The organism is Streptomyces sp. NPDC017056, assembly GCF_044332485.1.
Taxonomy (GTDB): Bacteria; Actinomycetota; Actinomycetes; order Streptomycetales; family Streptomycetaceae; genus Streptomyces.
Window position 1 is genome coordinate 57495 of sequence record NZ_JBIRPD010000008.1, and the last position, 230686, is coordinate 288180.

A 230686-nucleotide genomic window follows, 5' to 3' on the forward strand; every position below is an offset into this window, starting at 1 on the left:
AGACGGGGCCGCCGATGGCGCGCTCGATCTCGGGGCGTGCCGTCGGGTCGATGGCCAGGAACGGCGGTGCCGCCAGCGGTATCGGGCCGTAGCTGAGGGGGCCGCTGACGGCGACGCCCGGCTGGAGTCCGTCCGTGCACCGGGTGAACCAGTCGGCGTCCATGACGAAGCAGTCGCTGTCGACGATGCCGAACGGCCGGTCGAGGTTGCGCAGCAGGAACTCGAAGATCTCGTGGCTGCCGACGCTCTCGTCCAGGTCGAAGGCGGGCATGCCGCGGCTCATGGTGTCCCGTACGGCGGTCTCGGCGGGGGTCAGCCCGCTGGAGACGAAGGCGCAGTTGAGGTCGGGCGGTACGAAGCGCAGGAAGTGCTGGATGACGTGCAGCAGCCCGGAGGAGAAGAAGCAGAACCACACCGGGCGGTCGGCCGGGAGGCCGGACAGGAACCGCTGGAACCGTTCGTCCAGGGACACCAGGGCCTCGTCGGCTCTCGCGTCCTCGGGGGAGGTCGTCGTCGTCACATGCGAGGTTGTCACGCTGGCCACCATGAGGAGTCGGGTTGCGAAGGGGGGCGGGGACCGCGGCGCCGCGGCGGGACGTGCTCCGGCCCGTCGGCGCCGCGGCGCGGGCGGGTCAGAGCACGTCCCAGTAGTCTCCGAGCAGGAACGGCATGCCGAAGGAGACCGACTTCTTGTCGTTGGGGCGGTAACTGGCGCGGGGCAGGGTGCGGAAGTCCATGCTCACCCGGCTGATCTCGGTGTCGTTGACGACGTTGCCGTGCCAGGAGTTCGCGCCGTCGAAGACGATGACGTCGCCGTACTCGGCGGTCACCGGTTCGTGGTCGATCCACACCGTGTTGTTCCCGTACGCCTTGGTCAGCGGCACCCAGTAGTTGACCTCGGCGGGGTCGTGTCCGAAATCGCGGTCACGGTGCCACTCGCCGACGGCCAGGGAGTTGCGCAGGTGCACCCGGCAGGTCGGCAGCCGCTGGATGTAGAGCTGGTCGGCCTCCTGGCCCAGCAGTTGCTGGGCCAGCTTGCGGTAGGCGGGCGAGATGGCGTCGAACCCGTCGTAGTACCGCCGGTGGTACGGCGTGCTCTGGTCGGTCTCCCGGGTGGCCGGCCGGTCGCTGGCCGCCAGGCCCTCCAGGTCGTCCACCCCCATCACCTCGCGGACGAGGTCCGCCAGCGGGATCTCGGTCACGTCGTAGTGCAGCCGCGTGTATGTCGCCATGGTCTCTCCTCACACCGTCATCCGGCCGCGCAGCCGCTTGCACCGCCGGTACCAGCCGTCCACGACGGCGTCGATCGCCGGGTCGCCGGACTCCCCGTCGCTCACCTCGTGGCCGCGGCCCGCCAGGCGCAGCGCCAGCCGCCGCGCGGCGATCCGGGCCGGGATGGCCGGCACGGCGAGGTCTTCGAGGTGGTTGCCCAGCCGCTCCAGCGGGCTGAGGTCGAAGAACTGCCGCTGCCAGCGCAGTTCGTTGTGCCGCCAGTCCTTGAGGCCGTTGAAGCCGCGGCCGGCGTTGTGGTGCATGACGTCCTGGAGGTCCTCGACCACGACGCGCTTGCCGGCGGCGCGCACCAGGGTGGCGAGGATGACGCCGAGCCCCTCGAAGCCGAGGTAGCGGCCCGGCGGGAAGCGCACGTTCTCGATGACCCAGCGGTTCACGCACAGGATCACGTCGTCCACGGCGTGCACCTCGTGCCGGCCGCCGCCGTGGTCGTGCACCTTGTCGTAGTCGGCCACCCGCCCTCGCCTGGTCTCCTTCTCGTTCCACCAGGCCAGTGAGACGGTGTCGGAGCCGCCGAGCGAGCCGAGCATGCCGACGGACTCGTCCTCGAAGACCCGCTCCGCCACGTCGGCGGGGTTCTTGCGCAGCTCCACGTCGTCGTGGAGCATCACCAGGCTGGTGACCTCGGAGTTGGCCGCGGCCTGGTCGAAGATGGCGTTGTAGGCCGCGAACAGGGAGCTCTGGTGGCGCATGGTGAACAGCGGGCTGCCCGGTGTCCGGACGCGCTCGATGCCCGGGCGGCTGATGCGGTCGAAAAGATCGGTCGGGCCGACGCAGACCCCGTAACCCATCACGTTGGACGTTCTCCTGTCACAGTCGGGGGTGGGAGCGGCCCGCGGCGGGCGGGATCCGGGTGCGGGCCGCGTGGGCGCTTCAGAAGCGGTAGGTCTCCAGGGAGCCCGAGCGCCGGACGTCGAGGGTGGCGCAGTGGAAGCCGCCGCCGAGCGTGCGGGAGTGGCTGAGCTGGAGCGGCAGGACGTTCATGCCGTGCTTCTCCAGCAGCTTGATCAGCGCGGTCTGGCGGCGGTCGACGACGGCCAGGTCGGGCCGTACGACCAGCAGGTTCATGCCGATCCACACCGAGCAGTGCGGCTTGTCCCCGCTGAAGCCGATGTCCACCAGCTCCGGGCAGGTGATGGTCTGCCAGGAGCGCAGGAAGTCCGGCATGTTCCCGTCGTTGACGCGCTCCGGGTTGACGAGGACGAGGCCGGGGCGCAGCGGCACGATCGTGGAGTCGACGTGGGTGGAGGCGTACAGCTTGCGGCAGGGGTGCACGGTGTACGTGTCGCCGACGGCCGACTGGAGCCACTTGGCGCCGAGTGCGTTGCCGCTGTCGGAGACCAGGTACAGCAGGTCGGTGCCGAAGCGCAGCACGTTGGCGGCGTCGAACACCGGCTCCAGTTCGGTCAGCCGCTCCCCCGCGGGCGCCGACGGGTCGTACATGCCGTCGGCGAGCCGCGGCTTGGGGGCGGAGATCCACCGGCTGCCGCTGTCGAAGTACTCCAGCAGGATGTCCTTGTAGGCCAGCGACTCCAGGAACCGGGCGCGCAGCGCCATCGGCGTCTCGATGATCGTCTGGCCGACGGAGAGCAGGCCGTCGCGCGGGCAGTAGTCGTGGAACCCGTCGGTCTGCCAGTCAGGGGTGCTGATCCGGGCGGCGTTGTCGCGCGCCTGGGGACGCCGGACGGTGACGCCGAGCTTGGTGAGCTCCTCGCACAGGACGTGCAGTTCTTCCTCGGTCTCCTTGAGCACCCGGTCCGGGTACGGGCCGGAGGGGATCTGCTCCTGGCGGTCGTACTCCCCCGCGTACTCGACGGCGAACACGCTGCGGTCGGCCACGGGCACCCGGGCGCCGACGGCCGTACCGACGATGATCTCTTCCAGCGGGTCCCATTCGTTGTGCACGCTGACCAGACTCATGGCACTCCTCGGTGGCTGTGGTCGTGGATGCGGTGGGCCGGCGCCGCGGCCGGGCGCCCGGCCGGGCTGCGGGCGGAACGTCCGGGCCCGCGGCGGGGCCGGCCCGCGAGGGCGGGTGCCGGCGTCGGCCGGAAAGACGGGCCGGTCCGCGGATTCGGTCCACCGACGCGGCAGGGAACCATACGAAAACGCACCGAGCCCGGTGCCGTCACCGATTTCTGCTGTGCTCCCGTGATGCGTTCCGGAATATTCTCGCCAACCACCGGGGGTTTTTCAACGCGCACGGCAAAGGCCCGCTTCGCAGTCGCCACGCATATCGGCGGGAAAATACGGAAGGGCCGGGTCCCCGGCACCCGTCGCTTTCCGCGAACGCGCGCCGAAAACACCGGCGGGCGCCCCCCCCCCCCCCCCCCCCGGCCCCCCCCCCCCCCCCCCCCCCCCCCCCCCCCCCCCCGACTGTCATCCGAATTCCGGAAACCGGATCTCGCGGTCAGTGCGTCACCGCTTCCGCAGCGCCTCCGCGATGGCGGTCTGGGAGGGGTCGAGTGCGGTCTTCCCGTCCTCGATGTCCCACAGCGAGTTCTGGAGCAGCCGCCCCAGGGTCCAGCCGGCCGCACGGTCGCGGTCCAGGCCGAGGGCGTCGGTCAGCAGGTCGAACCGGCGCCGGACGACCCGGTGGGGGTGGCCGGTCGCGACCACGTCGTCCCACCCGCTGTCCAGGGCGGGCCACAGGTCGAAGCCGGGGTCCCCGGCCAGCGGCTCCGGGTCGATGGCGAGCCACGGCTCGCGCTCCCCGGCCAGCACGTTGCCGTAGTGCAGGTCCCAGTGCAGCAGCCGGTCACCGGGCTCGCCGGCCAGCTCGGCGACCGCGGACGCCCAGGACCGCAGGTGCCGTTGGTCTTCGGGGTCGGCCAGCGCCGCCGCGGCCTGCGGCACCTGCTCCAGCATCTCGGCGGCGATGTCACCGAGGCCGCGCAGCCCTTCCGGCGCGGGGACGGACACCAGCCGCCGCAGCAGCCCGGCCAGGACGGTCATCGCGGTGTCGTCGTCCTCCAGCGACGCGAGCGTGCGCGAGCCGTCCAGCCGCTCCAGGAGCATGGTGCCGCTGGTCCGGTCGCTGTCGAGCAGCCGTACGACGCCGTCGCCGTTCCAGGTGCGCAGTCCGATCAGCGCCGCGGTGGTCTCCTCCTTGGGCATCTGGAACCGGAGCGCGGCGCGCGTGCCGTCCCTGCGCAGCACCGGCAGCACCAGGGACGCTTCCCCGAAGCCGGCCTCGCCGTCCCGCTTCAGCTCCCAGCGCTCCAGGAACTGCGCGGCCAGCGCGGGCAGGGAGGCGATCCATGCCTTTCCGGCCGGGTCGCCGCCTCTCTCGTACGACGCGGCGAGTGCGTCCGGGACGGCGATGTTTTCCGACGTGCTCATGGGGGTTTTCCTTCACCGGAGTCGGGATGCGCGCCGCCAACGTACCGGAATCTTCCGCGCCTTGATCACGCGTGGTGGTTTTTCGGCCGCCGCCGGTGGCCGGTCCGGCCTCTCACGGGGCCGGGAGGTAGCGCATCAGCCGCCCCCACATGGCCTCGTCGTCGGCGTCGCCCGTGTGCCGCCCGGCGAACCGCGCGGCGTACTCGGCGATCTCGGCGAGGGTCCAGCGCACCTCGTAGAAGCGCAGCAGTTCGGCGCGCCCGCGCGGCGCCGTGCCGAAGACCCTGCTGATGGCGGACCAGTCACGCTCGGGCGGTGCCCACATCAGGCCGCCCCAGTCCAGGATCAGCACGTCCTCGCCGAAGAGGACGTTGGCCGGGCTGGGGTCGCCGTGGGTCAGCGCGGGCCGCTCCCCCCGCCACAGGTCGGCGCACCGCTCGGCCGTGCGCGCGGCATCGCGGCGCAGTGCGGTGAGGTGGTCCCACCGCCGGGTGACCAGCGCGGTGAGCCGTGCGCTGTACGGGCCGCCAAAGGTGTCTCCGTCCAGAGCGGCCTGGAGCGCCTTGTCCAGGTCGGCTTCGAAGGGGAACTGGAAGTCCTCGACGGGCACGTCGGCCTGGAGTTCCGCGGGAGCGGAGAAGCGGTGGATCTCCTTCAACTGGCGCACCAGCGTCGCGAGGTGGCTGTCGTCCGGGGTGTTCGCCGACGGCGCGGCGGCCCGTTCGACGTACGGGAAGACCACCACCGGCAGCCCGCCGACCTCGTACACCACCCTGCCGCTCCGCCCGGCGAGCGGGGCGAGGACGAAGTCCTTGCCGTCGGCGCGCAGCAGCAGGGCGGCCTCGTAGGCGCCGGGGAAATGGCCGTCGAGGTCGCGGCGCACGCTGATCCACAGCGATCCGCACCGGTAGGACCAACTGTCCTCGCCGAGCGGGACAAACTCCAGAGTGTCCGTTTTTCCGTGCCCGGGCGCAGCACCGTGGAATTCCTCTGCGACGAGCCGGAGCAGTTTCCGGTGGTCTACAAGCTCGTTCTCCAAGAGCATGCCAAAGGCTAACACCGCTCGCGATAAGGGGGAGTTCTCCGCCTCGGTGTTCAACTGCCTTGCGGTGCCCGGATGTATGCCGAGGCCCGGCCTCGCGCGAAAGATATGGTGTGCCGATGGAAACGGACAGCGATGTGGTTCTCGCACACCATCTCGTGGACGTGGCGGACCGAATCTCCCTGGAATTCTTCGGCCGGCGCCCACCGACCCGCACGAAGGCGGACGGCAGCCCGGTCAGCGAGGCGGACCTCGCGGTGGAGCGGGCCCTGCTCGCCGTGCTGGCCGCCGAACGGCCGGCGGACGCGGTGCTGACGGAGGAGAGCGGAGCCATCGCGGACGCCAGGCGGCGCTGGATCCTCGATCCCATCGACGGCACGATCCCGTTCCTGCGCGGCGAGCGGGCCTGGGGCACGCACGTGGCCCTCGAAATCGACGGGGAGCTGCGGCTCGCCGTCCTCAGCCGCCCCACGGAGGGCGCCCGTTGGTGGGCCCGGCACGGCCACGGGGCCTTCGCCGCCACCACCGGGCAGCCCCTGTCGACGGAGCGCCGGCTGCGCCTGTCCCGTGCCGCCGCGCTCCGGCAGGCCCGGGTGGGCGGCTTCCTCTTCCCCGGCTCCCCCGCCGACGCCCTCCAGGAGCACGTGCGCTGGGTCGAGTCGGACGTGTGCCTGATCGGCGACCTCCTGGAAGGCCGGGTGGACGCGGTGATCGACGAGGGCGGGCACGTGTGGGACCGGGCGCCGGCCGCGCTGCTCGTACGGGAGGCGGGCGGCCACGTCGACGACCTGCACGGCAGTCACCGGCTCGACCGGCCGTGGCTGGTGTACGCGTCCCACGGGATCGCACGCGAACTGACGGAGCTGGTACGGGGCGTGGCCCGCTGAGCTGCGCGCCGGGCGGCCCTTCGCGCGGACCGCCCGGCGCGCGTCGTCAGACGGCGGGCACGCCCGCCACCGCCTCGCGGAATCCCTCCGCGGCCCGTTCGATCTCCTCCGCGCCCGACCCGGCGTGCACCCCGAAGCCCGCTCCCAGGTAGCTGTCGGACACGCCGGTGGCCAGCGCCACGGTCCGGCCGAGGATGTCGTCGGTGCGCGGCAGTGCGCCCGGTTCGCAGTGGTGCAGCGCCCGGCGGGTCCCGGGCGCGCGGAACGGTACGGCCGACCACTGTCCCCGCCCGAACGCGGCGAGTGTGGGCAGGCTGCCGTAGTAGTGCGTCGGCGAGTCGATGAGCGTCTTGACCCCGAGGCGGTTGGCGACGTCCTGCGCGTGCGCGGCGTCGTCGAAGACGTACACGGCGACCGTCCCGCACTCCCCCTCCCGGTCGTGCAGCGTCCGCTGCCGTACGCCGGGGAGTTCGCCGATGTGCGCCACCAGCTGCCGCTTGACCTGCCTGACCCGGCCTAGGATCCGGTCCAGCTTGCCGAGCTGGGCCAGCGCCACGGCGGCGTGCAGCTCGCCGAGCCCGAGGTTCATGCCGAGCAGCGGGTCGCCCTCGCCGTGGTCCTGGCGGTAGGGGAACCAGCCCTGGTCGTGGAAGGAGTAGGCGCGCTGGAAGACGCGGGGGTCGTCGGTCAGCACGAATCCGCCCGCGAGGGCCGTGATGACCTTGTAGTGGTTGAGGGAGAACGTCCCGGCGCTGCCGATCGTGCCCAGCGGGCGTCCCCGGTAGCTGCCGCCCGCGCTCTGCGCGCAGTCCTCGATCAACAGCAGTCCGTGCTCGTCGGCGAGCGCGCGCAGGGCGGTCAGGTCGGCGGGCGCGCCCAGCATGTGCACCGGCATGATCGCCTTGGTACGGGGGGTGATCTTGGCCCGTACGTCCGCCGGATCGAGGGTCAGCGACGCGTCGACCTCGGCGAGGACGGCGTCGGCACCGCAGTGGAGCACCGACGCGATCGAGGCGACGAACATGTACCCGGGCACGATCACCTCGTCGCCCGGCCCGATCCCGAGGCCGACCAGCGCGGCGATCAGCGCGGACGTACCGCTGTTGACGGCGAGGCAGTGTGCCGCCCCGAAGCGGTCAGCGGCGGCCCGCTCGAAGCGGCGGACCATGACCCCCTCGCCGGGGTCGTCGAACGCCTCCCGTGTGGCCTGCCAGCGGTCGAGCACCGCGAGCACGTTCGCGCGCTCCTCGTCGCCGATGCTTCCGTATCCCGGTCCCGGCACGGTTCCTCCCTGGTCCCTGCGTACGCTGATGTCGTCTGGTGCGGGTGTGCGCGGCCGGCGCCGGGCCGGTTCAGCCATGGGCCCCGGCGAGGATCGCGGCGAGCCGGCGGGACAGGGCCAGGGTGGTGAGCGACGGGTTCGCGGCGCCCAGCCGGGGGAAGACCACCGGCCCCGCCGCGTAGAGCCCGGCGAGCCCCACGCACTCATGACGGCTCGTCAGGACCGTGCCCAGCGGCAGGCTGCCGCCCTCGTGGTCCTCCGTGCCGAGCAGGCTCGTCCAGGTGTCCGGCATGCCGTGGGACAGGGTCCGGGTGCGTCCGGGCAGGACGAGGGTGTTGTCCCTGGCCGGGTCTCCGAAGTCCTCGAATTCCAGCGGGACCGGCGGCAGGCCCAGTTCCCGCGAGAGGTCCCGCCAGAACGCGCTCAGCCCGGCGCGCTGCACGCCGATCATCTCGCGGTCCTGCGCGTGCAGGGCGGTGCGTACCCGCGCCTGCCAGGGTGCCGGTCCCGTGGGCCGGCACTCCACCACGCTGTCGGGGTTGGGCAGTTGCTCGCCGGTCACCCGGACGTCGAGGAGCACGCCCTCGGACGCGGTGCGGTGAAGGTCCATCCGCAGGTACGAGCGGGTGGCGGCGCTCGTCGGCACGTAGTACGAGCCGGGTTCGAGACCGCGCGCGGCGAGGGGGCCGAGCGCGCCGTCCAGGCGGGCCGTGAAGCCCTGCACGATGTGGTCGGCGAGGTTGCCCAGCCGGGGTTCGCGCAGGGCGCCCGCCTCGGTCAGGGCCTGGATGGCGAGCCGGGTGCTCTCCACCGTACCGGCGCACAGGACGACGGTGTCGGCGGCGATCGCCGACACCCCGCCGGTGTCCTCGTCGCGTACCAGGACGCCTCGTGCCGTGGCGCCGCGCACCTGCACGGCCAGCACCTCGGTACGGCAGCGGATGCGGACCCCGGCCGGCGGCGCCGGGCGGCCCGCGCCGGTGCGCCAGTGGTCCAACGCGGTGTACGCCTCCCAGCGGACGCCGCCGGAAGCCTCGTCGGGCACGTACCGGCAGGCGCGTGGCAGTGGGCGGAACGCCAGGCCGCCGCACTCCACGGTCCGCTCGTCCGGTGCGGGCGGAGTGCCGTCCGTACCGGCGCTCCAGCTCATCAGGTCGGCGGTGACCCGCTTGTAGAGGGACGGGCCGCCGCACCAGCCGGCGGTCAGCGCGCCGGCCACGTCGGACGGCCAGTCGCGCAAGGCCCAGTCCTCCAGCGGCAGGATCACCCCGTGCCAGTACAGGGACCGCCCGCCCAGCCGGCGGCGCAGCCCGGAGATGCCGGTGTAGTGCGGCGCCGCGTCCGACACCCACGTCCGGCGGAAACACGGGTCGCGATCCGGCGCGAACACCAGTTCCGTCGCCGCGTCCTGGTCCTGCTCCAGGTGGATGTGGGCGAGGTCGTCACCGGGGCCGGCCTCCAGCACCAGGACGTCCCCGACGCCGTGCCCGGCCAGTTCCCCGGCGAGTTCCAGCCCCGCCAGCCCGCCGCCCACCACCACGATCCCGGCCCGCTCGGGAACCCGCCCGGCGAATGGCCCGGCGCCCCGTGTGTCGGCACCGGTGATTCCCGTTTCGGCATTGCCGGACATCATCGACTCCCCTGTCCGCTCCTCGTTTCCGGCCGTGCCCCGGGGCACGGCCGGCCGTACCGACCGAATGGTGCGCAGCAGCGTACCGACCCGTTCGACTGTGGAGGTTCCTCACTCGAACGGAAACCGGTGCCGCCCGGCCCGCCGACAGTGGCGTACGCCGCACCGGCGTGCGTAGATTTCCACGAATTCACGTGTGGGCCGCCGCGGCCGCCGGCCGTTCCCCGGCCCGGTCGCGTATGCCGATCCGTCACCTCCTCGGAAGGCTGGGGCAACTATGGGAAATTCTTTGGCGCTCGTCGGCGGTCCCCGACTGGCCGACCGGGAATGGCCACGCTGGCCGCAGCCGGGAGACCGCGCGCTGAAAAGCCTCGAAGACGTACTGGAAAGCGGCCGTTGGACGATCAGCTGCGCCTATCAGGGCCGTACCTCGTACGAGCAGCAATTCGCCACGGCATTCGCCGAGTACTGCGGCTCCGCCCTGTGCATACCGACGTCGACCGGGACGGCGAGCCTGGCCATCGCCCTGGAGGCGTGCGGGGTCGGCGCCTTCGACGAGGTCGTGGTCCCCGGACTGAGCTGGGTGGCGTCGGCGTCGGCGGTGCTCGGCATCAACGCGGTGCCGGTCCTGGTCGACGTCGACCCCCGGACGTACTGCCTCGATCCGGCGGCCGTCGAGGCGGCCATCACCGACCGGACCCGGGCCATCACCCTGGTGCACGCCTACTCGGCCATCGCCGACCTGGACGCCCTCCTGGAGATCGCGCGGCGGCACAACCTGCCGCTGATCGAGGACTGCGCGCACGCGCACGGCGCCCGCTACAACAACTGGCCGGTCGGCGCCTTCGGCACCGCCGGGGTCTTCAGCATGCAGGGCAGCAAGCTGCTGACCTCCGGCGAGGGCGGCGCGGTGGTCACCGACGACCCCGAGGTCGCGGTCCGCGCGGAACACCTGCGCGCGGACGGCCGGGTGCTGCGGCGCGAGCCGGTCGGCGTCGGCGAGATGGAGCTGCTGGAGACCGGGCAGCTGATGGGCAGCAACGCGTGCCTGTCCGAGTTCCACGCGGCGGTGCTGCTGGACCAGCTCGACCTGCTCGACGAGCAGACCTTACGGCGCAGCAGGTCCGCCGACCACCTCAGCGCGCGCCTCGGCGCGATAGGGCTGACGGTGCAGGGGACGGCCACGGGGACGACCGACCGCGCCTACTACCGCTACGCGGTGCAGCTGCCGGACGAGATCCTGGCCGTCGCCCCCGTGCACCGCATCGCCCAGGCGCTCACCGCGGAGCTGGGCTTCCCGGTGACGCAGACGCACCGGCCGCTGAACGACAACCCGCTGAACCGGCCGAGTTCGCGGCGGAGGTTCGCCACCGACGCGGAGTACATGGCCCGGGTGGAGCCGTCGCAGTTCGACCTGCCGGTGGCCCGGCGCATCCACGCGAGCGTGGTGAGCTTCGGCCACGAGGTCCTGCTGGCGCCGCTGGACGCCATCGAGGACATCGCCCTCGCCTTCGAGAAGGTCCTCGCCCATATCCGCGAACTCGCCGAGTGAGCGGTGACCGCCGGGCCGTCGCGGCCCGGCGGTCCGGCGTCCGGCCGTCACAGCGCGCTCGGGACCGCTTCCCCGCGGACGGCGGCGTGGATCCGGCCGGCGAACACCTCCGGCGCGTCGACGTGCAGCGTACGCATCCCGAGGGCGGCGCCCACCCGCAGCACGGCCGCCCGGTCGTCGATCAGCAGGGTCTCGGCGGCGGGCACCCCGATCCTGCGCATGGCCTCGGCGAAGTACGCTCGCGACGGCTTCACCTGGCGGATGTGCCAGGACGAGCACAGCGTGTCGAACATCCGGAAGTGCCGGAACGCCTCGTCCTTCAGGCGGTCCCAGTGTTCGGCCTCGTTGTTGGTCAGTACCACCGTCAACCGGGGATCGTCGCGGCGCACCTCCTGGAGCGCCCGGAAATTCTCGCGGTACGCGCGGACGCTGGCGAGGTAGGCCCCGTCCAGCCACCGGGTGTCCAGACGCTTCCCCTTTCGTGTCCAGCGCCCGGGATTGACCAGGCGCTGGAACACCTGATGCACGTGTTTGACGCCGCCTTCATAGAGAGGGGCGACGTCGTACACGCTGCGTTCCAGTTCTTCCCGGTCCAGGCCGTAGCGATCGGCTACCTGAACGAGGAATTCCGTCTCCTCGTTGATGTTGTTGTAGAGCACACCGCCCGCGTCCACGAAAAGCGCCCGAATCGTCATGCTGCTCCCTCGTGCCGAAACAATGGGGTCTTTCATACCGCAGACCCCGGTTGGCGGGAAACAGTGGAATTCCCGGGCACCACGACGCGCCGGTGACACGGAATCACTCAAACGCTGGCCGGCTCCCGCTGTTCGAGCTGTACGGCGAATTCCTGCCACATACGGGCACAGGTGCGGGCCAGCTCCGCGACGGTTTCGCGGCAGTGCGACGGCACCCCGGCCAGCACCCGCTCCCATTCCTGGTTCTCCGTCGCCTGGACGTCCAGCCAGCGCAGCAGCGCACGTCCCGCGTCGGTGAAGCGCAGGGACGGGTCCTTGCGCAGCTTGTGCAGCATGGCGATCCGCTCCCGGCCCGCCGCGTGCGAGGCTTCCGCGTCAGCGCGGTGGCCGGCCGGGTCCGCGGCTTCGCGGTGCCGCTGCTGCCCGTCGGCCGAACGCTGCCTGGGCGGAAGCGGGTCCTCGCCGTTGAGCAACCGTTTGCGGACGTCGGAGACCGTGCCCAGGGAGATGCCCGCCGCCTTGGCGATCTCGCGCAGCGGGGTCTGCGGATTCTCGGCGATCAGCTCGCTCGCGCGCCTGCGGCCTTCCGCCCCGTCGACGGGCCGCGCCCTGCCGTCCCGGCCGACCCGGACCCGCAGCGGCGGCAGGTCTCCGGCGGGCTGCCGCAGTACGCCGACGGTCTTGGCGTTCAGGCCGGTCACCGTACCGATGGCCCGGTCGGACCACTGGGGGTGCGACCGGATGATCCGGGCCGCTGCCCGCTTGCGTTCCGCGAGGGAGAGCGGCAGGCCGTGCGCGACGTTCGCCTGGACCGCCAGGACGAAGGCGTCCTTCTCGTCCCCGTCGAAGAAGCACACCTCGATCTCGGTCTCGCCGCGCAGCGTGGCCGCGCGAAGCCGGTGCATGCCGTCGACGACCCGCATCGTGGAGCGCTGGACGACGATGGGCGGCAGGGGCGCGCCGCACTCGGCGAGCAGGGTCGCGTGGGCGTCGCGCTCGCCGTCCGTACGGGGCGAGTCGGCCGGCAGCAGGGAAGCGACCGGCACCTTCTCCGTACGGCCGGGTAACGAGAGGCCGTCACCGACGAGTTGGGCGAGCAGTCCGGCCGGGGTTCCGGACCAGGCGTCATCGGCTGTGGGTTCATCGATCACTGAACAGTCTCCCGTGGATGTTTCGCCAACTGCCCATCCGTACCGGCACGCCAGGAAGGGTGCTCCCCGGCGGCCGACGCCTCACCGGTCACTGTGGTGACCAGTAAGCGCACGGAAATTTCGAGCAACATCTGCCTCTCTGCCAACTGGAGCAAACAGAAAGTCAACTTTCCGGCCGGATTCCGCCCCTTTCGGGAAGGATTCAGCCAGCCGCGCCTGGAGCCGTCTCGCGTTGCTCGGCAGGTCCGCTTCCCGTACGGCGACGGGGCCCGCCCGCACACCGCGCGTCCCGGGGCGCTCGAAGGTCCAGCACGGCGGCGACCAGCGCCACCACGAAGATCAGCACGTAGATGTTGCCGAGGACGAACGCGAGCGGCCCGCCCGCCAAGACCGGTTTCGCGTCGTCGTCCATCGGATCCGCCAGGGCCAGCAGCCCCGGTACGGTGAGCGCGACCAGCACCATGGCCGGCAGCCACCGGCCGCGCCGGCGCGGCCGGCCCGCCACCCACACCAGGAACACCCCGAACGGCACCAGCCACACCCAGTGGTGCCCCCAGGACCACGGGGACACCATCGCCCCGCACAGGCCGCACAGCGACACCGCCAGCAGGTGTTCCCCGCGCCGCGCCGCCCGTACCGCGAGTGCCAGCGCGCCCAGTCCGGCCGCGGCACCGAGCAGGAGCCACAGCACCAGGGCGGGGGCCTCCGGCACGCCGGTCTTCATGAGGAGCCCGCGCAGCGACTGGTTGTGCCGCGACGCCGGGTCGGTGTGGATGCGGCTGAGGTCGGCGAACCGGCCACCCAGCCAGAAGTCGCCCGCGGCGGCGGGCACCAGGAGGAAGCTCACCAGCACGGTCCCCGCCGCGCACGCCGACGCCACGGCGGCCTGGCGGTACCTGCGGGCCGCGACCAGGTAGGCCACGAAGATCAGCGGCGTGAGTTTCAGCCCCGCCGCGATCCCGACGCCCACGCCCCGGGCCCGGTGGTCCGCGCGCCCCGTCAGGTCGGCCAGGACCAGCGTGACCAGCAGCAGGTTGATCTGCCCGTCGATGAAGTTGCTGTGCACCGATTCCAGGGCGAAGGACGCGCCGGTCACGGCGATCACCGCGGGCACCAGCCGCCGCCCCCGCACGCCGAGCGAACGCCACGACCGCGCCACGACGAACGCCAGCAGGACGCCGTTCAGCACCGCCACGAGGGCCTTCGCTGCCGCCGTGCCCAGCAGGGCCAAGGGTGTGAACACCAGGGCCGCGAACGGCGGATAGGTGAAGCGGAAGTCGTACCAGACCGGCGCGCCGTAGAGGTCCCCGCCGGCCAGCACCGTCTCGCCGCCCGCCCGGTACACCTCCAGGTCGACGGCGTCGGCGTTGCCCGCGAGCACCACGCTCACGATGCCGAACAGGCCCGCTCCGCCGATCAGGATCGCGTAGCCGGCCTTTCGCGCGGCCGACCGGTTGCATTGCAGCTTCGTGTTCATGCGTGTACGTCCAAGCGCTGGAAGGCGGGCCAGATACGCGGCCACGGTTGCTCGGGCCGGCTGACGAGGGAAATCGGACGGCCTTGGTAGTCGGTGTCGATGCGCAGTCCGTTGTCGACGACGGCGACCTGCCGGATCTCGCCGAAGTGCGCGCGCACCGCGGGTTCGGGACGGCCGACGTAGATCAGGGAGTTCCGGTCGGCGCCGGGCGCGCCGAAGAACCAGAAACCACGCGAGCCGCTGTACACCGGTGGCAGTCCGCGGGCCGGGCCGAAGTACGCCAGGGCCGAGGCCACCCAGTAGTCGTCGGACATGATCACCGTGCGGTCCCGCCGGCCGGGGGGAAGCCGGTGGTAGATCTCCCCCACCTGGTCGGCCAGTTGCGGCCAGCCGATCTCGGAGCGCTTGTCGAAGCGGTGGTGCGGCTTGCCGACGTACGACTCCTGCGGCAGCAGCGGCAGGTCGAGGAGCGGCCAGGCCACCGACACGACGAGTGCGGGGTACAGCGGCCAGCGCCTGCGCCGGCGGCCCGCGGTGGGCGCGGCCGACCACCGCCGCTGGAAGCCGACCGCGCCCACCGCCCACAGCACCGGGAACACACCGTGGAGGTAGTAGGCACGCCCATTGCTCAGTACGACGAACCCGGCCACCAGCAGAGCTGCCACGGCCAGGAACCGGTACGGCGCCAACTCCCGCTCGGTGAGCAGGCGCGCGATCCCGTACAGCCCCAGCACCAGCCCGAGCACCGGCCCCAGCCCCAGGACCATCAGCGCCAGATTCGCCACCGTACCGTCGCGTTGGGTCACTTCGGCGGCGATGGCCTGCCCCATCCGCAACTGCGGCCACCCGTGCTGGTGTTGCCACACCAGTGTCGGTACGGCCGACAGCAGCGCCAGGCCCGCGCCCGCCCACAACAGCGGCCGGGCGAGCATCCCACGGGGCCCGCACATCAGCGCCGCCACCAGGAGGGCGAGGCAGAACAGCGCGATCTGGAACTTCACCTGCACCGCCACCATGACGACGGCCCCCGCTGCGAGCAGCAGCCGATCCCGCTTGGCGCCCTCCCGGTGCAAACGTACCCAGCGCACCAGGAGCCAGCTCAGCAGCGTCCACAGCGGAACGTCGAAGGCCATGGTCGACAGCAACCGCCCCAGCGCGCCGAAGGCCAGCGCGCCGGCTCCCGCCGTCAGCCACTGCGCCCGCCGGCCCCCGCCGAACTCCCGGGCCAGCAGCGCCGCCAGCACGATCCCCGCGGCGGTGGCCAGGATGGCCGGGAGCCGCAGCACCCGCAGTGTGCCCGGGGCGAGGGTGTCCGCCAGCAGGGCCAGCAGCGGCACTCCCGGCGGCTGGTCGGCGTAGCCCCAGTCCAGGTGGCGCCCGGCGACGATGAAGTACAGCTCGTCGCCGTCGTATCCGTAGCGCCCGGCCAGCGCGAACAGCAGCGCGGCGGTGCCGGCCGCGATGCCGAACACCGGTGAGCGCGCCAGCGGGGGCAGCCGTGTTCCGCCGAGTCCGCCCACCGCACGCACGGATCGCCGGGCACTGTCGAACGAAGTCGTCACCTTGCTGCTCTCTTCAGGGAGGGGGCCCGCGGACAAGAGCGCCGGTAATACGGCAGGCATCGCGACCGACCAGTGTTCCCGGCGGTGGTCCGGCGTTCAACCGTGTAGGCCGCCCCGTTGAACATCAGACTGATATTCAAATGTCTGATGTTTGGCTGTACGGTGTCTCCATGGAACGCATCAGCACACCGCGGCGGACGGCAAGCCTGTCCGCGCAGCTCGTGAACAGTCTCCGCGCGCACATCGAGGCAGGCGGATGGCCGGTGGGCACACGCATCCCGCCGGAGCAGGCCCTCATCGAAGAACTCGGGGTCGGACGCAGCACCCTGCGGGAGGCACTCGGCGCGCTCGTGCACCTGGGCCTGCTGGAAGCGCGGATCGGGGACGGCACCTACGTCCGCGCGTCGAGTGAACTCCAGTCGGTCATGGTGCGGCGGGCGAGTGCCGCACAACGGGACAACGTGCTCGAACTGCGTACCGTCCTGGAGGAGTACGCCTCGGGAGCCGCCGCCCTGCGCCGCAGCGAGGACCAACTGCACCGATTGAAAGAGCTGCTGGCCGACGCCGACGCGGCCTGCGCCGGCGAGGACGTGTCCGCTGCCGAGAGCGTCGACGCGCTGTTCCACCGCGCCGTCGTCCGGGCGAGCGGAAACGACCTCCTGATCGAGGTGTACGACTACCTCGGTACGGCCCTCACCTCCTCCCTGGGCGGCCTGCCCTGGGACGCCGCAGGCGCCGAGGAGCATGCCGGCCTGCACCGGCGGCTCGTCGACGCGATCGAGGCCCGGGACGAGAGCGCCGCCCGCGACGCCGCGGCCGCGATCGTCCGGCTCACCCGCGACCACGAGGCCGGGACCGCGCGCGGGAGGGAGGACCGATGACGAGTCCGCGGTCGTCTTCGACACCCCCGACCGGCTCACAGCCCCCAACCGACGAGACCGGCGCGCGTACCGCCCAGCGCAGCGCCCACCTGTACGCGACGGATCCGCAGTTCCGGGACGCCGCTCCCCTGGACTCCGTCTCCGAGGCGATCCGGCGGCCGGGCTTACCGCTCCCCGACCTGGTGGCCACGGTGATGGAGGGGTATGCGGACCGCCCCGCCCTGGGCGAGCGCGCCACGGAGCCGGTCACCGACCCGGACACGGGCCGCACCACGCTGCGCCTGCTGGAGCGGTTCGACACGATTACCTACGGCGAACTGTGGGAACGCGTCGGCGCGGTGGCCGCCGAATGGCGGCACCACCCCGGCCACGCCGTGGGCCGAGGCGACTTCGTAGCGGTTCTCGGTTCCACGAGCGCCGAGTACACCGTGGTGGACCTGGCGTGCGTCCGCTCCGGCGCGGTGAGCGTTCCCCTCCAGGCCGGCGCCTCGGCGGGGCAGCTGGCTCCCGTCCTCGCGCAGACCGGGCCGCGCCTGCTCGCGGTGGACGTGGCACACCTCGACGTCGCACTCCAGGTCGCGGCGGACGCCCCGTCGGTGGGCAGGATCGTCGTGCTCGGCCACCACCCCGCCAGCACCGCTCACCAGGAAACGCTGGACGCCGCGCGCGGCCGGCTCGCGGCGCAGGGCCGAGGCGTCACCCTGGACACCCTGGCGTCGGTCGTCGAACGAGGCCGGGCTCTGCCACCGGCCCCCCGGAGCCCCGAGGGAACGGCCGCCGACGCGCTCAGCGCACTGATCTACACCTCGGGAAGTACCGGCACCCCGAAGGGCGCCATGTACACCGAACGCCTCGTCACGCAATTCTGGATCGACTTCGTGCCCGGCCAGGGCATGCGGCCGTCCATCGTGCTCAACTACCTTCCGCTGAGCCACATGATGGGCCGGGGCGTGCTGTACGGCACGCTCGCCAAGGGAGGCACCGCCCACTTCGTGGCGTCGAGCGACCTGTCGACCCTCTTCGAGGACCTCTCCCTGGTCCGCCCCACCGAGTTCATCATGGTGCCCCGCATCTCCGACATGCTCTTCCAGCGTTACCAGAGCGAGCTGACCCGCCGAAGCGGCGCGGGGGCGGGAGGCGATGCGGCCGGGCAGGCGGCCCGCGTGCAGGAGGAGCTGCGGGAGCGGACCCTCGGCGGCCGCCTCCTGCGGGTCGTCAACGCCTCGGCCCCGCTCAGCGCGGAGATGACGGCCTTCGTCGAGAGCTGCCTGCACGTCAAGCTGCTCGACGGCTACGGATCGACGGAAGCCGGAATCGTCTCGCTCGACGGCCGGGTGGTGCGCCCGCCGGTGACCGATCACCAACTGGTGGACGTGCCCGAGCTGGGGTACTTCCGCACCGACGCGCCGCATCCCAGGGGCGAACTGCTGATCAAGTCGGACCGGCTCGTTCCCGGCTACTTCCGGCGACCGGATGCCACCGCCCAGGTCTTCGACGAGGACGGCTACTACCACACGGGCGACATCATGGCCCGCACCGGCCCCGACGAGCTGGTGTACGTCGACCGCCGCTCCAACGTCCTCAAGCTGTCCCAGGGCGAATTCGTGGCCGCTTCCCGCCTGGAAGCCCTCTTCACCGGCAGCCCGGCGATCCGGCAAGTCTTCGTGTACGGCAACAGCGCTCGCGCCTACCTGCTCGCGGTCATCGTGCCCACACAGGACGCACTCGACCGCGCCGGCGAGAACACCCGGAACCTCAGGTCGATCCTGCGCGAATCCCTGCACCACCTCGCCACCGAAGCGGGCCTCAACTCGTACGAGATCCCGCGGGACTTCCTCATCGAGACCGAGCCGTTCAGCCAACAGAACGGCTTACTCTCCGGCGTACGCAAGCTGCTGCGTCCCGCGTTGGCGAAGCGCTACGGCGAGCGCCTCGAAGCGCTGTACGACGAGCTGGCCGAGCGCGGGACCGACGAACTCCAGGCGCTGCGCCAGGCAGGCCCGTCCCAGCCCGTACTGGAAACCGTGTTGCAGGCCGCCCGGGCGCTGCTCGGGCACCAACAGGATGACGTGAAGCCCGGCACACGCTTCCTCGAACTCGGCGGCGACAGCCTGTCCGCGCTGTCGTTCTGCCAGCTCCTGAAGGAAATCTTCCAGGTGGACGTCCCTGTCGACGTCGTCATCAACCCGGTCAACACACTCCGGCAGGTAGCCGGTCACATCGAGAAGGCCCTCGCGTCGGGACACCGGCGCCCGACCGCCGACAGCGTCCACGGACCGGGCGCGACGCGGCTCCTGGCGGGCGATCTGACGCTCAACGCGTTCTTCGGCACGGAGCCCATGGCAAAGGCCGGCAGGCCGTCCGGCCCACTGCCCCAGGCACGGACCGTTCTGCTGACCGGCGCCAACGGCTACCTGGGCCGCTTCCTGTGTCTGGAATGGCTGGAGCGCGTCGCGCAACGCGGTGGCACGCTGGTGTGTGTGGTCCGCGGCAGCACCGACGAGTCGGCGAGGGCACGGCTCGACGCCGCCTTCGACAGCGGCGACCCGGAACTCCTCCAGCACTATCACCGCCTGGCCGCCGGGCACTTGGAAGTGGTCGCCGGCGACATCGGCGAGACCGGCCTCGGACTCGACGAGAAGACCTGGCAGCGGCTGGCCGACACCGTGGACCTGATCGTCCACCCGGCGGCACTCGTCAACCACGTCCTGCCGTACGACCAGCTGTTCGGCCCCAACGTACTGGGCACGGCCGAACTGATCAGGCTCGCGGTCACCTCCCGCGTCAAACAGTTCACCTACCTGTCGACGGTCGCCGTCGTCTCCGGGTCCGAGGCCGCGGCCGACGAGGCGGCAGACATCCGCACGGCCTGCGGGGAGCGCGACCTCGACAACGGCTACGCGCATGGGTACGCGGCCGGCAAGTGGGCGGGCGAGGTGCTGCTGCGCGAGGCGCACGACACGTTCGGCCTGCCGGTCGCCGTGTTCCGCTCGAACCTGATCCTCGCGCACCCGCGCTACCGGGGCCAGCTGAACATCCCGGACGTCTTCACCCGCCTCCTGCTCAGCCTGCTGGCGACAGGCATCGCCCCGGGCAGCTTCTACACCCGGGGCACGGACACCGGAGCCGGCCACTTCGACGGACTCCCCGTGGACTTCACGGCACAGGCCATCGCCTCACTGGGCGACAGCACACGCGAGGGATACCGGACCTTCAACGTCGTGAACCCACATGACGACGGCATCTCACTCGACACGTTCGTCGACTGGCTGACGGCGGCCGGACACCCCCTGACGCGCATCCACGACTACGACGCATGGCTCGACCGCTTCGAGACCGCCTTGCGCCGCCTTCCCGACCGCCGGCGGCAGCATTCGCTGCTCCCCTTGCTGCACGCCTTCGCAAAGCCGGCGGAACCCCTGCCCGGCTCCGCCCTGCCGGCAAACCGATTCCGCACGGCAGTACGAGCCGCCGCCCTCAACGAGGAGAACGACATCCCCCACCTGACACAGGACCTGATAACCAAGTACGTGACAGACCTCCGGTCACAAGACCTGCTGTGACCGGACCTCCGCCGGCGATCAGCAGGTAGGGCGCAGGCCGGCGGCGTGGGCGAGCCGCGCGCTCGGCGCCACGGCTCTCGCCGCCGGGGCCGGCAGGTCTACCGGCTCAGCCCGCCGCGTCGGAAAATTCCCGCGCGAGGGCGCGATGCCAGTCCGCGGCCTGCTTCCCCTGGGCGGAGCTGACGGTCGATCCAGGCATGCGGCTCAGGCGTTCGGCCGTCTCCGCCAGGCGCAGGTGCTCGTTCCGCGCGTACTCACGGCAGGCAAGGCAGGTGACACGGTCCGGACGCGGAGAGGTCATCGCGTACGGCACCCGCAGCCCGCATCCGGTGGTGACGTGGCTCGGCAGGTCGCCGGCCAGGCCGAACGTGGCTGCCAGTATGTTGCGCGCAGCGGCTTCGCCGTGGGTCACGTTCGTACCGACATGGATGTGCGGATCGTTCCCGCCCATGAGTCCTCCCTTCAACACGTGTCTCAGGCACCCGGCTCTACCGGGCGCCAACCCCTGAAAATCAACAACAACGGAAACGCTATTTCGAACAGGCCGCCAGGCTCCCGCTGCTCGACGCCCGGTCACAGCAGGCCCAGGTCTCGGGCGCGCAGGGCGGCCTGGGTGCGGTCGCGCAGGGCGAGGCGGCCGAGGATGCGGGAGACGTGGTTCTTCACGGTGCCCTCGCTGAGGTACAGCTGCGCGGCGATCTCCCGGTTGGTCCTGCCCTGCGCCACCAGCCGCAGGATGTCGATCTCGCGCGGGCTGAGGGCGGCGGCCTGTTCCGCCCCTGGGGCCGGGGAGGGCAGGGAGGCGGTGAGGTGGCGGGTCACGGCGGCGTCGAGCTGGGTGACGCCCGCGTGCGCGAGCCGGACCGCGTGGGCGAGTTCGTCGGCCGGCAGGTCCTTGAGCAGGTAGCCGCAGGCGCCCGCGCGCAGCGCCTGGACGACGTACTCCTCGTCGTCGAACGTCGTCAGCATCACCGCCCGGCACTCCGGCGCCTCGCCGCGCAGGACGGCGACCGCCTCGACGCCGTCCATCCCCGGCATCCGGACGTCCATCAGCACGACGTCCGGGCGCAGTTCGAGCACCTTCGCGACGGCTTCGCGGCCGTCCACCGCCGTACCGACGACCGTGATGCCCGGCCGGATGGAGAGCAGCGCGGCGATGCCGTCCCGGATGAGCCGCTGGTCGTCCACGACGAGTACGCGTACCGGCGTGTCCTCCTCACTCATGGCACGCCTGCCCCGCCGTGGCCGCGCGGCACCGTCACCGTCAGCCGGGTCCCGGTGCCGGGGCTGCTGTCGATGTGCACGCTCCCGCCCACCAGGTGCACCCGTTCGCGCATCCCGAGCAGTCCGAACCCGGTGGCGGCGGCCCCGTCCGGGGTGAAGCCGCGGCCGTCGTCGGACACCACGAGGCGTGCCGCGTGTTCCGTCAGCCGCACCGCGACCGTCACCCGCGTGGCCCGCGCGTGGCGGCGCGCGTTGGTCAGCCCTTCCTGTGCGGCCCGGTAGAGCGCGGTCAGCGCCGCCGGGGCGTAGCCGTCCTCGGAGCCCTCCACCTGCGTGGCGACGTGGGGCCCGGCCCCGCCGGCGCGCGCCAGGCCCGCGAGCATCGCCCTCAGCGACTTGTGCGTCTCCTCGCCCCGCAGTGCCCGCACGGACTGCCGTACGTCGCCCAGCGCGCGCTTCACCGCGAGCCGCGCCTCGTCGACCGCTCGCTGGGCGGAGTGGGGGTCCAGGGCCCGGAACTCGGAGGCGATCTCCAACTGCACGGCGGCCGCGGTGAGATGATGTCCGAGGCTGTCGTGGATGTCCCGCGCGAGACGGTTGCGTTCGGCCGCGGCGGACAGTTCCGCGACCTGCGCGGCGTACTGCTCCAGAGCGCGCCGTCCCCGCTGTTCGCCGATGGCCACGGCCGCCATGGACAGCGCGAGGACGAGGCCGACGCAGAGCATCAGCAGGTCGGAAACGCGCTCCGGTTCGCGGTACCAGCCGGGCGCGGTCAACGCGTATCCGGTGAGCAGTCCGGCCACACACAGCGCCGCCAGTGCGAGCGCGGCGCCGCGTCCGATGGCGAAGTAGGCGGTGAACGGCAGGAGTACGAAGAGGACTTGGGCCAGCTCCGACACGTCGAGGGCGACCACCACCACGATCAGGCCGCCCCGCGCGAGCAGCGGCAGCCATGCCTGGGCGGGTGCCTTACGCCGCTCCACGGCCTCCAAGACAGCCAGCGCCGCGAGCCCCGCGACGAACCCCGCGATGCGCCAGAGCGGCGGGCCGGGGCCGGGGGCGAGGTCCGCCACTTCGTAGTAGAGGCCGCCGACCAGCACCGCCGCGTACAGCAGGGGCGACACCCACGGCACGGGTACGTACGCTGCCATGCGCCCACCCCCTCCTGCGTGCCGCCCAGGCTAGGCGGGCGGCGGCCGGGGGGCGAGGGAGCGGGGTGGCCGCGCGCGGATGTGGCCGAGCGGCAGGTGCCGGACGGCCATCGGGCAGCGGCGCGGCGGGTGACTTCCGGCGGCGGGTCTCACCGGTCTTCATCTGCCGCAGACGGCCGCCGGCTCCTTAACGTTTCGGCCCCGGCCCGAGAGGTTCCGGCCCGAGAGGTTCCGGCCCGGGGCCGCCCTTCGACGTATTGGAGTGCCCCATGCCCACGCCCTTGTCCGACCGGTCCGCCTGCCTCGGCGCGCTGTCCGGCGCGCTGTCCGGGCTCCTCGTCACCCTGCCGGCAGCCGTCGAGATCTTCACCGGGGAGACCGCGGCGACCAGCTTCTTCCTCGCCCTGGCTCCCGCGTTCTCGCTGCCGTTGCTGGCCGCGCTGCACCGGCGCCAGGGCCCGGCCGCCGGCCGCTTCGGGGAGACGGCCTACGCCGTCAACCTCATCGGCCTCGGCCTGTTCGGCGGTGCCGCGTTCACCTCGAACCTCGTGCTGTTCTCCTTCGACGACGCGGTCGTCAAGAAGACCCTGACGGGCCCCACCGTCCCCACGCTCATCGGCTCCGCGGCCGTCTTCGCCGTGGGCTGCGCCCTCTTCGGGGCGGCGATGATCCGTGCCCGGGTGCTGCCGCGGGTCCCGTCCTGGGCCTACGCGACAGCGGTGCCGCTCTTCGCGTTCCTGATCGCCCTGCCGGACTCCGCGCTGACGAGTGCCCTGCACATCGCGGTCGGCGCCACCCTGATCCGGCTCGCCTCCGCCCTGCGGCGTCCCGCCGGGAAGGCGGCCCGGCGGGCGGGCGCCCTTGCGGGTCACGCCGGCCCCGGCTGAGCGCTGGGTCCCGGCTGGTCGCTGGGTCCCGGCCGATCGCTCCGACCCCGTCAGGTCCGAGCCGTACCCCCTCCGCTTGACAGGCAACCTCATGGTTGCCAATCTGAAGTGGAGGGGGTTTGGACGGCATGGACGAGGTGTTCAAGGCGCTCGCGGACGCGAGCCGCAGACGGCTGCTGGACCGGCTGAACGAACGGGCCGGCCAGAGCCTGCGCGAGATGTGCGCGGGGCTGGAGATGACCAGGCAGGCGGTGTCCAAGCACCTGGCGGTGCTGGAGGGCGCCGGCCTGGTCACGACGGTCCGGCACGGCCGGGAGAGGTTGCACTACCTCAATCCCGTGCCCATCCACGATCTTGCCGACCGCTGGATCGGCCAGTACGAGCGGGGCCGGATGGCCGCGCTCGGCAACCTGAAGCACACCCTGGAAGGAACCGCGATGAGCAAGCCAGAGTTCGTCTACACGATCTACATCCACACCACTCCCGAGAAGCTCTGGGAGGGGCTGACCAGCCCGGAGTTCCTGAAGCAGTACCACGGCGGCTGGGCGCCCTCCTCGGACTGGAAGGCCGGCTCGAAGGTGCTGTGGCCGGTCGAGGACGGCGGCGAGCCGCAGGACCTCGGCCAGGTCGTCACCGAGTCGGAGCCCGGCAAGCGGCTCGCCTACACCTGGCACACGCTGCAGCCGATGCACCAGGAGATGTTCGGCATGAGCGACGCGGAGTTCGCCGAGGCGGTCAAGGAGCGCTCGAAGGTCGCCTTCGACATCGAGCCGGCCGAGGAGCCTGAGCTGGGCGTGAAACTCACCATCACCCACGACGGCTTCGACTCGGCCGACTCCAAGATGCTGGAGGGCGTCAGCGGCGGCTGGATCATGATGCTGTCGGAGCTGAAGACGATCCTCGAAAAGTCCTGACCCGCCGCTCGGCAGGCCACTGCCGACACTCCGCCAGAACCCCGCCGTTTTCCCTGGTCAGAGCCGTTGTCACGGTCCACCCGCCGGTCTCAGCGGCGCGCACACCTGGGACCCGGGGGCCCGGACGGCGCGGGACGGGCGCAGGTCCGCGACCGCGAAACAGCGCCGCAGCCACCGGTCCCGCCCGTCGTAGCGGGGCCGGAAGGCGGTGCGGCCGTGCACGGCGGCCCGGTTGTCCACGACGATCAGGTCGCCGGCTTCCAGGACCGTACCGACGAGTACGGCGAGCATGGCCTCGCGCAGCTCGTCGAACGCGCGGGCCGCGGTCTCGTCCAGCGGTTCCATGGCGTGGAAGTCGGCGACGATCTCGGGGTCGGTGGCCGGCCCGGACAGCACCGGCAGCGGCGGCGAGACGGCGCCGGCACCGGCGGCCGTGCCGGTGCCGGTGCCGGTGCCGCCGAACGAGCTGCTGAGGTGGATGCGGAACAGCGGGCGGCGCAGTACGCGAACGCACTCGGCGGACAGGCGGGGCAGCGCCTGGGCGACGGCACCGTAGGTGGTGCGGGCCCGGCGCTCGTGGTCGGCGCGCAGGCACAGCAGCGTCACGAAGTCCGGCTTGTAGGGGTGGAAGCCGTCCTCGGTGTGCAGTTCGAGCAGCACGCTGCCGCTGTTCTCCTGGCGCTGTTCGGCGCCCCTGACCGGGACGACGTCCTGGACCAGGTGGCCCGCCTTCTCGTCGGCGTAGGCGATGACGTCGCCGAGCCAGGACACCACGGCCAGCTGGGCGACGGTCGCGGTGCAGAGGCCCGACCAGGCGGGTGCGGCGCCGTCGGCGGGGGTCGGTGGCAGGTCGTCGTCGAGCGGTACGTTGCGTACGAGCAGGACGCCGTGCGGGTTGCCCTGCCTCCGGAAGCGGCTGAGCGCGCGGGCCAGGCGCGGCGGGACCCAGCGCGCCGCCACCTCGATCTCGGCGAGCAGCCCGGGGTCGTCGAACTGCTCGGGGCCGGCCGGCTCCCCGTGCGGCAGCATGCCGGTGATCTCGGCGGCGACCTTGCGGAACTGTTCGGTCTCCGGCGGCGTCAGCTCCACCGTCACGCCCTCGGCGCCGCCGTCGGCGGAAGGTTCCCGGTACGTCAGCACAGCGGTGTCTCCTCGCGGTCCGCGGCGGTCAACGGGCGGACGGGGATCCGGCTTCGTCCATGGCCCGGACGAGGCTCTTCGGGCGCATGTCGGTCCAGTGTTCCTCGACGTGGGCGAGGCAGGCCTCCCGGGTGTCCGCGCCGCGGGCGACCGTCCAGCCGGCCGGGACCTCCGCGAACGACGGCCACAGCGAGTGCTGGCCCTCGTCGTTGACCAGTACCAGGTAGGTGGCGTCGGGGTTCTCGAAAGGGTTGGTCATGGTGTGGTCCTTCTCCGGGTGAGCTTGGTTTCGGGGACGGAAGTTCAGGGGGGCGATGGCCACCGGGGGCTACCGGGCGGGCTCGCCCGGGTCCTCCAGCCGCTCGGCGAGCACCCGGCCGATGTCGGCCAGCGGCTCGGACCGGCACATGTCGTGGTGGGTGCAGTCGACGGCGTACCGGTGTACGCGCCCGGTGGCGAAGGGCTCCCATGCGGCCGCCGTGGGTGCTTCGTCGGGGCGTCCTGCGGTCGCGGTGAAGTGCAGGATGTCGCCGTCGAAGCGGCCAGGCGCATGCGCCGCCGCCAGCTCCCTGCTGTTGGCGAAGACCTCGGCCAAAGCCGCGACATGGCGTTCCCCGATGTCCGCCAGGGGGCCGCCGCCACGCCGCAGGATCTCCATGACGTCCTCGATGCGCAGTTCTTCGGCGCCGGTGGCGTCCTCGCCGTGGCCCGCGAAGTCGAGCAGCGTCGTCAGGATCTCCCGCTCCTCCACGGGCGCGGCCGGGACCTCGGGGTCGCGGGGGTAGGAGTCGAGCAGGGTGAGGGAGGCGACCTTCTCGCCCTCGGCCTGGAGGCGGACCGCGACCGCGTGGGCCGCGAGGCCGCCGAAGGACCAGCCCAGCAGGTGGTACGGGCCGGCGGGCCGGACCGAGCGGATCTGCCGGACGTAGTCGGTGACCAGTTCGTCCATGGCCGTCGGGTATGCCTCGGTCCGGGCAAGACCGCGGGCCTGGAGTCCGTACACGGGCCGGCCCGGTCCCAGGTGGCGCAGCAGTCCGGTGTAGCACCAGCTCAGGCCGCCGGCGGGGTGGACGCAGAACAGCGGTTCCAGCGCGCCGGAGCCGCGCAGCGGAAGCAGGACGTCGAAGGCGTCGCCCCGGACGCCCAGGCGCAGCCGGTCTATCAGGCGGCTGACCGTGGGCGCCGCGAACAGGTCGCTGACCGACAGCTCGACGTCCGCCGCCTCCCGGATGCGGCGGACCAGCCGGATGGCCGCCAGCGAGTCTCCGCCGAGGTCGAAGAAGTCGTCGTCGATCCCGGTTCCCGCGAGGCCGAGGACCTCGGCGAACAGGCCGCAGAGCACCTCCTCCTCGGGGGTGCGGGCGGGCCGCTTGGCCACCGCGGACAGCGGGCCCGGCTCCGGCAGGGCGCGCCGGTCCAGCTTGCCGCTGCCGGTCAGGGGCAGGGCGGCCAGTACCACCACCACGGCGGGCACCATGTACTCCGGCAGTAGCTGCGCGGCATGGCGTCGCAGGTCGGCGGGGTGCGGTGCGGTTCCGGGCGCGGGTGCTGCGTACGCCACCAGCCGCTGGTCGCCGGGCCGGTCCTCGCGGAGGACGACGGCGGCCTGGGCGACGGCGTCGTGCCGGGACAGTACGGCTTCGACCTCGCCGAGTTCGATACGGAAGCCGCGCAGTTTGACCTGGTCGTCCGTACGGCCGGCGAACTCCAGCACACCGTCCCTGGTCCACCGGGCGAGGTCGCCGGTGCGGTACATCCGCTCCCCCGGCGCACCGAAGGGGCAGGCGACGAATCGTTCCGCCGTCAGACCGGGCCGCGCCAGATAGCCGCGCGCGAGCTGGACACCGGCCACGTACAGCTCCCCGGTCGCCCCCGGAGGCACCGGCCCGAGACCCGCGTCCAGTACGTAGGCGCGGGTGTTGCGGACGGGCCGGCCGATGGGCACCGGGCGGGCGGTGGTGTCCTGGGCGGTGGCCGGGTGCCGCCCGCAGGACCAGGTCGTGGCGTGGATGGTGGTTTCCGTCGGTCCGTACAGGTGGTTCAGGTGCGCGCCGAGGAGGCTTGTGGCGCGGTCGCGCAGCTCCGCCGGCAGCGCCTCGCCGCCGGTCTGGACGCGCCGCAGGCTCGTGCACCCGGCGGCGCCGGGCTCGTCCAGGAAGGCCCGCAGCATCGAGGGCACGAAGTGCACGGTGGTCACCGCGTGTTCGCGGATCAGCGCGGCCAGGTACGCCGGGTCCCGGTGGCCCTCGGGGGCGGCGACGACGACGCGTGCGCCGGTGCTCAGGGGCCAGAACAGCTCCCACACCGACGCGTCGAAGGCGGCGGGCGCCTTGTAGAGGCAGCTGTCGGAGGGTTCGAGACCGAACTCTTCCTGTAGGCCGAGGAGCCGGTTGACGACCGCGGCGTGCGGGACGACGACGCCCTTGGGGGTACCGGTGGAGCCGGAGGTGTAGAGCACGTAGGCCGGGTGCGACGGGGTGAACGGTACGGTACGCGCGACGCCCGCCGTCTCCGGCTGGGGGTTCCGTACGCCCTCCGGATCGTCCAGGACGCACACCGGCCGGGCCTCGTCCAGCATCGCCCGGGTGCGCTCGGCAGGGTGGCCGGGGTCGACGGGCAGGTAGGCCGCGCCGCTCTTGAGCACCGCCAGCAGCGCCACCACCAGCTCCACCGAACGCGGCAGCACGACGGCCACGACCCGCTCCGGACCCGCACCCCGCTCGGTCAGTGCGTGCGCCAGCCGGTTCGCCCACGCGTCCAGCTCCCCGTACGACAGAGCCTCGCCCTCGGCGACCACGGCCACCGCATCCGGCGTCCGGGCCGCCTGAGCCTCGAACAACTCCGGCAGCGTGACCGGGGGCAGCGACCGCGCGGTGGCGTTCCACCCCGACAGGACCGACTCCCGCTCGGCCGGGGACAGGATGCCGAACCGCCAGATCCGCCGGCCGGGGTCGGCGGCGACGGCGTCGAGCAGCCGCTCGAAGCGGGTGGCCAGGCCCTCCACCGTGCCGCGGTCGAACAGGTCGGTGCTGTACTCGACACCGCCTTCGAGGCCGCCGGGACCGCCGTCGGTGGTGTTCCGCTCGGCCAGCCGGAACAGCAGGTCGAACTTGGCCGACTGCGACCGCGTCTCCTCGGCCCTGACGTGCAGGCCGGGCAGCTCCACGGGCAGGTCCCCGGCATGATGGAAGGACAGCAACACCTGGAACAGCGGGTGCCTGGCCGCCGAGCGGGCCGGCTTGAGCACCTCCACCAGGTGCTCGAAGGGCACGTCCTGGTGGCTGTACGCGGCCAGGCCGGTGCGGCGGACCCGGTCGAGCAGGTCCGTGAAAGGCGGGTTGCCCCCGGTGTCGGTGCGTAACACCAGTGTGTTGACGAAGCAGCCGACGAGGTCGTCCAGGCCGTCGTCGGTGCGCCCCGCGACCGGCGTGCCGATCGGGATGTCGGTGCCCGCGCCCTCGCGGGTCAGGAGCACCGCGAGGGCCGCTTGGACGACCATGAACAGGCTCGCGCCGTTCGCCCGTGCCAGCCCGGTGAGCCGGGCGTGGGTGCCGGGGCCGACGCGCAGCGGCACCGTCGCGCCGCGGTGTCCCGACACCTCGGGCCGGGGCCGGTCCCGCCGCAGCTCCAGCTCGTCCGGCAGGCCGTCGAGTGCTTCCCGCCAGTACGCCACCTGGCGGGAGAGCGCGCTGTCCGGGTCGCTCTCCTCGCCGAGGAAGTCCCGTTGCCACAGGGTGTAGTCGGCGTACTGGACCGGCAGTGGCACCCAGGCCGGGGCCTCGCCCGTACGGCGGGCCGCGTAGGCGGCGGACAGGTCGCGGGCGAGCGGGTGGTTGGACCGGCCGTCGCCCGCTATGTGGTGGAGCACGAGCAGCAGGACGTGCTCGTCGGGGCCGAGTTGGAACAGTTCGGCGCGCAGCGGCGGTTCGCCGGTGAGGTCGAAGGGGCGCGCGTAGGCGTCCGCGAGGGCCGCCGCGAGCCCGTCCTCGGCGACCGTCCGCACGGGCAGCGGCGCGGGCGCTTCGGCGGGTTCCAGGACGTGCTGGCGCGGGGTGCCCCCGGTGTCCGGGTACACGGTGCGCAGGACCTCGTGCCGGGCCACCACGTCGTTCAGTGCGGCGCGCAGGGCCGCGACGTCGAGCCCGCCGGTCAGGCGCAGCGCGAACGGCATGTGGTACGTCGGCGCGTGCCCCTCCAGCTGGTGCAGGAACCACAGGCGCCGCTGGGCGAAAGACAGCGGCAGCGCCGCCGGGCGCTCGCCCGCTCGCCGCAGCGGCGGCCGCCGCCGGGCGTCCTCGCGCGGCGCGGCGAGCCGGGCCGCGAGCCCGGCGGCGGTCGGCGCCTCGAAGACGTCTCGTACCGCGAGTTCGGCGCCGAGGGCCGCGCGGACGCGCGAGACCAGCCGGGTCGCGAGCAGGGAGTGGCCGCCGAGGGCGAAGAAGCCGTCGTCGACGCCGACCCGGTCCACGCCGAGGACCTCGGCGAACAGGCCGCACAGGATGTCCTCGACCGGGTCGCGCGGCTCCCGGCCGACGGTGGTGCGCGCGCCGGGGGCCGGCAGGGCGCGGCGGTCCAGCTTGCCGCTCGGGGTCATCGGCAGGGCGTCGAGCACGACGACCAGGGCGGGCACCATGAACTCCGGCAGCGTCCCGGCGCAGAACTCGCGGAGTTCCTCCGGGTGCACCCGGGTGCCGGGCGCGGGCACCACGTAGGCGGTCAGGCGCTGGTCGCCCGGCCGGTCCTCGCGAACGGCGGCGGCCGCGTGCGCGACGGTGGCGTGCCGGGCGAGCACCGTCTCGATCTCCCCGGGTTCGACCCGGTAGCCGCGCAGCTTGACCTGGTCGTCCGCCCGTCCGGCGAAGGCCAGCTGTCCGCCGGCCGTCCAGCGGGCGAGGTCCCCGGTGCGGTACATCCGCGTCCCCGGCCCGCCGAACGGGTCGGCGACGAAGCGTGCGGCGGTCAGGCCGGGCCGGGCCAGGTAGCCGCGGGCGAGCTGGATGCCGGACACGTAGAGCTCGCCCACCACGCCGGGCGGCACCGGGCGCAGCCGCGCGTCGAGCACGTAGGCCCGCGTGTTGGCGACCGGCCGCCCGATGACGGGCTGTGCGCTGTCGCGCACCCGGGCGCCGACGACGTCCACCGTGCACTCGCTCGGCCCGTAGTAGTTGTGCACCTCGGTGTCCGGGTGGTCCCGCAGCGTCTTCCACAGCGCCGCGTCGACGGCCTCCGCGCCGAGAAGGATCACCGCCGGCCGGTGACCGGGGCCGTCCATCAGCCCGAGCGCGGTCAGCTCCCGCATCAGCGAGGGGGCGATGCCCAGGTAGTCGATGTGCCGCTCCCGTACGTACGTCAGGAGCGCGGTGGCGTCGCGGCGGGTGTCCTCGTCCACGACGTGCAGTTCGTGACCGGCGACGAGGCCGGCCAACTGCCCCATGGAGGCGTCGAACGACGCCGACGCCGTGTGGGCCACGCGCAGCCGCCGTCCGGCCGACGCGGCCACCGCGTCGGCCGCCGGGTCGAACACCCGGTCCCGGTGGTCGGCGTACAGGTTCGCCAGGCCCAGGTGCGTGACGACCACGCCTTTGGGCACGCCCGTCGATCCGGAGGTGTAGACGACGTACGCCGCTTGGTCGCCGTGCAGGGGCGGGGTACGGAAGGCACCGGTTTCGGACGGGTCGTCGTCGTCCAGCAGCACCACGGACGCCGCCCGGTCCTCCCCGAGGCGCCCGGCCAGGTCCCGTTCGGTGAGCACCAGGGGCACGGCCGCGTCGGCCAGCATGAACGCCAGCCGCTCCGCCGGATATCCGGGGTCCAGCGGTACGCACACCCCGCCGGCCTTCCAGATGGCCAGCACGGCGGCGATCAGCTCCGCCGACCGGCGCACGCACAGCCCCACCGGGACGCCGGGCCCGGCACCCCGGGCGGCCAGGCGCCGCGCGAGGCGCTCCGCGCGCGCGTCCAGTCCGGCGTACGTCCAGGACACCCGGCCGCAGACGACGGCCACCGCGTCCGGGGTCCGCGCCGCCCGGGCCGCGAACGCCTGCGGCACCAGCTCGGACGGCGGTTCGCCGGCCGTGCCGTTCCACTCCTCCAGCACCCTGGCCCGCTCGGCGGGGGCCAGGATCTCCAGCGCGCCGATCCGCCGGCCGGGGTCCGCTGCCAGGGTCTCCAGGACCCGGACCACCCGCGCCATGATCGCTTCGGCGGCCTCCCGGTCGAACAGGTCGGTCTGGTGGTCCAGGCGCAGGCGCAGCGGTCCGCCGGGCATCACCATGAAGTTGAGCGGGTAGTGGGTGACGCCGTGGCTCCGGTTCGCCGTCACCCGCAGTCCGCTGCCGTGCGCGGTGGCGGCGAGTTCGCTCTCGCCGGCGGGGAGGTTCTCGAACACGGTCACCGTGTCGAACAGTTCGCCGGAGCCCAGCGTGCGCTGGATGCCGGAGAGGCCCACGTGCTGGCAGGCCAGCAGGCGCGTCTGCGCTTCCTGGAGCCCGGCCAGCATCCCGGTCAGCGGCTGCTCGGGGTCGAGGCGTACCCGTACCGGAAGGGTGTTGGCGAACAGGCCGATCATCCGCTCGACGCCGGGCACCTGGGGCGGGCGCCCGGAGACGGTGGTGCCGAAGACCACGTCGTCCTTGCCGGTCAGCCGGCCGAGGACGACCGCCCAGGCGCCCAGGAAGACCGTGCTCAGGGTCAGCCCCTCGCGGCGGGCCAGGGCGTCCAGCGCCGCGGTGAGGCCGTCCGGCAGGTCGCGCAGGACCTGGCCGGGCAGTGCCGGCTCCCGGGACGGGTCAGCGGGTGCGACGCGGGTGGGCTCCTCGACGCCCTTGAGGACCCGGCGCCACACGTCTTCGGCTTCGGCCCGGTCCTGTCCGGCCAGCCAGGCCAGGTAGTCGCGGTACCGGGCCACGGGAGGCATCCCGTCCTCCCGGCCGCCGCGTACGTACAGCTGGAACAGCTCGCCCAGCAGCAGTTGTACGGACCATCCGTCCAGCACCAAGTGGTGGGCGGTGATGACGAACCGGTGCCGTGCCGGGCCGAGCCGCAGGAGCGTGAAGCGCAGCAGGGGCGGGCGGGCCGGGTCGAAGCGGCGGAGCCGGTCCTCGGCCGCGATCCGCTCCGCCTCCGCCTCCCGGTCTGCGGCGGGGGTCCCGGTGAGGTCGGCCTGGTGCCAGGCCGGGGCGGCCTCGCTCGGCACGACCTGCACCGGCTCGTCCAGGCCCTCGTGCCAGAAGCCGGCGCGCAGGGCGGCGTGCCGCCGCAGCAGGGTGCGCGCGGCGTCGCGGAGTGCCGCCGCGTCGAGGTCGCCGTCCAGGTCGTAGGCGCTCTGCAAGGTGTAGACGTCGAGGGCCGCCGTGTCGTACAGCGCGTGGAACAGCAGCCCTTCCTGGAGTGGTGCGAGGGGGAGGATGTCCTCCAGTTCTCCCTGCGGCCCCGCCTGCGTCATTGTGATCGCCTCCATGCGGCTTCGAGCTGTTCCAACTTGTCCTGGCTGAGCCGGACCAGTGGTACGTCGGACGGGGTGCGGCCGCCGGCGTCGGGCCGGGCGGCGTGGGCGGCCAGGGCCTCCAGCGCGCGGGCCCAGGCGGCGGCCAGGTCGTTCAGGTCGCGGCCGGTCAGGGGCGAGCGCGCGCGGCGCCAGGTCGCGGCCAGCCGCGGTCCGCCGGGGCCGTCCACGGCGGTGACGTCCACCTCTGCCCAGTACCGCGGCGGCTCGCCGGCCGTGTCCTGGCCGGACGGGACCTGCGGCAGCCGTCCGAGGTAGTGGAAGGCGAACCGGGGGGTGGGCAGGGCCGCCAGTTCGGGGGCGGTGGCGGGGTTGAGGTGGCGCAGCAGGCCGTGGCCCAGGCCGCCGTCCGGCAGGGACCGCAGCTCCTCCTTGACCCGTTTGAGGGCCGTCGCGGCGGCGTGCCCGCCGTCCTCCCGCAGCGCTTCCCCGTCCGGGTCGCCCAGGTCCAGCCGGACCGGGTGGGTGGCTGTGCAGCGGCCCACGGTGCGGGACAGGTCGATGCCCTCGCCGATGGGTGTGCGGCCCGGGCGCCGTACGTCGGCGAGCACGGTGCCGTCGGCGGCGCCGCCGCGGCGCTGCCAGTCGGCGACCGCCAGCGCAAACGCGGTCAGCAGTACGTCCTCGGCGTCGGCGTGGAAGGCCGCCGGCACGTCGGTGAGCACCTGCCCTGAGCGCTCGGCGGACAGGACGGTCGTCAGCGCGCCGTCCCCTTCCTCCCGCGCCGCGGGGTCGCCCGGGCCCTCGTCCGGGCGGCCGGGCCCGGCGAGGATGCCGGTCCACCGGGGCAGTTCCGCGGCCCGCCGGGGATCTTGTGCCTGGGTGCGCAGGTGCTGGGCCCAGCGCCGGAACGACGTGCCGACCGGCGCGAGTTGCGGGCGCCGTCCCTCGGCGGCGGCCTCGCAGGCGTCCGTGACGTCCCGCAGCAGGACGCGCCAGGACTGCGGGTCGGCGACGAGGCGGTGCAGCACGAGGAGCAGCAGGCCGGGCCGGGCGTCGAAGCGGACCGCTTGGAACAGCACCCCGGACTCCGGCGCCAGGCGGGCCGCGGCGGCCCGTTCCTCCTCGGCGACGGCGGCTTCGTGCGGTGCGGCCTCGGTGCTGCGCAGGTGGTCCGCGGCCCGTACGGTGCCGGGCGGCGTCACTTCGAGCAGCCACCGCGGTCCGTCCGCCTCCGCGGGCCCGCCGGGGGCCAGCCGCATCCGCAGCGCGTCGTGGTGGTCGAGGACCGCTTGGAGGGCGGCTTCCAGCGCTTCGGCGCCGAGCCCGGCCGGGATCGGTACGGTCATCGCCTCGTACCCGGTGCCGGGGCCGGCGTGGTGCTCACGCAGCTCGTGCAGGGCCGGGGTCAGCGGCACCACGCCGATGCCCGCCTGCGGCGCCTCCGTGGCGGTGGCCGCCGCGTCGTGCGTCCCGGCGGCCGCGGCCAGCGCCGCGACGGTCTTGTGCCGGAACACGTCCTGCGGGCCGATCGCCAGCCCGGCGGCGCGGGCCCGGCTGACCACCTGGATGGAGACGATGCTGTCGCCGCCGAGTTCGAAGAAGTCGTCGTCGGCGCCGACGGACGGGCGGCCGAGCACGTCCGCGAAGATGTCGCACAGCAGCCGTTCCCGAGCGGTCGCCGGAGGGCGGCCCGCAGTGGCCCCGGCCGTCTCCGGCGCGGGCAGCGCCTTACGGTCGGCCTTGCCGTTCGGAGTCAGCGGCAGTGCGTCGAGCGTGACGACCGCCGCGGGCACCAGGTACTCCGGCAGCCGCCGGCGCAGCCAGGCGCGTACCGAGGAGCCCAGGGCCGCCGACGGCGCGGCGGCCGCCGGGTCGTTGGTGAAGGACGGCGGCGCGGAGCGGTCGGCCGCCGGCACGTACACCCCGGTGACCGGGGCACCGTCGTCCTGGGCGGCGAACAGGGCGTCGAAGCAGTCGTCGCCCGCGGTGCCCGACCAGGTGACGGCCGTCCAGAATCCCAGCCCCTCCCCCAGCGCGCACAGCGTCTCGGGGTCCACGGTCACGGTGTGCCCGGCGGCGGCCTCGCCCGCCAGCCGCGCGTTGGGGATGCCGGTGAGGCGCAGCCGGTCCGGCCGGCGCTCCGCCAGCAGCGCGGCGATTCCCTCCGCCCCGCCCAGGTCCGGGCGCCAGGGCAGCGCGGGTGCGTCGGCGAACGACCGGGCCTGTGCGGCAAGCGGCGTGCGGTGCAGGACGACGTCGTAGCGGTACCGGGACAGCTCGTTGTGGTACGCCCCGCGCTTGAGGCGTACGTCGACGGCGGCGATCTCGGGGACGGTGGCGCCCAGTGCCGGGAAGAAGTCCGGGTCGACCAGCAGTTCCCGCTCGGGTGCGGTGGCACCGGTGGCCGCCCGCAGGGCCGGCAGCAGCCGCAGGTTGCGGATGTCGCCGAGGAACAGGGCGCCGCCCGGTGCCAGCAGCCGCAGCGCGGCGCCTACCACGTCGGTCAGGTAGGCGGCGCCGGGGAAGTACTGGGCCACCGAGTTGAGCACGACGGTGTCGAAGAAACCTTCCGGCAGCCCGGTGGGGTCGTCCGCCGGCTGGGCCCTGAGCACCACCCGGGAAGCGATCCCGGGTTCTCCGGCGACCTGGGCCGTCAGCGCCTCGATCACGGCCGCCGACAGGTCGGTGCCCCAGTACGCCTCGCACTCCCCGGCGAGCCGCGACAGGAGCAGGCCGCGGCCGACGCCTATCTCCAGCACCCGCCGGGGCCGCAGTTCCCGGATGCGCGCGACGGTGGCGTCCCGCCACTGCCGCATCTCGCCGGCGGGCAGGGGCTCCCCGTCGTAGGTGCTGTTCCACCCGGTGAAGTCCTCGCCGAACGGGGCGGTCTGCGTCGTGCCGTACAGGGTGTCGTAGAGCTGCCGCCACTCGCCGAGGACCCGTTCCGGGGCGCCGCCGGCGGCCTGCGCGGCCTCCGGGCCGTCCGCCGCCGGGACCACGTACCCGAGCAGGCGGGTCCCGCCGGGGCCGTCGTCGCGGACCGCCGCGACGGCCTGCGCCACCTCGGGGTGGGCGGCCATCGCGGCCTCGACCTCGCCGAGTTCGACCCGGTGGCCCCTGACCTTGACCTGGTCGTCGGTCCGCCCGGCGAATTCCAGCCCGCCTTCGGCGTTCCACCGCGCGAGGTCGCCGGTGCGGTACATCCGGGTGCCCGGCGCGCCGAACGGGTCGGCGGTGAACCGCTCGGCGGTCGGGCCGGGGCGCCCCAGGTAGCCGCGGGCCAGTCCCGCGCCCGCCAGGTACAGCTCGCCCGCCACGCCGGTCGGCACCGGGCGCAGCGCCGCGTCCAGGACGTAGGCGCGGGTGCCGGTGACGGGCGTGCCGATGGGTGCGACGGCTTCGTCCCCGGTCAGCGGCCGGCTCATGGTGCCGCAGACCGTCGACTCGGTCGGCCCGTAGGCGTTGACCATGCGCCGGCCGGGGGCGAAGGCCGCCACCGTCTGCGGCGGGCAGTGCTCTCCCGCGACCACCAGGCAGCCGACCGGTGCGAGCTGACCGGGTGTCATGACGCCCAGCGCCACGGGCGGCACGGTCAGGTGCGTCACGTCGTGCTCGGCCAGCACGGCGGCGAGGTCGGGTCCCGGCAGGAGCCGTTCGGCCGGCGCCACCACCAGGGCGGCGCCGGTCAGCAGCGCCATGCACAGCTCCCAGAACGCCGCGTCGAAGCTGGGCGAGGCGAACTGCAGGACCCGGCTGCCCGGCCCGGCTCCGAAGGCGTCGATCTGCGACGCCGCCAGGGCGGCCGCTCCCGAGTGGGTGACGAGTACGCCCTTGGGCACGCCGGTCGAGCCGGAGGTGTAGATCACGTAGGCGGGGTCGGCAGGCACCGGCGGCCGGGCGCGCACGCCCCGGGCCCCATGCCCGTCGAGGTCGTCCAGGTCCAGCCTGGGCAGGCCGTCGGAGCCAGGCACCTCCAGGCCGGCGTCGCCCGTCAGCAGCAGCGACGGGCGGGCGTCGTCGAGCATGAAGGCCAGGCGTTCGGCCGGGTAGCCGGTGTCGAGGGGAAGGTAGGCCGCCCCCGCCTTGAGCGTCGCGAGGACCGCCACGACCAGGTCGGCGCCGCGGGGGAACGCCAGGGCCACGATGTGCCCGGGGCCGATGCCGCGGGACGACAGCAGGTGGGCCAGGCGGTCGGCCCGGATGTTCAGCTCCTGGTACGTCAGCGTGCCGGACGCGGACTGCACCGCGGGGGCGCCCGGGTGCCGGGCCACCTGGCGTTCGAACAGCTCGGGCACGGTGGCGGGCGGCACCCGCTGGCCGTCGGCGCCCTGTGTGCGGGCGTGTTCGGCGGGGGTGAGGACATCGGCCTCGCCGATGGGGCGCGCCGGGTCGGCGGTGACCGCCTCCAGCAACCGTGTCCACCGCTCCACCAGCGTCCGGACCGTCCGCCGGTCGAACAGGTCGGTGCTGTACTCCAGCGTCCCGCGTACGCCCCCCGAAGGGCCGCGTTCGGTGACGCTGAAGAACAGGTCGAACCGCGAGGTCCCCGAGGCCGCCGGCTCGGGTGTCACCTCGACGCCGGGCATCGCCAGCCCGGCTTCCGGGGTGTTCTGCAACACCAGCGCCACCTGGAAGAGCGGGTGCCGGTTCGGGGAGCGGACCGGGTTGAGCACCTCCACCAGGTGCTCGAAGGGCACGTCCTGGTGGGAGTAGGCGTTCAGGGCCGTCTCCCGTACGCGCCGGAGCAGTTCGCCGAACGACGGGTCGCCGGAGGTGTCGGTGCGCATCACGAGCGTGTTGACGAAGAGGCCGACCGCGTCGTCGAGCGCCTCGTCGTGGCGCCCGGCCACGCCGCTGCCGATCGGCAGGTCGGTGCCCGCGCCGAGCCGGGTGAGCAGGGCGGCGAGGCCGGCGTGCAGCACCATGTGCAGGCTGGCTCCGGTGTTCCGGGCCAGGTCCGCCAGCCGGCGGTGCAGTTCGGGGCTCAGGTCGAAGCCGAGCATCTCGCCGCGGTAGGTGGCCACGGCGGGCCGGGGGCGGTCCACGGGGAGCGCGAGTTCCTGGGGCAGGTCCGCCAGGTTCTCGGTCCAGTACGCCACCTGCCGGGCGAACAGGCTCTCCGGGTCGGTCTCGTCGCCCAGCAGCGCGCGCTGCCACAGCGTGTAGTCCGTGTACTGGACGGTCAGCGGCGTCCACGACGGCGCCCGGCCCCGTGACCGCGCGGCGTAGGCGGTGGCCAGGTCCCTCGCCAGCGGGGCCATCGACCAGCCGTCGCCGGCGATGTGGTGCACCACCAGCACCAGCAGGTGTTCCCGCTCGCCCAGGACGAACAGTTCGGCCCGCAGCGGCAGGTCGGCCGCGAGGTCGAAGGGGTAGCGGGCCGCCGCCCGGACGGCCTCGTGCAGCCCGGCCCCGTCGGTGTGCCGTACGAGCAGTTCGGGGCGGGCGCCGTCCGCGTCGAGGACGAGTTGGCGGGGCACTCCGTCCGTCACCGGCAAGACGGTGCGCAGGCTCTCGTGCCGGGCCGCCACGTCCGCGAGCGCTGCGCGCAGCGCCGCACGGTCCACCGCGCCGCGCAGGCGCAGGGCGATCGGCATGTTGTAGGTGGCGTTCGGGCCCTCCAGCCGGTGCAGGAACCACAGCCGCTGCTGGGCGAACGACAGCGGCACCGTCTCGGGCCGGGGCACCGGCCGCAGCGCGGGCCGCGCCGCGCCCCGGGTGTCCTCGTCGTCCAGCCGTGCGGCCAGCCCGGCGACCGTGGGCGTCTCGAAGAGGGCGCGGACGGGCAGTTCGGCCCCCAGGACTGTACGGATCCGGCTGATGAGCCGGGTCGCCAGCAGCGAGTGTCCGCCGAGGTGGAAGAAGCTGTCGTCGACGCCGACCGCCGCCACGCCCAGCACCTGCGCGTACAGGTCGCACAGCATCCGCTCGCGCGGGGTCGACGGCCGGCGCGAGCCCTCGACGGAGCCGAGGTAGGGGGCGGGCAGCGCCGCCCGGTCCAGCTTCCCGTTGCCGGTCAGCGGGAGCTCCGCGAGGACCAGCACGGCGGCCGGCACCATGTACGCGGGCAGTTCCTCGCGCAGCGACGCGGTGAGCGAGGCGACCAGTTCACCGCGCCGCCGGGAGGCCGCCGGGTCGTTGGCGAGCGCTCGTGACGGCTCGGCCAGGGCGGCTGCCGCCGGGCGGTGTACGCCGTCGAGGGCGGTCGCCGCCGGGTCGGTGAAGAGCACGTCGAGGAGTTCTGCGTCGTCGCCGGAGCGGGTGACCGCGACCTGGTAGCCAGCGCGTTCGCCCAGCTCGTGGAGGGCGTCCGGGCCGAGGTCCGGCGCCGTCGGCTGTCCGGCGGGGCCGAGGAGGGCGAGTGCGTCGGCCAACGGCCGTCCCTCGTCCAGGGCCCGCCCGGCAGCGGCTTCGCCCGCCAGCCGTTCGTCGGGTACGCCGGTCACCCGCAGCGCGGGCACGCGCTCCGCGGTGAGGCGCCGGGCGAGGTCGTCGGGCCCGGACACGTCGTGGCCCCAGCGCAGTTCCGGCGCGTCCGTCAGGTCCCGGAGCCCGGCGGTGGGGCGCTTGTGCAGGACGACGTCGTACCGGTAGCGGTTCAGCTCGTTGACGTACGCGCCGCGCTTGACCCGCAGGTCGACGCCGGCGATGTCCGGGTGCCGCGCCGCGAGCGCGGTGAAGAACGCGGGGTCGAGCAGGAGTTCCTTCTCCAGCAGGACGGCCTGTTCCACGGCGCGGCGGACGGCGGCGGGGTCGGCGGACGGCGTGGCGCGGCGCAGTTGCGCCGCCGTGTGCAGGCAGCGCAGCAGCCGCAGGTCGCGCACGTCGCCAAGGAAGACGGCGCCGCCGGGGACGAGCAGGTCCAGCGCCGTGCCGAGCACGTCGGTGAGGTAGCCGGCGTCCGGGAAGTACTGGGCGACCGAGTTGATCACGACGGTGTCGAAGGAGCCGGCCGGCAGGCCGTCCGCTTCGGCGGCGGCCTGTACGCGCAGCTCCACCCGCCCGGCCAGGTCGGGACGTGCGGCCACCTGGGACCGCAGCCGGCCGATGGCGTCGGCGGCGATGTCGGTGCCCCAGTAGGTCTCGCAGCCGGTGGCGAGCCGGGAGAGCAGCAGTCCGCTGCCCACGCCGATCTCCAGCACCCGGCGCGGGCGCAGCTCGCGGATGCGGTCGACCGTGGCGTCCCGCCACCGGCGCATCTGCTCGACCGGCAGGAGCTGCCCGTCGTAACTGCTGGTCCAGCCCCTGAAGTCGGCGCCGAACGGGGCGGGTTCCGGGGTTTCGTGGTCCGCGCCCCCGTACAGGGAGTCGTAGACCTGCTGCCACTCGTCGAGCTGGTCCCGTGCCGCCGCGTCGCCGTGCCGCTCGCCGTCCTCCGGGACGACGTAGGCCACCAGTTGCGTACCGGACGTCCGGTCCTCGCGTGCGACGACGGCGGCCAGGGTGACGGCCGGGTGGCGCAGCAGGGCGGCCTCGATCTCGCCCGGCTCGATGCGGTGGCCCCGCACCTTGACCTGCTCGTCGGCGCGGCCGGCGAAGTGCAGTTCGCCCGCGGCGGACCACCGGGCCAGGTCGCCGGTGCGGTACATGCGCCCGCCGGGCCCGCCGAACGGGTCGGCCGTGAACCGCTCGGCGGTCAGCGCGGGACGGTTCAGGTAGCCGCGCGCGAGCTGCGCGCCGGCCAGGTACAGCTCGCCCGTCACGCCGGGCGGTACCGGCCGCAGCCGCTCGTCGAGCACGTACGCCCGGGTGCCGGGCACCGGCCGCCCGATCGGCAGCGGGCCGTCGCCGGGCGCGGCGCCCGGCGGCAGCCGCAGGGCGACACAGCCCACGGTGGTCTCGGTCGGCCCGTACTCGTTGACCACGGCGGCCTGCGGCTGGGCCCGCCGCCAGGGCGCGAGCTGTTCGCCGGTGAGCGCTTCGCCGCCCGCGACGAGGTCCGCGACCGCCGTCCCGGGGCCGGGCGGGGCGGCGCCGAGCAGCGCGAGGTGGCTGGGCGTCACCTTGAGGAAGGTGTACGGGCCCGGGGCGGGCGCGTCGGCGGAGAGGTCGCCGACCAGCACCCGGCCGCCCGCGGTGAGCGGCGCGTACAGCGCGGTGACGGTGAGGTCGAAGGAGACGGGCGAGTGCAGCAGGGCGGTGCCCGCGGTGCCGGGGTACGCCTCGCGGGCGAACGCCAGGTAGGCCGCGAGCGCGCGGTGTTCGACGAGCACGCCCTTGGGTGTGCCGGTGGAGCCGGAGGTGTGGATGACGTACGCGGGGTGCTCCGGCAGCAGCGGCGCGGTGCGCTCGGCGTCCGTCACGTCGTGCTCCGGCTGTTCCCCGGTTTCGCGCCGCGCCTCGTCGCCGTCGAGCGTGAGCCAGTGGGTGTCCGTCTCCGGCAGGTCCCCGACCAGGGCGGAGGTGGTGAGCCCGTACGCGGCACGGGCGTCGCCGAGCAGGAACCGCAGCCGTTCGGCCGGGTGCGCCGGGTCGAGGGGCAGGTAGGCGGCGCCGGTCTTGAGGACGGCCAACAGCGCCACCACCAGCTCGGCCGAGCGCGGCAGTGCGACCGCCACGAGTCGCTCCGGGCCGATGCCGCGCCGGACGAGCAGCCGCGCCAGTCGGTTGGCCCGCGCGTTCAGCGCGGCGTAGGTGAGGTGCGTGGTGCCGTCGGTGACGGCGGCAGCCTCCGGCGTGCGCCGCGTCTGCGCCTCGAACGCCTCGGGCAGCGTCACCGGCGGCGTGGTGAGGGTGGCGCCGTTCCACGTCTCCAACAGGCGCTCGCGCTCGGCGGCGTCGGTGAGGCCGACGGTGCCGATCGGCCGGTCCGGTGCCGCCGCCACGGCCCGCAGCAGCCGGACGAAGCGTGCCGTGAGGGCTTCGGCGGTGCCGTGGTCGAACAGGTCGGCGCTGTACTCCAGCACCCCGTCGACCCGGTCGGGGGCACCGTCCTCGGTGTACCGGTCGGTGAGGCTGAACAGCAGGTCGAACTTGGCCGCGAACAGCTCGGCGACGTCGGGCGTCACCCGCAGACCGGCCATGGCGAACTCGGGGGCGGCGTTGTTCTGGAGCGTCAGCATCACCTGGAAGAGAGGGTGCCGGGCCGCCGAGCGCGCCGGGTTGAGCAGCTCCACGAGGTGTTCGAAGGGCACGTCCTGGTGGGCGTAGGCGGTCAGGTCGGTCTCGCGTGCCCGGTCCAGCAGGGTGGTGAAGGCGGGGTCGCCCGAGGTGTCCAGGCGTAGCACGAGGGTGTTGACGAAGAAGCCGACGAGGTCGTCCAGTGCCGCGTCCGTACGGCCGGCGACGGCGGAGCCGAGGGGAATGTCGGTGCCGGCGCCGAGCCGGGTCAGCAGGGCGGCGAGACCGGCCTGCACCACCATGAACAGCGTCGCGCCGTGCTCGCGGGCCAGCCCGGCGAGCCGGGTGTGCAGCTCCGTGTCCAGCGTGAAGACCACCCGCCCGCCCCGGTGGGCGGAGACCGCGGGCCGGGGGCGGTCCGTGGGGAGCGCCAGTTCCTCGGGCAGGCCCGCCAGCGTCTCGGTCCAGTGCGCGACCTGGGCGGAGATCAGGCTGCCGGGGTCGTCCTCGCTGCCGAGCAGGTCGTGCTGCCACAGCGCGTAATCGGCGTACTGGACGGGCAGTGGCGCCCACTCCGGGGCGCGGCCGGCGCTGCGGGCCGTGTAGGCGGTCGACAGGTCACGGGCGAACGGGACGTTCGACCAGCCGTCTCCGGCGATGTGGTGGATGACCAGGAGCAGCACATGGTCGTCGGGGGCGAGCGCGAACAGGTCGGCGCGCAGCGGAGGTTCGGCGGTCAGGTCGAAGCGGTACCCGGCCGCCTCGGTCAGTGCCGCGGTGAGTCCGGCCTCGTCGGTGCGGTGGGTGCGCAGCTCCACGGCGGCCTCGTCCGGGCCGAGTACGACCTGCCCGGGGCGGCCCTGGATCTCGGGGAAGACGGTGCGCAGCGTCTCGTGCCGGGCGACCACGTCGCGCAGGGCCGCGTGCAGGGCGGCCGTGTCCAGCGTGCCGGACAGCCGTAGCGCGAAGGGCATGTTGTAGGTGGGGCTGGGGCCCTCCAGGCGGTGCAGGAACCACAGCCGGCGCTGGGCGAAGGACAGCGGGACGGTGTCCTGGCGGTGCGCGGCGGGCCTGAGGGCGGGCCGCCGGCCGCCGCCGGTGCCGATGCGGGCGGCCAGGCCGGCCACCGTGGGCGCCTCGAACACGTCGCGTACGGACAGTTCGGCGCCGAGGGCGTCCCGGACGCGGGAGACGAGCCGGGTGGCGAGCAGCGAGTGCCCGCCCAGGTCGAAGAACCCGTCGTCGATGCCGGGCACGGAGCGGCCGAGCACGTCGGCGAAGATGCCGCACAGGATCTCTTCGTGGAGGGTACGCGGAGCGCGTCCGGGGGCCTGTGCGGTGCCGTCCGGGGCGGGCAGGGCACGGCGGTCCAGTTTCCCGTTCGGCGTCAGCGGCAGCGCGTCGAGGACGACGACCACGGCCGGCACCATGTAGTCGGGCAGCGCGCGTGCGGCGGACTCGCGCAGCTCCTCCGGCTCCGGTGCGGCTCCGGGCGCGGGTGCTGCGTACGCCACCAGCCGCTGATCACCGGGCCGGTCCTCACGAAGGACCACGACAGCTTGGGCGACGGCGTCGTGCCGGGACAGTACGGCTTCGACCTCGCCGAGCTCGATACGGAAGCCGCGCAGTTTGACCTGGTCGTCCGTACGGCCGGCGAACTCCAGCACTCCGTCCGCGGTCCACCGGGCGAGGTCGCCGGTGCGGTACATCCGCTCCCCCGGCGCACCGAAGGGGCAGGCGACGAATCGTTCCGCCGTCAGACCGGGCCGCCCCAGATAGCCGCGCGCGAGCTGCACACCGGCCACGTACAACTCCCCCGTCACACCCGGCATGACGGGCCGCAGGGCGGCGTCGAGCACGTAGAGCCGGGTGTTGTGGACCGGGCGGCCGATCGGCACCGTACCCGGCCCGTCCTCGCAGGCCCATGAGGTGACGTCGACGGACGCTTCGGTCGGCCCGTAGAGGTTGTGCAGCTTCGGGCCCAGGACGGTCCGGCCGTGTGCGGCCAGCCGGGCGGGCAGGGCCTCGCCGCTGCACAGCACCCGCCGCAGACTCGTGCACCCGGCGGCGCCGGGCTCGTCCAGGAAGGCCCGCAGCATCGACGGCACGAAGTGCACGGTGGTCACCGCGTGTTCGCGGATCAGCGCGGCCAGGTACGCCGGGTCCCGGTGGCCGTCCGGCCGGGCGACGACCAGCCGGGCGCCGGAGACCAGCGGCCAGAAGAACTCCCAGACGGATACGTCGAACCCGTACGGGGTCTTCTGTAGCACGGCGTCGGAGGCGTCCAGCCCGTATTCGGCCTGGGCCCACAGCAGCCGGTTGACGATGCCCGCGTGCGGGACGACGACGCCCTTGGGGGTGCCGGTGGAGCCGGAGGTGTAGAGCACGTAGGCCGGATGCGACGGGGAGAGCGGTACGGTACGCGCGACGCCCGCCGTCTCCGGCCGGGGATTCCGTACGCCCTCCGGATCGTCCAGGACGCACACCGGCCGGGCCTCGTCCAGCATCGCCCGGGTGCGCTCGGCAGGGTGGCCGGGGTCGACGGGCAGGTAGGCCGCGCCGCTCTTGAGCACCGCCAGCAGCGCCACCACCAGCTCCACCGAACGCGGCAGCACGACGGCCACCACCCGCTCCGGCACCGCACCCCGCTCGGTCAGTGCGTACGCCAACCGGTTCGCCCACGCGTCCAGCTCCGCATACGACAGAGCCTCGCCCTCGGCGACCACGGCCACCGCATCCGGCGTCCGGGCCGCCTGAGCCTCGAACAACTCCGGCAGCGTGACCGGGGGCAGCGACCGCGCGGTGGCATTCCACCCCGACAGGACCGACTCCCGCTCGGCCGGGGACAGGACGGGGAGGTCCCCGAGCGTCCGCGAGGGGTCGGCCGCCACGGCCTCCAGCACCGAGACGAAGCAGGCGGCGATCCGCCGGGCCGTCTCCTGGTCGAACAGGTCGCTCGCGTAGTCGAGTTCGCCGCTGAGCCCGGCGGCCTCGCCGTGCGGCCCGGTCCGCTCCGTCACCGTGAACGCCAGGTCGAACTTGACGGCCGTGGTGTCCACCGGCACCGCGCTCACCGCCAATCCCGGCAGGCCGAGCGGCGCCTCGCCGGTGTTCCGCAGCGCCAGCATCACCTGGAACAGCGGGTGGCGGGCCAGCGACCTGACCGGCTCCAGCCGCTCCACCAGGTGCTCGAAGGGCACGTCCTGGTGGGCGTACGCGGACAGGGCGGTCTCGCGGGCCCGCGCCACCAGCTCGGTGAAGGCGGGGTCGCCGCCGGTCGCGGTGCGCAGCACGAGGGTGTTGACGAAGCAGCCGACCGCGTCGTCCAGCGCGTCGTCGGTGCGTCCCGCCACCGGTGTGCCGATGGGAATGTCCTCGCCCGCCCCGAGCCTGCCGAGCAGGGCGGCGAGCGCGGCCTGCACGACCATGAACAGGCTCGCGTCGCCGTCGCGGGCGAGGTCGGCGAGCCCGGCGTGCGCGGCGGCGCCCAGGGTGAACGGCACCCGGCCGCCCCGGTGGCGGGCCGTGCCCGTGCGGGGCCGGTCGGCGGGGAGCGCGAGTTCCTCGGGGAGGTCCGCCAGTGTCTCGGTCCAGTACGCCGTCTGTCGTGCGATCAGGCTGTCCGGGTCGGTGGGGTCGCCGAGGAGCCGGTGCTGCCAGAGGGTGTAGTCGGCGTACTGGACCGGCAGGGGCGTCCAGGTCGGGGCCTCGCCCGCGTGGCGGGCGGCGTAGGCGGCGGTGATGTCCCGGGCGAGCGGCAGGTTGGACCAGCCGTCGCCCGCGATGTGGTGCAGGACGACCACCAGGACGTGGTCGTCGGGGCCGAGCGCGAGCAGTTCCGCATGCAGCGGGGTTTCGGTGGTCAGGTCGAACGGGTGCCCGGCCGCGGCGGCGACCGCCGCCGCGAGACCGGCCTCGTCCACGGCGCGGCACGGCAGCGCGGGCGCGGTCCGGTCCGGGGCGAGCACGACCTGCTCGGGGGTGCCGGCGCTCTCGGGGTAGACCGTGCGCAGGACTTCGTGCCGGGTGACGACGTCGGCGAGGGCGGCGGCCAGCGCGGCGCGGTCGAGGCCGCCGCGCAGGCGCAGCGCGAGCGGCATGGCGTACGCGGCGCCGGCGCCGTCCAGCCGGTTGAGGAACCACAGCCGTCGTTGCGCGAACGACAGCGGGAGCGTGTCCGGTCGCGCGGCGGGGCGCAGGGCGGGCCGCGGCGTTCCTCCGGCGTCGAGCCGCGCGGCCAGGGCGGCCACTGTGGGCGCCTCGAACACGTCGCGTACTGCCAGCTCCACGCCGAGCACGGCGCGGACGCGGGACAGCAGCCGGGTCGCCAGCAGGGAGTGCCCGCCCAGGTCGAAGAATCCGTCGTCGATGCCGGGCCGTGCGCAGCCGAGTACCTCGGCGAACAGCCCGCACAGGATCTCCTCGCGGGCCGTGCGCGGCGCCCGGCCGCCGTGCGGCGCGGTGGGGCCGGGGGCGGGCAGGGCGCGGCGGGCCACCTTGCCGCTCGGGGTGAGCGGCAGCGCGTCCAGCGGCACCACGGCGGAGGGGACCATGAACTCCGGCAGCGTCCGGGCGGCGTGGACACGGAGTCCGGCCGGGTCCGGCACGGCCCCGTGTGCCGCGACCGTGTAGGCGACCAGCCTGCGGTCGCCTGGCCGGTCCTCGCGGACGACGGCCACGGCGTGGGCCACGTCAGGGTGCCGTGTCAGCACCGCCTCGACCTCGCCGAGTTCGATGCGGAATCCGCGCAGTTTGACCTGGTCGTCGGCTCGGCCGGCGTACTCCAGTGTGCCGTCGGCGGTCCACCGCGCGAGGTCGCCGGTCCGGTACAGGCGGGTGCCGGGCACGCTGCTGAAAGGATTCGCCACGAAGCGTTCGGCGGTCAGTCCCGGCCGGCCGAGGTAGCCCCGGGCGAGCTGCGCGCCCGCGAGATACAGCTCGCCCCGTACGCCTGGCGGCACCGGGCGCAGCCCGGCGTCGAGCACGTACACCGCCATGCCCGCGACCGGCCGGCCGATCCGGGGGCGCTCGCTGCCGGAGACCACGGCGCCGATCGCGTCGACCGTGCACTCGCTGGGCGCGTAGTAGTTGTGCACCTCGGTGGCGGGCAGTTCCCGCAGCCGCTGCCACAGGGCCGGGCCGGTGGCCTCGGCGCCGTGCAGGATCGCGGCGGGCTGGTGCCCCTCCGCGCCGAGCAGGCCCAGGCCGATCAGCTCCTGGGTGAGGGTCGGGGTGATGGACAGGTAGCCGATCCCGTGGGCCCGGACGTACGTGCCCAGGGCGGTGGCGTCGCGGCGGGTGTCCTCGTCGACGACGTGCAGTTCGTGGCCCGCGAGGAGGGCGAGGAGCTGCCCGACGCACAGGTCGAACGACAGCGACGCGGTGTGCGCCGCCCGCAGCCGGCCGCCGGCCGCCCGCGCCGCCGGGGCGAAGACGCGCTCGCGGTGGTTGGCGAACAGGTTCGCGATGCCGCCGTGCCGCACGACCACGCCCTTGGGCACGCCGGTCGATCCGGAGGTGTAGACGATGAAGGCGGCGTGGTCGGCGCGCACGTCCGGCATCGGGAACGGCGCACCGGCCGCGTCCGCCGGTTCCTCACTCCCGAGGAGGACGGTCTCCGCCTCGTGGTCCGCCAGCAGGCCGGGCTCGGTGACGAGCACCCGTATCCCGGTGTCGTCGAGCATGAACGCCAGGCGCTCTTGCGGATAGCCCGGGTCCAGGGGGACGCACGCCCCGCCGGCCTTCCAGATGCCCAGCATCGCCGGAACCATCTCCGCCGACCGGGTCACACACAGCCCGACCAGCGTGTCGGGGCCCACGCCGCGCTCCGCCAGCCGCCGGGCCAACCGGTCGGCCTTCGCGCGCAGTTCGGCGAACGTCAGCGTCGATGCGCCCGCGACGACGACGGCGGTCGCGTCGGGGGTCAGCGCCGCCTGCCGCTCGAACAGCTCGGGGACGGTGTGGCCAGGCGCGTCCTGCGGAGTGCCGGCCCAGGCGCCCAGAATCCGTTCCCGCTCCGGCGGGGAGAGGATGTCCAGTTCCCCGATACGCAGGCCGGGCGCGTCGGCCGCGGCGCCGAGCAGCCGTACGAAGCGGGCCACCAGTTCCTCGGCGGTGGCGTGGTCGAAGAGGTCGGTGCTGTACTCCAGGATGCCGCCGAGGCCCGCGGGCTCGCCGGCCGGGCCGCGCTCCTCGACGAGCCCGAAGGACAGGTCGAACTTGGCGGTGCCGACCTCGGCCATGTCCGGGCTCACCCGCAGCCCGGGCAGGTCGAGGCGGGGCCGGGCGTTGTTGTGCAGGGTCAGCATGGTCTGGAACAACGGGTGCCGGGCGGCCGAGCGGGCCGGGTTCAGCACCTCCACCAGGTGCTCGAAGGGCACGTCCTGGTGGGCGTAGGCAGCCAGCGCGGTCTCCCGCACCCGGCCCAGCAGTTCGTCGAAGGCCGGGTCGCCGGAGGTGTCCAGGCGCAGCACGAGGGTGTTGAGGAAGAACCCGACGAGGTCGTCGAGGGCGTCGTCGGTGCGCCCGGCGATGGCGCTGCCGAGCGGGATGTCGGTGCCCGCGCCGAGGCGGGTGAACAGGGCGGCGAGACCGGCCTGCAACACCATGAACAGGCTCGCGCCCGAGGTGCGGGCCAGTTCCTCCAGGCGGGCGTGCAGCCCGGCGCCGACGGAGACGGGCACGACCCCGCCGGTGTAGCCGGGCACCGCCGGGCGGACCCGGTCGGCGGGCAGTTCCAGCTCCTCGGGCAGCCCGTCCAGGGCCTGCGACCAGTAGGCGATCTGCCGGGCGGCCAGGCTGTCCGGGTCGTCCTCGCGGCCCAGCAGTTCCTGCTGCCACAGGGTGTAGTCGGCGTACTGGACCGGCAGCGGCTCCCAGCGGGGTGCCTGCCCGGCCCGACGGGCCGCGTACGCCTCGGACAGGTCCCGGGCGAGCGGGCCGTTCGACCAGCCGTCGCCTGCGATGTGGTGGACCACCACGATCAGCACGTGTACGTCGGCGCCGAGCGCGCACAGCTCCGCCCGCAGCGGCAGCTCGCGGGTCAGCTCGAAGCGGTGGGCGGCCGCCGCGACGACGGCCGCGGCGATCTCGGCCTCGTCCGCGGCGTGCCGTACCGGCAGCTCGACGGACGCGGCGGCAGGACCGGCGTCCAGGACGGCCTGCCGCGGCGTGCCGCCGCTGTCCGGGAAGACCGTGCGCAGGCTCTCGTGCCGGGCCACGACGTCGCCGAGCGCGGCGGTGAGCGCGGCGCGGTCGAGCGGACCCTCCAGCCGTACGACGAAGGGCAGGTTGTAGTTGGGGGCCCCTTCGAGCTGGTGCAGGAACCACAAGCGGCGCTGCGCGAACGACAGCGGCACCGTCTCCGGACGCCGGGGGAAGGGGCGGACCGGGGGGCGCCTGCGGCCCGCGCCGTCCTTCAGCCGGGCCGCGAGACCGGCCACCGTGGGCGTCTCGAACACGGCCCGTACGGGCAGTTCGGCGCCGAGCACGGTACGGACGCGGCTGACGAGGCGGGTGGCGAGCAGGGAGTGGCCGCCGAGGTCGAAGAACCCGTCGTCGACGCCGGCCCGGGGGACGCCGAGCACCTCGGCGAACAAGCTGCAGAGGATCTCCTCCTCCGGGCTGCGCGGCGGCCGGCCGGTGCTCGCCGGTGCCAGTGCGGGTGCGGGCAGGGCCCGCCGGTCCACCTTGCCGTTGCGGGTCAGCGGCAGCGCGCCGAGGGTGGTGAACAGCGCCGGGACCATGGGCTCCGGCAGCCGCCGCGCCAGGTACGCGCGCAGCTCCGCCGGGTCCGGGACGTCCGCTTCGCCGGCCGGTACGACGTACGCCGCGAGCCGTCGGTCGCCCGGCCGGTCCTCCCGTACCGTCACCGCCGCCCGCGCCACCGAGGGGTGGCCGGCCAGCGCCGCTTCGACCTCGCCGGGTTCGACCCGGTGGCCGCGGATCTTGACCTGTTCGTCGGCGCGGCCCGCGAAGACCAGCACACCGTCCGCGGTCCACCGGGCGAGGTCCCCGGTCCGGTACATGCGCTCCCCCGGCGTGCCGAAGGGGCAGGGCACGAAGCGCTCCGCCGTCAGGTCGGGGCGGCCGAGGTAGCCGCGCGCGAGCTGCGGCCCGGCGACGTACAGCTCCCCTGCCACGCCCGGCGGCACCGGACGCAGCCCGGCGTCGAGGACGTACGCCCGCATGCCGGTCATCGGCCGGCCGACGGGAACCGTGGCGCCGCCCGCCGTCTCACCGGGAGCCAGATGCAGGTCCAGGCACCCGACGGTCGCCTCCGTCGGCCCGTAGTGGTTGACGACGGCCACCTCCGGGTGGCGGGCGCGCCACTCCTCCAGGAGGCCGGCGGGCAGTGCCTCGCCGCCGAGCACGAGCTGCCGCACCGGGGCGAACCCGGCGGGCAGCGCGGCCAGCAGGCCCAGGTGGCTCGGGGTCGCCTTCATGAACGTCGCCGGGGTACGGGCCAGCAGCGCCGTCAGCCAGGGGTCGTCGTCCAGCCCGGCCACGACCGCGCACCCGCCGGAGGCCAGCGCCCCGTACAGGCCGGTGACGGCCAGGTCGTACGCCAGGGACGTGGGGACGAGGACCGTCCCGTCCAGGCCCGTGTACGCGTGCCGGGCGCGGGCCACGTAGTGCGCGAGGCCGCGGTGGGTGACCACGACGCCCTTGGGGCGGCCCGTGGAGCCGGAGGTGTAGATCACGTACGCGGGGTGGTCCGGCAGCGGCGGAGCGCTCCGGTCGGCGCCGGTGGGACGGGAAGCGGACTGCCGCTCCAGCTCCCGTACGGTGTCCGAATCGTCGAGCAGCAGACGGGCAGTGCCGGTGTCATCGGGGAGCCCGGTCGCAGCGTGACCGCTCGTCAGCAGCAGGGCGGGGGCGGCGTCGTCGAGCAGGCCGGCGAGGCGCGCGCCGGGCTGCGCGAGGTCGAGCGGCAGGTAGGCGGCGCCGGTCTTGAGCACCGCGAGCAGCGCGACGACCAGTTCGGCGGAGCCTGGCAGCGCGACGGCGACCACCCGTTCCGGGCCGATGCCGCGGGAGATCAGCAGGTGGGCCAGGCGGTTGGCCCGTGCGTCGGCCTGCGCGTAGGACAGTTCGGCGTCGGGCGCGGCGACCGCGCGGGCCTCCGGGGTGGCGGCGGCCTGCCGCTCGAACAGCTCCGGCAGCAACGCGGCGGGCCGGACATCCTCGGCAGCGGCTCCGCTGCCGCTCCACTCGGTCAGCAGGCGGTGCCGCTCGACCTCGCCGAGGATCTCCAAGGCGCCCAGCGGCAGGTCCGGGTCGGCCGCCACTGCCTCCAGCAGCCGTACGAAACGGGCCGCCAGCGCCTCGACGGTGCCCCGCTCGAACAGGTCGGCGCTGTAGCCCGCATACCCCTCGACGCCTGCGGGACCGCCCTCGGCGCCCACGGCCTCGGTCAGGTTGAACGTCAGGTCGAACTTGGCGGTGCCCGACTCCACCCGCTCGGCCTCGGCGCGCAGCCCGGGCAGCGCGTCCGGCGCCGCCGTCCGGCCGGTGAGCGTCAGCAGCACCTGGAACAGCGGGTGCCGGCTGAGCGACCTGGCGGGGTTGAGCACCTCCACGAGGTGTTCGAAGGGCACGTCCTGGTGGGCGTAGGCCGCGAGGTCCGTCTCCCGTACGCGGGCGAGCAGTTCGCCGAAGCCCGGGTCGCCGGAGGTGTCGGTGCGCAGGACCAGGGTGTTGACGAAGCAGCCGACCAGGCCGTCCAGGGCGTCGTCGGTGCGCCCCGCGACGGGGGAGCCGACCGGGATGTCGGTGCCCGCGCCGTGCCGGGTCAGCAGCGCGGCCAGCCCGGCCTGGAGGACCATGAACAGCGTCACCCCGTGGGCCTCGGCCAGCGCCGCGAGCCGCGCGTGCAGGGCGGCGTCCAGGCGCAGCGGCACGGTCCCGCCGCGGTGGCTCGCCACGCCGGGGCGGGGGCGGTCCGCGGGGAGGGCCAGTTCGTCGGGGAGCCCGGCCAGCGCGCGGGCCCAGTACGCCACCTGCCGCGCGATGAGGCTGTCCTCGTCGCGCTCTTCCCCCAGCAGGTCCCGCTGCCACAGCGTGTAGTCCGCGTAGGTCACCGGCAGCGGGTCCCAGGACGGCTCCTCGCCGCGCAGGCGGGCCGCGTAGGCGGTGGACAGGTCGCGGCCGAGGGGCACCATGGACCAGGCGTCGCCCGCGATGTGGTGCACCACCAGCGACAGCACGTGCCGGTCCGGGGCGAGCGCGAACAGCGCGGCGCGCAAGGGCGGTTCGGCGGTCAGGTCGAAGCCGGTGGCGGCGCTCCGCGCCAGGACTTCCGCCAACCCGGCCGCGTCGACGTCGCGTACCGGCAGGGCGACGGCGGCGGCACCGGGGCCGAGCACGACCTGCCGTGGCGCGCCGTCGATCTCGGGGAAGACCGTGCGCAGGCTCTCGTGACGCGTGACGACGTCGGTGAGCGCCGTCTCCAGGGCCGCCCGGTCGAGCGCGCCCTCCAGCCGCAGTACGAACGGCATGTTGTACTCGGCCCCGGCCTCCCGGCCCTCCAGCCGGTTGAGGAACCACAGCCGCCGCTGGGCGAACGACAGCGGCAGCACCTCGGGCCGCTCAGCGCGCCGCACCACCGGCCGGGCCGCCCCGCCCGCCTCCCGCACCGCGGGGGCCAGCCCCGCCACGGTCGGCGCGTCGAACAGGGCGCGGATCGGCAGTTCGGCGCCGAGGGCGGTCCGTATGCGGCTCAGCAGCCGGGTCGCCAGCAGGGAGTCCCCGCCGAGGTCGAAGAAGCCGTCGTCGACGCCCACCCGGTCCACGCCGAGGACCTCGGCGAACAGGTCGCACAGCACCCGCTCGGCCGCGTCGCGCGCGGGGCGCCGAGCCTGGCCCCGGGTGTACTCCGGGGCGGGGAGGGCGGCCCGGTCCAGCTTGCCGTTGGCCGTCAGGGGCAGCCGGTCCAGGACGACGACGGCCGCCGGAACCATGTGTCCCGGCAGGTGCCGCCCGGCGAACTCGCGCAGTGCGGCGGACTCGGGACGGGGGCCGTCGGCGGGCACCGCGTAGGCCACCAGCCGCCGGTCGCCGGGCCGGTCCTCGCGCAGCAGCACCACGGCCCGCGCCACGGCCTCGTGCCGGGCCAGCACGGCTTCGACCTCTCCCGGCTCGATACGGAACCCGCGCAGCTTGACCTGGTCGTCCGCCCGCCCGGCGTGGTCGAGCCTGCCGTCCGGGTGCCTGCGTACCCGGTCCCCGGTGCGGTACATCCGCTCCCCGGGGCGGCCGAAGGGGTCGGCCACGAAGCGTTGCGCGCTCAGGCCCGGCCGCCCGAGGTAGCCGCGGGCGAGGCCGGGTCCCGCCACGTACAGCTCGCCGGTGACGCCCGGCGGCACCGGCTGGAGGGCGTTGTCGAGCACGTACGCACGCAGGTCCGGGATGGGTTCGCCGATCACACTGCGGGGCGGTTCGGCGGCGGCGTCCCGCTCGTCCAGCGGGGCGTGGGTGACGTGCACGGTGGTCTCGGTGATGCCGTACATGTTCACCAGGCGCGGCGCGTCGGCCGGGTGACGCTCGTACCACTCGCGCAGCCTGCCGGGGTCCAGCGCCTCGCCGCCGAAGACGACCGTGCGCAGCGCCAGCCGCGCGGACCGCTCCGGGTGGTCGTGGTCTGCCCGCATCAGCGGGTAGAAGGCCGACGGCGTCTGGTTGAGCACCGTCACCCGGTGGCGTACGAGCAGGTCGAGGAAGCGCTCGGGGGAACGGCTCACGTCCTGCGGGACGACGACCAGCCGGCCGCCGTACAGGAGCGCGCCCCACAGTTCCCACACGGAGAAGTCGAAGGCGTAGGAGTGGAACAGCGTCCATACGTCGTCGGGGCCGAAGCCGAACCAGTCCTCGGTCTGCCGGAACAGCCGCACCACGTTGTGGTGCGGGACCGCCACGCCCTTCGGGGTGCCGGTCGACCCGGAGGTGTAGATGACGTATGCCGGGTGCGCGGGATCGAGCCGTCCGGCCCGCTCGGCGTCGGTCAGGTCGTCTCCGGGCCCGTCGGCGAGGGCGCGAACGGTGGCGTCGTCGTCCAGCCGCACGACGTCCGCTCCGTACGGGGTCCCGCCGGCCGGTTCGCCCGTGGTGACCAGGCATACGGGGGCGGCGTCACGGAGCATCAGCGCAATGCGCTCAGCCGGGTGCCCGGGGTCGACGGGCAGGTACGCGGCACCCGTCTTCACCACCGCGAGCAGGGCCACCACGAGGTCGGCGGAGCGCGGCAGCGCCACGGCCACCAGTCGTTCCGGCGCGGCTCCCCGCGTCAGCAGCAGCCGCGCCAGCCGGTTGGCGCGTTCGTTCAGTTCGGCGTAGGTCAGCTCGCCGTGTTCGGTGACGACGGCGAGGGCGCCGGGGGTGCGCGCGGCCCGCTCCTCGAACAGCGCCGGCAGCGTCGGGCCGGGGGCGTCGGCCTTGGGCGCGGCGTTCGCGGGCTGCCGCGCCGGCAGCACCTCGGCGCGCTCCTCGGGGAGCAGGAAGTCGAGGCGGCCGATGGGGAGTTCCGGGTCGGCCGTGGCGAGGCTTTCCAGTACGCGCAGGAAACGCCGCTGGTGCGCGGCGACCTCCGCCGCGTCGTACAGGGCCGGGTTGGCGTCGAAGTCGAGGTGCAGAGCGCCGCCGCCCAAGCGGTCGTCCACGCGGACGGAGAGGTCGGCGACGGGCCCGATGGACAGGTTGTGGGCGGTCCCCCTGGCCTCGCCGAAGGTCAGCTCGGAGGCGAAAGCCATGATGTTGACGGTCGGGCCGAAGAGGCGGCGTTCGCCGCCGCCCGTCCGCAGATCGCGGAGGACGTCCTCGTAACGGTACCGCTGATGCCCGAGCAACTGCCGCGTATCGGCGGACACTTGGCGGATCAGTTCCCGGCCGCTCAGGCCGGGCCCGACCTCCGCCCACAGGGGAAGTTCGTTGGCCATCGGCCCGCGGATGTGCCGGCCGCCGCCGGTCCGCGCGGTCACCGGGATACCGAGGGCCACCTCGTCGGCGCCGGTCATCCGGCCGAGGTAGAGCGCCGTGGCGGCGATCAGGGGGACGGGCAGGCCGACACGTAATCGCCGTGCCAGCACCCGCAGGCCGTCGGCGGTCGCGTCCGGTATGCGCACGCCGTGACGCAGGAAGCTCCGCGAGACCCGGGCCGTCCGGCCCGCGAGGGTCACCGGCTCGGGCCGGTCCGCCAGCCGGTCCAGCCAAAAGGCCCGGTCGCGCGCGAAGCGCTCCGACTCCCGGTACGCGGCGTCGTCGGCCAGCAGCAGGTCCAGCGAGCCGCTGCCGTCCTCGCGCTGCGGCGCCCCGGTGACCAGGGCCGTGTAGATCTCGGACACCCGGTGCGTGAAGAGCGCACACATGTGGCCGTCGGTGACGAGATGATGGGCCCGCAGGTAGAAGAAGCAGCGGTCGGTCCCGACCCGCAGCAGCGCCAGCGTCAGCGTCCGGCCCGCCTCCAGACCTCCCGGCCGGGCCGTCTCCGCCCGCATCCAGGACTCGGCCGCCGCACGCGGATCCGGCTCCGCGCCGACGTCGAGAACGCGGAACGCCCAGTCGCCGGCGGGCTCGTATGCCTGGTACGGCCCCTGGCCGTCGTCGGCGAAGCGGACGTTGAGTGTGCCGGTCTCCGCCACCGCCCGCCGCACCGCCGTTTCGAACGCCGGCAGGTCGAGGGGGCCCTCGATCTCCACGTACTCGGCGGTGTTGTAGCTGGGGCTGTCCGGATCGAGCTGCTGCGCGAACCAGATGCCACGCTGCGCAGACGACAGAGGCCGGTTGCGGTGCGGAGTACCGGGCACTACCCATCCCATCTTTCGGATGCCCGCCGGACGGCGGAACAGGTGGAAGCCGTAGTCGTGTGGTGTCTTGGGAGGGCGTGACGGACGGCGCCTGCCCGCGATCGGCTCAACGGGCCCGGAAGCGCACGCCTGGTGGGTTGATTTCGGGTCGGAGGGGCACAAGGTGCCCGACGCGGAGGACGATACAGAGGTTCAACATTCGAATACCACGTGCCTCACGTCACGTTTAGTGCCCCTACCACTGTGTTGCGGGTTGCCTTGGCTGGTCAGCGTGACAGACGTGAAGCCGGGTTCGCGGTTACCCGCAGTACAGGCCCGACGACCATGACGGGAACCGGCCGCTCGTCTCATACGGTTTGAGACATCACCGAGCGGCGGAGCCGCGCGGAGACGCCGCCCGCCCGCCGGCTCCCTCACTCACCGCGGCAAAGACCCGGCGACTGTCAACGCACCCAGATCTCGTAAAAAGAACCGCCCTTGTCCACGCAGTCGACCTCGCTGTACTGGCCGGTTTCGACGTAATCCTGACGCGCTTCGCTTTCACAGGCCCGCTCCGAGGAATACCTCCCGCCGCCGGCAACCTTCCTTGCTTGTTCTTGCTTGTTCTTCGAGTCGTGAGCTGGACGAGTCGTGAGCCGGATGCGCCCAGAAAGGGAATTTCCTGCCGACGCCGACGTTACGACCGGGCGCGGTCGTCCCGCACCGTTCCGACGTGATCTACGTAGCGCACTACGCAATTTCCACGTACAGAGACCTCCCCGGCCCGGGAGGGGTGATCAGCGGACGCCGGAAGCGGGCCGGCCCTTCGTCCGGTCCTCCGGCACCAACTCGGCCGGTCGAATGGCTGCTTGACGACGAAAGTAGACCGAGAATGCGTCACGAAAGCCGCGCCCGGCGCGATATTTTCGCGACCGGCAAACGGTTTGCCGTCGTCGTGTTTTACGAGAGAGCAGCGCCGCGCGCCGCCCGCGACAACGGCCGCGCACACCGAATACGAAGGAGCACCTTTCTTGACCACTCACCTTCGACGTGGCACCCGCCCGCGGATGCTGCTGGCGCTGATAACGGCGCTCTGCGGCATCGTCGGTGCCACCGCGCTCAGTACGGCCCCGGCGGCAGCCGCCGACCAACGTCACGCGATCTACGCCATCGCGCACCGGGTCGACACCCTGGACGGCGTGGACGCCGCGCTCAACCATGGTGCCAACGCCATCGAGATCGACGTCTGCGCCTGGTGGAACCCGAACGAATGGCGTGCCTGGCACGACTGTTCCTCGGCCGGTGAGAACCGGCTGGGCCCCAGCTTCGACAGCATGATCGACCGCATTCTCGCCAACGCCAACGCGGGACGCCGGCTGTCGCTGGTCTGGCTGGACATCAAGGACCCGAACTACTGCGGGGAGGCGCAGAACCGTACGTGCAGCGTCGCCGGACTGCGCGACAAGGCGCAGCGGCTGACGGCGGCCGGAATCCAGGTGCTCTACGGGTTCTTCGAGTACCACGGCGGTAACACGCCGGACGTCGGCGGCCGGGGCTGGAAGAGCCTGGAAGGCAAGCTCGGCAAGCTGGAGGGCATCACCACGACCGGGAGCCGCGACAAGGTCAGGAACGCCTTCAACCAGTCCGGTGCCGGGTTCCCGAACGGCCGCCGGGTGATGGACTACGGCGACAACAACATCACCAACGGGTTCGGCAACTGCACGGAAGCCACCTGGAACACGTGCGCGGAACTGAAGAAGGGCGCCGCGGACCGCGACGCCGGCCAGCTCGCGGCCACCCTGTCCTGGACGACCACCTACAACGACCCGTGGTACGTCGACAAGCTGCTGGGCGATGCGCGTGTGGACGGCATCATCGCGGGCTACGCCAACTTCACCGGGGAGCACGAGTACGACAACGGCTGGCAGTGCGCCAACGCCATCAACCTCATCCGTGACTGGGTGAACCGCCACGGCTCCACCCACCGCATGGCCAACAGCGGTGACCGCCTGTTCAAGTAGTCGGCGGCCGTAGACGGCGGCCGTAGTCGGCAGCCTCGGTGTCCTGCGGACGCTCTTGCCGGCCCCCGATGCGGTTGTCGGGGGCCCGACGATCAGATCCGGTCGGCGGCGATCAGCAGATACTGGAAGCTGCCGTTCTTGTACGCGGTCAGGAACGTCTCTTCGATGCCCGTGGCCAGCGAGGATTTGGCGCGCAGTTCCCAGTACGGGATGGTCGCCGCGGTGAGGTCCACCACGCCGGCCGGCACGAGCCGGTTGTTCGCCATCTCCCGGAAGTAGGCGGAGCGGGGGTGGATGTCGCAGATGTAGTGGGCGTTGATGGTCGAGACCTCGCGGGAGGGCAGCCCGTAGGTGTCGTTGTAGCAGCCGGTGATGGTGACGTACCGGCCGCCGCGGGTCAGGAGGCGGGCGTACTCGGCGAACAGGGTCGACAGGTCGACGTACATCGTGGACTCGTTGTTCCAGATGGCGCGGAACGAGCCCGCCTCGAAGCCGGTGTCGAGCATGTTCTTGAGGTGGAAGCGCACCTTGCCGCCCACGCCGTGCTTCTCGGCCTGCGCGGCGGCGAACGCCACCTGGGCCTCGGAGATGGAGATGCCGTCGACGTGGCAGCCGAACCGCTTGTTGGCGACCAGGCTGCCGCCGCCCCGGCCGCAGCCGGAGTCCAGGAGCCGGTCTTCGGGGGTGACGGCGCCGAGGCGGTCGGCGAGGAAGTCTGCCTGGGCGCACTCCAGGCGGTGCAGTTCCGCGATGGTGCGCTCGTCGCGGGTGCCCTCGGGCCCCTGGAGGACGGACCAGTCGACGTTGCCGATGCCGTAGTGGTGATGGTAAAAGCCGTCGACTTCTCCCAGGCGGAGGTTGACGGCGTTCCTCTCCTGGTTCCAGTAGTCGGCCACCGACTTCTGGTAGGGGCTGACGGCCGGGGCCGGTGCCGCGCTGCCGCGGTGCGCTGTGGTGGTCATGCGGTTGCCTTCTCTCACCAGTAGTTCGGCAGGGAGTAGCGGTAGGTGTTGGTGTGGTGCCATTCGTGGTTGCCGGCGACCCAGGCGGCGAGTCCGGTGGTGTAGCGGGCCAGGGCCGGGTTGGCGGCAGCCAGGACCGCGGCCTCGTCCTCGAAGGCGTGCATGATCTCGTTGTGGATGTCCACGGCCTTCAGGTACGCCTCCTTGAGCCCGCGGCGGTCCTCGGCGGCGAGCACCACCGGAAGGTTCAGGTGGTGCTCGTCGACGGCCATTTCCTTGGTGAAGGAGTACAGGTCGTTGACGAGCGTGGTGGCGTTGCAGGCCAGCGCGGTCACGCGTTGGACTTCGGGGCGGGAGTAGAGCGGCTCGGGCAGTTCGTAGCCGTCCACCGCGTCCACGATGGACAGGCACGGGCGGAAGTTGTTGAACTGCCGCATCACCAGGTACTGCCACACCGGCGGGGTGGTGTGGGTCTGCGCCCAGGCGCCCTCGGCGAGGTACCCCATGTGCAGGCGCGCCATGTCGTGGACGAACCGGGTGACCTGGCTGGGAGTGGCGACTCCCCGGTACGCCTGGATCGCGTCGGCGTAGGAGCGCAGCGGGGCGTCCGCGCCCAGGCCCTCGTTCCACTGTTGCTGGTAGGCGTCCGCGGTGTGCAGGGGGTCCAGGGCGCTCTGTGCGATGACGAGCCGGCCGCCCAGGCCGATGGGGGACCCGCCGTAGTCCTCGCAGTAGCAGTCGTCGACGACGTTCTCCGCAACCAGCAGTTTGCCCGCGACGACGAGGCGCTCCAGGTCGGCTGCCGCCGGGTGTTGCAGGACGACCGCACGGCCGACCTGGAATCCGGCGAAGTCCCCCGCCCATTCGGGAGGAAACAGGGCGAGGTCGCGGGCCCAGGCTTCGAGTCTCCGGTCCACCTCGGCGACCTTGGCCGGGTCGGCCGGCACGGCGGGCGGGCAGTACAGGCCCGGAATCGGGTCACCGGCGCGGGGCCCGGCCGCGGGACCGGGGTCGGGGTCGGGCCGGCCGTGGTCCGCGGGCGGCGGCAGGAGGGCCCTGGCCGCCGAAGTGCCCAGGCCGGTGGGGCCGCAGGGCAGCCACGCAAGCGAGGCACCGGCCTGGTCCGCCGCCTCGGGGCAGGCGGGAGCGGCGGACACCCGGGGTAGCAGCGACACCGTCTCAGCCCTCCTTCACTCGCCGGACCGGCTGCTCAGTCACGCGGTCGTACCTCGATGTTTTCGAGAATGCCGATCGCGTCGGGGACGAGGACCGCGGCGGAGTAGTAGGTGCTGACGAGGTAGGAGATGATCGCCTTTTCGTCGATTCCCATGAACCGGACGTTGAGTCCGGGCTCGACCTCGTCGGGCAGACCTGTCTGGTAGAGGCCGATGACGCCTTGGTCGTCCTCGCCGGTGCGCATGGCGATGACCGACGAGGTCTGGTGTTCCGTGATCGGGATCTTGCCGCAGGGCAGGATCGGCACGCCGCGCCAGGCGGGGATGTGGTGGCCGTCCACGTCGGCGCTGCTGATGGCGAGGCCGCGCTTGTTGCACTCCTTGCCGAAGGCGGCGATGGCGCGCGGGTGGGCGAAGAGGTACTTGGTCCCACGGCGCATGCTCAGCAGGTCGTCGAGGTCGTCCGGGGTGGGCGGGCCGGAGTGGGCGGGGATGCGCTGGTCGAAGTCGGTGTTGTGGAGCAGCCCGAATTCGCGGTTGTTGACCAGTTCCTTCTCCTGGCGCTCGCGCAGCGCCTCGATGGTCAGCCGCAGCTGCTGCTGTGTCTGGTTCATCGGCTGGTTGTAGAGGTCGGCGATCCTGCTGTGCACCTTCAACACCGTCTGCGCGACGCTCAACTCGTATTCGCGCGGGGAGAGTTCGTAGTCCACGAACGTGGTCGGCAGCGTCGGCTCACCCTGGTGGCCGGACAGGAACTCGATCGCGGCCTCGCCGGACTTGTTCGTCGGCTTCTGCGCGTCGCCACTGCGCTTGTCGACGTGCGACCGCAGCGCCTCGTGCTGGCCGGCGATCGTCTTGTACGCACTGTGCGGCAGCGTCAGGACCGTCACCGCGGTCGCCGCGCGAGCCGTGAACTGCCACTCGCCGTCCGCCTCCGCCAGCGCGTTGCCGCCGAAACTGTCGCCGTCCGACAGCCGGCCCACGACGGCCTCGCCCTCGTACTTGGCGGGCCTGACCTTGTCCACCCTGCCGTGCACGATCAGGAAGACGTGATCGGCCTTCCGGCCCTGCTGCACGATGAGCTGACCGGGGTCGAACTCCTTTTGGACGAACTTGTCGGCCAGCGCGCCCAACGCCGCGTGGTCATCGAATCCCCGCAGCAGCGGCAGCTCGGCCAGCTCTTCCGGGATGACGCGGACCTTGGACCCGCTCTTCTCGAACGTCACCTTCCCGTCCCCGACGGTGAACGACAGGCGCCGGTTCACCCGGTAGGAGCCGCCGGGGACGTTGACCCACGGCAGCTTCCGCAGCAGCCACCGCGAGCTGATCCCCTGCATCTGGGGTTCGGACTTGGTGGTCGTCGCGAGATTCCGCGCCGCCGCCGTGTTGAGGCTGAGCTGCTCCTGCGCTTCTTCCTGTGCCCTCGCGTCTGCTGATGGGCTCGTCTCGACAGTCATCGACTACCTCTCCCGGTCCGTGAGATGACCCGCCTGGCGCCGGCAGGGCAGACGTCACCGAGGGCCAGGCGCGGTCGCTTTCTGCATGCATTGGTAACGCATCGTGACGAATGGATGCGGCAGGCGCGCCAGCCCGGTCGGCCAGGCGGCCACTTCCCGAACGGCCGGTTGGTACACCCGATTACGTAGCGGCCCGGCTACGTAGTTGTTGCCGACGCCGCGTTCCCCGTCCCGGCGGCATGCTGGGGCCGGCAGTCAACGTAGAAGAGGGGAAGCGCGTGCTCAGCTCGCAACCGGCCGCCTCGGCTTCCGTACTCACCGCGCGCCGGGTGCGGGTGGTCGTCACGGCGCCCGATCCGATCAGCCGGGAAGGGGTCGTCAGTCAGCTGCGCCGGCATCCGGAGGTCGACCTCTGCGAGGACGGTTCCGCCGCCGTGGCCGTGCTCGTCGAGGACGTACTCGACGAGGCCGCGCTCGCCCGGCTGCGGCGGGTCGTGCGCAGCGAGGGGTCGCGGGTGGTGCTCGTCGTGGGGACCATCCGGGAGAACGAACTGCTGGACGTCATCGAGTGCGGTGCGGGAGCCATCGTCTGGCGCCGCGAGGCCACCGCGCACCGGCTGGTGCAGGCGGTGCTGACCGCGGCCGACGGCGGCGGTGATCTGCCCGCCGACCTGCTGGGCCGGCTCATCAGCCAGGTGGGGCGGCTGCACCGGGGCGGTGCCGACCATCCGGGGGCCTTCCTGGGCCTCACGTCACGCGAGGTGGACGTGGTGCGGCTGGTGGCCGAGGGGCTCGACACCTCGGAGATCGCCGCCAAGCTGTCGTACTCCGAACGCACCGTCAAGAACGTCATGCACGGCCTCACCACGCGCCTGCATCTGCGCAACCGCTCGCACGCGGTGGCGTACGCGCTCCGTGAGGGCTACATCTGACCGGACGGGCGGCGGGGCGCGGCCCTTGGGGCACGAGCGCTGCCCCGCCACCGTCCCCGACGTGCCTGCGCCCCGGGCGTCGCGGGGGACACGATCGGCGGCAGGGCCGTGTGGAGCCGACGCCGGGTGCCGGCGGGGCGGCCGTCAGGTGGGAGCGCGCAAGTGATTCATGAGGTGGACGAGGTTCTCAAAAACCTCATCGGCGGCGGGACACTGGCCGGCTCCGGTATCGACGTGTCCTTCGAGGTGCCCACCCGTGACTGGGCGGCCCGGCGCAACGGGCCCGTGGTCAACGCCTACTTGTACGACGTCCGTGAGGACGTGTCCCGGCGGCAGCGCGGACGCACCGCGCTGCGTGACGCCCGGGACGCCGTCGTGCGCCGCCGCCCGCCGCGCTGGTTCCGGCTCTCCTACCTGGTGACGGCCTGGACGAAGACGCCGCAGGATGAACACCGCTTGCTGTCAGCGGTGCTGGCCACCCTGCTGCCGCACGAACTGCTCGACGCCCGGGACCTTCCGGAATCGCTCGGTCGCCTCGGGCTGGCGGTGCCGGTGACGGTGGGCGGCAGCCAGCCGGAGGCCCGCTCCCTCGCCGACATCTGGTCCGCGCTGGGCGGTGAGCTCAAACCGTCCCTGGACGTCTCGATGACCGTGCCGTTCCCGTCGTTCCCCGACTACGACGCGGGGCCCCTGGTCACGGAGGGCGCGGCGGTCCGTATACGCGGCGTGGACGGCGGCCCGCCCCGGTCGGAGGAACGCGCTCACCGGCCCCACCACGTCGCGGCGGCCCGCGCCGCATACGAGCAGGCGGCGGCCCGCCGCACGGAGCAGTCATGAACACCTCGCCTCTGGACGACCTGCTTCCCGCGGCCGACAGCTCCGGTGCCGCCGGTCCGGCGCACTCACTTCTCGGCAGGCTGGCCGGGCTGCGGCACGCGGTGACCGCGCTGGTCGAGCACCGCTCGGCCGGCGACCCCACCGCGGACGACCCGCTGCGCGGCCTCTACGTGTCCGGGGAATCCGTGGGCCACCTGCTGCGTACCTGGCCGCGTGGAGTGCCGGACGCGCCGGCGGACACCGCGCCGGAGCCGGACGTACGGCCGGGAGGGCCGACGGGGCGGCCGGACGGCGACGACCGCCTGGCCCGGGCGGCCGCCCGGCTGCGGCTGACCGAGCTGGACACGGCCGTGCTCCTCATCGCCCTCGCCCCCGACCTCGACCGCGCCTTCGAGCCGCTCTACGGCTACCTCAACGACGACGTGAGCCGCCGCCGCGCCACCGTGGGCCTCGCCCTCGACCTGTGCGGGATGCCCGCGCACCTGCCGGAGGCCCGCGCCAGGTTCCACTTCTCGGCGCCGCTGCGCTCCCTCGGTCTGCTGGCCGTCGAGGACGCCGACCGCCCGCTCCTGTCCCGCTCGCTGTCGGTGCCCGACCGGCTCACCGCCCACTTGCTGGGTGACGACACCCCCGACGCCGTACTCCTCGGCCAGTTGCACCCGATGCCGGGACCGCTGTACGGGACGGAGCTGGACGAGGGCTTCGTCCGGCGGCTGGCCGCCCGTATCGGTAGCCAACCGTTCACCGCCTACCTTCGGGAACACCGAGAGGGCGACGCGCTGGCCACCCTTGCGTCCGCCCTGCACGAGGCGGGCGCCGACGCGCTGCATTACACGGGGCACCCGGAGCACGTCCCGGAGCTGCTGCGGGAGGCGCGCCTGACCGGCCGGGCGATAGTGGTGTGCGGCCTGCCCGAGCACCCGGGCCCGGTGGTGGCCGAGTTGACGGCGGCCACCGACGTGACGGTGCTGCTGGCCGACTCCCGTCCGTACGATCCGCAGTGGTCAGCGCACGACCCGCTGGTGCTCCAGGCACCCCGGCGGCCGGCCGGGGGCACGGCCTCCTGGCGCACCGCGCTGGGGCCGGCCGCCGACGGCTTCGATCTGGCCGGCACCGTGGCCCCGTACCACCTCGGCGGTGAACGCATCGCCCGCGCCGCCCGCGCCGCGACGGCGCTCGCCGCCTTCGACGGGACCTCGCTCACCGCCGCCCACGTACGGCTCGCCGCCCGGCAGCAGTCGGCCTCCGGCCTCGAACGGCACGCCCGCCGGATCCGCCCCGCGGTGGACTGGAGCGACCTGGTCCTGCCCGACGCCCCCCTCACCCAGCTGCGGGAACTCGCCCTGCGCGCCCGCCACCGCGACCGGGTGCTCGGCGACTGGCGGCTCAGCGCGGGCGGCGGCCGCGGCCGCGGCGTCCTCGGTCTCCTCGCGGGCGAGTCCGGCACCGGCAAGACGCTGTCCGCCGAGGTCATCGCCGCCGACCTGGGCGTCGACCTGTACGTGGTCCAGCTGTCGTCGATCGTGGACAAGTACGTCGGCGAGACCCAGAAGAACCTCGAACGGATCTTCACGGAGGCCGACCGTACGGACGCCGTGCTCCTCTTCGACGAGGCCGACGCCGTCTTCGGCAAACGCTCGGAGGTCAAGGACTCCCACGACAGGTACGCCAACATGGAGAGCGCCTACCTGCTGCAACGCCTGGAGTCCTTCGACGGCATCGCCCTGCTGACCACCAACCTGCGGGCCAACATCGACGACGCGTTCACCCGCCGCCTCGACCTGGTCGTCGACTTCCCCTTCCCGGACGCCGGGCAGCGGCTCGCCCTGTGGCGGCACGGCCTGTCGCACGTACCGCGGGCCGAGGACACCGACGCCGGCGCCCTCGCCCGGGACTTCGAGCTGGCGGGCGGCTCGATCCGCAGCGCGGTGGTCACCGCCGCCTACCTCGCGGCCGGCCGGGACGAGCCGGTCACGGCGGGCGACCTGTGGGAGGGCGCCCGCCGCGAGTACCGCAAGGCGGGCCGGCTGGTACCGGGCGAAGCGAGCTGGTGACGCGGCGGGCCCCGCCCGGCCGGCCCGCGGTCACACGGTGAAGCGGACCGCTTCCAACTGGAGGTTCCGTTCCATGGGGCTGCCGCCGTACCTCCACTTGCCGGGCTCGGTACACAGCTTGCCCGTCCAGTCCTGGTCCTTCACGCGGGCTTCGTGGCACACGGTGCCGTCGAAGACCTGGAGGGTGAACCCTTCCATCGGGGGGTCGGCGCTCTCGGTACTGCCGAGGACCATGTCCTTCACGTCGTCCTCCTTCCGCCACGCGTCGCCCTTGCGCCAGCCCTCGCCCACGTAGGCGGAAGCACCGGTGACGCCCTTGGTGCCGGACACCGCGATGTTGAGGGCCTTGACCGGCTTGCCCTGGCCCACCGTCCCCGCCTCGGCCCCGTCGCACACCGGCTCCTGCCAGCCGTCGTCCCGGACGAAGGCGCGGTAGCAGATGTGGCGGCCCGCGCTGCGGGCGACGAGCTCGCGCACCGCGGTGGCCGCGGTGCGCTCCGGGGGCTTCTTCTTGGGCTCGTCCCCTCCCCCGCCGCCCCCGTCCTTCGGCTTCTCCTGCCCGTCGCCGGACTTCTCGGACGGTCCGGCCGGCTTCTCCGGCGCCGGTGGCGGGGTGCTGATCGGCGGCGACGGGCGGGCCGGCGCGAGCTGGCCGGCCTTCTCGGGCTTCTCCCTCGCCACACTCTGCAACTGCGGCCGGTACGCCAGCCAGATCGTCACGAACGCGATCGTCAGCGCGAGCAGCAGGCCGAAGGTGGTGGCCAGCCAGCCTGGCAGGACGCCGCGCTGCACGAAGGTGCCGGCCACCTCCTCCGGCTCGGTGCCGGAGCGCCGCACGGCCAGCGCGTACGGCTGCTCCTGCTTGGAGCCGAACCAGGTGATCTGCCGGGGCCGCAGCGTCACCTTCACGAAGGCGGCCCGGCCGGGCTCGATCTGGACGTTGGACGGCCGGAGTTCGTACGAGAGCCGTTCGCCGGCGTCCTTGCCGCTGAGCGAAGCGGTGACCTTCGTGTTGCCGAGGTTGTCCACGGCCAGTCGCGGCCGCCCCCGGAACCGCCCCTTGACGGTCGGCGGCACCAGCTCGGCGCGCACCTCCGTGAAGGGGGTGATGGTGAGGTTGCCCTCGGGGACGGTGACGGCGTCCGGATGTTCCGTCGGCGTGACCCGTACCGCGTACGGATTGGGTCCCGCGGTCGCGTCCGGCGTACGCGGCGGCGCGAACGTCAGCTCCACCGTGCCGGTCGTTCCCGGATACAGCCGCAGCGACTGCGGCTCCACCGTGGTCCAGGGGGCGAGATCACCGACCGGCTCGAAGCGGTACTCGTCGACGATGTCTCCGGTGTTGCGCACCCGCAGCCGCACCGTGGTGCTGCTGCCGGGGGCGACGGTCGCGGAGGCGGGTTCCAAAGAAGTCCAAGGGCTCACGCCACGACGCTAGGAGAGGCGGCGGACACCGTCAGGAGCCCTCCGGGCAGACCCGGCTGCCCGGACGGGCGGCGCCGTGTGCCCTCGGCCCGCGGCGCGGGCACCCCGGTCACCGGCCGGCCCGCGGAGGCACGTCACCGCGCCCTTGGGGGCAGCGGCTCTGCCCGGAGCCCGGCACCCGGGGACGTTTCGGCGGCGAGGTGCGCGACGCGAGGCTGAGGACGTCCCGTCTCGTACCCCGAGGAGAGCAGAGCATGCCGTCCTACCTGTCGCCAGGCGTCTACGTCGAGGAGGTGGCCAGCGGTTCGCGCCCGATCGAGGGGGTGGGCACATCCGTGGCGGCCTTCGTCGGGCTCGCACCGGCCGGGCCCCTGAACGAGGCCACGCTGGTGACCAACTGGACCCAGTACGTCGCCTCCTTCGGTGACTTCACGGACGGGTACTACCTCGCCCACTCCGTCTACGGATTCTTCAACAACGGCGGCTCCGCCGCGTACGTGGTGCGGATCGGCGGCTCCGCCGAAGGCGCCGCCGGGGGCGGCACGGCCCCCGCCGGGGTGACCGGCCCGGCCCGCGCGGCGCAGCTGCCCGCCGCCGAGCCGAAGCAGCTCGGCGCGTTCTCCGTGGCGGCCATCGCGCAGGGCGCGAACGGCCCCCTGACCGTGGAGGTCGCCGACCCGGAGGGGGAAGGGCCCGCCGAGCGCTTCAAGCTGATCGTCAAGGACGGTGACAAGCCGGTCGAGACGTTCGACGTGAGCGCCAAGAAGAGCAACCGCTCCTACGTCGTCACCCAGGTCAAGGAGCGCTCCAAGCTCATCACCGTGACGGAGACCGCGGCGGCCGCACAGCTCGTCCGTCCGGAGAACCAGACGGTCACCCTGGCCGCGCCGCCCGCCCCGGCCCCCGCTCCCGTGCCCGCCGAGCGGGACACCACCGCGAACCCCGGCCCGGCCCAGTACCTCGGCGACTCCGCCGACCGCACCGGCTTCGGCGGCCTGGAGGCCATCGACGCGGTGTCCATGGTGGCCGTGCCCGACCTCATGGCCGCCTACCAGCGGGGCGCGATCGACCTGGAGGCCGTCAAGGCCGTACAGCTCGGGCTCATCGCCCACTGCGAGCTGATGGGCGACCGGGTGGCGGTCATCGACCCGCCCCCCGGCCTGAACGCCCAGCAGGTGCGGACGTGGCGCCAGGAGACGGCGGGTTACGACTCTAAGTACGCGGCCCTCTACTACCCCTGGATCAAGTCCTTCGACCCGGCGTCCGGCCAGGCCCGCATGGTCCCGCCCAGCGGCCACGTCGCCGGCATCTGGGCCCGCAACGACTCCGAGCGCGGGGTGCACAAGGCCCCCGCCAACGAGGTCGTACGCGGCGCCGTGGACCTGGAGATCCAGATCACCCGCGGTGAACAGGACCTGCTCAACCCCGTCGGCGTCAACTGCATCCGGGCCTTCCCCGGCCGGGGTGTCCGTGTCTGGGGAGCCCGCACCCTCTCGTCCGACCCCGAGTGGCGTTACCTGAACATCCGCCGGTACTTCAACTACCTGGAGGAGTCGATCCTGATCGGCACCCAGTGGGTGGTGTTCGAGCCGAACGACCACGCGCTGTGGGCCCGCATCCGGCGCAACATCTCGGCGTTCCTGGTCAACGAGTGGCGCAGCGGCGCGCTCTTCGGCCAGCGGCCCCAGGAGGCGTACTACGTCAAGTGTGACGAGGAGACCAACCCGCCGGAGTCGGTCGACCTGGGCCGGGTGGTGTGCGAGATCGGAGTCGCCCCGGTCAAGCCCGCGGAATTCGTGATCTTCCGGTTGTCGCAGTTCTCCAGCGGCAGCGGCGAGTTGGAGGAGTAGCCCGCCCGCCCCCGGACCCGCCCCTCGTACACCACCGCCACAAAGCCCGGAAGGACAGCGAACCCATGGCTCTCATGCAGGGTGACTCCCTCACCTCACACAATTTCGGCCTCCAGATCGACGGTGTGATGGTCGAGTACCTCTCGGAGGTCAGCGGCCTCACCATCGAACAGGACGTCATCGTCAGCCCGCAGAACACCGCGCAGGGCCACGTCGACATCAACATCCTGCCCGGCGTGCAGAAGAACGGGCAGTGCACCGTGGTGCGCGGCATGACCCAGTCGTCCTCGTTCACCCAGTGGATCAACGACTCGATCGCAGGCCGGATGAGCACGGCCCGCAAGAACGCCTCCATCATCATGATGGATTACGAGGACAACCCGGTGAAGCGCTACAACCTGCGCAACGCCTGGTGCAGCAAGATCGACGCCAGCACCCTGAAAGCCGGCGAAGCCGCCGTGCTCACCGAGACCGTCACCATCGTCTTCGAAGAACTGGTCGTCGAATAATGCGGCGCACGGCTGCCGGTGCGCCGGGCGCGGGCACGACCGCGGCGGCGCCACCGGCCCCGCAGACCGCGGCGGCGGCAGCGGAGACCCCCACTCCGCCGCCCGCCGCCGCCCCGGCCGACACCACGCCCCGCAGCCTGCGCACGGAATTCCCGTTCCAGCTGCCGCGCGGATACGTCGACGAGGCGGGCACCGCGCACCGGGACGGCGTGATGCGCCTGTCGACGGCACGGGACGAACTGGTCCCGCTGCGCGACGTACGGGTCCAGGAGAACCCCGCGTACCTGTCGGTGGTGCTGCTCGGCCGGGTCATCGTCCGCCTGGGCACGCTCCCGATGGTGCACGACGGGATCGTGGAGAACATGTTCGCCTCCGATCTCGCGTTCCTCCAGGACTTCTACCGGCAGATCAACGCCGAGGGCCACACCCGCGCCGCGGTGGACTGCCCGCACTGCTCCGAGCCGTTCGAGGTGGAACTCGGCGGGAGCCGCCTGGGGGAATCGTGACGTACGCGACCGACCGGCTGCACGAGGAGATCGCGTACGTCGCCTACCACTTCCACTGGGACCTGGACACGGTCCTGGACCTCGAACACCACGACCGCCGCGGGTACACGGACCGGATCGCGTCCTTCGTGACGCGCGCCGGGGCGGAGGACTGAGCCATGCGATTCCTGAACCGGCTACGGGGCCGGGGCGGTCGTGACCACGGTGGAGACAGTGGCGGCAGGGAGGCGGCGCGGCGTGTGCCTGACGGCACGGCAGACACGGACGGCGCGGTAGGCACGGACGGCGCGGACGGTCCGGTCGGCTTGATCGGCCTGGTCGGGAGCGGCAGCGGCGGTACGGGCTCCGCGGCCGCCTGGCGGGCGCTGCCGTCCATCCAGCGGTCCGTGGCCGACGGCCGGGCCGAGGTCGCGGACGCCGGGTTCGGCGACCGGCTGCCGACGTGGCAGAACCCTTCGTTCATGAATGTGTCCTCCCGCATCGGAGTCCTCGGCACCGCTCCCGGCAGCCTGCTTTCCGGGGCGATGACCGAGACGGCCCGGCCGGTGACCGGACTGGAACACCCGTCGAACACGCTGCCGTGGACGCCGACACCGGCGGAGCCGGTGGCACGGCGGACACCGGTGATGCGGCTGCGCGCGGTGGAGGTGGGGAGGGCGGGTGCGGGTGGGGGTGCGGGTGCGGTGGGCGTGGGTACGGGTTCTGGTGCGGCGTCGGCTTCCGCTGCCGGGCCCGCCGGGCCTGTCGGACCTGTCGTTCCGGTTCAGCGGATTGGGAGGGCGCGGCCTTCCGTCGGCGCGGGTCGGAACGGGGCTGCTGCCGGGCCCCGGCCGGCCTCGGCGGTCTCGGCCGCCCCGCCCTCCCCGGCCACCGCTGGTGCTCGGAGGAACCCGAACCCGGGCAGGGCCGCGAACACACCGGCCGTACGAGAAGCGTCGACGACGCGGGAGCACCCGCCGCCGGCTGCGGCCCGGCGGACGAGCCCCGCCGAACCATCGGCACCGGCGACCGCACCCGTCACGTCCGTATCTCCGGTGGCGCCCCGGGACGCGCAGGTACCTGCTCCGCCCCCGGCCCGCGGCGTCAGCGTGACGCCCACCTTGCCCACCCCCTCCGCTCCGTCCCGGCTACCCCTGACCAAGGCGCCGGCCGGGCCGAGAGCCGTGCAGCGGCGGGTCCTGCCGGCGGCGCGACGAAAATTCACCTCCATGGCAGGGACGCCCGCCACGAGGGCTGCCCGGGAAACGAGCGGCGTTCCCGGCGAGTCCGGAGCCGCCGCAGTGTCACCGTCCGAGGACGGCCGACGCGGAGCCGACACCGATGCGCCTGCACCCGGCGGAGCGTCCGCATCGCGCGGTCGGGAGGGCACCTCGGCTGCCGGCCCGACAGTACCCAACACCGTACGGCCCACCAGTTCAGAGGACACGACTCCGACGCCGCCTGCCGGCCCCGACTCCCCTGAACCTGACGCTGGGCACGGAGCGGTCCGCCCGCGCACGGCGGCCACCCCGCGCGACAGCGGCACCTCGGCCGTTCCTCCGCGCGCACTACCCCGCGTGCGGGACGCCGCCTCCGGCCCGGTCTCAGCCCCGGACCCGCGGGGAGCAACTACTCCTGTTACACGGCCAGTTCAAGAGGCCAGCTCGCCCCCGCCCCCGGCCCCTCCAACCACGGCTCCGTCCCCTGCCAGGAATACGGCCTCCGCGCACGCCCCCTCCGGGGGCTCCAAGGGCACGCCCACCACGTACCCGGCGGCCTCCGCCACGTCGCACCGTACGGTTCAGCGCAGCGTCACCCGTACGGTCGCGAGAACCGGCCTCGGTGCCCCGGTTTCGTCGACACCGGCACCCTCGTCGCCGACCGCCGAACCCCAGCCCCCTTCGCCCCACCCCACCACGCCCACGCATTCGCACCCGCACCCGCACACCTCTCCGAGCAGCCCACCCCATACGCCCATAAGCCCCGCGCAGCGTCGTTCCCCGCTGGGCGCCCCGGTCACCAGCGTGCCCGTGGACGCCACGCCCCTGGCCAAGCCTTCCGGCCGTACGGACGCCCCAGTACCTGCCGGGCCTCCGGCCCCACTCCCCGTGCCTCAGACGGCCGAGCCCCCGGCCACCCAGCGGCCCCCGATAGCCCCCGCCCCCACCATCCAGCGCCGCGCCACGCCCCCCAAGGCCGTACCACTACACCGCCCCACCGCCCCTCGCCCCCTCCCCGTGACCGCTTCCACACCGCCCCCGGCCGCACCATCGTCCCCTCTCCCGCTCCCCCACACCCACGGGGCCGGCGGCATCCCGGCAGCCGCGCCTCCCTTGATCGTCCAGCGCACCCAGAACTCAGTCACCGGCGCGTTCGCCGCCAAGGCCACCCCCGCGGGGGCGGACGCGCCCCAGGTCCGGGCTCCGCACCGGTCGGCTGCTCCCGGCGGCGCGGAGCCCTCCGGGGGCGGTTTCGATCCGCGTGCTCTTACCGACTTCCAGCTCGACGAGTTGGTGCACCGGATCATCGGCCGCGTGACGCGGCTGATCCGCACCGAGTTGCGGATGGACCGCGAGCGGATCGGCAGGCTCCGCGACCCCCGCCAGTGACCGCCCGCCGTACCTGCGGCAGACCGACAGCACCGACAGTCCCGAAAGAAAGGCCCTCCGCGATGTCCCGCCAGGACCCGGGCTCCTCCCTCTGGTTCACCCTTTCCATCGACGGCGAGAGCCTCGGTTACTTCAACGGGTGCGACGGGCTGTCATCGCAGGTGGAGACGGAGCAGCGGCAGGAGGGCGGCAACAACGGCTTCGTCTGGCAGTTGCCGACCCGCGTCACCTTCTCCACCATCCGGCTGACTCGTCCCCTCACTCCGGACACCACGAAGGTCGCCAAGTGGATCTCGTCCGTTCAGACAGGCATCAAGCGGCCCACCGCCCAGATCACGGCGCTGCGCGCGGACGGCTCGGAGGTCGCGCGCTGGGGGCTGATCGACGTGCTGCCCGTCAGCTGGCAGGGTCCCGCCCTCGACCCGGCCACTCCGGCGGTCGCCACCGAGGTCCTGGAGATCGCCCACCACGGGTTCACCGACTGAAGCCCCTGACCAGAGAAACGAAGAGACGGCCTCCATGTCCAAGAGCAGCAAAGGCGCCGGCAAGAGCCTGGTCCGTGCCACCCTCGCCATTCACGAGCCGCCGCTCGGTACCGGTACCAGTCCGGGCGCGCTCATCAAGACGTTCGACTTCGACTTCAACCCGGCGCAGCTGTCCCTCAGCCGTGCCGCGCAGTGGAAGGTGACGCCGACCATCGCGGCACGCTACGGCGCCCGGCCGGAGTTCATGGGGTCGGAGCCGCGTGCGATGTCCTTGGAGGTCTTTCTCGACTCCTCCGACCGGCCGACCAGCAACACGGTGTTGAAGAAGGTGGCGGCGTTGCTGAGCTGCTGCGTGGTGACTCCCAAGAGCCTGGCGTCCAAGAAGCCTTCTCCTCCGTGGGTGGTCTTCCAGTGGGGTTCGTTCTCCACGGCGCGGTTCACCGCGTACGTCAGCTCGGTCGACGCGTCCTACACGCTGTTCGGGACCACCGGCGTGCCCATCCGCGCCACCTGTCAGCTGCGGCTGAACGAGATTCCCCGCAAGACGAAGCGGCAGAACCCGACGTCGGGCGCGCTCACCGCGCAGCGGGTGCACCAGGTCGTCGCCGGGGACTCGCTCCAGTCCCTGGCCTGGCGGGAGTACGGGGACGCGGCCGCGTGGCGGGCGATCGCCGAGGCCAACGGCATCGACGATCCGTCCCGGCTGCCGACGGGCACCGAACTCGTGCTGCCTGCCGCCGAGGAGGTGCGTCACTGATGATGGGCCCCGCCACGTCCGCCGTCATCCAGGTGTCCATCGGCGGCGACAAACTGCCCGACGACGCCGTGGAGGCCCTGGTCGACGGCTGGGTCGACCAGGGTGCCGGGGTGCCCGCCGCCTTCGAGCTCACCTTCCGGGACCCGTACCGGGTCATGCTCGGCCGGCTGGGCGCCACGTTCGGCACCCCGGTCACCATCGCGACCGTGACCGACGGCCAGGGTGCCGGCGACACGCTGCTGACCGGCGAGGTCACCGGTTTCGAGGCCGATTACGACGGCACCGGCACGTTCACCGTCATCCGGGGCTACGACTTCGGGCACCGGCTCATGCGCCGGCGCCGGGTGGCGGCGTACCGGAACCAGTCCGCTTCCGACATCGCCAGGAAGCTGGCCGCGCAGGACGGCGTGCCGATCGGCACGATCCAGTCGACGAAGACGGTGTACGAGTTCATCAGCCAGTCGAACGTCAGTGACTGGGACTTCCTGGCGCGGCTGGCCGACGAGAACGAGTCCGTCATGTCGATCGACGCGAAGGGCAGGTTCTGTTTCGTCAGGCCGGAGCCCGCTTCTGGGGCGCCCGCGCCGAGCCTGGAGGGCGAGGACCCGCTCGACCTCAAGGCCGGGATCGACATCCTGCGGCTGCGGGCCGCCGTCACCGCCGCCGACCAGGTGGGCAAGGTGGAGGCGCGGGGCTGGGACGTCGCCCAGAAGAAGGCGCTCAGCTCGGTCTCGCCCGCCACGGACAACCCTGGCTTCGCCATCGGCGAGACGCCCGGCAAGGCCGCGGGGAAGTTCAAGGCGGGCAAGCTGGTCGAGACCTCGGTTCCGTACGACAAGTCGGCCGAGGTGCGGTTCGCCTCCGATGCCCTCGCCGACGACGTGACCGCGGCCTTCGCCGAGGTGGAGATCGTGGTGCTGGGCAACACGCGGCTGCGGCCGGGGGTGCCGGTGACGCTCTCGGACACCGGCGCGCCCTTCGAGGGCAAGTACACGGCGACGTCCGTGCGGCACGTCTTCGGCGACGGGAAGCACTACGAGGCGTGGGTGACCGTCAGCGGCCGGCAGTGGCGTTCGCTGTTCGGGCTGGCCTCCGGAGGGGGCGGCACGGGCACCGGCCCCAAGCTGCCGAGTGTGGCCAACGCGCTGGTCACCGACGTGAACGACCCGCTCAAGCAGGGCCGGGTGAAGCTGCGGTTCCCGTGGTTGGACGACACGTACGTCAGCGACTGGACGCGGACGGTGCAGCTGGGCGGCCTCGGCGGCGGCGGGGTGTTCCCGATGGACGTCAACGACGAGGTGCTGGTCGGGTTCGACCGGGGTGCTCTGGACCATCCGTTCGTGATCGGCGGTCTCTACAACGGCAAGGACAAGCCGACCGTGGTGGGGGACGTGCCGCTGCACGACACCGTACGGAAGAAGGCGTGCCGGCACACCGTCTCCGACCGGGACGGCAACCGTATGGATCTGCTCAGCCAGAAGACCGGCGGCCGCAAGCAGGGTGTCCGGCTGACGTCCGGCGACAAACGGCTGACGATCAACCTGGACCGGACGAAGACCGAGATCGTCGTGGACAGCAAGGGGGCGGTCACCATCAAGGGCAGCCGGTCGGTGTCCGTGGAGGCCGGCACCGACCTCACGCTCAGTGCCCGGCGGCGGCTGAGCCTGCAGAGCGGCGGCCTGCTGAGCATCAGGAGCGGCGGCCCGCTCACCATCGACTCCACCGGCCTGATCAACCTCAAGTCCGCGGGGCAGATCGGGCTCACCACGGGAGGGGCCCTGAACATGACCGCGGGCGGCATCGCGACCCTCACCGCGGGCGGTTCCCTCCAGCTCACCTCCGTCGCGAACATGATCAACGGTGCCAAGACCACCATCTCGTCACCGCTCTTCTTCGCCGCCGTGACACCGCCCCTGCCGATGGCGGGGTGAGCGGCGTCTTCCGTCCCGGGGCCGGAGAGCCCATCCGTTTCCCTGTCCCTGTCCCTGTCCGTGTCCGTGTCCGTGTCCGTGGCCGTGTCCCTGTCCGTGTCCGTGGAAGGCGGGTGTGGTTCTGATGGCCGAACAGTTCGTCGGCTCCGGGTGGTCGTTCCCGCTGCGTATCGGGCCGACCGGCGGGATCGCGCTGGTCAGCGGCGAGCGGGAGATCGAGGAGGCGATCCGGCTGGTCCTGGCGACCGCGCCGGGCGAGCGGCCCATGCGGCCCGAGTTCGGCTGCGCCATCCACGACCTGGTGTTCGCGCCGGTCGACGAGCAGACCGCGGGCCGCATCCAGCACGAGGTGTACACCTCCCTGGACCGCTGGGAGCCGCGTATCGAGGTCACCGACGTCCAGGTGACCACCGGTACCGACCGCAGCGTCCTGTACATCGACATCCGCTACCAGATCCGCGGCACCAACAACCCGCGCAGCCTCGTCTTCCCCTTCTACGTCATCCCCTCCCACGAGGACGGCCCCGGCGGCGGCCGCTTGGACGACGGTTCCGGCAACTCCCCCGAAAGCGACCGCTGATGTCCCTGCCCTCCCCCAACCTCGACGACCGCCGCTTCCAGCAGTTCGTCGACGACGCCAAGCGCTACATCCAGCAGCGCGCGCCGGAATGGACCGACCACAACGTCTCCGACCCGGGCATCACCCTCGTCGAGACCGTCGCCCACATGGCCGACCAGATCGTCTACCGCCTCAACCGGGTCCCCGAGAAGAACCACCTGGCCTTCCTGGACCTCATCGGGGTCACCCTCTTTCCGCCGTCGGCGGCCCGTACGGACGTCACCTTCTGGCTGTCCGCGCCCCAGGAGGAGACCATTCCGGTGCCGGTCGGCACCGAAGTGGCGACGCTGCGCACGGAGCAGGAAGAGGCGGTGGTCTTCGCCACCGAGCGCGGACTGGCCATCGTGCCCTGCGCGATGGGCCGCCTGGTGGTGCAGCACCGGGGCGAGCCCGTGACGGACCGCACCGCCGCGCTGGCCGAAGGCACCGACGTACGGTGCTTCGCCGAAGCCCCCGCTCCCGGGGACTGCATGCTGATCGGACTGACGGCGGCCGTCCCGCACTGTGCCGTCGCCCTGGAACTCGACAGCCGGGTGGACGGCGTCGGCGTCGACCCGAGGCAGCCGCCGCTGGTGTGGGAGGCGTGGACCGAGGACGGCTGGCAGCCCTGCGACGTCGACCGCGACGGCACCGGCGGGCTCAACCGCGCCGGCGACGTCGTCCTGCACGTCCCCGGCGGCCACGTGCTGTCCCGCAACAGCGGGCACGAAGCGGGCTGGCTGCGCTGCCGGGTCACCGACCCCCTGCCGGGGCAGCCGTTCTACACCACGTCGCCGACCATCCGGTCCGCCGACGCCTGCACCATCGGCGGCACCACCGGCGTCGTCCACGCCACCACCGTGTACGACGAGGCGCTCGGCGAATCCAGCGGCCTGCCCGGACAGCGGCGGCGGCTCGCCCAGGCGCCCGTCGTCGGCGACGACCCGCCGCTGCTGCTCCAGACCGCCGAGCACGACGGGTGGCAGGACTGGCAGGTCGTCCCGCACTTCGCCGCGTCGCGGCCGGACGACCGCCACATCACCCTCGACGCCACGACCGGCGACATCGCCTTCGGCCCCGCCGTACGGGAAGCCGACGGCACCCTGCGCCAGTACGGCATGGTCGCCCCCAAGGGCGCGGTGATCCGCGCCCGCCGTTACCGCACCGGCGGCGGCCGTACCGGCAACGTCACCCGGGGCGCCATCCGGGTCCTGCGCACCTCCATCCCGTACGTCTCCGAAGTGGTCAACGGCGAAGCCGCGCGCGGCGGAGTCGACGGGGAGACCGTCGAGGAGGCCAAGGTGCGGGCGCCCGTCACGCTGCGCGCCCAGGAACGCGCCGTCACCCTGCGCGACTACGAGGAACTCGCCCGCCGGGCCGCGCCCGAGACCGCCCGCATCACCTGCCTGGAAGGCGAACGGGACGCGTACGGGTCCTACGCGGTGCGGGTGCTGGTCGTACCGCAGGCCGTTCCCGACCCCGGGGGCCGGCTCCGCTTCGAGCAGCTCGTCCCCGGCGACCGCCTGCTGGACCGCATCACCCGCCATCTCGACGAACGCCGCCTCATCGGCACCCGGCTCGCGGTCGGCCCGCCCTATTACCAGGGGGTCACGGTCGTCGCCACCGTCCACGCCTTCCGCGGCACCGACACCGACCGGGTACGCCGCCAGGCCCACGACGCCCTCTACCGTCACCTGGACCCGCTCACGGGCGGTGCGGAGGGCCGTGGCTGGCCCTTCGGCCGCCCGGTCCAGGCCGGTGAGGTCTTCGCCATCCTGCAACGCGTCCCCGGCGTGGAGTTGGTCGACGAGGTCGTCCTGCATCCCGCCGACCCGCTGACCGGTCAGCGCGGTGACCCGACCGACCGCATCGACCTCGAACCCCCGGCCCTGGTCTTCTCCTTCGACCACCGCGTACGGGTGATCGGGGACGCGACGTGAGGCGCACGACGTGCCCGGGAGGCCGCTCATGAGAGGCTCCGTCGACGGCCTGGGCTCCTCCGCCCCCATCGGCATGATGCTCCCGGCCGTCTTCGCCGACGACGAGCTGGCCCAGCGCTTCGTCGCGGGGCTCGACGACGTCCTCGCGCCGATCCTGAACGTGCTCGACTGCCTGGACTCCTACTTCGACCCCTCGCTCACCCCGGCCGACTTCGCCCGGTGGCTCGGCACCTGGGTGGGCGCCGAGACCGACGGCACCGAACCCGAGCCGCGGCTGCGCGCCGCCGTGGCCGCCGCGGTCGCCCTGCACCACGTCCGGGGCACCCGACGTGGCCTGTCGGAGGCCGTACGCCTCGCGTTCGGCGCCGAACCGGAGATCACGGAGAGCGGCGGCGCCGCCTGGAGCGCGCGCCCCCGCGGCGCCTTCCCCGGCAGCCCCCGCCCCCATCTGCACGTCGTCCTCCGGCTGCCCGACCCCACGCCGGCCGACACCCACCGCCTCGACACGCTCGTGGCCGCGGCCCGTCCGGCGCACATGCCCTACACCGTCACCGTGACCACCACCACGGTGCCCTCCATCGAAAGGACCTCGGAGACATGACCACGCCGGACTGCGGTGAGTGCGGCACCCGCGCGGAGCCGGGGCAGTCGTTCTGCGACGCCTGCGGAGCCGTCCTTCGCTGGGACTCTGCCGGTGGCCACGCCGGCTCCCCGGCGGTCGCCCAGGCCGGAGCCGCCCGTGGCGCCTCCGCACGCGCCGACGGCGCCGGCCCGGCCCCCGGCCCCGCCCCGGGCCCCGCAGTCGGCGTGCCGGCGGCCCCCGGCGCGTCCCGGTCCGCGTCCGGCTCCCCGGACCTGGAGGACACCGCCCCCGGCATCCCGCCGACCACGCCGCGCAACGACTCCCCTCCACACGCCCCCGGGGACGACCGCGCCCGTTCCCTCGTCGTACCCGTCCCGGAGCACGAGGCCGCCCCGGCCGCACCGGCGCCCGCCGTGGCCCCGGTCCTGCCCGGCCGCCCCGACACCGAACGGCCGCAGGTACGCGCCCCCGGACCGCAGGGGACGGCGCACGGCCCGCCCTGCTCCTGGTGCTCCACGCCGAACCACCCGGACCGCCACTTCTGCAACCGCTGCGCGATGCCCCTCGCCGAGAGCGGCGACGCTCCCGCACCCGGACGCCGCCCCTGGTGGCGCCGCCTTTTCGGGCCCGGAGGACAGGAGACCCCGTGGGCCGGCGACCGCCCCCGCCTGCGCCGTGCCTTCGACCGTGTCGGCACCTGGGTCACCCTCGCCGTCGCCGTGACGCTGGTCATTTTCGGGGTGCTGTACCTCCCCGACGGCATCGACGCCACGCGCGACCACTTCGCCAAGCGCGCTCCGGTCGAGCCGGACGAAATCCGGGCCTCCCGCTCCTATCCGGGCCACGAGCCGAAGCTGCTCTTCGACAAGCTCAACAACACCTGGTGGGGGCCGGGGGTGTCGCAGTCGGGCCAGGGCGAGTGGATCGAGGTGCGGTTCGCGCGTCCGGCGCGGCTGCTCGACGTCATCATCACGCCGGGCACGTCCACCCGCGCCGATCAGCTCGACAAGTCCGCCCTGCCGCACCGGGTCAAGGCGACGATCACGGAGAAGGACGGCCGTACCGAGACCCGCGACCTCACCTTGGACCCGGGCGCGGGCGGGCAGCGCCGCGCGTTCCGGGTCGGCGAGGTCACCAGGGTCCGCTTCACCGTGGAGTCGGCCCACGCCGCGTCCGCCGACAAGCAGGTGGCGATCGCCGAGATCGAGCTGTTCGGCCGGTCCGGCGGGGACCGGTCCTGAACGGTGACGAGCCGCGCGCCGCTCCCCGGGGAGCGGCGCGCGGCGAACACGGCGACGCGGCAAGAGGGTTCACCTACCGCGGCACCGGGCGGTCACAGCGGTCGCAACGGTCACAGGGGCATCTCGCGGAGCTGGCGGCGCGAGGAGATGCCCAGTTTGCGGTACACGTTGCGCAGATGTGTGTCGACGGTGCGGGGGCTGAGGAACAGCATCACCCCCACTTCCTTGGACGTCGCGCCGCCGGCCACCTTCCCGGCGATGAGCCGCTCCTGCGCGGTGAGCCGGCCCAACGGGTCCTCCCCGTGCCGGCGCGGCTGTTCGCCGGTGGCGCGCAGTTCGCGCGCCGCGCGCTCGGCGAAGGCGCGGGCACCGATACGCGACAGCATGTCGTGCGCCGCCCGCAGCTCGGCACGGGCCTCGGCCCGCCGGTTCGCACGGCGCAGCCACTCCCCGTACGTCAGCCGGGCGCGCGCGTGGAGCACCCGTACCCGTGTACGGGAGAAGTGGTCGATGGCCTGCCGGTACAGCGCGTCGCAGTCCTCGCCCCATTCGAGGAGTGCCTGTGCCTGCAGCCATTCGGCAACGGCCCACGGGACGGGATACGTGCGGGCCAGCGCCTCCAGGTGTTTCATGGCCACGGCCGCGTCCTCGCCGCGCCCGGCCCGCGCGGCGGCTTCGACCAGTTCGGTGTAGACGGCCCAGATCGAGTAGGACCCGGCCTGGTGCCGGCGCTGGGCCGTCAGCGCGGCGTCCAGAGCCGCTTCGTAGTTGCCGAGCCCGTTGTGCAGTACCGCCCTGGCGTAGTGTTCGCCGGCGGCTTCGAACGGCCGCCCGTCACGGCCCACCAGCTCCCGCAGCTCGGCGAACCGGTCCTCGTCACCGCGGAAACCGGTGAGGACGAGCTCGGGCCCCAGGAGGGGCACCGTGCCCGCCGCCTCGTCCACGGACCGAGCCTCGCTGAGGCTGACGGCCGCCTCGTCGAACCGGCCGGCGGACACCCTGGCGACCGCCTGGTACCGCAGCGCCTGCGGCAGCGAGGCCAGGGAGCCCTGGCCGCGCGCCAAGTCCACCTGGCCGTCCGCGATCTCCTCCATCGCCTCGTCGTCCCGCAGGTCGATGACGACCTGGCAGAGCAGGTTCATCCGCCACGGGCCCGACGAGCGGGCAGCCGTACGGTACGCCGTCACCGCGGCGCGCATCGCGGGCACCGCCTGCTCGGCGGGCAGCATGGACTGGTCCAGCAGGGCGTCGAGCAGCAGGTCGACCGGCCGGGCGTGCTCCCGCTGGGGCGCCCGCCTGCGGATCTGGGCGCCGAGCTCCTTGAGGAGGCCCGGGTGGTTGTCGTTGTACATGAACGACGCGAACGCTTCCAGGAAGGTCTCCCGCGCCCGTTCCGGAGCCAGCTCCGCGACGACGTCGACGAGCCTGGCGGTGGCCTCCGGGCCGTGGGAGAGCTGGTAGTCGATCCGTGCCCGCAGCAGGCGCGCCGTGGCGCGGCCCTCGTCGTCCGTCGGGCGCCGCTCCGCCCGGGTGACGAGGGCACGGGCCGCCTCGGGCGCCCCGGCCTGCAGCCGCAACTGGGCCGCGACGAGCAGCCGCCCGGCCTGGCGGGCACGAGCGGGAGTCAGCTGCGCCGCGCGCTCCATGAACGCGGCGGCCGCGGCGAACCCGCCGCGCAGACGCGCCCGGTCGGCGGACCGTTCCAGCTCGGCGGCGATCTCCTCGTCGGCGTCGATGACCGCGTGGGCCCGGTGCCACGCCCGGCGGTCGGGGCCGGTGCCCGGATCGGTCGCCTCCGCGAGGACACCGTGCACGCTCCGGCGCTTCTCGGGGGTGGCCGACGCGTAGACCGCGGAGCGCACCAGCGGGTGCCGGAAGCGCAACAGCGGTCCCAGGGTCAGGAGTCCGGCGTTCTCCGCGAGCGTGAGCTCCGCGGCGTCCAGGCCGAGGAGCCGCGCCGCGCGGCGCAGCAGGTCCAGATCGCCGACCGGCTCGGCCGCGGCGAGCACCACCAGCGTCCGCGTCGGGTCCGGCAACCGCTCGAAGCGGTGGACGAACTGCTCCTCCAGCGCGTCCACCACGCTGGCACGGAAACGCGGTGGGCCGGGGACCCCGAACGGTTGCGCGTGATGGGCGAACTCCAGCAGCGCCAGCGGGTTTCCGTGCGCCTCGGCCAGGATCCGGTCGATGACCTCGGCATCCAGCCCGACGTGCGTCGCCGCTCCCAGCAGGGTCCTGGCGTCCTCGTCCCCCAGGCCCGCGAGAGCCACGCGCGGCAGCTCGGCGAGTCCGGAGGGCGGGCCGACGTCGCGCGCGGCGAACACGACCGCGATCCGCTCGGAGGCCACCCTGCGGGCCACGAACACCAGCGCACGCCGCGAAGCGTCGTCGACCCACTGGGCGTCGTCCACCACGCAGCAGACAGGCCCGTCCTGCGCCGCCTCGTGCAGCAGCCCCAGGACGGCGAGGCCGACCGTCAACGGGTCGGGCGAGGTCTGCGCCGTCCCGAGGCCGAACACCGCCTCAAGCGCCCTTTGCTGCACCGCGGGAAGTTTCCGCCGGTGTTCGAGGACCGGGGCGCACAGCTGGTGCAGCGTCGCGTAGAGAAGGTCGCGTTCGAACTCCGTACCGGCGGCCCGCAGCACCGCGAATCCGTCCAGCGCCCCCACCACGGCGTCCACCAGCGCCGACTTGCCGATTCCCGCCTCCCCTGCCACCACAAGGGCCCCGCCACGCCCGGCGGCGGCCGAATTCACTAAGCGATCGAACTCACACCGTTCTGCATGTCTGGCCACGAGCTGCACCGGAACCGTCCTCCGACTCACCATTGCTAGAGGCTTTCTCACGATCTCGTTCGTAGGGGATCAGGTCTGCGCCCCGACCGGTGCCTTCCTGACTGCTCTCACGTCTGGGAGACGACGGGCACGGCCGACAGGTTCTCGGCCGGAAGCGACATTTGCGTTGCTTCGGCGTGTGGTGCGGGCTCCCGGCACCAGCCATAATTGAAGGCTCAATCACGTGACTCCGTCGAACCGGCCACCTTCCGGGGCCGCGTCGGGAGGAGAACCTCACATGAGCATCGCCCTCGTACGGAACCCAGGCGACGGACCGGAGTTCCGCTACTACAAGAGCGCGATCGAACAGGTCGTGTCGGACGCCGAGACGAACGGAACGGTCACCGTCATGCGGCTCACCGTGGGCCGCGCGGACGCGCCGCCCCTGCACAGCCACAGCCGGGAGGACGAGAGCTGGGTGGTCCTGGCCGGCCGCGTCCGGTTCTGGGTCGGGGCGGCCTCGCTCGGCGCGTGCGACGTACGCGACGCCGAGCCGGGCGCCTACGTCTACGGTCCCCGGTCAGTGCCCCACACCTTCCAAGCCATCACGCCGACCGCGGAAGTTCTCGTCATCAACAATCCCGGAGCCATCGAAGGCTACTTCCACTCGATCGGCCCCGCCGACGCGCGGAGCGACGCCGAACACACCGACATCCTCACGCAGTACGGAGTGACGCTCCTCGACAACCCGCCTCCCGCTTCGCCTCTTTAGCCGGAAGCACAAAGGGAGCACGGCATCTCTGGACGACCGTCGCATGCGCCGGGCCAGGACAGGAGCAACGCTGTCCGCATGCACATTCCAGCGAGTACGCGATACAGGACGAGTGGTGCCGTGGCCTTGGCATTCACCGCCTCTCTGCTGACAGCGACCACCGCGGCGGCCGCGTCGCCGCGGTGTGACACCGCACCCATCCAGAGGGCGTTGAAGGCACTGGAAGGAGTCGGCGCCTCAGGGATCAGTGTCACGGTGAAGAGTCCGCGCTGCGGTGTCCGCAACGCCGGCGTCGGACTCGCCGACCTCAGGACGGGCCGCAAGGCCGTCGGCAATGAGCACAGCCGTATCGCCAGCAACACCAAGACCTGGACGGCCACGGTCGTGCTCCAGCTCGTCGGCGAAGGCAGGATCGAGCTGGACGACACCGTGGACGACTACCTGCCCGGCCTCATACGCACCGGGCCTTACGACGGGCGCAACATCACCGTCCGGCAGCTCTTGCAGCACACCAGCGGACTGCCCGATTACCTGAGCGCGCCCTACTGGGAGGACCTGGACGCGCACCGGTGGGAGCACATGGAGCCCCTGGAGACGGTCAAGCAGGCGCTGGCCCTGCCGCCGCCCGACGACCGGACTCCCGACGGCTTCTCCTACTCCAACACCAACTACAACCTCGCCGGCCTGATCGTCACGAAGGTCACCGGCCGCGGCATCGGCACCGAGATCGAGCAGCGGATCATCAAGCGCCTCGGGCTGCGCGAGACGTACTGGCCCGGCGACCGGACCACACTCCCCAAGCCGGACATGCGAGGCTACGTGGACCGGAACGGGACCCTGGCGGACCGGACGGAATGGAACACTTCCGGGGCCGACGCGTCGGGTGCGCTGGTTTCCACCGGTGCCGACGCGACCGCTTTCTGGACCGCGCTGCTGGCCGGGAAGCTGCTGGGCCCGGCCCAGCTCGCCGAGATGAAACGGACCGTCGCGGACAGCTTCCCCGGCGAGCGCTACGGCCTGGGAGTCGAGCGCTACGAGCGCGCCCCGGGCTTCGTCACCTGGGGGCACAGCGGCCACATGGAGAGCGGCCACAAGTTCAGGAACGCCGTCACCGATGACGGCCGACGGGCCGTGACCCTGCTGATCGGCTCGGAGACCTTCGACTCGGACAAGGTGGACTCCATCGTCGGCGACCTCATCCGCGATCTCCGGTGACCTCGCCGAAGCCCGCCAGGGCCTTCAACTGGAGCCAGAGCACGAGCCGTTCGTCGGGGTCGCCGAGGTCGATGCCGAGTTGCAGGCCGACCTGCTTCAGGCGGTAGCGGCAGGTGTTGGGGTGGACGGAGAGCAGCTTCGCCGCGCCTGCCACGTCGCAGCCCGCGTCGAACCAGGACGCCAGGGTACGGGCGTAGTCGGTGCCGTGCTCGGCGTCCGCAGCCACCACCCGGCGCCAGGCGCCCGCCCTCAACTCCCGCCGGTCCCGCATCACTTCGGCGAGCCGCAGCAGCGTCACCCGGGGACGCAGCTCGTCGACCGTGGCCACCGGCAGCGCGTCGTGCAGCAGTCGCAGGACCGCGTCCGCGTCCGCCCGCGAGCCCGCCACACCGCCGAGGTCGGGTGTCACTCCGCCGAGTGCCGCCCGTACCGGCACGCGGAGCGACCGCTCGGCCCGGCGCACGATGTCCTCCGCCAACTGCCGGTGCCGCTGGTGGGCCGTCCTTCGTACGTCCTGCCCGCGCCCGCCGTGTTCGCCGGGCGCGGGCAGCAACGCGTACACCACCCCGTCCAGGAGCACGCACGCATGCCGCCCGTAGCGCACCTCGCACTGTAGGCGCACGACGTCCAGCAGCCTGAGGGAGGTCCGCTCGGCGTCCGGCACGCTCGCCGCGGAGTCCAGCACGAACGCGGCCACGCGGACCGCGTCCCAGCCCAGGCGGTGTGCCGCCGCCGAGGCGTCCGCCGAACCGTCCAGCAGGCGGCGTACCAGGTCGGTGTTCTGGTGGCGGGCCAGTTCCCTGGCCGCACGGGCGCGCAGCAGGAGCAGCGCCGCCGTGGAAGCGCCCTGGGCCAGGGTCTCCTCGGCGTCCGGCGCGAGCGTGCCGCCGTCGATCACCCAGACCGAGCCGAGAGTCTCCCCACCGGCCCGCACCGCGACGGCGAGCCGCGGCAGGTCGCCCGCGGTGAGCGGGGGCAGCCGCACCGGCCCGTCCGCGGCGCACACCAACCTGACCTGTTCCGAGTTGTCCACGCTGCCCGGGACCTGCAAACCGAGGATGCCTTGGCGGCGGTCCTCGTCGACCGGCTGTCCCGGCACGGTGGAGTAGGCCAGGATCCGCTGGCGCGGGTCCTCCACGGACGTCGCCCCGCCGGTCGCCGCCGCGATCGCGTCGGCCAGCGCGAACAGGTCCCCCAGCCCGGCGTCGTTGGCGGCACCGGCGCCGATCGCCGAGGCCAGCATCAGGTGCACGTGGTGCCAGGCGGCGTCCTCGTCGATGGCCAGCAGCGCCATGCCGTGCGCCTCGGCCTCGCCGACCGGCCCGTCCCCGCCCCGCACCACGACCCCGGCCATCCCGGCCTCCGCCGCGGCCCGCACCAGCGGACCGGCCGCGGCCGCCCGCACGCCGACCGCGAGCAGCAGGGCTCCGGGCGCGTCGGGCAGCGGGGCGTGCGCGTCGTACAGCAGCGCCTCGGTGACGGGGACGGCGGGGCCGGCGGGTGCGGTGTGCAGCCGCAGGGTCGGGCTGCCGACGGCGTCGATCAGGGCGCCGAGTGTGCAGGCGTCCATAGGTGCTCCTCACCGCGCCGGTGGAACGTACGGCCCGGCCGGCCCTCTCCACCATCCGCAGGGCCGGCCGTCGGCGCGCTTACAGTGTGATCCATTCCCTGGAGGTGGTGACCTCGTCGAGGACGTCGGACAGCGGCTCGACGCCGAGGCCGGGACCGGTGGGAACGTCGAGATGGCCGTCGCCGAGCACGAACGGCTCCGTGATGTCCGTGGCGAAGTAGCGGTGGGAGCCCGAGGTGTCGCCGGGGAGGTTGAAGCCGGGCAGGGCCGCCAGGGCGACGTTGGCGGCCCGGCCGATGCCTGTTTCCAGCATGCCGCCGCACCAGACGGCCACGCCGTGGGCGCGGGCGAGGTCGTGGATGCGACGGGCTTCGAGGTAGCCGCCGACCCGGGCCGGCTTGATGTTGATGACGGAACAGGCGCCGAGTGAGATGGCTGCCGCGGCGTCGGCGGCGGACTCGATGGACTCGTCCAGGCAGACCGGGGTCCGCAGCAGCCTGGCCAGTTCGGCGTGCTGGACCATGTCGTCGTTGGCGAGTGGCTGTTCGATCAGCAGGAGGCCGAAGTCGTCGAGTGCGGCGAGCTGCCGGGCGTCCGCCAGGGTGTAGGCGGCGTTGGCGTCGACCTGGAGGAGCAGATCGTCGCCGAAGCGCTCGCGTACGGCTCGTACGGGAGCCACGTCCCAGCCGGGCTCGATCTTCAGCTTGATCCGGACGTAGCCCTCGGCGAGGTACCCCGCCACGGCGTCGAGGAGTTCGGGCACCGAGTCCATGATCCCGACCGAGACGCCGCAGGGCACCCGGTCGCGGGCGGCCCCCAGGTAGGAGCCGAAGGACTCGCCGTCGCTGCGGAGCCGGGCGTCCAGCACCGCTGTCTCCAGTGCGGACTTCGCCATGCGGTGGCCGGTGAAGGGTTGCAGGGCCCGCCCCGCCGCGTGCACGTCCAGGCCGTCCTTCGGCAGGGCGGGGACGAGGAACCTGCGCAGGACGTCCTGGGCGCCGTCGACGTACTCCGAGCAGTAGCGGGGTTCGGACATGGCCGCGCACTCCCCCCACCCCTCGCCACCGTCGGAGGTGACGACGCGGACCAGCAGCACATCCCGGCTGGTCTCCACCCCGAAGGAGGTACGGAACGGGGCGACGAGCGGCATCGCGATCCGGCGCAGCTCGACACCGGAGATCTTCGGCTTCACGGCTGGGGGCTCCTTCGCAGACAGGCGGTCAGGCACGGGTGGTGGCGGGACGTTGGATCACGTAGCGGCGGCGTGCGTGGAAGCCGACGACCCGGGCGCCTTCGTCGAGCAGGCCGCCCAGGGTGTGCCGTACGGCCAGCCGCCAGGCACGGGCGGCGCCCGGATCGGTGCGGCGCAGGGCTTCGATGTCGTCGGGCAGGTCGACGAGCACGGTCTCCGCGTCGGTCGGCACCGTCTCGGGGCGGCCTTCGTGGTTGCGGAGGCCGTGGGCGGCGCCGGCGGGCAGCTCGGTCACCTCGGGCGGCGCGGGTGCGGCGAGGTCCCAGGCGGCCAGCACCCGGTCGGACTCGTCACCGCCGTTGATGACGTCGTTGATCGCGCCGTAGAAGCAGGTCAGGTACTCCTCCGGCCGAGCACCGAGTTTGACCAGGTTGAAGTAGGCGTTGCGGCGGACGAGCGGGTCGTAGGTCCAGGTGATACGCCTCAGCCGGCGGTCCTTCGCCCACCGCCGCTGGTGTGTTTTGAGGGCGAGTCCCACGCCACGCCCCATGACGGCACCGGTGATGTGTGAATGCAGACTGGTGCCCACGGGTTCGCCGAAGAAGGCGACGGACGCCCCCACCAGCCGGTCGCCCTCGTACGCTCCGGCCACGTAGTTGCCCGCGTGGGAGAGGGCCTGCATGAGCTCGGCCGTGATGGGCGGGTTGCCGGGTTCGGTGCCCCAGATGTCTGCGTAAAGAAGACTGACGGCGTCGAAGTCCTCCATGCGGTGCAGTTCCCTGATGGTGGGTTGCTTCATCGCACCGCTCCGACGAGGTGGGCCAGGAGCCGGGCGCGGGCCGGCATGGCGGCGGCGATGACGTGTTCGTGGTCGGCGTGCGCGCCGTCGCCCACCGCGCCGAGCCCGTCGAGTGTGGGGCACCCGGCCCCGGCGGTGTAGTTGCCGTCGGAGGCCCCGCCGACCGCCGCCTGCCGCAGCGGGCCGAGGCCGAGCCGTACGGCCTGTTCGTCGGCCAGGGCGAACAGTTCCCGGGAGGCGTCGGGGTCCAGGGGCGGCCGGTTGGGGCCGCCGTCGATCTGTACGCGGGCGCCGGGTGTCTGCGGTTCCAGGGCCTTGACGAGCCGGTCGACCGCTGCCTGCGCCGCGGCGTTCGGCACGCGGACGTCCACGCTCAGTGCGGCCTCCGCCGGAACGGTGTTGTTCGACGTGCCGGCCCGCATCATGGTGGGCGTGACGCTCGTCCCGGGCCCGGCGGAGGCCGTGACGGTGGCGGCGATGCCCGGCAGGGCGAGAAGTTGGTGGGCGAGTTCGGTGGCCGCGTTGACGCCCTTCTCCGGTTCCAGCCCGGAGTGGGCGGCGCGACCGTGCACGGTGATGTCGTAGAGGGACACGCCCTTGCGGCTGGTCTTCAAAGCTCCCCCGGGGGCGGAGGGCTCCAGAACGAAGGTGGCCGCGCACCGGCGGGCGGTGTCTTCGATCAGCGAGCGGGACGTGGCCGAGCCGGTCTCCTCGTCGCCGGTGACCAGGACGCAGAGGCCGTCGAGGGAGGGCAGCGAGGCCAGGGCGTGGAACATCTGGACCAGGCCGGCCTTCATGTCGAAGACCCCGGGGCCGCGGACGACGCCCTGCTCCACCGACCAGGGGTGGGTCTTGAGGGAGCCGGCCGGCCAGACGGTGTCGTGATGGCCCAACAACAGGATGCGCGGCGTTCCGAAGGTCCACTGCACGTGGGTGACGCCTTCGGTCGTCAGCGTTCGGGGCGAGGCGCCGAGCAGGCGGCCGCCCTGCGCGGCGACCACCTGGGCGCTGCGGGCCACGGCCTCATAGTCGGCCGAGTAGGACTCGCAGGTCACCAGTTCTTCGAGGTCGGCGAGCATGGCGTCCAAGGCCGGCGCTTGCTCCGCTCGCGCTTGCGCGGACAGGCGTGCGGGGTCGTGCGGCACGGGTGAGTCCTCCGTGGGATGTCGGGCGTGAGGTGCCGGGCGTGAGATGCGGGGGGGGGAGGTGTGGGCGTGTGGTGTCGGGCGGCCCCGGCAGGGACCGGTGTGACGACAGAGGCGTTGGCGGGCCCCGTCAGCCCATGTGCTCGCCCATGAGCCGCCGCAGATTCCCGCCGAGCACCTTCAGGACGTCCTCCTCGGACAGTCCCCGGCGGACCAGCGACTCGGTGACCAGCGGCATACCGGCCGGGCCTTCCAGGCCGGGGAAGGCGAACCGGGGATCCTCGTCGTCGGCGTCTTCGCAGCAGGGCGGAGTCACGTCCGCGACGACCTCGCGGAGGAAGTCCGACCCGAGGCCGACGTGGTCGATCCCGGCCACGGAGACGACATGCTCGATGTGGTCGACGACCCGGTCGGCGCTCACCTTCGACTCGTCGTCGGTGAGGAAGTCCGGGACGAAGTTGACGCAGACCACGCCGCCCGTACCGGCCACACCGCGGATCTGGTCGTCGGTGAGATTGCGGTGGTGATCCCGCAGGGCGCGGGCGCAGGAGTGAGTGGCGATCAGCGGGCGCGTGGCGAGCTCCAGGACATGGGTGACGCCGCTCGCCCCCAGGTGGGAGATGTCGAAGAGCATGCCCAGGCGTTCCATCTCGTACAGCGCGTGAACGCCGGCGGTGGTCAGCCGGCTGCCGGTGGCGTCCTCCCGGCTGCCGTCCGCGAGCGGCGTGCGCCCCCAGTGGGCGATCGAGGCGATCCGCACACCGAGCCGGAACAGGGTGGAGAACAGTTCGACGGAGGCGTCGATGCCCGGCGCGCTCTCCAGAGCGAGCACGAGGGCGATCTTGCCCTCGGCGAGGGCGGCCTCGATGCCGGCGCCGTTGGCGCACAGGGCGACCTCTCCGGCGTTGGCCTCGGCGAGAACGTGGGCGCACTCGATCATGCGGAGGGTCTGCCGGAGTGCCCCCTCGGGGCGGTACTGCTCGTCGATGAACACCGGCAGGACCTGGATGTCGATACCGCCCTCGCGCAGCTGCGGCAGCCACCGGTTGCGGAAGAAGCCGCCCCAGCGTTCCGGGGAGCGGGCGGCAACGGCCATGAGGAGGTCGTTGTGGGCATCGGCGACGACGGCGCGGCGGTGCAGGTCCAAAGACACGGCGGAGCCTTTCGCAGGGAAGGGGACGGACGAGGCCCGGCGGCCGCAGCGTACGTACGGCGAGCTGCCGGGATCTTGGTCCCGGAGCACAAACCAACGGGCCGCTCCTTGGCCTGACGGCCAATCCACCTAAACTTGCGCGCCACGCATATTTGCGTAACGCGCACAATTTGCTACCGTCGCCCCATGGGACTGCGAGAACGCAAGAAGGCCGAGACCCGTGCCGCGCTCAGCTGGGCGGCGATACGGCTGACCGTCGAGCGCGGGCTCGACAGCGTCCGGGTCGAGGACATCGCCGAGGCGGCAGGCGTCTCGCCGCGCACGTTCAACAACTACTTCTCCAGCAAGGGCGAGGCGATCGCCACCCACCACCTCGACCGCTGCCTGCGCATCGCGGAAACGCTGCGCGAACCCACGGCGGAGCCGCTGTGGGACGCGATCACCCGCGCGGTGCTGGCGCAGTTCCCACCGAACGCCGCGGCGGCCCCCCACCCGGCACCCGACGCGGCGAAGTGGACAGCGGGCGTGCGCGTGATGGTCACCGAACCGGCCCTGCAAGGCGAGTTGCTGCGGGCCGGAGCCATCGCCGAGGCCGAGATCGCCGCGGCCGTCGCCGGCCGCACCGGCACCGACCTCGAACAGGACCTGTACCCGCACCTCGTCGCCTCCGCGGTCATGGCCGCGATCAACACCGCCATGGCCCACCACCTCCGCACCGAACCGCCGGTACCGGCAGGGCGCCTGCTCGCAGAGGCCCTCGTCCGGATCACGGCGGGGCTGCCCACCCCCTGACCGCCGAGGAACCCACCGTGATCGATGTCGTCATCGCAGGCGCCGGCCCCAACGGCTTGATGCTGGCCTGCGAACTCGCCCTGGCCGGCGCCCGCCCGCTCGTCCTGGAACGCCTCACCGAACCCACCACCGAGCAGCGCGCGAACGGCCTCGTCGGCCAGGTCGTCCGCATGCTCGACCGGCGCGGCCTGTACGAGCGGCTGACCGCGCCCGGTGCGATACCCGAACCGGCACCCGCCTTCGTGTTCGGCGCGTTCCCTCTGGACCTGAACGACCTGCCGGACAACCCCCTCTACACGTTGATGGTGCCGCAGCTCCGGATCCAGCACATGCTTGCCGAGCGCGCCGCCGAACTGGGCGTCGAAGTCCGCCGCGGGCACGAGGTCACCGGCCTCGCGCAGGGCGAGAAGTCGGTGACGGTCGAGCTGCGCGGGCGGGCGCCGGTCGAAGCGGCGTTCCTGGTCGGCGCCGACGGCGGGCACAGTACGGTACGCAAGCTCACCGGCATCGAGTTCCCGGGCGTGACCGCGGACGACTCGGTATCGCTCACCGGACATGTGAGCGTGCCGCCGGACCTGGTTGGCGCCGACGGCGGCCTGACCGTACCCGGTTTCGGCGTCGTACCGCCGTTCCGGCACCTGCGCACGGAACGCGGCCTGATCACCTGGGGGCCGTTCCCGGACGGCGCCCCCCTGATCACCACGGTGGAGTGGGGCCGGCCGGCCGAGGGCGCGGCCTCGCTCGACGAGCTGCGGGCCGGCGCCTCCCGGGTGCTCGGCGTGGACGTACCGCTCGCCCCGCCCACCGGGCCTGGACCCCACCTGATGAGGCGGTTGTTCGGCGGCAACACCAGGATCGCGGCGCGGTACCGCGCGGGCCGCGTGTTCCTGCTCGGGGACGCCGCGCACGTGCACTCGGCGATCGGCGGCCCTGGGCTCAACATGGGCTTGCAGGACGCGGTGAACCTGGGCTGGAAGTTGGCATCCGAGCTGCGCGGCCACGCGCCGGAAGGGCTGCTGGACACCTACGAATCGGAGCGGGCCCCGGTGGCGCGCCGGGTCGCCATGCACACCCAGGCACAGTCGCTGCTCACGCGCCCGGGCGGCGATGTGACGGCGTTGCGCGAACTGTTCGGCGAACTGCTCGCCCAGCCCACGGCCCGGCGGCACATCGCGCATCTGCTGGCCGGCGCGGACATCACCTACGACATGGGCCCGGCGACCGGGCCGCTCGTCGGCCGATGGGCACCGGACCTGCCGGGCCTGCGCGAACTGACCCGCACCGGCCGCCCACTCCTCCTGGACCCCACCGGCACCCTCGACGCGGGAGCCTGGGCACCCCACATCGACACCGTGACCGCCCCGGCCCTCGACACCGCACTGCTCCTCCGCCCCGACTGCTACGTCGCCTGGCAAGGCACCACGGACGACGGCCTGCACGAAGCACTGGGCACCTGGTTCAGGGCGGCGCAGTCCTAGGCTGTGTATTCCTGTTGTGATCTGGAGTTCGCCGGTCAGTTGTCCACGCGTCACGCCAGAGTCCTGCCGGTCCTGCGCCCCGCCCGGGGGCCGGACCCGGTTTTGGTCACGGTCGGGGGCAGTTCCCAGGCCGTCTCCGCAGCCGCAGCCACAGCGCCGCCCCGGCGAACTGGAACGCGGCGATACTCAGCATCAGTCCGTCCGCGCCGAGCTGGCCGGCGAACACTCCGGTCAGTGCGGCGCCGCCGGCCGAGGCGCCGATTTTCAGGCTGCCGCCGGTGGTGTTGACCTGGCCGAGCCGGTCCGGTGGCGACTCGCGCTGGCGGAGCATGAGCGTCGCGGCGAAGAGCGGTCCCTCGGCCAGGCCCGCCAGTACGCAGACCGTCCACGCCCACGGCAGCGACGGCGCCATCGCCAATGCGGCCAGCGCCGTACCGAAGCCCACCAGCCCTGCGGCCACCGCCCGTTCGGCCCGGCCGGGCGCCAGCCACCGCGACGAGGCCAGCGACCCCGCGAGGGAGCCCAGGGCGAAACAGGCAAGCAGTTGCCCGCCGGCCCCGGGGCCCTCCCCGATGTCCTGGCTGAGCAGCACCGCCGCCACCGCGAACCCGCCGTACCCGAACCAGGCACACGTCGTCGACACCGTCAGGGCCCGCAGCACCCGGTTGGCGCCCAGTACGGACAGCCCGCCCACCACGACCTGTCCGACGCCCGGCCGCGTCCGCTCCGGCCGGGCCTCCGGCGCCGGAAACGGCAGCATGGGGAGGAAGAGAAGGCCGAGCACGGCGGCGGCCACGGTCACGATTCCGGTGTGTCCTCCGCCCACGAGCGCGGCGACCATCGCGGCCATCGCCGGTCCGGCGATGGCCGCGACGTTGTAGCTCGACGCCTCCAACCCGTACGCGCGCGGCAACCGTTCGACGGGAACGAACCTCGGCAGCAGGCCGGTGAGCGCCGTCACGACCGGTTCGACGCAACCGACCACGACGGCCGCCATCAGCACGAGCGCCAGTGGCGAGCGCCCCACCGACACCATGAGCAGGGCCGTCGCGAGGGCGTAAGCACCGGCCAACGCGACCGCCAGACGCCGCGGGCGGCTGGTCCGGTCCAGCGTGTGGCCGATGACCGGCCCGCTCAGCACGTACGGGAGCGTCATCGCGGTCTGCACGAATCCGGCGCTCGCCGCGTCCCCCGTACGTGCCTCGACGGTGAGCACCAGCGCGGTCGCGGCGCCCTCGGCAGAGACCCTCAGCAGCGTGGCGGCCGTCAGATGCAGGCGGAGCTGTCTGATCACCCTGGACAATCTTCCATCGGGTGGGGGCCCGTGGAAGAGAGCGACAGGTTCCAGAAGTGGGCGTAGCGGCCTCCGCTTCGCAGGAGTTCGTCGTGGCTGCCTTCCTCCGCGATCCGGCCGCCCTCCAGGAAGACGACGCGGTCGGCGCGCTGGACGGTACGCATCCGGTGCGCGACCATCACCACCGTCCGGCCCGCCATCAGGCGCTCGATGCCCTCGTGGACGGCCGCCTCGTTCACCGGGTCCAGTGCGGAGGTCACCTCGTCCAACAGCACGACGGGCGCGTTCTTGAGCAGTGCCCGCGCGATCGAGACACGCTGGCGTTCACCACCCGACAGCAGCGCGCCGCCCTCGCCGACATGGGCCGCCCATCCGCCGGGCAGCCGCTCGACCACCTCGTCCAGCCGGGCCGCTGCGGCTGCCGCCCGCACCTCGGCGTCGTCGGCGTCGGGGCGGCCGAGCCGTACGTTCTCCTCGATCGTGCCGTCGAAGAGGTAGACGTTCTGGAAGACAATGGCGAGCTGCTCCATCAGCGTCTTCGTGGTGATCGCGCGCACGTCCACGCCCCCTACGCGTACCGCGCCCGCGTCCACGTCGTGGAACCGGGCGAGCAGTTGGAGCAAGGTGCTCTTGCCCGCGCCCGAGGGCCCGACGACGGCCAGCCGCTGCCCCTCCGGCACGGACAACGACAGGCCGTCGATCACCCCGCGGTCGCCGTGCCGGAAGGCGACGGACTCGAACTCCAGGCCATGGCCGACGGGCTGGGTCGGTTCGGCGGGCTCCGGTAGTGGTGCGGTGCGCAGAATCGTGTCGAGGCTCGTCAGTACGGACCGGGCGCCGCGGAGCTTGCCTCCGATGTCCGTCAGCGACAGCAGCGGGTCCGCGCTGCGGGCGGCCAGCACCAGGATCGTCAGCACCTCCGCCACGCCGATGTCCCCGCCGAGCGCCAGGTGGGCGCCCAGGGTCAGCAGTACGGTGAACACGGCCTGCACCGTGAGCGTCAAGCCCAACGCGCTGGGCAGCGCCGACAGTGCGGAGCGGCGGGAGGCCCGCCGGACTTCGCGCAGCGAGTCGTCGAGCAGCCGGAAGCGCTCGGTGGTCCGGCCGCCGGCCCGCAGCACCGGCTGGGCCCTGAGGTATTCGACGACCCGCCCGGTGGCCTCGTGGTCGCGTTCGGCGCGCTCGGCATCGCCTGCGGCCATCGAGCGTCCCGCCCATGCCTGGATCGCCGCCACGACCGGTACGGCGGCCAACGCGGCCAGCCCCATGCGCCAGTCGAAGGCGAGCATCACGACAACGATCGTCAGCGGGGTCACGCAGGCGGAGACGAGCGGCGCCAGAAGGTGCGCTATGACGCTCATCGCCTGTAGGACTCCGCGGCTGGCCAGGACGGACACCTCGCCGACGCGGTCGGCGCGGTACCAGCCGAGAGGCAGCCGGGCCAGGTGGTTGCCGAGCCGGTGGTACGTGCCGCGCAGGAGCGCGGTACCGACGCGGAAGCCGGACAGGTCGCTGACGTAGCGCAACACGGCGTAGACCGCGACCGCGGCCCCGAACGCGAGCAGCCAGGGCCGGGCATCCGCGGGCGTGCCGCCGAACAGGGCCCGCAGTACGGGGACCAGCAGGGCGTAGGACAGCCCCTCGGCGATCGCGGTCGCCGTCATGAGGGCCACGGTGCGGCGTGTCGGCCGGGCGTACTCGTGGCCGAGGACGCGCAGCAGCATACGAATCATCGGGGTCCGCCTCCTTGCGGTACGCCGTCCGGGCCGGCCTCGCGGGCGCCCGCCGACTGGTGTGATCGCCAGAAGTCGGCGAACTTCCCACCCTGAGCCAGCAGTTCGGCAGGGCTGCCGCGCTCGACGATCGACCCGTTGTCCAGCATCACGACGGTGTCGGCGTCCGTGATCGTCTCCAGGCGGTGGGCGATGACCAGAGTGGTCCGGTCCCCCTCCAGCGTCGCCAGGGCCCGGCGCACCGCCTGTTCGGTCTGCGGGTCGGCGAAGGCGGTCGCCTCGTCCAGCACCAGGACGGGGGTGTCGGCGAGGAGTGCGCGGGCGAGCGCGATCCGCTGTTCCTCGCCACCCGACAGCCCGGCGTCCTTACCGATCACCGTCTCGTACCCGCGCGGCAGTTCGAGGATGCGCTCGTGGATGTTCGCCAGCCGGGCGGCACGCACGATGTCGTCGCGGTCGGCGTGCGGTACCGCCAGCGCGATGTTCTCCGCGACCGACGCACGCAGCAGCCGGACGTCCTGGAAGACGAAGGAGACCTTCTGGTACAGCTCCCGGCTGCCGAGTTCGCGCAGGTCGACGCCGCCCAGGCGGACCGAACCGTGGGTCGGGTCGAAGAACCGCGGCAGCAACTGGACCAGCGTGGACTTCCCGCTTCCCGACGGCCCGACGACCGCGGTGACCGTGCCGGGCTCCAGCACCAGGTCGATCCCCCGCAGCACCTCGTGACCGGCTTCGTAACCGAACCGGACGCCCCGCAGTTCCACCCGGTGCCCCTGTGGCGCGAGCGGGTGCGAGGGCTCGGGCAGCGGCGGCTCTTGCAGTACGTCCCGGATCCGGCCGACCGCGCGCCGGGCGGCCTGCAGGTCGTCGAAGCCGTGCCCGAGGGCCGCCACCGGAGCGGTCAGTCCCAGCCCGAGCAGCAGGAAGGGCAGCAGGTCGGCCGGGGGCAGGTCACCGTTCGTGATCAGTGCGGCGCCGCCGATCAGCACGACCAGCAGCACGAACGGCGGCGACAAGGCAAGCTGCATCCCCGCTGCGATCCCGGAGATGCCGTGCACCCACCGGCGGAAGGTGCCGACGAAAGCGTCCGCGGCCGTCAGGAAGTCACGGTGGGCGCGCCCGGCCCCGCCGAACGCCTTGACCACCGAGATGCCCTGCACGAACTCGATGACGGAGTTCGATATCCGGCCCATGGCCGCGTCGAACTCCTCCTGCTCGCGCAGCCTGGCCGGCGTCATCATCAACGGGACCAGCGCCACTGCCAGCACGACCGGTATCAACGTGATCAGTGTGAGCCGCCAGTCGACGGTGAACAGGTAGCCCAGCGACACCAGCGGCACCACGAACGCGGAGACCAGCTCGCCGGGAGCGTGGGCGATGAACGGGTGCACGGCGCCGACGTCCTCCCCCACCACCTTGGCCAGCTCGCCGGTCCTGCGCCGGGAGAACCAGCCGATCGGTACCCGTCCCAGCCGCTCGGCCAGTTGCCTGCGGAATGCCAACTGCACCCGCCCGTCGAGGACATGCCCGATCCCGGACGCCGCGGCCGTGAAGAGCAGCCGGACGAACAGGCCGGCCGCGCCGGCGATCACGACGGTCCAGACATGGCCGCGGTCGACCGGGTCGGGCGACAGCAGAGCACGCCCCAGTTCGACGACCGCCAGCAGCGGCGCCAGGCCGGCGACAGCGCCGATGACCTGCAAGAGGATGATGGTGGCGAAGCTCCGTCCGTAGGGGCGCAGCAGCACCGCCAGACCCGGTGTTCCGGCAGGGTCCGTAGCAGCCATCACGGCGTCACGCGGCCAGGGCCCGGCGCAGGACCTCGCCGAGGGTGGCGAGTTGCCGCTGCGAGACATCGGCGGACTGGATCGCCATCGACCCGTGGAAGGTGCCGGGCCACTGGCGCAGCTCGACCGACACGCCCGCCTCCAGCAGGCGCCGCGCGTAGTCGATGCCCTCGTCGCGGTTCGGGTCGAACTCCGCGGTGGCGACGTAGGCCGGCGGGAGTCCGGACAGGTCCTCGGCGCGCGCCGGTGCGGCGTACGGGGTGGCGGACTGGGTGCCCAGGTAGTGCCGCAGCGCCGCGGCGCGTACGGCGCGCGTGTTCCAGGGCGTTTCGGTGAAGTTCCGTGCCGACCAGGTCTGCTGCCGGTCGTCGAGAATGGCCTCGTTGATCAGTTGGAAGCGGATCGGCGGCCCCTGCTCGTCGCGGGCCCGCAGGGCCACCGCGGCGGCGAGGTTGCCACCGGCGCTGTGCCCACCGACCGCGATCCGGTCCGGGTCGACGCCGAGTTCCGCGGCGTGTTCGTGCGTCCAGGCCAGTACGGCGTAGGCATCGTTCAGGGCGGCCGGGTACGGGTTCTCGGGGGACAGCCGGTAGGCCACCGAGATCACCACCGCGCCGGAGAGGGCCGCGATACGGGCGGCCCAGTGCTGCTCGGTGTCCAGGGTGCCGACGGTCCAGCCGCCGCCGTGCATCCAGATGACGGCGCCCCGGGCCTGGCGCGGTCGGTAGACCCGCACCGCCACGTCCGGGTCGGCGGGCACCGTGCGGTCCTGGACCTCCATGTCCGAGGTGTCCGGTGCCGGCCTGGCGGCGGCCACCTCGTCGTAGATCTTGCGGCAGGCAACCGGGTCGGTCAGGTCGGCGCTGGGGAGCAACGGGATGAATGCTTCGAGTTCGGGATCCATGCCGGCCATCCTCACCGTTCCGGCCCCCGGGATCGTCCGCCACCCGTCGGGTATCCGGCTCCGATCACGCGCCGGACGTCGCACACCCCCCTGCAACACAGGCTCTATCCTCCTGGCATGGAGGCACTGGCCGTACGGTTGTCGGGGTTCGATTCGCAGGTCGAAGGCGCGATCCGCGTCATCATGTTCTACGACACGCTGATGCGCCGACGGGTGGACCTCCCGGCGCTCGCCCGGGCCTCGGCGGGCCTGGCCGAGTGTGTGGCCGGAATCCGGCTGCACGGCACCGGCCAGGCGATCCGCATGACGCCCGACGGCAGGCAGGCGCCCGCTCCGCCGCCCCCGGCGTCCGGCACGGCGCCGATCGTCCTCGACGCGGAGGAGATCGGCACGGTGTGGCTGGAGCGCCCCGGCCCGCCCGGTCCGCTCGACGAGGCGGTCCTCGACCGGCTCGCCATCGCCGCCGCGGCGGTCGCCGAGCGGTACGGCCCGGCCGGCACCACCATGGCCGACCCCGCCCTCGTCGAACTGGTCATCTGCTCCGACAGCGACGAGGCCGCCAGAGCACGGGCACTGCGGCTCCTGGGGTTCTCCGCCGGCCTGCCGGTCCGCGTCGCCGCCGTACGGTCGCGGCTTCCGCTCGACCAGGTCGGCAGCCTGGTCTGCCCGGCCCGGCCCGTGAAGGCGGCCCTGCTCGCCGACGTGGGCGTCCTCCTGACCACCGCCATCGACCCGGCCCTGTTTCCGGCAGGCGTACGCGCGGGCATCGGCGCCGCCGGGAGCCCCGACCGGTCCTGGCGGCAGGCCCGCACCGCTCTCCGCTTCACCACCCGCTGCCGGCCCGTCGTCCACCACGACGACCTGGGGGCGTTGGCGCTGCTCGCGCACGTGCCGCAGGACACCGCGCGGGACAACCCCGACGTGGCCGCGATCGCCCGGCTCGCCGGCACCCCGGAGGACTTGGAGACCCTGGACGCCTACTGCGCGACCGGCGCCTTGCGCCGGGCCGCCGACGTACTCCACCTGCACCACAGCAGCGTCGCCCGCCGGCTCGACCAGATCGGCCGGACCCTCGGCTTCGAACTCACCGAGCCCACCGGCCTCATGCGGGCCAGGCTCGCCCTCACCGCATGGCGGCTGCTCGACGACTGAGTCGGCCGGCGGCCCGCCCTCATCCCTTGTGCACCGGCAGCAGACCAAGGAAGGATCTTGCTCCATGCCCACCAAGACCCTGCAGATTCCCACCCCGGACGGCCGGGCCGACGCGTTCGCCGCCTTCCCCGACCGCGGCGAGCGGCACCCGGGGGTGCTGCTGTACCCGGACGCCCTCAACCTGCGGCCCGAGCTGGAGAAGAAGGCCCGCGAACTGGCCGACCACGGGTACTACGTGCTCGTCCCCAACCTCTTCTACCGGAACGGCCCGGCCCCGGTGTTCGACCTTCCCGAGCACATCGGAGAAGAGGACAGGCCCACGATCTTCGCCCAGCTGTTGCCCTTGGTCGAGGCGCACACCACCGACCGTGTCCTGCGTGACGCCGACGCCTACCTCGGCTTCCTGACCGCACAGCCCGAGGTCGGTACCGGACCGGTCGCCACGATCGGCTACTGCATGGGCGCCGCCCTGGCGATGCGCACCGCGACGGCGCACCCAGGCCAGGTGGCCGCCGTCGCCGGATTCCACCCCGGCTTCCTGGTCACCGACGCGCCCGACAGCCCGCACCACCGCATCCCTGAACTCACCGCCAGGGTCCACATCGGGCTCGCCGTGGGCGACATGACGCCCGAGGCCCTCGGCGAGCTGAACCAGGCCCTGGGCGCCGCGGGTGTCGAGTACACCACCGAGGTCTACCCCGACACCATTCACGGTTTCACCATGACCGACACCGACGCCTTCAGCCCCTCCGGGCTACAGCGCCACTGGGACCGCCTGCTTCCCCTCCTCGACCGCGCCCTCGGCAACAGCTGAGGTTCCGGTTTCCTGCGGGGGCGCCGCCGCCTCCGTCAACCCGGTCTTCCGAGCGCCGGCGTGCGCATCCGTCCGTCGGGGGCGCACGCCGAAGCACGGCGAACGCCGCGCACGCCCCGAGTACGCCGGTGGCGTCCGGAGGAAGCATCGTTGATTGTGAAAGTACCCCGGGTTCAGAAACGGCCGCGGCCGACGGAGGCAACGGGCGGAATCCGAGCGACCGGCCCGGGGCGCAGACGGACGCGGGAAAGCGGGGACGGCCGATCAAGCCGTCGATCTCCTATCGGACGGTAGTCAGGAGCTTCTCACCCTATTGGTACTGGCCGATCGGCCGGCGGAGAAAGCGTGCGGTACGGCGAGACCGGGCAAGAGGTAGGGGAGGAATTCCATGTCGTCTCTGCGGTCGGTTCCACAGGTTTCTGCGAACGCGACGTTCTCGGACTATGCGGTCGCCACCGCCACACGCCTTCTCGGCAGTGCGGGCGTGGACGTCGAACAGGGAACGAGGGTGCTGCGCAGGATGCTGTCGCCGTGGGGGGCGAGGCAGATCGGTACGCGCCCCGGTTGGCACTCCGACGTGTGCGCCGACGGTTCGCCGATCGAGTTCTCCGCCGCCTTCTCGCAGGAGGGGCTACAGCTACGGGTGCTCGTGGAGGCCCTTCCGGAACGGCTGAGCACATCGTCGGCACAGGAGGCGGCGCGTGCTCTCACCCGTGGACTGACCAGGGATTTCGGCGCCGACGGCAACCGGCTGGCGAAGGTGTCGGACCTGTTCCTGCCGGACGAGGACCCGGCCGGCTTCGCCATGATGCACGCCGCCACCCTCGCGTCGGCCGGTGGACCCGCATTCAAGGTCTACCTCAACCCGAACGCCCATCAGGGCATGACCGCCGTCGAGCGGACGCGCGAGGCATTGGACCGCCTGGGATTCGGAAAGGCGTGGGCCGCGGTCGGCGAATACGCCGGCCGGGGATTCGACCTCGACAGGATCGTCTACTTCGGTCTCGACCTGGCCGACGGTCCCGAATCGCGCGTGAAGGTGTACTTCCGCCACTACGACGTCTCTCCGACGGAACTCGACGACCGAATGGAGATATCGCAGCAACACGAAAAAGGATTCCTCGGGGAATTCTGCCGTCAGCTGACCGGCAGCGACAGCGACGTACGGCCCCAACCACTCGTCAGCAATCTGACGTTCACGACTGCCGGCGGGCACCTGCCGGTGTCCGCGACGCTGTACGTCCCGCTGTGGCTCCACACGGCGAGCGACCGGACCGTGCGGGACCGCATCAGCGCGGTCATGACTGGCATGGGCTTGCCCGTAAGCGGCTATCGGTCGCTGCTCAACCAGGTGGCCCGGCGCCCGCTCTCGGCCGGCCGCGGCATCCACACCTACGCGTCGGCACGCGTGCAACGCGGCCGGCCCCGCCTGACCACCTATTGGTCCCCGGAACTCTACGACCGGTATCCGCCCGCCCGTTACCAGCGAGGGTGAACGCCATGCCGCTGCACGACGCGCTCCGCCCGCTGTTCGACGACGCGCAGGTACGACCCGGCCGGCTGCGGCAGCGATCGCCCCTCCGATGGGGTGCGTACCCGCCCGGTGTCATCCCGCTGACGGCAGCCGAGCCGGACTTCCCCGGGCCCACGGTGGTCACGGACGCCGTCCTCGCGACGGTCGCCGACGGCTATTTCCCCTACGCGTCACCCACGGGATGCGGTGAGCTCCGGGAGGCGTTGTCCGACGTGGCCGAGACCCGTTACGGGATCGGCAACCACCCCGACCGCGTGGTGCCGGCTCCGGGCACCGCGGCCGCCCTCTGGGGCGTGGTGCGCCTCCTGTGCGGGAAAGGCGACGAATGCATACTGCTGGACCCGGTCGACCTGCTGTTCGGCCAGGCCGTCGATGCCGCGGGGGCCCGGCGGGTCTACTGCCCGATGGACAAGGGCACCGGGCGGCTGGACCCGGGCCGGCTCGCCTCCCTGATCACCCCGCGCACCGCCCTGATCTGCATGTGCAATCCGCACAACCCGCTGGGCACGGTCTTCACCGAGAAAATTCTTCGGGCGGTGGCGGAGACAGCGGGTGAACACCGCATCCCGATCCTTTCCGACGAAGTCTGGAGCGAGATCGTGTACCCGCCAGGAAAGCACGTCAGCATGGCGAGCCTGGACACCGGAAGCAGCCCGCGCATTTACACGGTGACCGGCCTCTCCAAGACGTTCGCGCTACCGGGACTGCGCATGGGATTCGTGATCGCCCCGACCCTGCGGGAGGCGGGTGCTCTGCGGCTCGCCTTCCAACGTCTCGGCGCCGCATACAGCATGACCCCGTTCACCCAGGCCGGCGCCTTGGCCGCCCTGCGGCACGGCTGGCCCTGGAGGGACGCCTTCCTGGAACACCTGCGGGAGATACGGGACTACTGCGTGGACCGGTTGAACGCGATACCGGGGATCTCCTGCAACCGCCCGGACGGCACATACGTCCTGTTTCCCGATGTGTCCGCCACCGGGCTGAGCAGCCGAGCGATGGGCGAATTCCTGCTGGCACGGGCCCGGGTGGCAGTGGTCCCCGGTACGCCGGAGTGGTTCGGCCCGGCCGCCGAAGGCAATATCCGTATCAGCTACGCCACTTCCCGGGCGGTCATGGAAGAGGCACTGCACCGCATCGCAGAAGCCGTCGAAGAACGCGTTGCCGGCGGCCCGGCCCCACTCCAGGCCACCGGAATGCAACAGTAGGGCGCCACCTCCCCTACCTGGGCATCACCCTCACCCGGACATCACCCTCGCAGCCATGCCTTGAACGAGACCCACCAGGATGTGCGCCTCCTTCGGACGGGAACCAGCGGGGACACCACCGAAGGGAACGGCACGACGGGCTCGGCGGCGTGCCCCGAGCCGCTGTCCGGGGCGCTCCGCAACGGCCGCCCGCTCTTCGCGGACGTACGGGCCGGGCCGTCCGACGCGGTGCGACCCGGCGACCGGGGCGCGGTGAACGTCACCGGAAGGCTGGTCAGGTGCCGGGTCATCCAGCCCGACTGCCAGCGCAGCTGCTCCTCGGGGACGCTCAGCCGCACGTCGGGCAGCCGCGCCAGCAGAGCGTCGATGCCGGTGTCGGCGATGGCCCGGCCGATGTTCTGGCCGGGGCACTCCTGGGGGCCGCTGCTGAAGGCGAGGTGCGAGCGGTTCCCGTGCAGGGGAACCGAGGGGTCGGGCCGGACGGCCGGGTCGTGGTTGCCTGCGGCCAGACCGAGCAGGAGCATGTCCCCCGCCTCGACCTTCTGGCCGCCGACCTCCGTGTCCACGGCGGCCCAGCGGCCGGGGATGGTCATGAGGGGCGGTTCGCTCCACAGCACCTGCTCCACCACGTCGGGCAGGGTCATCTGCCCGCCGGCCAGCGACGCGTGGCACCGGGGGTCGGTCAGCACCATCCGCAGGGTGCTCTTGAGGAGGTTCACGGTGGTCTCGTTCGCGGCGATGAGAATGACCCGCAGGTGGTTCCACACCTCCTCGTCGGTCAGCCCCGAGGTGTGTTCGATCAGCCAGGACGTGACGTCGTGGCCGCGGCCCCCGCGCTTGCGCCGCACCAGCTCCTTGAGGGTCTCGACGATGAACGCGTTGCTGGCCACCGAGGTCTCGGTGCCGGCCACCATGTCCCTGCTGGCCGCGACCAGCCGCGGCCCGTACTCGTCGGGCATGCCCAGGAGCTGCGTCAGGACGAGCATGGGCAGGTGTTCGCAGAACTCCTCGGCCAGGTCCGCTTCCCCCCGCTCGGCGAAGCCGTCGATCAGCTGGTGCGTGAAGCGGGTGATGTGCCGCCGGATTCCCCGGCGGTTGAAGCGCTCCAGGCTGTCGGTGACCGCCAGGCGCAGCCGGGTGCGCTCGTCACCGTCCAGGAACAGGCAGACCGGCTGCCAGGCGATCATCGGGAGCAGCGGTGAGTCCGGCGGCACCCGCCCTTCCCTGAACCAGCGCCAGTTGCGGGAGTCGCGGCTGAACCGGGCGGGCGTACCGGCCACCTCCAGGATCTCGCGGTACCCGAGGACGAGCCAGGCCGGGAGGTCGCCGTCCAGCAGGACAGGCGCGACGGCCCCGTGCCGGGCGCGCAGGCGCTCGTACAGGCCCATGGGGTCCTCGGCCGCCTCGGGGCCGAAGAGCCGTGCCAGTCCGTCCGCGGCGCCGAACCGGGCGTAGGCCGGGCATCCCGGAGGCGGAGTGGGTGCCCACGCGGTGCGGGGCTGTTCGGGGGTAGAGGAGGTCACCGTCGCTCCGGGTTCGTCGTGGTGAGGGCGTGCAGGTAGCGCATGAGGGTCAGCAGGCCGTCGCGGCTGGAGACGCGTTCGCGGGCGTCGCAGTCGATCACCGGCACCCCGTCGGGGATGTCCAGGGCCTCCCGTAGCTCGGACGCCGGGTAGGAGGGGGCGCCGGGGAAGGCGTTGATCGCGACGATGAAGGGCACTCCGCGTTCCTCCAGCCGGCCCATCACGTCGAAGCTGTCCTCCAGCCGCCGGGTGTCGATGAGGACCACGGCGCCCAGCGCTCCTTCGAAGAGGCCGTTCCACAGGAACCAGAAGCGCTGCTGGCCCGGGGTGCCGAAGACGTAGAGCACCAGCTCGTCGCTGAGGGTGATCCGGCCGAAGTCCATCGCCACGGTGGTCTCGTTCTTGCGCTCGACACCGGCGATGTCGTCCACGCCGGCACCGGCCTGCGTCATGATCTCCTCGGTGGTGAGCGGCTTGATCTCACTGACCGATCCGACCAGGGTGGTCTTGCCGACCCCGAAGCCACCGACGATCACCACCTTGACCGCTGTGGTGACCGAGGCCGGCAGCGTGTCCTCACACCGGGGGCCGACGACGGGTTCAGAGATTCTGTAGTCCATGCATCACCGCCTCCAAGAGTTCCACGTCGGGCAGCGACTGGGTGAGGACCGACGCCCGGGCTTCGACATGACCGCTCGCCAGAAGGTCCGTGAGCAGTACGGTGATCACGCTGACCGGCAGGTGGAGGTACGCGGAGACCTCGGCCACGGACAGCGGGTAGTCGCAGATACGGACGATGGCGGCGGGTTCGGGCTGCATGCCGGGACCGGCCTCGCCGCGGCTCACGATCAGCGTGACCATGTCCAGGGAGGGGTGCCGGTCGGGCAGGTTCCGGCCGGACGTGATGACGTAGAGCCGTTCGGGACCGCCCTCTTCCCAGGCCCGTTGCTGTTCCTGCTCCGGATCGCTCATGGGGCCTGCCGGTCGGACCGCGGCGGGGTGGTGAGGTGCTGGCCGATCCTGGCCACCAGGTCCCGCATCCGCTGCCCCATGAGGCCGGCGTCCACGTCGTCGTCGGCCAGCACCGCCAGGTAGGCTCCGGCGCCGGCCGCCATCAGGTAGAAGAAGCCGCCGTCGACCTCGACGACGACGAGTTTCATGTGCCCGTCGCCCCGCGGGAATTCCGAAGCGATGGCCGCCGACAGGCTCTGCAGTCCGGCACAGGCGGCGGCGAGGCGGTCGGCGGTGTCGTTGTCCGCGCCGAACTGCGCCATGCACAGGCCGTCCGAGGACAGCACCACGATGTTACGGGTCTGCGGAACACTGGACGCCAACTCCTCCAGCATCCAGTCCATGTTGAGCCGCTGCTTTGTCGCCACTTGCTCACTCATCCTTGTCTACTGGCTCGGTCACTGTTCGGGCTCTTCATCACTCGGTGCCAGGGGACGTTGCGCCGGGGGCCCGTCCGAAGACGCGCCGGAGGCGCCGTCGAGGAAGGCGGACATCCACAACCCGGCGGTCGGTGGCCGGTCGGCCGACGCCGGGGGACGGCGGTCGGCGGCGTTGGGGGCGGCCTGCTGCGGCCGCGCGGCCGGGATCACGGTGCGGCGCCGCTTGCGCTGCGGAAGCCCGTTGGGGGTGCGCGGAACGGCGGCGGGCGCCGGCTCCTCGGCAGCCGCTTCGGCCCGGTGCTTCGGGCCGCTGGGGCGGCGCGGCGGCGGCAGGACGGGGGCCTTGGCCAGAGCGCCGCCGGGCACCGGGGTCACGGTGATCAGGTCCGGCGGTACGACCAGGACCACGCGCACGCCACCGTAAGCGGACACGCGCAGCGAGACCTTGAAGTGGTTGGTGTGGGACAGCCGGCCGACCACCGCCAGGCCCAGGCGTGGCGACTCCCCCAGGTCGTCGAGGTCCAGGCCGCTGGATGAGTGCTGCGCCAGGGCGCGTTCGGCGCGGATGCGGGCCTCGTCGGTCAGGCCGAGCCCGGCGTCCTCGATCTCGACGGCGACACCGGACTGGACCTCGGTGGCGGTCAGGTGGACGCGGGTCTGCGGCGGTGAGTAGCGGGTGGCGTTGTCCAGGAGTTCGGCCACGGCGTGGATCAGGGGTTCGGCCGCCCGGCCGAGGACACCGACGTCGGCCACCGAGTGGAGGTCGACGCGCTGGTAGTCGGTGATCCGGGACATGGCCCCGCGCAACACGTTGAACAGCGGGATGTCCTTCTGCCACTGGCGCCCCGGCCGGGCGCCGCCGAGGACGGCGATGCTGTCCGCCAGCCGGCCGATCAGCGCGGTCCGGTGGTCGAGGTGCAGCAGGTCGCCGAACACCTGCGGGTCCTGTCCGTGCCGGTCCTCCATCTCGCGCAGTTCCAGGGCCTGTTGGTGCACGATGGCCTGGACGCGGCGGGCGATGTTGACGAAGGCCCGCTGGGCGGAGTCGCGCAGGTCCTCCTCGGCCTCCACGGCCTGGAGGACGTAGCGCAGCACCGCGAGGTGTGCGGTCTCGAACCGGGGGCTGACCCGGGACGTCTGGCCGGTGCTGCGCAGTACGTCCTCGATCTGGATGCCTTGCTGGAGCCGGGCCATGGCCGCGGGCAGGGTCTCCTTGGCCATCCGTACCGTTTCGGTCTCCTGCTCGGCCAGTTGCCGTTGCAGGGCGGCCTCCCGCTCGGCGTACTGCCTGCGCAGCTCGTCGATCGCACGGCCACGGCGCGCTGCCTTGCCGGCCGCGACTGCCACTGCCGCGGTCGCGAGGACGCCGATCCAGACGGCGTGGGTGCGGGCCGCCGGAGGCAGCAACGGAACAGTCACGGCCGCGCATATGGCGAGGAGCGCGGGTGGCAGCAACCACATTGCGGTAGAGGCCGGCCCCGGCCTTCCGGGTGACACATCAGCACGAACCATCGGCATCCTCAGAGCACTAAGGGAAGGGACAGGGCGTCATACTCGGAATTCACGGACGTCAAAATGGCAGCGAAAACGCATGGGGCGATCGTTGGTTCGCACACACCAATCAATTGCCGCAGTGCACGCCAAGCCGACGTGCCGCGCGCGGAGCCGGGTTCCGGGACGCCCGGAGTCCTCGTGCGGCGGCGACATCACGACGGCCACCGGCGACGTGCCGTAACCGTCACAACTCGCTGCGCGGCAGTGAGCATAGCGGGGCCGGTATGGCTCTGCGGGCCATGTGCATATAACACATGAATGTACTCACGTACGAAATTCAGAAGAATCGTTTGGCGCTAGTGGGAAGGGCCGTCGGCGGGCTCGGTGGCGTACCGGCGCATCGTTTGGATGTGGGCCTGGGGGGACATTGTCCGGCCGGTGGCGATCGTGTTCCGCAGGTCCCGGAAGTACTGGACGTACAGGTCCGGCGTGAAAATGCTGAGCATGGTGGCCGGCTGGTCGGTGATGTTGGCGAAGGTGTGCGGCGCACCCGGCGGAACCAATACGAACGTGCCCGCGACCGCGTCGAAATCCTTGTCGCCCACCGTGAATCGCACGGTGCCGGAGAGGACATAAAAACCCTCGTCGTGCTGGGCGTGGCGGTGCTGCGGGGGCCCGGGCGTGTGCGGCGCGAGGACGGATTCGGTGACTCCCAGACGGTGCCCTGTGTTGCTGCCGTCTTCGAGGACACGCATGTGCGTGGTGCCCAGGACAATCGTTTCGCCGTCGTCCTGGCCGACCACCGCTACGGCGGGCGAGGCGGTCGGTGTGCCGGTCTTCGTTTCTTCAGTCACGTTTTCAGTCATGTTCCGATTCCACCGCCGGGGCACTGCCGCCGTCCAAGACCCGTTCCGTCGCGTCGATACCGTGCGGGTATCGTTACAGCATGGAGCTACGGACGCTGGGCTATTTCGTAGCGGTTGCCGAAGAGCTCCACTTCGGCCGGGCCGCTGCCCGGCTGCACATGAGCCAGCCGCCGCTGAGCCGGGCGATCAAGCGGCTGGAGAGCGAGGTCGGCGGCGCGCTGTTCGTCCGGTCGTCCGCCGGTGTCACGCTCACCGCGGTGGGGGCGGTGCTGCTCGACGAGGCCCGCGCCCTGCTCGACCAGGCCGAAGCGCTGCGCGTACGCGTGGCCGCCGCGGCCGGTTCCGCGACCGTCACCGTGGGCGTACTCGGCGACAGTACCGACCCGGTCGCGACCCGGCTCGCCGCCGCCTATCGCAGGCGGCACCCGCACGTCGAGGTCCGTATCCGCGAGACCGACCTGGCCGACCCCGCCTGCGGGCTGCACGCCGACCGGGTCGACGTCGCCCTGACCCGGCGGCCCTTCGACGAAACCGGCCTGGCCGTGCGCGAGTTGCGCACCGACCCGGTGGGGGCGTTGCTGCGCGCCGACGATCCGCTGGCGTCCCGCGGCAGCCTGACACTGGCCGATCTGGCCGACCGCCGTTGGTTCGTCTTCCCCGAAGGCACCGATCCCCTCTGGCAGTCGTACTGGAGCGGCGGGCTGCCTCGCGAGGGCCCCGTGGTGCGCGCCGTCGTGGAGTGCCGGCAGGCCGTGCTCTGGAACGGCACGGTCGGCATGACTCTCCTGGATCACGAACCGGGAGCGGGGCTCACCGTGGTGCCGCTGGCCGACATGCCGCCGAGCCCCATGGTCGCGGCGTGGAGAGAGGGCGACACGAATCCGTTGGTCCGCTCGCTGGTGCGGATCGCGACCGCCGCCTACCGCGATCCCGTATGAGGGCAGAGCCGTCAACGCGTCGGCGGAGATGCCCGACTCTCGGCACGGCTACGCCACTTGCACGCCGATGAGGCAGGTGTCGTCGTCGGTGTCGGACTTGCTGTGGGTCAGCAAGCGGTCGAGCCGGTGCTCAAGGGAGGGTGCGGGGGTCTGCGCGGTGGCGAGGAGCTGGGCCAGTGAGTCGTGGATGGCGGTGTCCCGCCGCTCGACCAGGCCGTCGGTGTACATCAGGAGGGTGTCGTCCGGCTCCAGTTGGAGTTCGGCCTCCTGATAGGTCGCTTCCGGGAGGGCGCCCAGGAGGAGCCCGCCTATCAGCGGCAGCCTGGTCGCTTCGCGGCCTCGGACCAGTACCGGCGGCAGGTGGCCGGCCCTGGCCCAGCGCAGGGTGCGGGTCCCGGGGTCGTACAGGCCGCAGACGGCCGTGGCGGTGACCTGGTCGGTGAGGTGGTGGGCCACGATGTTCAGCCAGGACAGCAGCTGGCCCGGGCCTGCCCCGGTGATGGCCAGGCCGCGCAGCGCGTTGCGCAGGACCACCATGCCGGTGGCGGCCTCGATGCCGTGGCCCGCTATGTCACCGACGCACAGGAGAACGCGCTGCGAGGGCAGGACGACCGCGTCGTACCAGTCGCCCCCGACCAGGGATTCGGTCTCCGCGGGCCGGTAGCGTACGGCGATCTGCAGGCCGGAGGCGTCGATGGGGCCGCGCGTCGGCGGCATGATGGCCTGCTGGAGCTGCAGCGCGAGGCGGTTGCGCTCGGCTGACTCCTGTTCGGTGTGCGCGAGCTGGTCGCGGGTGGCGGCGAGCGCCACCTCGGTCCAGTGCTGGGCGGAGATGTCCTGGTAGGCGCCTCGTACGGCGAGGAGCCTGCCGTCGGCGTCCCGTACGGGTTCCGCGATCACCCGGATGTGCCGGGTGACGCCGTCCGGGCGCCGGAGGCGGAAGGCGGCCGAGGCGGAGCGCTGGTGGTGGAGGACGGCGCGCACGAAGCGGCCGATGGCGATGCCGTCGTCCGGGTGCGCGTGGGCTGCCAGGTCGTGCAGGGGCACGGGGGTGCCGGTGGGCGGCCGTCCGTACAGGGCGAAGAGCTGCCCGTTCCAGGTGATCTCGCCGGTCAGGAGGTTCTCTTCGAAGCCGCCGATACGGCCGAGGCGCTGGGCGTGCTGGAGGAGGCTGGCGAGCCGGGCGGTCTCGTCCTCGATGCGCCAGATGAGCAGCACGCTGTCGCCGTGGCGGCTGACGCTGATGTCGGCGACGGCGGCGAGAGGTACCTGGTCCACCAGGGCGGTCAGGGTCATCCGCCGGGCGCGGAAGGGCTCTCCGGTGGCGTAGACGCGCTGGACCTTGTCGAACAGTTCGCTCTCGTCGGCGGCCATCGGGTACGCCTCGAGCAGGAGTGCGCCGTTGACGGAGCTGCGGGGGCGGCCCGCCGGGTCCATGAAGCGCTCGTTGACGTGGTGGATACGGAAATCGGTCAGGTGCCCGTCGGCTCCGAGGTGGGGCGTGAGGACGAGCGCCGGGTCGTAGAGCCCGTCGGCCAGGTCCACCAGCTCGGCCACGGCGGGTACGTGCCGGGCGGCGGACGGCCCGTGGCCGCGCGATGCGGAGGTGGTCTCCAGGGTGGTGGCGCACAGTTCGGCCAGGGCCTCGATCTGGCGCATGATCACGGGCGGCTGCGGGGGGAGCGGCTGCTGCCAGCAGATCTCCAGGACGCCGTGGATGCGGCCGCCGGTGCCGGCGAGCAGGGCCACGCGGCCGCCGTGCGGGTGGTGGGTGCGGCCGATCGAGGGGATGCCCGTCTCGGACAGGGAGGCGAACCTGACCGTGTCCCGTTCGGTCAGTGCCTGGCGGGCGACGGTGACCACGCCCGGGGGCACGTACCGCCAGCGCACCGCCTCGTCCGCGGGGAATCCGGCGTGGCCGGACAGGGTGAGGGAGGTGTCGCTGCCCGCCGACCAGATGGCGACGGCCGTGGCCCCCAGCGGCGCCAGCGCGTGCTGCAGGAGGGAGTCGGCGACGGCTTGGGCGTCACCGGCGGCCAGGGCGGCGCTCTCGGCCGTGCGCAGGCGCACTCCGACGGCCGGGTCCTCTTCGGCGTGTCCGGTCCGGGTGCGCTCCAGGAAGGCGCCGGCTACTTCCGTCACCCGGTCGCGGGCCGCCTGGTTGATGATGTCCACGGCCAGCTCCAGCTGGGAGACGGCGGCCTTCTCCGCGAGTTCGGCGAGCTGCCGGGTCGCCTCGGCCGGTCCGCAGTGGAGCCGTTCGACCATGATGCCCTTGGCGAGTTCCATCAGGGCGCGGCCGTCGGCTGCCGCGTGCGCCGCCTGGACCTCGCCGCGCAGGCGTTCGACGGTGGCGGCCAGGCGGCCGACGGCGGAGGTGTGGTCGGGGCGGGCGCCCGCCGGCCCCGGCAGGGCCTGTACGGGGGTCGGCGGCACCCCGTCCCCGGCCGGGGTGCCGACGTGCTCGGAAGTGCTCATGATGCTGCCGGTTCCTCGATGCGGTGGGTGCGTCTCGTCAGAGGGGACTGGAAGGGCACGCCCGGCCGGGCGGGCGGGCGCTCCTAGGAGGTCAGCCACCGGCGGACGCAGTTGATCAGGTCGTCGGCGTCCACCGGCTTGGTGACGTAGTCGCTGGCTCCCGCGGCGAGGCTCTTCTCGCGGTCACCCGGCATGGCCTTGGCCGTGACGGCGATGATGGGCAGGTGGGCATGGGCCGGCGTGCGCCGGATCTCCGCGGTCGCGGCGTAGCCGTCCAGCTCGGGCATCATCACGTCCATCAGGATCAGGTCGATGTCCGGATGCTCGGTGAGTGCCTCGATTCCCTTGCGTCCGTTGTCCGCGTGCCGGACGTTGAGGCCGTGTACTTCGAGGATGCCGCTGAGCGCGTACAGGTTGCGGGCGTCGTCGTCCACGACCAGGACGGTGCGGCCGCTGAGGCTGCGGTCGACGGGCCGGGGTGCCTGCTGGACGGTCTCCTCGGGGCGCACCAGGGGCAGTACGTCGCCCGGCTGCTCGGCGGACAGGTGCAGGGCGATGCGTTCGCGCAGTTCGTCGAGGCTGGAGAGGAGTTCCAGCGGCTGGGTGCGGGCGCGCGCCTGTAGGACGCGTTCCTGCTGCGCGTCCAGGCGCCTGCCGTTGTGGGCGAGGACGGCCACGGTTCGTACGGCCGCGTCGCCGTCCATCGCTTCCAGGAAGCGCAGGGCTTCGTAGTCGGCCATGTCCAGGTCGAGGACCACGCAGTGGAACGGCTCGGCGGCCAGCGCGCCGGCCGCTTCCTGAGCGCCGACCGCGGAGACGACCTCGATGGTGTCCGGGCGGTCGCCCAGGTCCTGGCCGCCGGTCAGCTCGGCGACCGCGCTCTCGGCCACGTGGGAGAGCAGCCCGCGGGGACGCTCCTCGATCACCAGCAGCCGGCGGGGCGGCGCGGGTACGGCGACGGGCCGGCTCTCGTGCTCCTCCCCCGCCTCGCCTGCCGGATCCTCGACGGCCGCTGCGCCGCCGGACGGCTTCTGCTCCTGGAAGTCGGCGCGCGCGACGGGCAGGTAGAGGGTGAAGACGCTGCCCTGCCCCGGCGTGCTCTCGGCGGTCACCGCGCCGCCCAGGAGGTGAGCGATCTCGCGGCTGATGGACAGCCCCAGGCCGGTGCCCCCGTACTTGCGGCTGGTGGTGCCGTCCGCCTGCTGGAACGCCCCGAAAATCACCGCGAGCTGCTGCTCGGCGATGCCGATGCCGGTGTCCTTGACGCGGAAGGCGACGACGGGGCCGCCGCGGCGCACGGTGTCGGGCAGTTCGCTGTCGGCGGCGGGCTCGATCCGCAGCTCGACGCTGCCCTGTTCGGTGAACTTGACCGCGTTGGACAGGAGGTTGCGCAGGACCTGCCGCAGCCGCGCGTCGTCGGTCAGCAGGTCCACCGGCACCCCTGGCGCGGCCACGATGGCGAATTCGAGGCTCTTCTGCGTGGTCAGCGGCCGGAACGTCGCCTCGACGTAGTCCAGGAGCTGGCGCAGCGCCACCCGTTCCGGGTTGATGTCCATCTTGCCCGCCTCGACCTTCGACAGGTCGAGGATGTCGTTGATGAGCTGGAGCAGGTCCGAGCCGGCCGAGTGGATGATGCCCGCGTACTCGACCTGCTTGGGCGTGAGGTTGCGCGTCGGGTTCTGCGCCAGCAACTGCGCCAGGATGAGGAGGCTGTTGAGCGGGGTGCGCAGCTCGTGGCTCATGTTGGCCAGGAACTCCGACTTGTACTTCGAGGCCAGCGCCAGCTGCTGCGCCCGGTCCTCCAGCTCCTGCCGCGCCTGTTCGATCTCCAGGTTCTTGGTCTCGATGTCGCGGTTCTGGGAGGCGAGCAGCTCGGCCTTCTCCTCCAGTTCCGCGTTGGACCGCTGGAGTTCCTCCTGCTGCCGGGTCAGCTCTCCGGAGCGGGCCTGCAGCTCCCCGGCCAGGCGCTGCGACTCGTCCAGCAGCTCGTCGGTACGCGCGTTGGCGACGATGGTGTTGACGTTGACGCCCACCATCTCCATGAGCTGTTCCAGGAAGTCCTGGTGCACGGGGGTGAAGGAGGTGAAGGACGCCAGCTCGATGACGCCGAGGACCTGGTCCTCGACGATCATCGGCAGCACGATCAGGCTGCCCGGCGCCGTCCGGCCCAGGCCGCAGGAGATGCTGATGTAGTCGCCCGGCACTCCCTCGGCGACGATGGTACGGCGGCTGCGCGCGGCCTGGCCGACCAGGGATTCGCCCAGCCGGAAGCGGTCGTTCCCGGTGGCTTCGGCGGAGCGGCCGTACGCGCCGACGAGCGTCAGCACGGTGCCCTGCTCGGTCTCCTCGGCCAGGTAGAAGGCGCCGTACTGGGCCGAGACGAGGGGCGTCAGCTCGTCCATGACCAGCTCGGCGACGACCGCGAGGTCGCGGTGGCCCTGCATCAGCCCGGAGACGCGCGCCAGGTTGCTCTTGAGCCAGTCCTGCTCCTGGTTGGCCCGTGTGGTCTCCCGCAGGGACCGCACCATGGAGTTGATGTTGTCCTTCAACTCCGCGACCTCGCCCGAGGCGTCCACCGTGATGGACCGGGTCAGGTCCCCCTCGGCGACCGCGCTGGTCACCTCGGCGATGGCCCGCACCTGCCGGGTGAGGTTGCCGGCCAGCTCGTTGACGTTCTCGGTCAGCCGCTTCCAGGTGCCGGACACGCCCTCGACCTCGGCCTGCCCGCCGAGCCTGCCCTCGCTGCCGACCTCGCGGGCCACGCGGGTGACCTCGGAGGCGAAGGAGGACAGCTGGTCGACCATCGTGTTGATGGTCGTCTTGAGCTCCAGGATCTCGCCCCGCGCGTCGACGTCGATCTTCTTCGACAGGTCACCGTTGGCGACCGCGGTGGTCACCTGGGCGATGTTGCGTACCTGGCCGGTGAGGTTGTTGGCCATCGAGTTGACGTTGTCGGTCAGGTCCTTCCACGTACCGGCCACATTCGGTACGCGCGCCTGGCCGCCGAGCATCCCTTCGGTGCCGACCTCGCGCGCCACCCGCGTGACCTCGTCCGCGAAGGCGGACAGCGTGTCGACCATCGTGTTGATCACCCCGGCGAGCGCGGCCACCTCGCCCTTCGCCTCGACCGTGATCTTCTGCGACAGGTCGCCCTTGGCGACCGCGGCGGCCACCTGGGCGATGGAGCGGACCTGGCCGGTCAGGTTGGAGGCCATCACGTTGACGTTGTCGGTCAGGTTCTTCCACGTGCCCGACACGCCCCGTACGGTGGCCTGGCCGCCGAGATTGCCCTCGGTGCCGACCTCGCGCGCCACCCGCGTGACCTCGTCGGCGAAGGCGGAGAGCTGGTCGACCATCGTGTTGATGGTGTTCTTCAGCTCCAGGATCTCGCCCCGGGCGTCCACGCGGATCTTCTGCGACAGGTCGCCCTGCGCGACGGCGGTCGTGACCTCGGCGATGGACCGCACCTGCGCCGTGAGGTTGTCCCCCATGACGTTGACGGATTCGGTCAGGTCCTTCCACGTACCGGAGACGCCCTTGACGTCGGCCTGGCCGCCGAGCCGCCCTTCCGTACCGACCTCACGGGCGACGCGGGTCACCTCGTCCGCGAAGGCGGAGAGCTGGTCGACCATCGTGTTGATGGTCGTCTTGAGCTCCAGGATCTCGCCCCGTGCATCGACAGTGATTTTCTTCGACAGGTCGCCCTGGGCCACCGAGGTGGCGACCGCCGCGATCGAGCGCACCTGCGACGTGAGGTTTCCGGCCATGAAGTTGACCGAGTCGGTCAGGTCCCGCCAGGTGCCGCCCACCCCGGGCACCTGCGCCTGACCGCCGAGCCGCCCTTCCGTACCGACCTCACGGGCGACGCGGGTCACCTCGTCGGCGAAGGCGGACAGCTGGCCGACCATCGTGTTGATGGTCGTCTTGAGCTCCAGGATCTCGCCCCGGGCGTCCACGGTGATCTTCTGCGACAGATCGCCCTTGGCGACCGCGGTGGCCACCTGTGCGATGTCGCGCACCTGGCTGGTGAGGTTGCCGGCCATGGCGTTCACCGAGTCGGTCAGGTCCGCCCAGGTGCCGGAGACGCCCGGGACCCGGGCCTGCCCGCCGAGCCGGCCCTCGCTGCCCACCTCGCGCGCCACCCGGGTCACTTCCGAGGTGAACACGGACAGCTGGTCGACCATTCCGTTGAAGACGGTGGCGATCTCACCGAGCAGCCCGTCGGCGTCGTCCGGCAGACGCGTTCCGAAGTTCCCGTCGCGTACGGCCGTGAGCCCCGCGAGCAGCTGCCGCAGCTCCGGCTCCCCGACCTTGCCCCCGGTACGCGCCGACCTCGTCCGCGACGCCGGACGTGTGTCCTCGCCCGCCGTCTCAGCAGCCATGACCCAACCTCGTTCCACTTACCGGTCCCCCTGCGCCAGGCACGACGGTGCTGTGATCCCTGCCTGCCCGCAAAGGCGCGCACGCCCGTGCCCCACGCCGGCACCTCGTGACCTTGCCGCACGGCAAGTAGGTAAAAGACTACCCCGAGGCATCACAACGGAAGACATGACTACCCGACTTGTGTGCGTCTGGGACGGCGCCCCGGCACCCCCAGCAGCAGCAGCCACACCTTGTCCACGATCTCGTGACCCCGCCGCCCGGGGGCGCACCGAAAGCCCTGATCGCCACTGTCGCAAACCCCTGTTGAGGCCGCGCGGCCGGCGTACATAGCGTGGCCGCGTGAGCAGACGAGGAATGGGCGCGGCATGGCTGGGCGTCGGTGTTCTGGTGCTGGCGGCGTGTAGTGGCGGTGAGGCGGGAACGCCGCGCCCTCCGTCGGAGTCGGCGCAGCCCTCGTACCCTTGCGGGGCTTCGGGTCCGGCCGGGTCGCCGTCCGCGCGGTCGGGGACGGTGCGCGGGGACGGGGCCGCGCTGGTCCACCGGGAGCGCGGGAAGGGCAGCGCGCAGAACCCGGCGTTCGCGCCCGACGGGAAGTCCGTGCTGTTCACGGCCTTCCACGGCGGGTACAACGAGGGCGCCGCGGCGCTGCGTGTGCTTCCGCTGGAGAGCCGGCACAGGCGGGGCGGGTGCGGGGCGCGTGACCTGCTGGACGAGGACGACCGGGCGGCGGTGAACCTGCCCGGTTCGAGCTGGCGGCCGTCGGCGGGGGTGACGTTCGCCTCCGACCGCTCGGGAAAGGACGAGATCTGGGTGCTGCGGCCGGGCGGGCGGCCCCGGAGGGTGACTGATCACTACGGGGATTCGGGATACCTGGAACCGAGTTTCTCGCCGGACGGGGAGTGGATCGTCTTCCAGGAGAGCGTGCAGCGGGAGGACCCGGACGGAAGCGCGGCGCTCGCGGACCGGGCGGCTGCCGGGTCCCTGTGGAAGGTCAGGCGGGACGGTACGGGGCAGACGCGGCTGGTGGACGGCCCCGCGAGCCGTACGGACAACCGGGAGCCCAACTGGTCGCCGCGCGGCGACCGGCTCGTCTTCCAACGGCGGGAACTGGGCAGCGACGCCTGGGCGTTGTACGTGATGAACGCCGATGGGAGCGGTGTGCGCAGGCTGGCCGCCCCGGAGGGGGAGCACACGGACGCGAGCTGGTCGCCGGACGGCCGGTCGGTGGTCTTCTCCTCGACCGCGGGCGGGCTCGACCTGCCGAAGATCTTCGTCATGCCGGTGGCGGGCGGGGGCGGGCCGGTGCAGGTGACGCGGGAGCGCGGTACGTACGACGGGGCGCCCAGCTGGTCGCCCGACGGCCGCTGGATCGCCTTCGAGTCCCACCCCGGGAGCGAGGACCGGCCCACGTCGCTGTGGCGGGTCCCCGCTCCGGGGAAACCGTGACGGCCGCCGGCCGGCCCGGTCAGTTGACGGTGACGTTGAGCAGCGCGTACTGCGCCACCGTCAGTTCCACGCTCACCTTGTCGCCGTCCGTCTTCCAGGCCACCGGCCTGGGCCCGGGGTCGGAGGCGTCCGGCGAGCTGACCGTGGCCGCCCGTACGCGCCGGCCGGCCGGGACGGTGAGGCCGACGGTGCAGGTGGTGGGCTTGGTCGTGAAGGCCGTGGGGGTGTCGCCGAAGACCGTGAAGTTGACCAGTTGCACGATGGCGGCGTCGCCGAGGTAGCTCAGCTCCAGGTGGACGCGCGGATCGCCGGTCAGTGTGACGGCGGGCGGGGCGGCCGCGCGGACCGGCCCGAGGAGCGTGTCGGCGGTGGGCTGCTGGGTGCGCGCGAGGTATTTCAGGCCGAGCAGGTCCTTGAAGAACCAGCAGGTGCCCTGGCCGAACGCGGTGCGCTTGGTCGCGGGCACCGGGTCCGCCTTGCGGAAGCCGAGGACGTCGGCGAGGGCGTACTCGGCGCGGGTGTCGCCCCGCTCGTCGAGGCCGGTGGGCGCGGGCCCCGTGATCACGACGGTGCCGCCGCCCGCCACGTACGAGCGCAGCACGTCCGCCTCGGCGGTGGCGACCGCCTGCAGGTTGGGCAGGTACAGGACGCGGTATCCGGCCAGGTCGCCGGCGCTGAGGCCGGGGCTGGGCACGGTGTTGAAGGGGATCTGCGCGAGCACCAGGGATTTGACGGTGCCGCGGAACTCGCCCAGCCACTTCTGGTTGGTGCAGCTCTCCTCCGGCGTGTCGAAGCTCCACCAGTCCTTGACGCCGGCGGGCGGCTTGGTGTTGACGTACATGCCGCTGCCCTCGACCGGGCTGACGAAGTCGCGCGACGCGGAGGAATGGTAGACGCCGACCGTGGCGCCGGGGGCGGCGGCGAACAGCTCCTCCTGGTGGGCCGCGACGAAGCCGTACATCCGGGTCCGCATCGCGGTGTCCGTGCTGTCGGTCTTGAAGGGGCTCTTGACCTCGTACGGGTTGCAGCCCGCCGCCAGCGTCTCCGCCATGACCAGCGACGCGTCGTCGGCCTTCCAGCCGTAGGAGAAGGCCCAGGCGGGCTTGGTGCCGCTGGCCGCGCGGGCGTACTTGTACATCGAGATCAGGCAGGTCCAGTCGGACACCGTGGCGTGGCGCATCCCGTCGTAGTTGCCGAGGACGTCCACCTCCCAGACGTGGCTGACGCCGTCGGCGCGGCGCAGGTGCGCGCCGTCCAGGCCCACGGTGGTGGCGTACTTGTAGTCCATGGTCACGGTTTCGACGAAGGTGACCAGGTCAGGGTTGACCGAGCGGCCGGCGGCGGCGATGTCGAGCTGGAACTGGTTGAGGTTGCGGTGGCGCCACTCGACGTAGCGGCGGAAGCCCGGGTTGGTCCAGTCGACCTTGGTGGGCAGCGCCAGGCCGGTGTCCGCCTTGAAGGCGGCCGCCGCCCAGGTGGAGGCGTCGCACCAGCTCAGCGCGCCGTCGAAGTAGATCGGTACGTCCGGCCAGATCGCGTCCACACCCGTACGGGCCAGGGCCTTGATACGAGTGAGGTAGTAGTCGCGCCAGGGGGAGTTGGGGCTGACCCAGCAGCTCTCGTCGCCCGGGTCGACCCAGACCACCAGGCTTCCGTAGAAGACGTTGGGTTTGCCGTCGAGACCGCGCTGCACCCAGTTCTTGCCGTCGCTGTCCTTGTAGAAGGACTTGCCCTTCTCCCCGCCGGCGCTGATGACTTCCAGCGACGGGTAGTACACGACCACCCGTATCCCGGCGGCGTGTGCCAGGTCGGAGAACCGCTTCAGCTGCGCCATGTGCGCGGTGAACTCGGCGTCCGGCAGCCAGTTGGACAGGATGGTGTCGACCTCGATGACGCTCACGTGCTGCGCCTTGAGCTTGTCGATCACCGGCTTCATGTCGCGGGCCGGGTCGGCGTCGTCGTCGAACGTACCGTCGGCGACGCGGGCGAACCTGGCCCAGTCGGGGAACGCCGCACCGGGGGCTGCCGCCGGTGGGCCGGCCGCCGTGGTGGCCGGGGAGGCCGGGGAGGCCGCCCACGCCGAGCCCGGCGCGCGCCCCCACAACCCCGGCAGCAGGCTCGTGGTCACGGCCAGCCCGCCCGCCCCCAGCCCGCTCTGTAACAGAGATCTGCGGCTCAGTCTGCGTCTTTCGTCCATCCGCCTCACACCCTCACATCGGGTACCGGCTCCGGTACGCCGTCCCGGGAACGTTCCCGATTCAACTCCCGTCTCGTGCGGTCATGCCCCCGGCACGAGCAGAACGGCCGGAAGTAGCCGTGGACCGGGTCACGGGCGCCGCTCTTTCCTGACCCGCAACTGCTCGTCCTCGGGGCTCTCCCGGGCGACCGGCCACCCGACCGTGACCGGCGCCGGCCAGTACCCAAGTCCCCTTGACTCCCCTTTGTTCAAGCTGCCACCATATTGGTCACTTTGCATATGTTTTCTCCCCGTTTGAGAAGGCCGGTTGCGCGGACGCGAGCCGGGACCGCAACTGCGTAAGGAGAGCCGGCCGCACTGACTGAAGAGGTGTTATGTCAACAGGGGATGGGTGCATCGGCGTATAAGGAAGCGATGGGCCACAGAGAGAGGCATACATGTCTGACGCGTTAGTTGACGCCGTGACCAGTGCGAGGGGACGAAGGCAGCGCGAGCAGCGCCGGGTAGAGCTCGTGCCCATCAAATCCTTGCGGCTCTCCGCTCCCGTGCAGATCGCCGGCGAGCAGGCGCGAAACGGCCGGTCGCCGACCGAAGAGAACACCCCGTCCTCCCCCGTCGTCGTGCACCGCCCCACGATGAGAGTCGTCGACGGACTGCACCGCCTGTGCACGGCCCTGCTGCGGAACAAGGAAAAGGTCGAGGTCGTCTTCGTCGACGGCACCGTGGAGGGCGCCTTCGTCCGCGCCGCCCAGCTGAACGCCGGGGACCGCACGCCACTTCCGCACACCGACCGCATGGCCGAGGCCACGCGCATCATCGAGAGACACCCGCAGTGGTCGGACCGCCGGATCGCGGAGGCCGCGGGCACCTCGCCCGCCACGGTGGCCTCGCTGCGCAGCCGGTGCACGGGCCCCGACGTCCGGTTGGACTCCAGGATGGGACGCGACGGCCGGGTGCGTCCCCTCAACGCGGCCGAACGGCGCAGGCACGCGGCCGAGATCATCCTGGACCGGCCCGAGGCGTCGCTGCGCGAGATCGCCGCGGCGACGGGCATCGCCGTCGCCACGGCCCGGGACGTACGGGAGCGGCTGCGCCTCGGCGCCGACCCGGTGCCGGCGAAGCTGCGCGGCGCCGAACGGCGGGACGCGTCCGGTGCCGAGGCGCAGGAGGGCGACGACACCGAGGCGCGGGCGCACGACGAGGTTCCGCGTGCGCTCGGCCGGTTGCCGGCGTCGGGTGCCGCGGCGCCTTCCGTCGTGCCGAATCTGCGCAGGGACCCCTCGCTCCGGTTCACCGAGGCGGGGCGGACGATACTGCAGTTGCTGAGCGCCCAGTCGCTGGACGCCGCGAAGCGGCGCCGGCTGGCCGACGCCGTGCCCTCGCACCGGGTGTCCGACGTGGCCAGGGCCGCTCGCCGGTGCGCCGAGCAGTGGCTGGAGTTCGCCAGGGAGATCGAGCTGCGCGCCGCCGAACACCGGCCGCAGGCCGGATGACGCCGAGCGCGCCCCCGCCGGCCGGTACGGCGGCGGGGGCGCGTGGGCGGGCGGGTGTGCCGCCCGGTCACGGCAGGCTTTCCTCGACGCGCGGCGGCCGCTTCGCCGCGGCCCTTCGTGCCGGGATGCTCTCGTGGCCTTCGGGGATGTGGCGCATCCGGGTGACGGCCCAGGCGGCGGCCGCGCCGAGCACGACCAGGAACAGCCAGGGCAGCCAGCGCATGCCGTACCGGTTCCCGAGGTCGGACAGGTACCCGATGAGGAAGTTGCCGCCGGCGGCCGACAGCCCTGCGGCCATGGAGAACATGCCGATGTACGTGCCGATCAGGCCGGGCGGCGCGTAGGAGACCGCGACCTCCTGGGAGAGGGAGATGGCGATCGTGTGGCCGACGGCCAGGACGACCGTGGCGGCGAGTACCGGCAGCGCCGACAGGAGCATGCCGGGCACGGACGCCGACGAGACGCCCTCTCCGGGCGGCCGGCCCCCTTGCAGGGCTCCGGAGAACGCCGTGGGTACGAAGGCCAGCCCGCAGAGCGCCACTCCGAGGGCGACGGCACGGCCCCGCCCCAGCCTCCTGGGGACCCGGGTCGCCAGGGGGACGCTGCCGGCCATGCCGATCACCGCCATGACGACGAAGATGAGGCTGACCGAGCCCGCGCTGCCGGTCACCCGGGTGATTTCCATCGGCAGCAGCAGGTACAGCTGGTTGTAGGCGACGAAGAGCACGGACACGGCCGCGACGAACACCAGGAACGGCCGGTCGCTCATCAGGTACCGCCAGTCGCCGAACACCGACCGGCCGCTCTTCGCCTGCGGCTGCGGTGGCAGCAGGAACGCCTGGGCGGCGGTCAGGACGGCGAAGACCCCGGCGGACACCGCGGCGACCACGCGGAAGTCCCACAACAGGAGCACGCTGCCCAGCAGCGGGCCGAACAGCGCTCCCGTATTGCCCGCCATGTTGAACAGGGCGTAGGCCGCCAGCTTGTTCTCGCCGGCCGCCCGCGTGAGGTACGTACGCGTCGCGGGGGTGAAAACGGCACCCGAGATGCCGGTCACGACAGCCGCGGCCATGATGCCGGGGAGCGAGTCGAACATCGCGAACATCACGAAGGCGACCGACCGCAGGGCGCAGCCGCTGAGGATCAGCCACCGGCAGCCCAGCCGGTCCGCCGCGGTACCGCCGAAGAGCGTCATGCCCTGCTGGCTGAGCGTACGCACGCCGAGCACCAGCCCGACCAGGGCGGCGGACAGGCCGAGGTCACCGCTGAGGTGGGCGGACAGGTTCGGCAGGATCAGGTAGAACCCGAGCATCACGCCGAACTGGTTCACCATCAGCAGGCGCACCACGGGGGACGACTCCCGCCAGGTGGCTACCGTGCCCATGCGTCCCACCGCTCTTTCCTGACGGCGCGCGCCGCGTCGACGAAGGCGTCGTTCTCCGCCGGGGTGCCCATGCAGGCCCGGAGCCGGCCGGGCACTCCGCTGTCCCGGACGAGCACTCCGTGGCCGAGGAAGGCGTGCCAGGCCCGGCGGCTGTCCTCGAAGCGGCCGAACTGGACGAAGTTGGCGTCGGAGTCGGTGACGTCGTAGCCGATGGCGCGTAACTCGCGTACCACACGGTCGCGTTCGCCGGTGATCCGGTCGACGTAGGCCAGCAGCACGTCGGAGTGTTCCAGGAGGGTGAGGGCGACTGTCTGGGTGAGGGAGGAGAGGTGGTACGGGAGGCGGACCAGCCGCAGGGCGTCCACCACGGCCGGGGCGGCGGCGAGGTAGCCGAGCCGCAGCCCGGCGGCGCCGAACGCCTTGGACATCGTGCGGGTGACCACCAGGCGCGGGCGCCCTTCGGTCAGCCGCACCAGGGAGGGCCGGCGGGAGAACTCCGCGTACGCCTCGTCGACGACGACCATACAGGGCTTCGCGGCCTGGGCGGCCTCGTACAGGGCCGCGACGGTCTCCGCGGGCACGGCGGTACCGGTGGGGTTGTTCGGCGAGGTGACGAAGAGGACGTCGGGCCGGTGCGCGGCGATGGCCGCCCGCGCGGCCGGTACGCCGATGGCGAAGCCGGCGCCGCGGGAGCCGGCGATCCAGCGGGTGCCGGTGCCGCGGGCGGCCAACGCGTGTACCGGGTAGGAGGGTTCGAAGCCGAGCGCCGTGCGGCCGGGGCCGCCGAACGCCTGTAGCAGTTGCTGGACGATCTCGTTGGATCCGTTGGCGGCCCAGACCTGGGTCCCGTCCACGGCCCGGCCGGTGGTGCGGACGAGGTGGCGCGCGAGTGCCTCGCGCAGCTCGACCGCGTCCCGGTCCGGGTACCGGTTGAGGCCGCGGGCCGTCTCCCCCACCCGTTCGGCGATCCGCCCGGCCAGCCAGTCCGGCAGGGGGTGGGGGCTTTCGTTGACGTCGAGTCGTACGGTGGCGTGGGTGCGCGGGGCGCCGTACGGGGTCTTGCCGCGCAGTTCGTCGCGGGCGGGTAGCTCGTCGCGGGCGGGGGTCTCCCCGCGGACGGAGGTCTCGTCGGTGGAGGTCATTCCGGCGGCGCCGCCTTTTCCAGGAAGTCGAGGACGAGGGGGCTCGCCGTGCCGCGGAACTCCTCGAAGTAGGCGTGCCGGGCGCCGGGCAGCAGGTGCAGGCGGGCGTCCGGGATGCGGTCAGCGAGCAGGGACGCGTTGGCGGTGGGGTTGAGGAGGTCCTCGGTGCCGTGCAGCACCAGGGTGCGGGCGCGGATGCCGGGCAGCTCCTCCCACGCGTCGTGGTCCCGGCTGGCGGTCAGGTGGCCGCGCCGGGCGTGGGCGGGCATGGCGGGGTCCCCCATCGTCTGGTGGGGGCCGGGGTGGGCGGCGAGCCAGGCGGGCGTGTACATCAGCTCGGCCAGGGCGCGCCGCGCGGCGGCCGGGTCGGCGACGGCCAGCGACCGGCGTACGGCGGCACTGCGCTCGACGCCGAACCGGCCGCCGGGGGACGTACAGCCCAGGACCAGCGAACGGACCCGCCGCGGGTGGTGGGCGGCCAGTTTCTGCGCCACCCGGCCGCCCATGGACGTGCCGTAGACGTCCGCGCGGTCGATGTCCAGCGCGTCGAGCACCGCGACCACGTCCTGGGCGAACTGCCGTGTGCTGTACGGCGCATCGGGCGCCTCGCTGCCGCCGGTGCCGCGGTAGTCGAGGGTCAGGGTGGCGCGGGCGGCGTGGAAGTCCTCCCGTACCCCGTCCCACCAGTGGTGGCTGTTGGCCTGGCCGGCGAGCAGGACCAGCACGGGTCCGTCACCACGGAGTTGGCAGGCGATACGGACCCCGTCCGGGGTCGTGACGAGCGGCACAGCTGGCTTCCTTACGGGATGGTCACGCGGAGGCCGTCTCGGCCTCCGGCTCGGCGGGTGTCTCGTGGGCAAAGTACCCGGTCGACGCCTTGCGGCCGCTGAGGTGGGAGCCCTCCTGGATCTCGTAGAGCGAGTTGAACTCGGCTGCCGCGACCGGCAGCGGCCAGACACCGCCCTCGGTACGCGCGGCCTTCGCCGGCTTGCCCCGCAGCAGCTTCGCGTTGGGCTCGTTGTGCGCGGCGTGCGGTCCGTAGTAGATCGGGAAGGCGTCAGCGGCACGGTAGGCGGGGATGAACACCCGCCGGTACATGTCGGAGAGGTTCTTCTCCGAGGAGTGCGCCACGAGCGGGTGCAGGAAGACCACCGAACCGGCGGGCCCCTCGCAGTCCACGACCGTGGACTCGTCCACGCCCACATCCGTGAGCGAGGAGATCTTGCCGGCGAAGTACCCGTCCTTCTCGTGGCTGAGCAGCCCCTGCCGGTGGGAGCCGGCGGCGACGCGCAGGCAGGCGTTCTCACGGGTCGCGTCGTCGAGGTAGATGAGCGAGGCCAGCAGGTCCTGGTTGGTGTGCGGGTAGTAGGCGAAGTCCTGGTGCCATTCGACGACGCTGCCGACCTGCGGCGGCTTGACGTTCAGCTTCGAGTACTGAAGGACGACGTCCTCGCCGATCAGCTGCGCGACGGCGTCGATCAGCCGGGGGTGTTCGGCGAGGTCCGCGAAGACCTCGTTCCGGGCCGTCGGTGCCCAGATGCGGCGCGCCTTGGTGGCGTCCTCGGGCTCCGTCTCGGCCAGGTCCGAAAGGCCGGGATCGGCGAGCAGGGCGTCGACGACGGCCCGCGCCCTGTCGATGACGCCGTTCTCGAAAATGCCTTCAACGACACAGAAACCGTTCTCGCGGAACGATTTCACTTGAGTGCTGGAGAGGACGTTTCCCATTGCGCTGCCCCTGCCTTCCTGTCGGCTCGGCGGAACGGCCGAACGGCCGCACGTGAATCATCACCCGGTGATTCTCGGACCAGATCCTGACAGTCCCGGATCGCGGGCCGCAAGGGATCACGGGCCGGAGCGGGAGGCACCTTCACCCGGCGCCTGCCCCTCGTTCTGCCGGTGCTTCTGCCGCCGCCAGCACGGGAGTTGGCGCTAATCTTGAGTGCCGCAGCCGCCTGGCGCAGCCACGTCACGAAGAGCCCGGGAGCCGGTGAGCCGCGGCCGCCGGGCCTCCCCGCTTTCGCGCCGGACACGGCATCCCTTTTCGCGTTGCTCGCCGCGATCCCCGCTCTTTCCGATTGCCGAGGTGTGAGATGAAAATCCTGCAGCAGGAGACCGCCGGTAGCGCAGACATGGATGCGGTCGAGATTCTCGACTGCACGCTCAGGGACGGCAGCTATTCCGTGGACTTCCAGTTCACGGAGGAGACCATCACGAGCGTTCTGTCCGGCCTTGAGGAGGCGGGCATACGCCTCGTCGAGCTGGGGCACGGGCTGGGGCTCAACGCGGCCGAGGCGCTGTCCAAACCGACCCTGGTCTCCGACGAGCGGTGCTTCGCCCTCGCGGCCGGCACGCTCACCACCGCGGACTGGGGCATGTTCTGCATCCCCGGGATCGCCGCACCCGGGCACCTCAGGCGGGCCGCGGCGGCGGGCATGCGGTTCGTCCGCATCGGCGTGGACATCACCGATGTCGCTCCCGCCGAGGACTTCGTGGGACTGGCGAAGGAACTCGGCCTCACGGTGTTCGCCAACCTCATGAAGACCAACCTGCTCGACGCGCCCGGCGTCGTCGGCGCGGTCCAGCAGTGCGTGAAGTACGGCGCCGACGGCGTCTACCTGGTGGACTCGGTGGGCGGCTACCTGCCGCACGAGACCGGTGAGCTGTTCCGCCAGGTGGCGCAGTGGACCGACGTGCCCCTCGGCTTCCACGGCCACGACAACCTCGGGCTGGCCAACGCCAACGCCCTCGCCGCGGCGCACGGCGGGGCGACGTACGTCGACACGACGCTGGACGGCATCGGCCGGGGCGCGGGCAACGCCGTCACCGAGTCCTTCGCCACGATCCTGCGCAGCCAGGGCGCCGGGCAGCGGTACGACTACCGGGGCCTGGGCCGGCTGAGCGAGGCCGCGGTACGTCCGCTTCCGCGCCTGCACGACGACCGGACGTACCAGCTCGTGGGCGGCCTCAGCCAGACGCACTCCAGCTTCTTCCCGCTGATCACGCGGTGCGCCGAGGCGCAGGAGGTCGACATCTTCGAGCTGATGGTGGCGGTCGCCGACGTCGAGCGGGCCCGGCCGACGGAGGAACTGGTCATGCAGACCGCCGCGGGCCTCGGACGCTTCTGACGGAACCGCGCGGCATCGGGCGCGGCCCGGGGAACTCCCCCGGGCCGCGCCCGCCTCCGTTTCCGAGGGCACCTCACATCCCCGGGACGAGCCCGCCGTCGCAGCGCACCGCACTCCCGGTCAGGTAGGAGGCGGGGCCGCCGCACAGGAAGGCCGCGGTCGCCCCGAATTCCGCGGGCTCGCCGTACCTGTTCACCGGGATGCGCCGCACGGACTCCGCGTGCACCTCCGCGACGTCCCGGCCCGACCGCGACGCGCGCGTGGCGTCGAGGGCCCGTACCCGGTCGGTCGCGATCCGTCCGGGCAGCAGCATGTTGACCGTGACACCGTCCGCCGCGACCTCGCCCGCCAGCATCTTGAGGTAGGCCGCGAGCGCGGTACGCCCGATGCCGGACAGGGCGAGGTCGCCGATGGGCGCGGCGACGGCGCTGGAGCCGATCGCGAGGACGCGGCCCCAGCGCTGTGCGCGCATGTGCCCGAGCACCCCGGTCACCAGCCTGTGGTGGACGGTCACCAGGGAGTCGACGGCCGGCCCGAGTTCCTCCGCGTGGATCTCCGTGACCCGGGCCGGCCGCGGCCCCGGCCCGTTGAGGACGAGGATGTCCACGGGGCCGAAGGCGGTACGGGCCGCCGCCAGCAGGGCCGCGGGTCCTTCGGGCGCCATCAGGTCGACGCCCACCCCGACGGCCTGCGGCAGCCCGGCGGCGACCTCGGCGGCCACGTCGGCGCGGCGGCCGCACACGACGACCCGGGCGCCCTCGGCCGCCAGCGCCTCGGCCGTCGCCCTGCCCAGACCGGACGTGGAGGCGCACACCACGGCGGTCTTCCCCGCTATGCCGAGATCCATCGGTCCGCTCCCTACCGGCCGGGGGCCGCACCAGCCCGCACGTGGTTGCGCAGGTCACCGACCCCTTCGACGAGTGCTTCCACCACGTCGCCGTGCCGGATGACGCCGGCGCCCGGCGTGCCCGTGGCGATCACCGAGCCCGCCTCCAGCACCATGCCGCCGGAGAAGTAGGCGACCTGCCAGTACGGGTCGCACATCATGGCGGACACCTGGTTGGTGGCGATCGTCCGGCCGTTGACGACGGTGGAGATGCGGACCGCCGCGAGGTCGGGTATCTCGTCGGGCGTCACCACCCACGGGCCGAGGCTGCAGAAGGTGTCGAACGCCTTGGACCACGGGATGTAGCGCGGGTTGATCCGGATCGCGTCCTCGGCGGTCATGTCCAGCAGCGTGGTGAAGCCGAAGATCACTGATGCCGCCTCGGCGGCCGGCACGTCCTTGCAGGTCGTGCCGATGACCACGCCCAGTTCGGCTTCGGCGGTGACCCGGTCCGACTGCCGGGGCAGCAGGATGTCGTCGCCGTAACCGACGATCGTGGAGCTGGGCCTGAGGTAGGACCCCGGCACTCCTTCCGGCTGCCGGACCTCCAGGTCGTCCGCGTGCCGGGTGTAGTTCAGGCCCACGCCCCACAGTTTCGCGGGGTCGCGGTAGATGGGGGCGAAGGCGAAATCACCGGCCTGGACGGCCGTGGCCCGCACGGCAGGGTCGGTCAGCGCGGCTTCCAGTCCGGAGCGCTGGTCCCCGGTGACGATGTCGTGGAGGGTGGGGCCGAAGTCCGTACCCAGCACCTTGTTGAGCGTGCCCAGCAGGACGATGCCCTCGGCCGTCGCGATTCCGACGTCCTCACCGCCGGTGGTCCTCAGAGTGCAGAGCCTCACGGTGTTCTCTCTCCTTCGTTCGTGTCAACGGTCGTGCGGGCGTGGAGCGTTCGGGCGATCAGGGGTGACGAGGGGCCGGGCGTCACGTGGCGACCGCGTGCCGGCCGGCCCGGAGGCTGCGCACGATGTTCAGGGTTTCGAAGAGCGTCTGGCCCGCGCAGTCCGTCCGGCGGAGCAGCCCGTGCATGAGCAGCGCGTAGGTGTCGTCGGCGGCTTCCGCGATGCCGGTACCGACGGCCCCGGCGGCCTCGGCCATCGTCCAGTACCCGCCGCGCTTGAGCATGGCTGCCAGCAAGGCGCCCTGGCGGGGCGTCAGCGCGTCGACGGCGGCGCGTACCGACTCGAAGACGCCGGGTACGCCCCCTGCCCAGCCCTCCGGCGGCCTCGTCAGCCGCAACGGGTCGGCCGCGAGCTGCCGCGCCAGTTGCCACGGCGAGTAGACCAGGCTCCACCGGGCGGCGACTTCCAGCGCCATCGGGAGTCCGTCCAGGGCGCGGCAGATGTGGACGACCGCCGAGACGTTCGCGCCGTTCAGTCTGAACGCGGGGCGCATGTGCTGTACGTACGTCAGGAACACCTGGACCGAGGCGTTCGCTTCCGTCGTGGCGACGCACGGGCGGGGTTCGGCGATCGGTACGGGCAGCGGCGCCAGGGGGAACACCGCGTTGGCGGCGGTTCCCTCGGCGTTCCTCGCGGTGATCAGTACGCGCAGTCGCGGGCACTCGCCGTGCAGCAGGGGGACGAGTCCCGCCAGTTCCCCGGAGCTGCGCGCGCCGTCGAGGACGAGCAAGGTGTCGCCGTCGCCCAGCAGCTCGCCGATCCGGCGGGCGCCTTCGGGACCCGCGTGGACGAACTCGCGCGCCCGCGCCGACACCGCTGCCGTCACGCCGCCCTGCGGGCGACCGCCGCCCGCCGCCTCGTCGAGCCGTACCCAGAGGACGGACGTGCCGTCCCGCTCGTACAGCGTCCGCGCCAGCTCCTGCGCCAGCCTGGACTTGCCGACTCCCCCGATGCCCGTGAGGGTGATCAGGCGGCGGTGCTCGGTCCTGAACAGCCTTACCAGGGTGTCCAGTTCGTCGCGCCGTCCGATGACCGGGCCGTTGCCGACGGGCGGGGCCAGGGGCTCCGGGCCGGCCGGGGCGGCCGCGCCGGGGCCCGGGGTGTCCGCGGAGTCGAAGACCCGCAGCGCGTCCCGCCGGCCCGTCCTGAGGTCGAGCGCCTTGACGAGGAGCCGGCAGGTGTCCCTGCGCGGTTGCCTGACGCGGCCGTTCTCGATGTCGCGAATGGCTCGCACGCTGAGCGTACTGACGTCGGCCAGCTGCTTCTGCGAGAGCCGGGCCGCCAGGCGGAGAGCGCGGAGTTGCGGTCCCAGAGCCGGTCTTCCGCGGTCCGGCACCTGGTCCGGCAACGTCTGCATCAAGGCTTCCCCCCAAGTCTTCGTGAGTGTGGTGTGTGGTCAGGCGCTCTCGGAAACCGGCTCGATCACGAGGTGGACCGTCGCGCGCACCCATGCCATCAGTGCCAGCAGCTCCTGGCTGCCGGGGGCCGAGAGCGAGATGAACAGCGGAATGTTCTTGGTACTGTCGGTGACGGGGACCAGGTCTCCCGGTGTGTAGACGCACGCCACCTGGTCGACCCCGGGCCTGCGCATCAGCTCGTCCAGCCCCCGGATCTCGACGAGCCGGCCGACCGGCCCGTCGTTCCTGATGACGCTGTTGCCGCTGAGCGCGTCGAACCGCGGCGGGTTGTCCAGGCAGGCCGGGCGGAGCCCGAGGTAGCAGTCCAGTGCCTGCGCGAACGGGTCGAAGTCGCTGTGCGCCAGCCACTGCTCGGTCAGCGGGCCGCCGGGCAGGCGGGCGCCGGTCTCGATCAGGTACACCCCGTCCTCGGCGACCTTCACCTCCGTGTGGCTGGGCCCCAGGCGGACGCCGAGGGCGGTCAGCGCCTCGCTCACGTACGAGACGGAGCGCGCCCGGTCCGGGTCGTCCTCGGAGAGCTGCACCAGCTCCCAGTAGGGGAAGGAGTAGTCCCCCGCGTCGGGCTGGCGGTACTCCCAGATGTCGATGACCTGGTGTTCACCGTCGTGGCTGAAGCAGTTGACCGCCAGCTCACGGCCGCGTACGTACTGCTCGACGAGCCACTCCTCGACCGGCCGGCCGAAGTGGTCGCGCTGTTCGAGGGCGGAGGTGTCGGCCGCGTCCGCGGCGGAGTCCAGCAGCCGCGCGCCGTGCGAGCCGCCGCCCGCGGTGTGCTTGGCGATGGCCGGGAAGCCGATCTCCGCCGCGGCGGCCGCGATCTCGGACGCGTCCTTGACGAGGGCGAATCTCGGGACGCGCACGCCACCTTCCAGGGCGGCGGCGCGCATGGCGGCCTTGTTGCGGCGGGCGAGCGAACGCGCGGGGTCGTTGCCCGCCAGGCCGAGCTTGTCCGCCAGCATGTCGCCGAGGTGTACGGCCGACTCCGAGGCCGCCACCACCGCCACCACCTCGACGCCGAGGCCCTCGACGTGGTGCAGGATTCCCGCGACGTCGTCCGCGTAGAAGCCGGCGTCGTCACCCGCGGCGTGTTCGGGCCAGCGTGCCGCGATGTGGTCGCGCGGCATCGTGTAGGCCGAGACGACGGCGAGGCCGCGCCGCCGCACTTCGGGCTTGAAGTGCGCTCCGTTGCGCACCGGGTCCAGCAGCAGGACCGCCTTGGCGCCCTGCAGTGACGTGGTCATAACTGATCTCCGATTCTTTTCGGCCGACCGATCGGCCGGCGGGGAAGGGGATGCGCGAGCGCGGGCTGCGGAACGGGCTTCAGTTCGTGTGGCCGCCTTCCTCGAAGCGGAGCACTTGGAGCTGGGCGTCGTAGCGCGCGTAAGCGGACGCCAGCGGGCTCAGTGCCGAGCGCAGCTTCCTCGGGTCCATCAGTCCTTGCCGGCACAGCGACGTCAGGTGCTCGGCGCTAAGACGTGAACGCTCACATGCCGCCTCCCAGGTGGCGAACACGTCCGCGCCGCTGTCGATGTCGTGCGGCGGCTGTTCGTACAGGCCGCCGGCGCCCGGGAGCGAGGGTCCGTCGACGGCGCTCAGCCAGGCGAACTCGATATGGGTCATCTGCCGCAGGATTCCGACGACCGTCACGGTCAGCCGGCGCGGCGAGTCCGCCGTGAGCTGTGAGACCGACAGCTCCTGGCAGTACTCCGCTATCACTATGCGGTGGAATGCGACGGCTTCCAGCAACGCCCGGATTCTTCCCTCGTGTCCGCCGCCACTCGCGTCGTCCGGCATTTCGCGTCTCCGTCTCGCTCTTGGTGAGGTGACCGGTCGGCATGGCGCCGTCCCTCCTCCGAAGCGGCCGCCGCGATCCAGACGGTCCAGGCGGCGTCGCAGACCCGCCGGGCCCACTCGCGGCCGAAGGCTCCGGGACGGGCCACGGCGTCGTCGGCGAGGCAGTAGCAGTCCAGCAGTTCCGCGAAGTCGGTGGCCGGTTCGAGGAACGTCAGCAGGCTGCCCCAGGCGAGCTCGCAGGCGGTGTGCTCGGTGAGGCCCGCCGCCGAGAGGGCCTGGAAGGCGGGGCGCAGCGTGTCCCGTGCCTGTTCGGTCTGGTACGGCCGGATGTCCCGGAGGAAGGCGTCGAACCGGGGATCTTCGAGGCCGGTGCCCAGAATCGCGTAGTGCGCTTCGAGCTTTCCCAGAGCTCGGATCACCTCGGGGTCGGTGAACCAGTTCTCGTCCCAGGGCATGTGGGGACACCTTCCAGGTGGCTAGGGGAATGAGACCGGGCGGCCGGAGCGGGCGAGGCGGGCGACCGGCTCGCCCCGCTCACGGCCCTCCGCTCCCGGTGGTCTTGTCCAGACGGTGGAACTCCCCCGTTCGGTGACGCCTTCGGCCGGCACCGGCACGCGGCCGCGGGACCGCGGACGCCGGCCGGGCCGCCGGTCAGCCCGGGTGGTGCCCGTGCGGGTGCCGCGTACCGAGGTACGACAGCGCCGCCGTCGTCACGAGCGCCAGGACCGCGCCGCCGACGAGGATGGAAGCCGGCGTGAAGTACTCCGTCAGCAGGGTGATGACGTAGGGCGTGACGAAGCCCAGGTAGGCCAGTGTCCAGAAGCGGGAGGTCAGCCGGGCCAGCTGGTGGGGCGGGGCCAGCACGGCGACCTCGGTCAGGCCGTACGCCACGCACAGGCCGTATCCGCCACCGAGCACCGCCGACGCCACCAGGGCCACCGCGGGCTGCGCGTTCCCCGCGGCGACCGCGGCCAGCACGAGGCCGAGGGCGACGGCGAGCAGCCCCATGACGCCGGTGGCGATGCGGTGGCGGGCGGCGAGCCGGCGGGCGAACGGGGCGACGAGCAGCCCGGCGCCGGGCGTGACGGCGGTGATCACACCCGCGTAGACCGTCTCCCAGCCCTTCAAGTCGCCGTCGACCAGGCCGGGGAGGGTGGCGAAGGCCACGGCGGGGGCGGCGAACACCCACGGCGCGACCGGTGCGACCAGGCGGCGGAAGGTGGAGGCGGAGGACAGGTCGCCCTGCTCGGGGACGGGGGCGTGCGCGGTGGAAGCGGAGGGGGCGGCCGCGGTGCGGGCCGGGACCGACTCGGGGACGCGTGCGGCACACAGCGCGGCCACCGCGGAGAGGACCAGGTGCGGGATGTAGGCCGTGACCATGGGCTGCGGTGCCCACTGGGCGATGAGTGAGGCCACCAGGCCGCCCGAGGCGAAGCCGGCGGACAGGAACAGGCCCGAGCGCCTGGCCGCGGCCCCGGGAGAGGGGGCCTGGCCGTGCGGCGGAACGGACAGTTCCTTGATCCAGGCGCTGCCGGCGGCGAGCAGGGCCCCCGCGCCGATGCCCGTCAGGAAGCGGCCGGGCCACAGGAGCGCGGACGCGGCGGGCCCGGCCATCAGCAGGCAGGTCGCCAGGGCGGACGTCCCGAGGGCGAAGAAGACGACCGGGCGGCGGCCCCGGCGGTCGGCGAGCGGCCCGCCCAGCAGCAGGCCGGGAATCATGCCCAGCACATAGATGGCGAACAGTGCGGTGGTGGTGGCCGTGGTCAGGCCGATGTCGCTGCGGTAGGCGCCGAGGAGCGCGGAGAACTGGTTGGCACTCCAGCCGGAGGCCGTCATCACCCAGCCTGCCCGCAGCCAGTAGCGGTGGGTCGGCGCATCCGTCGGTGGGGGGACGAGTGGTGGTGCGATGGGATTGGCCGAGGCGGCGTGCTTGCTCATACGAGAGTTGTACGACGACCGAGGACCCCGGCAGCAGGCCCGTTCAGGAATCCTGAACGGCGCCCCGGGAGCCGCCAAGTCCCGCCCTAGCATCGGCACATGGATCTGCGGAAGCTGTCGTCCTTCCTCGCCGTGGTCGAGGAGGCGCATTTTGGCCGGGCCGCGTCGCGGCTGTTCTTGTCACCCGCTTCGGTCACCCTGCATGTGCAGCAGCTGGAGCGGGAGTTGGGGACCAAGCTGCTCGACCGGGGCCAGAGCCCGGTGGCGCCGACCGTCGCGGGACAGCGGCTCGCCTCGCACGCGCGCACCCTCCTGGCCGCGGCGAACGCCGCCATGGAGGACGTCTCCGAGGCCGCCAACGCCGCCATGACCACGGCGCGCACCCTGCGGGTGGGCGTGATGGGCCACGGGTCCGCCGAGGTGACCCCGGCGGCGGTCACCGCCTTCCGCCGCGCCCGGCCCGACATTCCGCTGGAACTGGTCCAGTTGACCTTCACGGAGCACGTCAGCGCGCTGCGCGAGAACCGGGTGGACGTGGCCTTCGTACGGCCCGCCATCGAGGCCGACGGCATCGAGATCGACATCCTGACGACGGAACAGCGGATCGTGGCGGTGCCCGCGGGATCGTCCCTGGCGGACGCCGCGGGGGTCGGGGTCCGGGTGGCGGACATCATCGACCTGCCCTATCTGCGGCTCCCCCGGCACACGCCCCGGCCGTTCACCGACTACCTGTACTTCGACACCGCCGAGAACCGCGCCCCCGACTACGCGTTGACCCCTCAGGACGTGCTCACGAGTGTCGCGGCAGGGCGCGGGGCCGGGTCCGGGCTGAAATCGTTCGCCCGCTACTACCCGTGGCCCGGGACCAGATACGTACCGGTCCTGGACGCACCCTGCGCGCACAGCGTGCTCGCCACCCGGGCCGCCGACACCAACCCGGAGGTGCGGATCTTCCGGGCGCTCACCGTGGCCCTGGCCCGGGAGATGAGGCCGGCCGGCTGAGGACCCCGGCCCTGGTGGGCGGTGCGCACACCGCCCACCGCCCCGTCAGGCCGGCGGCGCCATGTCGTACGTGACCCACTTCGTCTGCTGGGCGACCTGGTCGTACTTGCCGCGGGCCCGGTAGTTGTCGTCCATGGTGATCCACCGCAGCACGCTCCAGCCGCGCTCCGCCGTGATCTGCCGCAGCGCGTCGAACAGGGCGTCCACCGCGCCGGTGCCCCTGAGGCGGGGGTCGACGAACAGGTCGTCGAGGAAACCGCCGGTCGTCGCGGTGAGCGGCCGGGCGAACGGCCGGTAGTGGGCGAGGCCGACGGGGGCCCCGTCCGCGTCGCGTACCAGGAGGCCGTTCACCTCGTGGTCCGGGTCCATGATCCACGACCAGACGCGCTCGGCGTTGGCGTCGGGCATCTCCCGGCGGTAGAAGTCGGCGTAGCCCTGGTACAGCTTCCGCCAGTGGGCGTAGTCCGCCTCCTTCGGGGCGTCGACCCGCCACGCCCCGGCGTTTCCACTCTGCTGCACGGTCAATCAAACCTTTCGTCATGTACGGGTCCGCTATGACGCGGTTTTATCGGGCGTATCGCTCCGACCGGCGCAAGCGGCGTTCAACTTCCATGATCACCATCACGCGCGGGCAATTCAATACCGTACGGGGACCTTTTCATCGGGCCCCGCCGCCCTGTGCACCGGATCACACCACCCCAGTGAATGGAATTCAACATTCCGCATTGAACGTAACGGAGGTCACACTTTTTCCCGTCCTCTCGGGGTGTAAAAAGCGCCCACCCACAGTCATCACCGTCCCAGCCGGTCACCCCTGACCGAAATTTGGCGGCGCGTGTCCCTTACGCGCCTCGTCCGGGCTCCCCCGATTGCCCAAGATGAGTTCTGCACCCGACGCGGACACCTCTCCAAACAGTCCGACTGCCTGCGTCTCACCCAGTTCTCCCGGGAGGGTTCCATGGCGAAAGCCGAAACAATCGACGCCGTAGTGGTCGGCGGTGGAATCGCCGGATCCGCCCTGGCCACAGCCCTGGCCGGCGATGGCTACGACGTCCTCCTCCTCGAACGGCAGACGGTCTACCGGGACAAGGTCCGAGGCGAAGTAATCAATTGCTGGGGCGTTGTCGAGCTGCTACAACTGGGGCTGGAGAAGGTTCTCCTGGAAGCCGGCGGCACGTATGTGAACCGCTTTGTCGGATTTGACGAAACGGTCACTCCGGAAACCGCACAAGCAAATGCCCTGCACCTGGACGAGATGCTCCCAGGAATTCCCGGAGTGCTGGACGTGGGGCACCCCGAGGCTTGTGAAGCGCTCGCCACCGCAGCCGAACAGTCCGGCGCCAAAGTGATCCGCGGCGTGGGCGAGGTCACCGTGACCGGCGGACCCAACCCCAATGTCCGATACGAATACAACGACGTCGAATACGAGGTTTCCTGCCGGATAGTCGTCGGCGCCGACGGCCGTATGTCAACGGTCCGCCGGCAACTGGGCATCGGACTCCGGCAGACGCCGCCGAACTCCCTCGGAGGCGGGATGCTGGTCGAGGACCTGCACGACTGGCCGGTCAACGTCACCTCGATCGGCACCGAGGGCGACCTGCTGTACTTCGTGTTCCCCCGGGACGGCGCACGGGCCCGGCTGTACCTTCTGCACGACGTCGCGCAGAAGGGCCGGTTCTCCGGCCCCGACCGGCAGGCGGAATTCCTCAAGGCGTTCCAGCTCCGCTGCATACCGAACAGCGAGATGTTCGCCTCGGCCACACCGTCCGCCTCGTGCGCCTTCTACCCGATGAACGACGCCTGGGCCGACACCCCGGTCGCTCCCGGCGCCGTACTGGTGGGGGACGCCGCGGGGTGGAGCGACCCGGTCGTCGGACAGGGGCTGTCGATCGCCCTGCGGGACGCCCGCATGGTCTGGGACGCGCTGCGCTCCCACTCCCGCTGGTCCCCGGAGGCGTTCGCGTCCTACGCCGGGGAGCGGGAGACCCGGATGCGCCGCATACGGGTCTCCGGCTCCGTACGGACCACGATGAACATGACCTTCACCCCGGAGGGCGCCGCCCGCCGCAAGGCGTACGCCAGGACCTGGCACACCGATCCGGTACTGGCCGGCTCCCGGCTCGCCACCTTCAAGGGCACGGACCAGGTACCGCCCGAGTCCTTCGCGCCCGAGACCATCAAGCGGCTCTTCGCCCTTGGATGACCGCGGCGGCACGGCGGCCGCCGTCCACAGCGACCCACTCGCCGGCGCACGCCCGCGCCGGCACAGTCCAGCGAATGAGGGGACCCCATGTACGTGAAGTCCGCGGCAACCGACGACCTGATCCGCAAGAACGGCTGTGACATCCGCCAGCTGTACCCCTGGGACGGCGTCGTCGTACCGCCATGGAACAGCACGCTGTGCTCGATCCGCCCGGCCGAGTCGAGCACCCCGCACGGCCACGACACCGACGAGACGTTCATCTTCACCAGCGGCGAGGGCCGCGTCCGGATCGGCGAGGAGGAGCGCTCCGTCGTCACCGGTGACGTCATCTACATCCCGCACGGGACCCGGCACATCGTGACCAACACCAGCGACTCCGCCCCGCTGGACTTCGTCAGCATCTACTGGCTCCAGCCGTCTGCGTGAGGAAAGGCCCCCATGACCGACTCACCACGCGCCGGCCACGGCCGACGACGCGTCAACGTGACCTTCTCGCCACCGACGCCCAACGGGGACCTGCACCTCGGGCACCTGTCGGGCCCGGTCCTCGCCAGTGACGTCTGCGCCCGCTCCCAGAAGGTCCTGGGCAACGACGTGGCGTTCGCGACCAGCACCGACGACAACCAGACCTACGTCGTCACCACGGCCGCACGCCTGGGCACCGAACCCGAGGAGCTGATCCAGCACGCGCTCAAGAGCGTCACCGCCTCGCTGGAACTGGCCGGCGTCGACGTCGACCTCTTCGAACGGCCCGACGCCGAGTACACGCGGTTCGTCGAGGGCTTCTTCACCCACCTCTGGCGGCACGGCGCCTTCGACCGGCGGGAAGTGGAACTGCCCTACGACGCCGAGGCGGGCGAGTACCGGGCGGAGGCCTTCGTCACCGGACGCTGCCCCATCTGCCTGGCGCACGCCCGCGCCGGGGTCTGCGAGGCCTGCGGCCGCTACAACCTGCCGGGCGCCCTGCTGCCGCTGGCCGACACCGCCTCGGCCCTGCCGCGCCGCTCGACGTGGATCTGGGTGCTGGACCTGGAGCGGTACCGCGCGGAGATCACCGAGTGGTACGACAAGACCGACGTGCGGCTGCGGCCCGACCTGGACCGGGTCGTCTCCGACACCCTGGCCGCCGAACGGCTCCCCTACATACCGATCACCTACCCGAGCAGCTGGGGCATCGCCGTCGACTGGGACGGCGACCCCAACGGCCCGCCGCAGGCCGTCAACGCCTGGCCGGAGATCTACGTCGGCCACCTCTACTGGCTCCGGCAGGCCCGCAAGCAGGGGCTGGGCGACTGTGACGAGCTGGTCCAGTTCATCGGCATCGACAACGGGTTCTACAACGCGTTCGTCTACGTGACGCTCTCGCTGCTGGCCGAGCGGCACGGGCTGCCGGTGTCGCTGCCGAAGACCCGTACCCTCACCAACCAGTACTTCATGCTGGAGGGCCGGAAGTTCTCCACCAGCAAGGGCGATGTCCGGTGGGCGAAGGACTACCTTGAGAGCGTCGGCCGGGACCGGGCGCGCTTCGTCCTCGCCCTCACCAGCCCGGAGCTCCAGCAGTCGGAGTTCAGCGAGCCGATCGCCCAGGCCACCATCGCCAACCGGTTCGACGCGCCGGTCGCGGCCGTCACGCGGGCCCTGAACGCCGCTCTCTCCGGCCGCGGTGTCGACGCGGCGCCGTCGCCCTGGTGGGCCGCTGCGTTGCAGGCGTCCCGGCAGCGCTTCGAAGAGGCGTACGCCCTGGAGACGTTCAGCATCCGCAAGGCGGCGGAAGCGCTCTCCCTGCACCTTGAGGTGCTGGCGCTCCGCAGCGAGCAGGTCCGGGCCGACGATCCGGGCGACGTCGCCGGCGTCCTGCAGTTCCTCTGGTCCCTGCGCACGCTCGCCTGGCCGGTCACGCCGGACCTCTCCGACCAGGTGTCCGCCGCGTTCGGCGCCACCTCCACGGCAGGGCGGGCGCCGCTTCTCCAGGAGGCGACGACACCCCCGGCGGGCCGCTTCCAGGGCCTCGCAGCCCGGTAATCCCCACACTCTCCCCCGACCCACCCCGCTTCACCTCACCTCACCTCGTCAAGGAGCTTTGCCATGCTGCGCACCTTCATGAACTCGAAGATCCACCGCGCCACCGTCACCGACAGCAACCTGAACTACGTCGGGTCGATCACCATCTCCCCCGAACTGCTCGACGCGGCCGGCATCGGCCTGCACGAACTCGTCGCCGTCGTCAACGTCAACAACGGCGCCCGGTTCGAGACGTACACCATCCTGGGCGCTCCCCGCGCCAACGAGGTCGTGGTCAACGGTGCCGCCGCGCGCCTGGTCGAGACCGGCGACAAGGTCATCATCATCAGCTACGCGCAGCTGACCGAGGAAGAGCTCGCCGACCACAAGTCCCGTGTCGTGCACGTGGACGACGAGAACCGGATCACGGACTCCGTGCTCCAGAGCCACTGAACCACCCGCCGCACGGCGCTCGCACACCACTCCCCCCTCCGCGTACCCGCATCCTCCAAGAGGACCCTGAAACGTGACGAAACCACAGGTATATCCCGTACTGGGAGTGGGCTTTGGCCCGGCAAACCTCTCCCTTGCGGTCACGCTTGAAGAACTCGGCCATTTCGGCACCGCGCGCTTCATCGAGCGGTCCGACGGCTTCCAGTGGCAGGAACAACAGCTGCTGCCCGGCGCGGACATCCAGAACAACCCGTTCCGCGACCTCGTGATGCAGCGCAACCAGTACAGCCGCTACACCTTCGTCAACTACCTCGCCGAGCAAGGCGCGTTGACCGACTACCTCCACCTCAACGCCAAGTTCCCCCTGCGGCGCGAGTACGCGGGCTACCTCGCCTGGGTCGCCGAGTCCTTCCGCGGCTCGGTGGACTACGGGCAGTCGGCGGCCGCCATCTCGCTGGTCGACGGCGACGACGGCGGTGAGCTGTTCGAGGTCCGGACGGAGACCGGCCGCCGCTACCTCGGCGAGAGCCTGTCCCTGGGCACCGGGCGGTCCCCCCGCATCCCGTACCCCTTCCAGGGGGCCCTGGGCCCCACCGTCTTCCATTCGACGCAGTACCTGTCGTCCGTCGAGCGGCTCGCCGACAAGCGCATCCGCGTCGCCGTCGTGGGGGCCAGCCAGAGCGCGATCGAGATCATCCTCGATCTGCTCGCCCGCCCCAACGTCGAGCAGGTCACGTCCCTGCACCGGGGCATCGGCTTCCGGCTCAAGGACACCAGTCCCTACAGCCGGCAGGTGTTCCTCCCGGAGTTCGTGGACTACTTCCACCCGCTGCCCAGCGAGACCAAGCGGCGGATGCGGACGGAACTCAGGTCGATCAACTACGCGGCCTGCGACCAGGACGTCATCGACCGCCTCGTGGGCATACAGCGGGAGTACGACCTCACCGGCTCCGACCGCCTGCGTATGCTGCCCTTCACCGAGACGGGGCAGCTGACGCGGTCGCCCGGCGGTGCCCACCGGCTGGTGGTGCGCGACATCAACCACGCCGACGAGCAGACGATCGACGCCGACGTCGTCATCCTGGGAACCGGGTTCCGCGACTTCGGCACCGGGCCGAACGACGAGCCCTACCACCCGCTGCTGGAAGGCATCGCACACCGGCTGCCGCTCGACGACGAAGGCATCCCGATCGTGGCGCGGGACTACTCGATCGAGCTCAACGCCCAGGAGTACAGCCGGCGGCCCCTGCGCGTGTACCTCAACGGCTTGTGCGAGGCCAGCCACGGCATGGGTGACGCCGGGGCCCTGGCCATGCTGTCGGCCCGGTCGTCGGACATCGCGAACTCGCTGGTGAACCACGCCAGGCTCACCGCGGACGAGCCGCTGGTCGTCGGATCGATGCGGTGACGGACCCCGTCGCCTCAGCGGACGTGGCCGTCGTCGGCGGCGGCATCGTCGGACTGATCACCGCCGAGCGGCTCACCGCTCAGGGCCGCTCCGTGGTCCTGGTGGACCGGGCCGGCATCGCCGGAGGCGCCACGGGCGCCTCCGGCGGGCTCATCCGGGCCCTCGACCTCTCGGGGGAAGACGGCACCTGGGCGGCCGAGGGGCTGGAGGTCTACCTCCGGGGCGGCTGGCGCGGTTCCTGGCCGGAGGTGCACGAGCACGGCAGCCTCACGCTCGTCGACGGCGACCCCACACCGTCCATGGCCGCCCGCATCGACGCCGTGCGCGCGGCCGGCCACTGTGTCCAGCCCCTCACCGCCCAGGAGACGGCCACACGCTTCCCCGGCCTGGCGGTGCCGGACGGCTTCACCGGGCTGTACGAGCCCCGCGGTGGCTGGCTGCCCGCCAAGGAGGTGGCGCAGGCGGTACTGCGCGACGCGGGACCGCACCTGCGGGTGCTCAGGGCGGACGCCACGGCCGTCCTCACCACCGGCACCCGCGTGACCGGGGTGGCGACCGGTGCCGGCACCGTACGGGCCCGGGCGGTCCTGCTCGCCGCCGGGGCGGGAAGCAGCCGCCTGGCCGCGACGGTGGGCGTGGCCCTGCCGCTGCGTACCCGCGCGGTCGGCTACTGCTTGTTCGATCCGGGCCCGGGGCCAGGCGCGGCGGACCTGCCGACGGTCGTCGACTCGGCCACGGGCGCGTGGCTGCGCCGGTGGGGCCGGGGCACCACCGTGCTCGCCGGCGTGCGCTCGGCGGAAACCGACGTGCCCGAGCACGTACGGGCGGGGGTGCCGGACCGGGAAGAAGAACGCGTCCGCTCGGTGGTACGCCACCGCTGCCCGCGGCTCGCGTGGGCCCCCGGCGTCGGCGGAGTCACCGCCTACGACGCCCAGGCCGCCGGGGGCGGCGGATCGGTGACCGCGTGGCCGGAGCCCCGTGGCCTGGTCACGGCGACCGGGTGGGACGGGGGCGGGTTCAAGCTCGCCCCGGCCATCGGCCGCCGCGCGGCCCGCTGTCTTCGAGAGGTGATCACCGGATGAACGCGACGGCCGCCTGGCGGCTGAACGCCACGGACGAAATGCTGCACGCGGCGAGCGAGACGCTCGGGTCGTCCCGGATCGTGCAGGTGCTCTGGAGGTTTCCCGCCCCGGTGTCCCGCGCAGCGCTGGAGCGGGAATGGCGCCGCCTGAACCGCGGTCGGCTCAGCCGCCAGGCCGCCCCGGCGGCAGTCCCCTGCGCCCGCCGCAAATGGGTCGCCGCGCACAACGGGGAACCCCTGCACACGGATCAGCGACCGCTGACCGGGGCCGAGGTGCCGGACTGGATCGACAGCCAGGTACGTGCGCCCCTGCCCGTCGGCTCCGCGTCGATGTGGCGGCTGGCCGCCGCCCCCTACCGCGACGGCCACCTCGTATCGCTGACGGTGCCGCACTTCCGCTGCGACGGGCTCGGGCTCTTCCACGCCATCGCGTCGCGCGAGCCGGGCGACCGGCCGCCTGAGGGGTGGCCGGCGGCCCTGGCGGCGAGCGATCTCGGCGAGGCACTCGGGCAGGTGGCACGGGCACTGGCCGGATCCGCCGGCTGGGCCGCCGGCCTGCTGACCGACTCCCGGCACCGCGCCCGGCTCCGTACGGCGCTGCGCGGAGCCGGTCCGCCCGCCGCGTCCGGCTCCGCGCCCCGCTTCTTCACCTCGGCGATCGCCGATCTGGACGCCGGCGCGTGGGAGCAGCGGGCCCGCGCCCACGGGGGCACGGTGAACAGCCTGTTCGTGGAGATGGCCGCCAACCTGGTCCGTCGCCACGTGCGCAACGGCCGGCCGGCCGCCATCGACGTCGGCATCCCCACGAGCCTGCGGCGCGGCGACGGCGACGGCCGCGCCAACGCCCTTGTCGTCGTGCCGCTGACGGTCCCCGGCGGCGCGGTGCGCCACGGCGACCTGCGCCGGACCCGGCAGGAGACGAAAGACCTCCTGCGGCGGACCGGCGAGCACAGCGGCACGCTCGTCCCGGAGCCGCTGTGGCATCTGCTTCCGGCCCGCTGGGCGGGCGCGCTCAAAGCACCAGGAGCGCAGCAGACCGACGTCGTCGCCTCCAATTTCGGAACCGCCCCGGACGGCGTGGTCCGTTTCGCCCGCGGCACCGCGGACAGCGTGGCCCTGCGCACCATGAACGTCCCGGGTGTCATACCCGAAAAGGCGCGCTTACGGGCCTCTCTGTGCCTGCTGCGAACCGGAGACCGCATGACCGTGACCGCTACCGGAATGCCCGACCATTTCGGTGATTCCGCGTCCCTGTACCGCCACCTCGACGAGGAGTTCGCCGCTTGGGGACTCACCGCGAGGCCCTGGTGGGACATCACGCCCGACACGATGGAGGGCATCGAGCGATGACCGCGCCGCAAACGATCCCGGCCCTGCCCGACCGGTGGTTCCGCACCACACCCGATTCCTCCGTACGCAGCGGCCCGCGCCTGCTCGCCCGCTCGCTGATCCACGCGGCCGACCTCGACGAGCGGATCGGCTTCTACGAGCAGCTGTTCGGCGTACCGGCCGACCTGCGCATGCCGATTCCCGACTTCGGCGGCCTGGAGCTGGCGGCTGTCGGGAACCTGCTGCTGATCGCGAGCGTCCGGCCCTTCACCCCGATCCAACGGCAGACCGCCTACTCGTTGATCGTCCCTTCCCTCGCCGCGCAGCTGGACACCGTGCGCCGCGCCGGCGGCACGGTCGTCGAGCCGCCCGAGCGGATCCTCCCGGGCGCACGGGCCCGGGTCCGGTACCCGGACGGCTCGCTCGCCGAGCTGGTCGAGCACCGCCCGCAGCCGGGCGAGGAGCCCCGGCCCCCCGCCGAGGCCACCGGCGGCGACCGGGCGGGGCGTACGCGGCTCGTGGCCCGCCGGAAGGTGCCCCGCACGGCATTCGACGAGACCGTCGCGGCCTACGAGAAGCTCCTGGAAACCGAGGCCCGGGTCCACGAGGACCAGCACCGCCCCGGGCCGCTCGCCCTCGCCCTCGTCGGCAACCTGCTGCTGATCGGCTCCGACGAACCGGACCCGGCCGGCGGCGCGGCCGCGGCGGTCGCCCTGCTCGCGTCCGCCGAGGGCCACGGTCAGCGGGCGATGGTGCCCCTGCCGGACGGCGTCCTCGCCGAAGTGTGGGACCTGGACGCCGTGGGGCGCCGGCCCGGCCTGTGAACCCTGCCCTGCCACGAATCGAGGAGCTATGAGCAAGCCTGTCGTGGTGATCGCCGATGAGCTGTCACCCGCCACCATCGACGCCCTCGGGCCGGACTTCGACATCCGGCACTGCGACGGGACGGACCGCGCGGCGCTGCTCGCCTGCACGGCGGACGCCCACGCGATCCTCGTGCGCAGCGCCACCACCGTCGACGCCGAGGTCATCGGGGCCGCGCGCAGGCTCAAGGTCGTCGCGCGGGCCGGCGTCGGCCTGGACAACGTGGACGTCCCCGCCGCCACCAGGGCCGGGGTCCTGGTGGTCAACGCCCCTACGTCCAACATCGTCACCGCCGCCGAAATGGCCTGCGGCCTGTTGCTGAATGTGGCCCGCCACATTCCCCAGGCGGATTCCGCGCTCAAAGACGGGCGGTGGAACCGCAGCGCGTACACGGGCGTGGAACTGGCGGAGAAGACGCTCGCCATTGTGGGGCTGGGACGTATCGGGGTGCTGGTGGCGCATCGGATGGCCGCCTTCGGCATGAAGGTCGTCGCGTACGACCCCTATGTCCAGCCGTCCTCGGCGGCGCATTTCGGCGTCCGGCTGCTCCCCCTCGACGAGTTGCTCGCCGTCGCCGATTTCCTCACCGTGCATCTTCCCAAAACGCCGGAGACCGTCGGCCTGCTGGGCGACGAGGCGTTTCACAAGGTGAAGCCCTCCGTGCGGATCGTGAACGCGGCACGCGGGGGAATCGTGGACGAGGAAGCGCTCGCCGCGGCGCTCGAAGAGGGCCGTGTGGCGGGGGCCGCGCTGGACGTCTACGCGACGGAGCCCTGCACCGATTCGCCGCTGTTCCGGTTCGACAACGTGGTGGTCACCCCGCACCTCGGGGCGTCGACCACCGAAGCGCAGGAGAAGGCCGGGGTCGCGGTGGCCAAGTCGGTGCGGCTGGCGCTGGCCGGCGATCTCGTACCCGATGCGGTCAATGTGCAAGGGGGCGTCCTGGCCGAGGAGGTGCGGCCCGCGCTGCCGTTGGCCGAGACGCTGGGGCGTATCTTCACCTCGCTCGCGGGTGAGGTGCCGGCCCGTCTGGACATCGAGGTGTCCGGAGAGATCGTCAGGAATGACGTGACGGCGCTCGAACTCTCCGCTCTCAAAGGCGTTTTCGAGAATGTGGCCGAGCAGCCGGTGACATGGGTGAATGCCCCGCTGCGCGCCGAGGAGCACGGGGTGAAGGTCGGCTTCACCACCAGCTCGGAATCGCCGGAGAACCGCGGACTGGTGAGCGTACGGGGGGTCTTCCCCGACGGTGGGACGGTTTCGGTCGCCGGCACGCTCTCCGGTCCGAGGAACATCCCCAAAATCACCGACGTGGACGGCTACGCGGTCGACGTGGACATCGCCGACCACATGCTGTTCCTCCGTTACGCGGACCTGCCGGGCGTCATCGGCACCGTCGGCCGCGTCCTCGGCGACGCGGCCGTCAACATCGCGGGCATGCAGGTGGCCCGGGACACGGCAGGGGGCGAGGCGTTGGTCGTCCTGACCGTCGACCAGGCCGTCCCCTCGGACGTCGTGACCGAGATCGCCCGCGAGATCCGCGCGAGGTCGGCCCGGTCCGTGGACCTGGCGGGCTGAGAAGCCGGGCACGGCGGCCCGCGGGCCGCCCGGCTCGCGTCAGCGGTCGGCGACCAGCAGCGTCTGCAGGATGCGGCCGCAGTCGCCCGCCGCGTCGTCGAGCTGCCCGAGCGCCAGGCCCGAGCCGGCGGGGCTGGCGGCCGTCGACGAGCGGATGCAGAACCACTCGCCGACCGGGTCACGGTGCAGTGCCAGCGTGATGTCGGTGTTGATGACGAGCTGCCGGAAATGGTCGAGCTCGAAGGCGACCGCCCAGTTGCTGTCGGCCAGGGTGAGCGCGCGTGTCAGCGGCGTGTCCGGCTCCCCCGCCACCAAGGGGATGCGCTGACGCGCCCACGCCGTTCCCGGCCCGGGCGTGTCGAAGCCCTTTCCCGGCTCGAACCGCCATTCCATGGCGGCGATGTAGCCGTCCAGGTGCGCGCCGGCCATGGTGTGCGGCGGCTGCGGTGCGGGCAGGGGCGGCGGATCGGTTTCCGGCCGCAGCCGCGGGGTGTCGGCCGGTCCGGCGGCGATCCGCCACGCCCGTGCCAGCATCACCGTACTGCCGTCCGAGGTCAGTTCGCCCTCGACCAGCTCCGTGCGCCCGCCGGAGCGGACGGTGCGCACCTGGACGTGCAGTTCACCGACGGGCACCGGGCGCGGCAGTTCCACGGTGACGCGCGCGACCCGGAAGCCCTCCCTGGCCTCGTGGCTCTCCAACGCCCTGCCCAGGAGGGCCGAGGGCGGGCCTGCGTGCTGGGTCTTGGCGCTCCACGGTCCCGCGGTGGCGGAACTGCTCTCGTAGCGGCCGGCGCCGAGGCTGGTGTAGAACGCCTGGTCCAGCACTTCCGGCTCGGCCTGCCTAAGATCGGTCATGGGCACTGCCTACTCCACACCCGCCTCTTCGGGCAATGACCGTATGGCAGTTGAACGCACATACCCGCTGTCCAGGCCGCGATCGCAGGGCAGTTGAACACAACCGCGTTGACCCCATCCGCCCCAGGCGTCACGCTGTTGAGGTGTCCACTACCATCGCACTGGCGATCGATAACGGCATCTCGATCATAGATATTGCAGCGCCGTGTGAAGTCTTCGGCGTCGATCGGACCGACCTCACCGACCCCTGGTACGACTTCATGGTCTGCGGATCCACCAGCGCCCACGTAGGCGGCTGGTCCCGGCCCGGCGGCTACCGCGACCTGGACGACTTGGCGCAGGCCCACACCGTCATCGTGCCGGGTTCGCGCGACGTGATCGAGGAGCAGCCCGCCGCACTCGTCGAGGCGGTGCGCGCCGCCCACCAGGCCGGTGCGCGCATCGTGTCCGTCTGTACCGGCGCCTTCGTGCTGGCGGCGGCCGGCCTCCTGGACGGCCGCCGAGCCACCACCCACTGGCTCTACTCGGACCTCCTCGCCGCGCAGTTCCCGGGGGTCACGGTGGACCCCGGCATCCTCTACATCGACGAGGGCGACATCATCACCAGCGCCGGCAAGACCGCCGGCATCGACCTGTGCCTGTACCTGGTCCGGCTCGACCACGGGGCGGCCGTGGCCAACGCGCTGGCCCGCAGGCTGATCACGCCGCCGCACCGCGACGGCGGCCAGGCGCAGTTCAGCGCCCCGCTCCCCGCTTCCGTGCCGGACACCGCCCTGGAGGACCTGCTGTCCTGGGCGAGGGCGCGCCTGGACGAGCCGCTGACCGTCGTGGACCTGGCCCGGCGCGTCAACATGAGCACCCGGACCCTCAGCCGCCGCTTCAAGGCCGTCACCGGGAAGACGCCGCTGCAATGGCTGCTCGCCCAGCGGATCCAGCAGGCCCGGGAACTCCTGGAAACGACCAACGACAGCATCGAGCACATCGCGGCGCGTACCGGAATGGGCACGGCGGCCTCCCTGCGCCGCCATTTCAACCGTGCGGTCGGCGTGCCGCCGGACACGTACCGGCGTACCTTCCGCGCCGAACCAGGGGTGTTCGACCCCCCGGGCCCGCCGGCATTCCTGCCGCGCCAGAAGACGGGGTCCCCCCGGGTGGCGGCCCGCTCCGGTCACTGGCCGGAGGACATGGCACACGCCTTCAGGGCGGCGACGGTGGACGCGGGGTCCTCGGCGTAGAAACGGAAGGCGCGGGCCTCGGCGGGTTTGCCGGGGGCGCGGACATTCAGCGCCTTCACCCAGCACGCTCCTTGAGCAGTCCGATGGCGCGGCGCACGGCGGCGGCCTGGGCAGGGGCGAAGTCGGCGAAGAAAGCGTCGATGAAACCGTCCCCCTCCCCCGCGCCGGCGTCGTCCGGAATGGCCAGCATCCGCAGCGCCTCGTCCGGGACGCACGCGTCGATGGCGCGGGCGGTCCGCTCCACCCGCGGGTCGTCCTCCGCCGCCTCGGCCAGCTCGTCCAGCTGGGCGTAGACCGCGTACGCGCTTCGCATGGCCGCCGGGTCGGCCCTGAGGCTCCGCGTCATGGCGTCGATCCATCCGCGGTCGGCGCCCGGCGAACCGGTCTCCAGCAGGGCGAGCAGCTGCCGCTCCTTGGCGGCCATCGCCGGCTCCGGCCCCGGCTCCCGCGCCGAGGCGCGGGCCATGTCTTCGAAGACGGCGGCCAGTTCGGGCGAGACGGGCGCCTCGGCCGGGAGCCGGCCGGTCTCCCCGGCCTGCGCGAGGAGCCGGGCCAGACTGGCGCGGCGCTGGCGGATGGCTTCCTCCTGGCGGGCCAGGTCGGCGTCCAGCTCGGTGAGGATTTCGACGAACTCCTTGCCCTCGTCGTCCGCCAGTACGTCCCGCACCTCGTCCAGGCTCAGGCCCAGCTCGGTCAGCCGGCGGACCCGGGCCAGCTCGACTGCGTCGCGCAGTGAGTACTCGCGGTACCCGTTGGGCTGCCGCGGCGGCTCGGGCAGCAGCCCGATGCGGTGGTAGTGCCGTACGGCACGGGTGGTGATGCCGACGATGTCGGCAAGCTCTCCGATGCGCATGGCTTCAGTAGAAACGTTGTCGCAACGACAAGGTCAAACGACACGGTACGGCGGCGCCGCCGGCCGCGGCGCGCCCAGACGGTATTCCTCCCGGTCCTGCCAGCGCCGGCCGTCCCAGGTGATGAGGTGGACCGCGTCGACGGCACAGCTCAGCGGCAGCGCGGGGGCCAGTTCGGCCTGGAGCCTGTCGTACGCGGCCTCCTGGGTCGCGGGGCCCTCGCCGTTCGCGACCGTCAGGTGCGGGGCGAGCCCGGCGCCGAATATCCCGCGGTAGGGCACCGCCTCGGGCCAGCGCCGGGTGAGGTCCTTGGTCAGCGCGACGACCGGGTCGTGGGGCCACGGGTCGAGGTAGAGCACGCCGGGGTAGCGGCCGAACGACTCGAAGGCCAGGGTGAAGGCGTCGTGCCCGGCGAAGAGGCCCGCCAGTTCGCGGTGGGCCGCGGCATCGATGCGGCTCTCGTGCACGAACGGGTACAGCACGGTCACGTGGGCGGGAAATCCGGCCCTGACCAGCGGGTCGGCTTCGGGGACCTTGATGGTGAGCGCGGTGTCGCCCGGTATGTCCGGCCAGCCGTCCTCCGCGGGCCGGGCGCCTGTTTCCGCGCTCATCAGGCGTCGTGCTCGCATCGGCGGGACGCCGGGGCCTCTCCCGCCGCGCGAAGGCGGTCGGCCAGCTCGCCGTCTCCCGCCACCCTGACGCGGCCGGACCGCACGCCCTCGGCGAAGGAGAGCCGTCCGGCGAGGAGGGCTTCGCAGGCGTCGGCCTGTAGTACGACCCGGGCATCGGCCTTCTCCGCCGGCCCGTCGCCGTAGACCGGGAAACCGCCGCCGGTGCGCAGGTGGAACGTTCCCGTCTCCAGGACCACGTCGACGACGCCGGCGAGGCCGCCCGCCGCTTCGGCCAGCGGCCCGAGCAGCGGGAGGGCGTGCCAGTGCGCACGCACGGCGTCGGTGGGCTGCCGTTCCGCGAGCGCCGGCGCGCCCCATTCCGCGAGTGCGGCCAGGACGGGCCGGAGCTGCCGTCCGCGCGGGGTGAGTTCGTAGACGTAGGAGGCGGCGGGCGGGGGGAGGCGGTGGCGTTCGGCCAGGTTCTCGCGCTCCATGTCCTTGAGGCGGGAGGCGAGGACGTCGGTGCTGATGCCGGGCAGGTCGGCGTGGAGGTCGGTGTAGCGGCGGGGTCCGGCGAGCAGTTCCCGGACGATCAGCAGGGTCCACCGGTCGCCGACGGCGTCCAGGGCCCGGGCTGCGGCGCAGTAGTGGTCATAGCTTCGGCGGCGGGGCATGGACAGCAGTCTAGAGAAAACATTGGACTTGCCAAGCTCCTACTTGGTAAAACCAAGTAAGCAACGAAGCCCTGGGAGGCCACCGCATGGAGTTCCGGCAGTCGAGCAAGCTGAGCGAGGTCTGTTACGAGATCCGCGGGCCGGTGATCGAGCACGCCAACGCCCTGGAGGAAGCGGGCCACAGCGTGCTGCGCCTGAACACCGGCAACCCGGCGCTGTTCGGGTTCGAGGCGCCGGAGGAGATCGTCCAGGACATGATCCGGATGCTGCCGCAGGCCCACGGCTACACCGACTCGCGCGGCATCCTCTCCGCCCGGCGCGCGGTCGCCGGACGGTGCCGGGCGATGGGCGTCCCGGACGTCGAACCCGACGACGTCTTCCTGGGCAACGGCGTCTCCGAACTGGTCACCATGGCCGTCCAGGCGCTGCTGGAGGACGGCGACGAGATCCTCATACCGGCCCCGGACTTCCCCCTGTGGACGGCGGTGACCACCCTGGCCGGCGGGCGTGCCGTGCACTACCTGTGCGACGAGTCCGCCGGCTGGTACCCGGACCTCGACGACCTGGCCGCGAAGATCACCGACCGCACCAAGGCCCTCGTGATCATCAATCCCAACAACCCGACGGGCGCGGTGTACCCGCGCGAGGTCGTCGAGGCGATGCTCGACCTGGCCCGCCGCCACGGGCTGATGGTCTTCGCCGACGAGATCTACGACCAGATCGTCTACGACGATGCCGTGCACCACCCCGCGGCCTCCCTCGCCCCCGACCTGGTCGTGCTGTCCTTCGGCGGCCTGTCCAAGACGTACCGGGTGGCGGGGTTCCGCTCGGGCTGGCTGGTGGTCACCGGACCGCGGCAGCACGCGCGGAACTACCTTGAGGGGCTGACCATGCTGGCCTCCATGCGCCTGTGCCCCAACGCGCCCGCGCAGTACGCCATTCAGGCCGCGCTCGGCAGCCCCGGCTCCATCGGTGAGCTGACCGCCCCCGGCGGCCGGTTGCACGAACAGCGCGACCGGGCCTGGCAGAAGCTCAACGAGATCCCCGGTGTCTCGTGCGTCAAGCCGCAGGGCGCGTTGTACGCGTTCCCCCGCATCGACCCCGCCGTACACAAGATCCACGACGACGAGCAGTTCGTCCTGGACCTGCTGCTGCGCGAGAAGATCCAGGTCGTGCAGGGCACCGGCTTCAACTGGCCGTCCCCCGACCACTTCCGCATCCTCACCCTGCCGTACGCCGACGAGCTGGAATCGGCGATCGGCAGGATCGGCCGCTTCCTGGCCGGCTACCGGCAGTCCTGACGGCGGCGCCCGTGTCATGACCCCGGCTCTCAGACCGGTCCCGTCAGCTCCCCTGCGATGAGGTCCCGCATGACCTCGCTGGGGCCGGCGGCGATGGTCGCGGCCCGTGCGTCGCGGTAGGTGCGTGCGGCTTCGGAGTCTTCCTCGTAGCCGGCGGAGCCGTGCAGCTGGAGGCTTGTGTCGGCCAGGCGGCAGGCCAGTTCGGTGGTGTGCAGCTTGGCCATCGCGCAGGCGGCGACCGCGAGTTCGCCTTGCTGGAGGCGCCAGGCGGTGTGGTGGACCAGGCTACGGGCCGCCTCCAGCTCCGTGGACAGGTCGGCGAGCCGGTGCCGCAGCGCTTGCAGACCTGCGAGCGGGCCGTCGAAGAGCCGTCGTGCGCGCGCGAAGCGAAGAGTCTGTTCGAGGCAGCGGTCCATGCCTCCCAGCGCGAGGCAGGCGGCTGCGAGCCGCTCGGTCTGGAGTCCGCGCATCAGGTAGTAGAAGCCGCTGTCCTGCCGCCCGACGAGGTTGCCCGCGGGGACGCGCACCCGGTCGTACGTCACTCTCGCCGTGTCGGCCGCGCGCCAGCCGAGGGTGGGCTGAGGCTGCGCGGTGACGCCGGGAGCGCCCGCGTCGACGACCAGGAGCGAGAGACCGGTACGGCCGCGGTGCCCGTCGTGGGCCGCGGGGGTGGTACGCACGGCGGCGACGTGGAAGTCGGCGGTGGTGCCGTTGCTGACCATGCTCTTCGTCCCGTTCACCACGTAGGCGTCCCCGTCCCGTACGGCGGTGGTGGCCATGCGGGACAGGTCGGAGCCCGCACCGGGTTCGGTGAGGGCCAGCGCCGCGACGCGCTCGCCCCGTACGGAGGGCGCCAGGTAGGCGGCCCGCAGCGCCGGGCTGCCGACGGCCGCCAGGTAGTGCGTGGCCATGTAGGCGTGCACCGCGACGGCCGCGCGGAACCCGCCGTACCCGGTGCGGCCCAGCTCCTCCAGGAAGACGACCGAGGTGAACAGGTCGCGGCCGGTGCCGCCGTCCTCGCGTGTGTGCAGGAGGCCGAGGAGGTCGTGGCCGCCGAGGTTCTTCCAGAGCCGGCGCGGCAGGCGGCGCTCCCGCTCCCAGGTGTCGGCGGCGCCCTCGGTCTCGGCTGCCAGCACCGCGCGCACGTGCAGGCGGAAGGCTTCGTGCTCGGCGGTGAAGTACGGGGAGGTGGGGGTGCTCATCGGCCGTCCTTGGTCTCACCGGAGGTACGGGGGTGCGGGCACGACGCCATGGCGGGGGCCGCGGTCAGTTCCGCGTACAGCATCGCCAGGAAGGTCCCGCCGTCTTCGTGGAGGGTGAAATGCCCTCCTGGCATGCGGCGTGCGCGCAAGCCCTGCGGTGCGTACCGCTGCCAGCCGGCGACCGCTTCGGGCGGCGCCATGGGGTCGTCGGCGGCGGCGAAAGTCGTGAGGGGCACGGCGAGCGGGAGCGGCCGGCGCCACGGCCAGGTCCGGGCCAGCTCCAGGTCGGCTCGCAGCATCGGCTCCAGCATCTTGAGCAGTACGCGGTTGCGCAGCACCTCGGGCGGTGTGCCCGCCAGGTCGGCGAGTTCGGTGGCGACGTCGTCGGCGGACGGGCCGCGGTCACCGGTGTGCGGTGGTGGTACGTCAGGAGCGCGGCAGCCCGCGAGGACCAGGCGCTCGGGCGGGTGCGGTGCGGGCCGGCCGCCGGGGTGAACGCCGGACTGCGACGCCGTTGCCAGTTCGTAGGCGAGCATGCCGCCCAGGCTGTGCCCGAACAGGGCGTACGGCGGCCGCACTTCCCCGGCCAGGGCGCCGCTCACCGCGTCCACCAGGCCCGTCCCGGAGGTGAAGGGACGCTCCCGTACGCGGTTCTCCCGGCCCGGCAGTTGGACGGCGACGAGTTCGACGTCCGGCGGCAGGAGCTCGGCCCAGCTCCTGAACAGCGAGGCTCCGGCGCCCGCGTGCGGTACGCAGACGAGCCGCAGGGCAGCACGCGGCCGTGGCAGGGGCCGCTGGAAGAGCGGGCCCGGCGACAGTGTCACGAGGCCCCTGACCGGCTGGCGGACGCCGTACCGTCCGTGGCGCCCGCCGCCCGGAGACCGGCGTCGAGGGCCGCGGCGAGTTCCGCGAAGGATTCGGCGGTGAAGAGCAGGTCGGGTTCCAGTACGTCCGCTCCCAGCCGGTCTTCCAGCAGTGTCAGCAGGCGGACCGCGGTGAGGGAATTGCCGCCGAGAGCGTAGAAATTGGCGTCCGGGCGGGCGGTGCCGGCGCCGAAGACCTCCGCCCATGCCTCGGCCAGCACGGTGGCTCCCGGGCCGTCCGCGGGCCGGGGCGCGCCGGTGTCCCGCGCGCCGGTGGCGCGCCGGGCCGCGGCGAGCTCCGGTACGACGACGAAACGGCCGGGAGCGGCGAGACCCGGTGCGCTCCGGGCGAGGAGGTCCCGGAGCTCCCGTTCCAGGACCCGCAGGGTGGGGCCGCCGGGCCCGAAGGACGACGCGGGCGGCGGATGCCCGGCACGGGCGCGCGGCGCACGGGCGTAGACGTTGTGGCAGGGCGTCAGCACGAGCCGGGGGTCCTGGTCGTGGAAGACCTCGAATCCCCGCGCTTCCAGCAGGCGGACGACCTCGAAGAGCCGCCCGTCGATGTCGTGCACTTCCATGGCGATGCGGTCGATGCGGTCCCACAACGCGTCGTCGATGCCGGCCAGGACGTCGGCCTCGGCCTTCTCCACGTCGATCTTCAAAAGGTCGATCCGGTCCACCCGCTGCTCGGCCGCCAGCCGGGTGAGCGTACTGACGGCGCAGCGGCGGGGCTGCGCGGCCAGCCGGTCGGCGGCGAGCCTGGCCAGCTGCGGTTCGTGGCCGCCGTCGCCGGTGACGAGGTAGCGCCGCAGGACGTCGATGTCCTCGTCGGGCCGCGCGTACCGCCCCGACATGACGCTGTTGCCCGGATAGTAGGTGAAGTCGGTCTCCCCCGCCGCGCTGCCGAGGGCGCTCTTGACCACGGTGACGTCGAGTCCGTACAGCTCGGCGTTGCGGGCGACGGCCGCGGCGAGTTCGGCGACGGGTTCCACGGCGATGATCCGGGCCCCTGGGCTCACCAGACCGGCGCGCAGGGTGAACATGCCGATGTTGGCCCCCACGTCCACCACGGTCGCCCGTTCCGGCACGGTGATGCCGTGCCGGAGGTAGGCGTTGTCGAGGAAGATCTCCCGGTACAGGAAGTCGGTCTCGGTGCGGTTGACTCCGGCGACGCGCAGGTCGTCCGCCGGTTCGTGCCAGTCGGTACGGTCCCCTTCACCGCCGGCCCCGGCACGCACGGACCGGTGCAGGAGTGCGGCGGCGTCCGGGTCGGGCACGAGGAAGGCGGTCGGTTCGGGGGCGTCGAGGACGACGGCGTCCAGGACGGCGGGGTGGGTCCGCAGTGCCTCCGCCAGAGCGGTCGTGCCGGTGTCGGCCGGGCCGGTCATGCGCCCTCCCTTGCGTGTCGCGTGGGCGTCGCGGGTGCCCGGGTGAAGTCCGTCAGGACGCGTACGAGCGCGGGCGCCGCGTCGAACGCGGTCAGGTGGTTGCCGTGCGGCATCATCCGCAGCGTGGAGCAGGACAGGTGCCGCGCGACGTGTACGGACCCCTCGGGGTGTGCGGTCGTGTCCTGGTCGCTGGAGACGACGAGCGTGGGCTGCCGTACCTCTTCGAGGAGCGGCCGGCAGTCCGTGGTCATGATCTCGCCGTTGAGCTGCCCGTAGCGGTGCATCAGCGCCGCCGAGGCGTAGGGATGGAGGAGGTGGTGGGCGATGTCGGCGCGCAGGGCGTCCAGCGCCTGCGGTCTGCGCATCATGCGGTGCAGGCCCAGGGCGTTGCGTGGGCTGCGGCCCGCCATCGCCAGCAGGTTCTGCACATCGCGTTGGTGGGGTGTCTTCGCGGCGTCGCCGCCCAGTTCGTAGTCGCCGTGCCACAGGCTGAGGGAGGCGACGCGCGGCGAGGCTGCCGCGGCCGCAAGCGCGATGGCCGCGCCGCCGCACAGGCCCATGACGTGGGCTTCTTCGATGCCGAAGCCGTCGAGTACGGCCACGACGTCGGCCGCCTGCGCCGCGAGGTCGTAGCGGTTCATGGGAGGCAGCCCCGGGGCGTCCGCGCCCGCGAACATGCCGCGGCTCTCCCAGGTCACCACGTGCCGTACGCCGGCCAGCGCCCGCAGCCAGGGGGCGGCCAGGCCGACGGGCATGCCGACGGCGGGCACCACCACGACGGCCGGCAGGTCAGGCGCCCCGGCTTGGTAGCCCCGCAGGGGTGCGCCGTCGTGGGAGCGCAGCGCGACCGGGCGGCCCGGCGGGCCCGCCCGCGCCACGGCCACCGCGCGGCCCGCCGCCTCGGGGTCCGCCGCCTCGGGGTCCGCGCCGAAAGCCGCCACCGGTGACGCCGTCTCCAGGGCGCGGGAGAGGTGCGCGCTGACGGCCAGTTCGACGGACCAGAGTTCGTCGTCGGGGGCGGCCGGGGTGAGCCGGGGGACGCCCAGCTCGGCGGTGAGCGCGTCGACGGTTGCCAGGAACGCGCTGCGGGCACCGGGGGCCAGGCCCGGGGGCGGTGCCACGCGTAGAGGTTCGGTGACCGCCCCCAGCAGCGGTTCCAGGTCGGTCAGGGCTGCCGCGAGCCGGTGCACCGGGGTGGTACCGGTGATCTCGCCCGGCCGCGCCGGTGCCGCGCCGGGCGTGGTGTCCGTCATCTCTGGTCCGGTTCCCTTCCCCTCGACGCGGGCCCTCGGTGGCCCGGCACGTCCTCAGGCTTCCGGGCGGAAGGGGCGGCCGCGCGTGGTGTGCGTCGCGATGCGGTTGTGGTCGTAGGTGTTCTCGCCGTGGACCAGGACCGCGCCGTAGCGCTCCAGGCTCACCCGGCCGCCGTACTCCTCGATGACGTCCGTGCCCGGGTAGATCTGCACGGAGGTGGGGACGTAGCGGGCGGCGAAGCCCATCCGCATGTCGCGGCTGCGCCCGCTGTGCGGGTGGGAGGCGTGCATCATCGTGGACCAGAAGACGATGAACTGGCCGGCCCGCATCTCCATGCTCACGGCCTTGGACTCGTCGGGCGTCCAGTTCTCGTCGATCTGGAGCTCGCGGTAGTCGTAGCCGAAGAACCCGCGGCGGACGCCGTCCTTCTCGACGGAGTTGACCTTGTCCGGGGTGTAGTGCATGCGCTTGGTCTCGTCGTAGAACATGGTGCGGTGGGTCCCGGGGATGAACTGCAGGCATCCCATGTCCGCGCTGGCCTCGGTGAAGGCGCACCAGACGGTGATCGTGCCGCCGAAGTCGGAGCCGCCCGGCCACTGGATCTGCGGGCTGCCGGAGGCGTTGGCGAAGGTGTCGGCCTGGTGCCAGTCGGTTCCCTCGTCGCCCGGGTACTTCGGGAAGAACTCGGTGCGCCAGCACAGCACGTCGGGGCCGAGGATGCGGCTCACCCGGTTGACGATCTCCGGCCTGGTGATGTGGCCGGCCAGGAAGTCAGAGTCCAGGTGGCGGTCGTAGTTGGCGATGTTGGTGGTGCCGGACACCGCGGCCTCGTCCTGGTAGACGGCGGCGCTGCGGTCGAGCAGCCGCAGCCGCTCGCGCCGCCAGATGTCCTTGATCTCGTCCGGTTCGTAGAGCGTGAAAGGACCGGCGTAGCCGCGTGCGTGGAAGTCCGCCAGCTCTTGCGCGTCGAGCGCGAAGTCCTCGGCCTGCGACGTCATTCGTGCTCCTCGGTCCGTGGGCGGGTGGCGTCCGGCGCCGTGGCGGCGTCCACGTGGGAGGCGAGGCTGCCCACGGTCGCTCCCTCGATCAGGACCGTGATGTCCAGGTCCGTTCCGAAGGCCGTGTTGACCTGCTCGAACATGCGCAGCAGGGTCAGCGAGGTGCCGCCGAGGTCGAAGAAGTCGGCGTCGGGGGCGACGTCCTCGGTGTCGAGGACGGTGCGCCAGATCGCGGTGATGCGCTCCTGGGTGGTGGCGTGCGGGGCTGCCGGGCCGTCCGCCGGGAGGCCCGCCCGGCCGGTGGGCCGGTGGCCGTTGCCGGCGAGGGCCAGCAGTGCCGCGCGGTCGGTCTTGCCGTGGGGGGTGAGCGGCAGGGCGTCCAGCCGCTCGTAGGCGGAGGGGCGCAGGTGGGCGGGGAGGGTGCCGGCGAGGTCGCGCAGTTCGCCGACGAGTTTTTCGTACGCGCCGTTGGCGGCCGTTCCGGCCGGGACGACGTAGGCGATCAGCCGGACGTCGTCCTCCCCGTAGTCCCGGGGCAGGACGGCGGCGGACGCCACCGAGGGGTGCCCGGTCAGCAGGGCCTCGACCTCGCCCGGCTCCACCCGGAAGCCCCGGATCTTGATCTGGTCGTCGGTGCGCCCCAGGTAGCCGTACTGGCCGTCGCCGAGGCGGACCACCCGGTCCCCGGTGCGCAGGACGCGGTGTGCGGCACCATCCGAGGAGAAACGTTCCCGCGTCAGTTCGGTCCTGCCCAGGTACCCGCTCGCCACGCCCGGACCCTCGATGTACAGCTCCCCCGGCTGCCCGTCGGGCACCGGTTCGCCGTCCGGGCCCCGTACGTGGAACGTGAGGTCCGGCAGCGGGACCCCGATGGGGCTCGGCCCTCCCGCGTCGAGGTCCGCGCGCAGCACGCGCCGGTAGGAGGCGTGCACGGTGGCCTCGGTGATGCCGTACATGTTGACCAGCCGGGGCCGCTCGTCGCCGTGCCGGGCGATCCAGTCGCGCAGCGTGGTGGGGTCGAGCCGTTCGCCGCCGAGCACGACGGTACGCAGGTGGTCCGGCGACCGCGTGGCCCGCGCGTCGGCCGCGGCCAGGCGCCGGAAGGAGGACGGAGTCTGGTTGAGGACCGTGACGCGCTCCGAGCACAGCAGCTCGTGGAAGGCCGCCGGGGAACGGGCCACGTCGCGCGGTACGACGACCAGCCGCCCGCCGTGCAGCAGCGCCCCCCACATCTCCCACACGGAGAAGTCGAACGCGGCCGAGTGGAAGACGGTCCACACGTCGTCGGGGCCGAACCCGAACCAGTCGCGGGTCTCCGAGAAGAGGCGCACGACCTGCCGGTGGGCGATCGGGACGCCCTTGGGCTCGCCGGTGGAGCCCGAGGTGTAGATGACGTAGGCCGGGTCCGTCCCTCTCGGGGGTGAAATCTCGGCACGGGGCGGCCCGTCCGCCGGCAGCCGGTCCAGCCGGACGGTCCGCACCTCGGAGCCGGCGACCGACGCGGCGAGGTCCGACGAGGTCACCACGGCGGCCGCGCCGCTGTCGCGCAGGGTCCACCGCAGGCGCTCGGCCGGGTGATCGGCGTCCATGGGCACATAGGCCGCACCGCACTTGAGGACGGCGAGCAGCCCCGCCACCATTCCGGATTCGCGGGCGACGCACAATCCGACGCGATGGCCCGGTGTGACCCCGGCCGCGACGAGTTCTCCGGCGATCACCTCGGATCTCGCGTCGATTTCCTGATAGGTGAATTCGCCGTCTTCGGCGGTCACCGCCACCCGGCTCGGGTACTTGCGGGCCACCGCCCTGAAAAGCTCGGTCAGGGAAATGTCCGGGCCACCGGAAGAAAATCCGTCGACCGCCGCTTCACGCTGGTCACGACTTGCTCCGCTGATGGTGCTCACACGGCCCCTCGGAGAATTCGGGATGCGTATCGGGATCACACAAAGAATTGTGGGTACACGGGTCGGCACGACCGTCGAATTAGGCTTGCATTTTCACTCGTGGAACGTCAACCCCTCGCCGAACGGCACGCGGAGTTGGCCGGTATCGACGGGAGAACGAAACTCCCCCGGCACAGGAGCCCCAAAAGCCCCGGGCGATTCCGGCCGGGCACCGGTGGCCCCCGGCCGGACCGGCCCGCGGCCGGAGGCCCCGCCGGAGCCCGCGGCCGCGCCGCCTCGATCAGCCCGCGTGGCGCAGGGCGCTGCGCACCAGCCCCTCGGCGAGCAGGCGTTCCTCCAGTGCCAGGACGGCTTCCGCGGCCTCCTGCGGCTCCCGGCTCGCGACGGCCACCAGGCCCCAGCGGGACGGTACCGAGGTGATCGCCCGGGAGTACTCTCCGGCGCCCGCGGCGGCGACGGCGGCTTTCAGCCTCGGCAGGTCCGTGCCCCCGGTGGGCCGGATCACCTTCGTGGCCGCGTGGACACCCGCGCCACGCACCTCACGGGCCTCGCGGAGGAAGGCCCGTACGTACTCCGCCCCGTTGGACGACAGGTTCAGGTCCTGCATGCCGACCACGGGCCGCTCCCTGAACCGTCCGCCGATCCGGGCGATGGCAAAGTCCACTCCCCCCTTGACGAAGCCGAGGCTGCGGCCGCCGCCCTCGAAGGCCGCCAGCAGGCTCCGCATGCCCTCCCGTACGAAGCGGAACTGCTCCACCGTCACGCCGAGGTTCCGGCAGCTGCTCTCATCGATGTACACGCTGCCTTCCCAGACGCTGCCGCGCGTGATCTGGAGCGTCGCCCCGTCGGCCAGCCGTCCGGCGACGACGTGGGTGGACGGCGCGAGGATGAACTCGTAGCCGCGGACGGCGTGCCGCAGATAGTCGGTATGCGCCTCCAGGACGTAGTCCTCCTCGGTCTCCATCGCCTGGCGCGCCAGGGCACCGAGCGCCTCGTCGTCGTCCAGCCGGACGCCGGTCCTGATCCTGCTGCCGGTCAGTCCCGTGGCCGGTTTGAAGCAGCCCAGCGGCAGGCCGTAGCGCTCGCGCAACAGGCGCGCGGCCCCCGCGACACGCGCCGCCACCTCAGCGGGGGACGCTCCGGACCGGCTGATCGAGTAGCCCGGGACCCGCGGCAGGGCGATGCCGAACTCGTGGTGGAAGGGGGTCAGGCGGGACTCCGCCGCGAGCAGCTCGTCGGGATCGGTCCGGGGGCCGGCGCCGGACATCCCCTCGGCCTCGCCGACGGTGGGGTACAGCGTCGTCTTGTGGTTCCACCGGCGTCCGATCTCGGGGCCGTTGGCGTCCACCCGCAGACGGGCCAGCCCTGCCGTACGGCGCATCCAGACCAGCAGGATCTGCGCCTCCAGGTCGAGCGCGAAGAGGCGCACCACGCTGTGGGGTGCCTCCCTCAGCCGGCTCACCACACGGCGCAGGCCGGCGGAGAGCCCGGCCGTCTCATACGCCGTGGCCTGCGTCAGCAAGGCGTGGGTGAGGTAGTAGAACTCCAGCCCCGGCACCTCGACCGCGTCCACGTCGGCCTGGGCGACCGCCTGGCGCCACGGTTCGGTGCGGCCTACGACGAGGTCGCCGGGCCCCGCCAGATACACCGCGCGTGCCTCGTTGTACGCCGCGAAGTCGTCCGGCGACGTGCCCTGGGCGAGGTGCGCCACGTCGGCCTCGAAGCACGATTTGAGGCTGGTGGCGGCACCGATGACGACAGCGGGGACCTCGCAGCGCAGGGCGCCGTACGGTTCGAGTTCCTCGCGGGCCGCCGCCGGTACCTCGGACAGGCCGAGGCCGAGCAGCCGGTGGGAGATGTCCTGCAACTCCTCCCGCGACAGCACGGCCGGGCCGGTGCAGAAGCCCTCCCACGGCACCGCACGGCCGTCCGGGGTGACGACCTTCGCGGAAGTGCTGACGGGCGGCGCAGCGGAGGGGCTGGTGTGTGCCTGCAACGTGGTCTCCTGACGGAAGTGGGCGAGCGTGACCGGCCGGCTGCCCCAAGGGGCACGGCCGGAGGCGCGAGCAAGCCGTGGCAACAAGTCCGTACCCACATGTGTCAACGTGTTCCGGCCCTCCGGGTGTCGCCCCGGCCGGGCGGCCGTACCGGACCGGTGCGGGTGTTGGCCGGAACGGTGGGGTGGGTTCGGCTCCGGCGCGTGGAATCCTTCGGGGACCGACGAGGGAGAGAGGCGCCGGCATGACCGAGACGTACCTGCCCGTGCAGCCGAGTGACGCACGGCTTCCCGATTTCACCGGCCTGCCGCTCGGCGAGCTGGCGGCCGCCACGGAACACCCGGTGCTGATCGCGCTTCTGCCCGGCGTCCGCGAACGCCTGGCCGACTCGGACACCGTCGCGTTCTACGACGACGGGCCGCCCCCGGACCTGCATGGGTGAGGTGGGCTCCCCCGTTCCTTTCCGGCAGTTCGTGCTCAAGGTGCACAGCAGGTGCAACCTCGCATGCACCTACTGCTACGTCTACCAGGGCCCCGACCAGAGCTGGCGGAAGCGCCCCGCCCGGGTGCCCGAGGACACCATGCGCCGCACGGCGGAGCGGATCGCCGAACACGTCAGCGCGCACGGGCTGCGTGCGATACGCGTCGATCTGCACGGCGGGGAACCGCTGCTCGCCGGACCCGCCGCACTGATCGGCTATGCGCGGACCGTCCGGGAAGCCCTTCCCGACGACTGCGCCGTGGCCGTTTCGGTGCAGACCAACGGCACGCTGCTCACCGCCGACGCCCTGCGGCGGCTCGCCTCGGCCGGCCTCATCATCGGCCTGAGTGTCGACGGCGGCAGCGCCCGGCTCAACCACCGGCGCGTCGACCACGCCGGCCGTTCCTCGTGGCCCGCGGTACGGCGAGCGGCCGGGCTGCTGGCCGGTGCCCCCGCCGCGTACGGGGGCATCCTGTGCACCATCGACGTGGACACCGACCCTGCTGACGTCTACCGGTCACTGGTCGCACTGGCACCGGCCAGCCTCGACTTCCTCCTTCCGTACGGCAATTGGAGCGAGCCGCCGCCCGGTATCGGCCCGTTCGCCGGCCCCGCGGGCCGGGTGGCGCGCGCCGTTCCCTACGGGGAGTGGCTGGCCCGCGTCTTCGACCTGTGGTGGGACTCGTCGCCGGGCAGCCGCCCGCCCGTACCGGTCCGCCTGTTCGGGGAGATCGTGGCGTTGCTGCTCGGGGCGGCGAGCCGGTCCGAGTCGGTGGGGCTGTCCCCCTTGGCCGTAGTGGTGGTCGACACCGACGGTTCCGTCCAGCGCATCGATTCCCTCAAGTCGGCCTACGCAGGCGCGCCCGACCTGGGTATAAACGTCTTCCGGCACGACTTCGACGAAGCCCTCAACCACCCCCGCACCGTGGCCGCCCAACGGCGGGGGCCGGCCACGCTCTGCGAGGGTTGCCGGCGCTGCCCCGTCGTCGGCGTCTGTGGTGGCGGCAGGTACACCGACCGCTACGTGGACGGCTCGGGCTTCGACCACCCTTCGGTGTACTGCGCGGATCTGGAGCACCTGATCCGCCACATCGGCGACCGGCTACGGCAGACCGTGGGCGGCGCGCCCGTCACCCGATATTGATTTTGAATGTGGACGTGGTGTTGCGGATGTTCTCCGCGTTGTCCCGCAGGGTCAGACCGCGGAACGTCGCCTGCCCCACGGCCGGCCCCTGTCCCGGCTCCGGCTGCTCGTTGGCCCAGATCCCGAAGCCGGACCTGGCGTCGTACTCGTCGCCGCTCTTCCGCGCCCCGGAGACGGTCACGCCCGTCAGCTCCGTGTCCTCGACCGGGTTCTGCGGCCGCTGGCCAGCGTAGTTCGTCTGGAACATGATGCCGTGGTACGTCGGGTCGGTGATCTCGGCGTTCTTCACCCGGATGCCCCGGAAGGGCTTGGAGGCCGAGAAGAACCAGATGCCGGGGAAGGTCTGGCCGTTCCAGAAGTGGCCGCCCGCGCGCTCGACGCGGAGGTTTTCGAGCGTGGTGTGCCCGGGGCCGAAGCCGTTCGCCGGGTATCCGAAGTCCAGCGAGGAGAGGGTCACTCCCGAGTAGACCAGGGTGTCCGCGACGCGGATGTTGCGGAAGGTGTTGAGCTGGCCGCCGTAGACGGCCAGGCCCGCGGCCCGCCAGGTGAGCTTGGAGGTGAGGTTCTCGTAGACGTTGTCGCGCTGCTCGCCGCCGCCCGAGTCGAGCGCGGAGAACAGTGCGAAGGAGTCGTCGCCGGTGGCCCTGGCCTCGTTGTTGGTCACCAGGTTGCCGGTGGAGCCGTTGGTCATGTTCAGGCCGTCGGCGAAGGTGTCGCGGATGCGGTTGTTCTTGATGGTCATCCGGTCGGTGTTGGCGCCCCAGTAGAGGCAGACCATGTGCTCGGCCCAGATGTTGTCGATGGTGATGCCGGAGATGTTCTGGAAGTCGAAGACCTTGCCGGGGCCGTCGATGCGCGAGGTGTAGTTGCCGAAGTACGCGAAGCCGGCGAACGTGGAGCCGTCGGCGCCGTCGGCGGCGCGGAACCCGACGTCGGTGTTCTGCTGGCCGGCCGGGGCGTGGAAGCGGGTGAACCAAGGGCCGGCGCCGAGCACCTTCACCGGCTTGAGGTAGACCTGGAACTTGCTCGACGTCTGGTAGTCGCCCGGTGGCAGGTAGACGCCCTGGATCTTGCCGGTGGTATCCATCCGTGCCTTGTCCAGCGCGTTCTGCACGTCCTGGTGACCGAACCCGGCCGGTTGCACGAACGCCTGCGGGTCGGGGTTCGGCGCCGCCGCTGCCTTCTCGAAGTCGACGAAGTCGATCGCGTACGAGGAGGAGTTGCCCGCGTCCTTCTGGAGGCGGATCTTGCTGCCCGCCGGCACGGTGCGGCCGAGGTCGAGGTGCGCCTCGTCGTAGATGTGCCGGGCCGGGCCCGCGCCCGGATCGTTGACCGGGGACGCCTCGGGGCCGTACAGCCAGGCGTACTTGGACGTCAGGCCGAGCGGCCTCGCCTGCACGCCGTCCACGTAGACGTCCAGCGTCGCGTCCGTTCCGCCGCCGCCCGGCGCGTCCGGTATGGAGAACCGGGTGACCAGGGTGTTGGTCGCCACGGGGGTGGTGAACTCCACGTACTGGCCGGTCTGCGTCAGCGTCACGGCCTTGCGCCCCGACGCCTCGCCCGCCAGGTCGCCGATCTTCCGGTTCGGTCCGACCACCCGGGCGCCGCCGCCGAGGGCGCCGGTCTCGGCTTCGACGGTGGTGTACGGCATGGTGGCGCCGGTCGCGGCCTTGGCCGTGGCGCCCTGCGGCCGGGGCATTCCGCGCGGCGGGGTGAACGCGGCACGGGAGGAGCCCTCGCCCGCCGCGACGGTGCGCGTGGCCGTGCGGCTGTCCGGGGACTGGTTGCCGGCCGCGTCCCGGGCCCGCACGGTGTAGCGGGTCGTCTGCCGGGTGCCGCCGGGCGCCGTGGTGTCCGTCCAGTGCGTCGCCGTCGCGGGCAGCCCGGTGCGCAACCGCCCGTCGGCGTAGACGTCGTACCCGGACACGCCGGGGGTGTGTTCCCAGCGCAGCGTCGCACCGTCCAGGCGGAGGCCGTGCGGCGCCTTCGGGGGTGTGGTGTCGCCGGACGTCGCGTCGTACGCCGTGAATCGACCCAGCCGGGGTACGCCGACGACGCGGACGTAGCGCAGCGGGGTGCCGCCCAGGGGCAGCGTCACCTTGCCCTCGCGGGCCCGGACGTCGGACAGGTCGACGAAGTCGCGGCCGTTGGCGGAGCCCTGGACCTGGACCTGCCGGGCCCCGCCGGGCAGCTCGAACTCGACCCGGTCCAGGCGGCGGGTGGCGCCGAGGTCGGTTGTGGCGCTTGCGCCGGCCGCCTCGACGGCCGTCCCGCCGCCCGGCGCGGCCCCGGCGGAGGCCGTCTGCCAGCCGGTCAGCGCCAGTCCGGCGCCGAGCGCGGCGGCCAGTACGGGCCGCCAGGCTCTTCTGCGTGGTGTGGTGCGCCGAGTGCTGTCTTCTGTGGTGCCCATGACTTTCCCTTCTGTGGGGAGGGGCAGCGGTCGTGCGCGGGTCAGGCCCGCAGCCAGACCGCCGTGTCCTGCGGCAGCGTGCCCTCCGGTGTCAAGGGGCCGCTCGCCAGCAGGAGTTCGCGGTGCGCGGGGAGCGCGATCGCCTGCGTGCCGAAGTTGACCACGCACAGCAAGGCGCCGCCGTCGCCGTCGCCGTCGCCGTCCGGAAGCGTCCGTGCGAAGGACAGCGCGTGCGGCGTGTCCGCCGGCAGCCAGCGCAGCGGGCCCGCGTCCCGGAAGGAGCGGCGCAGCCGCAGCGCGGTCCGGTACAGCGCGAGCATCGAGTCCGGGTCGCCGGCCTGCCGCTCTGCCGCGTACCGCGGCCAGCCCGCCGGGCACGGCAGCCAGCTCGGGCCGTCGCCGTCGGCGCGCCAGGGCAGCGGCACCCGGCAGCCGTCCCGGCCCGGGTCCACGCCGCCGGAGCGGGCGTGCATCGGGTCCTGGACCAGCTCACGCGGGATCTCTGCCTCCGGCAGGCCCAGCTCCTCGCCCTGGTAGAGGTAGACGGAGCCGGGCAGGGCCAGGGTGAGCAGCGCGGCGGCGCGTGCCCTGCGGGTGCCCAGTGCGAGGTCGGTGGGGACGCCGAAGCGCTTGCGCTCGAAGGCGAAGCCGGTGTCCTCGGCCCGTCCGTAGCGGGTGACCGTACGGGTCACGTCGTGGTTGGCCAGCACCCAGGTGGCGGGGGCGCCGACGGGGGCGTGCGCGGCCAGCGTGAGGTCGATGGACGCGCGCAGCCCGGCCGCGTCCCAGGGGCGGGCCAGGAAGTCGAAGTTGAAGGCGGTGTGCAGCTCGTCGGGGCGCAGGTAGCGGGCGAAGCGTTCGGGGTCGGGCAGCCAGATCTCCCCGATCAGCACGGCCCCGTACTCCTCGGCCAGCCGCCGCCAGGAGCGGTAGATCTCGTGCAGCTCCGGCCGGTCGTGGAAGGGGTGGGGGCCGCCGTCGCCGGGCATGTCGGGCAGTCCTTCGGCCTTGGCGAGCAGCGCGGCGGAGTCGATCCGTACGCCCGCCGCGCCGCGCTCCAGCCAGAACCGCAGCACGTCCTCGTGCTCCTGGCGCACCTTCGGGTGGCTCCAGTCGAGGTCCGGCTGCTCGGGAGAGAACAGGTGCAGGTACCACTGGCCGTCCTCCGTGCGCGACCAGGGCACGCCGCCGAACTCGCTCACCCAGTCGTTCGGCGGTCCGGGCGAGGGCGGCCGGAAGTGGAACAGCTCCTGTTCCGGCGAGCCGGGGCCGGCGGCGAGCGCCGCCTTGAACCACGGGTGCTGGTCCGAGACGTGGTTCGGCACGATGTCGACGATGGTGCGCAGGCCCAGTGCGCGCGCCTCGGCGAGGAGTTGCTCCGCTTCGGCGAGGGTGCCGAAGGCCGGGTCGATGGCGCGGTAGTCGGCGACGTCGTAGCCGCCGTCGGCGAGCGGGGAGAGGTACCAGGGGCTGAACCACAGTGCGTCCACGCCGAGTTCCGCCAGGTACGGCAGCCGGGCGCGCACCCCGGCCAGGTCGCCGGTGCCGTCGCCGTTCCCGTCGGCGAAGGAGCGGACGTACACCTGGTAGATGGCGGCGCTGCGCCACCAGTCCGTTCGGGGCAAAGGAGGAGTCCTTTCTTTCGTACGAGGGGCACGCGGTGTACGGGGCGGGCGGCGGTCAGCCCTTGAGGCTGCCGGCGGCCAGACCGGCGACGATCTGCCGCTGGAAGACCAGGAACAGCGCGATCAGCGGCAGTGAGGCCAGCACCAGGCCCGCCACCAGGCTGTTGAGCGGGGTGTCCTGGGCGACCCGCTGGAGGAAGACGCTCAGCGGCTGCCCGGCCGGGTCCGGCAGCACCAGCAGCGGCCAGAGGAAGTCCTTCCACGCGGCGACGACCGACAGGATCGACACCACGGCGAGGATCGGCCGGGACAGCGGCAGCACGATCCGCCACATCGTGCCGAGCGGTCCGGCGCCGTCGACGCGTGCGGCGTCCAGCAGCTCGTCGGGCACGCGGTCGAAGAAGTTCTTGAGGATGTAGATGGTGAAGGCGTTGGCGGCGGCGGGCAGCCAGACCGCGCTCGGGCTGTCGATCAGGTTGCGGTGGAACAGCGGGACGTCGGCGACCGTGAGGTAGACGGGCACCAGCAGCGCGGTGGCGGGCATCATCAGGGTGACCAGCATCAGTCCCAGCACCACGTTCCCGAACCGGGGCCGCAGCTTGGACAGCGCGTACGCGGCCGGCACCTGCACCGCGAGCTGGATCAGCCAGGCGCCGCCCGCCAGCAGCACCGTGTTGAGGAAGTAGCGGGTCAGGTCCATCTCGCGCCAGGCCCGCGCGTAGTTCTCCGGGTGCCACTCCGCCGGGACGTACGTGGGCGGGTTCTGCGCCAGCTCGGCCGGGGACTTCATCGCGCCGGTCGCGGCCCAGTACAGCGGCACGAGGAAGGCGGCGGTGAACAGCGCCAGCGCCACGGCCAGCGCCGACCAGTAGACCAGCTTGCCTTTGCGCGTCCGCAGTACGGCGGGGCGGACCAGCGTCCGGGGCGATACGGCCATCAGTCCTCCTTGGCGCCGCGGGTGACGCGCAGGTAGAGGGCGGAGAACGCGGCGAGGACGAGGAGGAGCAGCAGGCTGAGCGCGCTCGCGGTGCCGAAGTCGTTGTAGACGAAGGCGTAGCGGTAGATCAGGAACATCACGGTGACCGTGGAGTCGTCGGGCCCGCCGCCGGTCATCACGTACGGCTCGGTGAACACCTGCATCGTCGCGACGATCTGGAGCAGCAGGAGGACCAGCAGCACGAACCGGGTCTGCGGGACGGTGACATGGCGCAGTCGCTGCCACAGGTTGGCGCCGTCCAGTTCCGCCGCTTCGTACAGCTCGCCGGGGATGGTCTGGAGCGCCGCGAGGTAGATCAGCGTCGCGGTGCCCATGTTGGCCCAGGTGGAGACGATCACCAGGGAGACCAGTGAGGTGGACGAGGAGTCGAGCCAGGCCGAGGCCGGCAGGTGGAGGGTGCGCAGGATCTCGTTGAGCAGTCCGGGCCCCGGGTCGTAGAACCACTTCCACATCAGCGCCACGACCACCGGCGGCAGCATCACCGGCAGGTAGACCAGGACGCGGAAGTACGCGCGGGCGTGCCGGAACTCGTTCAGCAGCACCGCGGTCAGGAACGGCACGAGGAAGCCCAGTACCAGCGCGTACGCGGTGAACAGCGCGGTGTTGCGCCATGCCGTGGCCAGCAGGGGGTCGCGGAACAGCTTCTCGAAGTTGGCCAGGCCCGCCCAGGTGTTGCCGGTGGCGAAGTTGACGTGCTGGAAGCCGAGGACGACGTTGCGCACGATCGGCCACCACGAGAAGAGCGCGAAGATCACCACGGCGGCGCACAGGAACCCGTACGCGGTCAGGTGCTCGCGCGCGGAACGGCGGAGGCGGGCGGCGCGCCGCTCCCGCTCCGCGGCGGTGGCCGGCCGCGGGGGCAACGGTTTCTCCAGCGGGGGTGCGGTGGCCATCAGAGCGCGCTGTAGATCTGGTTGACCTTCTTCTCGGCTGTGGCGAGAAGCGCGTCGATGTCGGCATCCTTGTCGGTGAGAACCGCCTGCATCGCGTTGTCGAGCGCGGCATAGACCTGCTGCGCCTCCGGGGGCTCGGTCACGCCGGTGACGTGGGGTGCGGCGTCCGTGAAGGGCTGGTAGTTGCCGACGGGGACGTTGGCGTGCGTGCGCTTGGCCTGCTCCACCCGGTCGCGGACCGAGCCCTTCCAGATGTCGGGGGTGGGCGGCATGGGCAGCCCGACGGGCAGCTTCGCGGCCAGGTTGTCCCGGATGTTCCGCTCGACGAGGTCCGGGTCGAGGTACTTCCACTGGAGCCACTTGATCCCGGCCTTGATCTTCTCCGGCGGGGCCTTGGGGTTGATCATGTAGCCTTCGCCGCCGATCAGGGTCGCCTTGGCGTCGGGTACGGGCGCGAGGCCGTAGTCCTGGTACCTGCCGCCGAACTGCTTGGCGATGACCGTGATGTTGTCGGCGGCGGAGACGTACATCCCGAGTTTGCCGCTGCCCATCATCCGCTGGACGTCCTCGGCCTGGAGCAGCTGCTTGCTGCCCATCGAGTCGTCCTTCCAGCGCATGTCGTACAGGTCCTGGAGGGTGGCCTTGCCCTGCGCCGAGTTGAACGCGGCCTTCCACCGGCCGCCCTGCTCGGTGGCCACCCGGCCGCCGCGCGAGTACAGCTCGGCGGTGAAGTGCCAGCCGCCCTGGTTGTTCTTGGAGAAGTCGGCGTAGCCGGTGGTGTTGCCGCCCAGCTCCGCTATGCGCTTGGCCGCGGCGCGCACGTCCGCCCACGTTCGCGGCGGCTTGTCGGGGTCGAGTCCGGCCTTCGTGAACAGCGCACGGTTGTAGAGCAGGCCCATCGAGTAGTTGGCGGTCGGCAGGCCGTACTGGCGCCCCTGCCCGTCCTGGAAGACCTTCATCAGCGCGTCCTGGACGTCGCCGCGGTGCGGCATGTCCTTGACGTGGTCGGTGAGATCGGCCGCCTGGTGCTTCGCGATCAGGCCGCGGGCGTCGGCGAAGTAGACGTAGAAGACGTCCTCCAGCCTGCCGCCCGCCAGTTTGGCGTTGAAGGTCTTCGGGTCCATGAAGCCTTCGTGCGGGACGATGTCGATGCCGGGGTTCGCCTTCTCGAACTGCTTCACGTGCTTGTCGAAGAGCTCGCGTTCGAACGCCTGCGTCGTGGGCGGCTGCCCGTTGACGGAGAGCCGCACCGTGCCGCCCGGCGCGCCGTCGGTGCCGTCGGTGCTGGTGCCGCAGGCGGTGAGCGCGGTCAGGGACACGGCGGTGGCACCGGCGAGTGCGAGGGAACGGCTTCTCGTGGAGGACATCGGTGAACCCCTCTGGGCGTGGGCGATGCGGCGAGCGGTGGCGCACACTCAAGCACCGGCGTCAGAAGAGCGCAATATCCCATGCATGGGCTGCAAAAGATTGACAGCGAGAAGTCAGCTTTGTTGGCGACCACTTGACGGAGCACCAACCGGGCCGTGTGCCGCACGCGAGGGGGCGGGGCCCGTAGACCCCCGTACGACGAGTTCCGGCTCGAACATGATCTCGTCGCGGACCACTTCCCCGCCGTCGATCTGCGCCGTCAGCAGCTGCACCGCGGCGCGGCCCAGCGCGTCGATCGGCTGGCGGACGGTCGACAGCGGCGGCTCCGTGACCGTCATCAGCGGCGAGTCGTCGTACCCCACCACCGACACGTCCTGCGGGACCCGCAGCCCGCGCCTGCGCGCGGCCCGCACCGCGCCCAGCGCGATGATGTCGCTGGCGCAGACGATGCCGGTGACCCCGGCGTCCAGCAGCCGGGCGGCCGCCGCGTGACCGCCCTCCATCGAGTACAGCCCGCGCACCACCCGCTCCGCCGGCAACTCGGCGCCCGAAGCACGGGAAACGGCCTGCCCGGCGGCCAGCTTGCGCCGCGAGGGAACGTGGTCGGACGGGCCGAGCGCCAGACCGATCCGCTCGTGCCCGAGCGAGGCGAGGTGACGCCAGGCCTGCTCCACCGCGACCGCGTCGTCGGTGGAGACACAGGGGAAGTCCAGCCCCGGTATCGGCGCGTTGACCAGCACGACCGGCAGGTTCCTGGCGTGCAGCAGCCGGTAGTGGTCGTGCGGCGCGTCCGCCTGCGCGTACAGGCCGCCGGCGAACACCACGCCGGAGACCTGCTGTTGGAGCAGGAGATCCACATAGTCGGTCTCCTGGATGCCGCCCGGCGTCTGGGTGCAGAGCACGGGGGTCAGCCCCCGCTGGGCGAGCGCGCCGCCGACGACCTCGGCGAAAGCGGGGAAGATGGGGTTCGACAGCTCGGGCAGCACCAGCCCGACGAGTTTGCCGCGCTCCCCGCGCAGCTGCGTCGGCCGCTCGTAGCCCAGCACGTCCAACGCCGTGAGCACCGCTTGCCGGGTGGCCTCCGAGACGCCGGGCTTGCCGTTCAGCACCCGGCTGACCGTCGCCTCGGAGACGCCCACCTTCTTCGCCACCTGCGCAAGTCGTCGCGTCATATACGCGACGATAGCGCAAGCGTTGCAAGCCTTTTGCGTAATGCGCGGGGCAGCGGCCGGGGCCGGATCAGCGGACGAACTTCCAGCTGACGTTCGGGACCATGTCGGTGCCCGCGGGCACCAGCTTGCGGAACGCCGCCTGGCTGAGGTCTATGTGGGTCGAGGCGCAGGAGGGGCACTTGTCCTTGACCGGCACGGTGATGGTCTTGCCGTTGTACGTGACCTGCACCTTGACGCCGGCACAGAGCGGGTCGTTGTTCGGGTTGGGCGAGGTCCACCAGGCGGCGGAGACGGCGACCAGGTCCTGCGAGGTGGCGTCGATGGGCGTGCCGCAGGCGCCGTAGCCCCGGTCGTTGTAGTAGGTCATCTTGCCGTTCATGGTCTGGCCGATGGGCACGGCCTGGGCCGTGCCGGTGCCGAGGGCGACACCGGTGACGGCTATCACGCCGCAGACCGTCGTCTTCCAGCGTAAGGATGCGCGCATGGTTTCTCCTTCATCCGAGTTCATCCGGGTATGTTCCGGGGGGCTTTCTCGGGAAGGGCCGCTGCCGGAATGGCGGCAGCAACCACTTGGAGCTCTCCCGACACATGAATCTCACGTTCCGCGACTGCCTCACAACCCTCTATGGGCACAGGTGTCCGGAAACACGGGCATATTCGGTGAGATTGGCCCGGAATGGTCGGATGACGGATGCCCGCCCCGGCGAGGCTCCGGCGATGCCACGGTGGGGCCGTCCCTATCGGTGCGGGGTACGGCCGCGCCGCTCACGGCCGTACCCCCCACCGCCCTACTTCTTCGCCGCGTCCTCCGTCAGCAGGGCCCACAGCTCCTGGCGGTTGAAGAGTTCGGCGAACTCCTTGCGCCCCTGGATGCCGAGCTTGCGGTAGGCACTGGTCAGGTGGATCTCCACGGTGCGCCGCGTGATGAAGAGCGAGTCGGCGATCGCGCCGTTGCTCCGTCCGCGTACGGCATCGGCGAGGACCTGGCGCTCTCGCGTCGTCAGCGACAGCAGCCCGGTCACCGCCCGCCCGCCCCGGTGGCGCCCCAGGGCGCGCAGCTGCTCCCGGGCCTGCGCCTCGACCGCCGCCGCACCGCACCGGCTCGCGAGCGCGTACGCCTGCGCCAGTGACTCCTGCGCGGCGATCCGGTCGCCGGACCTGCGCAGCAGCGTGCCCAGCGTCAGCTCGGCGCGGGCCAGCGCCAGGATGTCCGGGGTCTCCTTCAGGACCCGCACCCCCTCCCGGGCCAGTTCGAGGCCCGCGTCGCCGCCGATGACCATGCCCGCCGTGCGCAGGGCGTCCCCTCGCGCACGGGCCGTGGCCTTGCCCCGTACCGACTCCAGTTCCTCCTGCGCCATGTGCGTCGCTTCCTTGTGCCGGCCGAGTTGGTGCAGCGCCTCTGCGGCCAGCCGGCGCCACGCCCCGAACTCGACATTGAGCAGGCCGAGCGACACCGACCGGTCTCCGCACTCGCGGAGGTCTTCCAGTGCGCTGCCGAGTTCCCCGGACGCCATGCGCGCCCGGGCACGCTGCCTCAGCATCGACTGTGTGGCCCAGGTCGTCGGCATGTCTCCGCAGCAGCCGCTCTCGTTGAGCACGGTACGGGCGGCGGCCAGCTCGCCTTGGTCCACCAGTACGCCGACCAACGCGGCACTCGCCCACACGGCGGAAGGGTTCGCGCGCCACACCCCGTAGCGCGCGAAGGTCGTCAGGCACTTGCGCAACAGGCTCTCGGCCTCGCGCAGTTGACCGCGTACCTGCGCGATCTCCGCCAGGACCGGCAGGAGCGCGGCCACCTGGAGCTGGCGCCCCTCCCTTCTCGCGACGGCGATCCCGTGGCGGCAGCACTCCGAGGCGAGGTCGAGTTCGCCCTCGTACACCAGCATCATCGTGCCGGCGGACAAGGGCGCCACGTTCGGGAGTTCGTACAGGTCCGGGTCGCGCAGCGACTGTTTGACCATGTCCAGTGCGGCGTCTCCGTCCTGGCCCGCCGCGTGGGCGCACGCGGCCTTCAAGACGCCGGCCGCACTGCGCAGCACGCCTTCCTGGGGATCGGCCGCGAGGTACCGCTCGGCCAGTTGGCGCGCTTCCCCGGTAGACAGCTCGAACAAGGCGTTCAATATGCGGTACAGCTGTGTATCGGCGGTGTAGTGCGGCTGCGAGACGGCGACCGACTCGACCGCCTCGGCCAGCTTGCGCCGGGCCTGGGGGTGCGAGGCGAAGAAGAAGGAGGCGTCCGCGAGCCGGGCCAAGAGGTGCGGGCGCTCCTCGGCTGCCACGCCTCGGCGGGCCATGTCGCAGAGCTGGTCGATGGCGGCGGAGGGATCGGTGAGCAGTTGTACGTCCGCGAGCTGGGTGGCGGCCCGTTGCCAGTCCTCTCCCCGCGCGTCCTGGACGGCCCGTCGCAGGTACCTCACCGCCTCGGCCGGCTCCTGGCGCGACAGCGCGTACCGCGCCGCCGACCGCAGCGTGTCCACCGCCCAGGAAGCCGTCAACGGGACGGTCGCCGCCATCAGGTGCCCGGCTATCTGGTCCGCCGGGGCGTCGCCGCGGTGCATGTGCTCCGCCGCCTGGAGGTGGGCGGTGTTCTTGGCGACCGCGGAGGTCTGCTCGCGGATCGCCGCCGCCACGACGGGGTGGCGGAACGCCATCTGCGCGTCGTCCCGGAACAACCGCATGCGCACCAGGACATCGGCCGCTTCGGACACTTCCGCGCAGTCCAGGCCCGCCAGCTTCGCGACGATCGCGGAATCGGCGCCGTCGCCGAGCACGGCGACCATACGGGCCAGGGCCGACGCCGGCCCGGAGACCCGGGCGAGCCGTGCCAGTACGTGGTCGGCGACGCCTCGCGGACCGATCCCGGCTATCTCGCGTGCGGTGGTCTTCCCCCGCTCCGGCAGGCAGCGCGCAAGGCCCCGCAGGAACAGCGGATTGCCGTCGGTCGCCTCGCGGCAGGCCGCGGCGAGGCCGTCGTCACACGGCCGGCCGGTCAGGGACGCCACCAGCTCCGCGGTGCCCGGCAGGTCGAGGCCGCCGAGGTGGATACGGCCGCGGGCGCCCGACCGCAGCCCTTCCAGCGCGGCGGGCGCCTGTACCGGCTCGCCGTCCGCCAGCGTCATCACGATGACCAGGCTGCCTTTTCCATCGCATTGGCTCAGCAAATAGGAGAAACAGTCCAATGAATAAGCGTCGGCCGAACCGATGTCGTCGACCGTGATGAGCAACGGGGCCGCCGCGGTGAGGGCCCGGGTCGCCGTCTGGAGCCCGGCGAGCACCTCGCCCAGCACCGACCGCGGGTCCGCGGCATGGGTCTTGCGGCACGACAGCGCTTCCGCTGCGCGGCGCAGGGATTCCGTGGCCGGCTCATTGACGGCGAGCAATTCGCCGTACTGCGTGAGGAGTTTCCGGGCGGCGGCGAACGGCACGCCTCCCTCCACCGGTGTGCACTTGAGTTCCACGGCCAAGTGGCCGAGCGTCCTGGCCTCTTCGCGCAGGATACGCAGGAGAGCAGTCTTGCCCGCGCCGGTCTCTCCGTGCACGACCCAGTGCCCGCACTTTCCTGCGTCGCTGTCGGCCAGCGCCTGGCGTAAGGCCCGCATTTCGGGGCGGCGCGCGACGATCGCCGAGTCGTACCCGCGCAACGCGTCGTTCGCCGTCGAAGTATCCACACTCATGCGCCTGCTTCCTCCCTGCACTTACCGTGAGCGGTCGGGCGTCCTGCTGAAGAGAGCGGTAGGTCGGGCGGACGAGGGTGCGTACGCAACGGACAGCGATTCATTTGGGCCTCCGCGTGAGAGAGCTGAGCGTGAGCGTGGGGCGTCGTGGTCACGGAGGGGGTCTCGCCGAGCGGAAGGGCAGCGGCCACCGGCCGGCGCGCCACACACTTTCTTGCATTAGCCATCCATCGCAGTGCTGCGGCGTCAGGTCGCCGCCCCGGCTCCCTGCGATGATCCGTTCCCGGAATGCAAAGACAGCCGCAGAGGGACAGGACGCCGCCGGCGCGGTGCGACGAGATGCCGGACGACCCTCGCCGACCGGCCTGGCGACGACGGTATGCAGGCGATAATAGTGCGGAAACGCGCCATTGAGGGGGGCCGAGCCGTCCGCGCTTCGGTACGCGGGCGCGGCCTGGCCCGGGCGCGTGGACCCGCGGCTTTGTTCACACGGGCGAACGGTGGGCGGCCGGTGAGCGCGGAGGTCGGGCGGCGCCGGGGGCGGGCACCGGACGAACCGCACGTCCGGAGTCGGCGGGTCCGTACGCGGGGGTGGGCGGAGCCGGGTCGGCGCGGGAGTCGGAAAAGGGTGGAAACGGCCGCCGACGGGCAGCGGGGCGGAGCTGTAACTGATCACTGGAGTGCCGCTCCTGAGGGGGGTGATGGTGGCCCGGCGGTACGATCGCCGATCGTGTGTCGTCCGGATGAGCGGCCGGCCGGGCAGTACGGTGCGGCACCACGGCCTCGGCGCGGCACCGCGCAGGCACCTCCACCGCACCGGAGGTCCGCGCCGCCGTCCGGTCCTGGCGACCGGGAACGGCGCGCGACTGCGCTGGGCCGAGCGGCTTCGCGTGCGCCTCGGGGCGAAGGCGCGGCGATCCGTCACGCGTCGGTTTACCCAGGATTCACGGCAAACATCCGCCGCCGGCCGCTCGACCCACCGCCGTTTTTCTTTCGGGCCGACCCGCATTTCCTTCGGTGCCGACCGAGATGGTTTCGCCGCGCGCCCAGAGGAGCATCGGCCACTGATCATCGTTCGCCGGTCCCGTAGGAGCCCGCAATGCCGACGTACCCCGGAACAGTAGCCCGGCCGCCGTAGAGCGTGTCCGCAGGCCGGAGCGGGGCATCGGTACCGGTCGTGCGGGTGGCACGGCGCTTCGTCCGAAGACGGCTTCGGGCAGGAGGAGAGGAGTCGTTCGGGACGGCCGGGCGCGTCGCCCGCACGCGATGACGCGCGAAACGCAAAAAGAATCGGCAGACTTACGGGCAACCCGGCGGTTGAGGCATTGCGCTTCAACCGCCTTTTGCTGTCCGGGAGTCGGGCAAAGCCACACGCCGCCACGTGCCGGGGTGCACGGACAACCTTTCGGTGGGGACCGAGATGCCCTTGCTTTTCGCAGCGTCGAAGATGAACGCCAACCCGGTTCCCGGCCGCGGCGGATTTCACTCCGCGGCCGGGAATCGGTACACCATTCGTCTTCCCTTTACCCGAAGGACAACTCCGTTGGGATTCCGTATCAGCAAAGAGTTCCACTTCTCCGCCAGTCATCGTCTGGACCACCTCGACGAAGGCCACCCGTGTTCCCGTATGCACGGGCACAACTACGTCGTCGAGCTGGAACTGTCCGCGTCCGACGACGCCCTGACCAAGGCCGGCTTCGTACGCGACTACGGGGAGCTGGCGGTCTTCAAGCAGTGGCTCGACACCGAGGTCGACCACCGTCATCTCAACGACGTCGTCGCCGGCCTGAACCCGTCCGCCGAGAACCTGGCGCAGTGGATCCACGAGAAGTGGCACACCGAACTCCCCGAACTGACCGCGGTCCGGGTCTCCGAGACCGACAAGACGTGGGCGGAGTACCGGGCATGACCACCCGGGCCCCCGAGTCCGGGGAAGGGGGTGACGCCGCGGTGGGTCCGAAGCTCGTGGTGAACGAGATCTTCGGCCCTACCTAGCACCGTCCAGGGAGAAGGCCCGTCCGCCGGGCGGCGGTGCGCGTTCCTGCGGCTCGGCGGCTGCAACCTCTCGTGCCGCTGGTGCGACACCCCGTACACCTGGGACTGGTCGGGCATCGGCGACTCCGGGGTCGCGTACGCGCCCAAGGACGAGCTGCACCCGATGCCCTGGCGGGAGGCGCTGGACCGGTTGCTGGCGTACGAGGTCGGCCTCGTCGTCATCTCGGGCGGTGAACCGCTCAGCCAGCAGAAGCGTCTGCTGCCCCTGGTGCGCGGGCTCCGCGCCCGCGGAAGCGACGTGGAGATCGAGACCAACGGCACGATCGCGCCCGCCGCCGACCTGGTGGCCTGCGGAGTGCGCTTCAACGTCTCCCCCAAGCTGTCCCACTCCGGGGACCCCGAGAACCGGCGGATCGTGCCCGAGGCGCTGCGGGCGCTGGCCGCGGTCCCCGGCACCGCCTTCAAATACGTCTGCCGCAGCGAGGCGGACCTCGACGAGGTCGCTTCCATCGTGGACCGCTGCGGCGCCCGACCGGTCTGGATCATGCCAGAGGGCCAGACCTCCGCAGACAACCAACGGCATCTCGCGATGCTCGGCGACCACGTCGTAGCGCGCGGATGGAACCTCACCACACGCCTTCATGTGGCCGTGTGGGGCGACAGGAGAGCCATATGACGCTGAGCAGCGCAGAAACCCCGACGCTGGAGATACCGCAAGAGCCCGCCGAACCCGGCAAGGACCCCTTGGAGACGCTGGCGCGGCAGCTCCTCACCGAGATCGGCGAGGACCCGGAGCGCTCCGGCCTCCAGGACACGCCGGCCCGCTTCGCGCGGTGGTGGCGGGAGTTCACGCAGTACGACGCGGGCCAGGTCGAGACCGTCTTCCCGCTGCACACCGTCGGGCAGCTGGTCACGGTCTCCGACATCAACGTGTGGTCGCTGTGCGAGCACCACCTCCTCCCGTTCTCGTGCTCGCTGACGATCGCCTACCGGCCCGCCGCCCACGTGCTCGGGCTCTCGAAGTTCGCCCGCATCGCACACCGCCACGCGCACCGGCTGCAGATCCAGGAGCGCCTGGTCCACGACATCGCCGCCGAGATCTCGGCCGTGACCGGGTCGCCCGACGTGGCCGTGATCGGCAAGGGCGAGCACCTGTGCATGACCATGCGGGGCATCCGCACACCGGCGCTCATGACCTCCTCGGCGTTCACCGGGATCTTCGAGGACTTCGGGCCCGCCCGCGACGAGGTCGTCGGCCTGGCCGGCGCGAACCGCTACTGACCCGCGTGCCGCTCGGCCCGCACCGTTCGCCTGCGCCAGCAGGCTTACAGAAGAAAGGTGAAAGCGTTGCGTGAGATCCCCACCGGGCTCGGACTCGACGACGTCCTCCTCGTCCCCCGGCGCACCTCGGTCACCAGCCGCTCGCACACCGACGTCGGCACCGAATTCGTCCCGGGCCTGCGCCTGGCCGTGCCGGTCGTGTCCGCCAACACCCCCTGGTGCACCGGCGCGCGGATGGCCACCGCCATGGCTCTGGCCGGCGGGCTCGGCGTCGTCCACCGGATGCAGACGGCGCAGGACCAGGCGGCCGAGGTGGCCGCCGTGAAGAAGGAGCAGCCGGAGGGCTCCCTCGCGCCGGGCGCCACGGTCGACGAGCGGGGCCGGCTCCGCGCCGCGGCCGCCGTCGGCGTGACGGACGACTACCTCGACCGCGCGGCCCTCCTCGTCGAGGCCGGGGCCGACGCCCTGGTCGTGGACGTGGCGCACGGCCACGCCGACTACGTCCTCAAGGCCGTGGACCAGTTGAAGTCCCGCTGGCCCGACCTGCCCGTCGTGGGCGGCAACGTCGCGACTCCCGAAGGCACCAAGGACCTGATCGACGCCGGCGCCGACGCCGTGAAGGTGGGTATCGGCCCCGGCGGCATCTGTACCACGCGTCTGGTGGCCGGCAGCGGCATGCCGCAGTTCACCGCCGTGCTCCAGTGCGCGGAGGAAGCCGCGGGGCACGGCGTGCCGGTCATCGCGGACGGCGGCATCAAGGAGCCGGGCGACGTGGCGAAGGTGCTGGCGGCCGGTGCCAGGACGGCGATGCTGGGCAGCGCGCTCGCCGGTGCCGAGGAGAGTGCCGCCCTGCTGGTGGAGCACGAGGGGCGGCCCGCGAAGGTGAGCACCGGGTTCGTGACGTTCGGTATGCAGCTGACTCTCAAGCGGGCCCGCGGCGAAGCGGTGACCAAGGAGGAGCTGGCGCAGTACACGCCCGAGGGCGTGGAGGCGACGTGGCCCTTCACCGGGCCGGTCGCCGACACGGTGAACCGTTTCGTCGGAGGGTTGCGCTCCGGCATGAGCTACTCGGGCGCGCACACGCTCGCCGAGTTCCGCGAGCGCGCCAGTTTCGTCCGCGTCACGCCCGCCGGCCTGGCCGAGAACCACCCGCACGCCCTCGGGCGCGCGGCACAGGTTCCGCTCGATTACGCCTTGGAGGCGGTGTGACGACCCCGATCGACACCGGCCGGTACGGCAGCCCGCAGATGCGCGCGCTCTTCACCGACCGGGCGCGTTACGAGGCGTTCGTCCGCGTGGAGGGCGCGCTCGCGAAGGCACAGGGCAGCCTCGGCGTCATCCCGCGGGAATCGGCCGAGGTCATCGCCGAGCGCGCCCGCACCCACCGCTGCTCCGTCGAGCGCATCGCCGAGCTGGAGGAGACCAGCCGGCACGAACTGTTCGCCGCCGTACACGAATTCGCCGAGTCCTGCGGCACCCACGGCGCGTGGGTCCACTACGGAGCGACCAGCAGCGACATCCTCGACACCGCGCTCGCCCTCCAGCTCTCCGAGGCCGTCGCGCTGCTGGAGGAGAAGCTGCGCGACCTCCTCACCGCGCTGATGGCCCGCATCGAAGCGGCCGGCGACCACGTCATGATCGGCCGCACCCACGGCCAGCAGGCGCAGCCGGTGACGCTGGGATTCAAGCTGGCCATCGTGCTCGACCGGTTCGTCCGCTGCCTGGAACGCCTCACCCAGGCGAAGGAGCGGATCGTCATGGGCAAGATCGCGGGGGCGGTGGGCTCGCTCGCCGGCATCGGCGCCCGCGGGCCCGAGGTGCAGCGGGCGGCCCTGCGCGAGCTGGGCCTCCCGGAGCCGGCCGTCTGCGCCCAGGCGGTGGCCCGGGACCGGATCGCCGAGTTCTTCTGCTGGGCGGGGCTGACGGCCGCCTGCCTGGAGGACCTGGCGACCGAGATACGCAACCTGCAGCGCACGGAGATCGGCGAGGTCGCCGAGCCGTTCGCCGAGGGCGGCCAGATCGGCAGCTCCGCCATGCCGCACAAGCGCAACCCCGTCCGCAGTGAGCGCGTCTGCAGCCTGGCCCGGCTGGTGCGTTCGCTCGTCGGGCCCGCGCTGGAGAACGTGACCAGCTGGCACGAGCGGGACCTCGCCAATTCCGCCAACGAACGGTTCACCCTGCCCGAGGCGTGCGTCCTGCTGGACGAGATGCTGACCACCACCACGTCCGTGATCGACGGCCTGCGGGTCTTCCCCGACCGTATGCGCCACAACCTGACGCACTCGCGCAACGAGCACCTCAGCGAGGCGGTGCTCCTGCTCCTCGTCCAGCGCGGCATGGACCGCCTGGAGGCGTACCGCCTGCTCCAGGAGGCTTCCGGCCGGACGGCGGAGGAGAGCGTGGACATGGTCGACGCGCTCCTGGCCCATCCGCGCCTCGCCGGCCGGCTCGACCGGGAAGAGGTCCGCCGGCTGGCCGCCGCGGGAGCCGACGTCGGGCACTGCCGGGACCTGGCCGCCGAGGCCGTCAAGCGCGCCGAGCGCATCGTCCAAGGAGGATGACATGCCCTGCACCATCATCGTGGGCGGCCAGTGGGGCGACGAGGCCAAGGGCAAGATGGCCAGCTACCTGGCGCTCAAGGACGGCGCGGACATCGCGGTACGCGCCGGGCTCGGCCCGGGGGCCGGGCACACCATCGTGCACGGCGGGCGGACACGCAAACTGCGGCAGGTGCCGAGCGCCGTGGTCAACGAGCGGACGCGGCTGCTGCTCGGCGCCGGTGTGCTCGTCAACCCGGCCGTACTGCTGCGGGAGATCGAAGAGCTGGAGGTCGCCGGCCGTATCGGCGTCGACTACCGGGCGACCGTCATCGACCCCGGGCACGTCGAGGCCGAGGGACGCGACCGCAACCTCACCGAAACGGTCCGCAGCACCGGCAGCGGGCACGGCCCCGCGCTCGCGGCGCGTGCCCTGCGCAACGCGCGCCGGGCCGAGGACGTCCCCGAACTGGCCCCCTACCTGGCGGACACCGCCGCGGAGGTCAACGACGCGGTGGACGCGGGCGCGCAGGTCCAGGTGGAGGGGACGAACGGGTTCGGCCTGTCGGTCCTGTACGGGACCTACCCCCACACGGTCGGCAAGGACAGCACGGCGAGCACGGTCGCCGCCGACGCCGGCCTGGGCCCGCTGGCCGTGGACGACGTCGTCCTGGTCTTCCGGGTCTACCCGACCCGCGTCGGCGCCGGCGCGTTCCCCACGGAACTTCCCGAGCAGGAGGCGGAACGCATCGGCGTCGAATACGGCACCGTGACCGGCCGGCGCCGGCGGATGGGCCGCTTCGACATGGACCAGGCCAGGGAAGCCATCCGCATCAACCGGCCCTCCCGCATCGCCCTCAGCTTCCTCGACTACGCGGCCCCCGAGGTACGCGGGCTGCGGGAGGGCCCGCTGCCCGCGGGCGCGGCGGCCGACTTCGTCGACGGGATCGAGCGGGAGCTCGGCATACGGGTCGAGCTGATCGGCACCGGGCCCGGCACGGACGAGGTCATCGACCTCAGGTCCTCCTCCCCCACCGGAAGCGCGGCCCTCCTCCAACGCACAAGGAGCAACGCATGACCGTCGACTCACCCCTGTGGAAGCGGCAGCACCTCCTGACCATCAGCTGGTCGACACTCGGTACGCTGCTGACGCGCCTCGCCGAGGAGATCCGCGCCGCGGGCCCGCTGCCGGACACCATCGTCGGTATCACCCGTGGCGGCCTCACCCCCGCGGTCGCCCTCGCGCACCGGTTGGACGTCCCGGAGTTCAGGATCCTGGGCATTCCCCGCAACTCCTCCAACAGCCGCTACAGCGAACGCGGTGCGGCGTCGCTGGAGTACGTCGTTCCCGACTCCCCGCTGACCGGGAAGCGCGTACTGATCGTCGACGACATCATGGGCGACGGCGGCACGATGGAGACCGCGGTCCGCACGCTGCGTGCGATGGGCGCCGCCGAGGTCCGCACCGCGGTCCTGGTGCGCAACCAGAACTGCCCCGGCCGGCCTGACCACCAGGCGGCCGAGGTCGACGACTGGACGGTCTTCCCCTGGGAGGCGCCCCCCGGCCCGGCGGAGACGACGGTGCCGCTGGAGGCGGCTCCGTGACGGTGCCCGGCGCGTCCGGGGCACGGGTCTCCCCTGCCCCGGCGCATCCCTCCCGCACGACCGTCGTCTTCGACCGCGACGGCACCCTGCTCGACTTCGCCGACATGTTCCACCGCTTCATCGTCGACCTGCACGACGCCCAGGGAGTGACGCCGCCGTCCAGGGAGGCGATCCTCGCGTACGAGTACTGGCAGTCGATCACCAGCGGACGGCTGCGCATCGGTGACACGGTCGTCCTCGACCACGTGGACGAGGTGGTGCACCGCTACATGCCGCACGGCTGCCTCTTTCCCGGCACCGCCGACGCGGTACGCGAGCTGGGCGCGGCCGGCGTCCGCATGGTGCTGGTGAGCAGTTGGGTCGGCACCGGCGCGACCGAGAAGCTGCTCGAACGCTATGCGCTCCGCGATCTGTTCGGTGCGGTCTTCACCCGTGACGACCTGGTGGCCGGCGCGGTCCGTGTCACCGACGCGGACTGCAAGACCGTCCTCGCCCGCCGGGCCCTGGAACAGGTGGGCCACCAGCCGGGCGACGCCCTGTACATGGTCGGGGACACCCCGGCGGACGTCGCCTCGGCGAGGACTCTCGGCGCCCGGGCGATCGGGGTGCGCACCGGAAACGGCGGCCGGCTGCTCTCGGCAGCGGACGCCGGCCCGGATCACCTCGCCGCCTGCGCGGCGGAGGCCGCGGCCGTCATTCTGCGCGAAATCCGTACGGCATAGCGCGGACCCGCGGCACAACCGAAGGCCGGTGCGGCACCGCACCGGCCTTCGGTATCTCCCGAGTGTCCCGCTACGGCTTACGGAGCCGCGAACTCGGTGACGTCGTCGATGTATTCCGTCGGGTCGGGCACCTCCGCGTTGCGGAATGCCTCGCGGCGTTCGTAACACGTACCGCAGGTTCCGCAGTGGCGGTCTCCCCCGCGATAGCACGACCAGCTCTCCCCCAAAGGGGCACCGATCCGGTTCCCGTAGACGGCGATGTCCGTCTTGCTCCAGGTGATGAACGGTGTTTCCACGTGCGGTGTGGGGAACCCCTCGTTCGCGACCTGCACAAGGTGGTCCAGCGCCTTGACGAAGGCCGGCCGGCAGTCGGGGTAGATGAAGTGGTCGCCGGCGTGCATACCGAGGGCCACCACCCCGGCCCGCCGCGCCACCGCCGCTCCCACCGCCACATTGGCGAGGATGGCGTTGCGGTTCGGGACGACCGTCGTGCGCATCGTCTCCTCGGCGTAATGCCCCGAGGGGACGCTGACCTTGCTGTCGGTCAGCGCGGAGCCCTCCAGCAGGACGCCGATGCCACTGAGGTCCACCACGTGGTGTTCCGCGCCGTAGTGTTCGGCGATCTTGCGTGCCGCGTCGATCTCCCGGTGGTGGCGCTGGCCGTAGTCGACCGTCACCGCGGTGAGCCGGTAGTGCAGCATGGCGTAGTGGGCGAGCAGCGTCGTGGAGTCCATGCCTCCCGACAGCACGACGACGGCACTGAACGGGTCCGGCTTCGTCGACGTTTCGGACAAGGCGCACCTCCGGGTGTCATGACGACAGCGCGCCTGGGAACCGGCCGCCGTCTTCGGTCGACACCCAGCGTTCCGGCACCGCCCGCTCGGTGCCTCACGGTGCCGTCCGAGAATTCGGCCCCCAGACCGAAAGGGAGCGGCGACCGGCGGCGTCGCGGGGGCCGGATCCGGGCCGTTTGGCGAACGGGGCGAGCGGTAAGCCTGACAGGCAGGCAACCCCGGTTCCCGGGAGCCGGGGGGAGCCAGGCCCCAGGGTTCGGACATGGAGCCATGGAAGCCGACCAGGAAAAAGGCCGGTGCGATTGCCTGTTGTGCGGGCCTGTCGGAGCCGGTTGCCACACCCCAGCGGCCGGCCAGGCCGCCCGGCTTCCCGGCCCCTGAAGCCAGGTGGCCGTTCTCCGCGAAGAACGGCCACAGCGGCGTCCACGCGAATCGCCCATGGATCAGGGGTACGCGGGACAGCGCAATGCAGAGTCAATTCCGGGCCGCTATCGGTGGCCCGCCGCAGCCGGCGTTCTCCGCCACCCGCGGCAGGGTGGCGGAGAACGCCGGGACGCAGCGACCGCCGGGGTCAGGCCACCGGCGCCGGGTAGGTCGGGTACTCCACCCCGGAGACATGCTGCACGACGCGGATGACCTGGCAGGAGTAGCCGAACTCGTTGTCGTACCAGAGGTAGAGGATCGCGTTGTCGCCGTCGACCTTGGTGGCGCCCGCGTCGACGATCGAGGCGTGGCGCGAGCCGATGAAGTCGTTCGAGACCGCGTCGGGCGCGCTGGTGAAGTCGATCTGGCGCTTGAGCGGCGAGGTCAGCGACACGTTGCGGAGGTAGTCCAGGACCTCCTCGCGGGTGGCCTCGCGCCCGAGCCGCAGGCTCAGGATCGCGATCGAGACGTCCGGCACGGGGACGCGGATCGAGCTGCCGGTGATGGGCGCCTTCAGGTCGGGCAGCGCCTTGGCGACGGCGGAGGCCGCACCGGTCTCGGTGATGACCATGTTGAGCGGCGCCGAGCGGCCGCGGCGGTCCGCCTTGTGGTAGTTGTCCAGCAGGTTCTGGTCGTTGGTGAACGAGTGGACGGTCTCCACGTGGCCGCGCAGCACGCCGTACTCGTCCGCCATGGCCTTCAGCGGCGGCACGATCGCGTTGGTGGTGCACGAGGCGCAGGACAGGATCTGCTCGTCCGGCTTGATCGTCTCGTGGTTGACGCCGTGCACGATGTTGGGGACGTCACCCTTGCCCGGCGCGGTCAGGACGACCTTGTCGATGCCGGGGCGCAGGTGCTTGGACAGGCCCTCGCGGTCGCGCCACTTGCCGGTGTTGTCGATGAGGATGGCGTCCTTGATGCCGTACGCCGTGTAGTCGACCTCGGAGGGGTCGTCGGCGTAGATCACCTTGATCTCGTTGCCGTTGGCGACGATCGTGCTGTTCGCCTCGTCGACCGTGATCGTGCCCTGGAACTGGCCGTGGATGGAGTCGCGGCGCAGCAGCGAGGCGCGCTTGACGATGTCCTGGTCGCCGCCGCCGCGGACGACGACGGCGCGCAGGCGCAGGCCGTTGCCGGAACCGGCCTTCTCGATGAGCAGGCGGGCGACGAGGCGGCCGATGCGCCCGAAGCCGTAGAGGACGACGTCGCGCCCCTCGCGGCACTCGATCTTGTTGTCGCCCATGGCGCCGGCGACGGCCTCGGCGGTGAACTCCGCCACGGTCAGGCCGCGGTCGTCGCTCTTGTACGTCGCGGCCAGCATGCCGAGGTCGATCTGAGAGGGGCCGAGGTCCAGTGCGGCAAGGGCCTGGAGGAACGGCAGCGTCTCGGTGACCGAGAGCTCCTCGCCGGCGATCTGCCGGGCGAATCGGTGGGTCTTGAGGATGCTGACCACCGACTTGTTCACCAGGGAGCGGCTGTGCAGCAGGATCGTGACGTCCCGCTCCCGGTGCAGCTTCCCGATGATCGGGATCATCGACTCCGCGATCTCTTCGCGGTTCTTCCAGTTTGTGAACGAGTCCTCGTTGACAGTCACAGTTCCACTTTCGAGCTAGGCGGTGCTCAGATGCTAACCCGCCCCTATTTTGATCGTTCAAACGGTGTCGGTCGAACGTTCGGCCACAGTCGGGCCCGGCGCCCCGGAGCGGGGCGCGAAATGCCCGCTTTGGTGATGAAATGGGGACCCGTTTGCGGCGTTTCCTCCTACCCGCTCGATCGATCGGCGGCCGAGCTACGGGGGACGTCGCGCCTATCGGGCCTGTGAGACTTCGCGCAATCGGCTGCGACTCCTGGCCGGAAGACAGCGCTCGGCGGCCCCCGGCTCGCGACGCCGGGGCCTCCCTGTTTGCGGTTGATCAAGGCGGGTAACCAGCTCCCGGAGGTACGGATCATGAGCTGCACCGGCGCGACCCCGTGCCCTTACCCGCCACCGCCCTGGCACCTGCGCGGGCACCTGTGGGGCGGCCTCTTCGCCGCGGAATCGTGCCCGGCCCCGCCTGCCGACCTCTCCCCCGTGCTCCCCCGCTCCCTGGCCGTCCTCCTCATCCGGTATCGCGAGGGCACCCTCGTCTACGACGAACTGCTGGTCGGGACGCTCGCACGCCGTGGCCTGCGGATCGGGGTGCACGTCCACCGCATCTGGGTGGACGACGAACAGTCGATGTGGGGCGGCCGGCGTATCTGGGGCGTGCCCAAGGAGTTGGCCGAGTTCCGGTGGCACAGCCGGCGGGTCCGCGTCACCGACGGCGAAGGGCTCGTCGCCACCCTCGGCGTGACGTCCAGGGGGCCGTCGCTCCCCCGCCTCCCCTTGCCCTTGGCCGCCTTCGGCTCCCTCGACGGGACCCGGACGTTCATCACCGCACGGTTCAGCGCCCGCCCTTCGGCCGGCTCCCTGCGTGCGCACGAGTGGTCGGCCAGGCTGCCCGCGCTCCGCCGGCCCGGCGCCCCGATCGGCCTCGCCGCGGCCTCGTTCGACATCCGCTTGCCCGCGCCGGCACTGCTGCCGCGCCGCTCACCGCGCTCTGGCCAGCAGCGCCCGTACGTCGGCGACTTCCGGTGAGTCCAGTTGCTCGTGGATCGCCAGGGCCTCTTCCCAGCAGGCACGGGCCCGGTCGGCGTGCCTGGTACGCCGAAGGGCGCGCCCGAGGACGACGAGGGCGTTGGCGCGGACCCAGGTGCTGCCGGTGCCGCGCGAGGTCGCGAGGGCCTGTTCGGCAAGGCCGGCGGCCTGCGTCGGCCGGCCGGCGGCGAGATGGATCTCCGCCATGCGCCAGTAGGTCATCGCCTCCCACCGGCGGTACCGGCTGTGCCGGAAGATGTGCAGCACCTGGTCGAGCTGCTCCAACGCGTCCTCTCTGCGGTCGGCCTGGGCCAGTGCCAGCGCGAGGTTGTATTTCCCGCTGGCCAGCCGCAGCGTCGCCCCGATGGCCTGGTACATGGCAAGGGCCTGCTCCGCCAGGCTCACCGCCTCTTGGACGCGTCCGACATCCAGGTAGAGGCGGGACAGGTTCGCCAGGACGCTCGCCGTGCTGTTCCGGTTGCCGTAGTGGCGGAAGGCGTCGAGGGCCTGGGTCAGGTACGCCTCCGCCTCTTCGTGGCGGCGTTGCACGCTCGCGAGGATGCCGCTCTCGTTGAGGGCGTGGGCGGAGAGCACCGGGTCCGTACAGCGGAGCTGGAGCGCCAGGGCGGCCTGTGCCGACTGCTCCGCCTCCTTGATGCGGCCGGCCAGGAGGTGGAGATGCGCCATGGGGCAGTGCAGCCGGCCCTCGGCGCGAGGGTCGTCCGCCCGCTGGGCGGCGGCCACCAGATGGGCGTTCACCTCCACGTACTGCCGGTCGTCCGCACCGGACTCGGCCAGGTCCTTGGCGACCAGCAGGAGGTCGGCGGCGCGGCGCAGCCCCGGGCCGTGGGCCGCCGCCCTGGCGCACGCGAGCAAGTTCCTGGCCTCGGTGAACAGCCAGTTCAGCGCGGCGTCGTTGCTGTCGAAGACCAGTCCGGGCCACTGCGTGGGTTCGAGGTGGTCGAGCACGGGGTCGCCGGGCCGCTCGATCACGTACACCTGCGCGGTCGACGCCAGGTAGAAGTCGAGCAGGCGCGACAGCGCCGCTTCCCGCTGCGCCGGGTCCTCGTCCCGTTCGGCGCAGGAGCGCGCATACAGGCGTACGAGATCGTGGCAGCGGTAGCGGTCCGAGGCGGCCGACTCCAGCAGCGAGGCGTCCACCAGGGACTCCAGCAGCTCCGCTGCCTCCGCCGGGGCCAGGCCGAGCAGGGCCGCCGCGGCGGGGAGGGAGATGTCCGGGCCGCAGGGCAGGCCCAGCAGGCGGAACGCACGGGCCTGGCGGGGCGAGAGCTGCCCGTATCCCCATTCGAACGTGGCCGTGATCGCGAGGTCGCCCGCCCGCAGCTCGCGCAGCCGGTTCCGTTCGTCGGCGAGCTTGCGTGCCAGGTCGGCGACGCTCCAGGCGCGGCGCGCGGCCAGGCGGGAGGCGGCGATGCGAATGGCCAGCGGCAGGTGGCCGCACGCCGCCACCACGTCCGGGGCGGCCTCGTGCTCCACGCCGGCGATGCGGGAGAACAGGGCCAGCGCCTCCTGGGGGTCCATGACGTCCAGGTCGACCAGGTGCGCGCCTTCCAGGCCGGTCATCCGGGTACGGCTGCTGATCAAGGCGGCGCAGCCCCTGGTGCCCGGCAGCAGCGGTCTGACCTGGGCGGCGTCGCGGGCGTTGTCCAGCAGGACCAGGACGCGGCGGCCGTCGAGGGCGGACCGGTAGAGCGCGGCGCGTTCCGTCACGCCGCGGGGCATCGCCGCGTCGGGAGTGCCCAGCGCGCGCAGGAACGCGCCGAGGACGGCTTCGGGGTCGGCCGGGCCGGGGCCGGCTCCCTGGAGGTCCACGTACAGCTGGCCGTCGGGGAAATGCGGCCGGACGCCGTGCGCGACGTGAATGGCGAGCGCGGTCTTTCCGACTCCGCCGATTCCCGAGATGGCGGCCACCACCATCGGCCGCCCCTCCGCCGCGGCGAGTTGTTCGCGCAATTCCTTGGCCGCGAACGACTGGCCCGTGAAGTCGCGGATGTCGGCCGGCAGCTGCGCGGGCCGCACCGATATGACGCCGGGGCCGTGCGCCGCCTCCCGTGCGGCGCTGCGCGGCGCGGCCAGCCCGGGGTCGGCCCTGAGTATCTTCTGGTGCAGTGCGGCGAGTTCGGCGCCGGGGTCGGTGCCGAGTTCGTCGGCGAGCAGCCGCCGGGTGTCCGCGTAGGCGGCCAGCGCCTCGGCCTGGCGTCCGCTGCGGTAGAGCGCGAGCATCAGCAGTTCCCGCAGCCGTTCGCGCAGCGGGTGCGCCGCGACCAGCGTGGTCAGTTCGGCGACGGCCTCCGCGTGGTGGCCGGTCTCCAGGTCGAGGCCGAGGCGGGTTTCCAGGAGGGTGAGGTACCGCTCTTCCAGGCGGGTGCGCTGGACCGCGCAGTACGGGCCGGGCACGCCGGCCATCGTCTCGCCGGTCCACAGGCCGAGGGCCTGGCTCAGCAGCGCGCGGGCGCGGTCGGCTTGGCCGGAGCTGCGGGCCTGTTCCGCCTCGGCCGCGAGCCGTTCGGCGACATCGAGGTCGAGCGACCCCGCGCCGGCCAGGAGCGCGTAGCCACGGGACTCGCTCACCAGTATGCCCGCGTCCGGTCCGAGGGCCTTGCGCAGCCGGAACGCGTACGTGCGGAGCGCGGCCACCGCGGTGGCCGGCGGGTCCTCGCCCCACAGGGCGTCGACCAGCTCCGGTGCGGACGCGACCCGCCCGCCCCTCAGCAGCAGCACGGCGAGCAGCGCACGCTGCTGCGGTGAACCGGCGTCGAGCCGCTCACCGCCCCGCCACAGTCCCACCGGCCCGAGCACGGTGAACCGGAGCCGCCGCCCGTCACCCACCCCTTCAGCCATGACACCCCTGTCTTCACATAGTGCCCCCCACCTGCCATCCTCCCTTGCCCGGGGCCCGTTCGTCAGCACGGCGCGAGCCTTGCGGGCCGGCGTACGTCCGGCTTTCCGCGTACCGCGCGGGCCGTAAACGGAAATCCGGTACGGCGGAGAACCCGGCGCCGAGGCCCGTCGGAATCCTTCGGCACCGCCAGGAAATTAATACGCTCATTCGACCCACCCGAATAGAGTGAAAATCGTCCGCACCGCGCAACAGATGGGCCTCTCATCAGGTTGATTGGGTGTCGGCGGCCCTCCAGCCGGGACAGCGGGCACCGAGTGCCCGCTGTCAGGCCGCCAGTCCCATTTCACGATTTCGAGGAGCAACATTCCATGTCGCGTGTCATCAAGTCTGCCGCTGCCGCCGTAGGAACCTGCGCCATCCTCCTGGGCGGTGCGGGCCTCGCGACTGCCGACTCCGGAGCCCAGGGGGCGGCGCTCAACTCGCCGGGCGTGATCTCCGGCAACACCGTTCAGGTCCCGGTCCACGTGCCGGTCAACGTCTGCGGGAACAGCATCAACGTGATCGGGCTGCTCAACCCGACCTTCGGCAACACGTGCGTCAACGACTGACGTTCTCCGCGTGACGCGGGGTGCGGGGCGGCTCGAAAGGGCGTCCCGCACCCCGTTTCCATGTCCGGAACCCGGCGTTCGGACCGCGCTGGCGTGAGCATGCCCCCCGGCCCTCGTAAGATGCCCCGTAACGACTTGGCCAGGGGAGACGACACTGATGGACTTCCGGCTGCTCGGGCCGGTGTCGGCCTTCTCGGGGGACGTACGGGTGCCGCTCGGCCCTCCCAAGCGCCGGGCCGTGCTGGCGCTGCTGGTGCTGGCCGAGGGGGCACCCGTCAGCTCCGAGCGCATCATCGAAGCCCTGTGGGACACCGAGCCGCCGACGCACGCCCGCACCATCGTCTACGGCCATGTGTCCGCCCTGCGCGGGTCGCTGCACATCTCGCCCGCGGCCGGTGTCGTGACCGACAGCGCGGGCTACGCGCTCCAGGCCGCGCCGGAGGCGGCGGACGTGTGGCGCTTCCGCGCACTGGTGCGGCGTGCCACGGCCGTTCCTCCCGGGGAGGAGCCGGCCGCGCTGCTGCGGGAGGCCCTCGGCCTGTGGCGCGGCCGGGCGCTCGGCGGGACCGGTGGCACGGCGCTGATGGCGGCGGCCGCCGACCGGCTCGTGGAGGAACAGCTCGCCGCGCTGGAGCACTTCGCCACGGCCCTGCACGCATGCGGCCGGGGCGGGGAAGCCCTCGCACTGCTCCAGCCCGCGGTCGAACTCCACCCGCTGCGCGAGTCCCTGATCGCGGCCGCCATACGCGCGCTGTACGACGCCGACCGCCAGGCCGACGCCGTCGCGCTCTACCGCCGTACGCAACGCCTGCTCGCCCGGGAACTGGGCGTCGACCCGGGCGCGGCGCTGTCCGAGGCGTACCTCACCATGCTGCGTTCGCGGCCGGCGGACCGGCCGGCCGGCGAGCGGCCCGCGCCGGTGCCGCCACCGGCGGAGTCATCGGCCAAGCCACCGGCCGTGTCACGGGCGCGGCAGCCCGCCGTCGCGGACGCGCCGCCGCCCCCGTGCCTCCTCCCGCGCGCCCCGGCCGGCTTCGTGGGCCGCACGGACGACCTGGCGTGGCTCACCGGGGCCGCGCGGTCGGGCGACGCGCCGTTGAGCGTGATCATCGGCCCCGGCGGGGTCGGCAAGACGTCGCTGGCGGTCCACTGGGCGTACGCGCACGCCGGCGACTTCCCCGGCGGCATCCTCTACGCCGACCTGCACGCCGAGACCGCGGGCGGCACCGGCTCCCAACCGGCCGGTGTCCTGCACGACTTCCTGCTGGCCCTGGGCGTGCCCGAGGAGGAACTGCCGGCGGACGCGCGGGCCGCCGGGCGCCTGTTCCGCTCGCGGCTCGCCGGCCGCCGCGTCCTGGTCCTGCTGGACGACGCCAGGGACTCCGCGCAGGTGCGTCCCCTGCTGCCCGGTACGCCCGGGTGCACGGTGCTGGTCACCAGCCGCAACCGGCTGGAAGGGCTGGTGGCCACGGACTGCGCCCGGCTGCTGCCGCTGGAACGGCTGGCGCCCGTGGACGGCGTACAGGTCCTGCGTACCGTCATCGGCGACGCCCGGACCGCCGCCGAGCCCACCGCCGCGAGCGAACTGGCCGCCCTCTGCGACGGCCTGCCGCTGGCGCTGCGGCTGGCCGCCGCCCGGCTCGCCGCACGGCCCCGGCTCACCCTCCGCGCGATGGCCGACGACCTGGTCGACGAACACCGGCGGCTTCCGCTGCTGTCCGGCGAGGACCTCGGGGTGGAGGCGACGCTGCGGCTGAGCGTGCAGCAGCTGCCGCCGGCCGGGGCGCTGCTCTTCCGCCAGTTGGCGCTGCACGTCGGGTCCGACCTCGACGGCGGTGCCGCGGCGGCGCTCAGCGGCCTGCCGCCCGCCGCGGCACGTGCCGCCCTGGAGGAACTGGCCGCCGCCCACCTCGTCGAGGAGAGGGCGGGCGATCGGTACCTGATGCACGACCTGACGCGGCTGTACGCCCGTTCGTTCGCGGACCGGGCGGACCCGGCGGGGCTGCACCGGCTGCTCGTGCACTACCTGGCCGCCGCCGGGGCCGCCGCGGCGGCGGCCGAGCCAGGCAGCCAGCCCTGCTGCTCGCTGCCTCCCGGCGTCTCCCCGCCCGCCGCACCACCGGTCTTCGCCGACCGCGCCACCGCGATGGCCTGGTACGTCACCGAACGCGCCAACCTCACAGGGGCGGTGGCCGCGGCGGCCGGGGCCGGGCACACGGAGCTGACCTGGCGTATCGCCGTACAGCTGTGGCCGCTTGTCGTGCGCCAGGTGCACGACGGCTGGGAACCGACCCTCGAACACGCCCTCGCCGCCGCGACCGCGCTGGACGACCCGGACGCCGAGTCGCGGCTGTGCTCCCTGCTCGGCTGGGTCCTCACCGAGAACGGGCAGCACACCGCGGCGCTGGAACACCTGTGCCGCGCGCCCGACCTGGCCGTACGCGCCGAGGACCCGCGCGGTCAGGTGATCGCGCTGATCAACTGGGCGGCCGCGCTGGAGCGGGTCGGCGACCTGTCCGGTGCCGGGACGCGGCGGGAGCAGGCCGCGCGGATGGCGCACGCCCTGGGCCACCCGCACACCGAAACCCTGGCCCTCTACCACCTGGCCGCCCACGGCCTCGCGGCCGGCCGCCCCGACGAGGCACTGGCCCATGCCCGCCAGGGGCTGGAGCTGGCCCCTGACGAGCAGTCGGACGAGCGGCGGGCGCTGCTCCTCGACGTCTGCGGCAAGGCGTTGCAGGCCCTCGGCCGCGAGACCGAGGCCCGCCGCTGTCTCACCGAGGGGACGGTCCGCGCCCTGGCGGGCTGACCGCCCGGCGCCGCGCCGGGCCGGGCGGGCGCGGCCACGGTCCTCGGCGTCTGCGGTCTTCGGCATCTGCCAGAATCGCCGGATGCTGAGCATCGGAACGATCGTGCTGGGGGCCTCCGACGTCCGGCGCGCCGCGGAGTTCTGGACGCGGGCCCTGGACTACGTGCCCCGCGACGGGGCGGTGGCGGACGACTGGACGGTCCTGGTGCCGGCCGGCGGCTCCGGAGCCGGCCTGGCCATCGGCCGCAGCACGACGCCGGTGCAGGACCACCCGAGGGTGCACCTCGACCTGTACGCCGGTGACGCCGCCGACCAGGAGGCCGAAGTGGCGCGGCTGGTCTCCCTCGGAGCCGAACGCGTCGACTGGGACGCGTACCCGGACGACGCCGATTTCGTCGTGCTCGCCGACACCGAGGGCAATCGCTTCTGCATCATCGACACCGGCCGCGGGTGACCTCCGGCCCGGGTCACCGGTCGGAGACCTTGTGGACGGTGGTGTCGTCGGGGCCCAGCGGCCGCCCGTCCGCCGAGAGCACTTCCAGTGTGCGCAGGCTGCGTCCTTCCCTGCGGTCGACCAACTGTGAGTGGGGTTCCCCGGGGGCGAAGAAGTTCTCTTCGCCCCACTGCCGCAGGGCCACGATGACGGGGAAGAGCGCCTTGCCCTTCGGGGTCAGTACGTACTCGCGGTAGGCGCTGCCGTCCGAGGCGGGGACGGATTCGAGGATGCCGCCGGCGACCAGGGTGCGCAGTCGCGCGGTGAGGATGTTCTTGGCCACGCCGAGGCTGCGCTGGAACTCCCCGAAGCGCCGGCTTCCGTCGAAGGCGTCCCGCACGATCAGCAGGGACCACCAGTCGCCGATCGCGTCCACCGACCGGGCGACGGGGCATGCGCTGTCGTCGAAGCGTGTCCTGGTCACCATGGCGTTCCCCGTCCTCGTAGTGGTTGCAACATGCTACCGGTAACGTTACCTTCGCCATCTGGTAGCAAGTTGCAACCAGAGATGGGGAGGGGTGCCGATGCCCGGCAACAGTGAGGCCGCGACACGACGGAGCGAAACCCGAAGCGGGGAAGGCGGCGCCGCGTTCGTCCTGTCCCGCGGCGTCGTCGTACTGTTCGCCGTCGCCTGCGGGGCCGCGGTGGCCAACGTCTACTTCTCCCAGCCACTCCTGGTGACCATGGGCCGCGACCTCGCCATGAGCCCGGCGCTGGTCGGCAGCGTGGTCACCCTCACGCAGGCCGGCTACGGGCTGGGGCTCTTCTTCCTCGTGCCGCTGGGCGATGTCGCCGACCGCCGGCGGCTCGTCGTGGCCCAGTTGCTGCTGTTGGTGGCGGCACTGGTCGCGGTGGCCGCCGCCCACAGCGCAGCGATCCTGCTCGCGGGCATGGCGGCCATAGGGCTTCTCGCGGTCGTCACGCAGACACTGGTGGCCTTCGCGGCCTCACTGGCCCCCGCCGACCGGCGCGGGCGGGTCGTCGGCCTGGTCACCAGCGGCGTGGTCATCGGCATCCTGCTCGCCCGCACCGCGTCCGGCCTCATGGCCGACCTCGCGGGCTGGCGCTCCGTCTACCTCGCCTCGGCGGCGCTCACCGCGCTGCTCGCCCTGGTCCTGTACCGAGTGCTGCCGCGCCACAGCGACGTACCGCCCGCACCCCTGCGCTACGGACAGCTGCTGCGCTCCACGGTCACCCTGTTCGCGCGGGAACGGCTCCTGCGGCTCCGGGCCCTGTTCGGTCTGCTGGTCTTCGCCGCTTTCAGCACCCTGTGGAGCAGCATCGCGCTGCCGCTCAGCGAGGCCCCGTACTTCCTGCCCCACAGCGCGATCGGGGCACTGGGACTGGTGGGTGTCGCCGGCGCCCTGGCCGCGACCGCGGCGGGCCGTCTGAACGACCGCGGACTCTCCCGGCGGACCACGGGCATCGCCCTGGCGCTGCTCGCCGCCTCATGGCTGCCCTTGGCCTTCACCCGCAGCTCGCTCTGGGCACTGGTCGCCGGGGTGATCCTTCTCGACCTCGCCGTGCAGGCGGTCCACGTCACCAACCAGACCCTGATCTACGCGCTGCACCCGGACGCGGGCAGCCGCCTGATCGGCGGCTACATGGTCTTCTACGCGATCGGCAGCGCCACCGGCGCCATCGCCGCGACCTCCCTCTACGCGGCGGCCGGCTGGGGTGCCGTATGCGCACTGGGCGCCGCGTTCAGCTGCCTCGGGCTCGTGCTGTGGGCGTTCACCCGGCACCGCGACCCGGGCCCCGACGCCGGGGCGGCCGCTCGCTGACTACCGGCTCAGGGCCGCGACGGTGGCGTCGAAGTCGTCGGTGCGGGGGCGGTTGACGGGCAGCTTGGCGAGGAGGGCGGCCATGCCGCAGGTGTCGGTGACGGCGGAGAAGACCAGGCCGCTTCCGATGGCGGCGGCGAGCCAGCGGGCCCGGGGACGCCGCGTACCGGCCGCGAGGCCGAGGACGACGAGGGAGCCGGCGGCCAGGCGTACCTGGCGTTCCATGGGCCACACGGCCTTGGCCGTCGCGTCGCGGTGTACGGGGTGGCCCTGCCCGGCCCACGCGGTGGTGCCGCCGGTGAGGGTGGTGGCGGGGATGTCGGCGGCGGCCAGTTCGGCGTGGGCGGCGGCGGACCGGCTGCCGGAGGCGCAGACGAGGAGGAGTTCCGCGCGGGTGGCGGCCGACTTGAGGGCGGGCAGGGCGCCGCGGAGGCGGTCGAGGGGGACGTTGTGGGCTCCCGGCAGGTGGCCGGCGGCGTATTCGCCGGGGGTGCGCACGTCGACGACGGTGTAGGAGTGCAGGCGGGCGGCAGCCTCGGCGGGCTGGACGGCGGTGCGGACGGCCATGCTGATCTGCTCACTTTCGTACGGTCCGGGTCGGGTACCCCGATGGGGCTAAGGTACCCCAGGGGGTATTCATTCCCGGGTTGGCGGTTCCCCAAGGAGGACGTGTGGAGATGGAGCTGGCTGCCGACGAGCTGAGGTCGGTGCTCAACCGGCTGCGGCGGGCTCAGGGGCAGATTGCCGGAATCATCAAGATGATCGAGGACGGCCGGGATTGCGAGGACGTGATCACTCAGCTGGCCGCGGTGTCGCGGGCGCTGGACCGGGCGGGCTTCGCGATCATCGCCACCGGGCTCCAGCACTGCATGGCCGACGGCACCCGCACGGCCGGTGACCGGGACCGGCTGCGAGCCAGACTGGAGAAGCTGTTCCTGTCCCTGGCCTGAGGGCCGGGAACAGAGCAGGGGGGGGCGGCCGGGATCAGGTGTCCGTGACGGTGAGCCCGGCCTCGGCGGCGGCGTCGGGACCGTCGTCCACCGCGACCACCTCCCGGCCGGCCGCGTGCAGGAGAGACGCGGCGATGGCGGCGCGCATGCCGCCCGCGCAGTGCACCCAGACGGTTCCGGCGGGCACCTCGGCGAGACGGCCGTACAGCTCGTGGACGGGAATGTGCACCGAGCCCGCGATGTGCCCGTCGGCGCGTTCGGAGTCGCGCCGTACGTCCAGCACCACGACCTCCTCGCCGCGTTCGCGCACCGGGACGAGATCGGCGAACGTGGCGCGCGGGAAGGACACGAGCGCCTCGCCCTCGCCGACCCACCGGGCCGGGTCGCCGGTGGCGGCGGCCGCCGGGCGGTCGATGCCCACCCGGACCAGTTCCCGCTGCGCGTGCGCCACCTGCTCGGGCGTCTCGGCCAGCAGCGTGACGGGCTTGCCCCAGGGGATCAGCCAGGCCAGGTAGGTGGCGAGTCTGCCCTCGCCCTCGACGTTGTACGACCCGGCCACGTGCCCCTCCGAGAAGGCGACGCGGTGGCGCAGGTCGACGACCCACTCCCCCGCCGCCAGCCGGGCGGCGATCTGCCGCGCGTCGGCGGGCTCGGGCGGGGTGAGGTCCACCGGGGCGGGTCCTGCGGCGTTGGCCGGGCCCATGTGGGCGTAGTAGGCGGGCACGTCGTCCAGCCCGTCGAGCATGCGGGCGACGAAGGTGTCCGCGTCCAGGACCAGCGCGTCGTTGTTCCGGCGCTCCTTGCCGATCGTGGTCGTGTCCCCCTCGGCCTGGGAGGAGGAGCAGAAGCTGCCGAAGCCGTGCGTGGGCAGCACCTGCACTTCGTCGTCCAGCGCGTCCGCCAGACGGTGGGCGGAGGCGTGCTGGGCGCGGGCCAGCCGCCTGGTCAGGCGCGGCTCGACCAGGTCGGGACGGCCGACCGTACCGATCAGCAGCGACCCGCCGGTGAAGGCGGCCACCGCTCTTCCGTTCTCCTCCAGGACGTAGGAGGTGTGATGCGGGGTGTGGCCCGGGGTGGCTATCGCGCGCAGCACCAAGTCCTCGTCCACGCCGATGGTGTCGCCGTCCGCGACCGGTGTGCGCGCGAAGGACACCGAGGCACCGGCGGGCACCAGGTAGCGGGCGCCGGTGACGCGGGCCAGGTGCAGGCCGCCGGTGACGTAGTCGTTGTGCACGTGCGTCTCGGCCACGAAGGCGATACGCACCCCGCGCCGTACGGCGGCCGCCATGACCCGGTCGATGTCGCGCTGCGGATCGACGACGACCGCGGCATCGGCACCTCCGGCCAGGTAGCTGCGATTGCCCAGGCCCTCGGTCTCCAGGGTGTCGACGAAGAACACGGCTGCGGATCCTCCCTGCGTCTGCGTACCGGTGCGAGTCGCGGTGCCCCCGCTGACCGGGTACCCGTTCAGAGCCCACAAATCCGGACGTGCGTACGATCCGCGCGGGAATCCGCCGGTACGACCGCCGCGCGCCCCCGGCGCTCGCGCCAACCCGTGGACGCTCCTTGCCCCCCGGCCGCGCCGGAGCCTCACCAGCGATGATCTGCCCGTCGTATCAGCGGCACTCTCCGCTCCTCCCGTTCGGGCTCGCCCCTGTGCACCGGTTCCGTGCGGGGGTTCGACCCGGCGGCGCCCCCGGGCAGGTCGGCGGCCCGTGCCGTCCCGCCACTTCCCTCCTCACCGGTCTGGCCGTATCTTCGACACGTCATCCCACTTCCACACTTGCCCTATTTATGAGTATTGAGACTCTGCTACCTACATAGTCTCAATGTCGCGTACGAGCCGTTTCTCTTAACTCCGGTTGTTCGTTTTGACGGGCATGTGTGACGCCACGGATGCGCATGTCCTGCCGGTCCAGCGGCTCGGCGGATGGGTCCTCAAACCGGCGCCGTCCCGTACACCCACCACCCCCACCGCCATGTCCACGGCGTACTGCCTGGAAGGCGGCGGCCGCTACGTGCGCCTGGAGTACTCGGCCGACCTGCTCGTGGGCCTGGTGCTCGAACTGGCCCGCGTCAGAACGGCTTTGTGGCCGCCGCCCGGCGCGCTTCCCCGGCGGCGATGACACGCACACCGCACCCGTACCGCTCCCCGCGCCACCGCCGCCGTCCCCCAGCCGCACAGAGAGCCCGCTGTGTACGAACCCCCCGTCCTGTTCCTCCTCGAACCCGTCGTCGACGCCTACTGGGTCCCGCACCAGATCACCGGCGACCCCGACGACCGGGAAGCCGGCTTCCCCACCGGCCTCCCCCCTGAGCCCGCCACGGAATTCCGCCCCGGCGACCCGCAGCCGCAGGCGCCCGGGTTCGTCCGCGGCCCGCTCTTCCGTGACCAGCCCGACGACCCACTGCCCGACCTCGGCTACGACCCGGCCGAGCTGGAGAACCTGGATGCCGAGCTGGCCCGGCTGCTGGTCACCGCGGAGCAGCCCGCCGTCGCCGACGCGCGGCCGGACGGGGAACAGGAGCCGCGTACGGCGGCCCGGCACCGGAAGGCCGCCCCGGTACGCGCCCCGCGCGAACGCCCCGCGGGTGACGGCTGGTCATGGCGGCGGGCGGCCGGGCGGGCCTGCGTACTGGCCACCGGCAGCATCGTGGTGACGGTCAGCGCGCTGGGCGCCGCGGCCTCCTACCCTCCCCTGTACCGCGTGGCGGCCGACGCCGCTCCGCCCGGCGTCGCCCAGCTCTGGCCCCTCCTGGTCTACGGACCGTGGGTCGCGGCCACCCTGTCCGTCCTGCGCGCCCGCACCCACCGGCGCCGCAGCCTGCACGCCTGGTGCGTCGTCGTGCTCTTCGCCGCGGTCGCCATGGCGCTGAGCGTCGTCAACGCCCCCACCACCCCGGCCGGCATCACCGTCGCCGCCCTGCCGCCGGCCACCATCGTGCTCTGCTTCCACCAGCTCGTACGCCAACTCGACCTGCCCACACCCCCGGTGCTGCCCGGCCGGCACGCCCATTTCACCCGCGGCGTCCACCGCCAGCGACCGGGCCGGTGAGGCCCCGGCGGAGCCCGTGCCGACCGGAGCGCGCGGGCAGGACGGCGGGGCCGGGCCGACCGGACACGGAGCGTGTTTGGCACACCCGGATTGTTGGGCAGTCGGTTGATCCCAGGAGTTCCCAATGGAGTTGAGGTCGGATGTCGGTGGAACATGGCGAGTGGGAGCGGGACCCGGCCGGGCGCGGATCCTTCCGGGCGCGGGTGGTGCCGCCCTTCGGGACAGCCGTGACGGCGACCGTGCCGGCGACGGCGGTGATCTGTACTTCGTGATCGTGCACCCCGGCACCGGCCCGGACGAGCGGGTGGACCCCAAGGACGGGGCGCTGCTGCCCCGGTGGGTCCGCAGGGCCCGCTCCGTACTGGTCGGCTTCACCGTCCTCACCATGGCCGCGGCCCTGACCGTCTCCCTTCTCAACGGCTGAGGACCGCAGGCACCGCCCCCCGGGGCCGCAGCCCCGATGGCCACCTTCGCCGCTCCGGCAGCGGCAAGGTGGCCTTTTTACCGGTCCGTTCACGTCCCGGTCACGTTACCCCCTGGTAAGTCGTCATCCGCGGCACGCACCATCACCGCTTCCGGCCCCCGGCCACCCGACGACCGACACCAGGAGTCTTCGTGCCCTCGATCCGCAGCACCCGTACGGCATCGCTCACGCTCGCCACGGCCCTCGCGGCACTCCTGGCGACCGTGCCGTTCCCGGCCGGGGCCGCACCGCTCGGCGCCCTGCCCGCCGTCACGCCGCGCGCCGAGACCGCGGCGCTGCACGACGACGCGGCCGGCGGCAAGGCCGACGCCGACGACCCGGCGATCTGGCGCAACGCCGCCGACCCGGGCCGCAGCCTGGTGATCGCCACCGCCAAGCAGGGCGGCCTGCGGGTCTACGACCTGGACGCCCGCGAGGTGCAGTCGCTGCCCGCGCCCGCCGCGCCCGGCAGCGGCCACGCGCCCGGCCGGTTCAACAACGTCGACCTGGTGCACGGCCTGCGGCTGTCCTCCGGCCGCGCCGACCTGGCGGTGACCAGCGACCGCGGCAACGACCGGCTGCGCTTTTACCGCATCGACCGCGACCGCGCCGGCGGCCCGCTCACCGACGTGACGGACCCCGCGGCCCCGCCCGTCTTCTCCGCCTCGCAGCAGGAGATCGACGAGCAGCGGACCGCTTACGGCCTGGCGACCTGGACCGACCCGGCCACCGGCCGCTCGTACGCCCTGGTCAGCCGCCGCGAGCGGACGACCCTCGCCCTGCTGGAGCTGGTTCCAGGGCCCGGCGGCACGGTCGGCTACCGCAAGGTCCGCACCCTGGGCCTCCCCGCCTCCTTCCGCCTGCCGAACGGCAGGTCCTGGTCGCCCTGCGCCGAGCCCGGCGAACTCCCGCAGGTCGAGGGCATGGTGGTCGACCCGGCCAACGGCACGCTGTACGCGGGCCAGGAGGACGTCGGCATCTGGCGGCTGCGCGCCGACCTGACCGGGAAGCCCGAACTCGTCGACAAGGTCCGCGAGTACGGCATACCGGCCACGTACGACGAGGCCACCGACAAGTGCGTGGCGGGCGCCGACCCCGGCTACGGGGGCAGGCGGCTGACGGCCGACGTGGAGGGCCTGACGCTGGTCACCGAGTCCGGCGGCGACGGCTACCTGCTGGCGTCCAGCCAGGGCGACAGCACCTTCGCCGCGTACGACCGCGAGATATCCGACGGCAACGAGTACGAGGGCGGCTTCCGCGTCACCGCGGCCTCGCCGGCCCTGGACGGCTCGGAGGAGTGCGACGGCGCCGCCGCGCTGGCCGCGCCGCTGGGCGCCCGCTACCCGAAGGGCCTGCTCGTCGTGCAGGACGGCCACGACTCCCCCGAGGATGCCGAACGCCCGTCCACGGGCTTCAAGTTCGTCGACCTCCGGGACGTACTGGACGCCGTGGACGACTGACCCGCGAGCCGCGGCGGAACGGTTCACCCGTAGCGGATGAAGCGGGTGCCACCGCGCGGCGCTGCGATGCGGTCATGGCTGCGCACCGCGGCGCCGAAGGCCCGCTGACCACCGTCCTGTTGCTCGGGCCGCGGCTGGCCCTGGGCGCCGCAGCCGCCGCGGGCACCGTGTCGCGCGCCGCGCTGCGGCGGCTCGTCGCCTCCGTGGTCGCCGCCGTGGTCGCCCAGCTCGACCTGGACGACCTGGTGTCCCGGGTGGACGTGGACCGGGTGGCGGACCGGGTGGACGTGGACCGCGTCGCCGACCGTGTCGACGTCGATCGGATCGCGCGCCGCGTCGACCTCGACGCCCTGCTGGACCGGGTCGACATGGCCGCGCTCGCCCGGCAGGTGCTGGAAGAGATCGACATCGGCCGGATCGTCCGCGACACGGGCGGCGGCATGACCGTGGAGGCGCTGGACGCCGTACGGCTGCGGAGCGCGCGTGCCGACCGGTTGGTGGACGCCTTCACCGACCGGCTGCTCCGGCGCGACGGAAACGGCCGGACTCCCCTGTGACGCCTGCCGCGTCCGCCGACGGCCCCGCCCGGCTCCAGGGCCGCCCCGCGGGGCTGGTGACCCGCGCCCTGACGGCCGTCACGGACACCCTCGTGGTGCTCGGCATCGCCGTACTGGCCGGGCTCGGCTTCGGAGCCGTCCGCCTGCTGGTCCTCGGGCCGCCGTTCGAGGTGCCGAGGCCGTCGGACTGGCTCACCGGTGCCCTCGGCTTCGCGCTCGCCGTCGGATATCTGGCCACGGGCTGGACGGCGACGGGGACGACCGTGGGCGGCCGGCTGATGGGGGTGCGCGTGGCGGACCGCTCGGGACGACGGCTCCGGGCCGGCCGCGCCCTGCTCAGGGCCGCGCTGTGCGTCGTACTGCCGCTGGGGCTGCTCTGGGCGCCGTTGAGCAGGCGGGACGCGTCCATCGCCGATGTCGTCGTGCGCAGCGCGGTGGTGTACGACTGGTACGGCAGGCGGGTCCGGCGGCGGCGTCCGTGACAACCGGCCGCCCGCCGGGCCGACGGTTCAGGTCGCGGCCGTATCGGTGCGGGCGGCCGGCTGCCGGGGCAGCAGCATGGCGGCGGCGAAACCACCACACCCGATGACCGCCAGCACGATCAGCGCGGCAGCGTACGAGCCGAAGGCCAGGTCGGCGACGAGGATGGTGCCGGCCACCGCCGTACCGAGCGAGGACCCGAGGTTGGACACGCTGCGCGACAGGCCGGAAATCTCGCCCTGCTGCTCCTCGGGGAAGCTGGACTGCACGATGTTCACCGACGGGGTCAGCATCACGCCGAGCCCCAGGCCGATCATGAGCAGTCCCGGCGTGCTCGCCCACGCGTTCGGCGAGCCGCCCGCCAAGGCGAGGAGGGTGGCGATGCCGGCGACCGTCACGGCGAAGCCGGTCATGACGAGGGTCCGCGGTGCGCGCCGCTTCGCGAAGCGCTCGGCGGCGAGCGAGGCCGCGAGGATTCCCGCGGTGGCCGCCGTGAAGATGACTCCGGTCCGGATCGCGTCGTAACCGCGTACGACCTGGAGGTAGGCGGCCACCACGAACGACACCCCCATGAGGATCAGCCACTGGAGGTGCTGGGTGAGCAGGCCGAGGTTGGCCGTGCGGTCGCGGAACAGGCCGGTGGACAGCAGCGGTTCGGCGCCGGAGCGCTCCTTCGCCCGTATCCACCGGAAGAACCCGGCCAGTACGAGACCTCCGAGCAGGAGCAGCCCCGCCATCAGCCAGGCGTTGTCGTCGGCGGCCAGGATCCCGGCGACGACGAGGACCAGGCCGACGGCGGACAGGACCGCGCCGACGGTGTCGAAGGGGCGGGCGGGGTCCGGGGGCAGCGGGTCGGCGATCCGGCGGCTCAGTACGACGATCGCCGCGACCACCAGCGCCTGGAAGACGAAGGCCGCCCGCCAGCTCAGCCCCGAGGTGATGAGCCCGCCGATCAGCGGCCCGGCGGCCGCGCCGATGCCGCCCATCGCCATGATCGCCCCGAACGCGCGGGCGCGGGCGGTGACTTCCGTGAAGTAGAGCGTGGTGAGGATGTAGACCGGCGGGATGAGCAGTGCCGTGCCGACGCCTTCGAGAATCGAGTTGCCGAGGATCAGTACGCCGAGGCCGGGCGCTGCCGCGCTGAGCAGGGCGCCGACGCCGTAGACGGCGAGGCCGGCCACCAGGCACCGCTTGCGGCCGAGGCGGTCGGTCAGCTTGCCGCCGGGGATCATCAGGGCCGCCATGACCAGCAGGAAGATGGTGATCGCCAGTTGCACCCCCTGCACGGTGGTGTCGAGGTCCGTGCTGATGTCGTTGATCATCACGTTCATGTTGGAGCCGGCGAAGCTGCAGATGAACTGCGCGAGCGCGAGCGGCACCAGGACCTGCCGGGGTGTGCCCGGCGCGCGTCCGCGGGTTCCCGAGCCGGTGGGGGTGGGCGGTACGGCCATCGTCTCGCCTCCATCGCTGCCGTGCGGCATTCGGGCGGACCGTCCGCCGGGTGCCGTTCATCGTCCCGGCCGGGTGATCGCGCGTCGTCACCCGCCCGGGGTGACGACGCGCCCCGGCGCCCCGGGGCATCCTCGGCGCCGACGCGGGGGCAATCCGCACCCGCCTCGGAGACGGAGGGCCTGTCATGGCCACCACGACCAGCCCGCACCACCGCTCGGCGGGAGCCATGGCCGCCGCGAGCGGCTTGACGATCTTCGCCGCCGTGATGCTGTTCATCTCCGGTGTGCTCGACCTCTTCCGGGGCATCATGGGAATCGCCGAGAACGAGGTCTTCTACAACACCCCCAACTACGTGTTCAAGTTCGACCTGACCAGCTGGGGCTGGATCCACCTGGGCTTCGGCGCGGTCGCCGTCGTCGTGAGCCTGGGCCTGTTCTCGGCGGCCACCTGGGCCCGGGTCCTGGCGATCGGCATCGCGGCACTGCTGATCATCGTCAACTTCCTCACCATCCCCTACTACCCGGTCTGGTCGATCACCCTGATCGCGCTGTACGGGTCCACCATCTGGGCCCTGTGCGTGGTCCGCCGGGACACGATCAACGAGTAGCGGGGGCGGACCCGTGCCGGACCCGGCGGTGCGCACGGCGGACGAGTGGGCCGGGCGGATCGCGGAACTCATCACGCCGCTGCGGGTGCGGCCGGGGTCCGAAGTCGATCTGGCCAAGGACTTCGACCCCGGCTACAAGGCGGGCATCACGCACAAGAGGGACGGTCAGGAGCTGCTCCGCACCGGTGTCACGCTCCTCGCCGACCAGCAGCGGCGGCTGGCCGCCCAGGGCACCCACGGGGTCCTGGTGTGCCTCCAGGCGCTGGACGCCGGCGGCAAGGACGGAACGATCCGGCACGTGATGACCGGAGTGAACCCGCAGGGGGTGCGCGTGGTCGGCTTCAAACAGCCGTCCGCCGAGGAACTCGACCACGACTACCTCTGGCGTTACGCCTGCCACCTGCCCAAACGCGGCGAGATCGGGATCTTCAACCGGTCGCACTACGAGGAGGTCCTGGTGGTGCGGGTGCATCCCGAACACCTCGACCGCCAGCGGCTGCCGCGGGCCCGGCACGACGGCATCTGGCGCCGGCGCTTCCGGGAGATCAACGACTGGGAGCGGTACCTGACCGACAACGGCTTCCGGCTCGTGAAGCTGTTCCTGAACCTGTCCAAGGAGGAACAGCGGCTCCGCTTCCTGAAGCGGATCGACGTCCCGGAGCACAACTGGAAGTTCTCGGCGGCCGACACGCGGGAGCGCGCCCGGTGGGACGACTACCAGCGGGCGTTCTCCGAGATGCTGTCCGCCACCAGCACCCGGTGGGCGCCCTGGTACGTCGTCCCCGCCGACCGCAAGTGGTTCGCCCGCATCTGCGCGGCCGCGGTGCTCGCCCACGTCCTGATCGGCATCGATCCCCGGTACCCGGACATCGGCGGGGCGGCCCGGCGCGAACTGGCGCTGGCCAGGAAGAAGCTGGAGGACGAGGCGCCCGCCGGCGCGGCGGCCGCACCGTGACGCGGGTCCGCGACGCGGCGCCCGGCCTCCGTACGCTCGCGGCCTACCGGCGGCAGTGGCTGGTCAAGGACGTCGTCGCCGGGGTCGTGCTGACCACGCTGCTGGTGCCGCAGGGCATGGCGTACGCGGAACTGGCGGGCCTGCCGGCGATCAACGGCCTGTACACGTCCGTCCTGTGCCTGCTGGCGTACGCCGTCTTCGGCCCCTCGCGCATCCTGGTGCTCGGCCCGGACTCCTCGCTCGGCCCGATGATCGCGGCGACGGTGCTGCCGCTGGCCGCCGCCGGGGGCGACGGCAAACGGGCGGTGGCGCTCGCCTCGGTGCTGGCCCTGATGGTCGGCGCCGTCATGATCCTGGCGAGCGTGGCGAAGCTGGGCTTCATCGCCGACCTGATCTCCAAGCCCACCATGACCGGCTACATGAACGGTCTGGCGCTGACCATTCTGGTCGGGCAGCTGCCGAAGCTGTGCGGCTTCTCGACGGAAGCCGACGGGCTGCTCGGCGAGGTGTCCGCGTTCGCCGGCGGGCTGGCCGACGGCAAGGCGGTGCCCGCCGCCGTGGCGGTGGGCGCGGGCGGTGTCGTACTGATCCTCGTACTGCAACGGTGGCTGCCGAAGGTGCCGGCGGTGCTCGTCATGGTGCTGCTGGCCATCGCCTCGACGTCCCTGTTCGACCTGGCCGCACGGGGCGTCGGCCTGGTCGGCACCCTGCCGACGGGCTTCCCCCCGCTGACCGTCCCGCACATCGCGTGGGACGACCTCGCCCCCTTGTGCGCGGGGGCGGTGGGCATCGCGCTGGTGTCCTTGGCCGACACCATCTCCAACGCGTCGGCGTTCGCGGCCCGCACGGGGCAGGAGGTCGAGGGCAACAAGGAGATGAACGCGATCGGTGCCGCGAACGTGGCGGCGGGGCTGTTCCAGGGCTTCCCCGTCAGTACGAGCGGCTCGCGGACGGCCGTGGCCGAGCGGGCGGGCGCCAGGACCCAGCTCACCGGAATCGTCGGCGCCGTGCTGATCGTCCTCATGCTGGTGCTGTTCCCCGGGCTGTTCCGCAACCTGCCCCAGCCGGCGCTGGGCGCGGTGGTCGTCACGGCCGCGCTGTCCCTGGCCGACCTCTCGGGAGCGGCACGGCTGTGGCGGCGGCGCAAGGCGGAGTTCCTGCTGACGGTCGTGGCCTTCCTCGGAGTGGCGCTGCTCGGTGTGCTGCCCGGCATCGCGGTCGCGGTCGGCCTGTCGATCCTCAACGTGTTCCGGCGCGCGTGGTGGCCGTACAACACCGTGCTGGGGCGGGTGCCCGGCCTGGAGGGCTACCACGACGTCCGCTCCTACCCGGAGGCCGAGCACCTGCCGGGGCTGGTGATCCACCGCTTCGACGCGCCCCTGTTCTTCGCCAACGCCAAAGCCTTCCGCGACGAAGTGCTGCGCCTGGCGCACGGCGAGCCGCCACCCCGGTGGATCGTGGTCGCCGCCGAGCCGGTGACCGACGTGGACACCACCGCCGCCGACATACTGGAGGAACTCTGCGAGGGGCTCGACGCCCGGCACATCCGCCTGGTGTTCGCCGAGCTCAAGGACCCGGTACTGCGCAAGCTCAAGCGGTACGAGCTGACGCATGCCTACGGCGGCGACCGGTTCTTCCCCACCGTCGAGTCCGCCGTCGCCGCGTTCCGCGCCGGGACCGGTGCGGTCTGGACCGCGGCCGTACCGCCCGCCGAGCCCGGACGGCGCTGAGCCCTCGGCCCCAGCGCCGTCGCGGTGCCCGTTCAGTCGTTCTCCGGGCCGATGGCGAGCAGGTGCGTTCCCCAGGCGTCCAGGCCGACGAACAGGCCGGGTCCGGTCAGCTCGTCCCCCGTGCGCGCGTACTGCTCACCGTCGAGCAGCCCGGTCAGCCGCCAGCCGCCGGAGCCCGGTTCGGGCCACGGAAGCCGGATGCGTCCCTGGGCCGGCTGCCCCGAGAGGTTCACCGCCGTCAGGAACCGTCCGGCGGGCCCTGTCCAGCACCAGGCCAGCACGTTGCGTGCGGAGTCGTTGTCGGGCCAGCCCGCGCACTCCAGCAGCCGCCACTGCCCGGTCCGCATACCGCTGCGGTGCACACAGGCCAGCAGCCTTTCGTGGAACGCCCGCAGCTCGGCGTCCACCGGCTCGTCGGGACGCCGGTCCAGAAAGACGGGCAGCCGGGTACGGCGCCCCGTGAACTGGCCCTCGTGCCACAGCGTCGCCCCGGGCAGCGTGGCGATCAGGACCGCCGCCGCGCGCTCCTTGTCCGGGTGCAGCGTCTCCGCGGCCCGTGGCTCGTCGTGGTTCTCCAGGAACCGTACGAGCTTGCGCTGGTACGCCTCGTCCGCCGTCAGGTGCTGCCGCACCGACTCGGGGCCCTCGTTCAGGACCCGGTCGTACAGGCGCTTGTCGTAGCAGAAGTCGAATCCCTGCTGCTGGAGGGCCCATTCCAGGTCCCAGTACGCCTCGGCGACGAAGGTCATGCCGGGGTGCCGCTGCCGTACGTCGCCGATGACCGTGGGCCAGAAGTCGTCCGGCGGCGGGGTCCCGGCACGCTGCCCCCAGGTGCGGGCGAAGATGTCGTTCATCAGCAGCATCGCCATGTCGCAGCGCACCCCGTCACAGACCTGCCCGATCCGGGCCAGCACGTCCGCGGTCGCGCGGCGCAGGGCGGGCTCGAAGGCGTTCAGCTGCACCACGTCCGGCCACGGCGGGAAGAAGGGGTCGCGGCCGCGGGCCAGGACCGCGGTCCCGGTGTCCAGGAAGGCGGCCGGGTCGCGCTGTGCCTCGTCGGCGGTACCGCGCACGAAGTACTCGGGGTGTTCGGACACCCAGGGGCTGTCCGGGGCGACGTGGTTGGGGACGTAGTCGAGCAGCAGTCCGATGCCCCGGCCGTCGAGTTCGGCGCGTGCGGCGGCCAGCCCCTCGGCGCCGCCGAGCGCCGCGTCGGCCTCGTAGCGCCGGATGCAGTACGGCGACCCGGCGATCTCTTCCTCCCGGATGCCGGGTACGGCCTGGGAGAACGCGGCGCGCAGGGACGAGTCCCACAGGGCGATGCCGCGGCCCTGCGGGCTGCGCTCCCACACCCCCATGAGCCAAACGGCGTCGACACCGAGCGGGGTGATCTCGTCCCACGCGTCCTTGGGCACGTCGGCGAGTCCGCCCGGGCGCCCGGTGCGGCGCTGGATCTCGCGCAGCCACACCCGGGTGTTGACCTCGTGGACGACGGGCTGCGCGGGCAACTCGGTCATGGCCTCTCCTTCCGGCCCGGCTCCGCCAGGAAGTCGCCGGGCGTGAGCGTGCCGAAGATCCTCATCAGGGTGGCGACCAGGCCCGTCCAGCCGGTCTGGTGGGCCGCGCCGATGCCGGCGCCGTTGTCGCCGTGGAAGTACTCGTGGAAGAGGATCAGGTCGCGCCAGTGCGGGTCGTCGCGGAACTTGTCCTGCCCGCCGTAGACGGGCCGGCGGCCGTCCTCGCCGCGCAGGAAGAGGCGGGTGAGCCGGCCGGAGATCTCCCCGGCGACCTCGTACAGGGTCATCCGGACGCCGGAGCCGGTCGGGCACTCCACGGTCAGCCCGTCGCCGTAGAAGCCGTACAGGTTGAGCAGCGCGCGGATGACCAGGGCGTTCATCGGGAACCACACCGGGCCGCGCCAGTTGGAGTTGCCGCCGAACATCCCGGAGTCGGACTCGGCCGGCAGGTAGGACACCCGGTACTCCTCACCGTGCACCCAGAAGGTGTACGGGTGCTCGGCGTGGTGCCGGGAGAGGGACCTGATGCCGTACGGGCTGAGGAACTCGTCCTCGGACAGGAGGTGGCCCAGGACCCGCAACAGCTTCTTCCCGTCCAGGACGGACAGCAGCCTGGCACCGCCGGCCTCGCCCGCCTGGGCGGACGCCAGGGTGACGGACAGTGAGGGGTGGCGGTCGGCGAAGCGTTGCAGGCGCTCGCCGAGGCCCGTGATCCGCTCCAGTTGCCGGGGGCGGAAGACGGTCGAGGCGCACAGCGGCAGCAGGCCCACCATCGACCGGACCTTGAGCCGTACGGCCTCTCCGCCGGGCAGGCGCAGCACGTCGTAGTAGAACCCGTCCTCCTCGTCCCACAGTCCGTCGTCGAGGTCGCCGACGCGGTCCATGGAGCCGGCGATCCACAGGTAGTGCTCGACGAATTTCAGCACCAGTTCCTCGTAGGCGGGGCGGTGCTCGACGAGTTCCAGCGCGATCTGCAGCATGGACTGGCAGTACAGGGCCATCCAGGCGGTGCCGTCGGCCTGTTCGAGCACGCCTCCGGTGGGCAGCGGCGCGCTGCGGTCGAAGACGCCGATGTTGTCGAGGCCCAGGAAGCCGCCCTGGAAGACGTTGCGGCCCTCGGGGTCCTTGCGGTTGACCCACCAGGTGAAGTTCGTCAGGAGCTTTTGGAAGGTGCGCTCCAGGAACGCGGGGTCGGCCCGGCCGGTGGTGCGCTCCTCCATCAGGTGGACGAAGTACGCGGCCCAGGCGTGCACCGGCGGGTTGACGTCCCCGAAGTTCCACTCGTAGGCGGGGACCTGGCCATTGGGGTGCAGGTAGGAGCCCTGGAGCAGCAGTTCGAGCTGCTGCTTCGCGAACCGGGTGTCCACGGCCGACAGGGCCACGGTGTGGAAGGCCAGGTCCCACGCGGCGAACCAGGGGTACTCCCACTTGTCAGGCATGGAGATGACGTCGTCGCTGACCATGTGGAACCACTCGCGATTGCGGATGCCGGGCCGTGGCAGGCTCCACGGGTCCAGGCCGTGCTCGGACAGCCAGGTCTCCAGGTCGAAGCCGTAGTACTGCTTGGACCACAGCATGCCGGCGAGGGCCTGCCGCAGCACCCGGGCCTCGTCCTCGCCGGCCCCCGGCGGGGTCAGCTCGCGGTAGAAGGCGTCCGCTTCGGCGATCCGCTCCTGGAAGACGGTGTCGAAGCCGCCGGTCAGCGCCAGGGGCGAGCCGGTGGGCGCGAGCCGCAGCCGCAGGGTCTCCTCGCCGCCGGCGGGGAGGGTGAGGGTGTAGTGCGCGGCCGCCTTGGTTCCCTCCCCGGCCGGGTTGACGGCCTCTTTCTCCCCGTCGACGACCGCGCGGCCGATGCCGTCCTTGACGTACGGCGAGGGGCTGGAGGTGCCGAACAGCCTCTCGTTGTTGGTCTCGTTCTCGGTGAACAGCAGCGGGACCTCTCCGGAGCAGCGCAGGTCGTAGCTGCCCAGCTCGGCGTGGACGGCACGGACGGTCGCGGTGCCGTGCGGGCCTTCCGCCCGGGCCAGCCGCGGCTTGTCGGTGCCCTCGCGCCAGGACCAGGTGTTGCGGAACCACAGGGTGGGCAGCACGTGCGCGGTCGCCTCGCCGGGGCCGCGGTTGGCGACGGTGATCCGGATCAGGACGTCGTCGTCCTCGGCCTTGGCGTACTCGACGGTGACGTCGAAGTACCGGTCGTCGTCGAAGATGCCGGTGTCCAGCAGCTCGTACTCGAACTCCTGGCGCCCGCGTGCCTGGTTGGTGGCCACCAAGTCGTGGTAGGGGAACTCGGCCTGCGGGTACTTGTACAGGTAGCGCATGTAGGAGTGGCTGGGCGTGCTGTCGAGGTAGAAGTAGTACTCCTTCACGTCCTCGCCGTGGTTGCCCTCGCCGTTGGTCAGCCCGAAGGCGCGTTCCTTGAGGATGGGGTCGCGCCCGTTCCACAGCGCGAGGGCGAAGCACAGGCGCTGCTTCTCGTCGCTGAGGCCGCCGAGCCCGTCCTCGCCCCACCGGTAGGCCCGGGAGCGGGCGTGGTCGTGGGGGAAGTACGACCAGGCGTCACCGCCCGGGCTGTAGTCCTCGCGGACGGTGCCCCACTGGCGCTCGCTCAGGTACGGGCCCCACAACCGCTGCCGGTCGTCGTCCGGAGCAACGCGTTCCGCGTTCGTCTGCTCGCTCATGCCTGCCTCCTGCCTGCCGCGGGCTCACCCGGCTCCAGGCTGGGCACCCGCTTCGGAGCCCGCCTCACCTGGCCCGGGTGAGGAGCCGTCGCGCGCCGCGAGGGTGACGGCTGCCTCGTACGCGGCCAGCGCCACCGCGATCACCAGGAGGCTCGTCCACGAGGAAAGCAGCAGCGCGACCAGGGCCGCGACGACCACGCCGGCGACCCGGAGCGTGTCGGCGTGTGCGCGTGTCCACGCACGCAGCTCGCTCCCCTTGGGGACCCGCCGGCCGGCGCGGACGGCGAACCGGCCGGTGGCCTTGGCGCCCCTGGACGTGTAGTGGCGCAGACCGACGGGCAGCCGGCCCGGGCCCACCAGGTACATCAACAGGGCCAGGACGATACCCAGCCACAGCAGTTGGTCGCCTCGCTCACGCAGCGTCGTGAACACCGTCCACAGCGCGTTGCGTGTCGCGCCCCGGTAGACGCCGGCCGGTACCTGGCCGAGGATCTGGTCCCGTACCGCCCGCAGCACGGCGGAGAGCGCGGTGACGCCGACCACGAGCCACAGGCCCAGCTGGAGCAGGGTGCGCCGGCGGTTCGGCGACACCCACAGGGCGAGGCCGAGCAGCAGCGGCACGGCGATCAGGAGCCCCACCAGGCCCCGCTTGACCAGCAGCACGGCCTGTTGCAACTGGCCGAGCGTGTGCCGGTCGTACAGCTTGATCTGCGCGAAGTCGGCGGGCAGCGACACGCCGAGCGCCTTCTCGATCCGGTCGTGCAGCCCGGGCGGGATCGCGCCCGACGAGACGGTGGGCAGGTTCAGCTGCTTGCCGAACAGGGTGGGCAGCCGGTCCTCCAGGGCGTTGAGTGCGTTGTTGACCAAGGGGAGCAGGTTGAGGGTGACCGTGTCGCCCTGTACGCGCACGCCCTGGCTGCGCTGCTCCAGCACCGCGACCATCCGGGCGTGCGCGAAGCGGTTGGCGGCGCGCCACAGGTCCTGGAACTGCTCGGTCTTGAGCAGCTTGGCGATCGAGTCGCGTACGTAGTCGTGGACGGCCTTGGTGGCCGGCGCCGCGATGAACGACGCGCGTGGCGGCAGCGCGTCCTTCAGCCGCTCCTCGATGTCCAGCTGGTCGAATATCTGGTCCGTGAGGTAGGCGGCGACGGCCGCGTCCACGACCGGGTCCTCGGGCAGGGCACCCACCGTGGCGACCCAGCGGTCCGTGTTGAGCGCGGTCCGCGCACCCCACACGCCGACGACCGAGGTGACCGTGAAGACGGCCACCAGCGCGATCACCACGGCGGCGACGAACCGCCGCAGGGCCAGCAGCCTTGCCCGCCGGCGCTGCCGCGTACCGGCACGGTCCCGCAGTTCCCTGACCTCCGCCCGCAGCCGCTCCAGTTCGCCGACGGGCTCGGGGCCGCCGGCGGCCGTACCGCCGTCCGCCGTTTCCTCGTGGGCCATGACGTCACACCTCCGCCGCCCACCGTCGCGGGGCTCCCGCCGTGCGGCCCTCACCTGTGGCGGGTGACGCGGCGGGCGCCGGGGCCGGGCTGGATGGGGGCGACCCCGTGACCGGGCCTGTCGGAGGGAGTCCTCATGGCCGGAATCGGACCGGTACAGCTGCTGGCCGTCGTGTTCGGCCCCGACGCGAAGTTCGAGGGCCGGGTCCTCGACGAGCTGGGCGTCCTGGAGGCGAACGGCCAGCTCCGCGTCCTCGACATGCTCTTCGTCCGCAAGGAGCCGGACGGCCGGCTGTTCGCGCTCGACTACCAGGCGGAGAGCATGGGCGACACCGTCGCCGCGCTGCTCGGCCTCCCCGGCGACCGGCCGCGGGCCGCGCAGCCGGCCGGCCCCTCGCCGGCCGACGGCGGCGCCTTCGGCCTGTCCCCCACCGAGGTCAGGGGGCTGGCAGAGGCGATGGACCCGGGCGTCGCCGCGGCGTTCGTCCTGCTCGAACACGTATGGGCGACCCGTCTGAAGAACGCGATCCGCGACACGGGCGGGGTGCCCGTGGCCGAGGGGTTCCTCACCGAGGAGGCGCTCGTATCCGTGGCCGCCGAGCTCGCGGCCGCGGCCCAGCGGCTGGGCGAGCCGGCCGCTGCCCCGTCCCCACCAGGCCGGGCGACCGGCCGTTCCGCCAGGAGGCTCTGATGGCAGATCTCGTCGTACTCGGATTCTCGGACAAGGAGAAGGCGGACGCGGTGCTGCGGCTCGCCAGGGACCTGTCCCGCCAGGAACTGCTCGACCTGGAGGACGCGGCGGTGGCCTGGCGGACCATGGACGGCAAGATCCATGTCCGCCAGTCGTACAACCCCACCGCGACCGGTGCGGCCGGGGGCGCCCTGTGGGGCACGCTGTTCGGGATGCTGTTCCTGATGCCGGTGTTCGGCGCGGCGATGGGCGCGGCCACCGGCGCGATCGCCGGCAAGCTCTCCGACGTCGGCATCAACGACGCCTTCGTCAAGGAGATCGCGGGCACCCTGGAACCGGGCATGGCCGCGGTGTTCGCCCTGGTCCGCCGCTCCACCCCGGACCGGGTGCGGGAGGCCCTGCGCCCCTTCGACCCGCGCGTGATCCGTACATCGCTGACCAAGGACCGCGAGGACGAACTGGTCGCGGCGCTCCACTCGGTCTGAGCAGCCCCGCCGCGGGCCGGAATTCACCCGGGTGAGAACTTCACCCGGGTGAAACGGCGCCCGTGGCGCTGCCCGTGTCACCGCGCCCGTCCGACACTTGCCTGAGCCGCACCCCCCCCCGCTCCGAGAGCGAGGTGCCGCCCATGGACACGTGTCCGCAGGAGCACCGCGACGGGCCCTCGCTCACGCCCGGGACCACGGTGCCCGCGCTGCCGCGATGGCTGGTCCCCAGACCCCGGCTGACGGACCGGGTCTCCCGGGGCGTCCTGGGGCCGCTGACCGTGGTCGTCGGCCCGGTCGGCGCCGGGAAGTCGGCACTCGCCGTGGAGTGGGCGCACACCGGCCGGGCCCCGGGGCCGGTGGCCTGGGTGACCTGTGACGGCCGCGACGAGCAGCCCGGCGTCTTCTGGTCGCGCGTCATCGGCGCGCTGGGCGCGGCCGGCACCGACGTGCCGCCGTCCGTGGCGGCGGCCGGCGGCCCGCTGCTCGTGGCCGGTCTGACGGCCGCGCTGACCGCGCGGCGCGAGCCGGTGGTCCTGGTCCTGGACGACTTCCAGCCGGAGCCCGGCTCGCCGACCGCCGAGAGCGTGATCGGCCTCCTGAAACACGCGGTCCCCGCGCTGCGCCTGGTGGTTCTCTCGCGCCGGGACCCCCCGCTGCACCTGCACCGCTTCCGGCTGTCCGGCGAACTCACCGAGCTGCGCACCGCCGACCTCGCCTTCGACGACCGGGAGACGGCCGCGCTGCTCGGCCAGCACGGCATCGAGATGCCCAAGCAGGTGGTGAGCACCCTCAGGAAGCGTGCGGACGGGTGGGCCGCCGGCCTGCGCCTGGCGGCCATGTCCATGGAGAAGCAGCCCTGCCCTGAGAAGTTCGTGGCGCAGTTCGCGGGCGACGACGAGACGGTCGTCAGCTACCTCGTGGAGGAGGTGCTCGACGTACAGCCGCCGGGGATGCGGCGGCTGCTGCTGACGACGAGCGTCCTGGATCACATGAACGCCGAACTGGCCGCCGAACTCGCGGGCGAGGAGGCGGGGGGCCACTTCGCGGCGATGGTCCGGGAGAACTCCTTCCTCCAGCCCGCCGGGCACGACTGGTACCGCTGCCACCGGATGTTCGCCGACGTGCTGCGGATGTGCCTGCGCCACGAGACGCCGGGCCTGGTCCCCGAACTCCACCGCAGGGCCGCCGCCTGGCTGGGCGACCACGGGCTGCTCGCCGACGCGGTACGGCACTGGTACGCGGCCGGCGACCACACGCGCGCCGGCCGGCTGATCGTCGGCCGGCTGGCGATCGGCCAGGTCCTGGGGCTGACCGCGGCCCGGCTGCCGGACGCACTGATCCGGCGGCCGTCCGAGGTCACGGAGGCGGACGAGCCCGAATCCGCGCTCGTCGCCGCGGCCTCGGCACTGGTGCACGGCGACGACACGGCCTGCGCCTGCTTCCTGGACCGGGCCGGGCGGCTCGTCGGGGAGCTGCCGGCGGACCAGGAGGACCGCGTCACCCGCTGCCGTCTGACCCACGCCGTGATCCGCATGGTCCGGCAGCGGTCCCGGTTCCCGGACGCCGCCCGGTCGGCCGCGGCCGACGCGGAAGCCCTGTCCGCGCTGCTGCCCCGGGCGACGCCGGCGGCGCACCCGGAGATCCAGGCACTCACCCTGTCGATCCGCGGGCGCGGCGAACTGCACGACGGCAGGCTGCACGCCGCGGCAGCCTCCCTCGCCGCCGGCCTCAAGGCCGCGTGCGCCGCGGGCAACGGCGTGCTGCGCCGGGACTGCCTCGTCGAACTCGCGTTGCTGGAGGTGTTGCGCGGACGCTTCCGCGCCGCCGACGAACTCGCCACGCTCGCCTCCCAGCCGCCCCTGCCCGCGTGGACACCGGCGGACCGCTCCCGGTCCACGCTGCACGTCGTACGCGCCTGGGTCGGCCTCGCGCGCGGCGAGACCGCACAGGCCCGCCGCGAACTCGGGTACGCGCGTACGGCACTGCACGGCGCGCCCGATCCGTTCGTCGCGGGAGTCTGCTCCTTGGCGGCGGGGCTCGCCAAGGCGGCGGAGCGCAACGGGCCGCCGACCGGCCGGATCGGCGACGCCGTGGCCGGCTGCCGGCTGCCCACGGGGCTGCTCCAGACGTTGGAGCCGGTGTGCGCGGCCGTGCTCGACGCGTCCGGCAGCCCGCGTACGCACGCCCTGACCCGCCCCGACCCGCCGCTCCTGGTCCCGGCCCCGGTCGAGCGGCTCAGCGCGCGGGAACGGGAGGTGCTCGGCCGCCTCGCGCAGATGATGACGACCGAGGAGATCGCCACGGACCTGTATCTGTCGGTCAACACGGTCAAGACGCACCTGAAGAGCGTCTACCGCAAGCTGGCCGTGACCCGGCGGTCGGCGGCGGTCCGGCGGGCCCGCGAGCTCGAACTGCTGTGACGCGGCCCGTCGGGGGCGGCGCGACGCCGCCCCCGACGCCCCCGATCACCCGAACTGGCCGACCTTGTAGTCGCCCGCGGGCTGCTGTGTGAGGACGTTCAACCGGTTGAAGGTGTTGATCAGGGCGATCGTGGAGACCAGCGCGGTGAGCTGCTCCTCGTCGAAGTGCTCGGCGGCCTTCGCCCACGCCTCGTCCGTGACCCCGCCGGCCGCGTCCGCGATGCGGGTGCCCTGCTCCGTCAGTTCCAGCGCGGCGCGCTCGGCCTCGGTGAAGACCGTGGCCTCCCGCCACACCGCGACGAGGTTGAGGCGCACCGCCGACTCGCCGGCGGCGGCGGCGTCCTTGGTGTGCATGTCGGCGCAGACGCCGCATCCGTTGATCTGGCTCGCGCGGAGCGCCACCAGCTCCCGGGTGGAGGCAGGCAGCGTGGAGTCCATAAGGATCTTCCCCGCCGCGACGATGTGCTTCAGGAACTTCTCCGCCGTCGGGTTGCCGAAGAGCTTCATACGGGCTTCCATGGTGCGCTCCTTGTGCCGTTGTCGTTAGCTACACCCCTATGACGGAACGGCTCGGCGCGATGTGACAGGGCCGCGTGTGACGTGCGTCTCCCCAGCCGACGCGCACGCGCTACCGGATGAGCCCCCGCTGCCGGGCCCGGTGCAGCGCCTCGGCCCTGGAGTGCGCGCCCAGCTTGCGGTACACCGCGCGGGTATGGCTTTTGACGGTGTTGTAGGACACGAAGAGGTCGTCGGCGATGCGCCGCAGCGGGACCTCCTCCCGGAGCCGCCGGAGCACGGCCAGTTCGCGCTCGGTCAGCGCTTCGGCCGGCACCGCCGCGCTCCGGCCCGGCCCGGGCGCCGCGGCCAGCACGGCCGACGCCTCGTCCACCAGCGCCTCCGTGGTCCGCGGGTCGTCCAGCTCCGCCGCGATCTCCACGAGAAGGCCGGCGACCCACACCAGGCAGGTCGTCACGGCCGTGTCCGCCGTCCCGGCGTCCCGGCCCAGTGCCCGTAACCGCCCGCGCAGGTCGGACACCCGCCCGGCTCCCCCCGGACCGGCCGGGGCCCGGCTCCTTGCCTGGGTACGGAGCGCAGCAGGCATGTCCTCACCTCCTGGCGGCAGGCGGTACCCGCCCAGCGTCGCGGGCAACGGCCGTCACCGGAAGGGGCGTTACGGCCCTTCGCCGCGCGCGTTCTGCCCGCCGGCCCCGGCCTTCCCCGGCAGCCGCCTGACCTCCAGCAACTCCAGCCCCAGCGCCTGGATGCGGTCCAGGATGCCGTACAGCGCTGCCTGGTCGAGACCGGCCCCGTACAGGACCGTCTCGGCCGGGCGCGGCCGTACCGTCAGCTCGCCGAAAGCCGATGCCAGGGCGGCCCCGGCCCTGCCCCGGACCCGGATCTCGAAATCACCGCCGCCGGACGGCTTTCCCGCTCGCTCGGGCCCCGCGCCCGCCTGTGCGCCCATGGCGTCACCTCCGCTGCGGCCGGCGGCCTGGCTTCCCCGCCATTCTCGCCGGACGGCGCCGGGCGGCCTCACCTCGCGCGGGTGACGGTGCGTCCGGTCCCGTTCTCATCCGCCGCGGGTGAACCGGGCCGAGGGCCGCGCAGGGGATGCTCCGGCCCACCGAAGAGGAGGTCCAGGCATGGCTGAGCAGACTTCGGCAGGACAGAGCCAGCAGGGTGCACCGGAGCCACGCATCCGCCCGGTCGCGATCGGCGGGGTCGTGTTCGCCGTGTGCATGCTGGGCATCATCGGTACCTACCACGCGATCGCGGGGCTCGCCGCGATCATCGACCACAACTTCTACCGGTCGCAGCAGAACTACGCGTACGACTTCAGCGTCAGCGGGTGGGGGTGGCTCCAGCTGCTCTCCGGCCTGGTCATCCTCGCGGCCGCGTTCCACCTCTTCAACGGCCGCACCTGGGCGCGCGCCGTGGGCATCGGCGTCGCGGCGGCCAGTGCGCTGGAGAACTTCTTCTTCACCCCGTACTACCCCGTATGGTCGGTGATCATCATCGCGCTCGACGTCCTGGTGATCTGGTCCCTGGCCACCTACGGCCACCAGGAGGCCCACAAGGTCTACAACGCGCCGCTGTAGGTCCGGGCGGCCTCAGCTCCGCGCGGGCAGCAGCCCGAGCCGGAAGAGGAGGCGCCAGTCCAGCGGCGGCCGGGCCAGGCGCACGCCCGGCCGCCGCCGGGGCACGAGCACCCGCAGGGCCAGCGGCCGCACCTCGCAGTGCACCGGTACGCGCAGCCGCAGCGCCTCTCCGTCGACGCCGACCGCGATCCGCTCCTGGTCGGCGTCGACGACGACGTGCGTCGCCGTCACCCGCGTCAGACCGGCGGCCCACCGCCCCCGCACCAGGCCGGCGGCGTGCGCGGCGCCGGCGACCTCGACACCGACGCAGCCCAGCACGCCGCCGTCCAAGCGGGCCCGGCGCCCCAGGCCGGCGATGTCCCCCAGCCCGTACGGGTTGTTGCTCACCAGGAGCGCCTGCGGGCCGGAGAACGTGCGCTCCCCGGCCCGCGCGGTGAGCCGCCCGCCCTGGTGACCCACGAGCAGGTCGGGCAGCAGCTCCAGGGTCGTCCGGGTCTTGCCGTCACGGTAGGACGGGCTCTGCACCACCTCGGCGTAGGCACCGAACGACACGTTGTTCACGAAGGGCCGGCCGGCGGCCCGGCCGAGGTCGACGCGGAGTTCCACGCCGTCGTGCAGGGCGTCCAGGGCCTTCGACGGGTCGTCGCGGTCCAGGCCCAGGTCCAGGGCGAAGTGGTTGCGCGTACCGGCCGGGATCACCAGGAAGGGCAGGCCGAGCGCGGCGGCGACGTCGGCCACCAGCGCCTGCGTGCCGTCCCCGCCCGCGACGCCGAGCAGGTCGGCGCCCCCGGCCGCGGCCTTGCGTGCCAGCTCGGACACGTCGGTCTCCCCCGGCCCTTCCAGGAGCAGCACCTCCGCGCCCAGGGCCGCCGCCTTCTCGCGCAGCCCGAACCGGTCCACCTTGCCGCCGCCCGACCGCGGATTCATGATCAGGACGGGGTGGCGGGCCCGCGCCGCCGGCCACTCGGGCATCGGGGCCGGCCGGTTGTGGAGCACGAGTGCGGCCCGGCCCGCCCCGGCGGCGACCAGCCACAGCCCCACGGACACGGCGGCGACCCACGCCAGGTGGGCGCCGGTGAACTCCAGCAGGACCCACGCCGGCGCGGCCAGGGCCAGGAGGACGGCGAGGACCCTCAGGGCGCCCCGCCGGCTCAGGATCCACCAGATCGCGGCGGCGGTGACCGCCAGGCCGACGAGTCCGACTCCCACCATGGCGATGGTCCGCACCCCCGCGAACACGCCCAGCACCAGCACCGCCGCGGCGGCGGCCGCCAGGGACGCGCGCGCCAGCCACCGCTGCTTCCGCATGGTCGGTTCCATGCCGCCACCGTGTCCCGGCCCGCCCGTACCGGCATCACCCGGGCCAGGCGACCCAGCGCCGGGCGGGCGGCCCCGCGCCGTCCGCCTCACACCGCCGGGGTGATGGCGAACCGACCGTACGGGCCGAAAGTCGCACCCTCCAGAGGGGAGCCCGCCATGTCCGACGCCGAGTACACACATCTCACGCCACAGGAGCGGGCCGCCCGCGGCCGGGACGCCCGCAAGCGCGTACCGCGGTCCCGCCACGCGGAGTTCACTCCGGCGGCGGACCGGCCCGACCCGGTCGCCGTGGTCGAGCGGCAGTCGGCGAGCCGGCTCCCCGAGCTGGTGCCGATCCGGTACGGGCGGATGCTCGAATCCCCGTTCCGCTTCTTCCGCGGGGCCGCCGCCGTCATGGCGGGCGACCTGGCCGGCCTGCCGTCCACCGGGCTGCGGGCCCAGCTGTGCGGGGACGCGCACCTGTTGAACTTCCGTCTGCTCGCCTCCCCGGAGCGGCACCTGATGTTCGACGTCAACGACTTCGACGAGACGCTGCCCGGCCCCTGGGAGTGGGACGTCAAACGGCTGTCGGCCAGCCTCGTCGTCGCCGGGCGCGCCAACGGCTTCAGCGGCCGGGAGCGGGCCCAGGTGGTCCGGGACACGGTCCGCGCGTACCGCGAGGCGATGGACGGCTTCGCGGGGATGCGCAACCTCGACGTGTGGTACGCGCGGATCGACGCGGACGAGCTGTACGGCGTGCTGGGCGGAGAGCTGGACAAGCGGGCCCGTCGGCGGGTCTCCCGTACCCTCGCCAAGGCCCGCACCCGCGATCACCTCCAGGCCCTGGAGCGGCTCGCCCACACCGTCAAGGGCGAGCTACGGATCACGCCCGACCCGCCCCTCGTCGTACCGCTCGGCGACCTCCTCCCCGGGGTCGAACGCGAGCGTCTGGAGCAGCAGTTGCGGGAGCTGGTCGACCGCTACGCGCTGACCCTGCAAGCCGACCGGCGGGCGCTCCTCGCGCAGTACCGCGTGGTCGACATGGCCCGCAAGACGGTCGGCGTCGGCAGTGTGGGGACCCGCTGCTGGATTCTGCTGCTGCTCGGCCGGGACGACGCGGACCCCCTCTTCCTCCAGGCCAAGGAGGCGCAGGAGTCGGTGCTCGCGCCGCCCGAAGACCCGGGCCCGCACACGAACCAGGGGGAACGGGTCGTCACGGGGCAGCGGCTGATGCAGGCGGCCGGCGACATGTTCCTGGGCTGGGAGCGCGTCGAAGGGCTGGACGGGCGGCAGCGCGACTTCTACCTGCGCCAGCTGCGCGACTGGAAGGCCATCCCCCAGGCCGACACGATGACGCCCGACGTCATGCGCCGGTTCGGCCGGCTGTGCGGCGCGACGCTGGCCCGCGCCCACGCCCGGTCGGGGGACCGCATCGCCATCGCCGCCTACCTGGGCCGTTCCGACGCCTTCGACCTCGCGCTGGCGCGCTTCGCCGAGAGCTACGCCGACCAGAACGAGCGCGACCACCGGGCGTTGGCCGAGGCGGTTCGCGGCGGCCGGGTGACGGCGGCGTCAGCGTGACGGAACGTCCGGCAGTCCCAGGCGCCGCCGGACGGCCCCGGTGTGCGCGAGCACCTGGCCGACGGCGATACCGGACACGACGGTGGCGAAGAAGAGGATCAGCCAGGACAGCACCGTGAAGACGGAGCCGAGCGGCCCGTACCGCTCGACGCTCCGGGTCAGCGCGCGCGGCAGCCAGAGGCCGGAGAACAGCGAGAACGCCACCACGCCCGTTCCGGTCAGCAGCGCTCCCGGCAGCAACGGCATCCAGGACACGCGCCCGGCGAGCAGCAGATGCTGGGTCCACCACCACATCGCCACGGCGCCGAGCAGTTGGAGCGGCACGCCCAGGACCGGGCCCGCGCCGAACGCCCGGTGGAGCAGCCCCTGGTACAGGAGCGCCGCGATCCAGACCACGAGCCACAGCGCCCAGCGCCACGCCGCGATCCGCGCTCCCGAGTGCGGCAGGTGCCAGGAGAGTTCGCACACGCGCTGGAGGACCCGGGTGAAGGCGGTGGCGGACAGCAGGGCGACCAGCACCCCGACCGCTCCCCAACTGCTCAGCGCCTGGCCGTTGTCGCCGTAGGCCGCCCGCACCTGCGCCAGGACGGGACTGTCGGAGCCGAACAGGGAACGCAGTGACCTCAGCAGCTCCTGCCGCACGGCGTACGGGCAGACGGACGACACGGCGATGAGCATCGGCAGCGCGGCCAGGAACGCCTGCGCCGCCAGCCGGGTCGCAAGGTCCAGGATGTGGACGCTCACCAGTTGCCGGACGACCTGCCCCGCCAGCGCACGGGCGTGCCCGGTGATCGCCATGGCGTTGCCCTCTCGCGGCGGGGAATCCGGCCCGGCCAGTCTCACAGCCGCCCACGCGCCGCGTGTCGCCCGCCGGGGGTGAGGGCTCAGGCCCCGCCCTCCTCCGCGGGACCGGCACCGGTGCCCGGTTCCGTGTCGTGCACGCCGTCGTCGAAGACGACGGTCAGGGGCCCGTTCCCGTCCCGGACCGTGGTGCGCAGGCCCTCGGCGATACGGGAGTAGAAGGCGCCGGCCATCGCCCAGGTGCCGTCCAGGTGCCTGGTGTCGCGGGTCTGCCGCAAGGCGATGAGCGTACCGATGACGGAGCGGCCGGACAGGACGGCGCGGACCTTGCCGCCGCCCTCGTCCGAGACTTCGGCCGTGGCGCGGAAGTGTTCGTTGTCCGCGGCGCACCCGGCCACGAACTCCCATGCCTCGCGGTGGCAGACCAGGGCGACCGTGCCGGTCTGGGCCGCTTTCAGCAGCAGCACACCGTGGTCGACGTCTTCCGTCGTCTCGTGCTGGGGTCCGGTGCCGCCGGTATCGCTGTCGTCGTCGAAGAGGTCGTCGGGGGTGACTTCGTCGTCGTCCTCGTGCCCGGTCGGCTCCTCTTCGTCGTCGAGGCTCTGGAGCGGGGGGAACGGCGGTGGCTCCTTCGTGGCAGGCGGCTCGGTGCGGAACACCGGGTGCCGGGCGAGCGCGTCCAGCGATTGTTGCAGAGCGGCGAGCGCCTGCCGGACGTCGGAGACCTCCTGCCGCAGCGCCGACAGCGTCTCCCGCGACTCCTCGGCGACGGCCGCGGTGCGGCTGGTACGGCTGCGGGTCTCGCGGCTGTCCGCGCGCAGGCTCTCCACTTCCGTGGTGAGGTGGTCCAGCACTTCGCGCCGCGAGTCGTCCAGGCGCCGGCCCAGCTCGGTGATCTCGTTGCCGAGCGCTTCGCGGGTATCGCGCAAAGCCGCCGCGAGGTCGTTGTTGCGTGCCACCAGCACCCCCGTACAGCACGGTCCGGACAGTGTCGGCGGGGAGCCTGCCCGGGTGGGGAAAGCGTTGATGCACCCGGGGAGCACCCGGCTGTCACCCGACCGAAAACCGCCCCTCGTACCGTCAACTCCGCGCCAAAGCGCCGTACTTACGCCCGACCGGCGCACGTACGGACGCCAACCCGCGGCCGGACGTGCGGACGCCACCCCGCGGCCGGGCATGCGGAAGCGGGCGCTCAGCGCCCGAGGACCATCCACTGGGCCGGCAGGTCGATCCGTACGCCGTCCGCGCGGTGTTCCGTCATCACCAGGTCGGTCTCGCCACTCGCCAGCACCGTCAGGCCGAGGTCGCGGAAGAACCCGGGGACGGCGGCGTCGTCCGCCTCGGCCGGGGTCAGGCCGTGGTCGAAGATGCTGGCCAGTTTCGGGGGCGGGCCTGCCGCGCCCTGGGCCGCGTGCGCCAGGAGCTGCTTGGCGCGTGCCAGCGGTTCGACGACGAAGGCGCGCCCGCGGGAGCCGATCAGGGGCGCGACCGCCGCGGCGACCGCTGGGCGGGCGTCCGGCTCGCTCTGGTGGATCACCGCGCGCAGGTAGACGTTGGTGTCGCCGGTCCGTTCGTGCAGGCGCCGGACGGCGTCGTGGTCGGCGGCGTTCAGCTGCTCGAACTCGGCCAGGTGGCCGGTGTCGGCCCGCCGGGCGTGGGCGACGGCGGCCGCGGCGAGGTCCACGCCGAGGGCGCGGGGGAAGTGTCGGGCCAGGTAGCGGGTCTGGGTGCCGGTGCCGCAGCCCAGGTCGACGATGGGCAGCGTCGCGTCGGCGTAGGGGGCCAGCAGCGGCAGGTGCCCGGCGGCGGCCAGTTCGGGGGCGCAGTCGAAGATGGCGGCGCCCGGCGCGTCCGGCGTGTCGCGCCAGTAGCTCTCCCACGACTCGCGGTACCGCTCCGACACGTCCATGCACTCTCCCGGGACCGGCGATGGCTTACTGCTCTTGATTGTCTCCGGTGCACCGGTACGGCAAGCGGCGCGCTCAAACGTTTACTCCTGGCTCGGGCGCTGCCCGCAGGCCCCGGGCGACGCTCCGGCGAGCGCCGGACCGATGCCGTTGAGCCGGGCCATCAGCAGGGCGACGTCGTCCTTGCGCCCTCCCGTCGGGTCGAGCGCACGGATGATCGTGTCGCAGGCGTCGTCCATGGAGGCGGCCGGGTGGGCGGCGCTCTCGCACAGGGCGGCGAGCCCGTCGCCGATGTCCTGGCCGCGCACCTCCACCAGGCCGTCGGTGCACATCACCAGGCGGTCGCCGGGGACCACGTCGCGGGTGACCGTTTCGAACGGCACGCCGCCGACGCCGATCGGCACCCCGGTCGGCAGGTCCAGCAGCTCGCTGCCGCCGTCCGACGCCCGTACCAGGACCGGCGGCAGGTGGCCGGCGTTGGCGAGGCGCAGCCGGGAAGCCGACGGGTCGTAGACGACGTACAGGCAGGTGGCCAGGTACCGTTCGCCCAGCCGCCGCGCCAGGTCGTCGAGGTGGCGCAGCACCCGGGCGGGCGGCAGGTCCAGGGCGGCGAGGGTCTGCACCGCCGTACGGAACTGGCCCATCGTGACCGCCGAGTGCAGACCGTGGCCCATGACGTCGCCCACGACCAGCGCCAGCCGGGAGCCGGGCAGGCCGATGACGTCGAACCAGTCGCCGCCCACCCGGCCCTGCCGGGTGCCCGGCAGGTAGCGGGTGGCGATGTCGCAGCCGGGCGGGTGGGGGTCGACGTGCGGCAGCAGCCGGCCCTGGAGGGTCTCGGCGATGTTCTCCTGGTACGTGTACATGCGGGCGTTGTCCAGCACGAGCCCGGCGCGCGCGGCGAGTTCCGCTCCGGTGCTGCGGTCCATGTCGGTGAACTGCCCGCGGTCGTTGCGCCGCAGCAGCACCATGAAGCCGAGCACCACTTGGCGGGCCTTGAGGGGCACGATGAGGATGGACCGGCCGTTGATCAGGGGGCGCAGGTCCCGCTTTTCGAACTGGGCGGAGATCCGGTCGCCCAGTTCGTCGTCGATGTAGGGGATCAGTACCGGCTCGCCGGTGACCATGCACTGGAAGAACGGGGTGTGTTCGGGAAAGGCGAGGGCCTCGCCGACCGGGACGGTGTCGTCCCAGCGGCCCGGCTCGTCGTCGTGTTCGACCCACACCCGGTGCCAGACGGTGGTGACGTCGGGCGGCCCGTCGGGAAAGGCGTCCCCGGCGAGCACCTGGGCGCGCAGGTGGGTGCCGGCGAAGTCGGCGAACCGGGGGACGGCCGCGCTGGTCACCTCGCGGATGGTGACTTCCAGGTCGAGCGAGGAACCGATTCTGCCCGAGACCTCGTCGAGGAATTCCAGGCGCTCGCGTACGGCCGCCTGCTCCAGGTCGGGCCCGTGGCCCGTCGCCGCCGCGCCGCGCGGCCCGCTCCTCCGGGCCCGGCGCCGTACGTACTTCGGTACGCCCCAGTCCGCCGTGATCGGCACGCGTTCGCGGCGGCTGACCTCCAGTACCGGATACCCCCACTCCAGCACCTGCGCGACGACGCGGGCGCCGCGGGCCGGGCCCATGCGGGGCAGGATGTCCGGCAACCGTCGTGCCAGCGCCCGGCCGCCGGGCAGTGTGGTGTGCCGGGCGAATCCGCACGCGACCCCGGTCCGCTCCCCGGCCGCGCCGACACCCACGGCCGCGACGGCGGCGTCGGCATCGGCGATCAGCACCAACAGCCGGTCGGGCCCCGGGCCGAGCAGGGGGTAGGCCCACCACAGCAGCCCGACCGGCGTGCCACGCGGACGGGCGAGGACGGCGCGTCCGGCCCTCGGGTAGGCCGCGCTCTTGACCGCGAGCCAGGAGTCCAGTTCGGGAAGCGCGGCCGCCTTGGGGAGCGCGCCGGACAGCCCGGGAGCGCCGGAGTCGCGGCCCGTGTCGTCGTCTTGGGGAGCGAAGACGGGCAGCCGTACCAACAGCGGGCTTTCGACGGCCGCTTGCCGGTCCACGCCGAGCAGCCTGCCAGCCCCGCTGCTCCAGTGCGACACCAGGCCGTCACCGTCGGCGACGACCACCCCCAACGGCAGCCGACCGCAGGCCACGGCGTCACCGCCGGGTGTCACCTCGCTGCCCATATACGCGCAACTCCTCACCCTCGTGGCCAGTGGCCGACACGTCCCCGCCGGCACCGACCCCACCACGGCCCTCGTCTCCCGCCGGGTGGAGCAACCCCGCCAGCGTCGCGTAGGAGCGGTCCCAGGTCCATTCCGTCCTGACCCAGTGGCGGCCCTTCTCGCCCATTTCGCGGGCGAGGCCGGGGTTGCGGAGCAGCCTGACCAGGCGGTCCGCCGTCGCCGCCACCGAGCGGCCGTCGACGACATGGCCGGTCTCACCGTCGCGAACCGCGTCGGGGGCGCCGCCCGAGTCGCCTGCCACGACGGGGAGTCCGGACGCGGCGGCCTCCAGGTAGACGATGCCCAGGCCCTCCATTTCCAGGCCGTGTCTGCGGGTGCGGCAGGGCATGGCGAAGGCGTCGGCTGCGGCGTAGAAGGAGGGAAGGGTGGGGTGGGGGTGACCGCCCGCGAAGACCACCGAGTCCCGGACGCCCTCGCTCAAGGCGAGTTGGCGTAGCTCGGGGGCATAAGGACCGTCGCCGACCAGGAGGAGCATGGCGTCCGGGACCGCCCTGCGAATCCAGGGCAGCGCCCTGATCAGGGTGTCCTGCCCCTTGCGCGGGACCAGCCGGGCCGCGCACAGGATCACCGGGCGGCGGCCCAGGCCGTAGCGGGCCCGCACCGGTCCACCGTCCAGGAACGGGTGGAAGGCCGTGGTGTCCACACCGGGGACCAGACGTGCGGTGCGGGTTCCCGGAGCGAGGGCCGCCTCGATCGGCCGGCGGGTGCTCGCGCCCAGCCAGGTGAGGGCGTCGACCTCCCTGCCGATGCGGCGCAGCAGGGCTCTGGCCCCGGGGGTGCGGGCCCACCACACCTCGTGGCCGTGCGTGGTGGCGACGGCGGTACGGATGTCCGTCGTCTGCCGCAGTCGGCCCGCCATCAGGCCGAGCGGCGCCGCCGCGCCGAACCACACCCGGTCGCAGCCGTACCGGCGGGCCACGGACGCGGCGTGCGCGGTGGCCCGGAGGGTGGGCAGGAGGGCGCGTGCCCGGTGGCGGATCACCGGGTACGCGAAGGACTCGTGGGGTGTCGGCTCCGCCGTGGCCGGGCGCGGCGCCGAGGTGAAGACGACGACCTCGCCGGGTGGGAAGCGGTCGGCCAGTTCACGGACGAAGGTCTCGATGCCACCCTGCCTGGGCGGGAAGTCGTTGGTGACGATCAGCGTGCGGGGGCGGGGGTTGTCCGTCATACGAGGGCCTTCTCTCGGGAAAGGGCGACAGGGGTGGCAGTGGCGCTGCCGCGCCGCGGCATCCGGTACGCCACCGCGCCGAGCACCAGCGGGTAGACCAGGTAGCCGAAACGGGTCGCGGGCATCAGGGCCGTTGCCAGGCCCAGTCCGAGCGCGAGCCGGGCGGCGGCCGCCCTTGCCGTCCCCGGCGGTCGCACCACCAGTGACACCGCGACCAGCAGCGCGCTCACCGCGAGGAGCACGAGCGCGATCACCTTGCCGCCGGGGACGTACGTCGCGAGCAGATGGCCGGGCAGCGGGCTCGCGGCCGGCGAAGTGGTGTCGGTGAGGCCCAGGGGGAAGGCGACGACGCTCCGGTAGAAGCCGGAGGGGTTGGCGAAGACGAAGGGCAGCACCGCCGCCGTTGCGGTGGACAGGGCCACGGCCGCATACCGCAGCGCGGGCCGGCCGCCCTGGCGTACCGCGATCAGCGCCAGCACCACGGGCAGCGCGGGCCACGCCGTCCACTTGAGCGCGGCGGCGGCGCCGAGCGCCAGCCCCGCGCGGCCCGGCCGCCCCTGCCCGGCGAGTACGATGCCCAGGCACATCAGGCCGACGACCGGAAGGTCAATGCCGCCCACCGCGAGGGGCAGCGCAACCAGCGGGCAGGCGAGCAGCCAGGCTCGGTACAGGCCGGCCGCGGCGAGGGCCGCCACGAATGCGCCGCCCAGCCACCAGCGCGCATCCCCTGGCAGCACACCGAAGAGCGCCATCCCCGGCAGGTAAGGGTTGAATTCGGCGACGGCCGCGGGGGCGGTGACGTACGGGCTGCCGGTCGTGAGCAGCAGCTGCCCCGACCGCTCGACGACCGTGACCTCCAGCTGCCCGAGCCCGGCCGTCACCAGCGAGACGAGCGGCACCACGACGGCCCCCGCCACCGCGGCCACCCGGGCGGCAGGCCGGGAGCGCGCACCGCACGCCAGCACCGCCGCTACCGCATAGCCCGCCCCCGCTACCACCCCCCACACCCGGTGCGGCCCGAGGTCCGAGGCCAGGGCGAGCATCAGCGCGACGACCGCGCAGCCGGCCCAAACATACCGTTCGCGAGCTGCATACCGAATATCCCGCACGTACCGTTCACGCCTCTTCGCCATGCCCATCGACGGTAGGAAGCCGCAGGCCGGAGAGCGTCAACCGAGGCTCCGGACCCGGGACTCAACCCGTGGCATGACATCCGGCCGCAGGCTCAACCCGTACGGCGACGCGCGCACCCGCGCCGGCACGGACCATGGACGCATGAGTACGTCCCTCAAACAGCGGTTCCGCGCCCGCATCGCCGCGCCCGCCTACCCCTGGGTCACCGGCGGCGCCCTGACCGCCGGCGCCGTGGCGGAGCTGATCGCCATTCCCGGATCCGTGACCACCACGATCGGGGTCCTCGTCTCCTCCGCCTCGCTGATGTGGCGGCGGTCGTTCCCGCCCGTCGCGGTGCTCACGGTCGCCGCGGGGCTGCTCGGGTTCGCCGGAGACGTCAACCTGTACGTCTCGATCATGGCGAGCGGACTGATCGGCTGCTACACCCTGGGCCGCAAACGGGTACTGCACCCCGTGGTGACCGTCGCGGGCGCCGCGCTCGGGGCCCTGTGCGTGAACCTGGTGCACATCAACACCTGGTCGCGGATGGACCTGCCGGTGCCCGCGCTCTGGGAGAAGGGCTCGCTCAGCCTGTTCGCCGAGTCGCTCCTGCTGACCGTGGTCATCTTCGGGGCCGTGATGATGGGTGACGCGGTACGTTCGCGGGAGGAGACCCGCAGGGAGCGAAGCCTGGCCCAGGCCCAGTTGATCGCCATGGAACGGCAGCAGGCCGCCGAGGCCGAGCGGGCCGCCATCGCCCGTGAGCTGCACGACATCGTCTCGCACTCGGTGTCGATGATCGCCGTGCAGGCCGAGAGCGCCACGTACACCACCCCCGGACTCACCCCCGAGGCCCGCGACGGCTTCCAGCAGATCGCCGGCACCGCCCGTGCCTCGATGGCCGAGCTGCGCCGCCTCCTCGGAGTCCTGCGCACCCCCCAGGGCCAGGGGGACACGGCCCTCACCGCTCCGCAGCCGACCCTCGACCACCTCGCCGAACTCGTCGAACAACACCGGGCGGTGGGCGGCAAGGCCGAGCTGAGGGTCACCGGGGAACGGGTGCAGCTGCCCGCCGCGTGGGAGCTGTCCGCCTACCGGATCACCCAGGAGGCGCTGACCAACGCGCGCAAGCACGCGCCCGACGCCCGTACCGTTGTGGAGATCGACTACGGCGCCGACCGGCTGCTCACGCTACGCATCCACGACGACGGCCCGGGCCCGGGTCCCGGTCCGGGCCCCGGCGCGGGCCACGGCCTGACCGGGATGCGGGAGCGGGCGGCTTTGGTCGGCGGCCGGCTCAGCGCGGGCGCGGGCCCGGACGGAGGTTTCCTGGTGGAGGCGGAGCTTCCCTGGGGAACCGGATGATCGGCACGGAGAAGGAGTTGCATGTGATCAGGGCTCTGGTCGCCGACGACCAGGCGGTCGTCCGTACCGGCTTCGTGAACCTCCTCGGCACTCAGGAGGACATCGAGGTCGTGGGCGAGGCCGAAGACGGTGTGCAGGCGGTACGCGTCGCCGCCGAGACCCGGCCCGATCTCGCGCTCCTCGACATCCGGATGCCGCACAAGAACGGCATCGAGGCGGCCCGCGAGATTCTGGCCGGGTCCGAGGGCACGACGAAGGTCCTGATGCTGACGACCTTCGGCCTCGACGAGTACGTGTACGACGCGCTCGCGGCCGGGGCGAGCGGCTTCCTGCTCAAAGACGCCACCTTTCCCGAACTGCTGCACGCGGTCCGCGTGGTGGCGGCCGGGAACGCGCTCCTCTCCCCCGAGATCACCAAGCGGGTGATCGGCGAGTTCGTACATACGCGGACATCGCGGCTGCCGGTCCACTCCGTGGGCGAGCTCACGGCGCGTGAGGCGGAGGTACTCACCTTGATCGCCCGGGGACTGTCCAATACGGAGATCGCAAGCCGGCTCACGATCACCGATCACACCGTGAAGACCCACATCAACCGGCTGTTCGCGAAGCTGGAGCTGCGGGACCGGGCGCAGGCCGTGATCATGGCTTACGAGCTGGGGCTGGTGCGGGTGGGAGACGGCCGGCCTCGGTCATGACGCCTGCGGTGGTCACATACCGCAACTACGACGTTTCCGAGGGAACTTCAATGGATAACTGAGGGAAATAATGTCGTCCCACTCGGCGGAATGACGCGGGAATCATCGCATGGTATACAAGCACAATGCCTTCACAGCGCCCCTTCCGCTTCGGTGTCAACATGTTCGTTCCCGGTTCGCGACGCGAGTGGAGCGCGAAGTGCCG

Annotated in this window: 171 protein-coding genes and 1 pseudogene (2 of these 172 only partly in view); 79 read left to right on the forward strand and 93 right to left on the reverse strand. The window is 72.5% G+C overall.

What is annotated here, in order from left to right; translation table 11 throughout:
• The 6 genes from ACH4OW_RS16420 to ACH4OW_RS16445 all read right to left on the reverse strand — a co-directional run.
• On the reverse strand, positions 1–535 hold the 5' portion of the coding sequence (locus ACH4OW_RS16420; protein WP_360140154.1) for a dTDP-dihydrostreptose--streptidine-6-phosphate dihydrostreptosyltransferase. Its footprint begins 623 nt before the window's first position; the window shows 535 of its 1158 coding nt (coding positions 1–535); it begins with the start codon at positions 533–535; its stop codon lies off the left edge, out of view.
• Between the two features lie 97 nt (positions 536–632).
• Positions 633–1232, reverse strand: coding sequence for a streptomycin biosynthesis protein StrG (locus tag ACH4OW_RS16425; protein ID WP_360140157.1), 600 nt, complete (start codon positions 1230–1232; stop codon positions 633–635).
• A 9-nt stretch (positions 1233–1241) separates the two neighbouring features.
• Complete coding sequence (locus ACH4OW_RS16430; protein WP_360140160.1) at positions 1242–2087, reverse strand: glycosyltransferase; 846 nt, start codon at positions 2085–2087, stop codon at positions 1242–1244.
• Positions 2088–2166: 79 nt separating this feature from the next.
• Entirely contained in the window at positions 2167–3213 is a 1047-nt protein-coding gene (locus ACH4OW_RS16435) for an inosamine-phosphate amidinotransferase 1 (protein WP_360140163.1), read from the reverse strand.
• A gap of 498 nt (positions 3214–3711) precedes the next feature.
• Positions 3712–4635 (reverse strand): aminoglycoside phosphotransferase family protein, encoded by a 924-nt coding sequence (locus ACH4OW_RS16440; protein WP_398028313.1) that lies wholly within the window; start codon positions 4633–4635, stop codon positions 3712–3714.
• Positions 4636–4747: 112 nt separating this feature from the next.
• Positions 4748–5680 (reverse strand): phosphotransferase, encoded by a 933-nt coding sequence (locus ACH4OW_RS16445; RefSeq protein ID WP_398028315.1) that lies wholly within the window; start codon positions 5678–5680, stop codon positions 4748–4750.
• A 116-nt stretch (positions 5681–5796) separates the two neighbouring features.
• On the opposite strand from ACH4OW_RS16445, the gene ACH4OW_RS16450 reads away from it, so the two are divergent.
• On the forward strand, positions 5797–6564 hold the full coding sequence (locus ACH4OW_RS16450) for an inositol monophosphatase family protein (protein WP_360136477.1): 768 nt from the start codon (positions 5797–5799) through the stop codon (positions 6562–6564).
• A 46-nt stretch (positions 6565–6610) separates the two neighbouring features.
• Here ACH4OW_RS16450 and ACH4OW_RS16455 read toward each other — a convergent pair whose 3' ends face one another.
• Complete coding sequence (locus tag ACH4OW_RS16455) at positions 6611–7846, reverse strand: DegT/DnrJ/EryC1/StrS family aminotransferase (protein WP_398028317.1); 1236 nt, start codon at positions 7844–7846, stop codon at positions 6611–6613.
• A gap of 70 nt (positions 7847–7916) precedes the next feature.
• Positions 7917–9479 carry a GMC family oxidoreductase gene (locus ACH4OW_RS16460; RefSeq protein WP_398028319.1) on the reverse strand — a complete coding sequence of 521 codons (1563 nt, stop codon included), beginning with the start codon at positions 9477–9479 and terminating at the stop codon, positions 7917–7919.
• Positions 9480–9753: 274 nt separating this feature from the next.
• On the opposite strand from ACH4OW_RS16460, the gene ACH4OW_RS16465 reads away from it, so the two are divergent.
• Entirely contained in the window at positions 9754–11028 is a 1275-nt protein-coding gene (locus tag ACH4OW_RS16465; RefSeq protein ID WP_360136480.1) for a DegT/DnrJ/EryC1/StrS family aminotransferase, read from the forward strand.
• A gap of 47 nt (positions 11029–11075) precedes the next feature.
• On the opposite strand, the gene ACH4OW_RS16470 is transcribed toward ACH4OW_RS16465, so the two are convergent.
• The 4 genes from ACH4OW_RS16470 to ACH4OW_RS16485 form a co-directional block, all read right to left on the reverse strand.
• The gene (locus ACH4OW_RS16470) at positions 11076–11723 is read right to left on the reverse strand and encodes an HAD family hydrolase (protein ID WP_398028321.1); all 648 of its coding nucleotides are present in this window, start codon (positions 11721–11723) and stop codon (positions 11076–11078) included.
• 107 nt (positions 11724–11830) lie between these two features.
• Positions 11831–12874: a ParB N-terminal domain-containing protein gene (locus ACH4OW_RS16475; RefSeq protein ID WP_398028323.1), complete on the reverse strand. Its 1044-nt coding sequence runs from the start codon at positions 12872–12874 to the stop codon at positions 11831–11833.
• Positions 12875–13076: 202 nt separating this feature from the next.
• On the reverse strand, positions 13077–14351 hold the full coding sequence (locus tag ACH4OW_RS16480) for a glycosyltransferase 87 family protein (RefSeq protein ID WP_398028325.1): 1275 nt from the start codon (positions 14349–14351) through the stop codon (positions 13077–13079).
• Positions 14348–15913, reverse strand: coding sequence for a glycosyltransferase family 39 protein (locus tag ACH4OW_RS16485; protein ID WP_398028327.1), 1566 nt, complete (start codon positions 15911–15913; stop codon positions 14348–14350). The genes ACH4OW_RS16480 and ACH4OW_RS16485 overlap by 4 nt, the downstream gene beginning before the upstream one ends.
• Positions 15914–16083: 170 nt before the next feature.
• On the opposite strand from ACH4OW_RS16485, the gene ACH4OW_RS16490 reads away from it, so the two are divergent.
• Both ACH4OW_RS16490 and car read left to right on the forward strand, forming a co-directional pair.
• A complete protein-coding gene (locus ACH4OW_RS16490; protein WP_398028329.1) occupies positions 16084–16794 on the forward strand; it encodes a FadR/GntR family transcriptional regulator in 711 nt (236 codons plus the stop codon).
• Complete coding sequence (gene car, locus ACH4OW_RS16495; RefSeq protein ID WP_398028331.1) at positions 16791–20357, forward strand: carboxylic acid reductase; 3567 nt, start codon at positions 16791–16793, stop codon at positions 20355–20357. The genes ACH4OW_RS16490 and car overlap by 4 nt, the downstream gene beginning before the upstream one ends.
• A 106-nt stretch (positions 20358–20463) precedes the next feature.
• Here the strand turns inward: car and ACH4OW_RS16500 are convergent, their stop codons facing one another.
• From ACH4OW_RS16500 to ACH4OW_RS16510, 3 genes are all read right to left on the reverse strand, one after another.
• Positions 20464–20808, reverse strand: a complete 345-nt coding sequence (locus ACH4OW_RS16500; RefSeq protein WP_398028333.1) for a hypothetical protein — start codon at positions 20806–20808, stop codon at positions 20464–20466.
• A 122-nt stretch (positions 20809–20930) separates the two neighbouring features.
• Positions 20931–21581 carry a response regulator transcription factor gene (locus tag ACH4OW_RS16505; protein WP_360136488.1) on the reverse strand — a complete coding sequence of 217 codons (651 nt, stop codon included), beginning with the start codon at positions 21579–21581 and terminating at the stop codon, positions 20931–20933.
• Positions 21578–22732: a sensor histidine kinase gene (locus ACH4OW_RS16510; RefSeq protein WP_398028335.1), complete on the reverse strand. Its 1155-nt coding sequence runs from the start codon at positions 22730–22732 to the stop codon at positions 21578–21580. Before ACH4OW_RS16510 ends, ACH4OW_RS16505 begins: the two co-directional genes overlap by 4 nt.
• A gap of 269 nt (positions 22733–23001) precedes the next feature.
• Here ACH4OW_RS16510 and ACH4OW_RS16515 point away from each other — a divergent pair, with 269 nt between their 5' ends.
• Positions 23002–23619, forward strand: a complete 618-nt coding sequence (locus ACH4OW_RS16515) for a hypothetical protein (RefSeq protein WP_398028337.1) — start codon at positions 23002–23004, stop codon at positions 23617–23619.
• Positions 23620–23747: 128 nt separating this feature from the next.
• On the forward strand, positions 23748–24533 hold the full coding sequence (locus ACH4OW_RS16520; protein WP_398028339.1) for an ArsR/SmtB family transcription factor: 786 nt from the start codon (positions 23748–23750) through the stop codon (positions 24531–24533).
• A gap of 69 nt (positions 24534–24602) precedes the next feature.
• On the opposite strand, the gene ACH4OW_RS16525 is transcribed toward ACH4OW_RS16520, so the two are convergent.
• The 4 genes from ACH4OW_RS16525 to ACH4OW_RS16540 form a co-directional block, all read right to left on the reverse strand.
• Positions 24603–25673 carry a TauD/TfdA family dioxygenase gene (locus tag ACH4OW_RS16525; RefSeq protein ID WP_398028341.1) on the reverse strand — a complete coding sequence of 357 codons (1071 nt, stop codon included), beginning with the start codon at positions 25671–25673 and terminating at the stop codon, positions 24603–24605.
• 28 nt (positions 25674–25701) lie between these two features.
• Entirely contained in the window at positions 25702–25932 is a 231-nt protein-coding gene (locus tag ACH4OW_RS16530) for an MbtH family protein (protein ID WP_360136493.1), read from the reverse strand.
• A gap of 69 nt (positions 25933–26001) precedes the next feature.
• Complete coding sequence (locus ACH4OW_RS16535) at positions 26002–33117, reverse strand: amino acid adenylation domain-containing protein (RefSeq protein WP_398028343.1); 7116 nt, start codon at positions 33115–33117, stop codon at positions 26002–26004.
• Positions 33114–55991 carry a non-ribosomal peptide synthase/polyketide synthase gene (locus ACH4OW_RS16540; RefSeq protein WP_398028345.1) on the reverse strand — a complete coding sequence of 7626 codons (22878 nt, stop codon included), beginning with the start codon at positions 55989–55991 and terminating at the stop codon, positions 33114–33116. The genes ACH4OW_RS16535 and ACH4OW_RS16540 overlap by 4 nt, the downstream gene beginning before the upstream one ends.
• A gap of 998 nt (positions 55992–56989) precedes the next feature.
• On the opposite strand from ACH4OW_RS16540, the gene ACH4OW_RS16545 reads away from it, so the two are divergent.
• Complete coding sequence (locus tag ACH4OW_RS16545; RefSeq protein WP_360136496.1) at positions 56990–57979, forward strand: phospholipase; 990 nt, start codon at positions 56990–56992, stop codon at positions 57977–57979.
• Positions 57980–58071: 92 nt separating this feature from the next.
• On the opposite strand, the gene ACH4OW_RS16550 is transcribed toward ACH4OW_RS16545, so the two are convergent.
• The 3 genes from ACH4OW_RS16550 to ACH4OW_RS16560 form a co-directional block, all read right to left on the reverse strand.
• Positions 58072–58941, reverse strand: a complete 870-nt coding sequence (locus ACH4OW_RS16550) for a geranyl diphosphate 2-C-methyltransferase (protein ID WP_360136497.1) — start codon at positions 58939–58941, stop codon at positions 58072–58074.
• A 14-nt stretch (positions 58942–58955) separates the two neighbouring features.
• Entirely contained in the window at positions 58956–59990 is a 1035-nt protein-coding gene (locus ACH4OW_RS16555) for a family 2 encapsulin nanocompartment cargo protein terpene cyclase (RefSeq protein WP_398028669.1), read from the reverse strand.
• A gap of 161 nt (positions 59991–60151) precedes the next feature.
• Positions 60152–61573 carry a family 2B encapsulin nanocompartment shell protein gene (locus ACH4OW_RS16560; protein ID WP_398028347.1) on the reverse strand — a complete coding sequence of 474 codons (1422 nt, stop codon included), beginning with the start codon at positions 61571–61573 and terminating at the stop codon, positions 60152–60154.
• A 278-nt stretch (positions 61574–61851) separates the two neighbouring features.
• Between ACH4OW_RS16560 and ACH4OW_RS16565 the strand changes: the two genes are divergently transcribed.
• From ACH4OW_RS16565 to ACH4OW_RS16575, 3 genes are all read left to right on the forward strand, one after another.
• The gene (locus ACH4OW_RS16565) at positions 61852–62505 is read left to right on the forward strand and encodes a response regulator transcription factor (RefSeq protein WP_360136500.1); all 654 of its coding nucleotides are present in this window, start codon (positions 61852–61854) and stop codon (positions 62503–62505) included.
• Between the two features lie 162 nt (positions 62506–62667).
• Complete coding sequence (locus tag ACH4OW_RS16570) at positions 62668–63342, forward strand: DUF4255 domain-containing protein (protein ID WP_398028350.1); 675 nt, start codon at positions 62668–62670, stop codon at positions 63340–63342.
• Positions 63339–65396, forward strand: coding sequence for an ATP-binding protein (locus tag ACH4OW_RS16575; RefSeq protein ID WP_398028352.1), 2058 nt, complete (start codon positions 63339–63341; stop codon positions 65394–65396). The genes ACH4OW_RS16570 and ACH4OW_RS16575 overlap by 4 nt, the downstream gene beginning before the upstream one ends.
• A 30-nt stretch (positions 65397–65426) precedes the next feature.
• Here ACH4OW_RS16575 and ACH4OW_RS16580 read toward each other — a convergent pair whose 3' ends face one another.
• Positions 65427–66821 (reverse strand): hydrolase, encoded by a 1395-nt coding sequence (locus tag ACH4OW_RS16580; RefSeq protein ID WP_398028354.1) that lies wholly within the window; start codon positions 66819–66821, stop codon positions 65427–65429.
• A gap of 254 nt (positions 66822–67075) precedes the next feature.
• Here ACH4OW_RS16580 and ACH4OW_RS16585 point away from each other — a divergent pair, with 254 nt between their 5' ends.
• The 12 genes from ACH4OW_RS16585 (at position 67076) to ACH4OW_RS16640 (ending at position 79809) form a co-directional block, all read left to right on the forward strand.
• Positions 67076–68671: a phage tail sheath subtilisin-like domain-containing protein gene (locus ACH4OW_RS16585; RefSeq protein ID WP_398028355.1), complete on the forward strand. Its 1596-nt coding sequence runs from the start codon at positions 67076–67078 to the stop codon at positions 68669–68671.
• 65 nt (positions 68672–68736) lie between these two features.
• The gene (locus tag ACH4OW_RS16590) at positions 68737–69180 is read left to right on the forward strand and encodes a phage tail protein (protein ID WP_360136505.1); all 444 of its coding nucleotides are present in this window, start codon (positions 68737–68739) and stop codon (positions 69178–69180) included.
• Positions 69180–69686, forward strand: coding sequence for a hypothetical protein (locus ACH4OW_RS16595; RefSeq protein WP_398028357.1), 507 nt, complete (start codon positions 69180–69182; stop codon positions 69684–69686). The genes ACH4OW_RS16590 and ACH4OW_RS16595 overlap by 1 nt, the downstream gene beginning before the upstream one ends.
• The gene (locus ACH4OW_RS16600) at positions 69683–69841 is read left to right on the forward strand and encodes a DUF6760 family protein (RefSeq protein WP_398028359.1); all 159 of its coding nucleotides are present in this window, start codon (positions 69683–69685) and stop codon (positions 69839–69841) included. Before ACH4OW_RS16595 ends, ACH4OW_RS16600 begins: the two co-directional genes overlap by 4 nt.
• Before the next feature lie 2157 nt (positions 69842–71998).
• Positions 71999–72274, forward strand: coding sequence for a hypothetical protein (locus ACH4OW_RS16605; protein WP_398028361.1), 276 nt, complete (start codon positions 71999–72001; stop codon positions 72272–72274).
• A gap of 62 nt (positions 72275–72336) precedes the next feature.
• Positions 72337–72759 carry a phage tail protein gene (locus ACH4OW_RS16610; protein ID WP_360136509.1) on the forward strand — a complete coding sequence of 141 codons (423 nt, stop codon included), beginning with the start codon at positions 72337–72339 and terminating at the stop codon, positions 72757–72759.
• A 34-nt stretch (positions 72760–72793) separates the two neighbouring features.
• On the forward strand, positions 72794–73516 hold the full coding sequence (locus tag ACH4OW_RS16615; protein WP_398028363.1) for a LysM peptidoglycan-binding domain-containing protein: 723 nt from the start codon (positions 72794–72796) through the stop codon (positions 73514–73516).
• Positions 73516–75447: a VgrG-related protein gene (locus ACH4OW_RS16620; protein ID WP_398028365.1), complete on the forward strand. Its 1932-nt coding sequence runs from the start codon at positions 73516–73518 to the stop codon at positions 75445–75447. The genes ACH4OW_RS16615 and ACH4OW_RS16620 overlap by 1 nt, the downstream gene beginning before the upstream one ends.
• Positions 75448–75571: 124 nt before the next feature.
• Positions 75572–76027, forward strand: coding sequence for a GPW/gp25 family protein (locus ACH4OW_RS16625; protein ID WP_360136512.1), 456 nt, complete (start codon positions 75572–75574; stop codon positions 76025–76027).
• Positions 76027–77985 carry a putative baseplate assembly protein gene (locus ACH4OW_RS16630; protein ID WP_398028367.1) on the forward strand — a complete coding sequence of 653 codons (1959 nt, stop codon included), beginning with the start codon at positions 76027–76029 and terminating at the stop codon, positions 77983–77985. The genes ACH4OW_RS16625 and ACH4OW_RS16630 overlap by 1 nt, the downstream gene beginning before the upstream one ends.
• A gap of 28 nt (positions 77986–78013) precedes the next feature.
• Positions 78014–78586, forward strand: coding sequence for a phage tail protein (locus ACH4OW_RS16635; protein WP_398028369.1), 573 nt, complete (start codon positions 78014–78016; stop codon positions 78584–78586).
• Entirely contained in the window at positions 78583–79809 is a 1227-nt protein-coding gene (locus ACH4OW_RS16640; RefSeq protein ID WP_398028371.1) for an NADase-type glycan-binding domain-containing protein, read from the forward strand. Before ACH4OW_RS16635 ends, ACH4OW_RS16640 begins: the two co-directional genes overlap by 4 nt.
• A gap of 110 nt (positions 79810–79919) precedes the next feature.
• Here ACH4OW_RS16640 and ACH4OW_RS16645 read toward each other — a convergent pair whose 3' ends face one another.
• Positions 79920–82637 (reverse strand): AAA family ATPase, encoded by a 2718-nt coding sequence (locus ACH4OW_RS16645; protein WP_398028373.1) that lies wholly within the window; start codon positions 82635–82637, stop codon positions 79920–79922.
• Between the two features lie 244 nt (positions 82638–82881).
• On the opposite strand from ACH4OW_RS16645, the gene ACH4OW_RS16650 reads away from it, so the two are divergent.
• Complete coding sequence (locus ACH4OW_RS16650) at positions 82882–83355, forward strand: cupin domain-containing protein (RefSeq protein ID WP_398028375.1); 474 nt, start codon at positions 82882–82884, stop codon at positions 83353–83355.
• Positions 83356–83565: 210 nt separating this feature from the next.
• Positions 83566–84570 (forward strand): serine hydrolase domain-containing protein, encoded by a 1005-nt coding sequence (locus ACH4OW_RS16655; RefSeq protein WP_360136518.1) that lies wholly within the window; start codon positions 83566–83568, stop codon positions 84568–84570.
• Here the strand turns inward: ACH4OW_RS16655 and ACH4OW_RS16660 are convergent.
• The 5 genes from ACH4OW_RS16660 to ACH4OW_RS16680 form a co-directional block, all read right to left on the reverse strand.
• Positions 84551–86140 carry a PucR family transcriptional regulator gene (locus ACH4OW_RS16660; RefSeq protein ID WP_398028377.1) on the reverse strand — a complete coding sequence of 530 codons (1590 nt, stop codon included), beginning with the start codon at positions 86138–86140 and terminating at the stop codon, positions 84551–84553. The genes ACH4OW_RS16655 and ACH4OW_RS16660 overlap by 20 nt on opposite strands.
• A gap of 79 nt (positions 86141–86219) precedes the next feature.
• Positions 86220–87332, reverse strand: coding sequence for an o-succinylbenzoate synthase (menC, locus tag ACH4OW_RS16665; RefSeq protein ID WP_398028379.1), 1113 nt, complete (start codon positions 87330–87332; stop codon positions 86220–86222).
• 28 nt (positions 87333–87360) lie between these two features.
• A complete protein-coding gene (locus ACH4OW_RS16670) occupies positions 87361–88131 on the reverse strand; it encodes a GNAT family N-acetyltransferase (protein ID WP_398028381.1) in 771 nt (256 codons plus the stop codon).
• Positions 88128–89210: a M20 family metallopeptidase gene (locus ACH4OW_RS16675; RefSeq protein ID WP_398028672.1), complete on the reverse strand. Its 1083-nt coding sequence runs from the start codon at positions 89208–89210 to the stop codon at positions 88128–88130. Before ACH4OW_RS16675 ends, ACH4OW_RS16670 begins: the two co-directional genes overlap by 4 nt.
• A gap of 196 nt (positions 89211–89406) precedes the next feature.
• On the reverse strand, positions 89407–90429 hold the full coding sequence (locus tag ACH4OW_RS16680) for a membrane dipeptidase (protein WP_360136522.1): 1023 nt from the start codon (positions 90427–90429) through the stop codon (positions 89407–89409).
• Positions 90430–90615: 186 nt separating this feature from the next.
• On the opposite strand from ACH4OW_RS16680, the gene ACH4OW_RS16685 reads away from it, so the two are divergent.
• The gene (locus tag ACH4OW_RS16685; RefSeq protein ID WP_360136523.1) at positions 90616–91221 is read left to right on the forward strand and encodes a TetR family transcriptional regulator; all 606 of its coding nucleotides are present in this window, start codon (positions 90616–90618) and stop codon (positions 91219–91221) included.
• A 17-nt stretch (positions 91222–91238) separates the two neighbouring features.
• The gene (locus tag ACH4OW_RS16690) at positions 91239–92699 is read left to right on the forward strand and encodes an FAD-dependent monooxygenase (RefSeq protein WP_398028384.1); all 1461 of its coding nucleotides are present in this window, start codon (positions 91239–91241) and stop codon (positions 92697–92699) included.
• A 106-nt stretch (positions 92700–92805) separates the two neighbouring features.
• Here the strand turns inward: ACH4OW_RS16690 and ACH4OW_RS16695 are convergent, their stop codons facing one another.
• Genes ACH4OW_RS16695 through ACH4OW_RS16710 form a run of 4 tightly spaced genes read right to left on the reverse strand, consistent with a single transcriptional unit; the run spans position 92806 to position 98417 of the window.
• Positions 92806–93993 (reverse strand): MFS transporter, encoded by a 1188-nt coding sequence (locus ACH4OW_RS16695; protein ID WP_398028386.1) that lies wholly within the window; start codon positions 93991–93993, stop codon positions 92806–92808.
• Positions 93990–95726, reverse strand: coding sequence for an ABC transporter ATP-binding protein (locus tag ACH4OW_RS16700; RefSeq protein ID WP_398028388.1), 1737 nt, complete (start codon positions 95724–95726; stop codon positions 93990–93992). The genes ACH4OW_RS16695 and ACH4OW_RS16700 overlap by 4 nt, the downstream gene beginning before the upstream one ends.
• The gene (locus ACH4OW_RS16705) at positions 95723–97513 is read right to left on the reverse strand and encodes an ABC transporter ATP-binding protein (protein ID WP_398028390.1); all 1791 of its coding nucleotides are present in this window, start codon (positions 97511–97513) and stop codon (positions 95723–95725) included. The genes ACH4OW_RS16700 and ACH4OW_RS16705 overlap by 4 nt, the downstream gene beginning before the upstream one ends.
• Before the next feature lie 7 nt (positions 97514–97520).
• Entirely contained in the window at positions 97521–98417 is an 897-nt protein-coding gene (locus tag ACH4OW_RS16710) for an alpha/beta hydrolase (RefSeq protein ID WP_398028392.1), read from the reverse strand.
• Positions 98418–98534: 117 nt separating this feature from the next.
• On the opposite strand from ACH4OW_RS16710, the gene ACH4OW_RS16715 reads away from it, so the two are divergent.
• From ACH4OW_RS16715 to ACH4OW_RS16730, 4 genes are all read left to right on the forward strand, one after another.
• A complete protein-coding gene (locus tag ACH4OW_RS16715) occupies positions 98535–99569 on the forward strand; it encodes a helix-turn-helix domain-containing protein (RefSeq protein ID WP_398028394.1) in 1035 nt (344 codons plus the stop codon).
• A 64-nt stretch (positions 99570–99633) separates the two neighbouring features.
• Complete coding sequence (locus ACH4OW_RS16720; protein WP_398028396.1) at positions 99634–100383, forward strand: dienelactone hydrolase family protein; 750 nt, start codon at positions 99634–99636, stop codon at positions 100381–100383.
• Positions 100384–100771: 388 nt separating this feature from the next.
• Positions 100772–101878, forward strand: coding sequence for a tryptophan dimethylallyltransferase family protein (locus ACH4OW_RS16725; RefSeq protein WP_398028398.1), 1107 nt, complete (start codon positions 100772–100774; stop codon positions 101876–101878).
• 5 nt (positions 101879–101883) lie between these two features.
• Positions 101884–103122 carry a pyridoxal phosphate-dependent aminotransferase gene (locus tag ACH4OW_RS16730; RefSeq protein ID WP_398028400.1) on the forward strand — a complete coding sequence of 413 codons (1239 nt, stop codon included), beginning with the start codon at positions 101884–101886 and terminating at the stop codon, positions 103120–103122.
• A 41-nt stretch (positions 103123–103163) separates the two neighbouring features.
• On the opposite strand, the gene ACH4OW_RS16735 is transcribed toward ACH4OW_RS16730, so the two are convergent.
• From ACH4OW_RS16735 to ACH4OW_RS16760, 6 genes are all read right to left on the reverse strand, one after another.
• A complete protein-coding gene (locus ACH4OW_RS16735; protein ID WP_398028402.1) occupies positions 103164–104645 on the reverse strand; it encodes a cytochrome P450 in 1482 nt (493 codons plus the stop codon).
• The gene (locus ACH4OW_RS16740; protein ID WP_360137376.1) at positions 104642–105265 is read right to left on the reverse strand and encodes an ATP/GTP-binding protein; all 624 of its coding nucleotides are present in this window, start codon (positions 105263–105265) and stop codon (positions 104642–104644) included. The genes ACH4OW_RS16735 and ACH4OW_RS16740 overlap by 4 nt, the downstream gene beginning before the upstream one ends.
• Positions 105246–105617: a DUF742 domain-containing protein gene (locus ACH4OW_RS16745; protein ID WP_360137379.1), complete on the reverse strand. Its 372-nt coding sequence runs from the start codon at positions 105615–105617 to the stop codon at positions 105246–105248. Before ACH4OW_RS16745 ends, ACH4OW_RS16740 begins: the two co-directional genes overlap by 20 nt.
• On the reverse strand, positions 105614–106000 hold the full coding sequence (locus tag ACH4OW_RS16750; RefSeq protein ID WP_360137498.1) for a roadblock/LC7 domain-containing protein: 387 nt from the start codon (positions 105998–106000) through the stop codon (positions 105614–105616). Before ACH4OW_RS16750 ends, ACH4OW_RS16745 begins: the two co-directional genes overlap by 4 nt.
• Positions 106001–106054: 54 nt before the next feature.
• Positions 106055–107548 carry an ATP-binding protein gene (locus ACH4OW_RS16755; RefSeq protein WP_360137382.1) on the reverse strand — a complete coding sequence of 498 codons (1494 nt, stop codon included), beginning with the start codon at positions 107546–107548 and terminating at the stop codon, positions 106055–106057.
• Between the two features lie 338 nt (positions 107549–107886).
• Positions 107887–108396, reverse strand: a complete 510-nt coding sequence (locus tag ACH4OW_RS16760) for a cupin domain-containing protein (RefSeq protein ID WP_398028404.1) — start codon at positions 108394–108396, stop codon at positions 107887–107889.
• Positions 108397–108476: 80 nt separating this feature from the next.
• Between ACH4OW_RS16760 and ACH4OW_RS16765 the strand changes: the two genes are divergently transcribed.
• Positions 108477–109334, forward strand: a complete 858-nt coding sequence (locus ACH4OW_RS16765) for a LysR substrate-binding domain-containing protein (RefSeq protein WP_360137388.1) — start codon at positions 108477–108479, stop codon at positions 109332–109334.
• Positions 109335–109382: 48 nt separating this feature from the next.
• Here ACH4OW_RS16765 and ACH4OW_RS16770 read toward each other — a convergent pair whose 3' ends face one another.
• Both ACH4OW_RS16770 and ACH4OW_RS16775 read right to left on the reverse strand, forming a co-directional pair.
• Positions 109383–111812 (reverse strand): SpoIIE family protein phosphatase, encoded by a 2430-nt coding sequence (locus ACH4OW_RS16770; protein ID WP_398028406.1) that lies wholly within the window; start codon positions 111810–111812, stop codon positions 109383–109385.
• Between the two features lie 83 nt (positions 111813–111895).
• The gene (locus ACH4OW_RS16775; protein WP_398028408.1) at positions 111896–116194 is read right to left on the reverse strand and encodes a HAMP domain-containing protein; all 4299 of its coding nucleotides are present in this window, start codon (positions 116192–116194) and stop codon (positions 111896–111898) included.
• Between the two features lie 511 nt (positions 116195–116705).
• Between ACH4OW_RS16775 and ACH4OW_RS16780 the strand changes: the two genes are divergently transcribed.
• Complete coding sequence (locus ACH4OW_RS16780) at positions 116706–117641, forward strand: hypothetical protein (protein ID WP_398028410.1); 936 nt, start codon at positions 116706–116708, stop codon at positions 117639–117641.
• Positions 117642–117660: 19 nt separating this feature from the next.
• Here ACH4OW_RS16780 and ACH4OW_RS16785 read toward each other — a convergent pair whose 3' ends face one another.
• The gene (locus ACH4OW_RS16785) at positions 117661–119769 is read right to left on the reverse strand and encodes a hypothetical protein (RefSeq protein WP_398028412.1); all 2109 of its coding nucleotides are present in this window, start codon (positions 119767–119769) and stop codon (positions 117661–117663) included.
• 581 nt (positions 119770–120350) lie between these two features.
• On the opposite strand from ACH4OW_RS16785, the gene ACH4OW_RS16790 reads away from it, so the two are divergent.
• Complete coding sequence (locus ACH4OW_RS16790; RefSeq protein WP_398028414.1) at positions 120351–121331, forward strand: hypothetical protein; 981 nt, start codon at positions 120351–120353, stop codon at positions 121329–121331.
• Between the two features lie 67 nt (positions 121332–121398).
• Here ACH4OW_RS16790 and ACH4OW_RS16795 read toward each other — a convergent pair whose 3' ends face one another.
• Genes ACH4OW_RS16795 through ACH4OW_RS16810 form a run of 4 tightly spaced genes read right to left on the reverse strand, consistent with a single transcriptional unit; the run spans position 121399 to position 125582 of the window.
• Positions 121399–122715: an MFS transporter gene (locus ACH4OW_RS16795; protein WP_398028416.1), complete on the reverse strand. Its 1317-nt coding sequence runs from the start codon at positions 122713–122715 to the stop codon at positions 121399–121401.
• Entirely contained in the window at positions 122703–123857 is a 1155-nt protein-coding gene (locus tag ACH4OW_RS16800; RefSeq protein WP_398028418.1) for a histidinol-phosphate transaminase, read from the reverse strand. The genes ACH4OW_RS16795 and ACH4OW_RS16800 overlap by 13 nt, the downstream gene beginning before the upstream one ends.
• Positions 123854–124645 (reverse strand): alpha/beta hydrolase, encoded by a 792-nt coding sequence (locus tag ACH4OW_RS16805; protein WP_360137408.1) that lies wholly within the window; start codon positions 124643–124645, stop codon positions 123854–123856. The genes ACH4OW_RS16800 and ACH4OW_RS16805 overlap by 4 nt, the downstream gene beginning before the upstream one ends.
• Before the next feature lie 22 nt (positions 124646–124667).
• Complete coding sequence (locus ACH4OW_RS16810; protein ID WP_360137411.1) at positions 124668–125582, reverse strand: phytanoyl-CoA dioxygenase family protein; 915 nt, start codon at positions 125580–125582, stop codon at positions 124668–124670.
• A gap of 365 nt (positions 125583–125947) precedes the next feature.
• On the opposite strand from ACH4OW_RS16810, the gene ACH4OW_RS16815 reads away from it, so the two are divergent.
• Entirely contained in the window at positions 125948–126982 is a 1035-nt protein-coding gene (locus ACH4OW_RS16815; protein ID WP_398028420.1) for a hypothetical protein, read from the forward strand.
• 73 nt (positions 126983–127055) lie between these two features.
• On the opposite strand, the gene ACH4OW_RS16820 is transcribed toward ACH4OW_RS16815, so the two are convergent.
• The 7 genes from ACH4OW_RS16820 to ACH4OW_RS16850 all read right to left on the reverse strand — a co-directional run bounded on the left by ACH4OW_RS16820 (position 127056) and on the right by ACH4OW_RS16850 (position 133917).
• A complete protein-coding gene (locus ACH4OW_RS16820) occupies positions 127056–127829 on the reverse strand; it encodes an SDR family oxidoreductase (protein ID WP_398028422.1) in 774 nt (257 codons plus the stop codon).
• 11 nt (positions 127830–127840) lie between these two features.
• Entirely contained in the window at positions 127841–128707 is an 867-nt protein-coding gene (locus ACH4OW_RS16825; RefSeq protein WP_360137420.1) for a fumarylacetoacetate hydrolase family protein, read from the reverse strand.
• 82 nt (positions 128708–128789) lie between these two features.
• A complete protein-coding gene (locus tag ACH4OW_RS16830; RefSeq protein ID WP_360137423.1) occupies positions 128790–130124 on the reverse strand; it encodes a helix-turn-helix domain-containing protein in 1335 nt (444 codons plus the stop codon).
• A 39-nt stretch (positions 130125–130163) separates the two neighbouring features.
• Positions 130164–131426, reverse strand: a complete 1263-nt coding sequence (locus tag ACH4OW_RS16835) for an ATP-grasp domain-containing protein (protein WP_360137426.1) — start codon at positions 131424–131426, stop codon at positions 130164–130166.
• A gap of 79 nt (positions 131427–131505) precedes the next feature.
• On the reverse strand, positions 131506–131931 hold the full coding sequence (locus tag ACH4OW_RS16840) for a DUF664 domain-containing protein (RefSeq protein WP_360137429.1): 426 nt from the start codon (positions 131929–131931) through the stop codon (positions 131506–131508).
• The gene (locus ACH4OW_RS16845) at positions 131901–132434 is read right to left on the reverse strand and encodes a hypothetical protein (protein ID WP_398028426.1); all 534 of its coding nucleotides are present in this window, start codon (positions 132432–132434) and stop codon (positions 131901–131903) included. The genes ACH4OW_RS16840 and ACH4OW_RS16845 overlap by 31 nt, the downstream gene beginning before the upstream one ends.
• A gap of 196 nt (positions 132435–132630) precedes the next feature.
• On the reverse strand, positions 132631–133917 hold the full coding sequence (locus tag ACH4OW_RS16850) for an MFS transporter (protein WP_360137435.1): 1287 nt from the start codon (positions 133915–133917) through the stop codon (positions 132631–132633).
• Between the two features lie 99 nt (positions 133918–134016).
• Here ACH4OW_RS16850 and ACH4OW_RS16855 point away from each other — a divergent pair, with 99 nt between their 5' ends.
• Positions 134017–134919 (forward strand): LysR family transcriptional regulator, encoded by a 903-nt coding sequence (locus tag ACH4OW_RS16855; protein ID WP_360137438.1) that lies wholly within the window; start codon positions 134017–134019, stop codon positions 134917–134919.
• 45 nt (positions 134920–134964) lie between these two features.
• On the opposite strand, the gene ACH4OW_RS16860 is transcribed toward ACH4OW_RS16855, so the two are convergent.
• On the reverse strand, positions 134965–135438 hold the full coding sequence (locus ACH4OW_RS16860) for a GNAT family N-acetyltransferase (protein ID WP_398028428.1): 474 nt from the start codon (positions 135436–135438) through the stop codon (positions 134965–134967).
• A 439-nt stretch (positions 135439–135877) separates the two neighbouring features.
• Here ACH4OW_RS16860 and ACH4OW_RS16865 point away from each other — a divergent pair, with 439 nt between their 5' ends.
• The 9 genes from ACH4OW_RS16865 (at position 135878) to serA (ending at position 145836) form a co-directional block, all read left to right on the forward strand.
• A complete protein-coding gene (locus ACH4OW_RS16865) occupies positions 135878–137122 on the forward strand; it encodes an FAD-dependent oxidoreductase (protein ID WP_398028430.1) in 1245 nt (414 codons plus the stop codon).
• An 87-nt stretch (positions 137123–137209) separates the two neighbouring features.
• The gene (locus tag ACH4OW_RS16870) at positions 137210–137548 is read left to right on the forward strand and encodes a cupin domain-containing protein (protein ID WP_360137447.1); all 339 of its coding nucleotides are present in this window, start codon (positions 137210–137212) and stop codon (positions 137546–137548) included.
• A 12-nt stretch (positions 137549–137560) separates the two neighbouring features.
• On the forward strand, positions 137561–139144 hold the full coding sequence (locus ACH4OW_RS16875) for a class I tRNA ligase family protein (protein WP_398028433.1): 1584 nt from the start codon (positions 137561–137563) through the stop codon (positions 139142–139144).
• Between the two features lie 63 nt (positions 139145–139207).
• Positions 139208–139576, forward strand: coding sequence for an aspartate 1-decarboxylase (gene panD / locus ACH4OW_RS16880; protein ID WP_360137453.1), 369 nt, complete (start codon positions 139208–139210; stop codon positions 139574–139576).
• 73 nt (positions 139577–139649) lie between these two features.
• The gene (locus ACH4OW_RS16885; protein WP_398028435.1) at positions 139650–140984 is read left to right on the forward strand and encodes a SidA/IucD/PvdA family monooxygenase; all 1335 of its coding nucleotides are present in this window, start codon (positions 139650–139652) and stop codon (positions 140982–140984) included.
• Positions 140981–142066 (forward strand): NAD(P)/FAD-dependent oxidoreductase, encoded by a 1086-nt coding sequence (locus ACH4OW_RS16890; RefSeq protein ID WP_398028437.1) that lies wholly within the window; start codon positions 140981–140983, stop codon positions 142064–142066. Before ACH4OW_RS16885 ends, ACH4OW_RS16890 begins: the two co-directional genes overlap by 4 nt.
• The gene (locus ACH4OW_RS16895) at positions 142063–143415 is read left to right on the forward strand and encodes a hypothetical protein (protein WP_398028438.1); all 1353 of its coding nucleotides are present in this window, start codon (positions 142063–142065) and stop codon (positions 143413–143415) included. Before ACH4OW_RS16890 ends, ACH4OW_RS16895 begins: the two co-directional genes overlap by 4 nt.
• Entirely contained in the window at positions 143412–144218 is an 807-nt protein-coding gene (locus ACH4OW_RS16900; protein WP_398028440.1) for a VOC family protein, read from the forward strand. Before ACH4OW_RS16895 ends, ACH4OW_RS16900 begins: the two co-directional genes overlap by 4 nt.
• Positions 144219–144246: 28 nt before the next feature.
• Positions 144247–145836 (forward strand): phosphoglycerate dehydrogenase, encoded by a 1590-nt coding sequence (gene serA / locus ACH4OW_RS16905; RefSeq protein WP_398028442.1) that lies wholly within the window; start codon positions 144247–144249, stop codon positions 145834–145836.
• Positions 145837–145875: 39 nt separating this feature from the next.
• Here the strand turns inward: serA and ACH4OW_RS16910 are convergent, their stop codons facing one another.
• The gene (locus tag ACH4OW_RS16910) at positions 145876–146691 is read right to left on the reverse strand and encodes a thioesterase family protein (RefSeq protein WP_398028444.1); all 816 of its coding nucleotides are present in this window, start codon (positions 146689–146691) and stop codon (positions 145876–145878) included.
• Between the two features lie 143 nt (positions 146692–146834).
• On the opposite strand from ACH4OW_RS16910, the gene ACH4OW_RS16915 reads away from it, so the two are divergent.
• Entirely contained in the window at positions 146835–147926 is a 1092-nt protein-coding gene (locus ACH4OW_RS16915) for a helix-turn-helix domain-containing protein (RefSeq protein ID WP_360139144.1), read from the forward strand.
• Positions 147927–147981: 55 nt separating this feature from the next.
• Here ACH4OW_RS16915 and ACH4OW_RS16920 read toward each other — a convergent pair whose 3' ends face one another.
• Genes ACH4OW_RS16920 through ACH4OW_RS16930 form a run of 3 tightly spaced genes read right to left on the reverse strand, consistent with a single transcriptional unit; the run spans position 147982 to position 150062 of the window.
• Entirely contained in the window at positions 147982–148779 is a 798-nt protein-coding gene (locus ACH4OW_RS16920; protein ID WP_398028446.1) for a MerR family transcriptional regulator, read from the reverse strand.
• Positions 148780–148812: 33 nt separating this feature from the next.
• Positions 148813–149388: a 2'-5' RNA ligase family protein gene (locus ACH4OW_RS16925; protein ID WP_398028448.1), complete on the reverse strand. Its 576-nt coding sequence runs from the start codon at positions 149386–149388 to the stop codon at positions 148813–148815.
• Positions 149388–150062 (reverse strand): winged helix-turn-helix transcriptional regulator, encoded by a 675-nt coding sequence (locus ACH4OW_RS16930; protein ID WP_398028450.1) that lies wholly within the window; start codon positions 150060–150062, stop codon positions 149388–149390. The genes ACH4OW_RS16925 and ACH4OW_RS16930 overlap by 1 nt, the downstream gene beginning before the upstream one ends.
• Positions 150063–150148: 86 nt before the next feature.
• Here ACH4OW_RS16930 and ACH4OW_RS16935 point away from each other — a divergent pair, with 86 nt between their 5' ends.
• Positions 150149–151363 carry a pyridoxal phosphate-dependent aminotransferase gene (locus tag ACH4OW_RS16935; RefSeq protein ID WP_398028452.1) on the forward strand — a complete coding sequence of 405 codons (1215 nt, stop codon included), beginning with the start codon at positions 150149–150151 and terminating at the stop codon, positions 151361–151363.
• Positions 151364–151392: 29 nt separating this feature from the next.
• Here ACH4OW_RS16935 and ACH4OW_RS16940 read toward each other — a convergent pair whose 3' ends face one another.
• From ACH4OW_RS16940 to ACH4OW_RS16970, 7 genes are all read right to left on the reverse strand, one after another.
• Positions 151393–152565: an acyl-CoA dehydrogenase family protein gene (locus tag ACH4OW_RS16940; protein ID WP_398028454.1), complete on the reverse strand. Its 1173-nt coding sequence runs from the start codon at positions 152563–152565 to the stop codon at positions 151393–151395.
• Positions 152562–153389: a thioesterase II family protein gene (locus tag ACH4OW_RS16945; protein ID WP_398028456.1), complete on the reverse strand. Its 828-nt coding sequence runs from the start codon at positions 153387–153389 to the stop codon at positions 152562–152564. The genes ACH4OW_RS16940 and ACH4OW_RS16945 overlap by 4 nt, the downstream gene beginning before the upstream one ends.
• Positions 153386–154816: an FkbM family methyltransferase gene (locus tag ACH4OW_RS16950; RefSeq protein WP_398028458.1), complete on the reverse strand. Its 1431-nt coding sequence runs from the start codon at positions 154814–154816 to the stop codon at positions 153386–153388. Before ACH4OW_RS16950 ends, ACH4OW_RS16945 begins: the two co-directional genes overlap by 4 nt.
• Positions 154813–156069: an alpha/beta fold hydrolase gene (locus ACH4OW_RS16955; RefSeq protein ID WP_398028460.1), complete on the reverse strand. Its 1257-nt coding sequence runs from the start codon at positions 156067–156069 to the stop codon at positions 154813–154815. The genes ACH4OW_RS16950 and ACH4OW_RS16955 overlap by 4 nt, the downstream gene beginning before the upstream one ends.
• 54 nt (positions 156070–156123) lie before the next feature.
• Entirely contained in the window at positions 156124–157068 is a 945-nt protein-coding gene (locus tag ACH4OW_RS16960) for a chlorinating enzyme (protein ID WP_360139117.1), read from the reverse strand.
• Entirely contained in the window at positions 157065–158972 is a 1908-nt protein-coding gene (locus ACH4OW_RS16965) for an amino acid adenylation domain-containing protein (RefSeq protein ID WP_398028463.1), read from the reverse strand. The genes ACH4OW_RS16960 and ACH4OW_RS16965 overlap by 4 nt, the downstream gene beginning before the upstream one ends.
• Before the next feature lie 280 nt (positions 158973–159252).
• On the reverse strand, positions 159253–160968 hold the full coding sequence (locus ACH4OW_RS16970) for a hypothetical protein (RefSeq protein ID WP_398028465.1): 1716 nt from the start codon (positions 160966–160968) through the stop codon (positions 159253–159255).
• A 245-nt stretch (positions 160969–161213) separates the two neighbouring features.
• On the opposite strand from ACH4OW_RS16970, the gene ACH4OW_RS16975 reads away from it, so the two are divergent.
• The gene (locus ACH4OW_RS16975) at positions 161214–161411 is read left to right on the forward strand and encodes a YxD-tail cyclophane-containing RiPP peptide (protein ID WP_398028467.1); all 198 of its coding nucleotides are present in this window, start codon (positions 161214–161216) and stop codon (positions 161409–161411) included.
• Positions 161404–162594, forward strand: coding sequence for an FxsB family cyclophane-forming radical SAM/SPASM peptide maturase (locus ACH4OW_RS16980; RefSeq protein WP_398028469.1), 1191 nt, complete (start codon positions 161404–161406; stop codon positions 162592–162594). The genes ACH4OW_RS16975 and ACH4OW_RS16980 overlap by 8 nt, the downstream gene beginning before the upstream one ends.
• Here ACH4OW_RS16980 and ACH4OW_RS16985 read toward each other — a convergent pair.
• The 8 genes and pseudogenes from ACH4OW_RS16985 to ACH4OW_RS17020 form a co-directional block, all read right to left on the reverse strand.
• A pseudogene (locus ACH4OW_RS16985) lies at positions 162581–164254 on the reverse strand (glycosyl hydrolase); the annotation flags it as partial. The gene ACH4OW_RS16980 and the pseudogene ACH4OW_RS16985 sit on opposite strands and share 14 nt — an antisense overlap.
• A 791-nt stretch (positions 164255–165045) precedes the next feature.
• On the reverse strand, positions 165046–166629 hold the full coding sequence (locus ACH4OW_RS16990) for a glycoside hydrolase family 13 protein (protein ID WP_398028471.1): 1584 nt from the start codon (positions 166627–166629) through the stop codon (positions 165046–165048).
• 55 nt (positions 166630–166684) lie between these two features.
• Complete coding sequence (locus ACH4OW_RS16995; RefSeq protein ID WP_398028473.1) at positions 166685–167566, reverse strand: carbohydrate ABC transporter permease; 882 nt, start codon at positions 167564–167566, stop codon at positions 166685–166687.
• Positions 167566–168519: a sugar ABC transporter permease gene (locus tag ACH4OW_RS17000; protein ID WP_360139096.1), complete on the reverse strand. Its 954-nt coding sequence runs from the start codon at positions 168517–168519 to the stop codon at positions 167566–167568. Before ACH4OW_RS17000 ends, ACH4OW_RS16995 begins: the two co-directional genes overlap by 1 nt.
• Entirely contained in the window at positions 168519–169886 is a 1368-nt protein-coding gene (locus tag ACH4OW_RS17005) for an ABC transporter substrate-binding protein (protein ID WP_398028475.1), read from the reverse strand. Before ACH4OW_RS17005 ends, ACH4OW_RS17000 begins: the two co-directional genes overlap by 1 nt.
• Positions 169887–170000: 114 nt before the next feature.
• Positions 170001–171059, reverse strand: a complete 1059-nt coding sequence (locus ACH4OW_RS17010; RefSeq protein WP_398028477.1) for a LacI family DNA-binding transcriptional regulator — start codon at positions 171057–171059, stop codon at positions 170001–170003.
• Between the two features lie 67 nt (positions 171060–171126).
• Positions 171127–171543 carry a cysteine/serine endopeptidase inhibitor gene (locus ACH4OW_RS17015; RefSeq protein ID WP_360139088.1) on the reverse strand — a complete coding sequence of 139 codons (417 nt, stop codon included), beginning with the start codon at positions 171541–171543 and terminating at the stop codon, positions 171127–171129.
• Positions 171544–171847: 304 nt separating this feature from the next.
• Positions 171848–174733: an ATP-binding protein gene (locus ACH4OW_RS17020; RefSeq protein ID WP_398028480.1), complete on the reverse strand. Its 2886-nt coding sequence runs from the start codon at positions 174731–174733 to the stop codon at positions 171848–171850.
• 1543 nt (positions 174734–176276) lie between these two features.
• Between ACH4OW_RS17020 and ACH4OW_RS17025 the strand changes: the two genes are divergently transcribed.
• From ACH4OW_RS17025 to ACH4OW_RS17060, 8 genes are all read left to right on the forward strand, one after another.
• Entirely contained in the window at positions 176277–176642 is a 366-nt protein-coding gene (locus ACH4OW_RS17025; protein WP_360139082.1) for a 6-carboxytetrahydropterin synthase, read from the forward strand.
• A 132-nt stretch (positions 176643–176774) separates the two neighbouring features.
• Positions 176775–177404, forward strand: a complete 630-nt coding sequence (locus ACH4OW_RS17030; RefSeq protein ID WP_398028675.1) for a 7-carboxy-7-deazaguanine synthase QueE — start codon at positions 176775–176777, stop codon at positions 177402–177404.
• Entirely contained in the window at positions 177401–178009 is a 609-nt protein-coding gene (folE, locus tag ACH4OW_RS17035; protein WP_360139079.1) for a GTP cyclohydrolase I FolE, read from the forward strand. The genes ACH4OW_RS17030 and folE overlap by 4 nt, the downstream gene beginning before the upstream one ends.
• Before the next feature lie 66 nt (positions 178010–178075).
• The gene (locus ACH4OW_RS17040) at positions 178076–179218 is read left to right on the forward strand and encodes an IMP dehydrogenase (protein WP_398028483.1); all 1143 of its coding nucleotides are present in this window, start codon (positions 178076–178078) and stop codon (positions 179216–179218) included.
• Positions 179215–180570: an adenylosuccinate lyase gene (gene purB / locus ACH4OW_RS17045; protein WP_398028485.1), complete on the forward strand. Its 1356-nt coding sequence runs from the start codon at positions 179215–179217 to the stop codon at positions 180568–180570. Before ACH4OW_RS17040 ends, purB begins: the two co-directional genes overlap by 4 nt.
• Before the next feature lies 1 nt (position 180571).
• Positions 180572–181624 (forward strand): adenylosuccinate synthetase, encoded by a 1053-nt coding sequence (locus ACH4OW_RS17050; protein WP_360139070.1) that lies wholly within the window; start codon positions 180572–180574, stop codon positions 181622–181624.
• Positions 181621–182151 (forward strand): phosphoribosyltransferase family protein, encoded by a 531-nt coding sequence (locus ACH4OW_RS17055; protein WP_360139067.1) that lies wholly within the window; start codon positions 181621–181623, stop codon positions 182149–182151. Before ACH4OW_RS17050 ends, ACH4OW_RS17055 begins: the two co-directional genes overlap by 4 nt.
• Positions 182148–182873 carry an HAD family hydrolase gene (locus tag ACH4OW_RS17060; RefSeq protein ID WP_398028488.1) on the forward strand — a complete coding sequence of 242 codons (726 nt, stop codon included), beginning with the start codon at positions 182148–182150 and terminating at the stop codon, positions 182871–182873. The genes ACH4OW_RS17055 and ACH4OW_RS17060 overlap by 4 nt, the downstream gene beginning before the upstream one ends.
• A 77-nt stretch (positions 182874–182950) precedes the next feature.
• Here ACH4OW_RS17060 and queC read toward each other — a convergent pair whose 3' ends face one another.
• Positions 182951–183667: a 7-cyano-7-deazaguanine synthase QueC gene (queC, locus tag ACH4OW_RS17065; protein ID WP_398028490.1), complete on the reverse strand. Its 717-nt coding sequence runs from the start codon at positions 183665–183667 to the stop codon at positions 182951–182953.
• Between the two features lie 571 nt (positions 183668–184238).
• On the reverse strand, positions 184239–185684 hold the full coding sequence (locus tag ACH4OW_RS17070; protein ID WP_398028492.1) for a glyceraldehyde-3-phosphate dehydrogenase: 1446 nt from the start codon (positions 185682–185684) through the stop codon (positions 184239–184241).
• Positions 185685–186038: 354 nt separating this feature from the next.
• Between ACH4OW_RS17070 and ACH4OW_RS17075 the strand changes: the two genes are divergently transcribed.
• On the forward strand, positions 186039–186707 hold the full coding sequence (locus tag ACH4OW_RS17075; protein WP_398028494.1) for an acetoacetate decarboxylase family protein: 669 nt from the start codon (positions 186039–186041) through the stop codon (positions 186705–186707).
• Here ACH4OW_RS17075 and ACH4OW_RS17080 read toward each other — a convergent pair.
• On the reverse strand, positions 186660–189569 hold the full coding sequence (locus ACH4OW_RS17080) for a BTAD domain-containing putative transcriptional regulator (RefSeq protein ID WP_398028496.1): 2910 nt from the start codon (positions 189567–189569) through the stop codon (positions 186660–186662). The genes ACH4OW_RS17075 and ACH4OW_RS17080 overlap by 48 nt on opposite strands.
• 369 nt (positions 189570–189938) lie before the next feature.
• On the opposite strand from ACH4OW_RS17080, the gene ACH4OW_RS17085 reads away from it, so the two are divergent.
• The 3 genes from ACH4OW_RS17085 (at position 189939) to ACH4OW_RS17095 (ending at position 193441) form a co-directional block, all read left to right on the forward strand.
• Positions 189939–190178 (forward strand): chaplin, encoded by a 240-nt coding sequence (locus ACH4OW_RS17085; protein ID WP_360137017.1) that lies wholly within the window; start codon positions 189939–189941, stop codon positions 190176–190178.
• A 157-nt stretch (positions 190179–190335) separates the two neighbouring features.
• Positions 190336–192987 (forward strand): BTAD domain-containing putative transcriptional regulator, encoded by a 2652-nt coding sequence (locus ACH4OW_RS17090; protein WP_398028498.1) that lies wholly within the window; start codon positions 190336–190338, stop codon positions 192985–192987.
• Positions 192988–193069: 82 nt separating this feature from the next.
• Positions 193070–193441, forward strand: a complete 372-nt coding sequence (locus ACH4OW_RS17095; RefSeq protein WP_398028500.1) for a VOC family protein — start codon at positions 193070–193072, stop codon at positions 193439–193441.
• A 13-nt stretch (positions 193442–193454) separates the two neighbouring features.
• Here the strand turns inward: ACH4OW_RS17095 and ACH4OW_RS17100 are convergent, their stop codons facing one another.
• Positions 193455–193907: a helix-turn-helix domain-containing protein gene (locus tag ACH4OW_RS17100; RefSeq protein ID WP_360137026.1), complete on the reverse strand. Its 453-nt coding sequence runs from the start codon at positions 193905–193907 to the stop codon at positions 193455–193457.
• 97 nt (positions 193908–194004) lie between these two features.
• Between ACH4OW_RS17100 and ACH4OW_RS17105 the strand changes: the two genes are divergently transcribed.
• The gene (locus tag ACH4OW_RS17105) at positions 194005–195264 is read left to right on the forward strand and encodes an MFS transporter (RefSeq protein WP_398028501.1); all 1260 of its coding nucleotides are present in this window, start codon (positions 194005–194007) and stop codon (positions 195262–195264) included.
• On the opposite strand, the gene ACH4OW_RS17110 is transcribed toward ACH4OW_RS17105, so the two are convergent.
• On the reverse strand, positions 195265–195831 hold the full coding sequence (locus ACH4OW_RS17110) for a rhodanese-like domain-containing protein (protein ID WP_360137032.1): 567 nt from the start codon (positions 195829–195831) through the stop codon (positions 195265–195267). It lies immediately after the preceding gene.
• A 104-nt stretch (positions 195832–195935) separates the two neighbouring features.
• On the opposite strand from ACH4OW_RS17110, the gene ACH4OW_RS17115 reads away from it, so the two are divergent.
• Positions 195936–196214 carry a metal-sensitive transcriptional regulator gene (locus ACH4OW_RS17115; RefSeq protein WP_360137035.1) on the forward strand — a complete coding sequence of 93 codons (279 nt, stop codon included), beginning with the start codon at positions 195936–195938 and terminating at the stop codon, positions 196212–196214.
• A 34-nt stretch (positions 196215–196248) separates the two neighbouring features.
• On the opposite strand, the gene ACH4OW_RS17120 is transcribed toward ACH4OW_RS17115, so the two are convergent.
• Entirely contained in the window at positions 196249–197613 is a 1365-nt protein-coding gene (locus ACH4OW_RS17120) for a rhodanese-like domain-containing protein (RefSeq protein ID WP_398028503.1), read from the reverse strand.
• Positions 197614–198094: 481 nt separating this feature from the next.
• Between ACH4OW_RS17120 and ACH4OW_RS17125 the strand changes: the two genes are divergently transcribed.
• The 6 genes from ACH4OW_RS17125 (at position 198095) to ACH4OW_RS17150 (ending at position 202232) form a co-directional block, all read left to right on the forward strand.
• On the forward strand, positions 198095–198340 hold the full coding sequence (locus ACH4OW_RS17125) for a hypothetical protein (protein ID WP_398028505.1): 246 nt from the start codon (positions 198095–198097) through the stop codon (positions 198338–198340).
• A gap of 69 nt (positions 198341–198409) precedes the next feature.
• The gene (locus tag ACH4OW_RS17130) at positions 198410–199270 is read left to right on the forward strand and encodes a DUF2637 domain-containing protein (protein WP_398028507.1); all 861 of its coding nucleotides are present in this window, start codon (positions 198410–198412) and stop codon (positions 199268–199270) included.
• 160 nt (positions 199271–199430) lie between these two features.
• The gene (locus ACH4OW_RS17135; protein WP_360137047.1) at positions 199431–199694 is read left to right on the forward strand and encodes a hypothetical protein; all 264 of its coding nucleotides are present in this window, start codon (positions 199431–199433) and stop codon (positions 199692–199694) included.
• 200 nt (positions 199695–199894) lie between these two features.
• On the forward strand, positions 199895–201193 hold the full coding sequence (locus ACH4OW_RS17140) for a phytase (protein ID WP_398028677.1): 1299 nt from the start codon (positions 199895–199897) through the stop codon (positions 201191–201193).
• 74 nt (positions 201194–201267) lie between these two features.
• Positions 201268–201750, forward strand: a complete 483-nt coding sequence (locus ACH4OW_RS17145; protein WP_398028509.1) for a hypothetical protein — start codon at positions 201268–201270, stop codon at positions 201748–201750.
• Complete coding sequence (locus ACH4OW_RS17150) at positions 201747–202232, forward strand: RDD family protein (RefSeq protein WP_398028511.1); 486 nt, start codon at positions 201747–201749, stop codon at positions 202230–202232. Before ACH4OW_RS17145 ends, ACH4OW_RS17150 begins: the two co-directional genes overlap by 4 nt.
• Positions 202233–202259: 27 nt before the next feature.
• On the opposite strand, the gene ACH4OW_RS17155 is transcribed toward ACH4OW_RS17150, so the two are convergent.
• Entirely contained in the window at positions 202260–203681 is a 1422-nt protein-coding gene (locus ACH4OW_RS17155) for an MFS transporter (RefSeq protein ID WP_398028513.1), read from the reverse strand.
• A 185-nt stretch (positions 203682–203866) separates the two neighbouring features.
• Here ACH4OW_RS17155 and ACH4OW_RS17160 point away from each other — a divergent pair, with 185 nt between their 5' ends.
• Genes ACH4OW_RS17160 through ACH4OW_RS17170 form a run of 3 tightly spaced genes read left to right on the forward strand, consistent with a single transcriptional unit; the run spans position 203867 to position 206974 of the window.
• Complete coding sequence (locus ACH4OW_RS17160; protein WP_360137058.1) at positions 203867–204289, forward strand: hypothetical protein; 423 nt, start codon at positions 203867–203869, stop codon at positions 204287–204289.
• A gap of 13 nt (positions 204290–204302) precedes the next feature.
• Entirely contained in the window at positions 204303–205244 is a 942-nt protein-coding gene (locus ACH4OW_RS17165) for a polyphosphate kinase 2 family protein (protein WP_360137061.1), read from the forward strand.
• Positions 205241–206974 carry a SulP family inorganic anion transporter gene (locus ACH4OW_RS17170; protein ID WP_398028515.1) on the forward strand — a complete coding sequence of 578 codons (1734 nt, stop codon included), beginning with the start codon at positions 205241–205243 and terminating at the stop codon, positions 206972–206974. Before ACH4OW_RS17165 ends, ACH4OW_RS17170 begins: the two co-directional genes overlap by 4 nt.
• 32 nt (positions 206975–207006) lie before the next feature.
• Here ACH4OW_RS17170 and ACH4OW_RS17175 read toward each other — a convergent pair whose 3' ends face one another.
• From ACH4OW_RS17175 to ACH4OW_RS17185, 3 genes are read right to left on the reverse strand one after another with little or no spacing between them, the layout of a single operon-like run.
• Positions 207007–208491, reverse strand: coding sequence for an alpha-amylase family glycosyl hydrolase (locus ACH4OW_RS17175; protein WP_398028517.1), 1485 nt, complete (start codon positions 208489–208491; stop codon positions 207007–207009).
• Positions 208488–211169, reverse strand: coding sequence for an MGH1-like glycoside hydrolase domain-containing protein (locus ACH4OW_RS17180; protein WP_398028519.1), 2682 nt, complete (start codon positions 211167–211169; stop codon positions 208488–208490). Before ACH4OW_RS17180 ends, ACH4OW_RS17175 begins: the two co-directional genes overlap by 4 nt.
• 24 nt (positions 211170–211193) lie before the next feature.
• Positions 211194–212618 (reverse strand): hypothetical protein, encoded by a 1425-nt coding sequence (locus ACH4OW_RS17185; protein WP_398028521.1) that lies wholly within the window; start codon positions 212616–212618, stop codon positions 211194–211196.
• Positions 212619–212753: 135 nt separating this feature from the next.
• On the opposite strand from ACH4OW_RS17185, the gene ACH4OW_RS17190 reads away from it, so the two are divergent.
• From ACH4OW_RS17190 to ACH4OW_RS17200, 3 genes are all read left to right on the forward strand, one after another.
• Entirely contained in the window at positions 212754–213308 is a 555-nt protein-coding gene (locus ACH4OW_RS17190; RefSeq protein WP_398028523.1) for a DUF1269 domain-containing protein, read from the forward strand.
• A complete protein-coding gene (locus ACH4OW_RS17195; protein WP_360137079.1) occupies positions 213308–213793 on the forward strand; it encodes a DUF1269 domain-containing protein in 486 nt (161 codons plus the stop codon). The genes ACH4OW_RS17190 and ACH4OW_RS17195 overlap by 1 nt, the downstream gene beginning before the upstream one ends.
• Before the next feature lie 143 nt (positions 213794–213936).
• A complete protein-coding gene (locus ACH4OW_RS17200) occupies positions 213937–216216 on the forward strand; it encodes a LuxR C-terminal-related transcriptional regulator (RefSeq protein ID WP_398028526.1) in 2280 nt (759 codons plus the stop codon).
• Positions 216217–216261: 45 nt separating this feature from the next.
• On the opposite strand, the gene ACH4OW_RS17205 is transcribed toward ACH4OW_RS17200, so the two are convergent.
• From ACH4OW_RS17205 to ACH4OW_RS17215, 3 genes are all read right to left on the reverse strand, one after another.
• Positions 216262–216735 carry a carboxymuconolactone decarboxylase family protein gene (locus ACH4OW_RS17205; RefSeq protein ID WP_360137085.1) on the reverse strand — a complete coding sequence of 158 codons (474 nt, stop codon included), beginning with the start codon at positions 216733–216735 and terminating at the stop codon, positions 216262–216264.
• Positions 216736–216844: 109 nt separating this feature from the next.
• Positions 216845–217252, reverse strand: a complete 408-nt coding sequence (locus tag ACH4OW_RS17210) for a LuxR C-terminal-related transcriptional regulator (protein WP_360137088.1) — start codon at positions 217250–217252, stop codon at positions 216845–216847.
• 135 nt (positions 217253–217387) lie between these two features.
• Entirely contained in the window at positions 217388–217681 is a 294-nt protein-coding gene (locus tag ACH4OW_RS17215; protein ID WP_360137091.1) for a hypothetical protein, read from the reverse strand.
• 178 nt (positions 217682–217859) lie between these two features.
• Between ACH4OW_RS17215 and ACH4OW_RS17220 the strand changes: the two genes are divergently transcribed.
• Positions 217860–218315: a hypothetical protein gene (locus ACH4OW_RS17220; RefSeq protein ID WP_360137094.1), complete on the forward strand. Its 456-nt coding sequence runs from the start codon at positions 217860–217862 to the stop codon at positions 218313–218315.
• 12 nt (positions 218316–218327) lie between these two features.
• On the opposite strand, the gene ACH4OW_RS17225 is transcribed toward ACH4OW_RS17220, so the two are convergent.
• Positions 218328–219635, reverse strand: coding sequence for a diacylglycerol kinase family protein (locus tag ACH4OW_RS17225; RefSeq protein WP_360137097.1), 1308 nt, complete (start codon positions 219633–219635; stop codon positions 218328–218330).
• 156 nt (positions 219636–219791) lie between these two features.
• Between ACH4OW_RS17225 and ACH4OW_RS17230 the strand changes: the two genes are divergently transcribed.
• A complete protein-coding gene (locus ACH4OW_RS17230) occupies positions 219792–221195 on the forward strand; it encodes a DUF2252 domain-containing protein (protein WP_398028529.1) in 1404 nt (467 codons plus the stop codon).
• On the opposite strand, the gene ACH4OW_RS17235 is transcribed toward ACH4OW_RS17230, so the two are convergent.
• The 6 genes from ACH4OW_RS17235 to ACH4OW_RS17260 all read right to left on the reverse strand — a co-directional run bounded on the left by ACH4OW_RS17235 (position 221187) and on the right by ACH4OW_RS17260 (position 228441).
• Entirely contained in the window at positions 221187–221993 is an 807-nt protein-coding gene (locus tag ACH4OW_RS17235; RefSeq protein ID WP_360137103.1) for a YhjD/YihY/BrkB family envelope integrity protein, read from the reverse strand. The two genes, ACH4OW_RS17230 and ACH4OW_RS17235, sit on opposite strands and share 9 nt — an antisense overlap.
• An 86-nt stretch (positions 221994–222079) precedes the next feature.
• On the reverse strand, positions 222080–222955 hold the full coding sequence (locus ACH4OW_RS17240; RefSeq protein WP_398028531.1) for a hypothetical protein: 876 nt from the start codon (positions 222953–222955) through the stop codon (positions 222080–222082).
• Positions 222956–223188: 233 nt separating this feature from the next.
• Positions 223189–223905 carry a methyltransferase domain-containing protein gene (locus ACH4OW_RS17245; protein ID WP_398028533.1) on the reverse strand — a complete coding sequence of 239 codons (717 nt, stop codon included), beginning with the start codon at positions 223903–223905 and terminating at the stop codon, positions 223189–223191.
• An 81-nt stretch (positions 223906–223986) separates the two neighbouring features.
• Positions 223987–226080, reverse strand: a complete 2094-nt coding sequence (locus tag ACH4OW_RS17250) for a SpoIIE family protein phosphatase (RefSeq protein WP_398028535.1) — start codon at positions 226078–226080, stop codon at positions 223987–223989.
• Positions 226052–227308, reverse strand: a complete 1257-nt coding sequence (locus tag ACH4OW_RS17255; RefSeq protein ID WP_398028537.1) for a glycosyltransferase family 4 protein — start codon at positions 227306–227308, stop codon at positions 226052–226054. Before ACH4OW_RS17255 ends, ACH4OW_RS17250 begins: the two co-directional genes overlap by 29 nt.
• Positions 227305–228441 carry a glycosyltransferase 87 family protein gene (locus tag ACH4OW_RS17260; RefSeq protein ID WP_398028539.1) on the reverse strand — a complete coding sequence of 379 codons (1137 nt, stop codon included), beginning with the start codon at positions 228439–228441 and terminating at the stop codon, positions 227305–227307. The genes ACH4OW_RS17255 and ACH4OW_RS17260 overlap by 4 nt, the downstream gene beginning before the upstream one ends.
• Before the next feature lie 142 nt (positions 228442–228583).
• Between ACH4OW_RS17260 and ACH4OW_RS17265 the strand changes: the two genes are divergently transcribed.
• The 3 genes from ACH4OW_RS17265 to ACH4OW_RS17275 all read left to right on the forward strand — a co-directional run.
• Positions 228584–229786: a sensor histidine kinase gene (locus ACH4OW_RS17265; protein WP_398028541.1), complete on the forward strand. Its 1203-nt coding sequence runs from the start codon at positions 228584–228586 to the stop codon at positions 229784–229786.
• A complete protein-coding gene (locus ACH4OW_RS17270; protein WP_398028543.1) occupies positions 229783–230481 on the forward strand; it encodes a response regulator in 699 nt (232 codons plus the stop codon). The genes ACH4OW_RS17265 and ACH4OW_RS17270 overlap by 4 nt, the downstream gene beginning before the upstream one ends.
• A 125-nt stretch (positions 230482–230606) precedes the next feature.
• Positions 230607–230686: the start of an LLM class F420-dependent oxidoreductase gene (locus tag ACH4OW_RS17275; protein WP_398028545.1), read on the forward strand. The gene runs 802 nt beyond the window's last position; the window shows 80 of its 882 coding nt (coding positions 1–80); its start codon is at positions 230607–230609; its stop codon lies off the right edge, out of view.

Coding starts and splice junctions, on each gene's coding strand:
- ACH4OW_RS16425 (WP_360140157.1), bottom strand. CDS start 1,232: ATGGCGACATACACGCGGCTGCACTACGACGTGACCGAGATCCCGCTG.
- ACH4OW_RS16435 (WP_360140163.1), bottom strand. CDS start 3,213: ATGAGTCTGGTCAGCGTGCACAACGAATGGGACCCGCTGGAAGAGATC.
- ACH4OW_RS16440 (WP_398028313.1), bottom strand. CDS start 4,635: ATGAGCACGTCGGAAAACATCGCCGTCCCGGACGCACTCGCCGCGTCG.
- ACH4OW_RS16445 (WP_398028315.1), bottom strand. CDS start 5,680: ATGCTCTTGGAGAACGAGCTTGTAGACCACCGGAAACTGCTCCGGCTC.
- ACH4OW_RS16450 (WP_360136477.1), top strand. CDS start 5,797: ATGGAAACGGACAGCGATGTGGTTCTCGCACACCATCTCGTGGACGTG.
- ACH4OW_RS16460 (WP_398028319.1), bottom strand. CDS start 9,479: ATGATGTCCGGCAATGCCGAAACGGGAATCACCGGTGCCGACACACGG.
- ACH4OW_RS16465 (WP_360136480.1), top strand. CDS start 9,754: ATGGGAAATTCTTTGGCGCTCGTCGGCGGTCCCCGACTGGCCGACCGG.
- ACH4OW_RS16470 (WP_398028321.1), bottom strand. CDS start 11,723: ATGACGATTCGGGCGCTTTTCGTGGACGCGGGCGGTGTGCTCTACAAC.
- ACH4OW_RS16480 (WP_398028325.1), bottom strand. CDS start 14,351: ATGAACACGAAGCTGCAATGCAACCGGTCGGCCGCGCGAAAGGCCGGC.
- ACH4OW_RS16490 (WP_398028329.1), top strand. CDS start 16,084: ATGGAACGCATCAGCACACCGCGGCGGACGGCAAGCCTGTCCGCGCAG.
- car (WP_398028331.1), top strand. CDS start 16,791: ATGACGAGTCCGCGGTCGTCTTCGACACCCCCGACCGGCTCACAGCCC.
- ACH4OW_RS16500 (WP_398028333.1), bottom strand. CDS start 20,808: ATGGGCGGGAACGATCCGCACATCCATGTCGGTACGAACGTGACCCAC.
- ACH4OW_RS16505 (WP_360136488.1), bottom strand. CDS start 21,581: ATGAGTGAGGAGGACACGCCGGTACGCGTACTCGTCGTGGACGACCAG.
- ACH4OW_RS16510 (WP_398028335.1), bottom strand. CDS start 22,732: ATGGCAGCGTACGTACCCGTGCCGTGGGTGTCGCCCCTGCTGTACGCG.
- ACH4OW_RS16515 (WP_398028337.1), top strand. CDS start 23,002: ATGCCCACGCCCTTGTCCGACCGGTCCGCCTGCCTCGGCGCGCTGTCC.
- ACH4OW_RS16520 (WP_398028339.1), top strand. CDS start 23,748: ATGGACGAGGTGTTCAAGGCGCTCGCGGACGCGAGCCGCAGACGGCTG.
- ACH4OW_RS16530 (WP_360136493.1), bottom strand. CDS start 25,932: ATGACCAACCCTTTCGAGAACCCCGACGCCACCTACCTGGTACTGGTC.
- ACH4OW_RS16535 (WP_398028343.1), bottom strand. CDS start 33,117: ATGACGCAGGCGGGGCCGCAGGGAGAACTGGAGGACATCCTCCCCCTC.
- ACH4OW_RS16540 (WP_398028345.1), bottom strand. CDS start 55,991: ATGGGATGGGTAGTGCCCGGTACTCCGCACCGCAACCGGCCTCTGTCG.
- ACH4OW_RS16550 (WP_360136497.1), bottom strand. CDS start 58,941: ATGACCACCACAGCGCACCGCGGCAGCGCGGCACCGGCCCCGGCCGTC.
- ACH4OW_RS16560 (WP_398028347.1), bottom strand. CDS start 61,573: ATGACTGTCGAGACGAGCCCATCAGCAGACGCGAGGGCACAGGAAGAA.
- ACH4OW_RS16575 (WP_398028352.1), top strand. CDS start 63,339: ATGAACACCTCGCCTCTGGACGACCTGCTTCCCGCGGCCGACAGCTCC.
- ACH4OW_RS16585 (WP_398028355.1), top strand. CDS start 67,076: ATGCCGTCCTACCTGTCGCCAGGCGTCTACGTCGAGGAGGTGGCCAGC.
- ACH4OW_RS16590 (WP_360136505.1), top strand. CDS start 68,737: ATGGCTCTCATGCAGGGTGACTCCCTCACCTCACACAATTTCGGCCTC.
- ACH4OW_RS16595 (WP_398028357.1), top strand. CDS start 69,180: ATGCGGCGCACGGCTGCCGGTGCGCCGGGCGCGGGCACGACCGCGGCG.
- ACH4OW_RS16610 (WP_360136509.1), top strand. CDS start 72,337: ATGTCCCGCCAGGACCCGGGCTCCTCCCTCTGGTTCACCCTTTCCATC.
- ACH4OW_RS16615 (WP_398028363.1), top strand. CDS start 72,794: ATGTCCAAGAGCAGCAAAGGCGCCGGCAAGAGCCTGGTCCGTGCCACC.
- ACH4OW_RS16620 (WP_398028365.1), top strand. CDS start 73,516: ATGATGGGCCCCGCCACGTCCGCCGTCATCCAGGTGTCCATCGGCGGC.
- ACH4OW_RS16625 (WP_360136512.1), top strand. CDS start 75,572: ATGGCCGAACAGTTCGTCGGCTCCGGGTGGTCGTTCCCGCTGCGTATC.
- ACH4OW_RS16630 (WP_398028367.1), top strand. CDS start 76,027: ATGTCCCTGCCCTCCCCCAACCTCGACGACCGCCGCTTCCAGCAGTTC.
- ACH4OW_RS16635 (WP_398028369.1), top strand. CDS start 78,014: ATGAGAGGCTCCGTCGACGGCCTGGGCTCCTCCGCCCCCATCGGCATG.
- ACH4OW_RS16640 (WP_398028371.1), top strand. CDS start 78,583: ATGACCACGCCGGACTGCGGTGAGTGCGGCACCCGCGCGGAGCCGGGG.
- ACH4OW_RS16645 (WP_398028373.1), bottom strand. CDS start 82,637: ATGGTGAGTCGGAGGACGGTTCCGGTGCAGCTCGTGGCCAGACATGCA.
- ACH4OW_RS16650 (WP_398028375.1), top strand. CDS start 82,882: ATGAGCATCGCCCTCGTACGGAACCCAGGCGACGGACCGGAGTTCCGC.
- ACH4OW_RS16660 (WP_398028377.1), bottom strand. CDS start 86,140: ATGGACGCCTGCACACTCGGCGCCCTGATCGACGCCGTCGGCAGCCCG.
- ACH4OW_RS16670 (WP_398028381.1), bottom strand. CDS start 88,131: ATGAAGCAACCCACCATCAGGGAACTGCACCGCATGGAGGACTTCGAC.
- ACH4OW_RS16675 (WP_398028672.1), bottom strand. CDS start 89,210: ATGCTCGCCGACCTCGAAGAACTGGTGACCTGCGAGTCCTACTCGGCC.
- ACH4OW_RS16685 (WP_360136523.1), top strand. CDS start 90,616: ATGGGACTGCGAGAACGCAAGAAGGCCGAGACCCGTGCCGCGCTCAGC.
- ACH4OW_RS16700 (WP_398028388.1), bottom strand. CDS start 95,726: ATGATTCGTATGCTGCTGCGCGTCCTCGGCCACGAGTACGCCCGGCCG.
- ACH4OW_RS16705 (WP_398028390.1), bottom strand. CDS start 97,513: ATGGCTGCTACGGACCCTGCCGGAACACCGGGTCTGGCGGTGCTGCTG.
- ACH4OW_RS16710 (WP_398028392.1), bottom strand. CDS start 98,417: ATGGATCCCGAACTCGAAGCATTCATCCCGTTGCTCCCCAGCGCCGAC.
- ACH4OW_RS16715 (WP_398028394.1), top strand. CDS start 98,535: ATGGAGGCACTGGCCGTACGGTTGTCGGGGTTCGATTCGCAGGTCGAA.
- ACH4OW_RS16720 (WP_398028396.1), top strand. CDS start 99,634: ATGCCCACCAAGACCCTGCAGATTCCCACCCCGGACGGCCGGGCCGAC.
- ACH4OW_RS16725 (WP_398028398.1), top strand. CDS start 100,772: ATGTCGTCTCTGCGGTCGGTTCCACAGGTTTCTGCGAACGCGACGTTC.
- ACH4OW_RS16730 (WP_398028400.1), top strand. CDS start 101,884: ATGCCGCTGCACGACGCGCTCCGCCCGCTGTTCGACGACGCGCAGGTA.
- ACH4OW_RS16740 (WP_360137376.1), bottom strand. CDS start 105,265: ATGGACTACAGAATCTCTGAACCCGTCGTCGGCCCCCGGTGTGAGGAC.
- ACH4OW_RS16745 (WP_360137379.1), bottom strand. CDS start 105,617: ATGAGCGATCCGGAGCAGGAACAGCAACGGGCCTGGGAAGAGGGCGGT.
- ACH4OW_RS16750 (WP_360137498.1), bottom strand. CDS start 106,000: ATGGACTGGATGCTGGAGGAGTTGGCGTCCAGTGTTCCGCAGACCCGT.
- ACH4OW_RS16755 (WP_360137382.1), bottom strand. CDS start 107,548: ATGGTTCGTGCTGATGTGTCACCCGGAAGGCCGGGGCCGGCCTCTACC.
- ACH4OW_RS16760 (WP_398028404.1), bottom strand. CDS start 108,396: ATGACTGAAAACGTGACTGAAGAAACGAAGACCGGCACACCGACCGCC.
- ACH4OW_RS16765 (WP_360137388.1), top strand. CDS start 108,477: ATGGAGCTACGGACGCTGGGCTATTTCGTAGCGGTTGCCGAAGAGCTC.
- ACH4OW_RS16770 (WP_398028406.1), bottom strand. CDS start 111,812: ATGAGCACTTCCGAGCACGTCGGCACCCCGGCCGGGGACGGGGTGCCG.
- ACH4OW_RS16775 (WP_398028408.1), bottom strand. CDS start 116,194: ATGGCTGCTGAGACGGCGGGCGAGGACACACGTCCGGCGTCGCGGACG.
- ACH4OW_RS16795 (WP_398028416.1), bottom strand. CDS start 122,715: ATGGGCACGGTAGCCACCTGGCGGGAGTCGTCCCCCGTGGTGCGCCTG.
- ACH4OW_RS16800 (WP_398028418.1), bottom strand. CDS start 123,857: ATGACCTCCACCGACGAGACCTCCGTCCGCGGGGAGACCCCCGCCCGC.
- ACH4OW_RS16810 (WP_360137411.1), bottom strand. CDS start 125,582: ATGGGAAACGTCCTCTCCAGCACTCAAGTGAAATCGTTCCGCGAGAAC.
- ACH4OW_RS16815 (WP_398028420.1), top strand. CDS start 125,948: ATGAAAATCCTGCAGCAGGAGACCGCCGGTAGCGCAGACATGGATGCG.
- ACH4OW_RS16820 (WP_398028422.1), bottom strand. CDS start 127,829: ATGGATCTCGGCATAGCGGGGAAGACCGCCGTGGTGTGCGCCTCCACG.
- ACH4OW_RS16830 (WP_360137423.1), bottom strand. CDS start 130,124: ATGCAGACGTTGCCGGACCAGGTGCCGGACCGCGGAAGACCGGCTCTG.
- ACH4OW_RS16835 (WP_360137426.1), bottom strand. CDS start 131,426: ATGACCACGTCACTGCAGGGCGCCAAGGCGGTCCTGCTGCTGGACCCG.
- ACH4OW_RS16845 (WP_398028426.1), bottom strand. CDS start 132,434: ATGCCCTGGGACGAGAACTGGTTCACCGACCCCGAGGTGATCCGAGCT.
- ACH4OW_RS16850 (WP_360137435.1), bottom strand. CDS start 133,917: ATGAGCAAGCACGCCGCCTCGGCCAATCCCATCGCACCACCACTCGTC.
- ACH4OW_RS16855 (WP_360137438.1), top strand. CDS start 134,017: ATGGATCTGCGGAAGCTGTCGTCCTTCCTCGCCGTGGTCGAGGAGGCG.
- ACH4OW_RS16865 (WP_398028430.1), top strand. CDS start 135,878: ATGGCGAAAGCCGAAACAATCGACGCCGTAGTGGTCGGCGGTGGAATC.
- ACH4OW_RS16870 (WP_360137447.1), top strand. CDS start 137,210: ATGTACGTGAAGTCCGCGGCAACCGACGACCTGATCCGCAAGAACGGC.
- ACH4OW_RS16875 (WP_398028433.1), top strand. CDS start 137,561: ATGACCGACTCACCACGCGCCGGCCACGGCCGACGACGCGTCAACGTG.
- panD (WP_360137453.1), top strand. CDS start 139,208: ATGCTGCGCACCTTCATGAACTCGAAGATCCACCGCGCCACCGTCACC.
- ACH4OW_RS16895 (WP_398028438.1), top strand. CDS start 142,063: ATGAACGCGACGGCCGCCTGGCGGCTGAACGCCACGGACGAAATGCTG.
- ACH4OW_RS16900 (WP_398028440.1), top strand. CDS start 143,412: ATGACCGCGCCGCAAACGATCCCGGCCCTGCCCGACCGGTGGTTCCGC.
- serA (WP_398028442.1), top strand. CDS start 144,247: ATGAGCAAGCCTGTCGTGGTGATCGCCGATGAGCTGTCACCCGCCACC.
- ACH4OW_RS16910 (WP_398028444.1), bottom strand. CDS start 146,691: ATGACCGATCTTAGGCAGGCCGAGCCGGAAGTGCTGGACCAGGCGTTC.
- ACH4OW_RS16920 (WP_398028446.1), bottom strand. CDS start 148,779: ATGCGCATCGGAGAGCTTGCCGACATCGTCGGCATCACCACCCGTGCC.
- ACH4OW_RS16925 (WP_398028448.1), bottom strand. CDS start 149,388: ATGAGCGCGGAAACAGGCGCCCGGCCCGCGGAGGACGGCTGGCCGGAC.
- ACH4OW_RS16930 (WP_398028450.1), bottom strand. CDS start 150,062: ATGCCCCGCCGCCGAAGCTATGACCACTACTGCGCCGCAGCCCGGGCC.
- ACH4OW_RS16935 (WP_398028452.1), top strand. CDS start 150,149: ATGGAGTTCCGGCAGTCGAGCAAGCTGAGCGAGGTCTGTTACGAGATC.
- ACH4OW_RS16940 (WP_398028454.1), bottom strand. CDS start 152,565: ATGAGCACCCCCACCTCCCCGTACTTCACCGCCGAGCACGAAGCCTTC.
- ACH4OW_RS16950 (WP_398028458.1), bottom strand. CDS start 154,816: ATGACCGGCCCGGCCGACACCGGCACGACCGCTCTGGCGGAGGCACTG.
- ACH4OW_RS16955 (WP_398028460.1), bottom strand. CDS start 156,069: ATGACGGACACCACGCCCGGCGCGGCACCGGCGCGGCCGGGCGAGATC.
- ACH4OW_RS16960 (WP_360139117.1), bottom strand. CDS start 157,068: ATGACGTCGCAGGCCGAGGACTTCGCGCTCGACGCGCAAGAGCTGGCG.
- ACH4OW_RS16975 (WP_398028467.1), top strand. CDS start 161,214: ATGACCGAGACGTACCTGCCCGTGCAGCCGAGTGACGCACGGCTTCCC.
- ACH4OW_RS16980 (WP_398028469.1), top strand. CDS start 161,404: ATGGGTGAGGTGGGCTCCCCCGTTCCTTTCCGGCAGTTCGTGCTCAAG.
- ACH4OW_RS16995 (WP_398028473.1), bottom strand. CDS start 167,566: ATGGCCGTATCGCCCCGGACGCTGGTCCGCCCCGCCGTACTGCGGACG.
- ACH4OW_RS17000 (WP_360139096.1), bottom strand. CDS start 168,519: ATGGCCACCGCACCCCCGCTGGAGAAACCGTTGCCCCCGCGGCCGGCC.
- ACH4OW_RS17005 (WP_398028475.1), bottom strand. CDS start 169,886: ATGTCCTCCACGAGAAGCCGTTCCCTCGCACTCGCCGGTGCCACCGCC.
- ACH4OW_RS17010 (WP_398028477.1), bottom strand. CDS start 171,059: ATGACGCGACGACTTGCGCAGGTGGCGAAGAAGGTGGGCGTCTCCGAG.
- ACH4OW_RS17015 (WP_360139088.1), bottom strand. CDS start 171,543: ATGCGCGCATCCTTACGCTGGAAGACGACGGTCTGCGGCGTGATAGCC.
- ACH4OW_RS17020 (WP_398028480.1), bottom strand. CDS start 174,733: ATGAGTGTGGATACTTCGACGGCGAACGACGCGTTGCGCGGGTACGAC.
- folE (WP_360139079.1), top strand. CDS start 177,401: ATGACGCTGAGCAGCGCAGAAACCCCGACGCTGGAGATACCGCAAGAG.
- ACH4OW_RS17050 (WP_360139070.1), top strand. CDS start 180,572: ATGCCCTGCACCATCATCGTGGGCGGCCAGTGGGGCGACGAGGCCAAG.
- ACH4OW_RS17055 (WP_360139067.1), top strand. CDS start 181,621: ATGACCGTCGACTCACCCCTGTGGAAGCGGCAGCACCTCCTGACCATC.
- ACH4OW_RS17075 (WP_398028494.1), top strand. CDS start 186,039: ATGAGCTGCACCGGCGCGACCCCGTGCCCTTACCCGCCACCGCCCTGG.
- ACH4OW_RS17080 (WP_398028496.1), bottom strand. CDS start 189,569: ATGGCTGAAGGGGTGGGTGACGGGCGGCGGCTCCGGTTCACCGTGCTC.
- ACH4OW_RS17085 (WP_360137017.1), top strand. CDS start 189,939: ATGTCGCGTGTCATCAAGTCTGCCGCTGCCGCCGTAGGAACCTGCGCC.
- ACH4OW_RS17090 (WP_398028498.1), top strand. CDS start 190,336: ATGGACTTCCGGCTGCTCGGGCCGGTGTCGGCCTTCTCGGGGGACGTA.
- ACH4OW_RS17095 (WP_398028500.1), top strand. CDS start 193,070: ATGCTGAGCATCGGAACGATCGTGCTGGGGGCCTCCGACGTCCGGCGC.
- ACH4OW_RS17100 (WP_360137026.1), bottom strand. CDS start 193,907: ATGGTGACCAGGACACGCTTCGACGACAGCGCATGCCCCGTCGCCCGG.
- ACH4OW_RS17105 (WP_398028501.1), top strand. CDS start 194,005: ATGCCCGGCAACAGTGAGGCCGCGACACGACGGAGCGAAACCCGAAGC.
- ACH4OW_RS17110 (WP_360137032.1), bottom strand. CDS start 195,831: ATGGCCGTCCGCACCGCCGTCCAGCCCGCCGAGGCTGCCGCCCGCCTG.
- ACH4OW_RS17125 (WP_398028505.1), top strand. CDS start 198,095: ATGTGTGACGCCACGGATGCGCATGTCCTGCCGGTCCAGCGGCTCGGC.
- ACH4OW_RS17145 (WP_398028509.1), top strand. CDS start 201,268: ATGGCTGCGCACCGCGGCGCCGAAGGCCCGCTGACCACCGTCCTGTTG.
- ACH4OW_RS17155 (WP_398028513.1), bottom strand. CDS start 203,681: ATGGCCGTACCGCCCACCCCCACCGGCTCGGGAACCCGCGGACGCGCG.
- ACH4OW_RS17160 (WP_360137058.1), top strand. CDS start 203,867: ATGGCCACCACGACCAGCCCGCACCACCGCTCGGCGGGAGCCATGGCC.
- ACH4OW_RS17175 (WP_398028517.1), bottom strand. CDS start 208,491: ATGACCGAGTTGCCCGCGCAGCCCGTCGTCCACGAGGTCAACACCCGG.
- ACH4OW_RS17180 (WP_398028519.1), bottom strand. CDS start 211,169: ATGAGCGAGCAGACGAACGCGGAACGCGTTGCTCCGGACGACGACCGG.
- ACH4OW_RS17185 (WP_398028521.1), bottom strand. CDS start 212,618: ATGGCCCACGAGGAAACGGCGGACGGCGGTACGGCCGCCGGCGGCCCC.
- ACH4OW_RS17190 (WP_398028523.1), top strand. CDS start 212,754: ATGGCCGGAATCGGACCGGTACAGCTGCTGGCCGTCGTGTTCGGCCCC.
- ACH4OW_RS17195 (WP_360137079.1), top strand. CDS start 213,308: ATGGCAGATCTCGTCGTACTCGGATTCTCGGACAAGGAGAAGGCGGAC.
- ACH4OW_RS17200 (WP_398028526.1), top strand. CDS start 213,937: ATGGACACGTGTCCGCAGGAGCACCGCGACGGGCCCTCGCTCACGCCC.
- ACH4OW_RS17205 (WP_360137085.1), bottom strand. CDS start 216,735: ATGGAAGCCCGTATGAAGCTCTTCGGCAACCCGACGGCGGAGAAGTTC.
- ACH4OW_RS17215 (WP_360137091.1), bottom strand. CDS start 217,681: ATGGGCGCACAGGCGGGCGCGGGGCCCGAGCGAGCGGGAAAGCCGTCC.
- ACH4OW_RS17220 (WP_360137094.1), top strand. CDS start 217,860: ATGGCTGAGCAGACTTCGGCAGGACAGAGCCAGCAGGGTGCACCGGAG.
- ACH4OW_RS17225 (WP_360137097.1), bottom strand. CDS start 219,635: ATGGAACCGACCATGCGGAAGCAGCGGTGGCTGGCGCGCGCGTCCCTG.
- ACH4OW_RS17230 (WP_398028529.1), top strand. CDS start 219,792: ATGTCCGACGCCGAGTACACACATCTCACGCCACAGGAGCGGGCCGCC.
- ACH4OW_RS17235 (WP_360137103.1), bottom strand. CDS start 221,993: ATGGCGATCACCGGGCACGCCCGTGCGCTGGCGGGGCAGGTCGTCCGG.
- ACH4OW_RS17245 (WP_398028533.1), bottom strand. CDS start 223,905: ATGGACGTGTCGGAGCGGTACCGCGAGTCGTGGGAGAGCTACTGGCGC.
- ACH4OW_RS17250 (WP_398028535.1), bottom strand. CDS start 226,080: ATGGGCAGCGAGGTGACACCCGGCGGTGACGCCGTGGCCTGCGGTCGG.
- ACH4OW_RS17255 (WP_398028537.1), bottom strand. CDS start 227,308: ATGACGGACAACCCCCGCCCCCGCACGCTGATCGTCACCAACGACTTC.
- ACH4OW_RS17260 (WP_398028539.1), bottom strand. CDS start 228,441: ATGGCGAAGAGGCGTGAACGGTACGTGCGGGATATTCGGTATGCAGCT.
- ACH4OW_RS17265 (WP_398028541.1), top strand. CDS start 228,584: ATGAGTACGTCCCTCAAACAGCGGTTCCGCGCCCGCATCGCCGCGCCC.
- ACH4OW_RS17270 (WP_398028543.1), top strand. CDS start 229,783: ATGATCGGCACGGAGAAGGAGTTGCATGTGATCAGGGCTCTGGTCGCC.